Here is a 230,686-nt window from a genome sequence, read left to right on the forward strand (position 1 = left end):
AGATGGTATTGTACCTAAAGAACTGGTGCTTTCGAGCAGAGATTATCTGAAGCCGTGTATTGGCCTGAATCCTCCCAAGGGCATCTGGTGTCATATCACCGGGAGTGATATCGTGAGGGACAAGAGTGGCAAGTTTTATGTACTGGAAGACAATCTGAGGTGCCCGTCCGGGGTCTCCTATCTCCTGGAAAATCGTGAAATCATCAAGCAGGCATTTCCAGGATTGTTTGCCGGCCTGGGTGTCAGACCAGTGTCTGACTATTCTAACATGCTGCTGAATATGCTTCAGCACCTGTCGGACAAGCCCAATCCTACTCTGGCCGTGTTGACACCCGGTATTTACAACTCTGCATATTTTGAGCACTCCTATCTGGCTCAGCAAATGGGTGTTCAGCTGGTTACAGGACAGGACCTGATTGTGAAAAACAAGAATGTCTACATGCAGACGACTAAAGGCCTGCAACAAGTAGATGTCATCTATCGGAGGATAGATGATACCTTTCTGGATCCGCTGACCTTCAACCCCGACTCCATGCTAGGGATCCCGGGTATATTTGAGGCCTACATGGCAGGCAATGTGGCACTGGCCAATGCTCCGGGAACTGGTGTGGCAGACGACAAAGCGGTATACGCTTATGTACCACGGATCATTAAATACTATCTCGATCAGGACCCCATTATAGAAAATGTGCCCACTTACCTGTGTTCAGAAAAGGATGACCTGAACTACGTATTGGAAAATATTGAGGACCTTGTGGTGAAAGAAACCAATGCAGCCGGTGGCTATGGGATGCTCATCGGCCCCAAAGCTGATCCATCGGAGCACACAAAATTCAGGAAACTCGTGAAAGACAATCCGCGCAATTACATTGCGCAGCCTACACTTTCACTCTCTACAGTGCCTACAATCACTCCCAAGGGCATAGCGCCAAGGCATGTGGACCTGAGGCCGTATGTGCTCTATGGGGACAGCATCAAAGTGCTGCCGGGGGCACTCACCAGGGTGGCATTGGTAGAAGGATCGCTGGTGGTGAATTCCTCTCAAGGTGGCGGAAGCAAGGATACATGGGTGTTGTTTGACTAAAATTGGAAATTTCAAATGTTAAGTAGAGTTGCAGATTCTTTGTTTTGGCTGGGAAGGTATGCTGAGCGAGCCGAAAATTATTCGCGTTTCATAGATGTCAATTTTAACCTATCGATAGACCTGCCTCCTGGCATGAAGGAGCAATGGCGTCCGCTGATCACTGCTACCGGCGACGAGGTACTGTACAAAAAGCTTTATAGTGATTACTCGAGGGAAAATGCCATCCGATTTTTGGCCTTTGATAAGAGAAATCATAATTCCATTATTGCCTCGGTGGTCAATGCCCGCGAAAATGCCCGTCAGGTGAGAGAAAATATCTCCAAGGAAACCTGGGAGGTGCTCAACGACCTCTATCACTTTGTGGAAAAGGCGGCCAAAAGAAAAATGTGGAAGAGCGAGGATGCCGACATCTTCAAGCAGATCAAATACAAACTTCAGCTCATCCAGGGAATAGGATATGATACCTCTCCCCGAAATCAAGGCTGGTACTTCACCAAGTTGGGTCAGTTTTTGGAAAGAGCGGATAAGACCTCCAGAATACTCGACGTAAAATACCATGTCCTGCTCCCTTCGGTGGAAGAGATCGGATCACCACTGGATTTTCTGCATTGGAATGCGCTATTGAAATCGGTAAGTGCTCTGAATGCCTACAAGCAGATGTATGGTAAAATAGAACCTGGAAATATCGTGAATTATCTGGTGCTCAACTCCTACTTTCCGCGATCGATTCTCTTTTGCCTCGTCAATGCAGAGAACTGCCTGCACGAGATCTCAGATGCCAAAAGAGGATACACTAATTTAGCTGAGAAGGAAATCGGAAACCTTCGTGCCGATTTGGAGTTTGCAGACATCAATGATGTCTTCGAGTTTGGACTGCACGAATACCTGGACAAGCTGCAGGGACGGATCAACGACATTTCCACTGCGGTCTACGAACAGTATTTCAAAATCAGGCCTAACCTGATGGATCAATCTCAATCTCAGTAAACTGTCTGGTAAAGACATTAACATGAAGCTCAAAATAAGTCATCGCACGTTATATGAATACTCAAATTTGGTTTTCGCTGAGCCTCATCACTTGTACTTTTACCCCTCTCAGAGAAACTATTTTAAGCTGAGGGATTTCCGCATCCATGTAGACCCAGCTCCTTCAGGGTTGGCTTTTAGGCTGGATGCTGAAAATAACCCTTTTCATCAATGCTGGTTCAACTTTCAGATCGAAAAACTGGAGATCAGCATCGAAATGGAGGTGGAAACCTTCGCACTCAATCCATTTGATTTCTTAGTGGAAGAAGACCCACATAAAGACCATCAAACCGCTCTGCAGCTTTATTTGGGAAAAGTAGATCTGAACTCGAAGCTAGTGGCCTGGATAACGGAGATTCGTGAACTATCTGGTGGCAACATGGTCACCTTCCTCTCCTACCTGGTAAAGGAAATCAATGCGGATTGGGAGCACAATGAACGCTATGCCGAAAATGTACTACCACCAAATGTGTGTTTTGAGCAGCGCAGTGGGTCTTGCAGGGATTTGAGCTGGATGATGATACAAATGCTTCGCCAATTGAACATTCCTGCGAGGTTTGTGAGTGGCTATGCGTTCAACCCAGGACTTAAGGAAGGTCACGAATTGCATGCCTGGGTGGAAGCCTGGGTGCCCGGTGGCGGGTGGATTGGTCTGGACCCGAGTGCTGGTCTTCTGGCTATGGAAAACTACATTCCCGCATGCTCCAGCTACAAACCAGAAAACACCCTTCCTGTACAAGGCTCCTACAGGGGTGACAGCATGGCCAACCTCACCTTTGAAGTGCGGATTGAGGAAATCTAGCTGATTGCTTCCATTCGACCTCTCCTCAAAAGGCAAACATCATTGGATGATGAGCTTGTAACACTCCCCTCTGGCTTGGGCGGGATACAATAGATAAACGCCCCTTTTGATCATTGACAAATCGATGCGAAAGGTACCATCTGACGTACTTGTTGCCTTTAATTCAGCCACTCTTTTTCCAGTCATATCTGTCAAAATCACGTGCTGCAAGGAGGCCAATTGCACATTCACAAAACCACCCTCCCTCAAAGGATTCGGATACAAATGAAATCGTTCTTGCCCGATGCTGAGCGGTGGTTGTTCATACCACTCCTCTGGAAGTATAGCTGCCTGCGTTGGCCCTGCAGGTTCACTATGAATTCTTATTTCGTCCACCCGACCTTTCAGGTAATACTGTGCATCTCCAGGCAGGCGCTTACCAATTGAAACCCCTACTTCAGCAGCATTGATCTGCCCGGTGTGGCCCACGAAAGTGTCCAGCTCACCATTGGAGAATATTTGCATGGCTCCATCCCCGTAAACCACCGTGAAATGGTACCATTTGGATTTCTCCAGGATCACAGAGGCATCCAAATCTTTGATGCCAGCCGTGGTATTCACCGTCCATCTCAGGCGCTGATCTGTCGTGGTGGATACCTTCCACCGCTGTTCCCAACCTCCATGTGAAATCACAAATCGCTCTTGTGCAAAATCAGTGAAATAAGCCCAAAAAGAGATGGTAATCGCATCTCCAAAATTCAACGCTGGTTGATTAGCGATGACCAACTCATCGGACTGGCCGGCAAGTACCAACACCTCTCCTGCCTGCTCTGTTGGTGCAGCCACATAAGAACCTCCCTGAAGATTTGTGGAGAATTGATTGATACTCACGTCCTGAGGGTTTCCATTGAGTGGCAGGTGTACCAAAGGTGCAGTGAGCATAGCATCCTCCGTGATCAGAACCTGTAAGGTCTGTTGAGTTTGCTTGTCATAATTGCTGGCGGAGAGTGTGATAGAAATGACCCCACCCTCAGACGAAGCCTGAACTTTGATCCGACTGTCATTTTGCTCCAGAATAGTCGCATGGCCCACCGTCCAATCCAGAGTAATATCGAGCCCTTTTGGGTCGCGTACTTCAGCATCAACCCAGAAAACATCTCCAGGTTTGTACCATTTTTGATCTGCAAACAGTGTGTCAATGACCGGGTAAGCCGGGATCAGTGCTACCACGTCCAGCAATAGGCTGTCCTGTGCCATCCTCCCATTTGCACTTACAACTGCCCGAATACTGGCCGCGCCAGTCGCTCCGGGAGTCCAAATAAAGGCTGCAGAATCGCTTGTTTGCAGCTGATCATCCACATACCACTCATACTGCACTGATTCGCCCTGCACCGTGCAATAGATCGTATCCGCAACCCCTGATTCTGCCGGATCGCTCGTGGCTGCAAGTGCTTTGATCCGAAGTTTTCCCGAAAAATCATAGCCATAGTGAAAATCCAAAACCTGATCATCGGCCGTTAACTGACCTTGTTTTTCTTCCACCGTGCCGCCTGAGGGCACATAAGAGATGAGCAGCACTTCACCCGGCCCGATGGTCACTTCGCTGGTCCCGGTCACTTCATTCAGAATAAAAGTCTCACTCATGGCATCATAGACATCCTTCGCCTGATCCCCTACTTGTATTTGCACCTGTTTGCTTTCTCCATGAGGGTTATAGACCAAATAGGTGGGAAATGGAGCGTCGATGAAGAAATCCGTGATATTGGCATCAATGGTCAGGATGCCCTCCACATTGGTTGGCGCCAGCAATGCGCCCAGGTAGCCCACATGTGAAGATCCGTAAAGGCCCAGATTGGTAGACGCCCATCCGGCATCTTTAGAGTCACCACGTGCATAGAGTGCAGTACCCTGCCACACTTCTTTGATTGCCTCATAGGCAATGACCGCATCAGGATCGTTGGTGGTGCACCAGTCATAATCAGACTGCTGATTTTCGGGTAAATAAGTGGAATAGAAGAGTCGGCTGGCATTTGCGACGTTAAGAATCCATTTGGCGATTGCTTTCGCATAGCGCTTATCGTATTTGACCAGAGGGGCCAAGGCTGCCGCTTGTTGAAATCCATTCATGATAAAGGCATAATCATTTCCCTGATCATTGGCCTCACCGATTAGTCCCGAAACGTCCATGCCACCCCAGGAACCCACTATACTACCCCATCCACGCAGGTCGCCCCGATCAAAACACCACCCGATCATCTTCTCCAGGTCATATTCAGCTCCTAGTTCTGCATTCATCCTGGCGGCAGTGAGCACGCCATATGGCAACTGCAATTCATACGAAGGGTTGTCAGTGAGTTCATTCAAAAAATCAAGGGCAGCTTCCGCTCCGTGCCTATAACGCTGGTCTCCGGTCTGATGATAGGCCTGATAGAGTAGCCACGCAATGGCTCCGGCGGCTTCCGGTTCTTTTACCCCTTCATTGAGAGGTTTCATTTCTTTTAGGTTCCAGGCCCTGTAGTTCATATAGGGCACTTTCCAGGGCGCAATGTCCGCACCCATGACCTCCACTGCCTCTGCCCATCGATTGGCGACAGCCAGAAAGTGCTCAGCAAAACCGGGCGTATCCGGGTACAGATCGTACAACTGGTAGAAAAATACATTGGGCATCGTTTCATACCACCAGTCATGGCCTGAGCGGTCTGATGGGCCATTGAGGTATACCAATTCCTCGTTTTTGAGGTTATAAAAATCCCGCACCTTGGTGACCCAATCCGTTCCAAACTGAGTGGTCTTATCTGCACCTACCAGAGTAGCTCCGATTACAGCAGGAATAATATTGATGGCCTCTCGCTGTGTTCCATGGCTGGATGAGCCTACATAACTATCCATGAAAATGGGCTGCAATTCGGGGTAATTGACCCCTGCACTCCCCACTGAGAGGAAAGGCATATGCTCCCCGGAAGTCCGGGCAAACACCAGGCTGTCGTATTTGACCGCCACCTGTTGCCAGTCCCGCATCTGATAAGGCTGCGGCAAATCGGGCATCCGATCGATGCGTGGTATACTGATTTGCTGCTGCGCCTGACTCACAGTCAGTGACACCAAACAGCTTAGGAGGAAAATGCCGTATTTCATAAAACCAATCATTTTGAATACATAAAAGGGCAGATTAACTGCCCTTTTATGATCACTTATTTATTACAACACCTGAGCTTTTACTATTTAGTCTAATGGTTTTTCCAGGTCATATATAGACCCCACCTGAGTGGCAGAAAGTACTTTATTGTAAATACGGATTTCATCCAGCGTACCTTTAAAGTATCCACCCCAATCTACGTAATATGGGCTTGTGTCATCTGAAGAATAGGTGCCAGTTGGCAAATCCTGTCCGATGGTCAGATTAACCGGTGCATCAGCAATGGAAATGGCCGTACCAGGCGTATTATCCCACTTCTTCACTTCCGTACCATTGATGTAGAAGGTCATCTCGCCGCCACCAAAAGTTACAGCCAAATGATACCAAACGTCCTGATCAAGGGTTGGAGACTCATTGTCTCTGTCGTAGTAAACCGGGTTGCCGTCAACATTCGCTTTCACAGTCATGAATGCCTTATTGGCTTCCTGCAACTGGAATTTGTAACCATTCCATCTGTTCATTGAGATCATGTAGTTATTGGCCCATATAGGATCTACTACATCACCTTTTACCCACAAAGTGATACTCATTTGCTGAGGATTGAGCGCTGTGGCGTAAGGAATTTCTACGTTCGCACCTTTATCAAAGTGTAGTGCCTTGGCCGCATTGCCGTATCGGTCAGTCACCCATTCAGGCGTACCTGCTCCCCAGTTGGCATGACCTGCAGATAGTGTTCCATCCCGCTCATTTCCTGAATAGTCAGTAGTGGAAGAGCCAGTGCCCTCGTCGAATGTCCAGTGTCCTACCAGTGCGTCAGGCTCAATGGCCACCACTTCTTTGCCTTCAAAGGTAACAATGGCCTGCTCCAAAGCGGTGTTGGCATTGTCTACCTGCACCTGGGTAACAGTCTCACTATCCGAAACCTGCTGAGCCAAATCTACAGCCGTTTGCAACTCGGCTTTGGCGCCAAGCTGAAACTGCCCCTCAGCTGTACCCTCCTGAGAGTTCGCCAGCAAATCAGTCGCCTCCTGTATGGTAGCATTGAGTGCTGTCTTATCCACCACTACCTCCGGATCATCTCCATCAGAGCAAGCTACGAAAATAGATGTTGCGGCCAATGTAAGCAGCCACATCGCATGTTTAATGTTCGTTTTCATATTCATCTTCATTTAGATTATTGTGTTTAGAATTGTTTTAATTAATTGATTGATTAATGTCTGTTTCTGAAAGCGGTATGGTGAAATATCGATTGCTTTCATAGTTGAAATCTGTATCTGAAAGTGCCGCTTCGGCCACACTCTTGCCATAGCGCATCAGGTCGTAGTACCGGTGAAACTCCAGGCCCAGTTCTACCCTGCGCTCGTGTCGAATAGCCTCCCTTACCTGAGAACGATCTGTAGTAACCACATCTGGTAAAAGTCCCGCAGGTACACTGCCAAACCCGGCTAATGTTTCGTCGTACAGATAGCTCTCCCGGGCCCGCTTGCGGACTGCATTGAGTGGTACAAGGGCTTGTGCCGGAGATGCAGATTCATTCAAAGCCTCGGCTTTCATGAGTAACACCTCCGCATAGCGCATAAATACATAGTTGAGGCCGCCATCGCCTTTGGTGCCTTTGGGCACCTCGGAGAGTGGCTGCAGATGTTTTTTGACGATATATCCGGTGGAAGACCAGGTAGGATCAAATGGTTCACCGTTGAGCCAGGTCTGTCCGGCACGACCGACAGAATAATCCAATCGCGGGTCTACCACTTCGGCAGTGGTCTTTTCAAACTCATCTACAAAATCCTGGGTAGGTGAATTGAAATAGTATCCGCCTTCAGCCTGTGGGGCAAAATATTGGTTCAAAACCGAACCTAATTTTGGGGAGGCACCTGAGAGGTGCTGTACCTCGAAAAGTGATTCTTTGTTGTCCTGATTTCCTAAAGTGAAATTGTCTCTATAAAGGGCTTGCAACTCATAGATTCCCAGATCTTCAATGTCGGCGATAGCCTCTAAAGCACCTTCATAATCTTCCTGAAACAGTCTCATCTTGGCCAGCAAGCCCAAGGCACCTCCTTTGGATACTCGCCCTACATCGTTTTTCACCGGGAGCAATGTAGCGGCCACCTCCAGGTCACTATCTAGTTGTGCGTAAATCGCAGAAACCGTACTCAGTGGTACATGTACCTGATCCTTGGTGACCGGCGGTTTTAGCTTCAAGGGAATGTCACCGTAAATATTCACCAGGTGGAAATAAAAATAAGACCTTAGAAATAGTGCTTCACCTTTAATGACCTCCTTGCGGTCCGCATCCATCTCTATGCCGGGCAAACTTCCCAGTAAGTAATTGGCCCGGGTAATGCCCTCATAGTAATGTCGCCATAGGTTTTCCAAATAGGAATTGCTCGGCTGATAAGTGAACTCTTCAATAAACTGAATGTCATTTTGGTCACCCGCTAATCCCCCTTTCACTGCATCGTCAGATGCCACATCTCCAAACACCCATAAGTTGTTGTTGGTATTTGAAAAGGAAGTGATGTTGTAAACACCCGTAAGGGCCAACTCCGCATGATCGCCAGTCTTGTAAAAGGTACTATTGGAATAGGTGCCCTGCATGTCCTCTTCCAGAAAATCAGCGCATCCAGAAACGGCTGCTGTGAGGATAATTATTTGAAATATTCTTGTGAATGCTCTCATAGTTGCTGTCTTTTTAGAAAGATAGATTGACTCCAAAATTGAATGAGCGTGCCGTAGGATATGTGCCCCAGTCAATCCCTCTGGCCAAATCGCCCTCACCAGTGGCATTGTCACTGGTGGTCATCTCAGGGTCCAGTCCTGAGTAATCCGTGATGGTCAGTAGGTTTTGTGCAGACACATATACCCTCAGGCGATTGAGCTTGAGCTTTTCGGTGATAGGCTGAGGGAAATTGTAGCCCAGCTGTAGGTTTTTCAGACGGGTGTAAGACCCATCACGCAAAAAGCGTGTGGAAATCCGTACGTTGTTGTTTGACCCGCTCCATGACGCCCTTGGGTACTCATTGGTCGTGCCCTCTCCTGTCCAGCGGTTGTCATAATAGTCCTTGGTGAGGTTAAAGGGTCGGTAGAACCCTTCAATGTCGTGAAAGGCCACATTGTAGATATCAAAACCATAGGCGCCCTGAAAGAAGGCTGTCAGATCAAGGTTTTTGTAGCTCACAGACAGGTTTAACCCAGCCGTCACCTTTGGAATAGGGCTACCAGCATGCACCCGATCATTTTCATCGATAAAGTTATTGCCATCCTGATCCTTGTATTTGACATCTCCGGGATGAATGTTGTTCCCCTGAAAGGCACTGGTGGCAATGTCCAGCTCATTCTGGAAGATCCCTTCCATCTCCAGCATATAGAACGATCCGATGGACTGGCCTACTTCGGTCCGGGTGGTGTAATTACCCGACCCAATGGCGCCTCCGGAGATAAATCCATCGAGGCTTTTTACTTCATTGTGCAGCAGGGCCACATTACCTGAAAAGTTGTAACCAAAATCTGCCATCGTTTTCCTGACGCCCACCAGCAGTTCCAGTCCCTGGTTGAGGATTTCTCCATTATTCACCCAGGCTGGGTCTGAATACCCGGCACTAGGAGGATTGGGCTCTTTCACCAGCATATCGGTGGTAAGCTTATGGAAGTAGTCCAGAGAGCCGTAGAGCACACCCTGATTGATCTCAAAATCAACCCCAGCGTTGTACTGACGGCTAGACTCCCACTTCACCTGGGTGTTGCCCAACTGGGTTACCGAGTACCCATCAGACGGTGCTGATGTATAAGGATAATTGTAGTTTGGCTGAATCTGATCTGAATAGGCGTAATTGCCGATCTCCTGATTTCCAATTTCTCCATATCCCACCCGCAGCTTGAGCTGGCTGAAGAAGTCCACATCACTTAAAAACGCTTCGTTGTGTAAATTCCACCCACCGGATACGGCGTAGAACGTTCCCCACTTGTTTTCTGAGGCAAACCGTGACGAACCATCCCTTCGAAAGGAACCGCTCAACTGATAGCGGCTGTCAAAATCATAGTCCACCTTGCCAAAGAAAGAAAGGAGCGTATAGGCATATCGGCCCTCGCTGACAGCTGCTGTCCCCTGGCCGTTACCCAGGTAAGTAAGGTTTGGATCCTGATCCGGGAAATCCCGACCAGTCTGATTGGAGAAATAGCCCTGGGATTTAATGGCTTCAGTACCCAGTAATGCATTGAAGTCATGCAGTCCGAAAGATTTCTTAAACTGCAGCACGTTATTGTTGGTCCAGGTAACGGCACTGGTATTCGCGACCAAAAGCCTGTTTGGATTGTTAATCCGGTCATTAGATCCCCAGTTTCTATCAAACCTCCTACGGAGCCCACTTTCGGAATCAAATCCAAAATTGGTGGTCAATGTAAGGTGATCTCCAAGATCCAGCACGCCGAATACTTTACCAAAATACCGATCGGTGGTCATCTTGTTATCTGCATAGTTGGCCAGTCCTACGGGGTTGTAACCATCACCAAAGAAGCTGGGATATTCCGGCAAATCTGTGTAGTTACCCTCTTCATCGTATATGGGAATGGCCGGGGTCCTGAAATAAGCATACCGTACGATACTGCCACCGTTGCCGCCTGCACCATCTCCGGAGCTACCAATGCTGCTGGTGTGTGAGCGCGCGATGTTCAGGTTAACTCCGGTCGTAAACCATGGTTTCACCTCTGTGTTCAGGTTGATGCGGCCCGTCAGTCTATCATAGTCACTTCCTATGATGATACCTTCCTGGTCAAAGTAGGTGACAGACAGCATATACTGACTTTTCTCGTTGCCGCCACTGGCAGTGATTCCATAATTCTGAATCAGGGCTTCCCGGAAAATGGCCTCCATTTGATCTATGTCCGGCTGTGAAGCTGCATAGTCCAGTGGGATCAGGTCCCTTTTGAACAGATCATCTGAAACGAACGCATTGTCGTTGGTCGCTGCTTCATTGTACATTTCCACGTATTGATCCCGATTGGTCATCTCTGTAAGCTTCCCATGCATCTGCACTCCTACCTGAGAGTTGATGGTAATGGAGGATCTGTCCTTGCTTCCCTTTTTTGTGGTAATCAAAACGACCCCATTGTTGGCCCTGGAGCCATACAATGCCGCAGCAGAAGCATCTTTGAGAATGGTGATTTCTTCAATATCCTGCGGTGATAAGATACTCAACACCTCACGTGTAGGCACTCCATCCACCACATAGAGTGGATCATTGCTGCTATTGAGTGAGCCGATTCCCCGGATTCTTACGGATACCCCTTCGCCCGGAGCTCCAGTGACCTGTGAGATGTTCACACCCGGAGCACGCCCCTGCAAGGCCTGATCGATACCGGCTACCGGGAGACTATTGAGGTCCTTCCCTTTTACCGTATTCAATGCCCCGGTCACATCACCTTTGGTCTGGGTACTGTACCCCACCACGATTACCTCTTCCAGTTGCTTATTGTCCAGTGATAGCTGCACACTGATCTGCGACCGGCCACTGATGGGGCGCTTCTCGGTATGGTATCCGATAAAAGAGAACATCAGGTTTGATTCCGACAAGGAATCAGGTACACTGAACGCATAGTTCCCTTCGATATCCGTGATGGTGCCGTATGTAGTGTTCTCCACAAAAACGCTGGCGCCAATCACCCCAAGTCCCTGCTCATCGGTCACCTTTCCGGATATCCGCTGTTGGGCAGATACCTGAAGTACCCCGAAGGTCAGGCACATCAAAAAGAGTTGTTTGTATAGCTTCATCATCTTCAATTAATCGGTTTTATCAAAATCACTGATAGGCCACTATTTTTCCGTTGCACCTATAAATTCCATCCTGTTCTGTCACTTCTGCACCCTGTGGGAGTACCACTATGAGCGCTGACTCATCTGGGGCTATGGTAAACTTGCCGTACCCGGAAATACCCGCTGCTACTTTGGTGTGTGTAAGTGCGTCATACAAATCCACTGGCTCTTCATTATCCCACTCAAAATTGATCTCCTGAGCTTGTGGATAAGGATTATAATAGAGATATGTCGGGTAAGCATCGGCTCTGTAAAAGTCAGTGGCCAGGCAGTTTAGTCTAAGCACCTGATCCACATTGGTCTCGTTGATGATGGCACCGTAGATTCCGGCATATGCCGAACTGTAGAGGCTAAACATCGATTCCTCCGGCTGACCGGGTACCCAGTTTGGGCCATCTCCCAAAGCCACCGGTTCTACTCCTGCCAGCTCTTCTTTGCCATAAGCATCCACCTTTCTCAATCCCTCATAGGCAATAACGTTCTTGGTCAGTCCTTTCTTTTTTGGCAACCACTGGTGTTTGTCATCAATTTCATATGGGTAAAATAGCCTGGCTGAATTCGAAGCATTGAGCATCCATTTACCGATGGTTCTGGCATATTGTGGTTGATACCTCACCATGGGCACCAAAGGCCAGGCCATGCTGTGGGTATTCATCAGAAATGCGTAGCCACCCCCATCAATTATACTCCCTTGCAAACCATGAACGTCATAAGGCCCCCACTGATCAGCAATGACGCCCCAGCCAGTGCGTCCTTTCTCGGCTTTGCATCCATCAAACGACCAGTTGAGGAGCTGCAATACATCGTACTCAGTACCATGCTCCGCATTGAGACGCGCCGCCACATAGGCTCCAAATGGGAGCAACACTTCGTAAAACCGACTCTCTGCTTGATTAGCCAGCGCACTGATCGCCGACTTGGCACCCTCCAGGTATTTTTCATCACCAAACTGTTGATAGGCACTCAATAACACATAGGCATGTCCTGCTGCGGCGTCCTCCTGGGGTGGAATGTGGTTATTAACGCCACGCATGGCTGCATAATCAAAATAAGAATATTCATAGTTTCCGTTGAGAACAGAATCTGCTTTAAAGAACTGCTCAGCGATGAAGCGCTGAATCTCTTCGGCACCCTCTACTCCCGGAAAAAGGTGACTCACGGCATAGTAAAGCACATTGGGATACACATCGTACCACCAGTCCCGTCCATATCCACCACCAAGCATCGCGACATCAGGATTGGTGTTGTTCATCATGATATTCCATCCCGTATCACTATTGAAGTAATTCTGTGACATTTTCACAAAATTGAAACCGTTCTGATTGGTTTTATCAATACCAGAAAGTCCGGCACTCATTAGTGCACCCAGGGAAGTGAGTGATTCGTGAAAATCCGGGTGAGCCTGATACCCCTGGCGCACATCGCCAATCACTGTGTATAGACCGAAAGTTGTTTGATCGACATTTCGATTAGAGGAGTCCAGCCAAATCAACGGCATGAACTCCCCACGCTGGTTGCTATCGAATACGTACTGATCAAAATTGATGGCTTTCTCTCTCCATTTCAACTGCTTGTAAGGCCTTGGCTGGCTCGGCATGTCTTTCACCTTGCTGATAGCCACCTGGCTCACTTTTTTCACCTCCGGACGGCATCCGCCCAAAGCCACCAATAGAACTAATACGGTTATTTTGATACTATTCATGTTCATTATTTTATCGCTACTGCCAATGGAATTTCTTCTTGTACTTCAGTCTTCACTTCAAATTGCTCATATAAATCCGCCTGATTTGTGATGTGTTTTGCCAGCGGGATGGACAGCAATTGCAGCAGTGCCACCACGATCAGAGAATACTTCAGTGCAAAGGTCTCAGACACATAGGTGGCCAGGACAATAAACAGCCCCAATCCAAAAAAGCGTCCGAGGTAAAGCCCAAATTCATGGTTGAAGATATAAGCGAATTCATTTCGTTTTTCACGTGCCGACACCACGTCAATCACCCGCATCTGGATGGGGAAGTAAGCAATGTCATGCAGGGGCTGAAAAAGCACTTTGCAAAGCACAAAAACCATCACGCCCACGGAAGAAAACATCAAGCCGTTCACCAGTGTACCAAAAGTAAATATGATGAGTCCGGCAGAGAGGATGGCAATCCTGTGCTTCGGTTTGGTCATCCTCCCAATGAGATAGAGCATGATGGCCGTGAAAGCCCCGCTCACTCCCTGAATCAAACCCAACGAACCTTCATCGCCCACTAGCCTCATGATGAGAATGGCCGGTGCGGTGACCAGGTATCCCTGCACCATTCCTTTGAGACCCGCAAGTCCCATGAGCTTATTCCAGAGTTTATCAAACCTGAAATACAAAAATCGATTTTGCTCGGGGTTCTTAAACCGATCCCTATGGACAACCACACTGGCCAGAATGGTAAGTATGACCACCACCACGGTTACCATCTGATAGCTGACAGACATGCTGCCACCAAACCAGCCATTTCGATTGGCGGCTCCCAGAAACCAACCCACCAGCAGCGGGACTATAATGGCCGTGAGCGTATAAAAAAAAGTCTCCAGTCCATAGTAGTAATTTCTGTTTTGATCTTTGGTGGTTCCCAAAGCCAGGTAATCTCTATTGGCCCAGAAAAACCCAAAAGAAGCTCCCATCAAAAAACCTGCAGCGCCGACTCCTGTAAAGGACAGGGTCTCCAGTCCCATCATGAGAAACATGGATATCCCGCTTAGGAGCATACCGAAGCTATAGAGGTTGCTAATGCGAAACCATCTGAGCAAATATCCATTCACCAGAAAGGTAAACGGGATACCCGTATAAACGGTGAGCTGATAGAGGGCTACAATTTTTGGATCATCCGAACTGCGCATGATGTACGCACCCACAAAAATCTCTATCACCGGCAACACGAACGCATAGATCATGTTGGTGGAGAGTAATACCCGCATCGCTTTAGGTTGCTCTTTGAAGAACGCAAACTCCCGTACCGGCTTTTCTAATATATTAAATAACCCTTTCATACTACCTTCCCAATGATTTTAATACTTCTTTAATTGACAATTGTGCGCCACAAATCACTTCATCACTGGCGCCATAGTAGATCGTCACCGTATCACCCTCCACCAGGTGGCCATTGGTGAATACCACGTTCCCAAAAAAGCCCGTTTGCTCATATCCGGCCAAAGGCTCCATAATGGGCTCTTCACTCCTCGCCAACACCCGGCTGGGGTTCTGAAGGTCCAGTAATAAAGCTCCCAAACAATAGCGATGGGCCTCGTTGGCTCCGTGATAGATTTCCAGCCAGCCAGCTTCTGTTTTAATAGGTGCGGCGCCAGCTCCTACCCGGGCACAGTCCCAGTATCCCGCCCGAGTGGTCGCTATGCACTGATGATGCCCCCAGTGCTCGAGATCCGGGGACTGAGCAATCCAAATGTAATTGCCGCCTATGCTAGGGCTACTTGGCCTGTGCAAGGCATAATATTTGCCCCCGATGCGCTCTTCGAACAATGCACAATCCTTATTGTGGGCGGGGAAAATCATTCCCTTTCTGTCAAAGTGTTTCCAGTCGGTAGTGGTAATGAGGCCCACCCCAACTCCTGTAGGTGATACTTTGGTATATGTGAGATAGTAGGTATCACCAATCTGCGACACCCGGCAATCTTCTATCCCGAAAGTTTCCTGCTCACCTAGCGGGAAAATGGGGCCATATTCAGGATCCTCTGAGAAGTGAATGCCATCATGACTCGATAGAAGCCTCAGGTGTGAAAGGGTGGATAGGTAATGAGCTCCATCATACTCAAACACTCGCTTGTCACTATCGTCAAACTTAGGATCGTCATTTCTAAAGGTCATCAACTCCAACTGACCAGCCTGGTTATAAATAGGCAAGGTGGTGGTACCCTCCTGCTGTTCTGGTCGCTCTGCCACACGCACGAGAAGCCACACCTTACCCTGAAACCAGAATACTCCGGGGTTCAGCAAACACTCTATCCCTACGGATGGAGTGCTGGGTTTCACCATTTTGGGTGTCAGGATGGGATTCTCAGAGAACCTATTTGTTATATCCATAATTTTTTAAATGAATTATTGCCAATGATCCAGTAATGACGTCTTTAGGATCGTATTCTTTGCCAAATTGACAATAAGGAATTTGGGATGTGTCCTCTATGGTTCATATTGTGTTTACTATGGTGCAAGTGCACTCCAAAGCGGTTTTTTCTTACTATTTTGGACACAAAATATACTGGGGAGGACAGAAGGTATGCTAAAGACGAAACATCTAACCCTTGGCTTGATGCTGGTCCTGATCTTTGGTCTTGAAACCAAAGGTCAAACGGAATGGCCACTGCAACATGTAGACAAGAAATCGGGGCTATCCAATAGCGCCATCAACGCCATCTACATGGACCATCTGGACTATGTATGGTTTGGTACGTGGGATGGCCTCAATCGCTATGATGGGGATGAGGTCATCAGCTACAAACCTATTGCAGAAGATGAGCACTCCCTTAGCAACAACGTGGTTCGTCAAATCTTGGAAGACAAATTTGGCAACCTGTGGATTGTCACCCATGATGGCATCAATCGGTACGATCATCAACTAGATCACTTTCACCGATACTTCAATGACCTCAAGGACCTGCCTTTTCTTGAAAATAACCTGAAAGCCACGTTGTCCGAGGACTCCACCTTGTACATAAGTCTTGTGGGCTGGGGCGTGGCCCAATACAACCAGCAGGCCGACCGCTTCGAGAAAATAGCCATTGATGAGCAAGTAGGACAAAACATCCACAGTGTTGGCGCTTTTCAAAACACACTTTACTTATCAAATGGTGAAGGCAAACTGTACTCGCACACTTATGGAAAGCCCGTGGTGAGTTACGACCTGGAGTGGTCACCCAAGGTTTGGTTTCACCAGTTTGTGAGTCTCAACCAACGCTACTTCTACCTCTATCAGCCTTCCATAGATCGACTCATCATCAAAGAACTATATCAGGATCGGGTCGCGAATTCATTTGAGATCAATACCCAATCTGCACAGATCACAGGGGTAGGTAGCAGCAGTGATGGCAACCGGCTGCTGCTAGGTACGGATGATGGTCAGCTGCTGGAAGTCAGTCTGGCCGATGATCAGATCACACACCGTTCGCTCAGCGGAATGATCCCCAGCCTCAGTAAGCGAAAGTTGAAAATTTTCTCCCTTCACACCTCCCAGCAAGGCATCCTGTGGCTGGGTACCGACGGTGACGGGGTTTACAAATACCTCACCAAAGAGCGCTCATTTTATCCCATTAGTGAAGGCAGCCCTGCTGATGGAAAGCTTTCCAATAGCATTGTACGGTCGATTTACATCGACCCAAACAATCAGCTCTACGCCGGCACACGAAGCGGTGGACTCAACATCATCTCACCAGACCGGAGCGAAACCAGTGTGCTGAATAAAAGCAACGGGCTCAACGGTAACACCGTACTTTCCATCACTCCTGACAAACATGGCAATATCTGGCTTGGGCTGGATAGTGAGGGTGTGGACATGATCGAGCAGCGCACGGGCCGGATCCTTCATTTTCCCCGGGACTTTACCAATCAGCCGGAGGACCTCTATTTTGGGTCGGTATACAAGGTATTCTTCGATGCCTATGGCCATTTGTGGCTGGGCACCAGTGGGTATGGCATTATCTATATGGATATTGAGAAAACCAGTACCGGAGCATATCGGCTAAACGAATCTTATAGGATCTCTCCTGATCAAAAGAATACTCCCGGTGAAATCGCTATCCGAAGCAATATCGTCTACACCATTACCTCAGAAGAACCCAACATCCTGTGGTTTGGCACACGAAACGGAGGTCTATATCGCTACAATACCCTCACCCGAAAGTTTACCCACAACCTGCAAGCCGACGAAACCAGTCGGTATGCCCTGAGCAACAACGACATCCTGAGCCTGTACATCGACCAACAAAACAAACTCTGGGTAGGTACCAGCGGTGGCCTTAATCAGGTGAACCTGAGCAATTTCACGGTAGATCAGTACACCCAAAGTGACGGCCTGGCCAACAACACCATTCACGGAATATTACAGGACCAGTCCGGCAGACTCTGGCTGTCCAGCAACAATGGCCTTTTTGCCTTTTCGCCCAATGCCAATACTTTCAAGAACTTCAACTGGACCGATGGTCTGCTGAACTACGAATACACCGATGGAGCCTATTTTCAACTGAAAGGAAACCATCAGCTCTATTTCGGAGGCACCAAAGGCATCGACATTGTGGATCCGAACAAGACGGATACCAGCACGGCTTTCCCTCGCCTGGCCATCACAGACCTACTGGTATCCAATGTGCGCATTGCACCCGGCGACAGCACAGGCATTTTACAGACTCATATTGATCTGCAGAAGGAAATTCACCTCAATTACGACCAGAATTTTCTCAGTCTCAGGTTCACTACCCTGGATTACTGGCATAAGCAGCGATGTAGCTATCGTTATTTTCTGGAGGGCTTTGACAATGATTGGAACATCATTGGCAAACAATCCATGATCAACCTGACCAACATTCCCCCCGGGGAATACCAGCTTCATTTGAACAACTCCAATGAAAACGGAGATTGGAACCCACATGAGCGTACCGTACTCATTACCATTGATCCGCCCTTTTGGGCTACCAATACAGCCTATACTGTTTACGTGATTATGGCGCTCTTGTCCCAAATTGGGCTGATACAGTTATCAAGGAATCGATCGAAGCGCAAAAAGGCCCTGGAAATAGAACGCCTGAAAAAAGAACAAGCTGAATCCATCCAAAAATACAAACTGGAATTTTTCACTGACATAGCCCATGAGTTTCGGACTCCGCTCACACTGATCCTGGGACCAGCAGTCTCCCTGCTGGAGAAGACCAAAGGGAAACCGGCACTCCACACGCCCATCCAAACCATCTACCGAAACTCCCTGCGGCTACAAAAGCTCATTCAGGAACTCATCCAGTTCAGAAAAGTGGAGATGGGTAAGGAACAACTGAACATTCGCGCCATCAACATCATTGCTTTTGCCGAAGAGCTTTTACAATCATTCAGGCAGTATGCACTGGAAAAAGAGATCATTCTTACCTACGAAGCACCCGAAGAGCTCTATGCTCAGGTAGACTCGGATATTTTGGAGAAAATCCTGATCAACCTGGTGAGTAACGCACTCAAATACACGGATCGGGGTGGTAAAGTAGCCATTAAACTATGGGCCGAGCAAGAGAAAATCTACTTCAGTGTCAAGGACAATGGCATGGGCATTCAGGAGCATGAGCTTGCCCGCGTGTTTGAGCGGTTTACCAGCCTGCATCATGAGAAAGAGGAAGGAAGCACCAACAGTGTGGGCATAGGTCTGTCCCTGACCAAAAAGCTGATCAACCTTCACCATGGCGACATTTCTGTCCAAAGTCAGCCTGGCGAAGGCACCGACTTTACCTTTTGGCTTCCTGCCAGCCTGCCGACACAAGAGCAAGTGGCAGAGGACACGGTCGACCATGCCATGCTTACCCGCCTCCATGAACACGTACAGGCCGAATTTTATCATAAAGACAGCCTCGATCAGGAATTGATCAACATCAGTCTGGAGCGCCACGAGCATAACCTGCTGATCGTAGATGATAACGTACAGATCCTGAACCTACTGAAAGACCTGCTCTCGCATCAATACAACGTCACCTCCTGCACCAGGGCAAAAGAAGCCCTCAGCATCCTGGCCAGCCGGAAAATTGACCTGGTGATCAGTGATGTGATCATGCCAGAGATGAGTGGTTACGAGCTCTGTGAAGCCATCAAAACGAAAATAGAAATCAGCCACGTTCCGGTCATCCTACTCACGGCCAAGGGACAAATGGAGGAACGTATAGAAGGTTTGCAAGCCGGAGCAGACGCTTACATTCCCAAACCCTTTCATCCCGATCACCTGAAGGTCAGGATCGAAAAACTCATCAGCACCCGCGAAGTACTTAAAAAGAAATTTGATGCTTACACCCCTCATGAAAAGGAGTTTGCCTCGTTTGGGATAGGTGCCAAAGACGATGAATTTTTCCAACTCATGGATCAGTTTATCAAAGATCAGATGAATGATCCTCAACTGGATGCACAGCACCTCGCCAACCACCTGGGGATGAGCAAAACCTCTCTCTATAAGAAAGTGAGGGCCCTTACGGGACAAACACCACACGCACTGATCAATCAGTACCGGCTCAAGAAAGCAGCTTTTTTGCTGACCAACTCAGAGTACAACGTATCCGAAATCATCTATATGACGGGCTTCAATAGCCGGTCTTACTTCTACAAATCGTTTCAGGAAATGTTTCATTGCTCCCCTTCCACCTATGGCAGCGAGCAAAACTAGTTGAGACAGGACCCTCAAAAGTGATACGCCTCTCCTATTTAGCGCGGTTGATTCTGGCTTGTCTTTAAATAAAATCTCTCCCATTATTTGCGCAACCGAAAAGTTGCACGTATATTAGCAACCATATGGTAGCAGATAAGCATAGATCTATACGGCGCGATGTTTTCCAGGCCATCGCAGACCCTACACGCAGGGCCATCATTTTCCTGCTGGCGGTGAGCGCCCTGACACCCAATGCCATTGCGGAGCACTTCCACACCAGCCGACAGGCAGTATCCAAGCACCTCAAAGTGCTGGTGGAATGCGAAGTGGTCACGCAGGAGCAGCAAGGAAGAGAAATTCACTACCACCTCAATGTGAACAAGATGAAAGACATAGAAAAATGGCTGGAGCAGTTCAGGCTAATCATGGAAAACCGATTTGACAACCTGGATCAATACCTGACTCAACTCAAAAGCAACAAAAATTAATTGAACACCAAACATTAAAAGAAATGAACCCTACTCTTTTCATGGACTTTACCGTGGATAAGTCCAACAACACCATGCACATAAAGCGCCAGTTTGATGCACCACGTGATGTGGTCTGGAAAGCCTGGACCACCGCCGAGATCCTCGACCAGTGGTGGGCGCCCAAACCCTACAAATGCAACACCAAGACCATGGACTTCAAGGAAGGTGGATATTGGCTGTATTACATGGAAGGACCTAAAGGGGACATCCACTGGTGCCGCGCAGACTACAGCAGTGTGAACCCCCAGGAAAGCTATGAAGCAACGGACGCCTTTTGTGACAGTGATGGGAAGATCAATGACATACACCCGGGCTCTCACTGGCACAATGTCTTCACAGATTTCGAAGGTGACAGCACATTGGTGACTATTACCATCACCTATAAAAGCCTCGAAGACCTGGAAAAAATTGTAGAAATGGGCTTCAAGGAAGGCTTGGCCATGGGCATGGAAAACCTGGATCACTACATCAGTACACAGTTCAAACTGCGGAAGGAAAACAAGGTCACCAACAAGGCTGGTGTAGCCACCTATCTGAACTTCCCCGGAAATACAGAAGAGGTCTTCCGGTTCTATCAAAAAGTGTTTGGAGGAGAGTTTACCGGACGCGGATTACAGCGATTCGAAGATTTTAGTTTCCCGGGCCAGCCCCCAATGGATGAGGCCACTAAGAAACTGATCATCCATGTGGAGTTGACGATATTGGGTGGTCACCGACTGATGGCGACAGATGCTCCGGAGAGCATGGGATTCAAAGTAAACGCCGGCAATAACATGCACATCCACCTGGAACCTGACTCCAAAGAGGAAGCCGACCGGCTTTTCAACGAGCTGTCAGCAGGAGGCGAAGTGGAGATGGGCATGAAAGATATGTTCTGGGGTGCATACTTCGGGTCATTTCAGGACAAGTACGGCATCAACTGGATGATCAATTACCAGCCTGTTTGAGCGCAACAAGTCTCTAAAGAGACAACTGCAGTGGATGGGATTCCGGTATTGCTTCGTGCCTTGCAAACCGGAATGAACGATACTAGTTCGTTCAATCCCTTAACCTCATTCCGGTTTCGGACGGAGCATAGCGCAGAACGAATACCGGAATCCATTGATGGTCAGGGGTTATAAGGGCATTTCTATTCTTAATAATCTGGTTGAGTCAGCCAACCTAAAAAGACGTTCAATGGCGCCTTTTTTATGTCTGGATGAGGGTATTAGAAAATTCACTAGTTTAGTACTACTCTGGGCTTCAGACACGAAACTGCATATTTGATCTCAGATGAGCTATTATGACACCTCACACATATTTGACCATCTGAATGAAACCCAGCTTACTTTTGAAAACACTGAACTAGCAGAGCATTAGGATCATGAGCGAAATAGTTAAACCATGAAAAATAAGATCAATAAACAGCAATTAATTCTAGAGTTTGTTTCAGTCGTTTTTGCCGTAATTCTTGCTTTGGTATTAAATGGTTGGCGCGAATCTTCCGCATTAAATGCCAATCTTGTGAAGGTTGAAAAATCCATTCTTAAGGAGGTACAAAGGAATGATTCACTGATCAGACAGTCTCATACCTACCGTGGAGACCTTTTGCAAAAAGTGTATTCAAACCAAAATCTCCTGTTAGCGGTTTCAACATCCGACTTGGATTTTGATGTAAACAATAACTCCAAACTGGTTGATTTTTTTAAAACTGCTTTACTTTTTGGACAAAAGGAATATCACACTGTACAGGTAGTGCAAGAAGGTGGTGATCGTGTATTAATTCTAGATAACAGCGTATTTGACCTCAAGCTGGAAGCGGGCACCCTACAGGTATTGGGGTTGGGAAATGTAGAGCTTAAAATACCTGACTTGAATAATCAGTCATGGGATCTTGCCAAAGCCACAGGCACTATTACGGAGATGGACATTGCGCTGGTTGAAAAGCTGGGAACAGTCAATGCGCTCATCGAAACCTACTTAAAAACAAGTGAAAGTGCCGTACAGCTGGTTTACAGCGGAGCGCAAAAAGGGCTCATGCCAGTACTGGAGGATTTGTATAACCTGGAATCAAAAATAATGAAAGCAAATTCCGAACTACTTGAGGAATTGGATTAAAGCACCAACTGTTTAATGTGGTATAACAAAATGCCCCGGACAGCGTGTTCAGAAAATTTCAGTTTGTTGGTGCTTCAACGATACCTGAAGACCGCTGGCCCAGACTGAATGAGTTGGTAGACTAAATCACGACCCGCTGGAAAATACCCACCTGAGAACGTGGGTATTTTTTTTTAACATCGAAGTGAACGTTGACAAACTTCACAGCCACTCCGTCAGTGGTATATTATCTCTTCTTAAAAATTACCGGACTTTATTCTTGCAATGTTGTTGCAAATATTGATCTTTGCTTAAGCTTAATCGCAACAATGTTGCATAAATTGTAGTTAAATAAGGGCAATTAATTAATAGAACAGCCAGGTGTCTGGCGCTCTTGTCGAGTACTCTTCTATTGCATAAACAGAATTTAGTGATATGAACAAGCATGAAACTTTAGATGTGATCATCATAGGCGGTAGTTATGCAGGCCTTTCTGCCGCCATGGCATTGGGTCGCTCCTTACGCAACGTATTGATCATTGACAGTGGATTGGCCTGCAATCGGCAAACACCCTACTCTCATAATTTCATAACACAGGATGGAGCAACTCCGGGAGAGCTCTCGTCCAGGGCCAAATCACAGGTTTTGAAATATCCGACTGTAAAGTTCCTCAACGGACTTGCTGTCAGCGGAATGAAAACCAAAAGCGGTTTCACCATTACCACACAAACTGCCGAAGTGTTTCATGCCAGGAAGCTAGTCTTTGCTACAGGCATCAAAGACATCATGCCCGACATCAAGGGTTTTGCAGAATGCTGGGGCATTTCCGTTGTCCATTGTCCCTATTGCCACGGTTATGAGCTTCGTAACCAAAAGACCGGGATTATGGCCAATGGCGAAAGGGCCTTTCATCTGGCGGGTCTGGTGAATAACCTGACCGACAACCTCACCATTCTGACTTCAGGGAAAGCTGGTTTTGATGCCACACAAATGGCTACTCTGGACCGAAACAAAATCGAGATCGTAGAAACTGAAATTGACGAAATAGCGCATCAAAACGGACAAATCCAAAATGTGCTTTTCAAAGACGGCAGGCAATCAGATTTTCGGGCATTATACGCGGCCCTTCCCTTCAAACAACACTCGGACATACCGCTATCGATGGGCTGCGAACTCACTGAACCTGGATACATCAAAGTGAATGATTTACAGGAAACTACCATAGGCGGTGTTTACGCATGTGGTGACAATTCGGCCATGATGCGCTCAGTGGCCACAGCGGTATATACCGGAAACCTCACAGGTGCAGTCATCAATCGGGAGCTCACAGCTGAGCAATTCTAAGCTAAAGCAGGACGTGACAAAATTTCAATGATCATTCACGCAATCGATTGTTTTTATTGTCACATTTCATTTACTTCGCTTCACTGAGCTGATGGCCAAAGGGACGTTCCGAGGCAAGCTCATCCTGATGTTTTATATCAATCAACTACGACATGATGTTTCTTCAAATCCCAAGGGCTGTTTTATCGCTTTGCGCGTTTTCGCTACTCCTTGTTTCACAAACACTGTATGCTCAGGATTATCAAAAAAACAGGGTAATTATACTCACTGACATAGAAGCTGATCCTGATGACAGCCAATCACTGGTGCGCTTGTTTTTGTACGCCAATCAAATAGACATCCAAGGAATCATCGCGACCACTTCCTGCTGGCACACTTCAGAAGTAAATCCGGCATCTATTCATAAAATCATTGATGCTTATGGTGAAATACGACCCAACCTTCTAAAACATGAGGCCGGGTTTCCTGACACTCAAACACTCTCGACGATGGTCAAGGAAGGTTTGCCCAGGTACGGCATGGAAGGTGTAGGTGATGGAATGGACTCTGAAGGGTCAGACTGGATCATCAAAATACTGGAGCAGGAAGATGATCGCCCACTATGGATCTCCACCTGGGGAGGTGCCAATACCCTCGCTCAGGCATTGTACAAAATCCGAAAAATCAAAACAGAAGCTGAAGTCAAAAAATACGTTTCGAAACTCAGGGTCTACACCATCTCTGATCAGGATGACAGTGGCATCTGGATCAGGAATAATTTTCCCGATCTGTTCTACATCGTGAGTCCCGGCGATGACTATGGCAGCGCCACCTGGACAGGAATCAATAGTTATGTGCAGGGCATTGACAACACCACCATCAGCAATCGCTGGATCGCTCAAAACATCCAGCAAAACCATGGCCCTTTGGGGGCAGCATATCCTGATGTGGCCTGGGGTGTAGAAGGTGATACTCCAGCATTTCTCTCCTTGATCCCCAATGGGCTCAATGAACCCGAGCATCCCGAGTGGGGTGGCTGGGGTGGTCGCTATGAACTCTATCATCCTGATTTTTCCAAGACCAAGGAAGGCGGCTCCATCGTCACCATAGCACCTGAGACCAGAGCCATTTGGACCAATGCCATCGACCGCTACACCCCCTACCTGCCCAACGATTATGGTCGCTCGGTGAAGCCAGACAGTGTTACTTTTTCCGACGATAAGGTCACGCTATGGCGCTGGCGCGATGATTTTCAAAATGACTTTGCGGCCCGCATGGACTGGTGCTTCATGTCGTATGAGGCAGCCAATCACCCGCCTGTGCCTGTATTGACCCATCCCGAGCGAATCACGGTGAAATCCGGTGCCGGCTTTACGCTGGATGCCTTTGACACCACAGACCCCGATGGAGATAGTTTCAGTTTTCTATGGTATCACTATCCCGAGGCTGGTACTTACAAAAAACCAATAGAAGTAAACGGTGCTGAGAATGTGCACCTGGCTTATTTCACAGCGCCGAAAGTAGATCAGCAGGAAACTGCCCACTTCATAGTGAAGGTGACGGATAGAGGCGAGCCTCAGCTGTCAAGGTACAAAAGGGTCATAGTGACCATCCTCCCTGAATAGCGTCAGGGTCAGATCAGGCCTTTATTGTAGGATGTCTTTATTGCTTAGGCGAATTGTATCCCTATGACCTATCCAGTCCCAGCTGCAACCGGCTGTTTACATACTCAGCTTCTTCTCGGGTCAATTTAGAAGAACGATTCTTGATCGTGGCATTCACCTTGGCCAGGTCCTCATAGTGGAAGGCCTCAAAGCCATATTCTTCGGTTTTGAGCACATAATCATAGGGTCCACGCTGGGAGATCAGTTTTACGAAAATAGGCGCTGTTTCCACCACCAGAAATAGCAGCATCACAAACCAGTTGGCCACATTGATGGCTGAACTCTTAGTGGTCAGGCGGTCCAGTGCCTCTATCCGTGAGGCCAGCCCGGTCAGTTGCCCCGCTTCGGTGGCGGAGAGTTCTGCCTGCTCCCTTGTATTCAGCTCGGTGATGGCCTGTTCTTTTTCAGCAATCTGTGGAGTGTTGGTGGCGATGAGCGCCTGCAGTTCGGCATCTACCCTATCGGCATCTGCCTTTTTGATTTGATAGATCGGTCCGGCATTCCGCTGCTGAGTACCGCCTGTGCCATCTGCCTCTTCCCGGGCGATTTGGCGGAGTTCATTTCTGCTCGCTGTTTTGGCCAGTATTTCGTCCTTGAGTGATTGGACCTCCGCACTGAGTCGCGCTCTGGTAGCCGAGAAGCGCTCCTTCACGGTCAGTTCTTTCAAGGCCAGGTCCTCCTGCATCATGGAGGTGATCTCGCTGTTGACTTCCTTTTCAAAAATCTTGAGTTCAAGAGGTTTGGCGATCACGATGGAGATGACCAGCGCCAGCACCAGCCTGGGGAGCACCTGCAGCCATTCCTGTTGGGGTTGGCCATTCTTGCGCATGCTGGAAACAATGAACCGGTCCAGGTTGAAGATCATGAGCCCCCACAGAATCCCAAAGCCTGCGGCCAGCCAATAGCTGTCAAAGACGGTGAAGAGTGCATAGCCTCCGGCCAGCGCCGCAAAAATGCCCGTGAAGAATATGGTGGCCCCTATTCCCACATATTTACTCGACTCAGAAGGACAATTGGATAAGATCTCTCTATTCGCTCCGGCGCATAACCAGAAAAACACTTTTAACCTGTTCATGAACCATTGAACGACGAGTTTTAAACAATGTTATCGTGCCGGCTGGGTTTTTAAAGGGGTGGTATGCTGCACTCCCTTGCTCCCACCAGAGCTGATTTAGCGGTGTTGCGATAAATAATGCTTGGAAGTTGTATAGCCTCCGCCCTCTCCGAGGTTGTCACCAGCAAGCGATCGAAAAGTGAATGCGAACCTCTTAGTGCCCTCAATCAACCACAAAAACGCTGATGTAATTGGGGGTTTTGTAGCTGATGGTTATTATTTCATACTCCCCACCAATGAGGGCGTTGACGCCCGAGGCTACATCCAGTTCTGACGCCTCACTGCGGATTTGGTTGTTTTTCACCCGGTAGCCTACTTCAGCATTTTTAGCTGTGGTCAGCTTCTTCACCTTGACGAGGTACCCTGTGGAGGCCAGTTGCTGAGCCAGCTGGTTCGCCTTTCCTTTGGAGTCACGGCTCGCCATCGTTTCTTCCAGGTAGAAAATATCCACCCGAAAAGGTGTGGGCTCCTTAGAGACGAGAGGCCGCTCATACACGGCTTTCTGACGTTGAATGATTTCCAATGCCGACTCGGGATCTGTCGCAGAGGTGTCCAGCTTTTCAAGTTTCTGCTCGTCTGCCAGCAGTTTCTTATACTCATCATAGTCGTCCTGCAGCTTGCCCTGATACTCTACCCATCGCTCTCTCAGGCGATCTGTGGGTGTGACGGTCGCAAAGTACTCTGCCAGCTTCCACCTCTTCTCTATGTTGTCTGCCTCCAGAATCAGGTCCACATACTTGTCGTAGACCTGCATCTCCTTGATCCCTGTTTCCCTTTCGGTAAAACCATCTTTCACCAGATTTCCAGAGAAAACAAGTGCCACCGACACGATATACCATTTGCTGATCTCGATGATTTTTTCATATCCGGAAGAGGTCACCGGCTTGCCTGCCGCCAGATAGATCCCCAGTCCGATCAGAAACAGAATGGGTAAGATCACATAAATCAAACTGATGAATGACAAAAAATCGACGACTTTTTCCATGGCTATATGGTTGGTTTAAAACAGTTTAGGCGGTATGCCACCTTAAAGTTAAAGGTAAAATGAAATTCTATCAGTTACAACGGGAGTGTGATAGAATATTTTCGATCACTCTTTTCCACCGCTCACGACTTTGGATAAAACAGTTACAGTTTTGAATAATTTGACCGGATCAGTTGAGTTTTAAGGGGTTCAGGTATCCACAAGCGCTCAGCATTCGTTTATTTTGATCTGTACTGGTTTATAAGTAGAAAAACCCAACTGTTCGTATGCAGGAAAACAGATTTAAATATGAAGCCATCGCCGATAACATTCGGGACGCCATCAGGCTGGGTTCACTTCGGACCGGCGACCGGCTACAATCCATCCGGCAGACAAGTCGTGAGCTGGGTGTCAGCAATGCGAGTGTATTCAAAGCATACTACCACCTGGAGTCGGAAGGTTTAATCGAATGCCGGCCAAAATCGGGCTACTATGTCAGGTATCACCTCCAGGACTCACAGCCACCAAGCTGTCAGCTGCTAAACGAAGATGCCTGTGAGGTTTCCAACCAGGCCCTGATCCAGGAATTTCTAGCCACGAAACTCGCCCACCCGGACCATCTGGATCTGAGTACCGCAGTACCTTCTACCGAGCTTTTGCCTATCGCTGGCCTCAAGAAGAGCATTCAAAAAAGCTACCTGAACGATCCCCGGGCAGCTACTGCCTATGAAAACACCACCGGTCATTCGGGACTCAAACGAAGCATCTGCCAGTTTGGGTTGAACTGGGGCAGCGTCATAGCTGAAAATGAGGTGGTTATCACCAATGGATGCATGGAGGCCATTGCCCTCAGTCTGAGCATACTCACCGAGCCCGGAGACACGATTGCACTGGAGAGCCCGGTTTATTACGGATTGTTACAACTGATCCAGCACCTAAAGTTGAAAATCGTAGAAATCCCTGCTGATCCGACCACCGGTATCTCCCTCGATGACCTGGAGCAAGTCATACATCATCAGGACCTTAAAGCCATTTTGGTGATACCCAACTTCAATAACCCCACCGGATCATTGGTTCCTGATGAAAACAAGCAGCGCCTGGTGGCTATGGCCACTGAGCATCAGATTCCTATCATAGAGGATGACATCTACGGGGAGCTCTACTTTTCAGAACCACGACCCAAAAATTGCAAAAGCTTTGATGAAGACGGATGGGTGATTTACTGCTCCTCCTTTTCCAAAACCCTCGTTCCGGGTTTTCGTGTGGGCTGGTGCATTCCGGGCAGGTTTCACGAGGAATTTGTCCAGCGAAAATATGTCACCAACATCTCCACTTCCTCCATCAGCCAGGCGGTTATTGCACACTTCCTGACCCATGGGCGGTATGACTTTTACTTGAAAAAACTCAGAAGTGCCCTCAAAACACAACACCTGCAGTATAAGCGAGCCATCTTCGATTACTTCCCGGGAAAGATCGCGAGTTCTAACCCTCAGGGCGGATTCGTCCTTTGGCTGGAGCTTCCCAAGAATAAAAACGCGCTGAAACTCTACCAGGCGGGTGTTAAAGCAAGCATTGTCATAGCGCCGGGTCAGATGTTCTTCGCCCGGGCTGATTATAAAAACTACTTCCGAATCAGCTTCGGCAAACCTTTTGACGAGGCGGTAGATCAGGCCCTCAAAAAGCTGGGCAGCCTGGCTGCAACGCTTTGATTATTGGAGCATTATGAAACGAAAATAAATTTTAGGTCTAAAACACATCCAATCATGAATACCATCCTGAAAGAAGATTTGCTCACCCTCAATAAACTCCTGAGCGACACCCTGTTACAAGGATTGACTTACTTGTCCAATTTGGATCAAACACCCACCTCAGTGTCTTTTGATCCACCTGCAGAAAGGACCCTAAGCACCTCGGGGATGGGTGGCGAAGGAGCGCTGTATGAGTTCATCAACCGTTTTGAGTCCTTAATGGTCGCCTCATCCGGGCCACGGTACTGGGGCTTTGTCACCGGCGGTTCCACTCCGGCCGCACTCATGGGTGATCTCCTGGCCACCATCTATGACCAAAACACCCAGACCACCAAGGGCCACGGGGATGTCTCAGCGATCGTAGAGTTCGAAACCATCCGGCTTCTGCTGGAGTTATTCGATCTGCCCGATGACTTTATGGGTGGGTTCGTCACCGGAGCCACCATGTCCAACTTCACCTGTCTGGGAGCTGCCCGGCAATGGGTGGGCAGAAGGCAAGGTTATGACATTGCTAAATCGGGTATTTCCAGGCCCATCCACATACTCTCCGCAGTACCACACTCCTCTTCCATCAAAGCCCTATCCATGCTGGGGATCGGCAGTAGCCAGGTGACCAGGATACCCACCATCAACCCCACGCGTGAGGCGATCGACATCAGCAAGCTGGAAGAGGCCATCCATCAGCTCAACGGTGAGCCCTTCATTCTGATCTCCAGTGGTGGCACCGTCAATACCGTGGACTTTGACGACATGAGAGCGATCTCCGCACTCAGGGAGAAACACGACTTTTGGTGGCACATCGATGCGGCTTTCGGCGGATTTGCAGCCGTCAGTCCCAAGCACAAGCACCTCATTGAAGGCTGGGAACGTGCAGACAGCATTACCATAGATGGTCACAAGTGGCTCAATGTGCCGTATGAGAGCGCTTTTTTCTTTACCCGAAAAGAACACACATTGCATCAGGTGGACACTTTTCAAAACTCCAACGCCCCCTACCTGGGAGACCCGAACGAAAATTTCAACTACCTCAATTTTCTTCCGGAAAACTCGAGGCGCTTCAAGGCCCTGGCGGCATGGTTTAGCCTTGTTGCATATGGCAAGGAGGGGTATCGGGAGATCGTAGAGCGCACCATCGACATGGCTCAGGAGCTGGGACAATTCATAGCAGACAGTGAGGCCTTTGAATTATTGGCACCCACTCGCCTGAATACCGTCTGTTTTACCCTGAAAAATGGCAACGAGGCAGATGTGAATACCTTCCTGGCTAAACTCAATGATGGAGGAAAAGTATTCATGACCCCCACGTCCTTCAATGGCAGGGCCGGTATCAGGGCAGCACTAGTCAATTGGCGAACAACCGCTGCGGATGTTCAAATCGTGAAGGAAGAGATGAATCAGGTGATTCAGGGCATCCAATCCGTAGTGCTGTGACCGCCCTAATGAGGGCAGTCTGCTAAGGGATCATCCTCCTCTTACATTTGGTTCTTTTTGAATGAAAAGCTGTAGTAGAGCCCCACTGTGAGCCTGTTTCCGCCTTCAATCTCAGCAAAGTCATCGGTGTTGAAAGATTGTATGAGGGGCACCTGATACTGAACATTAGTAGTCACCCTTCCGGCAAAAAGCTGAACACCAAAAGTACCCAGGAGAGAACTACCCCCGGTATTGGCCTCTATGATGTCATAATATTTATGCCGATCCGCAGCCTCATAATAGACCCCTGCAAACGGAACCAGTGAGACCTTCTTCATTTCAAGGTAGTAGAAGGCATTCCCACTCAGATTAAATTGATTGCCGAAACGATAGGCCTGAGTGTTGGAGGTATTCATCTTAAAAGAGGTCTCTGCATTGATCCCAAGATTTCCATGACGAATGGTATAATTAGCAGAAAGTACATAATCAAGGCTTCCTGATCCGAGCTGAAAATTACGATTGACCAGCTCCCCGTTATCTTCTTTATCAAATTCACCCACAGGCACCTTCAGTCCTGCGCCCACACTCAGCGAATGCATGATCGCCCGACTGAAATCATTCCCGGTATTGAACGGTGAATAGTAAATGACCACTACCGGATCACCTACTCCCTCAGAGTGTACAGTTTGATGAGAACCCTCCATATTATTGATCATGTAGGGCATCAGGTAGCGCACCTGAAAGCGCTCTCCGAGGCTGAACCTGCCCATCAGGTCATAGCGCTGATAGGTATCTTCTGAATGTTCATCTTCATAGTAATACCCATCGTTATCGATCGACGCACTAAAGGAGGCATGGCTATATTTTACACCCACAAAATGAGTGTTCTGGTTGGGTAGAAAACCAAAATAAAGCCCCGACAAGCTGCATCCGCAAACATCGCAGGCCCGACCGCTCAGGCTCAGCATAACGGCCAAAATGAATAGGTAAAGGTGTTTAGTCATGATTTTGAAATTTTGGATCTGAGATCAGGTCTCTGTCCGTTAATGTTTTGATAAATGAAATGATCTTTATTTTTTCGTCCTCCGTAAGTGCAACCCCCTTCAGCTTGCCATCTTCCATGAAAATGGGATCCAATGTAGACGAGCCTATAATTCCCTGCTCGTAATGATTCAGCACTTCTTCCAGAGTAGAAAACCGGGCATTATGCATATACGGGGCAGTGATCTCCGCATTCCTCAGACTTGGTACCCTAAACTTCCCATAGTCCGCCTCATCCTCGGTAATTGCCCCCCGACCAAGATCTTTGAATGAACTACTGAGTCCATTGTTTTTATAGGAAAAATCTGTGAAAAGCTCTCCAGAGTGACAAGTAGCACATTTCTGATCGAATAGCTGCATCCCCTCAAGCTCCTCAGTAGACAGCTCACCTTTGCCAAGGATGTATTGGTCATACCTGGAATTAGCAGATACCATCAGGAGGGTAAACTGAGAAAGTGCATGCAACAGATAAGGAGAAGTCACCTCATCCACGCCAAAGGCTTCTTTGAACAATCCGGGGTATCGATCATCCTGATTGAGCTTGCTCACCACATTGGCCAGAGACTCATCCATTTCCACATCCGACTCGATCGCATTAATTGGCACGAAATCCAGATGGCTTACCCCGCCATCCCAAAAGAACTCTCTCATGAAAGCCAGGTTCGCCAGCATGGGCGCATTTCTAAAGCCTGCCTGATTGTCCACCCCAATGCTCATGCCGTGCAGAGGCATGTCTGCAAATGCGCGCGACTGTTGATGACAATTGTTGCAGGACACACTTTTGTCTCTCGAAAGAATAGGATCAAAAAAAAGGCGCCGCCCCAATTCAAAACCTTCTTTGGTTACCGGGTTGTTTTCAAAGGTATATGTAGGCTCGGGGAAATGCGCAGGCTTTTCGAACTTGTAGATCTCCTCCCCGGGATCTATGCTTTCTCCGCTACAACTCCCTAAAATCAAAAGAAGTACCCAGCTGTATGCCGGGTACTTTTTCAAGAGATCAATCATGACTACTGGTACTCTGGTGCACGTGATGTACACTAAAAGCATTCAAAAGCTGATCAGCCAACACCTTACCTCCTTTTGGGGAATGGATAGAATAGGTCGTGCTAAAATCCACTTCTGCTCCGTCCAATACCTTCAGCACATCTGTGATCAGATGTGCCAATGGAGATAGGTGCGGGTTCACCGTGACAGTGGTCCCAAACTCTAAAGTGATTGTCTTGATATTATTGACAAAATTCTCATTATCAGTCACATCCTTCCAACCACCTACATGGAACCCAAAGGTCTTTTCAAGCACCTCTACTCCATTTCCATGGTCTACGTAAGCCTGACCTGAATGCTCTGCAGTGCCTTCCATCATCAGCCCGATATAACCTGCATTCCAGTTCCAGAACCAGGCTCCGGCAGCAGGATCCAATACGCCACCTGCGGCCCCTTCTTTCATTCCGTCTTCCTCTACCCCTATGGTAAAAGTGATCCGATCGTAAGTGCCGGCAGGCACCTTTTCCAGTAGAATATTGCGTGAAATGGAGTTGCTCTCCTTCAGGAGGTAGTATCCTTTAGCTTCATCAGCATTCACACTTATTTCATCCTGAAAGTACTCGCCATTTGGGCCCTCCAAAGTGATTTTACTGACATAATACCCGAGACTGGAAAGGTTGAATGGCTCCCCGTCGGAAGTTTCGTAATCATAGTCGGTAGAACCAGGGGCTCTCAGCGTGATGCTATTGGCACCCACCTTATTTTCAAAATACAGCTGAAAGGTGCCAAACTCATCAGGATTAACCTCATCATCACTGCCGCAAGACCATAGCAGCGTTGTTAGCGATATCATCGCCATCAGTTTCAATATTTTCATCGCTTTCGATAATTCTTAAATGGTAAAATTGGATATGGGAGCCTGACGGACATGACATAACCATGCCCTGGAAGACTCCAAAAACTACAATAAATGGGGGATTGAGTTTATCCTATCCGGGGTGGATGAAATATATCGAACGCCAAACGTGATATGGGAAAGTCCTCACTTAGATGTGAAAAAGTTAAATCCTGAACGAGTGCCAGTTGATCAACCTCCCACTCGATGTGCCTGGTTTCTGAAAAGAAGAAAGTAAAACTTTTGGGAGTGAGTTGTTTGGATTTTTCCTGATGCTCCTGGGCTTTGTCCAGCTGTGCAGCCAGGTAGCAACTCCCCCCACATACAGTGATGGGTTGCTTTCGCTCTACACACAGCACCCGGGAGATGTAATCTCTGCGCATCTCAAAATCCAGATAGACCAAAGGAGTCACCAGCGTACTTCCCATATTGGCAAGGATAATTATGGCGATTATAAAAGACTTTACTCCGGTCATCCCGGCAAAAATCTGAATGTCCGGGATTCTTTCAAAGGATTCTGCCACAATTTACTTGGAAAATTGAAATCAAATTTCGCATTCCGGTACAAACCAGATAGATGACATTGTTGGTCAGTTCAATTGCCTATACTCCTGTGGTGTGTAGCCCACGCGTTTTTTGAATAATCGCGAGAAATGCTGTGGGTATTTGAAACCCAGTTCGAATGCGATTTCCTTAACAGATTTTTCCGACCCAAAAATCTTGTCTTTGGCAATCTCGATCAACTTCGTCTGAATGGATTCCTGCGCAGATCGGCCTGTCTCCTTCTTGATCAGATCTCCAAAATAATTGACAGAAAGGTGCAGCTCATCAGCAAAGTAGCTTACAGAAGGAAGACCTAACGAATAGGGCTTTTCCGAAGCGAAGTAATTATTCAGGGATTCTTCAAACCTTCCCAGAATGCCGTTGTTCACGTGCGCTCTGGTAATGAACTGTCGATCATAAAACCGTTCACAGTAGTCCAGAAGCAACCCAATATTGGAGGCGATCAACTTTCTGCTGTGCTTATCTACCGGCCGTTTCAATTCATTTTCAATTTTCAGGAAGCAGTCCATGATGGTCTGTTGCTCCTCCGGCGAGAGGTGCAGTGCCTCGCTCAGGTTGTAAGAGAAAAAACCGTACTCGTCAATTTGTTTGGCCAATGGGGTTCCTAATATCAAATCGGGATGAAAGGTTAACCCCCTACCAGACGGCTGATAAAGGTCCGTTTTGTTGCTCACATCCACCACCTGACCCGGCCCCACAAAAACCAGTGTACCCTCCTGATAGTCGTATGTATTTTTACCATACACAAGATCACCGCATTTTACATCCTTCAGGAAAATGGAGTAGATCCCAAAGGACATTTTGTACCCGTGTCTGGGGTTGGCCTTGGAAAAATCAAGAACACTCACCAGCGGGTGTAAAGTGGGATGATTATTAAAATCATTGTAGGCTTTGATACTATCGAAATTTTTCTGATCGCTCATATCATATGCTTTTACGAATTCTAAACTACATCACCTAGAGGAATATGTGTAGCTCAATCAGTGATTATGGTACGGATAACCGTAATGTATCTACTCACTCCCATTGAATCAATTCGTAAAATTGCATAGTAGGTTCAAACAAACCCAAACGAGATGCAACACTTAAACACCATTCAAATGAAGAAATTTTTGATCTGCCTGGCGATGATCCTGGGCACCACTCTATGGACATATGCCCAAAGTGACGATACCGAGATGATCAACTTATCCAAACAAAAATGGGCATGGATGGCCGATAAAAATGTGGAGGAACTGGCATCGTTGTTTCACGAGGATTCCAAGTTTGTACACATGAGCGGATCCTGGAAAAAGGACCGGGAACTGGAAATCATAGAGAGTGGAAGCATTTGGTATAAAAACACCATCGTGCATGATGTGGATGTCAAGCGCTTTGGCAACACAGTCATTGTATGGAGTCGCATCACACTGGAAGCACACGTGCGTGGCAACGATGTGTCCAATGAGTTTACCGCTACGGAGGTTTACCAGAAACAATCAGACAGCTGGCAACTTTTGGACCTCACTTTCAGCAGTGTCCGTGATACTCATCAAATTGAACATTAATACCAACTTTATGAAAACACTCATAACCGGACTGATTCTGATTCTCTTGAGCGTACACGGGTCCAGCGCACAGACTCCTGACAGAGAGCGGGAAATCATAGACCTGTCCAAAGCCAAATGGCAATGGATGTCAGATAAAAATGTAGAGAAACTGGAGGCGCTCTTTCATGAGAAGTCTGCATTCGTTCACATGGGTGGTTCCTGGGGGAAAGAACCCGAGATCAACATCATTAAAAGTGGTGGCATTTGGTACAAAAAAGCTGACATCCATGAAGTATCGGTCAACATCATTGGCAGTACGGCCATTCTGCTCAACAACATCACGCTGATTGCAGAAGTGGGTGGAAACGAAGTTACTAATCCGTTCATGGTCACGGAGGTATATATCTACGAAGATGGAGACTGGAAGCTGGGTTCCCTGTCATTTACCAAACTATTGACCAGAGGAGAATAGGGTCATCAAATGAGATTGGAAACCCTACTACAGGAAATGGAGGCAGCTTCTGCCAGTGTGAAAGTAGTAAGCGAAATGGCAGAACAGATGAAAGCACCACGAACTTTTGTTCGATAATCCAAATATTAAAAACATTGAAACTGGCCATATCTACTGGTGTTAGCTCTGGCAACAAATCTACCCTCCATTCAAACTGGGGTATTTACCAACCATAGAAATGATGAACATTAAGTATCTACCTTTTATCTGTTTGATAGCAATCATGGGTTCCTGCATTGATCAGAGTGAATCACGAGACTTTGAGATGAAGCCATCCAGAGCAAAGATCTTTTCTAAAGGGGTGAGACTTGAGAGCGACCACTTTCATGGCAATGCCTGGTTGGATGTTCTGGTAGTTGCCGATAGTGTTAACCAGAATGCTGTTGGAAGTGTCACTTTTGAGCCTGGTTCACGAACGAACTGGCACTCACATCCCAATGGACAAATCATCCTGACACTTGAGGGTGAAGGATATTATCAGGAGCAAGGAAGTTCGAAAAAGATTTTACGCAAAGGTGATGTGGTCAAATGTCCGGCCAACTTACCTCACTGGCATGGAGCAAGCCCGGACAGTGAATTCGTACAGGTGGCCATTACCAGCCGTGTGAATGGGCCTACTGAATGGCTGAGCCCCGTTAGCGATGAAGAGTATCGAGGTGAATGAATAGGAACGTGGAGTTAGGGCATGTGATTGCAAACAAACTCACCATTAAAAACTGAATACTTGAGGCACTTCGGATCTACGCTCAAAATTTCGTAAATTATAAGGAACAAATTCAAACATTAACGTCCCGAGATATGGCAAAATTCGCACTAACAATCAATGGTCAGGAGCGACAGGTAGATGTGGACCCGGCTACTCCCATCTTATGGGTGCTCAGAGACCACCTCAATCTTGTAGGCACTAAATACGGATGTGGAATTGCTCAGTGTGGTGCATGCACCATTCATCTCAACGGAATGGCCACCAGATCTTGTATGTTGCCCGTTTCTGCAGTCGGCAACAACGAAATCACCACCATCGAAGGACTCTCTGAAGGCGTCAACCACCCTGTACAACAGGCCTGGATGCAGCACGATGTGCCACAATGCGGATACTGCCAGTCGGGGCAGATCATGAGCGCAGCAGCACTCCTCCAATCCAACCCCAAGCCGACAGATGAGGAAATTGAAGGAGCCATGAGTGGGAATATTTGCCGATGTGGAACCTATGTACGAATCAAAGCTGCTATTAAAACCGCCTCTAACCTTTAACTCCCCCTACTATGACCCTTCTAAAAACCAAAGTTGGCAGACGCGCATTTATCAAGACCTCCGCTTTAGCAGGTGGCGGACTGATGATCAGCTTTAGCTGGCTGGCCAGCTGTGGCCCCGGCACCAAAGAAGCTGAGGTATTAGCAATGCCCGATGAGTGGTTTGATCTCAACGCCTACCTGAAGATTGGTGAAAACGGAGTGACTACCATTATGTGTCCGAACCCGGAGTTTGGCCAGAATGTGAAAACCTCTATGCCTATGATCGTGGCTGAGGAACTGGACATGGATTGGGAAAAGGTAATCGTGGAAATGGCTCCTTTCAACACCAGCCTGTATGATCGCCAGTTCACCGGCGGGAGTCAGGGGATCCGTCGGAGCTGGAATGTCTTGAGAATGGCAGGAGCCACCGCCAGGCAAATGCTCAAACAGGCTGCAGCCAATGCCTGGGGAGTTCCGCTTGAAGAAATAACTACCGCATCAGCTACAGTAAAGCATGAAGCTTCTGGCCAGTCTGCCACATATGGCGAGTTGGTCTCTGCCGCTTCCAAACTCCCAACACCTGCCGAAGTACAACTTAAGGAAGTGAAAGACTTCACCATCGTGGGTAATTCAAAGAAAAATGTAGACGCCAGAAAGATTGTCACTGGTACGCCAATGTATAGCCTCGATATCAATCAGGAAGGAATGCTCACAGCCATGATTGTGCATCCTCCTGCCTTCGGGATGAAGTTAAAATCATTCAATGCAGATTCAGTGAAAGACATGCCCGGGATCAAAGAAGTGTTTTCCTTCAAAACCTTTCAGGATGATTATGTGCAGAATTACTTTGACACCAATACATTCCCTGAATTGGTCGCTATTGTAGGCAATAGCACCTGGGAGGTGATGAATGCCAAAAAAGCATTGCAAGCTGAATGGGAACCTTTTGATTCATACTCCTTTTCGGTAGATGCTTTTGGTAATAAACAAACAAGAGAGGTTCCAGCCGGCCTTGAAAACAGTGACAGTCACCTGACAGCTATGCAGGAAAGAGCGTCAGGGCCTTGCACCCTGCTCCGTAAGGATGGTGACCCGGACAAGGCCTTCTCCTCGGCTGCCAAAGTCATTGAAAGAACCTACACTGCACCGTTTCTGGCTCACAACCCTATGGAGCCAATCAACTGTGTGGCGGATGTGACCGCCGAGAGGGCCATCATTAGTGCACCCATTCAGGCTCCCGAGCTAATCGAAGGCACACTTTCCGCCAGACTCGGACTGCCCCTGGATAAAATAGAGATCGTCATGACGCGCATGGGCGGCGGATTTGGCAGGCGTGCTTACGGTCACTATATGGTGGAAGCTGCGGTGATTAGTCAGAAAGTAAATCGTCCCGTCAAGCTTGTTTACATGCGAGAAGACGACATGACTTTTGGTGTATACCGTCCCACCTATATGGCTACCTATCGAGCTGCATTGGATGAAAACAATCAACTAGTTGCATACCATGTAAAAGCAGGTGGGATACCCGAAAGCCCGCTTGGACGAGGAGCAGCCAACAGGTTTCCTGCCGGGGCTGTGGATCATTACCTTGCCGAGGAATGGTCTGTTAACTCTAATATCACCATTGGGGCATTCAGGGCTCCAAGATCAAATTTTTTGGGGGGAGCTGAGCAATCATTTCTGGATGAAGTAGCCGAAGCAGCCGGGCAAGATCCTATTCAATTCCGATTGGATTTGCTTACCCGTGCTAAACACAATCCTGTGGGCGAGCAAAATGATTACGAGGCAGACCGATATGCTGGAGTGCTTGAGCTTGTACGGGATCAATCTAACTGGAGCCAACCACAGCCGGGGGTTCATCGTGGGGTAGCGGCCTATTTTTGCCACAACAGCTATGCCGCTCATGTGCTGGAGTTAAGCCGGGAGAATGGAAAACTGAAGGTAAAGAAGGTCACCTGTGCACTTGACTGTGGCATAGTAGTAAATCCGGATGCAGCAGCCAACATGGCTGAGGGTGCCATCATTGACGGAATTGGCAATGCGTTTTATGGAGAGATGACCTTCAGAAATGGGGTACCAGAAAAAACCAACTTCGACCGATACCGAATGATCAGGATGAATGAAGCACCTGAATCCATTGATGTCCATTTTGTCAAAAATGAAATTGATCCAACAGGATTGGGGGAGCCACCCTTCCCCCCCATCTTTGGTGCGGTGGCCAATGCCCTGTACAAGTCATCCGGCAAACGTTATTATCACCAGCCTTTTCTCAAGGAAGGTGTTGCTTTGGGCTAATCGTGTGTCTTGAATACTTAATGAGTATGCTCCAACCTTAAATAAAAACACCTGTCAATGAAAAGCCTAATCCTTACTGGTTTTCTCTTATTCTGCGCATCTTATTTACCTGTTCAGGGTCAAAGTCATAAAGTACGCCTTGCCCAACTCGTGATCGACTCCATCCACCTGGAGGATTACAAGGCGCTATTAAAAGAGGAGATTGAAGCCTCTCTTGCTTTAGAACCAGGTGTGTTGACACTATATGCTGTGTCAGAAAAAGACCGACCAAACCGTTTCACAATTTTAGAAATCTATGCTAGTGAATCTGCCTATCAGTCGCATCTCAAAACCGAGCATTTCTTAAAGTATAAAAACAAAACAGTAAGTATGGTACAGTCTCTGGAGCTGATCGAAACCATCCCACTCCTGCCTCTAATGAAGATTAAATGACTATCCCTACCTGACAATTAATCTATGTCAAATTTGACTTTTTGAACGATTTGTCAGTTATTGGCGATGGTTTGGTCATCTTTTAAACCACTCTGAGTCATGAATGAAGAGATTACTGCATCCATTCTCGGCATAGAAGCCACATCTGGTGGCTGTATGTTTATTACTGACACCAACGAATGGCACCGTGTTTACACAAAAGACCCATTGATTCAATCTGTCGTAACTAATGCGTTTTTGTCTGCCTCTCAAATAAAACTTGAAATAAAACCAGGGAGAGAAATACATAGGGTCATGGCATTTGAATCACAGGGGCAGTACAGTTACTCCCCAAGTTGGTTTCAGTATACCCTTACAAGAATCGCCACACAGTATTCACCAGAAAATGGTCACAGGCTTGAGGCATTTATCTCCGGACACGATGGGATAGAAAGACAGTATAACATACAGGATAGATTTCTGCAAAAAGCCATTGAAGCAGCCTTCACCCTATATGCCGTCACCTTTCCTGAAAGTGAAAATAGAATTGACATATCTCTCAAAGAAAACGAAATCATCAAAATTCGGATAGGTTATGAACTGACAGATCACGAATCCAAATAATCCAACTCAGTTTTTCACAGACGGACAACAATCCATACGAGATCGTTCAAAAGCCTATCTTTGCGCTTTCAAAAAATCATTCTTATGTCTGAATTCCCTCTATGTCCCGCTTGCAAGTCGCCATACGCCTACCCTTCTGATACGCTCCTGATGTGTCCGGAGTGTGGACATGAATGGGATCCGCAGGCTGAAGCAGCCGCTGACACCTCCGTGATCAAAGATGCCAATGGCAATGTGCTCGAGGATGGTGATACTGTAGTAGTCATCAAAGACCTGCCGGTGAAGGGTGCTCCCAAAGCCATCAAAGCAGGAACGAAGGTGAAAAACATCAGACTAACCGACGGTGACCACAACATCGACTGCAAGATTGACGGCTTTGGCGCCATGTCCCTCAAGTCGGAGTTTGTAAGGAAGGGGTAGTTCATCAGTCGAAAACTAGATGTGGCTTGCTCTGTCCATGAAGCGCTCAGGCTCATAAATGATTAGTACTTACCTCAGTACATCAAAGCGCTTCATCAGTATGTCCTTATAGGTATGGCTCACCGGAAGTGCCCTTTCTCCGTTCAAAATCACCTGATTATCCGTGAGATGTATTTGTCTGATCTCATTAAGGTTGATGATATAGTTTCTGTGAATTCTTAAAAAGTGATAGGCTTGTAATTTTTCTTCCATTTTCACCAAAGAAAGCTGAACCAAAAAACTTCCTTCTCTGGCATTGATTTTACAGTACTTTCCATCCACTTCCACATATTCAATATTGGAGATGGGAATTTTAATCAATGACTGCCTATGCTTGACAAACAGACTCTCCTCCATCAAAAGGGCATTCTCTTTTATACTTAGCCCTCCAGGTTGCGAAGCGAATTTCTCCATGGCCAGTTCTATGGCATACTGGAGCTCCAATGGATTGAAAGGCTTCAGGAGATAGCTATAGGGAGACACAAGCTTAGCCTGTCTAAATGTCTCAAAATCTGCATGCTGGGTGAGAAAAATCAATGGTCTGGCGGTATTCATGTTCTCCCCCATCCTTTCTGCAAAGGAAATACCCTCCGGATTGCCCTTCAAATAAATATCGGCCACAACCAGGTCAGGCTTCAATGCATAAAAAAGGCCAAGTCCCTCTGTCAGGTTATCAGCTATCCCGCAAACTGAATACCCTCCCTTTTCCAGAAACACCTTAAGCTCATCGGCCTGGTCGGTCTCATCTTCAATGATCAAAACTCTTATTTTTTCCATATTTAGGTCTCCGCTATCCTGGGTAGATTCAACGTTATAATGGTCCCCTTTCCAACCTGACTTTCCACCTCAATGGTTCCCCCATTTCGTGAGACAAAGGCCTGACACAGGATCATTCCAAGCCCGGTACCTGTTGTACCATCCGTTCCTGCCTGAATTTTCGCCTGACTGATTTCAAACAAACGATCAACAACCCCTTGCTCCATCCCGCAGCCAGTGTCCTCTATGGTTATTCTGACCATATCTCCGCGAGTTGATGTAGCAATAAGTACTCTTCCTGCCTTTGGGGTAAACTTAAGTGCATTATCCAACAGGTTTCTAAACACCACCTTCATGCTTTGAATATCCACCAACACCATAGATCCGCTTACAAAATCAGTCTCAAGATCGATCCCCTTCTCCTGAAACATGGGCTCATAATCGTACAACACCTGCTCTATCAGACGCCCGGGTTCGATTGATTCTCTCATCAGGTGAACCTGATTGGTTTGATCAAGTGACCACTGCAGCAGGTTGTTCAATAAGTTCTGAGTGGCATTCAGCAGATGGCCATTTTCCGCAGCAAGTGCCAATAATGTTTCTTTGTCTTGGGCACTGGCAGCAGCTGCCATTTTTTGTTGAGAACGTTGCAGGGATCTTACTGGAGCCTTCAGGTCATGGGCCACTATGGAAAACAATCGGTTCTTTGCTGTATCCATCTGTTCCAGCACCCGTTTCTGTTCGGTGATTAGCTTATTGGACTTGCTTACAATCCGATACCCAACGGCTACCACACCTGCCAGAATGAATAGGAAGACGGAAGCGATCAGGTAAGCTTTGATTTGCCATCGTTGCCGGGAGAGTTCCGCATTCTTTACCAATTCCTTCTGCTCTAGGATCGTAATTTCACGCTCCTTCAAACCGATTTCATATGTTTTCTCCTTTTCAGCCATCTCCCACACCTTATCACGATTCCAGAGGGTGTTTTGTACTTTTTCAAAATCCTTGCGGTAGCTGAGCGCTCTTTGCAAGTCTCCGCGGTTCTCTTCCACCACCGCCATGTTCAGGTAGGCATTTCGAAGCACTTCTGGCTCCTGAGCGAGTAGTGCATATTCCAGACCTTTCTGAAAATAAGGAATGGCCTGGTCATCCAGGTATTGCTCATAGTACAAATTGGCAATGTCCATATACGAAATGGCAAGACCCAGCGTATCGGCCATTTCCATTTCAATCTCAATGCTCCTGTTAAAGTAAAATGCCGAGCTGTCAAACTTCTTCAGGTGCAGATAAGCTATACCCAGATTGTGATAATAACCACCAAACTGATCCTTGTTCTCACTTGCTGAATGCCGCTCCACCCAGGGCCTTAAATACTGAATGGCGGTTAAAAAAGCTTCTTCTTCCAGAAGCAAACTGGCCATCACAGGTTCTATGGCAAAATCCTCACGGAAGGAAGGTGGAAGTTTATCTCTCAGGTCCAATGACACTTTGTACTCATTTATGGCCTGTTTGATCAACGACTTCTCATAGAAGATCTTCGCCTTCAGGACCGACAGCAAAAAGCACTTTTCACCCGTGCAATGATCAAATTCGGGGATCAGAATTTCATAGGCTTTGTCGAAATCACCATTCTGAAACAACACTGTCAACTCCTGTACCTGAACACACGACGCTTCACGCTTACAAACCTCCTCAAGAAAACTTAAGGCCTTCCTATGAAGGCTTGTTGGAGGCTCCTGATCATCAGCGAACAAAAGCATCAAAAAAACCAAAAATGTAACCACCTTTATTGGGATCAGGTACCGGGATCCTTCACCGTAGTGACTGTACCCCGTGAGGTCTCAGGGTCTGTATCTACCAGCACCACATCCTCTACACCCACGGGGTATTTACTCTCATAGGTGAAAGCTATTTGCCACAGGTAGTAGCTGCCTGTTCCCTTTTGGGATTTATATGTGAGGGTGATCAAGGTTCCTATTAGTGGTCCTTTGCTCAATTGACGCTCTACCTCGGTGTTCCTGATCTGCTGCTCGTCATGGATGGAAACGGTGATCTTATCTTCTACCAATGTAGGAAGATAGGCATTGATGAAAGCTTTCTTCTTGCCCCCTCCTATATCCTTAAAATGGACTAATGCATTGTCGCAAAATGGATACAGAGGGCCTGCGATTTTCTGGTAGTAAAGTTCTGTAGCTGTTGGTTTGGTTGATTTCATGGTGTAGCGATTAGTCACCCTTTAGGAATGATATACCCCGGGCGCCGTTGGTTCTTATTCCGTGAATATAACATCTCGTGCCCATTCTCACCGCACTCGTACCATTTTTTCTAAATGGGTTTTTGCCCCAGCATACTTTAGGACTTACAATTCGACAGCAAGAGCGGTCGCTTTGAAATGGCGGACACTGAAAAGCCTTCAAAAGAGTAAGTAAAAAACAATCTAACTACAATACTATGCCAACGACAATTCCATACGATCCATCACTGGTGTTGGGTAACATCGTGACACTGGAAAAGCTCACCAATATTGAGCAAATAAGCCAAGCTGAAGCCCCCGTGAATGCGGCCGAAGATGAACTCAACTCACTCATCGCCATGAAGAGAAGCCTGGATATGACCATTCAGGATATGCTCAACATGAATATCGATGCAGATCAGCTGGTTCAGGAATCTGTAAAAGTAGGCCAGAGCATCCAGCAGGCTGCCATCAATTATGCGCAGGTAAAACTGGCCGCAGAACAAAAAATTCAGCCGCTCAGAGCCAAAATAGCAATGATCAACAGCAGCGTGGAAAGCCCTATGGACTACAACAAGTCCCAAATCAAGAAAATGCCTCTGGCAGCAGATTCATTGAAAATGAACTGCCAGTACTTTGGGTTCGACAAAAACGAGCAATCTTCCGACGCACACGCTTCCACGATCGCAGGGTTTGTGAGTGATTCACTCAGTCTGTTTGGCGGATACGAGTCCGGTACCGGTACGGTAAAATCTTCTGTACAACAACAGGTAAGTAGTCAGCATCAAAACCACAGCATCGCAGGAACACTGGTGATCAGCATCAACTGTACGCACAAAGATGCTTTACTGCTGGCCCCTTATATACTGGATGTAGACAAGGCCATCAGAGTCTGGAATCAGGAATTTCCCAAAGATCAACTCAATGTAATGAGCATTGCCAGCATCATCGAAACCATGATGGCAAAGGACTCGCAGGGTGAAAACAAACTGCAACTCCTTTCTGGTGCCACATTTGGTTCCTGCTTTGTAGGGATGGTGCACGTGCTGAATACCACCGAGACGGATTCTTCTCAGCGGATGTATTCCGTGGCTGAGTCCATTCAGGGTCAGTTTGAAGTTGGCGGCTGGTGGGCACATGAAACAGGTGGATTTGGTGTGGACAGTAGTTTTTCCAATGATGCCAAAAACCTTTTGAGCACCCAAAATGTAACCTCCCACTGCACACTCACCGTCATGGGTTCTATCCCATCCATTAAGGCCAATTCGGTGGACATGTTTGTGAAGGAATTCAACATGAACGACGATCCTCTGAAAGGCGTGCAGACCCTGCAAGGTGCCACCACTGACGAAATGAACACCATTAGTTCGTCTGCAGAGGCAGCCAGAACAGGCCAGCAGATGATTGCCATGAAGAGCGCGGGAATCACCAGCGCATTGAGTGCACTGAGCGATTCAGACAAAAAGAGCAATCAAATCCTGGACACCAACTCCATGATGGATGCCATGCAGGACTACATCAACAAGTGTTTGGCCGGAAACATAGGTGTCCCTATCAACTACTATCTAAAGCCCATCACCAAAAGCGAGTTGGCCGGTGCATGGCTGAAGAAGTACCACCCAAACAAAATGAATAATGCATTGGGAAGTGGAGATGATAGCGGAGACAGCAGTAGCTCTTCCGGGGCTGGCTCAGGTGACAGTTCGTCTGACGCCTCATCCTCTGGCTCATAAGTCAATCCACTGGAGGTGAAAAAGCATTTTCACCTCCAAACAATAACCAGGGAAGCCGAAAACTGGAAATAGAGTAGGCATTCAAAAACTACAAATACATAATATCATGCCGACACAAACATATACTGCATTTGCAAACCCTGCGCATAAAACCCAGGTACAAAATGCATTCAAAGATGTGAGCGTTCTGCTGGGAAAGGCCGACAGCACCCTAAACAAACTCCTCACCAACGATAGCTCCATTAATGGAAAGGTAGAAGATGCACGATTTACCACATGGTTTGGTCCACCCACAGCTGCCAATCTTACCGTTGTGAAAAACTTCGTTCATACCATTTTAAGGCAGTTGTCAGGCCAAAACACAACGCTGACAAACGTGCCCACCTCAAATACGGTGGCTTACATGATACCCCTTGCGGGCCAAAACTTTGGAACTCAAGCCCTGAACTATACTGACGCACAGGCACCTGCCATAGTCCCTACTCCGACGATCTATATCGGGCGGGGATTCTATACGGCACCCTTATTGGGAAAGGACTCCCAGGTAGGCACCATCATACATGAATTGTCCCATATTGTGTGCTCGGCAGAGGATGTGCCGAACCCAGCCGGAGGAGCTTACCCTGATGGGTTCTTGGACACCTATGGCGAAACCAATTGCAAATGGTTGGCAACAAACCATAGTGCCCAAGCGCTACACAATGCTGACAACTATCTCTTCTATTGTTGTTCATTCAACCTACAGTGATTTGATGATCTGTAGAGGTCACCTCTACAGATCATTCTTTTGAACCACTATATCTGACAGTTGATCAGATTCCATCCATTTAATCTTTAAGAAAAATGATAAGCGAAAACATACAATTAAACAGTGCTCTGTATATCGCCATGAGACATTTTGAGCAAAACGGTACCCTTCCCACCCCTTGCCCAGCCGGAATCACTGTTCATCGTCAGGGAGTTATAAAACTTGATTATGGATATAGTGGAAACACTATAGGAAGCGTCTATATCAAACAGGGAAACTACTTACTGACTGAAGTAGAATGTCCTGGCACCGGCCCTACTCCTGTAGATTACAATTATCCAAACGACCTCTCCGCACTTGCCAAATACCAAAACTACATTACAGCTCTCAGTTCTCCGGATTTAACCAAAAACAAGAATGCCGTACCGGCCATTATCCTAATGACATCTGAATGTTGCAGATCACTGCTGGTCGAGGCAGCCTTTTCAGCATTGTTTACAAACAATCAGGATTTTACCGCATCAGCATTCGGGGGGATAGATTGTGCTATCCATATCTATAATCATACACTCATGGCGCCTGGCAAAAATCCTTCACAGCCGCTGGTGACGCAGGATTATCTTCAATACATCACTTCGAACCTATTTACCGGAGACGTCAATAACACTAAGGCATCCATCAATGCATTAGCCGAATACATTTCAACATCTGGAATCAAAGTACCTTAAACTCTGAGATCATGCCAACCTCAATCCCCTACGACCATCCCTCACTCACGCTAGGCGCTGTGGTGGATACCCAGGTGCTCGATTCCCTGGATCAGGTAGCCACACTGAATCAGGCCATTGATGCCGCACAGGATAAAATGAATTCCCTGATCATGATGAAGCGCAGCCTGGCCATGACGCTCAATGAGTTGCTGGACATGAATGTCGATGTTTCGGACCTGAAAAGTGAAATGAAGGCGCTTGACCCGCAAATCTCGCAGGCCGCAACGGGGTACCTGAATACTCGTCTCAAAAATGAGACGAGTATTCAGAAGGTGAGGGAACAGTTAGCGGAATTGAAGCAAAGTCACATTGAAAGTCCGGTGGATTTTGTCAAGTCTACCATCACACAGCAGCCATTGGCCTATGAGTCCATGAAACTGGACGCACAATACTTTTCCTTCGGGGGCAACCTGGAAGACGATACCCTGTCCAATATTGAAACTTATGTGAAAGAAGCGAACAGCGACCTGGGAAAAGGTGCCGGAGATTTGGCCAGGCAGGCCACGAGTCAGATCCAACAACAACACCGCAATCACAGCATTTCCGGCACGCTGATCATCACGGCCTGCTGTATGCACAGAAATGTGACTTTGATCGAGCCGCTGGTTCTGGATCTGCAGAAGGCTGTATCTATCTGGAATGCTACCGTAGGAAAAGGTGATCCCATTGATACGAATGACCTGGCCACAGGGCCAGCTAACTCCAAACCATCCACTTCAGAAAGTCCATCACCAGGTTTGTCCATTATATCAGGTGCAGCCTACGGATCCAGCTTCGTTGGCATGGTGCATATCCTTAATACTGACTCAGATGGACCGGCAGAAGAGAAAATAGCCTCCCTGCAAGAGAAACTGCAACTTGGCGGATGGCTCGAAAACCTCTCCGGTGGGTTTGGTGTAAATGAAAGCACCCTCAGCGAGGTGAAGAAAACGCTGAGCACTCAGCAGGTATCTTCGCATGTAAGCCTGATCACCATGGGAGCCATTCCCAGCATTTCATCAAGTAAAATTGATATGGGGGTTAACCGGATCATGCAGCCCGACCCGGAGGCCATCAACGCGGTATTGCAAGCCACAAACAAGGATGCCGATACGTCCACTGTTGCTACCGGAGCGGATGACGCGCGTCAGGGAAATCAGCTCTTGTCTATTCAAAATACCAAAATACAGACGGTAATGAAAGGACTGGAAAAAATAGACCATGGCAGCAATCAGGTGATGGACATCAACTCACTCATGAATGCTTTTGACAATTACATCAAATCAATCACAGACGGAGCCACCATCGTGGGCTCACCAGTACACTTTTACATCAAGAAACTTGTGAAATCAGACCTGATCAAAATGTGGCAAAAACGCCACTTGGCAGAAAAAAGCGTAGCCACCGCTCCACCTGCCGCAGACTCAGACAGCCGTGCTAACTCATAATGTTGATAGCCATGAAAGATAAAACCAAAAAAACCATTGTATCAGAAGAACTCATGAGCGACATTTTCAATGGCTCCATTGCCCTCATTGGCGTTTGTCTCATCGTTCTGACCCTTTTCCAGGTTACCGACAAAAGTGCCCTCTATTGGGTGGATGAATTCTTCTATCTCACGGCGGGATGCTATCTGCTCACCTCCATATCGGCCTACCTGAGTCTGAGAAAACCAGGCCAGCACCGATTCAGACCCTTGACAGATTGGCTGTTTCTGTTTAGCCTGTGTAGCACACTACTCTCCATTTGTGTCCTCATCTATGAATTCCAAACCCATGCGTGAACTAACTGATCTGGAAAAATCCTGGGTAAAAAGTCTTTCGGAGCTACCCCCTGCTGCTGATCAGCCCATAGCTGGCTGGCTAGAAACTGTTTTCTTCAAAGAGGCCGAAGGCCGGGCGCTGATCATTCAGGCCAGCGAGGGATTTGCCGTACTCTTTTTGACCAATGAGCTCTTCAATGACGAAACGAAAAAAGCAGCGCATGTAAGTCAGTTTTCTGAATTGATCTCTTTCCTCAAATACCTGCACCGCGAGGGGTACCTCACCATCAGCCGGGGGAAGACTACTCGGGACAAGTCCATGTTTTTCATACAGGATGCCTTCATAGATCCCAAAAACCAAAATGGCCCCATTGTATTGAATGCCAAAGGTGACTACACAGATAACCCTCACAAAATCCTGGATACCAAAAAGAACACTGTTTATCAGGGCATCAGGTTTGATACTGACCAGTTTGATGCGATCCTCTCTACATGCACGGGATCACTGCTCGTATCAAGTGGCATAGGGCAGCTCATATCCGAAAAAAAGCCTTTGAATAAAGAAAAAAAAACAAGTGAGGTCAACTGGAACATCCTCTCTGTCTGGGTGTCTATCCTCTCCGCCTTCCTATGCCTGTTTATCTACATTCATTATCAGTCCACCCACCACAGGAGGGCCCTGTCACTGGTTGATTACAAGCAGGATCAGTTGGGATACAGACTGGACTCATTGAGTGGTCATTTGGAGTCATTTGCGTCCAGGCAAAGCACCACCAGTCGGTCCCGTCAGGCCACTCAGCGTGGCATTGATGTGTCCCGATGGAATGGCGACCTCCTACAGGCGGTCAACAAGCGCGACTTGCTTTCTTTTGTGATTTGCAAAGCCACACAGGGCAAGTCCTATGTGGACCCGGACTTTCATACCAACTGGAACCTGATCACAGAAAAAGGCCTCATTCGCGGCGCCTATCACTTTTATGACGCCTCACAGGATCCTATAGATCAGGCCGAACACTTTGTCACAACTCTTGGTGAGCTGACCAGCACCGACATTGGACCCATACTGGACATTGAGCCAGAGAGCATACCTACTGATTTTGAGGTAGACCCCTTACAGCTGCAGGTGGATCTCTATATTTTCCTCCGCCATGTGGAGCGCCTGTCGGGTAGAAAACCCATTATCTACACCGACCCAAGCTTTGGTGATGAGTACCTGACCAATGAGAAATTTGGTCAATACCCACTCTGGGTGGCAGACTATACCGATGCGCCTCAGCCTACCATTCCAAAGGTCTGGAGTGATATAGGGTACAAATTTTGGCAAAAATCCGCCAGCTACGACCTGCACTCAGACAAAACAGACCTGGACCTCTATAATGGAGAAAAGGCTGGAATTTATGAGGATTGAAATATTATAATAATTCTGCATAAAGGAATTTTCAGAGCAAGTAAGTGTTTGTAAAAACAAGTCCAGGCCTCAAGCTAATTCCATCATTTGTAATAATTACTGATAATTCATATATTAGTTAATATTATATAACGGAATCAGTTATGAACGCCACCTATAACAAACCCGTAGCTCTGATCCAGCTGCCCTTTCCCTCCCAAAGTGAGCCTGATCCCTTACTTAATAATTATTATGCTACCTATTTCAACAAATACAAGCAGGTATTTCCTCAATATCAGGTAGAAGAGAACGACCTTTGGGAAGCTCCATTGTGGATTGCTCATTTGGATGGAGCTTTGAATCGTCCAGATACAGAATTTCTGAATTTCAGTAGGTCTTTATGTGAATGTGAGGCGATTGTGCAGCATATTGAAGAATCAGTTTCTTCTGATTATATGATTTTCTTTTCTCCATTGGCACAAAACTTCTCCTTGTGCCAGGCCATTTCGCGCGCGCTGATTGAAAGGGGTTACTTCACGATTGTAGGAGGAAATATGAGCAATCTTGCCGACAAGCAGGACTTCTCCTTTATATATAGTGGAATTGCGAGGGCAACCGTTTATGATGAAATCACCCGATCACACGGCTCTTACGAAGTATCTCCAGTAAAAGGAAAGAATCAGGTGCCTCTTGGTTACACGCCAAATTATCGGCACTTAAGAAAATTTAAAAACATTCCTCTGGTTCGTCTGAATGCCTCCCATGGTTGCTTATTTGCCTGTTCATTTTGTGGGGATGCCTGGAGTAGGCAATTGCACCTTGTTGAGCCTGAGCGCCTAAACAATGAAATCAATGAATTAAGAACACTCTTCCCAGAAGTTAAGTTGATGTATATTGGTGACAAGACGTTTGGTCAGTCAAAAGAGGCTGTGGCGAATCTAATAGATCTAATAAGACCTGAATATCAGTATGAGTTGATCGTGCAGACCCATATCTCGGTAGTGACTGATACGCTCATTGATCAAATGAAACAACTAGGGGTAAAAGTGGTAGAAATTGGGTTCGAGACGGCTAGTTCAGATGTATTGAAGAGACTTCATAAAGCAGGAAATGAGGATGAATACAGAAAGGTGATTAGGAAAATGAAAGATAACAATATCAAAGTGATTTTGAATGTGTTAGGAGGTCTGCCTTATGAAACACAGGAAAGCACCCTACAGACGCAGAATTTTCTTTTATCTGTTCAGGAAGAAGTGTGGCTATTTAACCTTTACAATTTCGTCCCCTACCCAAAGACTCCTCTATTTGACACACTTAAGCCACGTATTTTCGATTGGAATTTTGCGAATTGGAGAGAAGATAAACCTCCTGTTTATCAACCATATTACGTAAGCCCTGAAGAGTCTTGGGACCTTTATTTGGACACCGTAAGACTAGCTACACGACTGATTAACTAATACCAATATGAACGAAGGATCACCTGTAACACTAAAACCAACCCTACCTTTTCTTTTGGAGCAAACCGATCCTGATTGGAAAATTTATCAAGATGATCCATTCCCACCTTGGGGATCTGGAAATTTCACCCTTTTTAACTCCCCAAAAGGAGACCTCACCAAGGATGAACGGTGTCATACAGCCATTTACTCGATACCCTTTGATTCAACATCCTCTACGAGAGTAGGTAGTAGAAAGGGGCCCTTGGCAATCAGACAGGCCAGTCAGGCTTATAGCTCCCAGCAAAAAAGCAGAAGTGTGGATCAATTGTACAACATCAGAACTGATCAAATGGTGATGGTAAACCCACCTATAATGGTGGATTTCGGAGATTTACATATCTATCCATCAGACCCAAAGAAACAAACTACTGCTATTTATGCTGAGGTAAATCGAATAATGATGCTGAGTGAAAGAGTAGTTATGCTTGGAGGTGAACACACTGTTTCCATTGGTAATTTCTATGGGGTAGCATCACGTTTTCAAACGGAAAAAGGCAAGCGACTTGGATATGTACAAATTGATCATCATTTTGACTTTGGTGATCAATCCAAACTACATGGAAACTTGTATCATGGATGCAATGGCAGACGGATTGCGGAGCATCCTGAATTAGAGCCCAGCTCCTGTGGCTTCGTAGGTCAGGGTGACCTTACCAGTGCCAAACAGTTTAAGTATCTGCTCGAAATGGGGTTTAACATACGCACCATCCCAAACATACGTAAGGAAGGATTTGAGAAAAGCCTTAGGCAGGTGTTGGATCAGGTATCTCAAGTTTGTGATGAGCTGTATATCTCTATTGATATAGATGTTTGTGAAAATGCTACCGCCCCTGGTACTGGACATGTAACCGTAGGAGGAATCAATTCCACAGAGTTTATGTCAATGGCTTCCATACTCCATGATTACCCTGTAGTAGCCCTGGATTTGGTTGAAGTTTCTCCTGATTATGATCCAGGTGGGGCTACAGCTAGTTTGGCAGCAAGATTTTTATTTGAGTGGATATATCTTCACAAAATTCATTGATATGACTAAAGTCGCCATAGATAAAATGAAATCGGATATTGATCATGTCCTTCAATCACATTATTCAGATGATTTCAAAAGCGGAACGGCATACATTGGAAGTGGACTTGATTTTTGTGCTTTTAAGGGGTCTCATGCTATCTGGGGATCGGTCGTCGTTAAAGCTCCGTGGAAACGAATCATCCAAAATGAAAATGATCCTTATCAGGACACCCTAGATTTACTGCGCCAAGAAGGCTTTCTTATGGAGTACTTAGGGAAATTTGATTTCCCCGTTCCCGAATTCAGGGAGCTGGTACAATCTGATCTAATAGATTATCCTCTCCTCATATGTGATTATGTGCCCACAGATGCCACTACACCTAAGCAGGGTGAAGTTGGTGCTTTGCTAGATAAGTTACATTGTATTCCTGTACCCAATTACCAATTGGTTGCCCAGGAAGGTCTGAACTGGAAATCTCTACTTGCAAAGCGCATTATTAGAAGACTCCATGCGATTTGCGCAATCACAAATACGTCTTTGGGTTTCCTAACCCAGGATGATTTGGAAAAGAGTTTACAACGAGAAGGAAACCTAAGCAATTCTTGCATTTTACATATGGACATTAGACCTGAGAATTTCAGAATGAAGGCAGGCAAGATACAGGCACTTATTGACTGGGGAAATGCTTTGATAGGACACCCCATTCTTGAATGGATGAGGGTGCATGAATACGGAGATTTGGGCAAGCCATTTGACAATGGGTATCCTATAAGTGTTGAAATGGCCGAGTGCCCAGAAGTTCTGAATCATATATGTTGTCTTGATACAGCTGCAATGCTTACTCTGGTCTTTTTATCTGAGAGTCCGGATCAGGGATTGGCAAAAAAGTGGATTAAACGCACTGAATTTCTGATCAAAGTAATAGAGATGCATCATCGATAGTGATCAAATGATTTTAGCCCGTCAATCAAATTGCTATATCTCTTACCATGATGTTGACTATGAAGCTTTACTTGATGGTCAATATGGAGTGGAGGAGAAAAATTGGCTCTCTGAAAAGGCCAAGTTGCTAAACGTGCTGAGTTCTGGTCTGGTCTTTAAAATTAGTGAATTGCAGTTGCCATTAGAAAGATCAAGGGCATTAGCCATCCAAACTGCCAGGGGTCTCAGTGATTCCTTGAAGGCCCTAGGCGCTCCTTCCGATATGTACGTAGAAGTGGACCATCTCCAGAAGACACATGTTGTCGATGGGCACAGCACACGCACCCTGATTCCACATCATGATGGAGGGCATGCCAGTTATTTAACTCCAAGTGTGCTTGATGTCCCTTCGTGGTCTCCTAAATGGCGTGTTTTTTCGGATAAAGGAGTCACATCCGATTCACACAAACTATATCAGGGTTTCTTCCTGCACCATGCTGGAGAGGGTGAAAGCCTTACTTCCTATTACGATTTACTCAAGGTCATAAGAGCATCCTACTTGTATCAACATCAAACCTCAGAAGTATCGATTCAGGAATTGCAGAATTGGCTAGGAGGTCATTTAATACGAGCTTTTGAGTTGCGAAGGAATTGGCACTTCAATTACATCAATCTGGGCACGGTGTTTGGATCACCAAAACCCGAACACCTGGCTACTGATATTCACTATATGGAAGCTCCTTTAAAAGCCGAGCAAAAAAGTTATTTTCCAGAAATCGCCACTTCAAAGGCTAAAGAATGTGACTCTGAAACTGAGTATGTTATGAATGAAATTTGTTCGATCACACTCGGTTTGGACTGGCAAGAATTCAGAAAGGAATATGAGAGTGCTCTTCAGAACACCACATTTGATTTTGTGATAGGGCACAACTTAAATTTGTTGCATGGAGGTCTAAACTCCGGATCAAAAAGGTTGCTCGAACCAATCTGCTTGGTAATGAAACACCCACTGACCCTCTCTTATGAGGAATGGTTGTCTAAAGCATGGAGAAAGCATCAACTACTATGGGGATAAAGATCCAACAAACTCGCCAGCAAAGTATTTTGAATCTTAGAGAGCTCGGAGGCATGACTACCTTAGAGGGTAAACGAATCAGGCACCAGAGAATCTATAGGTCAGGGAATCCACACAGATCGAGAACTATGAAGGATCCGTTTGAGCTACTAGAAATACAGCTGGTTATTGACCTTAGATCAATAGAGGAAAGGCAATTAGCCAAGTTCGTCCAGCAGGGTTCTCATAAATACCTCCATATAGCCCTTGACTTTGAATCCATGAGTCTAAACAGAAAGCTAACATCGCTGCTCAGTGGTGGCGTGCAGAGCGTTTACGATACTGAAACAATACTGAATTATATGAAGCTTGCTACTGGTAGCTTCGATTGGCTAAGTCTTATCTTCAAGCAACTAAGCAATCCTCAGAGTTATCCATTGCTCATTCATTGTGAACATGGAAAGGACAGAACCGGGTTTGTCATAGCATTACTCTTGAAACTATTGAATGTGTCAGACGAAAATATTGTCGAAGAGTACCTTCGCTCTAAACTCCCGCAGACGATTTACTCAAGAGTGTTCAGACATGACAGACATAAAAGTAAATACCTCTCGTTAGCTATGAGTCAAATTGAGAGAGAATATCGGAGTTGGCCTGCCTTTTTTGAGTTCGGATTGTCTTTGCAAAAGGACGAACAAGAGCAAATCAAATCACTTATATTGGAATAATCAACTACACAATGGAAAATGCTTAGATACGCCTATCATCATGCTGAAGAGTTGCAACGAGCTTTTACGCAGTACACCAAGGAAGATGAGATATTTATGTTCTTCTTCCCTTATCGATTTTTTCAATTGAGAATTGAACCTGACACATCTAAAAAACTCCAGTTTGTTAGTGTTGATCAGAGTGGTCAGGTGGTCGGAATGTTTATTATGAGAGTAGACTGGCATGCTCATCATGTTTATGATTTTGCATTCATCAATTTTCAGGCGCAAAAAGCAACGTTTTCTTTGGATTTGGCAAGATTGATAAAAAAGCTCTTTGAAGAATTTAAGTTTCGGAAGATCAAATATAAGGTGATCGTAGGGCATGATATTGAAGCCACTCATGATCGGTTGGCCATGAAGTATGGGAAAATAGTAGGGACTTTCAGGGAGGACATAAGACTAACCAATGGGCAATTGTATGATGTAAAGCATTATGAATTGTCCATTGATGATTATAGAAATTACCACAAATAACTAACACCGAAAATTAGTATTACTATTTGTTCGTGTCGTTTTCGGTTACTTCACCATTTAAAATAATAGGCAAACTCTCATCCGTACCCATTATCACAAGTTTCGTATTGGGCGATTCACCAAGGGCTCGAGTCACTTCCAAACCACGCCACTTAAGAATGGATATCCTTGAAATACTCTGAAAGGAATCAATACCAACTGCTTCTATCCGCTTTCGTTCTGCTTCCCTTCTTTCGGTCTCTAGAATGTAAGTGTAGGTTAGCAACTCTTGTTCGGCTACTATCTTATCCTCTATCCCTTCTGCCACTTTTTTAGGCAAAGAAATGTTTTTTATGAATATATCCTGAAATAGAATGTATGTTTTATCCCTTCCCTCCTCCCTCAAAAGAGTGTCTAAAATCACTTGATTGTTAATATCTGTCAATACTGAGTCAGATATCATTTGCTGTATGACTCTACGGTCTGTGTCATAGAGCTGTTCCAAATCATAGGAACTGATAATGTTTCTGGAGTCAGCTTCAACCTCCGGGGTAACCACTTTCTTGGCATAATCCGGGCCTATGAATTTGTGAAGAATGCCTAATGTATGTACGTTGGGACTGTACCTGAATGACACTTCAGCTTCTACCGTTAACCCATCTTTGGTTAACACAGTCAATAACCTGGATTCCTCTTGAAGCCGAACATCGTAAATGTATACCTTATTCCATGGTGGAATTACATGTATCCCCTCTCCAAAATAATAATCTGTCACTGTACCCCCATTGAAGAGCCTATAATAGACGCCTGCCTGACCGGATTGAATGATAATGAAAATCCTGGACGCAAAGAACAGGATCATCAGTACAATAAACATGACACAGACGGTTATTTCCAATGCATTGCTGGTTAACCATTCCTTTGTTTTTCTGAAATACCTATTGATTATCATAGTCCTCAGTCGTTTGATATTAGTTGCCCATCCTGGAGTTTATATTGCCGATCCGCTAAGTGAAAATAATTCTCATCATGAGTGACCACAATTAGGGTCTTTCCAAGTGCTTTAAGCTCGAAAAGGAGTTCTTCATAAAAAAACTTCTTGAAAATCGGATCCTGATCTGCAGCCACCTCATCAAACACATAGGCTTGCTTATCTTCCAACAATGCAGTAATTAAAGCCAACCTCTTACGCTGTCCTGTAGACAGCTTAATTTCGGAGAATGTGTTGCTTTTAAATTTGGTCTTGTGGTCAATTTTGAGCTTTGATAGCAAAATTTCAACCTTTTGCTCATCTATCAGCCCTAGGCCAAATAGCCGTTCGAAAAGATGAAAATCCGCAAAAATAACAGAAAACATCTCGCGGTAATGCTGATAATTATCCGGAGATATGGGGACGCCATCTTTGGTTATGATGCCGCTATCGGGATAATAAAGGCCACTTATCAACTTGAGTAAGGTTGATTTTCCCGAACCATTACCGCCCACTATAAAGGTGATATTTCCTTTGGGAATGGTCACACTGAAGGGGCCAACCTTGAAGCCATTGGACTCACTGCTGGGATATTCAAAATAAAGGTTCCCCAAAGCAATTTCATGCTGCAAATCCAAGGGGTTGTCCTTACCCACATGGTACTGATCGGTATTGCTTTTTGCGCTTCTAATACTTCGTTCCAAGTTCTCTATGTTTTCTGCCGATTGACTGGCTTCCAATATTGAGGGGATTGATCCTATGACTAGAGTAACTGGACCTATCAAAAACAGAATGGCTGCGGAAATCTTCACAATGTTTGGGTCTGAATATTCCTGAAGTTGCGGAATGACAAAAACCACCCCAATAAGTACAAGAAAGAATAAGCTTTCGGTAGCAAGCTGACTGGTTATATTGATGAACCGTGCTTTCACTCTGAACGTATTCACTTCACTGGCAGCCATACGATAGTGAATGTTGGCGTCATCACTTTTTTGGCGATTGATCTTGAGTTCTTTGAAACCATGCAGCATATCGGACAATGCCTGATAAAAAGCCGTATCCTTTCTGGCCACTTCTTTGAAAACAGTGGCGGCACTTTTATTATTATAGAAAAAAAACACCCCCCCTATTACAATACCGAGCAAGAGTATGACAAGAGCAGGTAGAGATATGGTACCTATGTAGATAAATGAAAACAACACCAACACCATAGCTTGAAGCGCTTTGATTAAATCAAGGGATGCCTCTGCAATACGCTGGGTGTCATCACTCATCCTGGCGTATATTTCCGAATTCCCCAAAGCCTCTACGGCAGATAGTTCAGCAAATCTTAGCTCATCGATGATCTTAATTCGAATGTCTTCAATAACATTCTGAATTTTTTTGGTTCCTTGACGTAAAATGTATCGTTGAGCGAGGAGAAAAAGCATAACAGCAAGGATACTGGCTAGAAAAATGAATGACCGATCCCCATCGATTTTCTCACTGGCTTTGTTGATTAGGACTAAGAGCATGGCATTGCAAACTCCGGACACCAAAATCATTAAGATCAGGCGCTTGGACTTCATGGCCTCATTTTGGAGCAGTTCGAGTAACTTCAAAGCTTTTTAGTAATTCATAGATGTGTAGGAACCGACCCCTAAATAAATGGATGTGAAGTGAATTTCAAGGACTAGGTACTGCTCGTCTTTCGGGTCAGAATAATCCCTAAAATCCCTACCAAAAGCGGTGTGAAAATCAGGCACAAAAAAAACATCAGATAAAACCCTCCTTTACGTTCTCTTAATAGCCCCGCAACCAAAAAGGAAAAAAACAAATAGATCAGCGGAAATATGACTGCTACTGCGCTCATATGATACGCTTTAGTTCAAAACGGAGCCAGTTGAGTCAGTCTCTTTCTTCACTAAATTCACATACGCAGATTTCACATCCTGCGCACGGAAATTGAGTAAGTCACCGCCAGAGGAGAAATGTGAATCGAATATTTTACCGACAGCATATGTGGATGCTCCATAGTAAGCCACTGCAGTAAGTCCGCCAAAGATAGTCCCTATCAATGGGATTGCTTTGAAGGCACTGGTGCCAACAGATGCAAAGGAGTTGGCCGGAATTGTAGTGATAAGTGACGAAATGGCTACTCTTAGGGCCTCGTCTTTTAGATTCTTCCCGTAAGTTCTTGCGATTTCATGAACCATTTTCACTTGGATACCAACTAAGGCTGCCAGATCCAGAACTGGCACAGGAATCAACCCTGCAACTGAGGCAACTGCAGCATATTTGTTGGTAATGGAGACAATTTGTTTATCATCAATGGATATTGGAGTACCTGAGCCTGTCCTCTCTTCAGTCTTTGACTTGGAGATCTTTTCGGTGATATTGTCCTGGTTTGTGGGATTTGACGGCATCTTCTTAAATGTTTGATTTACTTAAAGATAATAATATATACGTTATAAGCGAAACAGTAAATCAACTTTATTATAAACATAACGAGAAACGGCACCAATTCATGCTTGTCCCTACCTAAGCTCGGTTACTGCCTCTTTTTCTTTTTTATCAATATGGCTAAGCAGTTCCTCTGTAAAAAGCCTTATCTCAAAAATAAACCAATTTCTCCTGAGCGTCAGTTGTGAAAACTTAAGCGCCATCCAACTTAGAATCGAAATGGTCAAAAACCCTATGCGTGCTACCAGCATGAGGATTCGGAGGCTGTCCGTTTCCCGTAATTGATTTCCAGTGATCTCGTCATGAATCATTCCCCAGAAGAGGGTACTGAATGTACTGAGGAAAAACACCAATGAAGATATGGCTAGCAGCCACAAAAGCACCTTCAGGACCCAAAGGATTGGTGTATATATAAAGACGCTTGGGGAGTGCTCCCATAGTAGATCATAAGCGACTTTAAAATCAGTATACTTTTCTTTTCTCTTCATTTTGCGGCATGGTTGGTGAGCAAATTACTATTGAAGATAATGAAGTTTCTTTTGATTTGTACCAAATGGTTTTGATCAAAAGGTTAAGGGTCTTAACCAAATGCAAATAAGCTAACCTGAAAGCAATGCCATGGTGTGCCTTATGCCGGTATGCAGGGCTCCTAATTGAATAGTGACTTTGATAACCTCCTTAATATTAGGATCCTCCTTCCCCATCATTCGACACGGCAGTTTTGAAACAGACTGCAAATTTTGGCAAAAATCCGCCAGCTACGACCTGCACTCAGACAAAACAGACCTGGACCTGTATAATGGAGAAAAGGCTGGAATTTATGAGGATTGAGTACAAGCAGAAACCAGTTGGCACCCTGTAGCTCAACACAAATGAACTAATTGTCAGATAGAATCTCGTATAAAAGGAATAAGCCAATAAAGATCACCTTCGGACTTGATGTCCGTCAGCTATTCTGATCTGTAAAAAATTCAATTTTGGTATATCCAAATGAATCAAGTCATGGAGGTACCTCCTGGCATCGGGCTACGCACTGCGGCAATTGTTGCGTACAGTGCCCTCCCGGTTCACTTTGGTTTGACACCCTGATGATGGATATACGCGTAAAGTTTCTTGGAGGAGCGGGCTCAGTTACCGGCTCCAAATTCCTACTGACAGTAGATGACTACAACCTCCTGATTGACTGTGGGTTATTTCAGGGCTTGAAAGAATTAAGACTAAGAAACTGGGATAACCTCCCTGTGGACCCGGCAGTGATTGATGCAGTGGTATTGACCCATGCCCATATAGACCACTCTGGCTACCTGCCTTTGTTGTTTAAGAATGGTTTCAATGGAGAGATTCACTGCACGGAGCCCACCCTGGACCTTGCGGAGATCTTACTCATGGATAGCGCCAAACTACAGCAGGAAGAGGCGGAGTTTGCCAACCGCAAAGGGTACTCCAAACACGATCCGGCCATGGCACTTTACAAGGTGCAGGATGCCATAGATGTATTAAGCGCATTTAAGGCACACCCATTTGAAAAGACTTTCCGCATCCACGATCATATTGAAGTTCGGTTTTTTCATGCCGGACACATACTGGGTGCCGCTAGTATTGAACTGAAAATTTATACTAGTCAGGGCATCAAATCAATGGTTTTCTCAGGGGACCTGGGTCCTATGCACAGCCCCTTGCATGTAGCGCCTGCAGACCCTCCTGCCGCGGATGTGCTTTTTGTGGAGTCCACCTATGGCGGACGCAACCATCGACATCAGAACCTGGAAGAAGAGCTCAGACAATTGATCACCGAGAGTGACGAAAAAGGTGGGTGTATCTTAATCCCGGCCTTCTCTGTAGGCCGAACCCAGCTGATCCTCTATTACCTCTGGAAAATCTTCCAGAACATGAAATCCAGGCCCGTTTATGTAGACAGCCCTATGGCCATCAGCGTAACCCGCCTTTATAAGCAGTACAGTGCCTACCACAGACTGGAGGGTGACAGTGAATTTGGGCATCGCATTTTCGATGCGCCGTTTATCCACTATGTGAGAGAGCAAGGCAAGTCAAAGGTACTCAATACCATCCGGGACAAAGCAATCATTATCTCTGCCAGTGGCATGGCTACCGGGGGTCGGATTTTGCATCACCTCTACCACAGGCTCCCCAACGAACGGGATACTATCCTGTTTTCCGGTTTTTTGCCGGAAGGCACCAGAGGCAGAGACATTGCCAATGGCGAACCCATGGTGCGGATCTTTGGAGAGCAGGTAGCCGTAAAGGCTAAAGTACATGTGCTGGATGGACTATCAGCGCATGCCGATCAGGACGAGTTGGTGGAGTGGATCAGTCACATCAAGGAAGCTCCCAAGAAAACATTTATCATTCACGGGGAGAAAGAACAGGCTGAAGTTTTCAAAACCCGGCTACAGGGCCGTGGCTGGAATGTAATTATTCCGGCCTATTTGGAAACCTTTACCCTATTCGATCATGTTTAACCCTTTGAAATAAGCCCTTATGTCAAAGTTTAACGAACTTATCAATGGTGACCAGCCAGTGCTGGTGGATTTTCATGCTACCTGGTGTGCTCCCTGCCATACCATGGCCCCTATTCTGGAAGCACTGAAAACCGAGATCGGGAGCAAAGCGCGCATTATTAAAGTAGACATAGATAAGAATCAGGCGGCTGCCCGACAATACAACGTGCGCGGCGTGCCCACTTTCATTTTGTTTAAGAACGGTAAGCAGCTTTGGAGGCAATCCGGGGCCATCCCCAAACAAATGCTGGAGCAGGCCATCAATCAGGCTTTATGAATCCTTAACCTCCTCTCCGGTGGCTTTCCTACCACTGCCCAGTACCGAGTAGTAGTCTATAAATTCCATCTTAGGTCAATTACTTCTCTAACGTCACTAGCTCCAACACCATGATGGTTGGCATCATGATCACCTTTGTTCGGATAGAATTGGAAATAAGGCAGGCTTGTTCTGACTTTTGGAGCACCCGTTCCGCACGATGCAGATCCTTTTCATGATGGATGGTCACCCTTGGGGTCAGGATGATTTCGGTCATGAGGTATTTGCCCTCTACCTGCTCCAATTTACCCTTGGCAGGGCAACTAAAGTTGGTAAACTCCAGCTGAGAGTTCTCTGCTATAGCCAGAAATGTGGTCATCAGGCAGCTACTCACCGCTGCGGTAAACAGATGCTCTGGAGACCAGATGCCCGGCATGCCTTTTGGAAATTCTGGCGGAGTGGCTACTTCTATACAATTCTCCGCTGCCTGACCAACTTCGGGCGAACACATCACACCTTTCCGCTCATTGCTCCAGTTGATGTCAACGTTATAATAGTAGGGTTCCATAGTGTACGTGGTTTTAAATCAATACCACGGCAAACATCATGGAAAAGACCGACGCTGGAGCTGACGTTCGTCATGGTGATGCGGGATATTAATCAGAAGAAAGCAGTCCTCCCTTGTAGTGTATCAGATAGAGGTAAGGTAAGCCCATTTTGGAGCCTCCAGCCTCTTCGCGGAGCTCACTCAGCCTCAAGAGAAATGTATGACAACAAACATATGAAGCAGTGAGTCCTGTCAGTGTTAATGACGGCTATAATGGGGTCATTTGTAGAGAACATAGGCGTTTAGAGAAGAACAGGAACCTCCGTGCTCCAAAACAGAAATGATTCCAAAAACAAAAATGATACGACCATGAAAAAGAATATGGGAACAACAGATCGAAATATCAGAATACTCCTGGCTGTGAGTGTTGCTGTCTTGTACTATCTGAATGTCATGACCGGCCCTTTGGCCCTGGTTCTGATACTGATCATAGGTATACTCCTTGCTACGAGCTTCTTTAGTTTCTGCCCGCTTTACCTGCCTTTTGGGTACAGCACCCGTAAGAAACCCGAGAAAACGAAGCATGAAGTACACCCTTCCTGATGGATCAGGGAGACTCGTAATGAAACCGATTAGTCATTTTGTCAATTAGCTGCTCAGATTCCGGTATTTGGCCATCGCTGCGCTCGTCCAAAACCGGAATAACAGAGCGGCAAAAGGAACGCCATTCCGGCTTCTGAGGCACGAAGAAGACCGGAATCTGATGGATCAAGCAATATTTGTGTGGGCTATCACTAAATGGTTACATTTTGTGAAATCGAATTAATTCACTTTGAATTCGGAAAAATTAGGACGCAATGGAGGGTGGGGCATCCAAGGCAAGTGTGAATCATTTTGACACCAGAAAGTTGTTTAAAAAATGCCCAAAAACGGAGAGTCAAAATGATTTTTTGCGTTGGTGCCTTTTCTTTTGCTTCGTTTTCTTTGGGCAAGCAAAGAAAATGAAGGGTAAGTAGCCAATCGATTGGATTGAGTCATATGAGATGTCAGATTACGAATCACTATCCACCTTTAACTAATTACAATCTCCCCACAACTTTATTGCTTGATCCAATCTAATGGTTCCACCGTGCTCCTAGACTTGGGAATGGATGAATTAATTCAACAGGGCTTTATCACCAATCAGACTCCCGAAGGGCTAGACAAACCATCAGCCTGCAGTAGCCTGTCGCCTACCCAGCTGTTTCAGTAGTTGCAGATGGCCGGAAAGTGCTTTGGCAAATGTTCCCACACTTTTGTATGGTAGCCCAAACTCCATGGCCGTGTCCTTCACAATACCGGATACTTTGCGGTAGTGCACATGACAAATACCCGGAAAGAGATGATGCTCCACCTGAAAGTTTAACCCCCCCACCAGCCAGGTGAACCACCGGCTGTTGTTGGCGAAGTTGGTGGTGGTACGGAGCTGATGAATCGCCCAGTTATCCTGCAAGGAGTGATTCTCATCCGGCAAAGGGAATTCAGACCCCGTAATAACATGGGCCGGCTGGAAGATAATGGCCAGTATGAACCCTGTGATGTAATGCATCAGGACGATACCTATGATCACCTGCCACCAGAGAAAGGATGTAAAGATCAGGGGAAGCACAAAAATATAGCTGACATAGATCACCTTGGTGGTCATCAGTATGCTCCACTCCCGGATGGCATTGGACTTCTGACTCTTGATCAGGCCGTTTTTGTGATACCTCAGCAACTGATCAAAATCCTTGTAAAACATCCAAACGATCGTCATAAGCCCATAGAGCAGCCACGCATAGATAAACTGGTACTTATGAAACCACCTCCATTGGGCATGCGAAGAAAAACGCAGCGCACCCCGGGGACTAATGTCCTCATCTGCCTCATGCACATTGGTATAGGAATGATGCAATAGATTGTGCTGAACCTTCCAGTTGAAAGCATTGGCCCCAATGAGATTGAGCGAGTACCCAATCATCGAATTGACCCAGCGCTTATTGGCGTATGCACCATGATTTCCATCGTGCATTACACACAGTCCTATTCCGGCGAGTCCCAGCCCCATCAGCACGACCATGAGCAGCGTAAGGAGTGCTCCTGACACCACACCGCTCAGTATCAGCGCATATGGACCAAAATAAAGAGACATCATCACGATGGATTTGATGATCATCTCACGGTTGGCGTACCGGCTGATCTGGTTGATCTTGAAATATTCGTTGACGCGCCTGTTTAACGTGACGGTGAAGTCTCTGCGGCTATTTTGAAAAGTAATTTTATTCGAAGGATTCATTAGACTCAACTTTACATACCATTATCTTTTGCCAAAGGTCCTTCTTTATGGGACCTTTTCCATTACATTTTAAACCCTAATAGTTGTAAGTTTTTTGGATTCATCATGGTCAAAACCAGCCTGTCCGAACCAAATAACCTATTCAAGCCACTCTATGGAAGCGTTATTAGGGCTAACTTTGCCGTATGAAGCTCTACATCAAATACATGGTCAGCCTGCGGTGTAAATTGATGGTAAAAGAAGAACTGGAAAAACTAGGGCTGCATCACACCACACTTGACCTGGGAATGGTGGACGTACTGGAGGACCTCACCCCCACTCAGCATGATATATTGAAGGTAAATCTCCTGAAATCAGGACTGGAACTCCTCGATGACAAAAAGAGCATCCTCATTGAAAAAATCAAAAATGTGATCATTGAAATGGTCCATTACTCTGATGAGTTACCCAAGGTGAACTATTCGGACTATATCAGCGAAAAGCTGGGCTACGACTATACCTACCTCTCCAATATTTTCTCTGAAGTGAAAGGCACCACCATTCAGAATTTCATCATTATTCACAAGATCGAAAAGGTCAAGGAATTGCTTCTTTACGACGAGCTCAATCTCACAGAGATCTCCTACAAGCTCCACTACAGCAGCGTGGCGCATCTGTCCAACCAGTTTAAGAAGGTGACGGGCCTCTCACCCTCCTTTTACAAGCAGCTGCGCCAAAAACGAATGAATAACCTGGAGAACCTGGGCTCCCTCTGACAAGCATACTTCAGGCAGGATGTTCGGAGGGGATCACTCTTTGTCCTGTCTTACACATTCCATTCTGATCAGGCCAGACGGTAGTAGCGAAAATCTAGATAAATCTGAAAACCTGTAAGGGACTGTAATGATCTGGACAGCCATTGGTTCATACCAACTGATGCTCTACTAACTCTTCATTTTCTTTGCTTGCTCCGGGCCGCGTAGGCAAAGAAAACTTTTGGTGATCCAGCATAAAGGCACCAACCTGGTCGGTCGCACGCAAAAAATCATTTTGACTTATCGTATTTGTTCTTCCTTTTAGGAATTGATGGAGTCAAAATGATTCACAAGCCTTGGATGCCCCACCCGCCTTGCGTTGACTCTTTCTGAGTTTCGAGTAACTGTATAAAGATACCCACACACAACATTATTTAATCTCACAATCCCAAAGTGTGATCTATGTAACAATCATTCATTTCTATGTAATGAATGTACCTGCTCCTGTCCCGATCTTTATTCAAAATTACATTCACACCTCACAGCGTTTAAGAGCGCTCTAAACAGCCTGGATTATGAAAAAATTATTCCCGAGTATGCTCACACTTCTTCTGATTTTCACACTTTCAGGAATCAGCTATGCAGCAAAAGAACCCACTAAAACACCGATACCCATTACTCATCCTATCTCTGCAGAAGAATCTAATGTACTACTGCTGAGGTTGGACGAAATCAAAGCAATGGATAAGGCCGGGATGAACGCAATGGAAAAGAAAGCCCTCCGAAAAGAAGTGAAATCAATTCAAGGCAGGCTGGCCACTGGCGGCGTGTATATTTCTGCAGGCGCGCTTATTATCATCATTTTGCTCCTTATCATTCTACTATAGAAGGTCTATTTGATTTAAAGCAAAGGACATCAGAGGTCCAAATGGGAGCTCATAACATACAAAATAATCGGAGTTGACAGGCTCCTTTTTTTAGCAGAGATAAAATCACATTAATGGCCGAAATCGAAAAAGAAAAGGCCCTCACCATTGGGGGGATCATCCAGTACGTTCCAAATTCAGTAGTCATCAAAAACATCATTAAAAAGACATCCGGAAGAGTCAATGCTGTTTCCTTTGACGCTGGCCAGACCATGGTGGAAAAAATCATTCCGTTTGACACGTTCATTCAGGTAATAGATGGCCAGGCCCACATCGAAATCAGTGAGAAGTTGCATGTATTGGAAACGGGACAGGCCATCATCATACCTGCTCACGCTCCCAATACCATCCGGGCCAATGTCCGGTTCAAAATGATTTCTATGGTTATCAAAAGTGGCTACGAGGACGTACCGCTGATTTGATACACCTGATTACCATAACTACAAAAACCTATTTTAAATTACCAACATGAAAAAACACCTACTACTTTTGATCATGACTTTATCCCTGTCATCCATGGGATTTGCACAGGATTACACCACCGGAATCGGTATACGGGGCGGCTACTTCAATGGCCTCACCGTCAAGCATTTTGTTAGTGATCAGGCCGCACTGGAAGGCATCTTCACCAGCAGATGGAGGGGATTTCAGGTGACAGGCCTGTATGAGATTCATAACCAGGCATTCAACACCCCCAGACTCAACTGGTACTATGGTTTTGGAGCGCACATTGGATTTTGGGATGGCAACGAAACCAACTGGGGGAATCGCGGTGATAACTATACAGTGCTGGGGATAGATGGTATTCTGGGTATGGAATACAATTTCACAGAAATCCCTATCAACATCGGGATCGACTGGAAGCCCAGCATGAACCTGATCGGATATTCCGGTTTTTGGGGTGACGGTGGAGCCCTTTCCGTTCGGTATATTTTCTAGGTCGCAGGATCAACCAAACCCTGGAGAGGCTTGCTTATTGGTTGCCACACACCTGTGAATGATGTAATAATCCCCACGATAGATGTAACAACTTATCTGAATGATCTATCGATTTTTACCTGAAGGATGACATCAATCTCATTTTTAAACAAACTCCAAAATGTCCAAGACTAAGGGTAAAGAAGGAAAGGCAAAGTCTGATAAGACGGCCCCTGCGAAGAATTTAATGGAAAAGCGTGCGGCCAAGGAAGCCAAGCGAGAAGCTAAGAAGAATGACTGATTCAATCATTTCCAGGCTTATCTTGAAGAGGGGCAGGTGTAACATCCTGCCCCTTTTTGTTACATACCGGCCTGCTCCTGAAAATGTATGGGATAAATAAAAAAGATCAAGAAGTATTTGTGTGAAGTAACACGATGTAGTTTCAATATTTTGTAAACCGATTAATCCACCAGGATTCAGAGAAGCAAGGTCGTAAGGCGGGCGGGGCATCCAAGGCAAGTGTGAATCATTTTGACTCCAACAATTCCTAAAAGGAAGAACAAATACGATAAGTCAAAATGATTTTTTGCGTGCGACCGGCCAGGTTGGTGCCTGTGTGGTAACATCAGTTGTTTTCTTTGCCTACGCGGCCCGGGGCAAGCAAAGAAAATGAAGATAAGTAGCCAATCAATCGGATTGGGTCATATGAGGTATCAGATCACTACCATCATCTTTAATACAATCACCCTCAGGAATACCGTTCGATCCAATAAAAAACGCGAGGAGTCCTCGCGTTTGTCATATCTCACCCCTCCCTTACCCTATTGGATCAGGAAGGTGATCGGTACACTAAATTTCACATCTACGGCCTCTCCGTTTTGTTTACCTGGAGTCCAGTCGGGCATCAGGTTCACCACGCGTAGCGCTTCACCCCGCAAGAGATCATCCACTTCTTCGTAAGTATCCTCCGATGCAGTCACCCCGGTCACCTCACCACGTTTTGACACAATGAAATCCACAAACACCGTGCCCTCCATATCCGCTCTTTTGGCGGCAGCCGGGAATTCCAGGTTTTCCTTCAGAAACGCCTTCAACGCCGCCTCACCCCCTACATAAGCCGGATCTATTTCCGCCTTGTAATACACCCGATTGCCGGTGGTGCCTTCATAGTATTGGCTCGTGGCGATCAATTCGGCAAGTTCAGCCTTTCGCTTTTCTGCCAGTAGTACCCGCTCCTTCTCCACTTGTGCATGCCTTTCGGCGGTGGTCATTGGAGTAGTCGCCTTTTCTTTGCCTTCGGTACCACACCCCTGAACAAAAACCAGCAACAGGCCTAAAGCGCCAATGGTTAAATACTTTCTCATAGTTTGTTGTTTTAATTGGGCACAAAGGTGGCGCCTCATCTGCCCGGAAGTGTTACATAACATTGAGAATGAGTTGTATCTATCACACATCCATGGTCCATATTGACGCGGGGTTTTGTGAGGTATCGCTTATACTGTAGTTCGAAATTCAAAAAGTATCATCGCAATGCGGGCGGGCCATCCAAGGCAAGTGTGAATCATTTTGACTTGAGAAATTTCTAATAAGATCTTAACACGCTAAGTCAAAATGATTTTTTGCGTTGGTGCCCTTTCTTTTGCTTCGTTTTCTTTGGGCAAGCAAAGAAAATGAAGGGTAAGTTGCCCATCGGTGGGAATGAACCGATAGTGTGTCAGAAGATAACAGTCCCCAATCATTCAATACAATTTCCATCCGATTTTCGGACTTGATCATATCCAAACCCACCTCTTTCGCCTCTAAGTCCCCCCATGTGGCAGATTTGAAGATAGAATCCTCCGGAAGGTCGTTTAACCATAATGCTTAGGTTACCTTACCGGTTATGGATATTATACGAAGCTGGAGAGAGCAAAAAGTAATGCTGAAATGGAGGTATCCTATTCTGCAAGACCTGGACTTTGTCTTTGAAGAAGGAGAACGTGAAAAGATGTATTCAAAACTGGCCACCAAACTCAACAAGACCCGATCGGAGCTGGAAGTGCTCTTTGCAGACCTGCAACTGCATTAGTGACAGTCCTGAGAATGGGGAGCTTGATGGGAAGACCTCTCTAAAACGCAAAGATTCCGGTATTTTGAGTCGCTGCGCTTTGTCAAAAACCGGAATGACGGAGCGGAAAAGGAACGTCATCCGGTTTCTGAGGCACGAAGAAGACCGGAATCTTCTCCTGTCCGATGGTTCGAAGGAGCTCACCGTGACAGGTTCACAGGGCGATTTGGGGGCCACCAAACTCAACAAGACCCGATCGGAGTTGGAAGCGCTTTTTGCAGACCTCCAGCTGCATTAGTGACTGCCTTGAGAATGGGGAGCTTGGTGGGAAACCGCTCTAAAATGCAAAGATTCCGGTATTTGGCCATCGCTGCGCTTTGCCCAAAACCGAAATGACGGAGCGGAAAAGGAACGTCATCCGGTTTCTGAGGCACGAAGAAGACCGGAATCTTCTCCTGTCTAATGGTTCGACGGAGCTCACCGTGACAGGTTCAGAAGACGATTTGGGGTTTTATTCTCTGGCACGCTCGCCAGCAGTTCGGGTGTCTACCGTACATGTTTTCTTCACTCTCTCCTTCTACTCGATAGTGGGGTATGCCGCTGGTTGTCATGGCCGATAAAATCGAAAAAACCCCGTTCATTGCTGAACGGGGTCTTCATAAATTAAAAAAGATGACGATCAGGTTTCGGCAGGAGCCTCTTCTTCTACTGCACTTCCATCACTGACCTTTTCAAACTTCACCGTAGACAGGCGGTCACTCAGAAGGCCACTGGGTCTGAAGTTCACATTGAGTTTTTTGATGGTATGCTTACTTACCTTCTCGGGGGTATCCTGACCGATGCTGCTCAGAGATGGTGAGAATGACCCTAGTTGTCCCATATCAATGGTACGCCCCTCCGATAAATGCCGCACAGTCATCTGTAGAAACGCTTCCAAAACGGCCAGCACATCCGGAGTCTGCAGGGTATTCATCTCCGCAATCTCCTCTACAAATGTTCTTAAATCCACTTTCCGTCCTCTTACGATGGACGCATAGTACTTCTTAGGTCCGCCACCCTGTACACCGGGTGTGCCTTTGGCTATGGTTTTATACGAAACTGCCATAACATTAAAAAATTAAAAGGTTGAACAAAAAAAACAAATACCACCTTCGGATGTCTCCTGAGGTTGGTTTAATCATTTTAAATAGTAAGAGTGATTATTGTAGAGTTATGTTTAATGTTTCCAGTTTACGATGAAACGAAAAATTAGGTTGCCACAAAACGGTACTTTTTATCAGGTGCACTGTGGTCACACATGACTTCACTCAAAGTCACACGTGATTTCATCAAAAATCATACGTGGTTTTGTCTCAAATCACACGTGGTTTTAATCAAGAGCACACGTGACCAACAACCTTATCTGCTGTGAGGTCTACAAGAATATGAAGACCAATGAAAAAAGGCCGGATCTGCAAATCCGGCCTTTTCCTTTTTATGCGCTGCCTGATTACCTGGGGTTTTGAGGCATCCCCGACAGCTCTATCACCTCGTCGGGAATGGGCAGTACGTAGCGAGGATCTCCCGGCTCCAGGGTGTACATCTGCCCTTCCAATTGGCGATGCAGCGTGACAGCCAGCGCAGGTTCATTGGCGATCCGGCGCAAGTCCATCCAGCGGATGCCCCGATAAGGCAATGACTTATGGCGCTCCTCCATGATCAGCTGCTGAGCCTGCGTTTCACTTTCAGCAGTCAGGGGTTCGTAAGTGCCGCTTTCCCATCTGGTTATCAGCAAGGTATTTAGCGTATTCATGGCGTCATCCAACGCACCCAACCGTGCTTCCGCTTCCGCTTTGAGCAACATCACCTCGTCCACCGCCAACCCACTAAAGAGTCGTATGCTTCCGTCGTACGTGCCCTTGAAGGATACTCTCCCTTCATCCTTCTGATAAAACAAGGCCTTGCGCAGATCTCCGGGTGCATATTTCCCATAAAGCTCTGCATCCACATGCATCACCCGAAAAAGCGCACTCAATGGAGACATGGTGGCAAGAAAAATGACCTCTTCGTTCATTTGGGCAAATGGATAATCAGCCGCCGAATCGAGCTGATTGTAGTCCATCAGTTGGTTGGCAATCCGGAGGCACTGCGTGGCTGTGCTTAGCGCACTGTCGTAGTTGTTCATGTGCAGGTAGGCTTTGGCCAGCAGCGCATACCCCGCGGCCTTTCCCGGTCTGGTCTGCACCAGCGGTTCGTCCGGCAGCACTTCCACAGCTTTCCATACATCGGCAATGATCTGGTCGTAGGTCCGTTGTACGGTGGCGCGTTCTGAGCGAATGTTGATGTCTGACTCCAGCCGCAGCGGTATTCCCAGATCACTCAGGGCAGTGGCTTTGGCATAGGGCTTGCAAAACACCTGTGCCAACTGAAAGAATGCCCAGCTGCGATAAAAGAGCGCACTTCCGCGGATGTTGTTCCAGGCATCTTCATTGCCGGTGTCTTGGGTGATGCGGGCCAGTCCCTCCAGGGCCAGGTTGGCATTGAGAATGGACTTGTAGGGATAGTTCCAGCTGAAGCAGGATTCCCCCGCAAAGATGGTTTTATCCCATCGGTAGGCATTGCGCTGCTCTTCGGACGAGAGGGCTTGCCAGTCTTCATCTGCCAGGTAGTAATCGGTGGTACCCACTTCACCCAATGAAGGGGTGGTGGAAAAATTCATCTCCGAGGTATTGTCCAGCAAGGCCTGCAAGTCTTTGAGCGACGTGGGGATGACCAGCTGCTTATCGCTTTTGATCTCGAGCCAGTGATCCTGGCAGGCGGCGGTGCTCAGGGCTATCAGGAGCCACCAGCATGATCTTTTGATTGTCTTTTGCATGATATGATCTTTTTATGGTTTTAAAATGTGCCGTTGATGCCGATGGCATAGCTCCTCGGAATCAGGTAAGTAGTATTGGGATAGTCGGGGTCCAGTCCGCTGGAGGTGGCCGACCAGATCATGCCCAGGTTTTTAGCATACACAAATACCCTCAGCTTGCGCATAGGCAGCCATGACATCTGCTCATCACTCATTTCATAGCTAAGGTTGATGTCTTCCAGCCGGATATGATCTCCGGGCTCTATCATTAGCTCAGATGCCGTATAGACCTTATCACGGTAGGTGTCAGACTGTGCCGGTATGGAGGGCACCTGTGTGCGCTGCTCATCTCCTGGCTGCTGCCACCGACTGAGGTAGTCTATATGGCCCTGCCCGTTTTCAAACAAACGCTCATAGCTCAGGCCGCTTTTTCTAAAATAGTAGCCGGTTTTCCAGCTCACATTGACACTGAGGGTCAGCCCCTTCCACGAAAAGTTGTTCCTCACCGAGCCAAACAATGGCGGTACACTCACCCCATGGTATTTGAGGTCTGTCATCTCCAGGTTTCGCACATAATCGCGGTACTCTGTAGACAGCTGGTCTTCGATCATTACCTGCGGATCACCCGTGGTGGGGTCGAGTCCGTACCATGGCAAGCTGTACAGTGCGTCAATGGGCCTTCCTACCTGCGGCAATGAGGAAGTATTGAGTGCCAGCGCACTGGAGATGGTATTGTAGGTGATGGATTCGTTGTAAAAACTCAGGATTTCATTGGCGGTCCAGGTGGTGAGCAGGTCTGTGCTCCACGCAAAAGGCCCCTGTACATTGACGGTGTGGAGCTGCACGTCCACTCCCCTGGTGCGCGTCTCGGCAAAGTTGGTTTTATAAGATACCGGTGGCAAGGTGATAAACCCTGTAGTGGGGTCCAGTGGTGTGTCCCCGATCAGGTCATGGCCATGCTGCACATAGTACTCCAGGCTGCCCGAAATCCGCCGACCTTTTGTTTCAAAATCCACTCCAGCATTGACCATACCTATTTTCTCCCAGCGGAGCGCAGGGTTACCGGGATTGCGCAGCAATGCTATCGGCAGGTTGGTGACATTGTCTACCGAGTAGCGGGCCGTAGGAAAGGCCGTCACTGACTTATTGATGTTGCCGTTGTAGCCATAGGTGAGCCTGAAGCGCAGGTAAGGGAGCCACGACAGCCCGTAGAAGGCTTCATCACTCAGGTCCCAGCTCCCACCTACCGACCAGAGTGGCACCCCTTTCTGATTGGTCTTCACCCCAAAGAGGTTAGAAGCATCCCAGCGTACACTGGCCGTGAGCCCATACCGGTCGTGATAGGTGTAGGCGGCATTGCCATAGTACGAGACGTATCGGTCTATTTGCCCGCTAAAGTAATTGGTGGGTGTTGGTGTCCACGCATTGCCCCACGGCCGTACGGGGTACCGTGTGAGGTAGTCCAGGCTGGTATTGAAGGTGAGTACCTCGTCATCATAGCCATATACCTCCAGGCCACTGGCCACGCGCTGTACCTGGCGCACCTCAGCACCTGCCAGCCCCGAAAGGCGATGATCACCTACATGCTCACTGTAATTGAGCTGTGTCCGCAAAGCATGGGCCTGCTGATCGGTATAGCCCTCACTCAGGATAGCCCCCTCCGGAAAGACCCGGGTGCCGTCCTGCTGGGTGAACCGGTTGACCAAATGCCGCACCCGGTAGCTGTCTGCCGCTGTGAGGTCCCGCTGCTTACCTGCTATCTTTTGATACTGGTATTTCGCACTGACATTTAGCGCCGGGGTGAAGGCATATTGTGCACCCATATCCAGGCGGTATTCGGTATCCTTGGTTGTTTGGTCATTCAGCGCTTTTTCCTGCAGTGGCCGGTACATCCAGTCCAGCAGGCCTGCAGCTTCTGCCTGAGCGGCATAGGGCATCCGCAGGTCCCTGACCACTGGGAGCCAGTTGCCCTCATCATCGGCCAGCCGGGTGTAAGGATACGGCGTGGCCACCTCTCCCCAGCGCAGACCATTGCTGGTGGTACCATTGTGGATGATGTTGACACCTGCCTCCAGCTCCAGCGGAGTGATAGGCCGAAACCGGTTTTTCAGGCTCAGGGTGAGGCGATTTCGGTCGTTGCCATCGATGGAGGTCTGGTTTTGATCATATCCCGAGGAGAAGTAGTAGGCATTCTTTTGGGTGCCACCCTCCATACTCAGGGCATATTGCTGCCGAACGCCCGGACGATAAAAATAGGTTTCGGCCTCATCTCGCACGTCGTAGGTGGCCAGGGTAGCCAGCTCGCTTTGCAGCTCCGCATCGCTCAGTGCTCCATCGCGGTGCTGCAGCAGCAGCTCCACCACGGGAGACAGTGGATACTGCCGGGTACTGCTGGCGGTGCTGTTGTAAAAGCCACTGTCAAACAAGGTGCGCTCTACGCCGATGAAGTCTGCCGCTGGCAGGTAATCGGGTGAATAGTGCAGGTCCGGACGCTCACTTACGGTCACATTGCTGGTGAAGTGTACCGTGAGGGGGCGCTCGTACCCGCCCTTTTTGGTGGTGAGCACGATCACCCCATTGGCTGCCCGTGCACCCCAGAGTGACGCAGCTGCTGCGTCTTTGAGGACCGTCACATGGGCGATATCATTCGGGTTGATGCTGCTGATGTCCCCTTCGTAGGGGAAGTTGTCCACCACGATCAGCGGGCTGTTGTCAGAGTCGATGCTGCTGACTCCCCGGATGCGAAGGCTACGAAAGTCCTCGCCATAGGTGTCTCCGGCCAGCCGCTTGTCAAACAGCAAGCCGCTGGTGACTCCCTCCAGCCGCGAAATGATGTCCATGCCTGTGGAGCGGGTGATCAGCGCCTCGTCGATGTGCTCAAAGGAGCCTGTAGCGCGTTCGGCAGGAATCTGCTCATATCCGGTGGCGTATACTTCCACCAGGCCCAGCATTTCCACCCCCTCCGTCAGACTCACAGTGATGCTGCTCTGGCCGTTGCGGTCTGCCTCGAGGGTTTCATAGCCGATGTACGAAAACACCAGTGTGGCCTCTTCTGGGCAGGATAAGGTAAATGCCCCGTTGGAGTCGGTAATCACACCATTGGTGGTGCCTTTGCTGACGATGGTCACCCCTGGCAGGGGCTGTCCGTCGTGTGCGGAGGTAACGGTCCCTTTCAGCACCGACTGGCTATAGCCGGGCCAACAAAACGTCGCTACCAGAAGAACAAATGGTACTACTTTTTTCATGGTTTTATGGTTTGGTTTTGGTTTGTGTAATGCGCCTGATCGGCGATGACCAGCATTTCCATGGTCATTTCTTTTTCCATCAGCCCCAGCCCGAAGGCCCGCAGGGCAGTATTCACCTGCTCCAGGTCCTGCAGCCCACAGGTGAGGTGCAGGTCTACGTGCCCCTGATATCCGGTGGCATTGACCACCGGCATCCCCAGGTAGTGGTGGCGGTATCCGATGCTGGCAGTCAGCAGGTTGATGGATTTGTTTTCCAATATGAGGTGATCTGCGCCCACATCCACCCGGCCTTTTCCGCCACGGGTGACACAGGGCAGCGAATCCCCCAAGGCCACCAGCGCCAGCACGGTAACTTCCCGTGCCTCCAGCCGGCCGGAGATCCCCCACTGTGAGCCAAAGTAATGGTTGAGGTCCTGCTGCATTTGCTCCTGAAACTGACGGATCGTTACCTTGCTGCCTGCGGGAAAGGCAATGTTGTAGCAGAATGTAGCATGCTCCCGCCAGTGATAGAGGGCCTTGTCGTGGGTGAAATCCCCAGTGATCTCCCCTGCCGGCCCTTCCACGAGCGCCTTCAGGGAGTCGCTCATTTCCAGCACCCGGTAAGCCCCCACGGGATATTCGGGCCGGTGAAAGGCGCGGTTGTACAGACTGGCCACGGAGGCGTTATAGACCAACCAGCTGTGGTCTGTGCGACGGTAGCCCCCGGAGCCATTGGGCAGCGGGCCGGTGATGGCGGACTGATAGAGGGGCTGCACCTCCGCACTGTCCCGGGCCAGCAGGGGCTGTGTGAGGTCTACGGGCCGATCAGCCTTCACAGGCGCCTGCAGGTGATGCGCTGCCAGCACGTGCTGCACATTGGCCGCTGTGGCATACTGATAGTGAGTGATGGCTCGTACTTCTCCTGCCTGCACCCACACCTGATGAGGTACGGTATGGTGTGGAAAGACCTCATGAAGCACCGTATCTCCGGCCACTACGGGGAGCGTCCAACCGTGCTCATGAAAGGCATCGGCCACTTCGGCTTGCGGCTGAGCGGTGACGAGAATGATCTCCAGCTCGTTGGCAAACTGCGCCTGCAGGGCCTGCAGCTGGTCAATGGAGCGCACACAGGTGCTGCAGTGAGTGGAGATAAACTCCAGAATGAGCAGCTTGTCTTTGGGCCATGTGAGCGGGGTGTGATTTTCGCCCATGCTTGCGACGGCTTTGATTTCAGGTAGCTGATCTCCTATACTCAGGGGCTGTATTTTCGGTGGTGCACCGGGTCTGGAAAGTAAGCTACTGGCCAGGGCAATGATGATGATCACGATGCACAGGATAATGATTGGGATAAATTGTTTCATGTTTTTAGTGGATGGGTTTTGGGTTATTGGCTGTTGGCTTTTGGCGCTTGGCGTTTAGCGCTTAGCGTTTGGTTATTGGCGCTTGGCGTTCAGCGCTCGGCGCTTAGCGTTCGGCGCTTAGCGTTCAGCCCTTGGGCCAGACACACGAATCCCCGGACCCATTAGAGGGCAAACAGTGAACCCCCTGCTATAGCTGGGTAATGAGGCAGGGCCAGGGACCGTGTGCTGAAGAGGATCTTGATCGTTGTGAGCGCTTGGCTGTTGGCTTTTGGACTTAGGCGTTTGGCTGTTGGCGTTTGGCCTTAGGCGTTTGGCTCTTGGCTTTTGGCGTTAGGCGCTTAGCGTTTAGCGTTCAGCGTTCAGCCCTCAGCGTTCAGCCCTCAGCGCCTAAATCAAACAGGTTTTTTGGGTTTTAAGGGAAATAGGATATCGTAGCAGGTGATCAGGGGACGGTATTCGGTGGGCCGGCTTACGGCATGTTGGTGGAGGGCCACCGGGTGTGGGTGAGCTCCTCCCCTCGCTCCCGAACCACCGGACTGCCCCTTAAGCCGGGAGACCGATGAATGCGGCGCTACCGGGATTCTGATCAATGGCCCATGTGCCCGCTGTGCGGTGTGGCCTCCTCCTATCCGAGGGATGTAGCAGCTGAGCCCTGGGCTGAGCTGTGTGAGTGGGCGATATGTCGGCACTTTCCAATGCATAATAAAGCTACTGGTTCCTATCGTTCGATTTAGAGTCTTTTCCTAGGTGCTTATAAATGATTTCTATTTGACGGATTAAGTCTTTATCACTAGGATTTATTTCAATTTTGTTTAACACAAATAGTAGAGCTGACTTAAAATCCTTTTCTTTTTCGGAGCAACAAGTATCTACATTCATAGCGATATTCCTTTATTAGGAACAATAATACCTAATATAGGAATAAATACATAGCGGTATTCCATTTTTTTAAATGATTGTTCATATTTACGGAATAATTAGTCCTAATACAGTATTTATGACAAGACTCGGCGAATTCTTAGCAAAGAGATCAATCAATAGAGCAGAAGTGTCACGGAAGACAGGAATAAATACCACAAGACTGAGCGATTTATCTAATACGTCAAGTGCTAAGTTGAGAGCAGATGAATTGTATTTGATAGCACTTGCCATTGATTCTGACCCATGTGTATTGCTTAATTATGTATGTGGGGAAATACAATTGAAGGAGTAATTCCAAGCAAACTTTACCATTCTTTACTAGTATTTACTCAAAACTGGCCACGAAACTCAATAAGACCCGATGGGAGCTGGAAGCGCTTTTTGCAGACCTGCAGCTGCATTAGTGACTGTCCTGAGAATGGGTGCTTGGTGGAAGACCACTCTAAGATGCAAAGATTCCGGTATTTGGCCATCGCTGCCCTTGTCCAAAACCGGAAGGACGAAGCTGGAAAGGAACGTCATTCCGGTTTTTGAGGCACGAAGAAGACCGGAATCTTCCCCTGTCTAATGGTTCGACGGAGATCATCGTGACAGGTTCAAATGGGAGATTTGGGGTCAGTCAGGTGTCCACCGGACATGTTTACTTCTCGCTCTCCTCCTGCACGATTGATTACCAATCAACTGTCTATTACCTATTGGCAGCTCTTAATGTAATTGAGTTTGGCTTACTTAAATACGCATTATAATACTTCGATTTCTTAAGCATATAGCATCTTCCATTAATCACAAACCCATCAAGCTTATGCTCTAAGGTGTATTTAGAAAGGTCAACAATATTGTTTATGAATCCCCTGCCATTAAAATTTAATGATGTATTGCATAAAATCCCATAACCCGTTTGCTTTTTGAACTCGACTAATAGTTGATACAATTGAAAATTGCTGTCAATTGTGACCGTTTGAATTCGTGCTGTTCCATTCACATGAGTAACAGCTTTCAACTTATCAGTTGAAACTATCTTAGTATACAGCATGTATGGACTTGCATGATTACAGTTAAACCATTTTACTGCTTCCTCTTCTAAGCAAACTGGTGCAATTGGTCGATATTGTTCTCGCTGCTTAATCTCATTTAGTCGAACTCTTGTACTCTCGTCAAAAGGTGAAGCTAGAATAGAACGATTCCCTAATGCCCTAGGACCAATTTCATATTTTCCATTAACCCATCCAATGATAAGTTTGCTGGCTAGCATTTCTGAAATCATTGGAAAGGTTGTTTCATACTCATCAAATAGGGACTTGTCATATGAGTTATAAGTTTCGAATTCAAGACCGGAATAGACACTCCAATTTATCTTAGGATCGCCTGTAAAATGAAATTGAGCGTCAATAGCAGTGCCGATTGCAGAGCCCGAATCATTGGCAACTGGTGGCACAAATACTTCAGAAAATAGATTAGACTCTCTCCATTTGGTGTTCCAATCACAATTTAGTCCACATCCTCCCACAATCAGTAGTGGCATATCTCTTTGCATTTTCGTTTTGGCGTAGTTATAAAAACGACCAAAAATTCTATCACTAACTATACCAGCAAAGTTTCTAAACTCTGTGTCATCAACCCCTACGTTATAATAACTGTAATCTCTCAAAGTCTCACAATCTTTCGGTTTGAGGTGATGACAATCTTGTAATAGAAAATCGATGATCTTATTCTCTTCATCTGTAGGTGTTTTTCTTTTCGAAAATGAGGCCAAGGCCATTAATTTTCCAGCGTCTGAAAAGCGAGAGAATTCTGCTGCCTTTTTATCAAAACTTGGATCAGCAATTCCATAGAGTAAGGCATACCTATGACCTGGTTCCGGCATTACATCTGCAAGCTTAATTATATTCAGCTTAGCATCAATATGGTAGAATGAGCCAATTACTCCCTCCCAAAGTAATGCATAACAAGGAGTTCCCTTTGGTAGATTTGACATACCAAAGGCACAGAGGAGATGGGAACGTTCATGGGAAGATGAGAAGTAGTTAATTGTTTTCCTGAAAAAGCGTTGCTTACCTAGTATGATATCGGCACTGCTGATTCCGTGATAACCTGCATGAAAACTTTGTTCATGCATCTCAGTTTCTGCAGGCCACCATCCACCTCTACAAAGGATGTCTGGGATGTCTTTTAGCTCACCAAGTATGCTGAAAGCGTCAGGAATTGATACTGGTGAATAGCGATAACGAGAGTTCTTTTCACTCTCAATAGATGCAATCAAATGTCCGTCTTCAAGATAAGCTAAGGAACCATCGTGTCCAGGATTGAATGATAAAATTTTCATTTTATTAACTGTCTTGAATTCAAGATATTAGGTTTAGACTTCAATGATTGATCTCTGGATTCACTTGAAGTAGAAATAATTGGGCAAGCCTTTACTGAGAGATTTCTAAGTATTGTTTCACTAGGGAGTAATCCATTTTTAATTTTTCCTGCAAGTTGTGAGGAACGAGTAACCCAACTATTGAAATGAAACGTCATGGGGAGATCTGGGATAGGTGTCGGATTCCAAATAAATCGTTCATGTACTACCTTACCATCTACCAACCACCTAACCTTAAATGGGCTCCATTCGATCTTAAAACAGTGACTCTTTTGAGATGCGTCAAAGCCTAGGTCAACATAGGTTGGAGTACCTCGATACCCATAATCATAATTTGCGCCATCCCCGCCTGGATTATAAAAAACATTAACCAAGAGACAATTCGGACGATTTCCTGTTATCTCAATATCTATTTCTTGTCGAGGTGAGTTCCTGTGAAGGAATATACCGGTTACAACTCCAGGAACATTCGATGCTTGAAGAGTCGCTTCAAAACTTCCATATAAATATTGAATTTGACTACTTATGGATCCTGCAGTGTAATCTCGAACTCCCGTGGATTCTCTTTTTATAGAAATAACAGCCCCAATTCCTGCCTTGAATTTGACATTTGACTGACGAAACAATGCTAAGTTATCTGTGAAAGTGTCATTTCTCAGAGCCCAAAAATTCGAGTTAAGAAATTCTAAGTTATCATTAATTTCATGGAGTACCTCCCCATTCCTATGACTTGCGATTGAGCTGTCGGCTTTAATACCTTTCCAATTATTGCGAGAATCAACAATCCAAGGAGAATTATCATGCTTTGGGCTTTTGAGTTGTTGATTTGACTCAATGATTTCATCAAGAATTGGCCTTTGGCCAATATCTCTTATTTGAGGATAGGAACACGCAGGTGGTGCACACCTTAGATGTTCACAAATAGCTTTCCACTTATTTAAGTCTTCTGAGCGCAAAGTTATTAAGTCAGCACCCTTGAGATCAGCCTTAATGTCACATTCAGAAGTTAGAATATACTTCGCCATAGGGTACAACATTCGAAGTTTACTGATTTTTGAGTCCAAAGACCCTATGTTAACATAAGCATTGAACACCTTATCCCCTCGTCCTCCTAGAAGTCGGTTCATTTCATAAACTGGTAAATCTTTTAAGTCACTGCAACACCTGTATCCTAACATAGATAAAGCCATGGCTAGTGATGAATGTCCCGTTCCTTCAGGACCAAAGGCAAAGACTGGATACTCGTTTGGTCGGATTTGGAATAAAGACGCACCCTCACTATTAATTGCTCCTATTCTAGTAAGGCTAGGAAGTATGGAGTATGAGTTCGTAGATTTAGTATCTCGCCGTTGACTAATTAATGGAAGCTTAGATGCAAGAACGTCCAGTTTTTCAAATTGATGATTTATCCATAAATCTATAGGGCCTTGACATGGAAGTAATTGCAGAAGTTTCTGCACTCCCTTTTGGGATAGGACATATCCAGATAAATTCCAAAGCCCACGTACAGGTCTAAATAAATTCCTTGATAGAATTGTTTTAGGAGCTCCATGTTTTACTTCTTGATATGATAAATAAAGGAGATCAAATTTGCTCTTTAATTCTTTGTCCGATACAATTTCTTCCCACACATTATCAAAATCATTTGAAAAAGATGAATGGAACCAAACATCATCTTCAAGTATTAGAATAAACCCTTTATCACTAGCAGCAAAATTTCTCCAGACATCAATATGAGAGCGGGCAACTGCATACTCAGCTCGACTCATTCGAATTGGATTATCCAGTTCGATATTTGATGGCAAAGTCAAAGGCTGAGGCTCCACAAAAAGCTGATCACCAAGCGTATAAAAAGGATCAATTTCTTTGTCTTTACTGGGCTCATGAATGAGTTCCTTAGCGTCAAATGCGATATGACGTTCAGTAAGATTCAGCATTTCTGCCCCTGATGAGTCTAATACCCGTCTTAGCTCTTTCTTCATCTTTGACCATCTCTCAGTTTCGCGATTTAGATTAATGACAGATATTTTATCGATTCTTGGAATTCCAGTCATGTCTTGAGTCCCAAATGCTTGACATTTCTGTCTAGGCCAAAAGAAACGAAGCAATAGCCAAAACCTAAAAGACCAACTAATTATTAATGAATGTGGCTGTGATAAATTCATTACGACTCGTTATGCTGCGTGGCTTGGTAGGTTTGTTGATTCGAAAGTCTCCAGTTCCTACTATCATTGCGATAACTGAGTTGCCATTTACTTGTAGATATTTCTTCCCAATCATTTAAAGAGAGAAATAATTTTTCAGGATAGCTTTCATTAGCGAGCATTTCAAATATTGATGTAGTAAGAATTCCGGGTCCAGTGGTAGCCTGAACCTCGGGCAACTCATCTTTTGCTTCAATTGCCAATGTAGCGTTTAGCAATGTTCTCTCTACAATCGGGTGATTCTTAGCTGCGATCAGAGGTGTAGTGTTAAAGTAGAAAATCCAACTCCATTTGTTTGCACCCAAATTGGTAAAAACTGATGCAGGAACCATTTTAGATGTTTCTATATCATAACAAAATGGCTGAAGTTTCAACCTTCCATCTTTAAAGAGATGATCAATTTCATTTCCATGATAAACATCATCAGCGTCAATGTAAAAACCGCCTTTTACAAAAATGTAGCTATAACGAAAGTAGTCTGATTTCATAGAAGGGTGATAGCATTTAACAAAAGCCTTCTCAAACCTCGAACCCAGGTGCGTCTTAATAAATTCTTTAGCAGATTCTTCATTGAAAACTTGAAGGTCGAATCCAGACTGTTCAAGTTTCCTCCATGATTCCATACACTCTTCAACATCCTTAGGTAAATGTTCCAAATCGTCCCAGAACTGAACAATCTGTTTTGGGGGAGGGGCTAAATCTGATGCAGAAAGTTGGTTTACTTCTTTGCTATTTTGTACTAATCGTTGGACAAAATTGGAGCGTAAGCGTTCGTTTTTGGTTAGAGGATCTCTCTTTTTGATCTCTTCTATATTTAATTTCATTCACTAAATATTAGGTGATGCTTTTCTAGGATAATTATATTTCAAGATAACGTTAAGAACATTGTTTTCCTAAAAACAATACGGATTCAACAAGCCCTATAAAACACCCCACCCTTCCTCCAGAACCCACTCCCATCAACGAACCCAAAAAAGACGGCCATCTTTTTTCAGAAGATGGTGGTGAGTCATTAAGATCAGCTTTCCGTCTCTTCCGGAGATACTCACATGCTCAATGTTCCTGCTGGTCACATCTTCTGCCCTTTCACCGCATACAGGTGTAGGCCACGTTCCAGAAAAAGCTCGACTAATTAAAAATACTTCTTGTAACGATGCAATAGAAGCGATGAAAAAAATGAACAGGTTTTGAGTACCTCATAATAGTGATTTTAGTCACTTAAGATGCCATTAATATAGTTAGGCTCACTATTCATCAATTATTTCCACTTTCTTAATTTCTGAGTATATCCATCTGGATACTCCTCCATGGTGAGAGCATGCACCACGACCTGTAGCAGAGCTTCTTGTACCATCCTTACAAACTGCTCCGATCCGTCCTCCAGTAGTGGTGTATACTTTTGCCTTCCCTTTTTTTACATATTGCTGATACACATATCCCGTCTGCTGACCATAGGAGACTTTGAGCCAGTTAGTGGTTATAGTGTCCAAAACTGCCAGATTATCATATTGAGCCAGTTTGTATACTACTTTGGAGCTAGTATTGGCTTGTTCTCGTAGGTTGAGGGAATTAGCACTGACGTATGCTGAGTTTTGAGCAGCTGATGCCAAAGCACCGAAAAAGAATAAAGTGTAGATGATGTTCTTCATAAGGCGGTGAAGTTTTGTGTTTACATAGTAGTCTCAAATTAGGTTTTTCCGTTGTGAGCTGCAATAGGTTTTATGGATGAATAAGAGGCGTTGATCGAAATATTATCTAACTAAACGGTTGAGTGCTTTTTTATCTTGGAATAGTTATATCAGAGAAAAGGGAATGGCATTGAAAATAAGGCTCATTGACCGTTAAATAGGTTTATTTTCTGAAGTTCGACTAAATCGAGTGTTTTTGATCTTTATATTGTCTATTTTTATTAAGTATTAAACCTTATATAAATGATGACTATTCAAGCAATTAAACCCGGTCCAAAAAGAACTGCCAAATCAACTGGAGAACCTGATAAGCGTCAAAGAGACAATAAGGATACTCCGGGTAACACTCCTACACTGAAGCCACACAAGCATAAGAAGGGTGATTGACTTATGGAAAATCCAAGCTTTACCAAGGCTTATAAAATCACTATTTGGTATCAGGATGGCACTAAGCAAAGTGGCTACAGGTTCTTGCCTGAAGGAAAAGTCACGGCAATGAAGGCTCTGCGGCCAATCATGGAGTCGCAAGAAGATTTTTATGATGTGACAGGGTATAAAATTGAGGATGAGAAAGAGCTTGGCTACCAGTTTCCAACAGAAGCGGTGAAGGATATTTTTGTGGATGGGGTTCCGAGATAACTCTATTTGGATCGGATAGACATGTTTTCATAAATGTAGCTACCTCTTGCCATTATATTTTGATTCGGTATAAACCCTAATAATTGGGGTCTATCCTTTATTGAAATATAAGCGAATATATCAATTTAGTATTAGATTATTCAAAGGAGTGCAATGATTTGATAATCCTCAGTTCCGTAGCTGGCAGAGAGTAAATAAGGAGTTACATCCATTTTCATTCACCCATTTCTGAAACCCAGCCTTTTTGTTGCCCGTTTCATCGGCATTGACCAACTGCTTTCAAATGAACACACCCACCAACACACCCGGACCGGCCCTGCTCCTCATCGACATACAGTCGGCCTTTGACGACCTGGCCTACTGGGGCGGAGAACGAAACAACCCCGAAGCTGAGCAGCGCGCTTCCGAGCTCCTGCAGCTATGGAGAGCCCGCCGGCTCCCTGTTTTTCACATTAAACACTGCTCCACCACACCCGGATCACCCCTGCATCCTTCGCATCCGGGCAATGCCATCCATCCCCTGGTGGCCCCTCTGGAGGGAGAGCCGGTGATCGAAAAGAATGTCAACAGCGCCTTCATTGGCACCGACCTCCAGCAACGACTGGAAAGTGCCCACATCACGAAACTGGTCATTGCGGGACTCACCACAGACCACTGTGTATCCACCACCACCCGAATGGCCGGAAACCTGGGGTTTGACACCACGCTGGTAGACGATGCCACGGCTACTTTTTGCAAGCACGGGAAAGACGGACAGCTCTTTAGTGCCCAGCTGATACACGACACGGCCATCGCCAGTTTGAACGGGGAGTTTGCCCACATCGCCACCACTGCAGAGGTACTGGAGCAATGGAAGGATCACGAAGTGGTAACCCCATGACCCCATGATGTTCGCCAGCCAATTTCCGGACCAGTCGACCATCTCCAGGTTGCGAAACCAGCCCTCGCCAGATGGCCAGCACCTGACATGGCCCGATGTGCTGGTGCAATCGCGCTACCGCACCTACGAAAAATCAGTCCCTGAAAGCTCATTTGCCCTGTTCGCACTGAAATCACCGGGAGAAGCCACCTTCAGGGTTGGCGGGAAGCATCTGCGCATCTGCCAGCAGACGCTCTGCCTCATCAATCCCTATGAGGCGTTCGAATACCGCATCGAAGCGAATGAAGCCGTAGAAGTGCAAAACCTTCACCTGAGCCTCAGCACCTACCGTCAGCTCATGCATGCCATGGGCACCAGCCCCGACCGACTACTGAACCATCCTGCCGAAAGTGAAGCGCCTGCGGAGTGGCCACACCATCTGTATTATATGGATCCTGCCATGAAGGGGCTATTGGATCAATACCATTCTCTGAATTCCGAAGATTTTCTCACAGGCATCGGCACGCTGCTTCAAAGACTTTCCGCACAAAACCAACAGGTGACCAAACGCATCCCTTCACAGAAAAGGGCCACCCAAAAAGAGCTGGCGAAAAGAGTGGCCATGGGACGGGACCTGATCTTTAGTGCGTATAACGATCCCGACCTCACGCTGGACCGCATCTGCGCGGAAGTCTTCATGTCCAAGTTTCATTTCATTCGGGTATTCAAGCAGGCGTATGGACTCACCCCGCATCAGCTCATTCGCCATATCAGGATACTCAAGGCTCAGGAATACCTGAAAACCGGCCAGATGACCCTGGAGCATATTGCCTACAAGGTGGGCCTGCAGGAGCCCAATTCCCTCTACCCGCTCTTGCGCACCGCTGAGGCAAATTAGCAATTTTGAATAGGCTCGCTGCCTGCCGCTGCTCCTAGCTTTGATTTCAAAAAAAAGTCTATGGAACTACAACTTATCCGAAATGCTACCCTGAAAATCAATTACGCGGGCAGCACTTTTCTCATCGATCCTTATTTTGCCGAAGCAGGCACACAGCCCTCTTTTGCAGGAAAGGCCAAAAACCCCACCGTACCACTGCCCATGAGTACTGAGGAGATCCTGAAGGGGGTGGACTATGTCCTCATCTCCCACCTGCATCCCGATCACTTTGATGAAGCGGCTCAGGCGATCATTCCCAAAGACCTGCCCATCTACTGCCAACCGGAAGACTCAGAGACCATCCGGGCAGCAGATTTTCAGGCCGTGCATCCGATAGAGGATCAGGTGGACATAGGGGGAATCAGGCTTTCAAAAACCCAGGGCCAGCATGGTACCGGCAGCATTCTCCCCCTGATGGGTGAGGTTTCGGGGTTTGTGTTGAGCCACAAAAATGAAAAAACCATCTACTGGTGCGGGGATACCATCTGGTATGAAGGTGTGAAGGAAAATATTGATTGGTACCAGCCAGAGGTCATTGTCTGTCATGCGGGTGCCAATAAGTTCTTCCAGGCGCACAATGTGTTCGGACCGGCATTCACCGGGGATAGTGAGGTGCTCATCATGGATGCTGCTCAGGTTTCCGATCTCTGCCACCATGCACCCGAAAGCCAGGTGGTCGTCACCCATGTGGGGGCGCTGGATCACGAAACGGTCACCAGAGCAGAGCTCAGGGCGGCATTGAAAAAAAATGTCGGCTCGGGGCAACTATTTATCCCCGAAGATGGTCAGAGTTTGGTATTCGATCAACATTAAAAAATAAACCAACCATGATTAAAAACAAGCTGGAACAACTGGGGCTGGAGTTACCGAGCTCCTCCGTTCCGGGGGGAAATTATACCTCATTTCACATCAGAGGCAGCATTGCCTATGTGGCCATTCAGTTTCCGATACGGAGCGGTGAGTACCTGTATCAGGGCAGATTGGGACAGGACCTGGACACCGAAGACGGGTATCAGGCCATGCAGCTGTGTGCACTCAATGTGCTGGCGCAAATCAATCAATACACCACTGTGAATCAAATAGAAGGGCTCAATCACATCGATGCCTACTATCAAAGTACCGAAAGCTGGGATGAAGCGCCCCTCATCGTCAATGGCGCCTCGGACCTGTTCGTCAATGTGCTGGGTGATAAGGGCATTCATACCCGCTCGATCGTTGGTGTACATACCCTTCCCAGAGGGTTCAGCGTCGGGTTGTCTGCTTCGCTTACCCTTCGCAAGCCAGGAAGAGGCTGGGTTTGGCTTTAATCCTTCTGGCGAAGGTGCTTGAGATCCTCCGGGGTATCCAGGTCTACTTCTCCTTTTTCCAGGTGCTGTAGGATCACCTGGTCGGCATGTGCCGCCATGACCTTTCTGGCCCCGGCCTCATCGCCGATGGACATCAGCTCCCCAAAGTGTGCCTGAGGAAAAATGGCCGGTACACCCTGTATGCCCTTGTATTCAGAGGCCACGATGGAATGCCTGCTGTGTGCAAACTGATCCAACAGTCCGTCGATATGGGCTGTGGTCAAAAATGGCTGATCACAGACCGCTATCAATACCCCATCCAGCGCAGGCTGCGCTTCCAGGAGCCGGAGCATTCCAAACTTCAGGGAGTAGCCCATCCCCTTTTCCCAGTCTTCATTGATGCAAGTATCGGTAGCCATGTGCTCGATGACCGCCAAGTGCTCATGAGCCCGTGCGCCCAAGACCGTCATGGTATGGTTCAGATGCGAATGGAGAAGGGTTTTCAGGGTACGTCTGAGCAGGGGCTGGTGGTCAAACTCCACCAGCTGCTTTGACTGTCCTAAGCGGGAGGAAGCCCCTGCGGCCAGCAATAACCCACCAACGATCGGCTTATCCAATTTGCTGTTGGTCATCCTCTGAGTGGAGATACACCTGCTTGAAGACCTGATCGTCTACGCCCTGTCGTTTGTGGATCGGTCCTTTATGATACTTAAGAAATCCACCAGACCGTCCGGCAAACTTGGCCAGGACCTCAGATAATATAGAGAGGGCAATTTCATCGGCCGTTTCGGCACCAATGTCGAGTCCTATCGGGCTGTGAATTCTTTGGAGGTCTTGCTCAGTGAGGTTGATGTTGGCAGCCTCCAGGGCTGCAAAGAGTTTATCCGCACGCTTTTTTGGGCCCAGTATCCCAATGTAAGGCGCTTCAGACTTGACGATCTGCTTGAGTACTTCCAGGTCATAGTCATAGTTGTGCGACATCAGCACAATGGCCGTGTATGGACTCACCGTAATCTCCCGATTCACAAAGCCACGCTGACAGGAAACCAGCTGGTCGGCCATGGGAAAATGTACCGGTGCCAGGTGGGCAATGCATTCGTCACTGATGGTCACCCTCCAGCCGAGACTCTTGGCTAAATTGACCACTGGCTGGGCATCTGCACCAGCACCAAATATAAGCACCTCGATGGATGGCTCTACCACCTCGAAGAGCACCTCCAGCGTGCCTCCGTCCACCGGATAAGACCTGGTGGCTGATTTTCTGGAGGTAAGAATCGTTGGCAGATCCTCTCCTATGATGTCTGTGAGAGCGGCTGAGCAATAGTCAGCGTTCAGGCCCTCGTCATTCAAGAGCAACAGTCTTTCACCGGGGATAATATGATGATCATCAGAATGATAAACCAGCGCAGCTACACCCAGGCTGCTGAGGGTCAGTAACCCCCGAAGGTGATCCAGCGAATGCGACTCACCCGGGGCTGCTACTGGCTCCAGCAGCACATCCACCACGCCATTGCAGCCCAGCCCTATTCGCAATTCATTGTGGTCATCATCCATGGTATCATAAGTCACCAGCATAGGCTGCTGGCTCCGCATCACCTGCCGGGCCTTGCGCATGGCGTCACCTTCCAGGCAGCCACCACTGATACTTCCCACCCATTGGCCATTGTCCATGATGAGCATTCTCGCACCCGGATTGCGATAGGAAGATCCTGCCACCCGCACTACGGTGGCCAAAACCACTTTCCGAGCAGAAAAATCAATCTTTTCGTAGGCCTCGATGATGTGTTTAACCTCTTTCATATCAAATCATTTCTACAGTTCGTTCCTGTTGAGCTGCCGTGCTGAAAGGCTGATGGTAATAACGCTGCCTGGTCGCACGATACATGGCATTGGCCAGTGCACCGATGGCCGGAGGTAATGAAGGCTCACCCAGACCTGTGGGGCTAATGTCATTCTGCACAAAGAAGGTCTCGATTTCCAGCGGTGCTTCTGTATGTCGGATCAGGCGATAGTTGTGAAAATTGCTCTGCTCCGGTGCCCCATTGACGAAGCTCAACTCGCTATACATCGCATGGCCGATTCCGTCGATGATTCCTCCTTCGATCTGATTGAGGGCTCCTTCCAGGTTTACCACGATCCCACAGTCAACCGCACACCATACCTTTTTGATCTTGATCTGATCCTCTACTTTGATCAGGTCAATGACCTGAGCCACATAGGAGTTGTGACAAAAATAGGCCGCCACACCTCTCGATACGCCAGGCATCTCCGCTCCCCAGTTGGCCTTTTCTTTGACCAGCTTCAACACCCCTGCATAGCGTGCAGGTTCATAGTCATTCTTTTCTCCAATAGGTACATTGATGGCCCGTTCGAATAGCTTCAGTCGGAAGTCTATCGGGTCCTGACCGGCAGCCTCCGCCACCTCATCCAGAAAGGCCTGCTCCGCGCCCGCTGTGAAATTGGAGTTGGGTGCCCGCCATGCTCCGGTGGAAATATTGGAAGACACTGCAGTACCCACTGCCCGGTAATTCTCCACCGTCCCGGCAGGGAAGCGATTGGCAAAAATGGGGTTGCTGTCAATGCCCACTCCTTTTACTTCGTAGGCGATCAGCTCATTATTCGCATTTAGCCCGGCTTTGAACGTCATTCGGTAGGCCGGACGGTACGTGCCCTGTGAAATGTCATCTTCCCGGGTGTAGACCAGCTTCACCGGTGATTTGATTTTTTGGGAAATGACGGCAGCCTCCAGTCCAAAATGCCCATAGAGCCGGCGACCAAAACCACCACCCATGCGGGTCATTTTCACGTCTATGTTCTCTACTGGCATCCCCAGCAAACTGGAAATGGATTTTTCCATGTATTCGGGGGTCTGTATGGGCCCTACGAGCTCCGCGGTGTTTTCTGTCACATCCGCGAAGAAGTTCATCGGCTCCATGGTATTATGTGCCAGGAAAGGGGCTGTAAAAGTTCTTTCGATCACCTTAGCTGCCTTTGCAAAGGCCCGATCTGGCTGACCGTCGATGCGCCGGACATCCGCTTCAGTGGTGTTCTCCAGTGCTCGTGCGAGCTGATCTTGATGATCTTCGGTGTTTTCAAGCGGGGTCTCCTGCTCCCACTCAGCCACAATCGCTTTCTTGGCTTTCATCACCTCCCAGGTGCTGGTGCCCACCACGGCAATCAGCTCCGGAAAAGCATTGGTATCCGACCATTGCCGCTCCTGAGGGGCAGTATTGATGGTGAACACATCCCTGATCCCCGGCATGGCCCGGGCGGCCTTGTCATCTAAAGATTTCAGTTTCATACCAAAAGCCGGCGGATGCACAATCATGGCAATGAGCATGCCTTCACGGTGATAGTCCAAGCCGAAAAGCGGCTGACCTGTTATGATTTTCTTAGCGTCTACATTGCGTACCCTGCTACCCACCAGTTTGAAATCTGCCGTATTTTTGAGGGTCACTTCTTCGGGTACGGGAATAGAAACTGCGGCTCCGGCTACAGCTCCATAGGTCGTGGACTTGCCACTGCTCTTGTGGGTGATCACCCCTTTTTCTGCGGTGAGTTCGTTCACATCCACTTTCCATTCATTGGCAGCAGCCTCCATCAACATCCTCCTGGCGGTGGCTCCTGCCATGCGTAAGGGTTCCCAGCCTCGTCTGATGGACTGGCTGCCTCCAGCGATCTGGCCCTGATAAAGATCGGTGTTGAGTTTGGCCTGCTCCACCACCACGTTTTTCCAGTCCACATCCAGCTCTTCAGCCACAATCATGGGCATGGAAGTTTTTACGTTTTGACCGATTTCAGGATTGGGTGAGAAAATGGTCACCAATCCCGTATCGCCAATTTTGATAAAGCCATTGATGTCAAACCACTCCTCAGGAATGGCCAGGGCAGTTTCACTCTTGGGCATGCATCCGGATAACCAGCTAAATCCCAGCACCATGCCCCCACCTGCGGCGGCTGATACTTTCAGAAAGGATCTTCTATTGAATTGTGTTGTAATCAGTGTCATGGTAATGTCTTTAGCGATCAGTTCGTTTGTGCGGCCGTTTTGATGGCCGCTTTGATTCGGGTGTAGGTGCCACATCGGCAGATGTTGCCATTCATGGCTGCACCGATTTCCTCATCTGTAGGATTTGGATTTTGACTCAGCAGGGCGGCCGCATTCATGATCTGACCCGCCTGACAGTAGCCACACTGCGGCACATCCTTTTCTTCCCAGGCTAGTTGGAGGGGGTGATCGCCTTTTTCTGACAACCCTTCTATGGTGGTCACGGCCTTATCCCCAACTGCACTCACAGGCAGAGAGCATGATCTTACGGCATATCCGTCCATTAATACCGTACACGCGCCGCACTGGGCCATGCCGCACCCGTATTTGGTGCCTACCAGCCGCAGGTGATCCCGCAGCACCCAAAGCACCGGGGTATCAGGGTCTACTTCGACAGATTGACTACTGCCATTAATTTTTAGAGTGAATGAAGCCATTGAATTGATTTTGATTGTAGAGAAAACGTTCAATCCGAACTGGGTCAAAATGAGCCATTCCAGTTGGTAAGGAATTTATAAAATTTCTGTGATTTTATAACTACCTCTTTGGCTCAAAAAAGGCTGTTCACTTGGGGTTTTCTAAATATCGAACCCTGAAAAACATGTAACCTGTGGACCCAATGAGCCTCACTCCTTCCTCGTATACTTCGTCAGTTCGGCACTTGGTGCGATTACGGTACGATTATCCCACAAGTCAGGTGCGTTGGAATATTCCTTTCTGAAACGAACCACCGCAGGTTGCTTCACAATCTCAAATTCGTTCGCTTCAAGGGGTTTCCTATCCAGGATCAGCAGCTCCCAATCGCTATGTATCTCAAAAGTCAGAGAGGCCTCCAATTTGATTTCATTCAATTCTTTGTCTATCAAAAAGCGTTTTTGCTTTTTCATGATAGTAAAATCACGCGCTATAGAAGCCGTCTCATGCTGCTTTGCATGGATGTATTTCACAAAATACCCTTCCTTTCCTTTTTCGAAAATGACTCGTCCCTGCTTTGAATTCATCGAGTGGCCAAACCCCAACAAATGAATGTTTTCACTCGTCTTCCCTGGCGCATAAGCAAAATCCAACTGGAGGATGGCAAAGGATTCCGTAGAGACGTACAAGGTTCCTTCAAACAAGCCTCTTTCCCGAGGAGTAAACGCTACCTGATAGACCAATTCCCCATTGAAAACCGTCACCTCTTTCATCCTGTAATCGTAGCGGTTTGGTTTGGTGATAAACTCCCAATTATCACTCTTGAGACTACCATAGTCTTTGAGCAGGAAGGACACCTCACCATCGAGCTGAGTGGTAGGTACGCGGTAGTGCAAGGAGTCTGCGTGAGGTTCCAAAGCTCCTGTGTCCTCATCGGGGTTGGTATCGGCTTTCATGGCAAAAACACCAGTACGGAACTTGTAATAGATCTCCTGATTGCCTTTGCTCTTTTCAATGTCCTCAAAAAAAGCACCCAGCTTTTTCTCAAGGATGGCCTCAAGGTCCTGCATGGCGTCCTCCTCCAAAGAAATAGCCTCCACAGGTACCAGCTTGTGCTTGTCTTCATCGTTATAGAATGAGAGGACGGCATCCTGATACTCGGTGAATTCATCAGGAAGCATTTTCAATAACCCTTCGATAGTCGCTTTATCCATCCCCACAAAGTCTGAGTGCTTCACATGAATCTGGTTGTCTTCGGGGAAGGGCGTCCGCTCAAATTTGTGATAAAACATGCGCCGCATCTCTGACCGCTCAGGATGATTCTTTGGATAATTCTCCCGGACCTGCCCGATGATTTCCCGACCGGTCAACTGCCTGGAGTAAACGGTGACTGCATCGAGGTTGATCTCAACCGGTCGAAGGTAAACCAAGGGACTCTTCTCGAAATCCTGAACGGCTCTCTTGAAAGTCTCATACCCCATGTAGCTAAATAGAAGCGTGTCTGTACCCAAAATAGATTCGCTACTCAGAACGAAATACCCTTCTGAGTTGGATATGGTACCCAGCTGACTGTCCATCACCGATATGCTGGCAAATGGGAGCGGCAAGTGCGTCTCGGCATCCAGTACCTGGCCAGATATGGAATTTCCCAAAACCCTGGCAGCCAACAAACAAAGTAATACCGAAAGACAACAACGTTTCATCGAAGTAGTAAACATAAGAGGTCTCGTCAAATGGTGATCACGATCACGCGTTGAAACATATGCTTTTCTTCCCTCATCATCACATAAAGCTTCATACTTTACTTTGATTATTCTATTCTGGTAAATCTTCACAATAAAGGCCGTAGGGCCTGATGAGCGCATCAATGTCCGAATCAGACAGGGCGCTGTGACATTCTATTCTGAGGACATGGTCACAGTCCTCTCTATCTACCGTCCACCTTTCGATGACCGGATGGGAATCCAACGCCTTTGCCACCCGTCTTACTTTCTTCCTGGAGCATATGTTCGATTTGAGAATAAGGACGTTCATATTGTCTCTTTAGAGTTTTGAAAAGCTCTTTAGCTATTGGGAAGCCAAAAGATCACAGTCGCCATAAAAATGCCTCCGGCCATCAGGGCCGTTAGCACCACCAGACCAAGCGTCATGGTCTTCCGGCTGGGCGGTCCGCCCTTTTCTTTCACCCAAAAGTATAACTGTAGCAGCGCCACAGGAATGAGGGTATGACCAAAAGCCAGAAAAATATCAAATGGCCCATCAAAAGTATCGGTATGCCCTGGCGCACCCTGATGGATAAGTATCCAAAGGCCAAACCCCACCCTGAAGAACCACACGCCACTGACCACCAGATAAAGCCTGAGCGCCCAGTGTCTGTGTACATCCAGTTTGCCCATCATCGCAAAATACATGGTCATTACAGCACAAACCATAATCATCAGGGCATTCAGGGTATTTCCGGCTCCCATAACCGGACCACCCACGGCTCCTCTACCAAAAATCATGTACAGCCCCGATAGACTGATGACAATGGCAGTGACCACATACGCCCGGCCATTCCAGCGATGAAATCTGCGCATATGCGTTTGCACCCATGGTGTCAACTGTATAGGGCCTCCCAAAGTGATGATCGCCGCCAGCAGGAGGTGAATACCCAGGGCCACGTTGCCCATGGTATCACCCGTAATAATCCCGTGATAAAGAATCTCATTCCAGGCTGCTAAATCCCCCTTGATGGTGGCTCCCCCATAGAAATGGAGAATATGAAAAACAAATATGAGCTGGCCGGCAACCGCGAATAAAAACCACACTTTTGCCGACCCACTGAGTAACTTTGATGAATGATCACGCACCAACGTGGGTTGGGTAATCATACTCATAGTCCCAGGTGTTTAAACCCCTCAAAAACGAGAAAGGCCGGCCAAACCAGGGCTTTTAACACGCCCAATACCCCCGCCCAAAAGCTGGTAGCCTGTGTGATGAAGTAGACTGCTGCCCCCACGAAACCAAGGCCGTATAGGCAGCTGGGTGTTCCATGATTTTTCTGTATTTTATGATTCATAGTGCTCATGATGTGATATGTTTTAGTGTGAGTCAATCATTTGAAAATTTCACGCCCGAATGATGTACGCCTCCGGGCTTAGCGCTTTCTATCTTCCTGAGCTGGTTTTGTCAAACTCAATGATGTTGGCGCTCACGGTGACCGTGCGTTTGTAAAAGAATGGAGGCACGCCCCCAATATGTTCTTCTGAGACCATGTTCACCAGTGCACGGGACCCTGTAGTCAGGTCTGCATTGTTCATCAAGTCTGCGTAGGCATTGGCAAAGAGTTGTTTCTTTTTCATTCCTCCAAAAACCAGCACATACGACACGTCGGCACTACCTCGCACCTTGTCCACTACGCGGTAATTACCACTGGCCAGATGCACCTGAGTCGCATTTTGATTTTGATTGAGAATGAAGGCATTGCTCGCTCCGCAGGAGCTGAGAATCACCAAAAGGATAATTGGAATGGAAAGATTCATTAACTTTTTCATAGACGTATGTTTTAAAATTTGATTTACTATTTATTGATTTAGTGCGCTTTCATTGATGCTTTCGCCAGTTCTTCTGAGAGCTTTAAGCCCCTGCTGCTGACGGCTGAAGTGTTGAAGAAGCCGGTAACCGGAGTATCTTCATCACCCACCGGATAGATATTGGTGGAGGTATTCGCCAGAGGCATTGAAAACAACTCAGCAAAGCCACCGGGTCTCGCTATCTGAAAATAGAGCCCATAGAGAAAATCAAAGGCCAGGTGATCCAGCGAGTGAATCTCCACGTAGAGAGAATCTCCCACCTCGTATGGTGGCAGGAGCTCATTGGCTTTCTCAGGATGGGGATCGTATGGGTTCATAAAATCCTTGCGAATGGGAATGATAAACTCCTGGCCATCTACAGGTTGACCAGCCGAAAAGCCAGCATCATAAGCCATATTGAGTTCACCGGGATTGCCCAGAAAGGCCCCATTTTTCCATGCCTTGATCCAGTAGGCATCCCCCGCTCCTGCAGGATCTGAAGCCACAAACTCCGCAGTATAATACTCCTTTTTCACGATCATATCCTTGGGGTTGTAGTGGAAAATAATGGAGTCTATTGGCGGCACCCTGCCCATCAGTGAAAAGGCCTCAAACTCCTGATCATCTACGGTCACCGTGAGCTTGTACTGATGTCCTACCTTTCCGAACGGTTGGTCAGTGGGGTACCAAAAGTATGACTCAGCTTCCTCCTGAAATTCATAGATTTCACCCGAATTAAGATCTTCTATCACCACATGAGCATCCGGGATCTTCTTAGGAATGGACTGGTCAAAATAGGGCTGAGACCTGGTAATTCTTATTTTCTGAGGTTCCATTTTTTGATTGACCCAGGCATCCACTACAATGATTTCGGCCGGAGCATTGAGCTTCGGAGTGATTTCGGTTTCGCAGGCAAAAGCGAAAACCGTGGCGAGAGTAAGGAATATATTTTTCATAATGAGTATATGGTTTTGTGTGAACCGACGCACCCTGTTTTTTTAGTAGTCATTTGATCAAAATTTGAAATTGTAAGAAATGGCAGGAATCAACGTACCGAGCATGGAGAGCTGGTTGGCGGAAGTAGCTATGGGCTGCTCCGCTGATTGGCGTTCACGGCCCTGAGAAAAGTAAATGCTGAATGGGTTCTTGCGCGCATAGACATTGTACACGGAAACCACCAGATTATCCTCACCAGAACGGCCCTTCTTACCTCTCCACACATTATTGATGGTTATGGCCAGGTCCAGTCGGTGGTAGGCCGGAATACGGAAGTTGTTACGCTTGTTGCCATCGATGTACGGAATCACATACTCCTGAATCATGATCCTGTCTGTAGGAAAGGTCGTTGGTGTGCCCGAAATGAAACTGAAATTTGAGGAGAATGATACTTTCTTACTCAAGTCATAAAAAGCCGCCACTTTGAGGTTATGTCGCTGATCAAACTTGGTCGGATACCAGCTTCCCACCCGGTCTTTGCGATAGCCATAGTTGATGCCATCCACTTTCAGTTCTGATTTACCAAGCGTATAGCTCACCCAGCCCGTCAGCTTTCCGGTATTCTTTTTGGCATATAGCTCCAGTCCGTAAGCCCTGCCCCTGCCAGAAAGTAACTGCGATTCCAGAAACTCATTGATGAAAAGATCGGCTCCATCAATGTAGTCTACCTGGTTGTGACTCCACTTGTAATAGACCTCTGCGGAGGTTTCATAGGCATTGGACTGAAAATTTCTGAAATACCCAAGTGCCACCTGATCACCCTGCTGTGGGCGGGTATTATTGCTGGAGGGCTGCCAGATATCTATGGGGGTAGCTGCCGTGGTATTCGAGATCAGGTGTATGTACTGATTCATCCTGTTATAGCTACCCTTGACGGAGGTCACTTTAGAAAGCTGGTACCTGAATGAAGCCCGGGGCTCGAGGTTACCAAAAGTTTTGATGCTTTCCCAATCGCCCTTTTCTTCCACAGAAATCAGGGGCCTTTCCATCCCCGGGAGGGTATCGCCATATTGATAAGCGGTACCGCCCATATAGTCAAATCTGCTGAAACGCAACCCGTATTGGAGTGTCAGACGATCCGTGAGCTGCTGGTCGTTTCCCAAATAAAGGGAGGTCTCCAGGGCTTTGCGGTGGTCCAGGCTGATGTCTGCAGTCACTCCATCACTCACGGTGATGGCATTGGCTGGCTCAAACTGGTAGAGAATGGCTTCCCCTCCGAACGTGAGCTCATTGCCCGCATTGATAAACCAGGTAAATTCCGGTTTGAAATTATAGGTGCTGATCTCGGACTTCCAGTCATACTTATCCAGCTCACTTTCTCCCAGCTGAAAACCATAGTCGTAGTTGCTATAAAACGCCGTGATGTTTGAGAAGAGTTTGCTCCCATACAGGTGATTCCACCGGACTGTGGCTGTTCGATTTCCCCAGTCAAACCCCTGAAATTCATCCAACCGAAATACATCTCTGCCAAAATACCCTGACACGTAAACCCTGTTTTTCTCATTGATATTGAAGTTGGTCTTCGCAGTGAGGTCATAAAAATACAATCCGGTATCGTCCTCCAGAGCATCAGTGAAAGTTCTGGCCACCACATCTGCATACGAACGCCGGGCAGCGATGATGAAAGAAGACTTGTCCTTCTTAAGCGGCCCTTCCACCGCGAGGCGACTGAAAACAGTGCCAATACCGCCAGTCACATCATAGGTCTTGTTGTTACCTTCTTTCATGCGGATATCCAGTATGGATGAAAGGCGACCTCCATATTTGGCGGGAATACCTCCTTTGTACAGCTTCACATCCTTGACCGCATCTGGATTGAATACCGAGAAAAAGCCAAACATGTGCGATGACTGATACACTGGAGCTTCATCCAGCAGCACCAGGTTTTGGCCCACACTTCCTCCCCTTACATTGAATCCAGATGCACCCTCGCCGACCGTGGATACTCCGGGAAGCAACTGAATACTTTTGATGATATCCACTTCTCCCGCAAATGCAGGCATCTTTTCTATGGATTTAATATCCATCACCGCAGTACTCATTTCAATGCTTTGTACATTCTCATCTAAAGCCTCACCAGTCACCACCACCGCCTCCAGCTGTGCCTCTCCTGCATAAAGCTCCAGGTTCAGTCGGAGATCCCCGGTCAGTTCTATCTCTTTGTGTATATCCGTATAGCCCATGTACCTGAAACTGACATGATAGGTTCCTTTAGGTAATGTTAGGGCGTAGAATCCGTAGGCATTGGAAACAGCTCCGTTAGCGATTTCACTCACGTATGCGGTTGCCCCTATCAGCGCCTCGCCATTGCTGGCATCTTTGATATAACCACTAATGGTGTGCTGTGGCTGAGCTGAGCCGATTGCGCTACTGACAAGACATAGTAATCCCAGTATCGCGCTGAGTCGATTTTTTTTCATCATCGTTAATTGTTTAGAACGCACCGGGCAAACCTCCCCTGATCAATAGTGATGTATCCTACTGTGAAGCAAGCCCAGTGGCATGGTGGTGTTTAAATGGTTAGTTTACTTTTTCCTTTGTTATATGGTTTACTGTTGAATCATTTTGACAGTTTGATCTGGCTGTCCCCAGACACCTCAAAAGAGGTATAATCGAATACATTTTCGTAACCCGAAAAGGTGCTACCCCCTTCGAGTACAACCCTCAGCGTATCTGAGTCAAAATCCGCATAATTTATCATGGCGCCACCCGATGCCCTGATGGTACGCAATCTGGGAACCGTGATCTTGACATGAATAGTATCTGAGGACTCCCCATTGTTAGCCGTTTTCAGGTAAAGAGTGCCGTCTACATTTTCCAACACAGGATTCAAGCCCTCCGCATGTCCGGTTTGAAGGAGTACCCGCTGCTCCAGGCCAAACCTGATTTTCGCGTTCCATTTGCCTGAAAAATCCACCTGATCAAAACCCTCAACTGCCACTGGAGCGAAAGGACTTCTTGCCTGAATATCACTGACCACCGCCATAGTCTCCTTACGGAAACTAATAAGGCTCACTATCAGTAACCCTCCGAAGATTCCGGCAACGATCAGCAGTATTTTCTTACTTGTTTTCATGGTTTCGGTTTTCAGGTACTGGATTTAAATTGCTGATAATACTCGTGAATGTCCTCCATATTCAGATTGAGAAGTTCCATGGTTTTAAAAAGCCCTGGTAACTCCTGGCTTACAAAATCAGATTTTCTGAGTGCTTTTGTCTTTTCAAAACCATCTTCACAGACAAAGTATCCTATCCCCCGTTTGTTAAAAATGATTCCTTTTTCCTGCAAATAATTGAATGTTCTCATGACTGTATTTGGGTTCACTTCAGTGTTTACCGCCATCTCACGCACGGAAGGGATCCGGTCTCCGGCATTCCACTTCCCCAGTAAGATATTCTCGCAAAAAAGGTCTGCTATTTGCAGATAGATTGCCTGATTGTCTTTAAAGTCCATGCTACGCCTCCTGCCCCTTTAAACCCAGATAAGTAATGACCCAGCTCAACGGTGCCAGGATCCACCAAAAAAGCCATTTGATAATGGCCCATATAGGCTGCTCCGCTATGACATCTATCAGCTCACAATCCACACCGGAGCATTCGTGCTCTGATAGGAAAGGCTCCCGCAACATGAAGTAAACAACCGTGCCGCAGATCACTGCCAGCACAATGAACACACTTACTGTTTTTGGGAAAACATACCCCCTAAAATGCGCAGCTCCTACCAGAAAGATTCCCTGCAGCACAAAATAGCATTTCATGGTGGTGATCGTAAATGCGCTCAGAGGATCAAAAGCATAAAACGTAACCCTACTGAATAATAGCTGTCCCAGGTAATTGGCCACCCAGGTATAGGCGGTGTAAGTGAGTGTAAACAGTACTATCCATACAATGGAAGTCAAAAACCACATGGACAAAAACCGCTCAAGCGTAGAGACCGGAAGGTTGAGATAGGTATATCTCCTCAGTGTACTACCAAGATCACTATAGGCAAGGCTACTCAAAATGAATCCACCCAAAATGAGCGTGTAAGCATAACCTTCTGAGTGATCGAAGACTTTCATATCTGGCTCTGTGACAATAGCCAGTAACATGCCCACAAAAAACAACAAGCCAAAAGCGATCAGAAAGGTCATGAATACACCTTTCCTACTCCTGAACAGTTCCAGTTTGAGCAACGACCAAAATCTTGAAAAGTCAAAAAAGTTCTTTGTGTTCATGGCTCAGTTCTGGAATATGTCACGGATTTTCTCTTTGCTACTCACTACGGCATTGAACAGAAGTTCCAGACTCAAATGAGTTTCCTCCTCTGATCCGCGCTCCTTTACCACAATATGCCCACCAAAATTGGATTCTGAATAGATCAGTCCTTTCTCCTCAGGTGGATTGGCTTGTCTGGTAAACGTGAGCTTGTCCGACACACTGGCATAATCCTGAAAGAAAACCACCTGGCCTTCATCCAGAATAATGATCGGATCAATCAGATTCTCCATATCACGAACCTGATGTGTAGAGATCATAAAGCTGCGCTCCTCATGAATCGCATTGGCTACCACCTTTCTAAACTGACTCTTCGACGGGATGTCCAGACCATTGGTAGGCTCATCCAAAATCAAGAGTTTACAATCTGTGGCCAAACCAAACGACAGGAGAAATTTCTTCTTTTGCCCGTAAGACAATGCTGAAAGTTTCTGGTCTTGTGTGAGCTGAAATTCGGAAAGATATCCCTCAAACCGCTCCTGATCAAATCTGGGGTAAAAGGGACTATACATCTTCACAAACCGATCGATGCGAATGGAAGGCAGGTAAAACTCCTCTGCCACCAGATAGATCTCCCGCAAAAACTCAGGATACCGGTCTTTGGGTTGAAAACCCGCTACCTCAATCTGCCCCTGAGTTGGATACAGTAGCCCGGCAATCATTTTGATCAGGGTGGATTTGCCCGCTCCGTTTTTTCCAAGAAGCCCATAAATATTGCCCGGAGGCAAAACAAGGTTCACTTGCTCAAAAAGCGGTTTTTGCTTACTGTAACCAAATGAAAGTTGATCAATCTGTATCATGCTTTTGCGTTAAGCTAGTGTACTATGCAACTAACACACTGCAACAGTAAGAATAAACGGACATAAAAGCAAATGGTTTAGATTTTTTAAGTTTCTAACAAAATCTCTCCTCAAACCCCTCAAAAGCTCATTTTGAACTATCTCCAGCCATACTGATTCTTTGTTTGATGTAGTAAGCAGCTACCCCCAGCAGCGCAAAAAGCAGTCCACCAAGCACCATTTGATACCCTGTAGAAGCCAGTATCACACACCACATAGCAATGGCGATATACACCGGCCATGGATAAAAGGGCATTTTATAAGGAAAGTCTTTGCGCTTTTGTCTCAGCATCAGCAGACCCACAGCCTGACCAATGAACTGCACAAGAATACGCATGGCCAATATGGCGCTGATCACCTCGCTCAGCTTAAAGATGAGGCTAAATACGAAAGCGATACCCCCTAAAAACAGTACCGACACGTATGGGAAGTTGCCCTTCGGGTGCAACTTGGCAAAGGGTTTGAAAAAGGCACCATCCACGGCCGCTGCATATGGGATGCGGCTGTACCCGAGCGTGGCAGAGAATACAGAAGAAAACGCCACCAGCAGAATGAGCACCGTCACTATTTTACCCGCCATGGGTCCCATGAGCTGCTCCATAAATAAGCTGATAACAAACTCACTCTCTTTGGCGATTTGCCACGGAATCACACTCACCACACTCACATTCATCAACATGTAGAGCGCAAAAATGCCACCAATAGAAAGGAACATACTCCTTGGGATGTTCTTGGTGGGATTGACAATCTCCCCACCCAAATGACACACATTGTAATAGCCCAGGTAGCTGTACACACTCTTGACAGAAGCAAAACCGATAGAAGCTACAAAGGCGTAATTGAAGTTGAGGTCTTTATTGATGTCTATCAAAGGCTGAAGGAAATTGCCATGAGCCACGCCACCACCGATGATCCATAGAATGGTGCCCAACACGGCTACCCACAGCACTACGCTGATCCGGCCTATGACTTCAATCCTGCGAAAGAGCATGATCACAATGCAAATGACCAGGCCCCCACTCACTACTTTGGACCCAACAGGGCCGAGCGGCAGCAGGTAAGAAAAGTAGGAAGCAAAACCAATGGCCGCTGAAGCGATGACCAAAGGTGCTTGTATCATGGTCTGCCAGACAAACAGAAAGCTCATCAATCCTCCAGATTTACTCTTACCGAAAGTCTCTTTTAGAAAATTGTAAGAGCCCCCGGCCCTGGGATACGCTGCCCCAAGCTCACTCCACACCATGGCGTCTATGAAAGACAAAGCCGCTCCCGCCATCCAGGCGTACAGAAAATATGGGCCGTTCATCAAACTGATGACCATCGGAAGGGTGATGAAAGGGCCAATGCCCACCATATCGATCATATTGATGGCAGTGGCTTGTAGCAGACTCAGGCGTCTTTCCTGTACAGGTTCAGGCATTTGTGAGATAAGTGTGGTTGACCATAGGTTAGCACTCTTTTACGAGTTGACGGCCCTATTTAATCAAATTATCCCTGAATAGAAAGCGGCTTCACCATGACATCTATGACAGACCGGCTATTTTTTGGATGGACTTGCCCATTTTGTCAACCAGCATACCGGGGATTTCTATTCCTTGATAATCTTAACCACCGAGCGGCTCTCCTGCTGCTCCACTACCACCAGGTATATTCCCTTAGGGAGTGATGAAATGTTAAGGGTTGTTCCTTCCCCTTTGGACTTTTGCTCCAGCATGAGGCGTCCCTCCTGGTTGTAAACACTGGTGCGTGCGCCGGAAATACTGTCTGGATTTCTAAATCTGATCTTCAGGATATCTGAGGTGGGAGACGGAAACACCGACACTGTGCCGGTCTCTGGTCTTGCTGCCAAAACACCCCTTATCACCACATCGTCCACCACATGAAAAGTTTGAGTGGTAATGGCTCCACATTCATTGGTAAAGGTGGCGGTGGCGGTACCCAATCCATTCAGGGGTACTGTCCGCTCCGTATCTGATCCATCAGCCGCGCCGGCAGTGCCATACCCACTCCATTTCCAGGTACCCGCGTCATCCGTATCTACCCTGAAAGTGATGCTGCCACTTCCATCATCCACCCCGATTTTATTGGTTTCATACCAATCGGCTAATTCGCCTGGTCGTATAGAGGCTGTAATTTTGGAAGGAGCGCATTCTGCATCCCAGCCATAGTCATTTTTGATATCCGGAAGCTCATCCAGCGTAATGACCAGGTGACTCTGATAGGTATTACGTAGGTAGTTCTCATCTACTCCTGTAAGCCAGTCGGTATGCCAGATCATCCACCACGACCACATGGCCCCCGTGCGGATACAATCTTCCGGGTCGGGTGGATTGCCCGTTTCATGAAAAGTGACGGGGTAGTTGTTGCCACCTACCGATTCCAGCACATCGTTGAACATGGTGAGGTGTGCGTCGGTGGTATTATCATAGGTATCAGCCCCAGCGATATCTACATACTCGTCCCCAGGAAACCAGGCGCCATTGGGATCACCGGTATAGCAGAGCACCCATATCAGGTTGTTAAGCTCCCGCTCGTGTACCAGATAGTCATACATGGTAATCCATATCCGCTTAAACTGTGACGAACCTCCTTTGCTCCACCAAAACCAGTTACCGTTGAGCTCATGCAGTGGTCGCCAGAGCACTGGCACATTGGCATCTTCCAACTTTTGCAGCCAGTCCCCTATTCGCTTGAGGTCTCCCCAAAAATCCTCATATTCAGGAGTGCCCTCTATGAAGCATTGATCAATATCTATCGTTGCTTTACTGTTCTCATACCCTTCTCCTACTCCCGGTGCTCCCCAGTGCCACATCATGGTAGAGATACCACCATCATTCCAATAATTTATAGCTCTTTGGTTTTCAAGGGCATTGGACGGCTCATTGATGTAATCAAAGCCGGCGATCGCCGGCTTCAGGCCCGTAGCATTCTGCACGTAATCAATCTCGTTGATCCCCCAGGGAGCCCACATCTGACCAGACAAAGTCTTTTTGCCAAACATATCCTGTATATACCTGTAAAGTGCAACCGCCTCTGGTGAGGGATTGGGCGTACTGAGCACATCTGACACCTCAAAATCCTTGAGATCTATGGTGTGATTCAGTCTGGACGATCCACTGACCTTCTCAATCTGATTGTGCTGTACCTCTACTCCTGATATGGATAAGACAGGGGTATCCTGTGCGTAAGCACTTGCAATTAGAATAAGTGATAAGAACGCCAGTGAATATTTCATGCTTCAAAAGTTTAACTGTGAATGTAAAATACGCATGACAATTTTGCCATTTCCGGATGGCGTACTTCTCTCAAATAGACAAATGCAACACCTGATATGCTCAAAGCATACTCACTTCATCTGAAATCATCACACCTCACCGGCAGCCAATGGTCACTTGACGTGTATCAACAACCACTCACCGAGAAGCCAGCATTCAATAATCCTTGATTCATCAATTTTATAAGGGTATTGCAACGGCACCAGGAGTATGGACCGCTTATTGCTTCACCTGCTCCATCGCCTTTAGCGAACAAATAGAACTTAAACCAAATAGTCATATGCTACAGATTTCTTACCAAACAAGTACCTCCCGACTTCAGCTTGAACTAAGATGCCTGCAAATGGAAATGTTAAAAAAGCGGCAGGAAAGAAGATTTGAAGACATAGAGCAATTAGAAACCAAAGTGGATAGAATCCACAATGAACTCATGCGGCTGAGGCAGTTTGTTGAGTATTGACTACTCTTTAATAAACCTACGTACAGCCCCAGAGGAACGAATAAAATAGATTCCGTTTGGCAACGTACTAACATCCAGTTCTATCCGCGCTGGCTCATGATTCAGCATTTCTATTAAGTACGTAACATCGCGTCCGGCCGGATCAAACACTGAAAAGCCATCCATACCATTGATGTTGCCAGAAAGAGTAAGGGTGTTTACTGCAGGGACAGGATAAACCTTAAAAGCAGGCAGCCCCAGGTACTCAGCCATCACTACAATACTCTGTGAGTAGGTAAACTTCCCATCATAATCTGTCTGCTTCAGTCTGTAATACGCAAAATCTATCGGCTGCCAATCAGACCAGACATAAGTAAGCAACTGGTCACTGTCACCGGCACCTTGTATACTATCCAGTATCACCCACTCAGCATTCCTTCCTTTTCGCTCCATCGTGAAGTAATCATTGTCATGTTCGGAAACAGTCACCCACTTAAGGTCCACTCTGTTGGTGATAAATTGTCCCTCAAAACTCAGCAGCTCAATAGGTAATATTGTTTTTTCATCGGTACTTCCAATGGTGAACCATTGGCCAGCACTAAAATCGATATTCTCAAAAGTGGCAATCGAATCTGTATAAGACGAAACCGGATAGAGTGTGGCATTCTCAAAATCTCCATCATCACTATCAACGAGCAGTCTGAGGTGGCTACCGCTTTCTACCTCATAGCCCGTCAGATCAAAACTTACAGAAACAGTACCTACCTCTCCCGTCTCATCCACCCGCCAGGTTCTGTGCATGGCATTGTCGATCCCGGCAGGCGGATCTGTCCAGGCAATGAACCGCGGGCCATACATGGGATCAGCGTTATCGTGCCCCCACAAGAGGTAATCGCCATCATCGAGGCTCGAGGGAGAATAGATTCTGACAATGGCAGGGCCCTGAGCATCCTGATGAAAACTGGATATCGTTTCCCTCCCAATACCAGCCACATAGTGCTCATAAGTTCCCGGAGTATCATAGGCGTATCGGTCGTTCGAAATGGTAATTCCATACTTAGCTGACAGATAATTATCTACAATGATCCTCTGCGCGGTATTCAAACCGAAATTGTAAATGGCCAACTCGGAAATATATCCTTTCAGCCCAGCTGAGGCTATGGACTGATGTCGTCCGATTCTGGTAGCTGCCGGGGTGAGGTCTCCATCACTGTCACTCAGGGTGCTTTCCAGGGTACTATTGAGGTAAATCTGATAATTACTTCCACGGTTTCTCATATAATCTACCATCTGAAAGGCAGATGTATTAATGTTTGTGGTGGTCACTGGGCCACCCAACCCTCCACCGGAATTATCCCTTTTCTGAAAACCATATTTGTTGGTGTTAGCTACTTTCAGACTAGCAAGCTCATTAGTATCTACCGTTCTATCAATGATGTAGTCGCCAGAGCCATCTGATGTGGAGCCCGACGCATAGGAAGTGGCTTCTACTACAACGAAATAAGTAAACCCTCCATCTCCGGCAATACCTGGCGACCCTGCATCTATATAGGTGTCCCCCGTAAAGTTCATAGCGGGCTGTGTGTTGACAATATTGGTGCGATAGATGGGCTGATTAGCGGGTGCTGCCTGATTTGCGTGATTGGCATTACCCGATAGGTCTTGCCATTGTTGCACTCCGTTGCCATCTGTAGCCATGGTGCTCCCGGCATCAGCGAATACACCCGTATCCGCCTTCAGCCAAAGCTTGTTGGTGCTGGCATCTCCCACACCTCCCGGACCAGTGTATCCGAAAAACTCATCATCCAAAATAGTATAAGTGTGAACGGTATTTGTACCCAGAGATGCATTCACAGGTGAAGAGATGGTGATCACGATGGTTTCCCGCAGCTCAAGAACAGCATCATCCACCACAGTAGCGGTGAGGTTGCCGGAAGCACTCCCTGCAGGTATGGTAAACGTGCCACTACTCAACGTATAATCAGTGCCCGAGCCCGTGGCTGTACCAGACACGGCATAACTCACCGTCGAATTTAGACCAGATATTGCATCCAGATCTATCTGAAAATTAACGGAGCTGACAGCTTCCGATCCGCTTGAAGTAGCTGTCGTAAACTGAATGACCGGAGAAGAGTCGTTATCATTGATGGTGTAGGTATACACAATGAACCCCGTACCTCCCAAAGGAGCTACCCCATCCAGGTTGCAATTAACAGGGTTGGATAGGGTAATAATGATGGTCTCATTATTTTCATACAGCGCATCATCATTGATTGTAATATTGAACGATCCGGATGAGCCTCCTGCTGCGATAGTAACCGTGCCGGCTGCTAGTGTGAAGTCCGTCCCCCCGCCAGTGGCAGTTCCTCCCGTCACACTATAATCCACGGAAGTAGGATTCACGCCATCGATGTTGTTGATGGAGATGGATACAGATACTCCTGTCACACTTTCAGCACCACTGGACGATGAGGCATCCAAATAAATTTTTCTGGAGTTATCATCATCAAAAATGGTATAGGTGTGCGAAACAATACTCCCCAAGGTGATTCCTGATGAAGGATTGCTCAATGTGATGTCAAAATCCTCACTATCCTCTACCGTGACGTCATTGGTGATGCTGATGGTATAGCTACCCGATGAAGTCCCTGATAGTATCGTAGCAGTACCTCCGGTCACAGAAGTATAGTCGCTCCCTGCTGCGGCTGAACCATCCGAAGTATCATAATCCACTGTCCTATCAGTTGCAGTAATAAAATTCAGCTCCACTTCTACCACCGCATCGTTTGGCTCAAAATCACTGGATGTACTGAGTGTATGCTGAACCAGAGGTTCTATAGCAGCTATCGCCACATGATCACCATCACTAATGGCTAAAGCATTTACGGTGTACTCCGTACCAGATGAAAAGGTAAGCTCATATACACTCGCTCCACTACTGAAGTCTCCATCTGAGTCTACCATCAGTGCATATAGGGTGTGATCAACAGGTAAAGATGGCAGTGTAGCGACATCCACTGTTACGTCCACTGTTCCCACATCCCCTGTCTCATCCAGGCGCCATTCCCGGGAGAGTCTCTGAATTCCTGACTTATCCGAAGGAGTCTCTGTGGAGGTCCATGTGGAGGTCACATCAGTATTGTCATGCCCAAAAAGAAGATAATCAAGATCACCCAAAGCGCTGGCTCCCGATATTCGCAGTATTCCCCCAGACATGGCCGCTGTGTGTGTGTTGCTGGCGTTCTCACGTCCAATCCCGGCTACTTCATGGCCATGATTGCTGTCATATGCATATTTATCATTCGCTATGGTCAAGCTGTATTTAGCCGCGAGATAAGTGTTGATGATATTGAGCTGAGCAGTATTCAAGTGAGTATTGTAGATGATCAGCTCAGAGATGTACCCTTTTACACCATTATTGGCAGTATTGAAATGCCTACCTATACGTGGTACAGGCGGAGTGAGGTCGCCATCTGCATCCGCTACAGAAGCGTCGAGGGATCCGTCGAGATACAATTGATAGGAAGTCCCTCTTTGACGTTGATAGTCTATCACATGAAAATTGGTAGTATTCACAGCAGTGGCGCTTACCGGCCCACCTAGTCCACCCCCGGCGTTCGTCCTTTTCTGAAAACCATATTTATTGGTATTGGTAATTTTCAAGCCTGCAAGCTCATTGGTAGCTGGTGTCCGGTCAATCAAGTAATCACCTGCTCCGTCAGACATTCCTCCTGCAGTATAACTGGTATCCTTAAATACAATCACATAAGAAAAGCCTCCTGTACCAGCTATCCCTAATGCTCCCGGATCGATGTAAGTGTTACCGGTAAATCTGAGTGCCGGCTGTCCATTGATGACATTCGTTGCATAAACGGGCCTGTTTCCTAAGGTAGCCTGCGAGGCATTGTTATTATTACCGGAGTGATCATTCCATTGTCTTACAGCCACTCCATCAGTAGCCACAGTGACGCCCGCATCACTATATACATTCCCGTCGGCTTTGAGCCAAAGTCTGTTGGTTGTGGTATTACCCACACCTCCAGGTCCTGTCTGGGCAAGGCCTAGGTGTGTGCCAAGCCAGAATATGACTAGTAAAATTTTATAGGGTTTCGGAATCAAATGACTGGTTCTATCTGGTTGAGTAAGCTAATATCTGTTCGGTGATTTATAAGACAACTATTCGACAGGAAAGTGGATATTTGGGACGAAAAGACTCATTAACAAAGTGATCATTTTTTTTGAGTCAGCCCTGCAAACGACTGGCGGCAGCCAGGAGAATGGTATCTTCTATTTCGCGGGCATCAAAGGGCTTGGTGAAGCATTTCAAAATCAGGTTATCGGATAGGGCCTGCTGAATGTCATCATCATAGCCATACCCTGTGAGGATGCAATAAAAGATTTTACTATACCTGGCTTTGGCAATTTTGATAAACTCCAGACCATTCATTACCGGCATTCTCATATCACTGATCACCACGATGATCTGATTGTGATGCTCCTCCAGTTCATCCAAAGCCTCCATGGCAGAAATAGAAGTAATCACTTCAAATTTCCGATTAAAGTTAGCCTTGAAGACAAAGAGGTTATCTTTTTCATCATCTACATATAAGACCGTTATGTTTTTATGATCAACCATCCTTATGTAAATCTAAGGATTTGAAAACGTGATCGTGAATTTTGACCCTTTTTTTAGCTCAGACTCCACTTGAACCTCTCCATTCAACTCCTTGATGAGGGTATAGGTAATGAAGAGCCCCAGGCCTGTTCCGGCCCCAGGGGCTTTAGTCGTAAAAAACGGATCCCCTATTCTGGAAAGGTTCTCCTCAGCAATCCCCTCTCCATCATCCTCAAAAGTCACAACGATCCCATGTTCTTGCCTGGCTGTTCGAATCACTATGTGCCCCTGCTCCTGAATGGACTGCTCAGCATTTGCCAGAATATTCAAAAAAGCCTGATGCAATTTGCCCTCGTTGCCAATGACAACCAGTTCCTCTGATGCATAGTCCTTCACTATTTGCACTTTATGCTTGAGGTTCGACTGGAGCATTACCACACAGTGATCAATGATGTCATGGATCACACAACGTTCCTCCATGCTTTTCACCTGTCTGCTGAAATGTGTGAGGCTCTTCACTATTTCACTTGCTCTGTTCACCCCATCATCGATGATTTCCAGAAATGGCTTGAGCAGTTCTTCATCATATTCCGGGAGCTCCTTCAACTCCTGTACCAGACCAGAGCATCCATTTTTGATAAAATTCAGTGGGTTGTTGATCTCATGACCAATGCCAGCCGCCAGTATCCCCAATGAGGCCATTTTCTCAGCCTGAATCAGCTGAGACTGTGTTGATTTCAATTCTTTCAGGGCTTGTTCCAACTCACTATTCCCTTTTACAAGCGCCTCATTCTTCACCTTCAGCTCCCGGGTTCTTTCGGCCACCACGTGCTCCAGATTTTCCGTATAGCGCTCCAGCTGATACTCTACCAGCTTTCGCTCGGTAATGTCGAGCAAAACACCCTCAATCAGCCGCAGCTCATCGCCTTCATAGATTCCCTGCCCGTACTCATCCACCCAGACCCAATCTTCGGAATGTTTGTTTTTCAACCTGTAGGTAATGTGGAAAGGCTCCTTGTGTTCCAATGCCGAATCTACTTTCGCAAAAATCGTTTCCTTATCATCGGGGTGATAAAGGTCCACAAAGCTGATCTGATTTTGAATAAATTCATCAGGTGTATACCCGGTCAGGTTCATCACTTCCAGGTTGAGGTATAGCATGCTGTAGGTCTCATCATTTCGGCACAGGTAAACGACCCCTGGAATATTGTTTGCGATAGCCCTAAACCGTTGATCACTCTCTCTTAGTCTGATCTCGGCTTCTTTCAAGTCGTTGATGTCCCTAGATACAGTGATCAATGAGCTGATTCCTCCCATGTCATTTTTGATCACCTCTGTATAAGTGTCCAGCCAAATATAGGTGCCATTTTTGTGCAGAAAGCGATACTGAACCCGGTGAGGCTGAAGGCCCTTCAACGCCAGGTCATGGGAGGTTTTCACCACATGCGCTATATCATCAGGATGAAAATAGGTGTAGGGATCCTTCCCTATCAACTCCTCAGGCTCATAGCCAAGAAGTTTGTGCACTGATGGGGACACAAACTTATAAGTACCCCCCGGATCGTGGGTACAGATCAGTTCTCTGCTGACCTCCAGCAGATACTTATGTCGTGCCGCGTCTTCCTGTGAGGTCAAATCTACCCGATGCTTTTCATGTGACGATTCGGTATGCTCCCTTGCTCCGATGTACTGGCCGTCCATGTAAAATGCTGTTTTTTGTTGAACCAGAAAAACCTCTCCGGGTGCTATCAATTGCCGCTCCCCTAGAGATTTTGCTTTCAAAAACTGAAGCGAATCAATGAAAGAATTAAGTGATTTAAGATCCTCTTTTTTTATTCCATAAATAATAAAAGACTGATCTGGTTGATGATTGGATAAGAGATCAAAAACCCTGGCTAATGGCTGCAACTCAGCATTAATCAAAGAAATATTCATACTGCCTGGATGGTTTGGCTGATAAATTACCCATTTATTATCAAAAGGCACTTCCAAAATAGTAGGAGTTGGTGAAACTTCGACCACCAGTAACCAACTGTCTCCAAACGACATGATATGACAGATGAATGGATTCACCCGGTCAACTGGTCGGGAAGGGAAAAGCCTTAAAAAATGAAATGGGGTGACATATGAAGTAAATTTGAAGTAGTGCCACCGCAGGGTTTTCCTTCAGGAATTAAGATAAAATTTTGTAATATGCGCATTAGACAACACTTTTTTGACCAGCAGCCTATAAGTGGTGAACCAACGATTATGTATGCTTTTATGGGGGCTCATCTGTGGCCAGATCGCCTACGGCCAGATAGGAAATAAGGGTGTACCCAACATCCGCAATTTCACTTATGATGAATACCAGGCCGGTGCCCAAAACTGGAGCATCCTTCAGGATGATCAGGGAAGGATGCTCTTCGGCAATAACTACGGCCTGCTGGAATACAATGGCAGAGACTGGAGTCTGATTACACAACCCACCAACAAGACCGTAGTCTGGTCTATTTACAAAGGAAGGGACAGCACCATCTATATAGGAGCACAAAACGAGTTTGGCTACCTCAAAATCAACAATGCCGGTCAGAAACGTTACATTTCCCTGCTCTCCAAGGTTCCTGAAGACTCAAGAGAGTTTAGCGACATCTGGGCCATTCTGGAGACATCCTCCGGCATTCACTTTCATGCCAGAGGTGCCGTCTATATCTACAAGGATGACACCATCAATGTGATAAAAACTCCAATGATTGACGGGTTTTCCAAGATTGGCGATTCTATTCTGGTGCAAGATCGCTCATTTAACATTTATGTAGTAAAACCGACCGGACTCCGCAAGGTCATCAGCGGTGCAGATGTACAGGGCACCGTCCTCAGAATCTTTGACAATCATCATGGCGGCCTGCAACTCGTGACCCAGCACCACGGCATTCTCACCTTTGAGAATGGTAAAATAGTGCCTGAAAAACACATCAGTAGCGCTTTCATGCAAGGGCACAAAATACAATGTCTGTACAAACTACGTAATGATTATCTGGCAGTGGGCACCGTGGGTGCCGGACTGCTGATACTAGATGATGCCTTCAGGCCTATCCAATGGCTCAACAAAAGCAACGGCCTGCAAAGCAACACCATTCTTGCCATCGGTTCTGATCATATCGGTAACCTGTGGGTGGCGACAGAAACGGGCATTGATTATGTGCAAACCGCCATTCCTCTATATAAGATTGCAGACAATTACGAATTAGAAGGAACTGTTTCCTCCACGCTCATTCACAATGACAAACTGTATGTGGGCACCAATTCAGGGGTATTCTATACCGAATGGAACGACCAGGAAAACCCCCTCACACCAACCCTGCACTTCAAGCAGATCACGGGGCTGTCTGGTCAGGTATGGAACCTCCATCTCATCGACGGTCAGATATACGTATGTCAACATGAAGGGCTCTACCGAATTGAGGGCAGCTCTGCCATCAGAATTTTCGAAGGCACAGGTGTTTGGAACCTTATACCCATTCGGGAAGGCAATCCAAAATACTATCTCCAGGGTGCCTATGATGGCATTCACCTATTTGAGCTCTCCGATGGTGATTTCAGATACCTGCGGAAAATTGAGGGATTTGAAGAAACCAGCCGAATCATAGAGCTGGATGACAAAAACAACATCTGGATGGCCCACGGATACAAAGGCATTTACAGGCTCCGGCTGGATCAAGCAATGAAGCGCTTCGCTGAGATGAAGCTTTACAAAAAGGAGCATGGGTTTCCTACAAGTCTCTTTGTCAATCTTTTCAAAGTCAAAAATCAGGTTTTGTTTGGTACCGAACGCGGTACCTATCAGTATGATTACGCCCTGGACTCGATGGTGGCAGATCCGCTATATACGCGCATATTGGGCAATACCCAGCATATCCGCCTATTGAAGGAGGATGACGGCAAGGTATGGTACATCAAAGGTCAGGACATGCATGACGAAATGGGAATCATTGACTTTTACGACAATGAAAAATATGAAGTCACCAAGGCTCCCCTGCAGCATCTGCAAGGCCGTTTCAATCCGGGATTTGAAAACATCAACTCACTCAGCCAAAATGCCGTCCTTTTTGGAACCAAGAATGGTATCGTTCTTTTTGATCGTACGGTAAATCGGAATTATGCCAAGCCCTACCTGGCTTCCATCACTGAAGTGCGCTGCGTAACCAATGACTCCCTCCTTTACGGACAACTACCCATCGATCAGCAAAAACCTATTTCTGATCATGTGGATCCTCCGCTACTCCGGTACGATCAAAATGCTATCCGGTTTTATTATGCCAGTGACTATTTTGAATCGCCCGATCAGACTTCCTATAGCTACTATCTGGAAGGTTTTGACAAGAGCTGGTTTACCGGTGAGCATGAACTATCGAAAACCTATACCAACCTTCCGGCTGGAGAGTACATCTTCAGAGTCAAAGCCACCAATGTCTATGGGTTTGAAAGCAAAGAGGCTCACTATTCGTTCAAAGTATTACCTCCCTGGTACCTGACCACCATGGCCAAAGTAGCCTACGTCATCACTTTTTTGCTGATAGGAGTCGGTTTGATGAAACTCTACCGAAAGAGGATTGAAAACGCTCAAAACAAAGAACGGCTGGCACAAATGGATGTGCTTCAAAGAAATCGTGAAGAATACAATGCTGAGAAACTTCTCACAGAGCAGGAATTGATCACCCTTAAAAATGAAAAACTCGAGGCTGAAATTGCCATTTCCAGGTCAAAAATGGACGTGCTCAATGCTGAAATGGCCGCTTCTATCATGATGATTACTCAAAAAAACGGAGTGCTCATCAAAGTGCGTGAGGACCTGGAAAGCCTGCTCAAAAAAGCAAAGGACTCCAATAAGGAGTTGATTCAGCGGGTGATCAAACACATCAACCAGGACATAGATACGGACCAGGATTGGCGCCAATTCAAAATTCACTTTGACAAAGTACACGAGGATTTCCTGGAGCGTCTCAAATGCCAGTTTCCTGACATCACTCCTAAAGACCTCCAGTTGGCAGCCTACCTCCGACTAAACCTTTCTTCAAAGGAAATAGCTTCGATGATGAATATAACAATCCGTAGCATTGAGGGCTGCCGATATCGCCTGAGGAAGCATCTCAACCTCAGCAGCGAAACCAACCTCAGTGAATTCATCATCAAATTCTGACCAAACCAAGTATCGGATTACCCTTTCCAACTGCCCGAGTCACGTGGGTCAGTTAAATCACAAATAATTGATTACCAAATACTTACAACCTTAACACCATAGGGGTACGTAATTTTTGCGTAGTATCGGGTATTTGTGTGAGGTTTTTGAGTGGTGGGTATTTTGGGATCAATTCAAAGTACTGCTAAACTGCAGTACCCTTAACCAAAAAGTATCCAACAATGATGAAACACCTACTACCTTCTCCTATCTGGAGCAAAGTATCAATACTCCTGCTGCTGAAGAAATTTCCCTTTTCGCAGAAACCTGTTACGGTCCCGATCTACGGGACACAACCTTTAGATCACATTAGAACATAGCGGGATTTAACCACTCACCTTAATAGAAGACAGATAGGCGACTGCCACATAGGTTGACACTTGACCTGTGCGAAATCGCAACGCCTATCTAAGGCATTATACCAACCAAATTCAAACCTATGAAAACCAACTCAATCAAGTGGGGACACCAACCTCCCTCACCACAATCCATTATATGGAAACATATAACATTCCTACTCTTTCTTTTTGTCTTCATGTCCATGGCCACAGTCCACGCACAGAAAATAGTGGGCTATACTCCGTCATGGCTCGGAAGTGCCAATGACATTGATTACGATAGACTCACTCACATTAACTATGCCTTTGCCCTACCCACAGCCTCGGGCGGTCTTCAGGCCATTGAAAATCCAGCCAAGCTTCAAAGCCTCGTAAGTCAGGGACATGCCAAAGGTGTGAAAGTCCTCATCGCCATAGGTGGCTGGGATCTGGGTGATGGTGGTGGCAATGACGGCCGATTTAATACCCTGGCGGCCTCAGCATCCTCCAGAAATAATTTCGTAAACAATGTGCTTAGTGTGATCAACCAGTACAACCTGGATGGAGCTGACATTGACTGGGAATTCCCAGAGCCCGTCAATGGTGCACCCGATAACAATTTCACCCTACTCATGGGACAGCTCTCTACTGCCCTTCACAACCAGGGGAAATTACTCACAGCAGCGGTAAATGGATCCGCCTGGGCTGCTGATGGCATCTCCAGCCAGGTATTCGGTTACGTGGACTTCCTCAACATCATGGCATATGATGGAGATGCGGGTGCCGGGCACTCCCCATATAGCTATGCTGAAAGTGCCCTCAATTACTACAAGGGCCGTGGCCTGCCTGCGGCAAAGGCAGTCATTGGAGTCCCCTTTTATGCCAGACCAAGCTGGAAGGGATACAACACCCTCATCGCCGAAGGAGCTGATCCTTATTCCGATTATTTTAATGGAGATTATTACAATGGCATCAATACCATAAAAGCAAAGACAGCCCTGGCCAAATCCCAGGGCGGCGGCATCATGATTTGGACTCTGGATCACGATGTACAAGGACAATACGCTCTGCTCAAAGCCATCAAGGATGAAATGGGAACCACCGGAGGATCAGGGGTGGTCACACTCTTCCAGCACTGCGATTATGGTGGTTACTCAGCCTCCCTCAACACTGGCAGTTACACTCTGGGGCAACTCCAGGCCCTCGGTGTAGCTAATGATGACATCTCCTCCTTACAGGTACAAAATGGGTATCAGATCACTATGTATCAGCATGATAACTTCACCGGAAATGTATTGGTAAAAACCTCCAACGACAACTGCCTGGTCAATGAGGAATTCAATGACGACATCAGCTCAGTCATCGTAGCGCAAGCTTCCTCGGGCTGGTCAGCAACCATAGAGGCAGAGAACTGGACGGTACAATCCGGCACACAGACCGAGGCCTGCGCTGAGGGTGGACAAAATGTCGGTTGGATAGATACTAACGATTGGATGGTTTGGGACATTAACCCACCGAGCAGTGGTACTTACACCGTGGAATACCGCGTGGCCAGCCCCAACAGTAGCGGTATGATCCAACTCGAAAAGGCTGGTGGAAGTCCCGTATATGGCTCAAGGTCTGTCCCCAATACCGGTGGCTGGCAAAACTGGACTACCATATCTCACTCCATCAACCTCACAGCAGGACAGCAACAGATCGCCATTAAAGCACTCACAGGCGGATGGAACATCAACTGGCTCAAACTGACCAGCTCAAGTGGATCTCGCATTGCCCTGGAAAGCCAAAAGTCACACATTAATCATCCTGACCTAAGGATTTTCCCCAACCCTACATCTGACTACTTGGAAGTGCAGGGCTCTGCAGATATGGGGCGCTATACCATTTATGATTTGAATGGAAAGACCGTTTCAAACGGTCACAACAGCCCCCAGGAGGATCATAAGAAAATTGATGTACGGCAATTGAAGGCCGGGATCTACTTCATCAGCCACAGCAAATCAAAAAAGGTCCTACGATTTATCAAACAATAAACCTATCACCATGAAAACCCTATTACACAACCAATCAATCAAAAACACCCTATTACTTGCCCTGGGGCTGTGTTCCTCCATATTCACTCAGGCTCAAAACTGGAACCTGGTGTGGGCAGATGAGTTTACCAATGGCATCGGGCCGGACTGGGTCTTTGAGACCGGTACCGGGTCTGGCGGCTGGGGCAACAACGAGCTTCAGTATTACCGTCAGCAAAATGCCACTGTTGAAAACGGGCAACTTGTCATCACTGCGAAAAATGAGAGTTTCGGTGGTATGAACTATACCTCCGCCAGAATGAAAACACAGGGACGAAAGTCCTGGAAGTACGGGAAAATTGAAGCTCGTATCGCTATGCCTTCTTTCCTGGGGGTATGGCCGGCCTTCTGGATGCTTGGCGACAACATCACCTCAGTTGGTTGGCCATCTTGTGGCGAAATCGATGTAATGGAGCACGTCAACACAGAAGCCGCCACCCATGGCACCATCCACTGGCAGGACCACAATAACAGTTATGCCAACTATAGTGGAAGCACCGGCACGAATGTAACTGCCTTCCATACTTACGCTGTGGAATGGGATGCCAACGCCATCAAGTGGTTTCTGGATGGTAATTTATACCATGAAGCCAGCATTGCTGGTGGAGTGAACGGCACCTCAGAGTTTCACAACAACTTCTTCATCCTCCTCAATATGGCCATCGGCGGTAACTGGCCTGGGTTTAATGTGGACAATGGAGCCCTTCCTGCCAAAATGTATGTAGACTATGTACGGGTATACCAAAGTGGAGGTGGCAGCTCCAATGGCGTAGCCACCCTCTTCCAACACTGCGATTATGGTGGCTACTCAGCTTCGCTGAACCCTGGCAGTTATACCTTAGGACAACTTCAGGCGCTCGGAGTGTCCAATGATGACATCTCATCCATCCAGATTCAGTCCGGCTATCAGCTGACGATGTATCAGCACAATAACTTCACCGGAAATTCTCTGGTAAAAACTTCCAATGACAACTGCCTGGTCAATGAGGGTTTCAATGATAACATTAGCTCAGTCATCGTAGCACAAGCTTCCTCAGGCTGGTCTGCCACCATAGAAGCAGAGAACTGGACCGTGCAATCCGGCACACAGACAGAAGCTTGTTCAGAAGGAGGACAAAATGTAGGCTGGATAGACACCAACGATTGGATGGTCTGGGATATTAACCCACCGAGCAATGGTGCTTATACCGTGGAGTATCGGGTATCCAGCCCAAATAGCAATGGAATGATCCAGTTAGAAAAAGCAGGTGGAAGCCCTGTGTATGGTACAAAATCTGTTCAGAATACTGGTGGCTGGCAAAACTGGACCACCGTAGCGCACACCATCAGCTTAAGCGGTGGCCAGCAACAGATCGCCATCAAAGCACTCACCGGCGGATGGAACATCAACTGGTTTAAAATAACCAGCGCTGGCGGCAGCAGAGTGGTTTCGGAACCTTCAGTACCCGAACCCACCCCAGAAATCTCGTTGAGCATTTTCCCAAATCCTGCATCCAATCTATTGAATATCAAAGGACTCAAGGGTTTGGGCAACTATCAGATTTATGACCTAAGTGGCAAAACTGTCCTGGGGGGTATTTTGAGCAGTGAAGATGGCCTCTCCTCTACCATAGATGTGAGCTCGTTGAATACAGGCTCCTACTTTTTAGTGGAGTCATTGAGCAATACCAAAATGAGATTCATCAAAAAGTAATCAGCTATATCCAACCAAGGGCCGGAAAGTTCCGGCCCATTCTTAACCATAAACCTTTACAATCATGAAAACCAAAATTTACCCGTCACATTGGATTCTCAAATTCTTTGTCGCAACGACCGTGATGCTCCTATGGAGCCTCACTACCTGGGCACAAACCCTTCCCTATCTTGTGGAAAATAATTCAGAATATCCGGACAATCAGGTATTTGTGGCCATCGTAGGAATCACAGATGGTCACGTCTGGGTGGACCCCGCCACTGGCCAGGTGCATCCCATGAGTCAATCCGACAACACCGTGCAGGGACCTGTGAACGGTGGGAACCAGGGACCCGGAGGCGACGGTAAATATGCCAACTGCTTTCGTCGACTGAGTGAAATCCCCAACCACACCATCAACATCCCAAAAATAGCCGGTTGTAGGATTATGATTTCCTTCGAAAGCCAGCTTTTTCTTTACTTCTTTGGTCACTCAGGAAACCCCAGCGGATACGCTGCACCTAACCTGGCAAATCCCACCGACCCCAATCAGGGCATTAAATTTGAGTTGGTTGAGTTAACCTTCAATGACTATGGACTCTGGTGCAATACCTCACGTGTAGATTCCTATCAGTATCCGATGGGACTGGAAGTATGGGGCAATGGCTTTTACAAAAAAGTAGGCGAAAAGAAAACACATGCACAGATCATCTCCCAATGGCAGAGCACTGCTCCTTCTGAGTTTCAGAGCCTTCTGAATGCTTCCGAAGGAACCATCCACTTTCCCACTAAGACAAGCACCTTCCCCACCAACTTTTTTCAATCATACATTGATGCCATCTGGTCTAAGTATTCCAGTCAGCAGCTGGTATTCAATTCGGGACAAGCAGGTGTATGGAGAGGTAGTGTCCAGGGAAACCAATTTGTTTTCACAAGAGATGGGGATGGCCAGGTAGCCACCATTCCTGGTAAACCCACTACGATTGAGGCCATGGAAGGCAGTGGTGTAATGGCCTCCGGAGCCCAGTGGGATCTGGTAGTACAGGCTCAGTTTGTAGCAGCCATCACCCGGCATGCCATAGACCTGAATGTCGGATCCGGGGTACTGCAGGATTTTGGCAATATTTCCTCTTACTATCAAACCTGGCCATATAACTGGTATGCCAAATTCTGGCACCAAACAGACATTAGCGTGGATGGGCAAACCTATGCGTTCGCCTATGATGACGTATTCGATCAGTCTGCAACCATTCATACTCCCAGCCCTACCAATATCAAGATTACTGTCGGGGGCTTCTATGGAACCACCAGTGGAGGTGGCGGTGTAGCCACGCTCTATCAGCATTGCGATTATGGTGGCTACTCAGCTTCCCTCAATGTGGGCAGCTATACCCTGGGACAGCTCCAGGCCCTTGGAGTCGCCAATGATGACATCTCCTCTCTGCAGCTACAAAGCGGCTACCAGATCACCATGTATCAGCATGACAACTTTGGTGGGAATGTATTGGTAAAAACCTCTAGTGATAACTGTCTGGTCAATGAGGGTTTCAATGATGACATCAGCTCTGTAGTGGTCGCTCAGGTTTCTTCGGGATGGTCCACGACCATAGAAGCCGAAAATACGGCTGTGCAGTCCGGCACCCAGACCGAAGCATGCGCCGAAGGAGGACTTAATGTCGGGTGGATAGATGCCAATGATTGGATGGTTTGGGATGTGAACATCCCCTCCAATGGTCCTTATACCGTAGAATATCGGGTATCCAGCCCAAACAGCAACGGCATGATACAGTTAGAAAAAGCAGGTGGAAGCCCTGTGTATGGTACCAGGTCTGTTCCAAATACAGGTGGCTGGCAAAACTGGGAATCAGTTTCACACACCGTGAGTCTTACCGCTGGTCAGCAGCAAATTGCCATCAAAGCACTGGCTGGCGGCTGGAACATCAACTGGCTCAAAATCACCAGTGCCGGAGGGTCCAGAACAGCCACAGAAGTGGATATAAAAACCGCAGTATCGACAGAAAAACTGATCGTTTATCCCAATCCTGTCCAGGATCTGCTCAGCCTCAAAGTACCTGGAAACGAAATCATACAGGCCGCTGTAATCCATGACCTCTCCGGAAAGCAAATGATCCAATGGGCTGAATATAAGGAGACATCACCTCTGGATGTATCTCAGTTGAAAGCAGGGCATTACCTACTGAGTATCAAAACCTCCACAGGGTCCTATACCACCAGGATTATTAAAAAGTAAACATATAAAACAAAAAAACCACAGGCTCCTGGCCTGTGGTTTTTGCTATTGTATACTGCTCTTATCTTCTGATGTCCTGAGCATAGGTCTGAGGCAAGATGCGTCCCCAGTCCCCTACAATCCCAATAATTGACAGAGTACCATTGGGCAACACTACCCCGCTGAACTCTGCCCCAGAATAGGTAGTCACGGTGGCTCCACTGTGGTCATTAGATATGGCCCAGTTTCCCTCAAAAGTACGCACGCCATTGGCCTGAGGGAAGAATACATTGTCTATTCTGACCTTTTTACCCTGATAAAGGCCACTGTGTAACCCCTCAAAAGTGATGATCTCTGGTTGCACATACACTTTCTCAGCGATTTTAATTCCGACAAGATCATTCACGTCCATCATGCCCTTCTGTCCATTGATCAATGCCCCTGTAGCCCCCTTAAGGTTGAGCTGTACATGGTCTCCAAGGGTAACCATCCTCTCTGAACTAAATCTCAGAAAGATCCCCCCTGTGCTATCCTGGATGTAGGCGATTTTATCATCCTGAACATTCGAACCAGAGGTGATCACACCTTTGATAAAGTAGTCATCTCCCAACCAAAACTGATCACCATGCTCCTCGAACTTAGCGCGTAGTTCAGCTATTGAATGAAGCTCATTAGACACTACATCATCCTCCTCTATCTTCACAGTCAGGGTTGGGTTGTTACCTACCGTCAGGTCATCATTGAGGTCGTTTATTTGGAACAAAATCTCGAAAGTGCCAAGTGACAGTCGGTCATTGATGGAATTAAAAGAAAAGAAAACAGATTCCATTCCCGGGTTCACCTCCAAATCAATTTCACCCAAAACGGAAGCGGGAGAAGTGGTGAAATGGGTGCCATAGACACGTCCATCCGTCACGATGCTGATGGTAAGGGGAACGGTATGCTCCACACTACCTTCAATGGTTAGCTCTATCAGATAGTCCTCACCCTCCACCAGGTGGACGAATGAATCTGCAAAGTTGACTTCAGCACCTTCAGAGTTGTTTGGCTCCTCTGATAATGATTTAACCAAGTGCATGTTGGACACTTTCTCGGTGCCCAATTGGAACGCTTCCGAAGGGTTGAGCAGGGTAAGACTTACCTGCCTATCAGTCGTATCCAGCGTAGATGAGCGATAAACGGCTATTTCGTAAAACTGCTTACCCTTAAGAATAGGAAGCTCAATCACTCCATCCTCTGCAGATGGGTTTGTGGTATAATCCAGACCATATCTGGCGGTACCACCAAGCTGAATACTTACTTGCCCATCGGTGGTGGGCATCTGATCCAGCGAAATTCCCAATGGTAGAGAATCGCCAGCACTTTCAATAAAGAGATCTTTATCGACGAAATCAATCGATGTTTTTGAAACTGGCTCGAGACCTGGTTCGAGCTCATTTTCATCAACACATCCTAAAACCCCTATCCCCAGGACAAGAGTTAGAAAAGTAGAAAATTTTGAAAACATTTGTTTTGAGTATTTGACCTTGTGCGCTTCAGCTCCTCAGCCCTATTCCCGTCACAGGTAAAAAAATGTATAACCAGATATGGGACAAAAAATGCTCACAGAAAAACCGTGAGTGCCTTTAGGATAATGAGATTATTCAGCGCACAGCACTTGACTTTACAAATCTCGTGCCAGATGATTCTCTTTTGGGCTTCCAGACTTGGTTTTTGAGGTCAAGGCATCCTTCGGAGGCTGTACTGTAGCCCCATTTGCTCATTGGTCAGGCGGAGCTCATCTCCGTAAAACCACATCGCCCACTGGGTCTGATCATGCTCAAAAATGAGTTTCCGATGCCTGGTATTGATGATGACCCTTCCCTTTTCCAAGAGTCCATTTTGATCCTCCATCCTGTAATTTCCATTCCTTTCCAGTGTAAATGAGGCAGAAACCTTCTCCACTTCTCCGTTCTTCCTGATTTTATACATATGCCACCTTCCAACCACTCGCTCCTCAAATTCCGCAAAATCAGGAATTGTTTCAATTCTTTCAACCGCAACTGAGTGCCTCTGTAGCCTTCCTCCACCCCTCTTAAAATAATAAACTCTTTGAAGTATTTTATTTTCCATTGGGTGTTGAACCACGAACGGTCTTCGCTTCGAAATCTGATCAAAGGTGAATCAAAATGATACATTCCCACCTGATCACCGGACACTCTGGACACTGCAAAGCTACTGTTGGCGTTGATCTCCAGAAAGGTGGGATTGGCAGACCTGGGCACCGCGTCCACTTCGAGATGTTCCAACTCCCACAAGCCGGCAAGTTCCTTGGTGGTCACCTGCTGACAGGACACTACGCCCAACATGATGGGTAACCAAAACACTCTCAGCATTACATATTTCATCAATCGGATAAATGGGAAGAACAATGGAAAGTAATCAATGATGGCTGACCAAACAAACTCAAATATTTACAACTCTCCCTGACTCAACAACTTCTGAATCACCCACACAATTGTGGATAAGTTTTAACCGTTCTTTTGGGGGTAACAGCCACAGATTTGTCTTAAATTTAAATAGCCACCAAAATAACACCGCCGTTATGCAATTGACATCACAAAGAAACCTTCTGGCGCTACAGTCAGAGCTAAATCAACTTCAAAGGGAAATGTTGAGAAAGAGACAGGAAGGAAAACTGGAAGACATAGAAACCCTGGAGCAGAAAGTAGACAAGCTCCATACGGAACTCATCTCGTTGAAAACCATGATCTCAGATTAGGAGACTACACAACTGGTAAGTTAACCCATTCGTGGGTTGACTCGAAAGCATTAAACCCCGTAGCTAGTGCCACGGGGTTTTTTGGTTGGAATGATAGCTAGTACTTACTTGATAATTAGGTTTCTGGTTTCAGTGCCTTTTTCTGATGTGATACCCAGTATATACACACCCTTTCTCAGATGCGATGGCAATACCACATTTTCCAGCCCATCTTTAGCTACAGCCGTATAGACAGTTTTTCCTGATACATCCATCAATGACAATTGCACTTCAGGGCTTACCTGATGATCCCATCGCACTTTGAACTCATGATTCGTCACCGGATTGGGGAATACCGTTAAAGCAACTGGCTCCGAGAGCTCCGAATCCAGCTCAGGTGCCTGTCGGGCTCCTGCGCCGGTTCCCCAGGTAAATTGCTCCCAGCCCTGAATGGTGGTGCGATCACAGATCATAGGTGACTGACCGTTCTCCGACGACACATACAACCCATTATTTCCCCTTAAGGAAATCGTTCCGTTGGCGTTGCTTACCCAGTCGAAGGCTTCCCAGCCTTGTACCGTAGTCCTGTCGCACATCATGCCCGATTGACCATTCATGGAGGAGACGTACTTTCCATTACTTCCTCGTAAAGCGATTTTACTGCCTCCGGCACTGACCACAGTGAATTGTTCCCAGCCTTGCACTGAATTTCGGTTGCAGTTCATGGGTACAGCTCCATTTTCCGAGGACGCATACAGCCCGTTGGAACCTCGCAGCCAGATCGTTTGACCGACCGGAGCTCCAGTGCCCCCTCCGGTAGATTGATACACACGTACATAGTCTACTTTCACAGAAGCCGGAAGTGCTCCATTATTGACATTATTGCCTGGCAAATTTCCTCCCACGGCCAGATTGAGTATGATGAAAAACTTCTCATGAAACTCGCTGGTTCCATTGATCCCATTCTGAATATTGGCCGTATGATAGAGGTTACCGTCTACAAACCATTTGATGGCATTGGCATCCCACTCAATAGAGTAAACATGATAACCAGTCACACTGGCTGCTGTGTTGCCTCCATAATAGACGTACCCATTATTGTTCCAGTGAATGGTGCCAAGCACATGGTCACTGGTATTGGTTTGTTCCATGATGTCAATTTCACCACAGGAAGGCCATCCCACCGAGGTGATGTTGTCGCCAAGCATCCAAAAGGCAGGCCACGACCCCTGAAAGGCAGGCAATTGCATCCGCGCCTCTATTTTGCCATACTTCCAGGATTTCTTACCCTGGGTCTTCATACGGGCAGAGGTATAGTTCATACCGCCAAAGCTCTCATTCTTGGCTGTGATCACCAGTTCGCCGTTTTGCACAGTGGCGTTTTGCTGGCGATAATACTGGAGCTCGTTGTTGCCCCAGCCACCTGAGCCCGTACCTGTTTCAAAGACCCAATCGGGGCCAATACCATTGGTGAACTCATCTGCCCAGACCAGCTGCCAGTTTTGTGCATTGGCCGTCCACCCTATCAGGGTCATGAGGGCAATCATTAATAATTGTCTAAGTTTTAACATAGTGATTGTTTAGTTGATGAATGATTAATTAGGTTGAGATAATAATTAATGAATCCTTAATAGAAATCGATTTCAATTGCGAAAGACTCAATCCAAATATATAATTCACCTCGTTTTTTACATTATTCGCAACTACGCTTTAAATACACCCGACTATCACCATTGATAAACATGATTACATCACATAGAATTAAACCACTGACTATCAGCTGGTTCTTATTCCAAAAAAACAATGATCACCAAAGACCATGTAACCAATCTGATCAGGTGCAATGCCTCAAATGGAGTGGCTAAGCACAAAATTCACCCCTGTTTAGGATGATTGCATCTGGAGAATATTTCATAATGAAGTAATTTGGAAGTGGCACACGACAGAATATGATTATGAACCGAATCCAACCAAGAATTTGGATCGCAATTTTCACACTACACACAGGTATTGCTCATGGATTTCAGGAGCAACCATTCGCTAAGAATCCCTCAGTGCGAGGGGCTCCGGAGATCATCCACTTTGGACTGGACGACTTCCAAAGTGACCCAATGATGATGGCCATGTGCGAGGATTCTTCTGGGGTGAAATACTTTGGCAATCAGGACGGTTTACTCATTTTTGATGGAGAAACCTGGGCGCGGCTGGAACTACCCAATAAGTCTCTTGTCAAATCACTCTACTACGGATCTGACCACAAGGTCTACCTGGGTGGATTTAATGAATTTGGCACCGTAGAACGGGATAAGTTTGGTCAGTACCAATACAGCTCTATGGTTGATATGGCTAAGGTGGATCACCTGAACCTGGACTTTGTTTATGACATTCACGAGGTACAAGGACACATCATTTTCAGAAGCATGTCCAAACTGATTGCCATTAAGGGCCAAAAAGCACTCACTATACCTACTAGTGGCTTTTACTCATCTGCTGTCGTGGATGATCGTCTTTACATGGCCAACTGGGAAGATGGTATCAAAGAGTTCGATCTGCATACAATGAACTTTGACCTGCTAATCCCCAAACCACTGTATCAGTGGAATCCCATTGTATCCATTACCGCAGGCAACTCAGCAGAAACGTTAAGTATCTTCACCAGAGATGGTCAGATATATAGCTACCACCTCGAGAGTAAACACTTCTTACTTGTAAGAAACCTATTTAATAAAACATCCACCAATCAGGTAACAGGGGCAGTAAGGACAAAGGACGGAGATTACTACATCGGCACATTAGCTGATCAACTGATCATGCTGACGGCCAATGGCAAAACAATTCCCCTTAACAAGCCCATCATAGGTCTGCAAGATGAGTCAGTAAACAACCTCTATGAAAGTAAAAACGGCAATCTTTGGGTTCTTTTAGAAAACGGGATTGATTGCATCAACCTCTCCTCACCTGTATCCACTGTTTTTAATAAAGCTTCCGTATTTGATGTTCAGCTCTTTCAGGGCATCTGGTACATAGCTACCAATCAGGGCGTGTGGGCATCGGTCCAGGGACTTACAGGTGGCCCCTTCAAACACATGCAGTTTGAGCCTATAGCAGGTCTCGATGGACAAGCATGGTCACTTACGTCCATTGAAAATCAGCTCCTTTGTGGTCATGAAAAGGGCTTGTTTGTAATAAAGGGTAAAGACATTAAACAAATTCCGGCATCCGATGGGGTCTGGAAGGTGATCCCCATACAGGAAAAACCGGGACACTATCTGGTCTGCACTTACTATGCTCCCTACCTAATGAGCATCAATTCGACGGGCGATTTTCAGATCGATAATGTGATTTCGGGTTTTTCAGAGTCCAGCAGAGACATCCTTCAGAGTGAACCAGGTGTCTTCTGGGTATGTCATGGCTTCAAAGGTGTATTCCGAATAAAAATAAATCCTGACTACCAAAGTGTGGTCAGCGTGGAGCATTTTGAAGAAGCCGGACTCCCTTCCCCCTACAAGGTCAATGTGTTCTCATGGAAAGGCGAACCAGTCTTTACAACCAGCAAAGGTCTTTACTCCTTCAATGATTCGTTAGACGTTTTTCAACCCCATTCATTGCTCAATGATATTTTGGACCCTAACATCGAAACCAGAAAAATCATGGAAACCAAGGACCGTACCTGGTACATTCACAATGATGAGGTCGGGTATTTCAACCATGAAGATAACCCTGTCCTTCAAAGTGAAGCTTTTTTACAGACACGCGGGACATTTAATAAGCACATGGAATCGATCACCCTCCTGGACAATGGCGTGCTGATCGGTACGAAAAAAGGGCTGTTCGCCTTTGATCTATCCTCAAGAACAGGTTCTCCTGTCCCTCATTCCGTAAGGATCAGTCAGCTTAGTTATCAAAATGGCAACTCCCGCATTCTGCTACCACTGGACAACCCTCTCGAGATTTTGGCATCACAGACTCAAAACCTCCGATTTGAATATACAGTACCCCAGATGGATATGTTAAATGATGTAAGGTATAGTTACCAACTTTCAGGTGCCGACCAGGTCTGGTCAGATTGGGAAGATAAACCCTGGAAAGAATATAATTCTCTGGATCCCGGCACCTATGAGTTTTCTGTGAGAGCAAAGAGTAAACTAGGTGAATCATTTCTGACCGCTCAACACACGCTCATCGTGAGGCCGCCATGGCATCAGACCACACTGGCTTTTGTGAGCTATTTCATCCTTGGACTGGCGCTGATTTTCCTCTGTGTCAAAGTTATTTTAAGGCTCTTGGAAGAACAAAGGCAAAGAACCATTCTCGAAGCGGAGAAGCAGAATAAAATACTCCGATTAGAACTGGACAGGATGCAACTGGCTCAGGAAAAAAACCAATTTGAATCCACAAAAACTTCTCTGGAGGAAGATTTGCTGCTGAAAAGCAAAGAACTGGCGAACTACGCCACTCTACTCTCACGCAAGCAGGAGCTCATGATAGAACTCCGCGAAGAACTCACAGACCTTGAGAATAACACAAGAAACGAAAAAACGCGACAGGATCTAAAATCACTCATTCGTAAAATAAAGATACGGCTCAACGATGATGACTACATCAAAGTATTTGAAGCCAATTTCGAACGCGCCCACCACGAGTTTTTCAGCGAGCTCAAGGAACGGTACCCTGACCTGACCAGCAAGGAGCTCCGACTCTGTGCATTGGTAAAAATGAACCTGACCAACAAAGAAATAGCACCCATTATGAATATTTCCATCCGGGGAATAGAAACAGCCCGATATCGCCTGCGCAAACGCCTCAGCATTCATGACGACATGGTGGAATTCCTTGAAAAACTCGCCCCATAATTAATCGTTGAACGAAAGACGCTCTTATTACCCTGCCAACAACCCAAACTTTCTATATTTGTGCACCTATGAAGTCTCATCAATCCGTCCTTATTGCACTCTTGCTGGTCATCCAGGCCTTGGGTCCTATTTCGGATTTGTGCTGTGAACTTCCTAAGCTTCCTAATCTCATCAGACATTTTTACGAGCATCGGGCCTTCGATAACGACTCCTTTCTTGAGTTTCTGGCAGAAGATTACTTTGAAGGTACGGGCGATGAGCATGGACATCATGAGGATGATAATCATGATAACCTACCCTTTCATGGCAACCACCATTGTGGGCACATCTTTGTGTTTGTTACTCCGGTACTGACCCAACAGTTGAAATCGCCTTCATTCAGCACCGTTTCCAATTTTTGTATTTACCTGGCTCCTACTTCCACAGCCTATCCCGACTCCCCCTTTCAACCACCCAAAGGTTAAACACCCAATAAGTCATATTTAAGAGGTTTCATCGGTCCATGCTGACCGAAGGGCTGTTGTATACCCTATCCTCAAACCTCTTCCTGAATCCCACTGGGATTTAGACATCATTTATTTACAGAATTTAAGCTAATCATCATTACTTATGCTTGATCAAATCATTCGATTTTCAGTTCAAAATAAACTGATCATCGGCCTGTTCACTTTAGGGCTTGTCGTTTGGGGTGGATATTCTCTTCGGCAACTGCCTATTGATGCAGTCCCCGATATCACCAACAATCAGGTGCAGGTGATTACCACCTCGCCTTCATTGTCCGCCGAGGAAGTGGAGCGACTCATTACCTTCCCGGTGGAAATCACGATGGCCACCATTCCGGAGATTGAGGAAATTCGTTCTTTCTCTCGGTTTGGCTTATCAGTGGTCACCATCGTCTTTAAAGAAAAAGTCGATGTTTACTGGGCCCGGCAGCAGGTCAACGAGCGGATGGCTGCCGTAGAAGCTCAGATTCCACCTGGTGTGGGCAAGCCCGGCATGGCACCCATCACCACGGGTCTCGGAGAAATCTATCAATACGTGATAGGCACCCAACCTGGCTATGAAGACCGCTATGATGCCCGTGAACTGAGGAGCATTCAGGACTGGATTGTGCGTAGGCAGTTGCTCGGCACACCCGGAGTAGCGGACGTCAGTAGCTTTGGTGGGTACCTCAAACAATATGAAATCGCCGTAGATCCAGATCATCTCAAGGCTATGAATGTATCCATAGGTGAGGTATTTCGTGCCCTGGAGGCCAATAACGAAAACACCGGCGGTGCCTACATAGAAAAGGGGCTCTCTGCGCTGTTTATTCGCAGTGAGGGACTCATCAGTAGTCTGGAGGATATAGGTAATATCGTAATTAAGAACAATCAGGATGGCATACCAGTCCTGATCAAGAACATCGGGAAGGTGCAGCTTGGGAGTGCCATTCGGTATGGGGCCACCACCAAAAATGGAAACGGTGAGGTGGTGAGTGCCATTGTGATGATGTTGAAAGGTGAGAACTCCGCTGACGTCATTTACAATGTGAAATCCCGAATTGAAGAAATTCAAAAGACCTTGCCCGAGGGAGTAATCATAGAGCCCTTTCTCGACCGAACTAAACTGGTTGATAATGCCATTGGCACTGTTACCAAAAACCTGACAGAAGGAGCTCTCATTGTGATCTTTGTCTTATTGCTGCTCCTGGGCAACTTACGAGCGGGTCTCATTGTGGCTTCAGTGATTCCCCTGGCTTTGTTATTTGCTTTTTCCATGATGAATCTATTCGGTGTTTCGGGCAACCTGATGAGTCTCGGGGCCATTGATTTCGGCCTGATCGTGGATGGTGCGGTGATCATTGTGGAAGCCACCATGCACCATCTGGGCTTGCTTAGACTGGGAAGGAAACTCACTCAGTCTGAGATGGATGAGGAGGTCTATCAGTCCGCCAGTAAGATTCGGAATTCGGCAGCTTTTGGCGAAATAATCATATTGATTGTATACCTGCCCATTCTGGCGCTGGTAGGAACCGAGGGCAAAATGTTTGGCCCAATGGCTCAGACGGTGAGTTTTGCAATATTAGGTGCATTCATTCTCTCGCTTACCTATGTACCAATGGCCTCCGCCATGTTTTTAAGTAAGAAAACCGAATACAAAGCCAATATTTCGGATAAAATCATGACCTTTTTTCATAAAGTATATTCCCCAACCATCCGATGGGTCATGCATAAAAGAGTTCTGATACTGACCCTATCAGCAGCCTTTTTCGCATGCTCCTTGTGGGTATTCTCCACCATGGGTGGCGAGTTTATCCCCACGCTGGAGGAGGGTGATTTTGCCGTAGAAACCAGGGTGATTTCCGGCAGTTCGCTCCAAAACACCATCAAAGCCACCACGCAAGCTGAAAAAATACTCCTGGCCCAGTTTCCCGAAATTGAACAGGTGGTATCAAAAATTGGCTCAGGTGAGATCCCCACGGATCCCATGCCTCCCGAGGCAGCAGACCTCATGATCATCCTCAAAGACCGAAGCGAATGGGTATCCTCTTCCAACCGCGAAGACTTAGCCAATCAAATGTCGGAGGCCCTTTCAGTCATCCCCGGTGTGACCTTTGGTTTTCAGCAGCCCATCCAAATGCGATTTAATGAACTCATGACAGGAGTGCGTCAGGATGTGGCGATTAAAATCTATGGTGAAGACCTGGAGAGCCTATCAGGTTACGCAGGGCAGATCGGCAAAATTGTTTCTGAGGTAGATGGGGCTGTCGATTTATATATAGAGGAGGTCACTGGAATCCCTCAAATAGTGATCGACTATAAAAGGGATCAGCTGGCCAAGTTTGGTCTCAATGTGAGGGAGGTTAATCAAACCATTCAGGCCGCCTTTGCCGGCTCTTCCGCTGGCCTTGTTTACGAAGGTGAGAAACGATTCGATCTGGTAGTAAGACTCAGCAAAAACAACAGAAGCAACCTGGATGATGTACGCAACCTCTACGTGGTAAGACCGGACGGTCATCAGGTTCCGCTCTATCAGGTGGCGGATGTTTCCATCAAAGATGGGCCTTACCAGATTCAACGTGATGACACCAGGAGGAGGATCATCGTGGCATTCAACGTCAGAAACAGGGATGTGGAGAGCATTGTCACAGAGATCCAGAGAAGAATAGAAGCCTCAGTAGTTCTGGCACCAGGGTATGCCATATCCTATGGTGGCCAATTTGAAAATTTGGTGGAGGCACGCCAGAGGCTGGCCGTTGCAGTGCCCCTGGCACTTCTGCTTATTTTCGTTCTACTGTATTTCACCTTCGGGTCTATAAAACAGGGCATTCTGATCTTTACCGCCATTCCGCTTTCGGCCATCGGTGGCATTTTAGCCCTCTGGATGAGGGGCATGCCCTTTAGTATCTCCGCGGGAGTTGGATTCATTGCTTTGTTTGGAGTGGCAGTACTCAATGGAATCGTACTCATATCAGAGTTTAACCGGCTGAAATCTAATGGTGTCGCTGATGTTTTCGAGCGAATTTATCAGGGAACACGCGTGCGTCTGCGACCAGTAATTTTAACAGCCGCGGTTGCCTCTATGGGCTTCCTGCCCATGGCCCTGTCTGTCTCTGCCGGTGCAGAAGTACAGAAACCACTGGCCACAGTGGTCATTGGCGGGCTCATTACGGCCACCCTGCTTACGCTCGTGGTACTACCTGTACTGTACTACTATTTTGAGAAAAACATCAAACTCAGACCAGGAGCACTCCTCCTTGTGCTGCTGGGAACCGCTTGTTTATATGCTACACCTTCCTACGCACAGGAGTCAGGAGTACGGTACCTCTCGGCTGATGAGGCTATGGCCCTGGCCTTGGAAAATAACCCGGGTCTCAGGGCCATAGACCTGCAAACCGAGCAACAACGCGTGCTCAAAGGTGCAAGCTGGAGCATCCCGAAAACGGAGCTTTCTCTTACACATGGTCAGTATAACAGTGCCTATACTGATGATAACCAATTCAACATCAGCCAAAGCCTGGCTTTCCCTACTGTGTATGCCAACCAGAGGAAATTATCTGGCGCACAAATTGAGAGTCAGGAGAGACGTTATTTAGCCTCGGCCAATGAACTGAAGCAACAGGTGAAGGTCACATGGTATGAATGGTGGTGGCAAGAAAGCAGGCTTCAATTGCTTCTGAGCCAGGACAGTATCTTCCAACGCTTTGCAGAATCGGCCACTCTCAGGTATGAAACGGGTGAAAGCAACCTACTGGAAAAGGCTACTGCAGCCTCTCAGGTAGCCGAAATCGCAGTAAGAATTCAGCAAACCAGAGCGGACATTGAAATACTCAGGACACAGCTAAAAACCCTGCTCAACACCACCGACAACATCGGTATAGCGATGGAGCCCATGCTTTTACAGCAAGATTTCCATTTGTCTGAAGAACCAAGCATTTCTGATAACCCCACCCTGGCGTGGTACCAACAGCAAATTGAAGTGGCCGACAGGCAAAAATCTCTGGAAAAGGCCCAACTACTCCCCGACATCAGACTGGGGTATTTCAATCAATCGCTCAACGGACCAGGCCAGACCCGTGCCGGAGACCCTGTGGTATACTCCTCAGGAGATCGGTTTACGGGATTTCAGGTGGGCCTTGCCATCCCGCTTTTCGGAGCGAGTGCACAGGTCTCAGAGGTCAAGGCAGCAGAGCTGAAAAAGCAGCAAACTAACCTCCAACTGGAAGCAATGACCAATGAGCTTAACGGGCAGCTAAGTGCTCTCATTCAGCAGTATCAAAAATCCTTGTCCAGCTTGTCGTATTATCAGGAAAATGCACTTCCTCAGGCAGAACTCATTCTGGAGCAGTCCCAAAAAGGGTTTGCGAGTGGAGAAATCAGCTATGTGGAGTATGTACAAGGCCTGGACCGTGCCCTTTCTATCAAATTCAATTATCTGGACATTCTCAACCAATACAACCAGACACTCATTCGGATCAGTTACATCTCCGGTATTCTTTAAAAACGAAATCATGAAAAACATAACATTCAATCACCTTATTTATATCGCATGGGCACTCCTGACACCCCTATTGATCTCCTGCTCTTCACCTGTGAATGAAACGGAGGATGAAGAACATGCTGAAGGGAATAAAGTAGAACTGACTCAGGCACAGTATGACCTGGCAGATATCCAGCTCGGTAAAATAGAGCAGCGAACCATCGGGTCAGAGTTACGGGTAAGTGGCATCATCGACGTTCCGCCACAAAGCAACGTCTCCATCAATTTACCCTATGGTGGTTTTGTGAAGTATACAGAAATGTTGCCCGGTACCCGGGTGAAAAAAGGTCAGTTTCTGGTATCGGTAGAAAATCCCCAGTTTATCCAGTTTCAGCAGGAGTACCTGGAAGGGCTGGCGAATCGTGAGTACTTAAAGGCAGATTTCGAGCGACAATCATCACTATATGATGAAAAAGTGGCCTCAGGAAAGAGTTTCCAGCAAGCCAAAAGTGCTTACCTATCCAATGAAGCCAGGATCAAGTCTATGGAAGCCCGTCTGAAGCTCATTGGGTTTGATCTCCGAAAGGTGCAGGCAGGTGAGATCTCATCCAGTGTGAGTATCTACTCGCCGGAGAATGGCTCGGTTCGGGAGGTTTTCACCAATGTGGGCAAATATGTAGGCCCTCAGGATGCCATTATGAACATCACCAACTCCGAAGACCTCCATGTAGAACTCTCCGTCTTTGAGGATGACATTCCCCTGGTGGCAAAGGGTCAGCGCATCCGCTTCTCGCTAGCCAATAATCTCAATACCTGGCGTGAGGCACAAGTCTTTCTCGTTGGCAGTGGAGTCAGAGAAGATCGCACAGTGACGGTACATGGTCACTTGAAGGAAGAATCCGCTGATTTACTGCCGGGCATGTATGTATCGGCCCGAATAGAAACGGGGAGCCACGCGGTATGGGCTGCTCCTGATGAGGCCATAGTGCGCTTTGGGGGCAGGCATTTTGTCTTCACCTTCCTGGAAAAGAAAATGGAAAATGGTCAGCCGCATTATGCCTATGAGATGATCGAGGTGAATAAAGGAATCAGTGAAGATGGTTTTTCAGAAGTCTCATTGGCTGACCCTACGCTGGACCTCAGTGCCATAGATCTGGTGACACAGGGAGCCTTCACCCTACTGGCTAAAGGTAAAAACAGTGAGGAAGACGGTCACGGACACGGGCATTAAGTTCAAAACACCTGACCCATAAATAAAACAGGCCGCTCAAAAGCATTTGAGCGGCCTGTTTTTAATGTTTATTTCAAAGCGCTATACGGCCCGATTGACGAAGCGTTCTTTCATCATAATTGGTAAAGTGAACCCCTGAAACAAAATGGAGCACACCACCACCACATAAGTCATGGTGATCAGTAGTTCCTTTCCCGGAAAGTTATGCAGAGCCAATATGAGGGCGATAGGTAAACCACCTCTGAATGCACCCCAGGTCATTACTGGAATGGTGTTTTTATCAAAATCGAATCTGCCAGACATCAGTTTCACCGGAATGAAAATGCTCACCCACCGGCCGAACAACACCACATTCACAGCGATAAAACCAGCCGCAAAGAACTCCATACGCCAGTCCAAAACCAGCATTTCCAGCCCCATCAATACAAAGAGCATCACTGCCATGGTCTCTTCCATCAGGTTCCAGAATTTGTAGACATAAGACCCCACAATTTCCTCACCTTTTTTCACCGGATTGGCGCCTCCTCTGCTGAGATAACCAATCAATAGACCCATAATCAACGAAACCATTTTAGAATAGATGCTAAAGAAACCTGAGATAAAGGATCCCACAAGAACCAGCGCAATGGTGATCAAAACCTCAATATGCACATCGTCATTATCGATGAATTTTAAGAGCCTGAAACCAATAAAGCCCATCAACACCCCGATGGTGATTCCTCCCAGAATCTCCAATAGTAAGATTTGGGCAAATGTGACGAACGTGATGTCCTGATCCCCGGTGACGATAGCCACGTGGTAGAGCACAAATGCCAATACCACAGAGAACGCCCCATTGAACAGTGACTCACCTTCCAGCTTGATCTCAAGTATTTTTGGCAATGAAAACCTTTTGGTGGTGTTAGAGGATGAAATGGGGTCTGTAGAAGAAATCACCGCTCCAAAAACGAGGCTGTACATGTAGCTAATCTCTATATTCAGCCCATTGAGGACATAGTAGAGTATGGTCCCTATCACCAGAGTGGATATGATGGCACCAACAATGGACAGAATGATGATCGGAAGTTTTTGGGTTCCTAGCTTATTGATGTCCATGTTTAATCCTCCCGCAAAGAGAATCACACTAATGACCATTTGATTGAGAACATCCCGAAAATCAAAGGACTTAATCTCTGTCGCAATTTCCCACTGCGGAAACAAAATTTCAGTCATCAGTATTACCACTGAAAGGATAAGGGTGAGAATCATCAGTCCCAGGGACGAGGGCAATTTCAGGTAAAGCGTATTCAAAAAGATGAATAAGCCTGAAACGAAAATGATCAGGGCTATTAAATCGAATATGTGCATTTCACTAAATTTTTACAATTTTAACCTATAAACCCACAGCTGGCATTCAGAATATTTTTGTAAAGCAGACTCAGTAATAATACGCGCTATCCAGTACTTTTAATAGACTTATTTGATGAAAGGCGGCACATTAATAAGCTTCTTTTGCAACAATAGCACTTTTTTCATTCATAATATATACTAAGGTCGCTCAGGAAGGGTTCTTTCATACCATTATGGCCTATCTATAAGACCCTTTCGTATGGCTTCTATTTGAAACGATCATACCTTATATTGTCCTTTTTTCCTGACCAATCTAACCCAACCACCCATGCTCACTCAATTAGAGGAGGAACATAACCTGGAGGATATCCAAAACAAGATTATAGAATTAGCCCTTATTATTTTTTCTTCTCTGGGTATCATTTCTCTCATATTGAATGTAATCAGGGCTGTATACAAAAACATGACGGTGGTGCTCACCATTCATACCAGTGTGGTGATCCTTTTAGTACTTTTACTGATCTTCCGCAACAAGGTCAGCCACAACCTCAAAGCCGCAGGCCTACTCATTGCCATTTATGTGGTCATCACCGTGGGATTGTATCAGCTTGGCTTTGTCGCTTCAGCAAAAGCCCTCATTGTGGTACTACCAGTCCTCACCTCTTTTGTGCTTTCACATCAGAAGGCCATTCTGGTCTCACTCCTCCTGCTGATCACTTACGTCATCTTCGGAAGTCTTTTCGTTTCGGGGGTCTTCACCGATATCACTTATCAAACCAACTACACCTCACACAATGCAGTTTGGCTGTTGGACGGAGCAGTCATTTTTCTGGCCTCATTTACCCTTTTGTTTGGGAGTCAGATTTACCGAAAGGCCATCTTGCACAACTTTTCGGTGATCCGCAAGCACAGTGCCGAACTGATCACCAAGGAGCAGAAATATAAAATGCTCTTCGAAACCTCTAATGACGCCATTCTGCTGTTTGATGAGGGGGTCTTTGTGGACTGCAACCAAAAGGCACTGACCTTATTTGATTGTACAGCTCGGGATATAATCGGAAAAACTCCGATTGACTTCAGTCCGGTAGAGCAACCCGACGGTCAGCTTTCAAAGGAAAAGGCACCAAAATTTATTCAGAAGGCTTTCGAAGGCGTATCACAGTCTTTCGAATGGCAGCATTGCAAACTCAATGGAGAAGTCTTTGAGGCCTCTATAAACCTTAGTCTGGTAGCGCTGGAGGAAGAAAATTATATCCAGGCTGTGATCAGAGATATCACCGATCAGAAAAACGCAGAACGAAAAATAGTAGCTTACCAAAAAGGCCTCGAGGAACTGGTGAAAGCACGAACGCAGGAGCTGGAAGCCGCCAACGAAGACTTTAAGCACGCCAACCAGGAACTCACTACTCAAAAAGAAATGCTTAGCAAGACGCTTTCTGAGCTTAGGCGAACTCAGGAGCACCTGGTGGAAACAGCCAAAATGGCCTCTATTGGTACACTTACTGCCGGAGTGGGTCATGAAATCAACAACCCGCTAAACTTCATCATGGGTGGCCTGCATAACCTGGAATGTGCCATCAGGCAGCCGGAATCATTTGAGGATGATAATGAGCTCTGTGCCGTCCAGGAAGAAGGTCTTCAAACCATCAAAGAAGGGATCGGGCGTATTCACGAAATCACAAAAAGCCTGGATCATTTCAATAGGTCCAATCAAAAAAAATTGGGACTATGTAACCTGCACGCCATCATCAATAACTGCCTGCAAATCCTCAATCATGAAATCAAGTATAAGGGTAAGGTGCTCAAAACCTATCACCACCAGGACATTCTTTTTGTAGGAAATGAAGGTCAGCTACATCAGGTTTTTCTCAACATCATCAGCAATGCCATCCAGTCATTCGACAAAAATGGCTTAATTACCATTTCCACGAAATTGCTGACCGAACAAAACCTCATCGAAGTGGACATCTCCGATAATGGAACAGGCATCGCTCCCACCCATCTGGACAAGGTTTTTGATCCATTTTTCACCACCAAAGATCCAGGACTGGGAAAAGGTCTCGGTCTGTCTATGGCCCATCGGATCATTCAGGAGCATAGTGGCCAGATCAACATCAGTTCCACCACAGCTGGCACACAGGTGGTGGTTCAGCTCCCTACAAAATCAACGGCTTAAACACCATCTGAGCGCTAACTATGCTGATACAGATAGCTTCATATTTATGATCAAGCACTACCTTTGCGCCCATAAACTTCAACAATCCAATTACTTATGCGAGCAGACGCTGCTGCACCCATCACTCAGGAACAGATCAATCAGTGCATAACTGTGCTGGAGAGCCTTTTGGGAGATACCACCCAACTTTTTGAACTCCCCGAAGAACAACGCATTGCCCTACTAAAAGCAGCTGGTGCCCTTACACGACCAGACAGGGCAGAATTTGACAAGCGAAGAAAAGATGCCAAAAAAGCCGCCAAGAGAAAAATGGTGGAACGGGATAAGCACATCCGTAAAACCACCGGTATTCGCAGTGCCCGGGAGTCTGTAGTTTTTGAGGCGCCCAAACTAATTTCCCTTACGGGGAAAGAGCACGAAGTGGCTCCCGAATTGGAATCACCCAGAAACTGCTACGTGTGCAAAGCAGTGTACACTAAAGTCCACCATTTCTATGATGCTATGTGCCCGGAATGCGCAGATTTCAACTATGCGAAGCGTTTTCAGACCGCCGACCTCACGGGTCAGGTAGCCATCATCACGGGCTCCAGACTGAAAATCGGGTATCACATTACCCTCATGATGCTCAGAGCCGGGGCTACGGTAGTGGCCACCACCAGATTCCCGGTAGACTCTGCCCTCAGATTTGCCAAAGAGAAAGACTTCAAATCCTGGAGTCACCGCCTCAAAATCCACGGGCTGGATCTGAGACACATTCCCTCCGTGGAGATTTTCTGCAACTTCATAGAGCATCAGTATGACCGTCTGGACATCCTGATCAATAATGCCGCACAGACCGTAAGAAGACCAGCAGGGTTTTACAAACACCTAATGGCCAACGAGGAAATGAATTCGGATGAATTGCCTCTGCTCACCAGAGGGCTCCTTTCTGACCACCTCTATTGCCTCTCTGAGCTGCAGGAACTGGCCCCTTCAAAAACTAAAAACCAGAACCTACCGGTGGCCTGGAATGCTCCGGAGCCTGGTATAGGGCTGCGTGCTTCGGCAAAACTCTCGCAGATTCCCTATAGCTTCGACAACTCCCTTCAGACCCAGGAAGTATTCCCTGAAGGCAAGCTGGATGCAGACCTGCAACAGGTAGACCTACGCAAAACCAACAGCTGGCGGTTAAAACTGGGCGAAATAGAAACCCCGGAAATGGTAGAAGTGCAGTTGGTCAACGCAGTAGCTCCATTTGTGCTTTGCAACAGGCTTTCCCGATTGATGCGCAAAGAAAACACCGGCAAAAAGCACATTGTGAACGTATCAGCAATGGAGGGTAAATTCCATCGGTTCTATAAGGAAGACCGGCACCCGCACACCAATATGGCCAAAGCTGCGCTCAACATGATGACTCACACCTCAGCTTCGGATTTCGCCAAAGATGGCATCTACATGAATGCTGTGGATACTGGCTGGGTGACCGACGAAGATCCCGCAGAATTGGCCAGACACAAAACGGAAGTTCATGACTTCCAGCCACCATTAGACATAGTGGATGGTGCCGCCCGGGTACTCGACCCGCTGTTTGACGGAATCAATACCGGCAAGCACTGGTGCGGGAAGTTCCTGAAAGACTACCGACCGATCGACTGGTAAAATGGCCTCCTGGACTCATTTCTATTTGATCAGAATCCAATTTCTGGGCCATAACTACCATGGCTGGCAAAAACAACCCTCGCTCCCGAGTATTCACGGGGCGATAGATGATACATTGAAAGTCATTTTAAAGAGTGCTCCCTTCAAAACATTGGGCTGCTCACGAACGGATGCCAAAGTATCCGCCGAAGATTATGTACTGGAGCTGTTTCTGAATAAAGCCATCGTCCCGGAGCAGCTTCTGCATCAACTCAGTAAACACCTCCCTGCGGATATTTCTGCCAGATCGGTAGCTCCTACACATCAGGGGTTCAACATCATTCAGGGCGCCAGGACCAAAACGTATCACTATTACTTTAGCTTCGGAGAGAAGTCACACCCCTTTTCCTCGCCCCTCATACACCATGTCAGGCAAGAGTTGGACATAGACAAGATGAAATTAGCCGCGAGAAAATTTGAAGGCTGTCACTATTTCGGAAGGTATACCCAAAAACCTTCCGCGGAAACGGAACTCCAAAGGGAAGTCTTATCTGCTCAGATCATACCCAACGAGTATGTAACTGGCAGTTTTATTCCACAGGATTCTTTTGTGTTTTCGGTCAAAGCGCACGGTTTTATGCGCTATCAGGTACGGATGATGATGAGCGCTCTATTCGAAACCGGAAGAGGATTATGGCGCATGGATGACTTAGACCAGTCATTATCTATGGAGACAGGCGACACGCACAAGGTCATGCACGTAGCTCCGCCCTCAGGGTTGGTACTCCATAAGGTAAATATGGACGAAACTTTTTAGCTCCATAGAGATACTCCTATTTCTTCAATGAGGCCTTACTGAAAATGTAATCCGGAATTTCAGGATTAATCTGAATACTCTTCACGATAAAATCCGTACCCTCCCCATCCTTCAGCACGTCTTTATAATTCATTTTTTTAGGAAACCATCGGTCCCCAATCCTCTCTACATTGGAGAGGGTTACGCGCTTCAGCAACTGACCACTTTTAGCATACATTTCTTCTTTCAGCGGCACAAACCTTTCCTGATCTATCCATAGTTTCTGCTGCTCATAGGTGGCATCATCCACTTTGGCCACCAGATCGAGTACCCAGGCGCTCCGGCCTTCCACCTCCTCTTCGTCAATCACTTTGGCGTCATACATCTCTATCAGTTTGCGGTCATCCATCATGTCCTCATAAGACAGGTCGGAACCCATGACCGATTGCTTCAGCATATGACCGGAAAGCTGGATCGTACGGTCTGTAGCGGGTGAGTAAATCCATAACCGATCGTCCATTCTTAGCATTTTGGTTCCCTTTTCCCTGTCAGGCGCCAGATATTCCGTAAAGGATTGATCATTTCCCTTTGAATACCCTTTGGAGGTCACAGTACGACTATTTCTCCTTCCGTGAATGACCATATCTGACTCCACAATCTGAGTGTCAGAAGTCATGTTGTAATCCACTTTCTCAAGGATTTTACCGGCATCCGGATTTGTCTGCAGAAATGCACTGCAAAGAATAAGTATTGCAAACGCTAGCTTCATTGTGATGTCTTCATTTTGTCTTAAAAACCATTTCAAACTTCTAGTTCTTTGAAAAGTGTGGCTGTTTCTCTTCTGTAAATGCCAATTCCGGAAAGCGCATTTCCCAGAACCATTGCCACCAACCCCGGAATAAAGCCAATATAGAGCAAGTCGGAGGTGAACGATGCTCGAAGTACGGAGGGCATCATCATGGTACTATCATCCAGCATACCTGTGATATCAATCCCTACCACCTGCAGGTAATACACCCCACCAAGGCCCACGATGGTACCGAAGACTGATCCTATGGCCCCGATTAGAATTGCCTCATAGATCAAGGTTCGATAGATATGGCCTTTTTCCTCACCCAGTGCCAGTCGGATTCCAAACTCCTGATATCGCCGCAATCCCCCCAGTAGGCCCGTATTCCACAATACAATGGACATAGCAAAAACGAAAATCACCACAAACAGGGTAGAAAAAGAGTCCACATAATCAAGGAAACTCGAGAGGTTATTTTGTGCCCTCAAGGGAAACATCTCCGGAGCAAATTCATCAGAATCATCAGCATACTGACCATTGAATGTTTCGCTCATGGCAATGGCGCGTGAGTCATCGTAAGCTCCACTCTTGAAATAGCCCAGCACCTCTCCTGCTCCATCTTCCATATCAAGCATTCGTCGGGCGTCGGTAATATCTACAATGATGGCTCCCCTGTCCAGCGCAGTGGTGCCAAACTTCACCGTGCCACTCACCACAAAGTTTTCGAAAGCCATGCTGCCATTCATAGTAGTGCCCATGTAGGTCACTTCGTCCCCAATCTGAATGTGCAGCTTTTCAGCAAAGTCGTGCCCAACCAAAGTCTCACCAGAGTGGCTGGGCATACTTCCCTTCACTATCGAAGAGGAAATGTTCATCCGCACGTCTTCACCACTCTCTGTGGAAAACAACGCCACGGCCATCCCAGCTGCAGGACCCTGACCTTTGGATCCTCCCAGGTCATCAGGCACATCAATCAATCCTCCAAATTTGATCCTGTTCACCCATTGCATCTCAGGAAATTGCTTCGCCAGAGATTCATTCAACTCGCCTACTCCCAATAGCGCCAGATCATTGGGTAGCTGATCTTTATTTTCAGCGTAGGCACGAGACATTACTTTTACATGCCCGGTTTCAAATCGAGCATTTTGATCGATCATATCTCCCATCACTCCGCGCATATAACCACTCAGTAAAATGGTCAAAGCCACTCCGATGGTGATAATCATGACGGGTAAAACACTTCGTGTTTTATCCCCAAGGATTCCTTTTAAGAGAAATTTTATCATTGTATTTTACCTTTTAAGGCATCTACAGGGTTCATTGTCGAGATTTTCCTGGCGGGCAGAAAACTGACAATGGTAGCAGAAACCACCACCAGAGCCATTGTACCTAAAATCAGTCCTGCTCCATAAACAGGGAATATTCTTGCCGCCACTATTACTCCCGAGTTTTGAGAAGCAGTGGGCATGCCGATACCAGCCGTGGCCATATAAATGAATAAGGGAATGCCATAAATGCAACCTACAGCAGTTGCCAGCAGGCTGTACATGCTCCCTTCAATGGTGAACAGCCAAACCACCCTCAGACGAGTCATTCCCAGAGCGATGTAGGTTCCTATCTCCCTTTGCCTTCTGAAAATGGAAAGCACCTGAGTATCGAAAATGGCCAGTAGGGCAATGGCCAGCAGCAGCAAGTACATAATAGATCCACTCACTTTTTTCATTTCTATGATATCGCTCAGGTCCTGCAGAAGCTCCCGCTGCGACTTAAATTCCCAGCCTTCTACCTCCATCGAGTTTCTGGCTGTCTCTGAGATGTAAAGTGTTGCGTGATTTTGCAATCCGGTCATTTGCCAGAGCTGATGAATAGAAATCCACATCTGGCCATTATCTACTGCTGGCACATTGGTATCAAAAACATCAACCACTGTCGCCCTCCCAGCATCATAAGTTCCATCCTTATCCCGCCACCGGATGAGCACTTCATCACCCACTTCCAGATTGGTAGCCTCAGCCATCCGTTTCCCAATAATTACCGGGAGGTCGGCGCTACGCTCAGCAAGAAGCTGGGTAGGCAGTTTCAGGGTGGTTTGGCCCGGATCAATTCCCTTAAGGATCACCGACATCATGCGTCCTTCGGGATAAATGGAAGCCTGCCGCATCAGTACGGGAATCAAACCCTTATTTTCGTTGGTCTGTAAAGTATCATGACCGTCCTGCAAAGTGAATGGGTCATAGGGATCATAATCACCATTGAGTAGGTGTCCGCCACCGTACTCCCAGGCAATACCATCACGTCTCGCCTGCTCGTTCCACCCATCGATCATGCCATTGTAAAAAATGATTAAGACAAAGGCAAAGGACAATACGCTCACATTGAGCCAGGTACGCAGACCAGATCCAACAAGGTTTTTATAAGCTAATATGAAGGCTAGTTTCATGGCTTTGACATCTGGTGAGAAATGTGTTCGTCCTGATCGATTTTACCATCTTCCAGATGAATCATTCGATCCAGATAGCACATTACTTTTTCATCGTGGGTAGAAAAAATAAAGGTCGTTTGGAGGGCTTTATTCAAATCCTTCATGGTCTGAATGATGGCATGAGCATTTTTCGCATCCAGATTGGCTGTAGGCTCATCGGCCAAAACGATATCCGGTTTTTTCACCATTGCTCTGGCAATGGCCACACGTTGACCTTCGCCACCCGAAAGTTTCGAAGGTTTCTTGTCTGCCATATCCTGAAGACCTACCCATTCAAGGGCTTGCATGACGGCCTTCTTCCGTTCCGCTGATGTTTTATTTTGGAGCAAAAGGGAGAATTCTACATTTTCATAGACCGTATAGACCGGCAGCAGATTGTACACTTGAAAGATGAAACCAAGGTGCAAATTCCTCAAAAGGGCTGATTCCTTATGGGAGAGATCAGAAATATTCCTTCCCATTACGATGGCTCTTCCTTCAGACGGACTATCCAATGACCCGATAATGTTGAGCAGGGTGGTTTTGCCAGACCCACTAGGTCCTACCAGTCCCGCAAATTCTCCCTTTCGAAACTCAAGGTTAATGTCTTTCAATGCCGTAAACTCACCATCGCCCACGGGGAATCTTTTGGTGACATTTTCAATCGATATGATCTTTTCTTCACTCATTTTAGTGATTGTTTAATGATTGTAAACCAACATCAGCCTTAGACCAGGGCCTGATATGGAATTTACCAGGTCATTTTCTTGTATGCCTTTTTGTATCCTGGGACTATAAAAGGGCATGATATACCCAACAAGGGCCTTGAATTGGTGTTCGTAATTCAGAAAAAAGGTAGGATCACCGACTGCCCAGTTGTAGAAAAACAAGGCACTCAACTGATCAAAAAAGCCAAGTGGATATGCCATCGTAGCTGCAGTGATATGCCCTCTGTGACCAAACCCAAGCAGACCCGAATCATACCCCGCTATGAGGTGCTCCACCACCATGTTCAGCCCATTCCCAATTCCAAAGGTGTAATCAGCCCCGAGGTTGAGGAAGGTTTGGTTGGTAAGGTCACCCAAATCCTTCTGTTTTCGAATGTGTGACACCTCAAACCACAACCCAACATTCACGTCCCATTTACCATCAACTCCCCACCTGTCTTCAGGAATCTGGGCAAATTGTGGTGCATCCATTAGCAGCCGGGCGTCAGCTGTCCGGTGATGATACGAAAGAGCAATCTCCCCTCGGGAAACAGGATATTGTACCCTGCCCCCGAACTCAGGGTGTTGGGCATAAGTCTCGGAAGCATCCAACCCACGTGCCTTTTCATTTCCATACAAACCCCAAAGCCAAATATTGGCATTATTGAGAAAATAATACCTCCCCAAAACCCCATAAACTCCATTGGTCAGCCGAAGAGGATCACGTGGATCGATCTGATTGAACCACTGAAGTGGCCTAAGCATGGTGGCAACCCCGAAATCAATTTTCTGTAAGCCTACCCGTACCTCAAATTGCTTGCCGGTATACCTGGCCCAAAGTCGGTAAGGGTTGATGCTGCCATTCCAGCTGCCAGTGTCGAAAGGCTGGAAGAATACCGAACCAGCTATATTCACTGAAGCTTCCAAATCGAAGGCTTTCCCTGAATCTAACCCAACCCCATATCCCAGCTCGGGGATATATCGTCCTCCTGAGAAAAGTGGAAATTGATTCTCCGGACAATAGCTCCCAACAGCAGAAACCTGCCCATCAAATTCAAGCCTGGGCTGTGCCAGAGCTACCTGCAGCGCTAATAGATAAACCCAACAAAAGAGTAATTTGCGTCTCATTCTGGTTGCTCGGAGGGGAATATCCCGTAAAAGAAGAAATTGGTAAGATCCATTATGGCGTCATGCTTGTCCTCATACATGGAAAGAAATCTTTCGTCCATCATCTTGTCGTTGAGGCTATTGAGCATATAAAGGATGAATTCTAACTTGGTATCCCGGCGAATCCATCCATTTTGTTGAGCCATAAACAAATCATACATGATTTCGCTTAGCATCTCTTTCCGGCTTTCTTCAATATAAGCACTTAAAACTGAGTCTGTAGACTGGTAAATCTCTTGAATGAATTCCTGACTGATGTCAACAGACTGTTGGTGCTTTAGGGCAATCACCTTTGCGATCTTCTCCCGAAAGGGTATGTCCTGCTTCATGACGGCTCGGTATGAGTCCATACCCTCCGTGATAAATCCCTTGAGCACCTGAAAAGCCAGATCTTCTTTGTTTTCAAAAGACCGATAAAAGGTCATTTTACTCACCCCGGCACTTTTGCAGACCTCCTCAACTGAAATACGTCTGATGCCATATTTCCAGAAAAGTGTTCTACCCGCTCCCAGCAGAAGCTGTCGGCCATTTTTCTTCTTTGATCCTGTCATTCGCTATGTTACGATTATTAATCAATATTACGATATTAGTAACAATAAGGTTATAATCGTAACTAACATAGTTCCAACTAAAAGGAAAGTAATAGCGTCTTTAAAGTTAAAAATAAGTCTATGAAGAACCTGCTTTATCTTTTAGTATTCATTGCACTGGGTTGCACTGATGACCAGCCCTCTCAGGAAAGTGATCAAGCTAATTTGGATCGATTATGGTCAGAAATACACGCAATGGCGGAGAGCGTGACTTGTACCAGTGCCGAAGAATGGGACTTCACCGCGGTAGGCTCCAAAGCCTGCGGAGGGCCAGTCAAATTCCTGGCCTACTCAGAAACCATTGATACGGTGAAGTTTCTTTCTCTGGTGAGCGAGCACCGAGATGCTCAGGAAGCTTTCAATGTCAAATGGGGCATCTATTCGGATTGCTCTACTCCTCAGGAACCTTCAGGTGTGGCATGTGAAGAAGGTGAGCCTGTCTTGCAGTACGGGCAGTAATCCCCTAAAACCAGTTGCCCTTACCAACCTGACGCTCTTTCAGGTCAATCTTCCAAGTAATCAGTCTCTCTGGGGCCCCTAAATGCATAGTCGCGTTGGCATGCAGGGGCCTCCACGGCAGTATCCTCCTTATACATATTCAAAAGCTTCAGTTTCGGAGAAGCACAGCACTCATCATTGTAGCCCCACCACAAACCGTAGTGGGTGATCTGCAACCCTTGCCCTAATGGCAAAAGAAACCAGCACTGTACAGGTGATACCCTTATCCGAAACATCCTGTAAGCACGAGACCGCATTAATTGCCTAAATTTCATTTCTCAAAACTTACTAGTCCTTATGATGAAAACATATTCGGCCTTGTGCATCGCGGTGTGCTGCATGGTCATGGCCTGTACCTCTCCACCAAAGTCTGAAAGCTCAGAATCAACCGTGCCAACCACTTTTGAAACCACCGGCAGTATTGAAAGGCTCCTCCCCGAACTGGACCTGTTGATCCCGGCAGAAGCCAAAATCGAAGTGCTGGCCAGCGGATTTACCTGGTCCGAGGGTCCGCTCTGGCTGAAAGATCAAAATGCCCTGATCTTTTCAGATGTTCCCAAAAACACCGTCTACAAGTGGACAGAACAAGATAGTATTTCGATCTATCTCCAGCCATCGGGTTATGACGGTGACCGCACGGATAAGCACGAACCAGGAGCCAACGGACTGGCATTAGATAATGAGGGTAATCTGATACTTTGCCAGCACGGTAATCGTCAGCTGGCCAAAATGGCCACTTCTCTGGATGCACCAAAGTCTGCTTTTCTACCAATCACCTCTACGTACAACGGAAAGCGTTACAACAGCCCCAATGATGTGGCCATTAGCAAAGAAGGTGTTTATTACTTCACTGATCCTCCCTATGGACTGGATGAATGGGATGAAAAAGAGTTGGAATACAACGGAGTATACAAGATGGGAACGGATGGTCAGGTTTCCTTACTCATCGATTCACTCACCAGACCCAATGGCATTGCCCTTTCACCGGATGAAAGGACCCTCTATGTGGCAGTTTCAGATCCTAAAGCGGCGAAATACTATGCCTATGAACTGGACATTGATGGCAACATTACAACCGGAAAAATCCTTCTGGATGTAACTCCATTGGTGGGATCTGAACGTAGAGGGTTGCCAGATGGCCTGAAGGTAGACAACTCCGGAAATCTATTTGCAACAGGGCCCGGTGGTGTGCTGGTGATCAGCCCTGAAGGCAAGCACCTGGGCACCATCATGACCGGCCAGGCCACTGCCAACTGCGGTTTCAATGCCGACAAGACAGTGCTTTACATGACAGCACATAGTTACCTGATGCGAATAAATCTCAAACCATAATTCCAACAACATGAAAATCACTTACCTCTTACTCCTTTTGGTCACGGTCATCGGTGCTGAAGCTGTAGCTCAGGATCACTCCAAAAAAGTAGACCCATTGCCGATCGGGAGTCCGGCACCAGATTTCACACTCCCTGCCACGGATGGCAACACTTATTCCCTTGCCGACTTTAAAAAGAAATACCTGGCCATAGTGTTCACCTGCAACCATTGTCCTACCGCCCAGGCTTATGAAAAGAAGCTCATTAGTATCGTAGACAAGTACAGTAAAAAAGGCGTTGACTTTGTGGCCATTTCACCCAATGATCCGAATGCAGTGAGCCTTTCCGAGCTTGGCTACAGTGATCTTTCGGACGATCTGGAGGATATGAAGCTGAGGGTAAAAGAAATGAACTACAACTTTACCTATCTCTACGACGGAGCTTCACAACAGACTTCCCTCAAGTATGGTCCGGCCGCCACACCACACGTGTTTGTGTTCGATCAGGACAGAAAGTTGGTCTACTCAGGACGAATAGATGATACGGAAAACCCATACATCTCTCCAAGAACCACAGATCTGATCAATACACTTGATGAGTTATTGGCAGGCAAACAACCTTCTACTCCTACTACCAAGACTTTCGGGTGCTCCATCAAATGGGCCTGGAAAAACGATTGGCTGGCCAAAGAACGTGAGGGCTGGTCAAAAGAAGAAGTGACGATCCAACCCATTGCTGTGGATGAGGTGGCCGATCTGGTAAAAAATACCTCTGACAAGCTCCGTTTGATTAATATATGGGCCACCTGGTGTGGACCTTGTGTGCAGGAGTTTCCGGATTTCGTAGACATCAACAGGATGTATCGCGGCAGAGACTTTGAGTTCGTGTCCATCAGTGGTGATAAATTGTCCAAAAAGGACAAAGCCCTTGAGTTTCTGACCAAAAAGGAAGCTTCAAATACCAACTACATCTACTCCGGTGACAATATGTATGACCTCATTGAAGCCGTGGACCCCAACTGGCAAGGGGCATTGCCCTACACCCTACTGGTGGCTCCGGGCGGTAAGATCATCTATCAGGTAGACGGCACTATTGACCCTTATGAACTTAAGAAAGCCATTGTAGGCTATTTGGGAAGGTTCTACGCTGATAATTAAACGCTTCTAAAGACACCAGGCAGTGCGCGTTTGAGCACCAGACGCGCACTTTTTTATCCTCCCATCCAGTAACTCCTCTCTGGGATAATCTTTACATTTGGCAAAAAGTCTCTTCCTTGGGAAAAATACCAGCCATACTTTTACTCTGTGTCCTGAGCATACCGTTTATGGGTACTTACACCTGGCTCCGTGTGGAGAAATATCAGTTAAAGAGACAAATCAAAAGACAGCTCATAGCCCAAACCGATAAAAATGACCTGATCCTCCTAAAAATCGCCCATAAAGACAGTTCGTTGCTCTCCTGGGAACACTCCAAAGAATTTGAATACAAGGGCGAAATGTATGACGTGGTAGAAAGGTACCAAAATGAGGATACCACCTACTACCGGTGCTGGTGGGATCATGAAGAGACCCGACTCAACCGACAACTACAAGTGCTGGTGAACAAGGCATTCGGAAAAGATCCATACCATGAAGCCAACAGAGAACGGGTCGAAACCTTCACCAGTGGGCTCATATGTGTCCCCATCCCTGTTTTTAAATTCATCACCTTCGTTTCCGCCTTTCAAAGACAGGCTCTTGAGATGACCCCTATCTACCGTCAGCAGAAACCACCCCTTCCTCCTCCTCAACAATCCTGATCTTCTCGGTAAGCGTTCATGCAGGCAGCATGAGCCAGCACTCCCGTGTGGAGTGAAATCATTTTTTCAATCACAAAAAAAATCGAATGAAAAGATCAATCATGCTATGGTCACTGCTGACCATGGCTTGTCTGGGATATACCCAGGTAGTGACTGTGCAAGACCTGGAAACCGGCCATCCCCTGGAACTGGTGACCGTGGTGAGCAACCAGCACAATGCCTTGCTTACCACCAACTCGCAAGGTCAGGTAAAAATCAATCCATTTATTAAAGCTTCCAGAATTGACTTCAGAATGATGGGATATAAGACCATCAGCATGAGCTTTGATGAGCTCGAACTGGCTGGTTTTCTGGTGGAAATGAGCTCCTCACAAGTCTCACTCGATCAGGTGGTGGTCTCTGCCACCCGCTGGAGCCAGACGGGTCAGGAGGTGCCATCCAAAATCATCACCATCACCCCGAAGGACATTGCTTTGCAAAACCCACAAACTGCAGCGGATTTATTGGGGGGATCCGGAGAAGTGTTTATTCAGAAAAGTCAGCAGGGAGGCGGCAGCCCAATGATTCGTGGGTTTTCTACCAACAGACTTCTGTACACGGTAGATGGTATCAGAATGAATACCGCCATCTTCAGGAGTGGAAATCTCCAAAACGTAATCTCTCTCGATCCCTTTGCTACAGAGAGTGCTGAGGTGCTTTTCGGTCCCGGATCCATCATTTACGGCAGTGATGCCATCGGCGGAGTGATGGCCTTTCAAACCCTTACTCCCCAGTTTTCACTGGACGAAAAGCCACTGATCACCGGAAAGGCAGTGACAAGGTATGCCTCGGCCAACAATGAAAAGACAGGTCACTTCGATGTATCCATCGGTTGGGAAAAATGGGCCACCGTGACCAGTGTTTCCAGCTACAACTTCGGCGACCTGCGAATGGGCAGCTATGGGCCAGAAGAATACCTGAGGCCTATTTATGTGCAACGCCAGGACAGTCGGGACGTGGTAGTCACCAACCCCGACCCCAAGGTTCAGACTCCTTCGGGTTACACGCAGATCAACATGATGCAGAAGGTCAGGTTTAAACCCAATGTCCGGTGGGATTTCCAATATGGGTTTCACTACTCTGCTACCTCAGATTATGCCCGTTACGATCGGCACATTCGGTATAAAAATGGGTTACCTCGAAGTGCCGAATGGAACTATGGACCGCAAATCTGGATGATGAATAATTTTACTGCGACCAACAGCCGTGTAAATCCTCTATATGATCAGATGACATTAAGAGCAGCTCAGCAGCATTTTGAGGAGAGTCGCATCGACAGGGATTTTAACGGAGACACCCGGGCTTCCCGGTTTGAGAAAGTCAACGCATTTTCCGTCAACCTGGATTTCGTAAAGGCTCCTGGCCCTAAAGCAAACATCTATTACGGACTGGAGCTGATCACCAACGACGTGGATTCGCGTGGAACGGATGAAGACATTACTACTGGTGAATCTGTGACTGGCCCTGCCAGATACCCAGAGTCTACCTGGTCGTCATACGCTGCGTATCTTACCTACCAGTACAATCTTTCAGGACAGTGGATGCTTCAGGCCGGAGGCCGATACAATCTATATGCCCTGGAAGCTGATTTTAGCAACAACCTCCCCTTTTATCCATTTCCTGAATCCGAGGCTTCACTCGCTGATGGAGCCTTTACAGGAAGCCTTGGCATGTTGTACCATCCAGGACAAACCTGGTCGGTGAGTGCCAATGCCTCCACCGGATTCAGATCACCCAATGTAGATGACTTGGGGAAAGTCTTCGACTCTGAGCCGGGTGCTGTGGTCATTCCCAATACGGGTCTTTCCGCTGAGTATGCCTACAATGCCGAGCTGGGGATTGCGAAAGTGTTTAACGAAACGGTAAAACTGGACCTGACCGGGTACTATACCATTTTGGAAAACGCCATGGTAAGACGGAATTTCACACTGAATGGTGAAGATAGCATCATGTATGATGGAGAACTAAGTCAGGTACAGGCTATCCAGAATGCCGCAGTTGCCAATGTGCATGGCATTCAGGCAGGCCTGGAGATCCAGTTGCCGGCAGGTTTTGGTTTTTCTACCCAATACAATTATCAAAAGGGCGAAGAAGAACTTGATGACGGCAGCAAAAGCCCCTCCCGGCATGCAGCGCCCTGGTTTGGAGTGACGAAACTCACTTATGCCTCCGGAGGTTTGAATATTCAACTCTATGCGGTGTACAATGGAGAAAAGCGCTTTGCCGATCTTCCGGAAGAAGAAAAAGCCAAGGATTACCTCTATGCCATGGATAAAAACGGAGATCCTTATTCGCCTGCATGGTATACACTCAACCTGAAGGCCATGTATCAGATCAATGATGCATTCACCGTGACCGGGGGAATGGAAAACCTGACTGACCAGCGATACAGACCCTACAGTTCGGGACTGGTAGCTCCGGGCCGGAACTTCATTTTGGCACTGAAAGCCAAATTTTGATGGTCAACCCCGCGCCTTTGGCTCTGCCAAAGGCGCGGGGTTTTATCGATCCAGCCATGCCTTAAACTCAGACACGCGCTCTCTGGCCACAATCACCTGCTCTTCCTCAAATCCCTCAATCACAATCTCCAAACGTGAGTTGGTGAAAGCAATGATGTCTTTGATACAACTCAGATTGACTATAAATTTTCGGCTGATCCGAAAGAACTGGTCTGCGGCTAAAAGATCCTCCACCTTATCCAGCGTATAGTCCACCAAAAATTTGCGTCCTTCTTTGGTAAACAGATAGGTAGCCTTATCCTGACTATAGATCAATTGAATATCCACGGTCTCCACTGTTTTCAAATGCTCTCCCACTTTTACCACAAACCGCTCCTTGCCTTTCGGTTGCAACGATTTCAAAAGGCCATCAACTTGTTCATTTCCTTTGTTGGCATGCCTTTCGAATTTTTGTATGGCCTTCTCTAACTCCTCCGGATCGATGGGCTTGAGCAGGTAATCCACGCTGTTTGCTTTGAAAGCCTTCAGCGCATACTCATCATAGGCCGTTGTGAAGATAATGGGCACATCCAGTTTGATCTGATCGAAGATGTCGAATGAATTGCCATCCGCAAGCTGGATATCCATGAAAACCAGATCTACCCTGAGCGCTGGCAATGATATCACCGCTGACTCAACCGAGTCCATAGTCAGCACACACTGATAATCAGGTCTGGAGGCCAGTACCAACTTTTTCAATCGCTCCGCTGCCAGTTTCTCGTCTTCTAAAATGATGTATTTCATGTGTTCAATGTTGTAAAAACAACCATTTGCTCATTTCACCCTTTCATTTTCAATAAAGGGAGGGTCACTTCAAAGGTCTTTTGATCATTGCTAATCACCACCTCCTGATCAGATAGGTATTGGTAGCGCGCTTTCAGATTGCTCAGCCCGATCCCCGTGGAGTCCTTAGTCAGCTTCTCCTGCACATTGTTTCTGACCATCACTGTATCATCCGATATGACAATATCTACGCGTAAAGGCTTCGCTGACGAAACCACATTGTGTTTGATCGCATTTTCCACAAGCATCTGCAAAGCCAGCGGGGGCACCATCCCCTCTCCATTTTTCTCAATGCTTAGATCAAAATTATCCCCAAATCTGATCTTCTGAAGGAAGCCATAGCTAGTCAGGAAGGCGAGTTCCACATCCAAAGGCACCATCTCCTGGTCCTTATGCTCTAAGACATACCGATAGACATCTGACATCTTGCGAATAAACTCAACTGCCTTTCCCTGATCCTCATACACAAGTTCACTGAGTACATTGAGTGAGTTAAAAAGAAAATGTGGGTTCACCTGATTGCGCAAAGACTCATACTGAGACTTCAAACTCTCATTTTTTAATTTTTCCACCTTAAACAATGCTTCTTTCCAGTTGATGTAAAATGCACGTCCGTGAAAAAACATGCTAATAATCAAAGTGATGAGGATGGCGATGATAAAGTCCTGAAACCTGATATTTCTGATCAAATCGAGGAGCTCTGAATTGCTATTCCACCACTTGAATAACACAATCACTGCCCCAAAAGTGAAAATGGTGTAGGCCATCATGCACACCATCCCCACCGTGATCCTGGTGATTGGCTTTTCTACCCAGGAGATTTTTGTGTTCAGATAATCAACAATATATCCGTTGCCTTTACTCAGGGAAACCCAGATGGTGACAGAAACGGCCACATTCAATACCGTGAAACTTGATGTGAGAAAATTAAAGAGCGCGCCCACCAGCGCGATGATGAAGATCTCCTTTAATTCGCGGATAAGTGTTTTTCGGGTTATTCTCATTGGTTGCAGTGAGCCAAACTGGCCTCAGCCATCCCCTTACCCCAGGTGGGTAGCGTGGTGAGTTCATCTGGTGTTTGCTCAAATATATCGTAAGCCCTTTGAATATACCCACATGCCTTTTCAAATCCACTACCAAAAAACTGGGCAGTTCCAAATTCCATTTGCCCCATGAGCAAAACAGCACGTGGATTCTCAGGGTCCAAAGCAATGGCCTCACCAAACAGTGCATAAATGGTAGGCGAAAGAGTTTGCCCCCTGGTGGCAGGGTCCACGGTCAAACGCATCATTTGCACAAAACCCTCCAGCGCCACCAGCTCAGAGTTCTTTTCAATCTTCTTTGCGTTTTGTACTAAAGCGAGCGCATCATTCAGCACTTTTTCCTTAGTGCCAGGGTTGGTCTCTCTTGTTCCCCAGAGCGTGAGACTAAGTGAATGATAATAAAGCGGCAACCATTCCTTACTTTCCTTTTGAGCAATACGCTCAAAATAATTGGCACAGCCCATATAGGCTTCCTGATCATCCGCCGCTTTGAGGAGGTCTTTTCCTTTAAGGACGGCTGCTTCATACTTAGACTGTGCGGCAGCACTTCCGGCTACCAACATGAGGATCATTAATACAGTTTTCATCTTAGTTTAAGTTAATGGTGTGAGTGTTATTGTTAGTAGAAACTTCTATTCTGGCATCGCTGTAAGAGGCAGGACCAAAGCGACTGGGTGCATTATTCGAAAAGGCATAGTCTTCCGTTGGGATCCCCATGAAATTGGCATCTAGCTGGCCATTCCCGTTTTCATCGTGGTATATGGAAATGGCATATTCTCCACTGGGAAGCCCTTCAAAGGTTACACTTACTACCTCCAGGTTATCTATTTCAGCTCCCATTTCTCTACAGGCCTCTTTGAGATACTTGCCCTCACTGTTAAACAGCGCGACTCTAAGCTTGCCTTCCTGATGGGCAAATTGTTTGACATATACGGTAAAATTCACAGGGCTCTGTCCCACTGAAGGATACATATAGCTCAGAGCCAATAATAGAAGGATAGTTTTCATGATATTATAAGTTTTCAAGTTGATTGTTAAATGCACCGATAGTAATGAAGCAGCCTATGAAGATGAATCGCTTAGCCGGAAGGCGTATCGCTTCTGAGGCATACGTCCCATTTTCTCCAGGCTGAGAAGCATAGTTGAAACCAAAGACCTGATCACTCCCCAGCAAGTTGGTAGCAGATGCATACAGCACGACTCTGGGCGTGGGCAGATAAGCCACATTGAAGCTGAGATCATGATAACCATCTGTACGGCTTTCGTTGAAGCCGTCCAGGTTGGGGTTTTCATAAGGTCTGCCTGAAGTGAAGGAATAAGTGGCTCCCATTTGGCTTTTCAGCTGTGGGAAAAACCGCTTGATGACGAATGAAAAATTATGAGCTGAGGTAAACCCAGGCGCTGTTTTCTCAGGATAATTGAGGTACTTTCTTTCACTCTTCATCCATGAATATGACACCCAATAATCAATGTTCTTAATTCCCCCTCGATCCCTCCAAAACACGTCCAGGCCATAGGCATACCCGTCTCCATCACTGCTGAACGTTGAGGGATCATATTGGCTTTGGAAGCGGACCAGCTGATCATAGTCCTTCAGATAGGTTTCTACCCTGAACACCTTGTTTTCCTTGATCCGTTGATAGTTGAGAATGTAATGTGCAGCCTGCTGCTGATTCAGCTCATCGGTGAGTTTCAGATATTCTGATCCGGGGGCCTGATAGAAAAGGCCTGATGCCAACGACACCTGAGCATATTCATTCAGCTTATAGGCCATGGAAAGCCTCGGAGCCAGTCGCGCTTCTTTGAGAAGACTCAAATAAGTCAAACGACCGCCCACCCGCACCACGAGGTTTTGTGTGATGTATTGATCCAACTCCGCAAATGCGGCGGTATGCGTCTGATTGTAATCAAATTTCAGTGCGATGCTGTCAGCAATGGTTTCTTCAAAATGCTGATAGTAAAGCTCTACTCCAGTATTGAGGATGCTTTTAGGTGCAAACTCATGTACATATTTGGCTTTCAGGTGCTGATTAAATGTGGGCCGTTCGATGGTAGTTTGATTATAGAGGAGATGATCTTCATTCCATGAGGAAGAAGCCCCCAGGTATACATGATCCGTCTCTCCAACCGGCAGCTCCAGATTGGCACTTACAAAACCATTTTTGTTATTCACTCCTATCGCGTTCACTCCGCTGGGATTCAGGATCGTCTTTTGCTCTAGTGACATATTGGAAGTATTACCCATAGCCAGAGCTTTCAGCCTTCCTCCGTTGGGGAGGTTCTTTTTATAGGCCACATTGGTGTTCCAATCCACAACACCTTGCTTCCAGTCTACCCGCTGATCAATCAGGTGGTTATATGGGTTGAGGTTGATATAGCCTACTTTGGCAAACAGCGACTGCTCCTCCCACGCTTTGGTAACACCCGCCTCCAGTCCTAAAGACATGATTGAAAGGTCTACTTTGCTCACCGGATCTACTTCCAGAGTGTTCAGGATAAGCGCAGAAGAAAGTGCCTGCCCGTATTCCGCAGAATAGCCCCCGGTGCTAAAGAAGGTCCCCTTGAAAAGGAAAGGAGAAAACCTGCTTCGGGTCGGGATATTATTAGCCGAAGCACCATAATAATTGGAAGCTTCCACTCCATCCACGTAGATTTTGGTTTCATCGGCCGTACCTCCCCGCACAAACAGCCTCCCTGACTCACCCACCGTCTGAGTACCTGGTAACGTATTCAGCGCGCCAGTGATGTCCGCTGTAGCACCGGCAGTGGTAGCAATATCCAGACTCTGAAGCACCACTACCTTTTTCTTATCACTAGCCTCAAAGGAACCAGCTGAAATGGTGACCGCATCTATGGTGTTGAAGGCCTCCTTCAGCTTGATCTCAAAATGATTTTCCTGATCCGGCAGAAATGGAAGCTCTACACTTTCAAAACCCATAAAGGAAACCACCAACACCTGCGCTCCTGTCTCATAAGTGTCAAAATTGAAACGCCCGTTTGCATCTGTAGTGCCACCGTCGTACGTATCCTTGAGATAGACATTCGCCCCGATCAGGGTCTCTCCTTTCTGATCAGAGACCACCCCACTGACAGTGGACTGTGCCAAAACCATGGTTTGAGAAAAAATAGCCAGGTAGATTGTGATTAGATATTGCCTCATCGCTTTCGTTTTTGATATCCCGAAAGTGAGGGCTTTGAGTGGATTCAGAAATTAAATGTTTCCGAACTGTAGAAAAGAATGGATGAATTGTAGGAAGCTCGGGTTAAATTCATTTGATTGTTTTAGAGATCTCCATTCTCAAAAAAAGGGCCATGGCAAGACAGCTCAGTTCTTAAATATTCTTTTGAAATTTATTATGCATGCATAACATATTTTTTATATCTTTGAGATAGTATGCATGCATAACATATTAACTCTATCAATAAAAGCATCTCATAAGACCATGGAAGCAGTAGCACAAAAATCAGCGATTAAAGGCGGCGAGTTCATCATCAGAGAAACATCTGCAGACGAAATATTCATTCCGGAACATTTCACAGAAGAGCAAAAAATGATGGCTGCTGCCACCCAGGACTTTATAGACCTGGAAATCACCCCTAATGTAGATCGAATAGACAGCATGGAACCGGGACTCATGCCCGCTCTAATGGAAAAAGCCGGCGAGCTTGGACTATTGGGTGTGGCTGTGCCCGAAGAGTATGGCGGGCTGGGTATGAATTTTAACACCAGTATGTTGATGGCCGACATCATTGCCGCATCGGGATCTTTTTCTACAGCCTATGGTGCGCACACTGGTATAGGCACGTTACCTATCCTATACTATGGCACAGAAGAGCAAAAGCAAAAGTATCTCCCCAAACTGGCCTCTGGTGAATGGAAAGCCTGCTACTGCCTGACGGAACCGGATGCCGGATCTGATGCCAACTCGGGGAAAACCAAAGCCAAACTCTCAGATGACGGAAAACACTATATCATTAACGGTCAGAAAATGTGGATCTCCAACGCGGGTTTTGCAGACCTCTTTATTGTTTTCGCGAAAATCGATGATGACAAGAATCTAACCGCTTTTATTGTGGAGAAGGAATTCGGCGGTATCACTATGAACGATGAGGAGCGTAAGCTGGGCATCAAAGGTTCCTCTACCAGACAGGTATTCTTTAATGACTGTACTGTGCCGGTGGAAAACATGCTTTCTGAACGTGAAAACGGATTTAAGATCGCTGTGAATGTGCTGAATGTCGGTAGAATCAAGTTGGGTGCCGGAGTGATCAATGGCTGTAAAACAGTGGCCTCACAGGCCACCAACTATGCCAATGAACGCAAGCAGTTTGGAGTATCTATCTCCAGCTTTGGGGCTATTAAGGCAAAACTAGCCACCATGGCTACCAAAACTTACGCCATAGAATCAGCTGCCTACAGAGCAGGTCAGAACATTGACGATCGCATAGAATCGTTGATCAACGAAGGTACGGACCTAAGTAAAGCCAAATTGAAGGCTTTAGAGCAATTCTCGATTGAATGTGCCATTATCAAAATACATGGATCTGAGGTATTGGACTTCTGCGTGGATGAAGGGGTGCAAATCTATGGCGGTATGGGCTTCTCAGAAGAAGCACCCATGGCCCGGGCCTATAGAGACGCCAGAATCACCAGAATCTATGAAGGTACCAACGAGATCAACCGCATGCTCCTGGTAGGAATGATGTTTAAGCGCGCCATGAAAGGTGAGCTGGACCTTCTGGGACCCGCGATGGCTGTAGGCAAAGAGCTCACCTCCGTGCCTTCATTTGAGACACCGGACATGAGTGCCCCACTGGCTGAGGAAAAAGATGTCCTTAAAAAACTGAAAAAAGCTGCACTTATGGTGGCAGGAAAAGCAGCTGAAACTTTTGGCCCTACCCTCAACGACGAGCAGGAAGTGCTCATGCACATCGCCGATATGTTGATTGAAATCTATGCTGCAGAGTCTACCCTGCTGAGAACCGAAAAACTCATGGGTATCTATGGTGATGAAGGCAGTCAGCTGTATCAGCAAATGGCCAAACTCTATATGCACGATGCTGTTCAGAAAATCAGAAATCATGGCGAAGAAGCCGTGGCCTGCTTTACTGAAGGTGACGAACTCAAAGTTTTACTGATGGGTATGAAAAGATTCACAAAAATCAATTCCGTCAATACAAGGGACCTAAGAAGGGCAATCGCTGATAAAATGATATCAGAAAACAAGTTTCCTTACAGTCTTTACAAATAAAATTCTGTTGCACATTTTTAAAACAAAAGCCGGTCTCGCCGGCTTTTTTATTTATCTGGCTTTAAAGTTTACTTTGATTACCAGATCGCATAATTTTAACTGAAAATGGCGAGTATCGACATGGAATCCTTCAAGAAACTGACGACAAAAGAAAAAGCACTCTCCCTTAACCTGGATGATCGTATATATGGTACCATAGCAGAAATAGGTGGCGGTCAGGAGGTTGCCGATTACTTCTTCAAAGCCGGAGCCGCATCTGGCACCATCGCCAAAACCATGTCGGCCTATGACATGACCTTCAGTGATGCCATCTATGGAAAGAGTGAGCGCTACGTTTGTGAGGACAAACTCATGCGAATGCTCAACAGAGAGTACTCACTCCTCTCCCAACGCCTGACCCAGCGAGCCAAAAGGTCACACTTTTTTGCGTTTGCCAATACGGTAGAAACGATTAACTACAAAAGAACCAATGAGGGTCATGGCTGGATCGGGTTGCGATTTCAGAAGCACCCGAATTCTGATCCTAATGACTGTGTCATCCATGTGATCCTCAAAGACAATGATCCCCTGTGGCAACAGCAGGTACTCGGGATGGTGGGCGTCAACCTCATCCACGCCTGCTACAACTACGCTGAGCCGGAAGACATTCTTAATTCCCTCATTGACAATATTCATCACAGTCGTGTTGAAGTGGATATGTTCAAAATTGAGGGCCCGGACTTTCATCATGTAGACAATAGGCTGATGAGCCTGAAACTGGTGAAGAATGGCCTGACCCACGCCGCCATGTTTGATCCCAAAGGCAAGGTACTCCAGCCATCTGCAGTGCTTTATAAGAAAAACATTTTTGTACTCCGCGGACGGTTCAGACCAGTAACGCATGTGAATGTGGACATGATGCTCACAGGTATGCGGGCCTTTAGGAATGAGAGCGATGTAGAGATCAAAAACATCATGCCATTGGTAGAGCTCACGCTCAATGACCTCACCATGGAAGGTGAAGTAGACGAAACAGATTTTCTGGACCGTGTAGACCTGCTCTGCTCACTTGGTCAGAATGTGCTGATCTCCAACTACCAGGAGCACTACAAGCTGGCTTCCTATCTTTCGAAATTCACAAGACACAAGAAGCTTGGCATTGTACTGGGGTACTATAACCTTCAGCGAATTTTCGATGAGTCCTATTATGAAAACCTCAAAGGAGGAATCCTCGAGTCATTTGGAAGGCTATTTGGTAGTAACGTGAAACTCTACGTGTACCCGGCCATTGATGCCAACTCCAAGGAAATTGTCACTTCAGAAAACTTTACTCCTGAGGTTCACCTGAAAAATCTCTACCAATACCTCAAAGACAATGATCAGATTGAAGATGTACAGGGCGCCAAAACAGAGAATCTTCATATTATCTCTGATGATGTGCTTAGAATGATCGAAAATGGTGAAGTGGGGTGGGAAAAATTTGTCCCTAACAAAGTATCCGATGCCATCAAAGACCACCACCTCTTCAACTTTCCGTACGAAGTGCCTTTGGACGAAGAAGACCTCTAAAATCACTTTCAAATGATTTTTCAAACCCGTCCATTGCTTTGGGCGCTTTTGTTATATTTGACGTTTAAATTTTCTTAAGCGCATGTCAAACAGAGGATCATTCTCCAATAAATTGGGTTTCATTTTAGCAGCAGCCGGATCGGCAGTAGGGTTGGGTAATATTTGGAGTTTCCCTTTTGAAGTGGGTGCAGGTGGTGGTGCGGCCTTTTTGCTGGTCTACCTGTTCTTTTGCTTTATCCTCTGCTTTCCTGTGATGGTAACCGAGATTGCCATCGGAAGAAAAACACAGCTAAATCCCGCAGGAGCTTACGAAGCACTTGGTTTTAAAAAGTGGCGTATTTTGGGCCTTCCGGGCATCATCAGTGGGGTGGTGATTCTCTCTTTTTACAATGTAGTTGCCGGTTGGGCTTTTGGTTTTTTCATTGAACTCCTAACCGGGCATTTTGAAATAGGAAGTCAGTTTTCCACGTTCATTAAGGATGTCTTCAAGGTGGGACTCTATGCAATGGTATTCATGTTTGCTACCGCCTTCATCGTATCCAAAGGGGTATCTGGAGGGATTGAGCGGGCCTCCAAAATATTAATGCCAACATTGATTACCATGATACTAGGCTTGGTCGTTTATTCCCTAACTCTAGATCATGCATTTGAAGGCATTAAGTTCTACCTGGTGCCCGACTTTTCGGAGCTTACCCTGAGTGTCATGGGCAATGCCATGGGACAGGCCTTCTTTTCGCTTTCTCTGGGAATGGGTGCGCTGATCACTTATGGCAGTTATGTAGGTAAAAATGATAACATTGTGACGTCTGCGGCATTTATCACTTTAGCGGATGTTGGAATTGCTTTTATTGCTGGACTAATGATGTTTCCTATGGTAGCCTACCTCACTGATGGCACCATGGAAGGAGCCGGCCAGGGCGCAGGCCTGATTTTCACTGTGCTGCCGGGTGCGTTCGAAAGCCTGGGACCTCTACTCGGCGTGGTAATTGGTTCCTTGTTCTTTTTGTTGCTCTCCTTTGCAGCCCTGACCTCCACCGTTTCTCTTCTGGAAGTACCCGTAGCATATATAGTAGACGAGAAAAAAATCAAGAGAAACCGTGCTGTATGGATCATGGCCACCATTATTTTCGTTTTGGGTATCCCGTCACTCCTTTCCAATGGCTACTCAGGGTTTTTCTCCAGCTTCATCACCTATGTAGGTGCGGAGAATGCCACTTCGTTTATGGATTTTGCACAGAATGTGGCCAACGATACTTTCCTGCCTTTGGGTGGATGTCTCATCTCCATCTTTGCGGCTTATGCCTGGAAGACAAAGAACCTGAACGAAGAAATCGCTTTGGGCTACCCCAATTATATGGGATCGTTTATCCAGAAGTATCTTAATTTTGCAGTAACAATTTTATGTCCGCTGGTTTTGGGAACCATGTTCTTATTAACCCTGCTGCAGACTTTTTTCGGTGTGACGCTTTTTTAGTCCTTTCGGAAAACCCCGGGATCTTTACTGTCAAAATAAATCACATAATCTCCGCTCGGGAGACTACTGATATCTGCCGTGGTACCCTGACCGGATAATACCAGATCTCCGCCGGCATCAAAAACCTCGTAAGAGGCAGCCCTGGACAGGTACAGTGTATTAGTGGCATTATAGGGCTTAAATGTCACCGGCTCAGGATAGAAATGAAAATCCACTTCCCGTGAAAGCAGATAATCTCCCTTCGGGGTGATGTACTTTATTCTCAGCTTGTTGGCCCCTTCTTCCAGCAAAGGTGAATAACTATACTCAGCACCCCCAAACTCACCTTTTGCTGGAACGGTATCCCCCTCTATCCAAATACCGAATTGATACTTTTCCAACGTGAATACACTTCCCGACTTTTCGCCGCTTGTCCTCCAAACCAGTGCTGTATCTGCAAACCCAACTTCCCCGAAGGAAAATGTGCTATGAAAATGAATGGCGTCAGGGTTCAGTATGATGGGCTTACAACCTGGAGCATGTTGAACTTTGATGGAAAGTGGGGAAAACTTATCAATTCCATTGAAATCAAGTTTAAGGGCACTCACTTTATAGTTTAGACCAAGTCTGGTTCCATTCACATAGATAGCCGTGACACAGAATGACATAGATTCCCGATTGTAGGGATTTTGGATAAACAAAGTCTTCCCCTGATAAACCCCTGTAATATGCAACTCAGCAGACTCCTGAGGGAAATGGTCTGTGATCAAAAATAATTCTAGTAAAAAGGCAAACTTGAGCAAATCGGCGGATTTGGGTTAAGTGATGAAGTTAAAAAAAATTGTCATCAGATTAAATGAACATCACTTTTAAATCCAATTTACGTTGATATATATGTTCCATTAATTTGAAGTTACCTGATTATATTTTAAATTATATGTAAACCTCTAAACACATCAACCATGCACTACCCCAAACGTTTCCCCCACCTGATATTATTACTTCTGGTCATTGCTTCCTGTAGCCCGGAAAAGCCAGCCACCAATGAGGAAAAGGTTTCGTTTGAAGGCTCCTGGAATCTCGTCGCTTACATCCCTCACTCGGAAGGTCTCAATGAATGGAATACCTATGGCGACAGCATTCTTTATCAAAAACATTTGACCTCAGATCATTTTACATGGATAAAATACGACACTAAAAATGAGCAACTACTGGGCATGGGAGGAGGAAGCTACAGCATTAATACCGGGCAGTACGTGGAAAACATTGAATTCTTCTTCCCTCCGGGCAGTTCAGAACTTGGACAGGCCATTCCATTCAACTTTGAGCTTGCTGATGGCATCTGGTACCATACAGGATATGCCAAGGAAATGGACATGGACATGGAAACGGGTGAGATCGTGGTAATAGACTCCAATAAAATTGAAGAAAAGTGGATGAAAACCAGCCTCCCTCCTAATACCAACTCCAGTGTGATGGGTACCTGGGAGTTGACCTCATACCTCGATGCCAGTCAGAAGGAGTTTATGGAATATCCTGAATTTATTGGATACATTAAACTGATTACTCCTACTCATTTCACCTGGATCTATTTCGATAAGGATGCTGATGAGATCTACGCCTCAGGTTCGGGAAGCTACCGATATGAAAATGGGAAATATTCCGAAACGATCGACATGATCTATCCTACTAATAGCGGACAGATCGGAGAAACGATCACCTTCAAATCTGATATTGAAAACAGCAAATGGAAACATGCCGGGTACCTTCCAAATATCATTATTGATAGTACAAATGGTGACATTGTAAGGGATTCAATATTAATTGATGAAGTTTGGGCACTTCACTCAGATAAATCCATGTAATCAAGCTTAAAAATTTAAAACTTATGGTTACCTTTTATCGTTAAAACGTATTCAACCACAGGAGCCAGACTAAGAAGTACAATTTATTCACCGAATAATTAAACTTGATTGACGAGATTATCATGAAATTTATATGGTATAACCCCGATTTGGATGCTTATCAAAAAGGAACCATGGAGGACTATTCTCACTTAATAGGCTCAAGTGAAAATGGCGATAGGTTTGATATCCTCTATGAGTTTGCAGATTCGTCAGATCGGCTGATTGACAAAATTCTAGGTTCGCTCAACATTGTGAGAAGTCAAAAAGTGGCTACCAACTAAGTCACTCTGTCCATCCGTATGTCTAATCGCATTTCCTCTCTGGGTAAATCTTCTCTATTCCTTCTGCTTTTTTCTTTTCTTTTCTCATGTCATCCCAAAGTTGTTGATTTCGTCAACACCAAGTCTAACTTCAATGCATTTGACAGCTATTTGGTGGTTAATTTCAAGGCCAATCAAACCGACATCTCCGAAGAAGGCCGAAGGATTCTTTCTGAAATTGAACAAAACATTCACCTGGAAATGAACAGACGGGCTTACCGCCCCATCAATACCAATCCCGACCTGGTTGTGAGGTATGAGCTCATTTCTAACCAAGCCATCAAGACCCAACAAAACAACTACGGATACTCTCCGTATTCCACTTTTCCCTCGCAAAGCTATATCACCGTAAAAGCGGTACTGGAATCGGCACTGCTAATAGAAATCACAGACGTGAAAACAAAAAAACTGGTCTGGCAGGCAAGTGTGGACATGGACAAGTACACCAAAAAAAGCAAGCAGGAAGAAATCATCAAAGATGCTGTCACTAATCTCTTCGATACTTACCTTTACCGGGCAAACTCGAATACTCCTGACGAATCTTTGATATCAGCTAAATGACAGACTTTGGTTTCCTCTCCCTGCTACCTCCCATTCTTGCCATTTTTCTCGCCATCAGAACCAAACAAGTCATTGTATCCCTCGTTTTCGGGCTACTACTAGGCTATGTCATTATTTCAGGAGGTAACGTTTTTGAGGGGATTCTATCTACAGCAGACCATTTGGTACAGGTATTTGAAAGCGCAGGAAACACACGCACCGTCCTGTTCACGTTGCTGATTGGAGCCCTCATTCAGCTGATTCGCTACTCAGGTGGCATCAACGGTTTCGTTGGAAGAATTCAGAAGTCCATTTTGAAAAGCAAAAACCCAAAATCAAAACTGCAAGTGGCTGCAGGACTTACCGGTTTTTTTATTTTCATAGAATCCAATATTTCTATCCTCACCGTAGGTACGGTCTTTCAATCCCTTTTCGACAAGTTTAATATTTCCAGACAAAAACTGGCCTACCTGGCAGATAGCAGTTCGGCCCCTTCCTGCATCCTGTTTCCGCTGAATGCCTGGGGCGCCTACATCATAGGTTTACTGTCAGTATATGAGGGAGTGGCTCCATTCAAAACGCTTCTTTACTCCATCCCCTTCAACTTCTACCCGATATTTACATTGGCGCTGGTATTTTTCCTGGCAGCCACCAATAAAAGCTATGGGCCAATGAAAAGGTTTGAGCAGAACACTGTTGATACTCCTTCAAATCAGGAAGAGCTACCGGAGGGAAAAGCGCGAAACATGCTTCTTCCTCTTGGAATCATGATCATTTCCATGCCTCTGTTTCTCATTTATACCGGCTGGTCAGGTGAGACGCCTGGTTCTTTTGGTACTAAAACCTGGGATGCCATAGCGAATGCCTCAGGTTCTGCAGCCGTATTGTATGCTGTGATCTCCGCAGTAGTTTTTGCCGGAGTGTTTTATGGCTTCCAAAAGAAAATTAGCCTTGGGAACTTTATAGAAGAAAGCATGACCGGAATGAAAGAAATGCTCTCTATGGCCATCCTCATGGTACTCGCATTTGCTATTGGCACGCTCTGCAAAGAACTTGGCACAGGCGTGTATGTGGCTTCGGTCACCTCCTCCTGGCTTTCACCTTCGCTCGCTCCGGCTATTATATTCCTCACAAGCTGTTTTATTGCATTCAGCACAGGTACCTCCTGGGGCACTTTTGCGATCATGATTTCAATCGCTGTACCTCTGGCTCAAGCCATCGACCTGAACATCTACCTGGCCGTGGCAGCTGTGCTGGGTGGTGGTGTATTTGGAGACCACTGTTCACCTATCTCAGACACCACACTCATCTCCTCCATGGCCTCTGGATCAGATCACATAGAGCACGTACAGACGCAGCTACCCTACGCCCTCTTCACTGGAGGGTTGTCCGTAGTAATGTATCTGATCATCGGTTTTTTGGTTGCTTAAATTACTCTGAATAATAAGCCGGCGCCAGGTCACGGGCGTTGTAGCTGTTTTTCATGGTTTCACCATAGGCACCTGCCGAACAGATCATCAGGATATCTCCACGTTTGGTTTCTGGCAGTGTGATGGACTTCCCGAAAGCATCTGACGATTCACAAATGGGTCCTACCACATCATATTGTCTGGTGTTTTGAGCTTCAGAGAGACTCACGATTTTATGGCTGGCCTGGTAAAGTGCTGGTCGCATCAGATCAGTCATGCCCGCATCCAATATCAGGAAATTAGAATGATCGCTTTCCTTGAGGTAAAGTGCTCTGGTAACCAACGTACCACACTGCCCTACAATGGATCGCCCCAACTCGAAATGCACCTCCTGATCGGGGAGCAACTTTAAGTGCTCATGAAACACCCGGAAATAAGCCTCAAAATCCGGTATTGGATGCTCCTGAGGATTCTCATAATCAATCCCGAGCCCCCCACCAACATTTAGATGCGGAAGTGAAAAACCCGCGGCTTGGAGTTCCTTTTGTAGGTGATTAACTCGTTCGCAGAGATTCTTGAACCGATTCAGATCGGTAATCTGGCTACCAATATGGTAATGCAACCCAATGAAATGAACATTCGATAGGGATTTGAGTAAATCCAATGATTCCAGCAATTGCTCTCCGGAAATCCCAAATTTATTTCCCTTGGCACCGGTGGTAATATAGTGGTGGGTACCTGCCTCTATGGCCGGGTTGATGCGAATGGATACATTAGCTTTCTTTCCCTTCTTTCCGGCGATCTCATCGATCACCTCTAGCTCCTGGATGGATTCTACATTGAAGGAGAAGATATTCTGATCAATCGCATAACCGATTTCCTTATCCGTTTTGCCTACTCCGGCCAAAACAATATTGCTTGATTTAAAACCATGCTCCAGGCCTATTTTAACCTCGTTGCCACTTACACAATCCACGCCCAGGCCGGCCTTTTTTATTCGCTCCAGAATGGGTGTGTTATTGTTAGCTTTTAATGCATAGTGTACGTGGTATCCATACCTATTGGCTGAAGAAAGGGCCATCAGGGTGGCATCTAGTAGTTCGAGATCGTAATAATAGAATGGCGTTTCTCTCGCTGAGAAAAAAGAGCGCAAATTTTTCAAAGGTCTCTTAAGTTTATTTACAGTACTTTTTAAGGATGGCTTTAGCCTCAGGAACGTCGAGGTTAACAGCTCTGCGTATGTCATCACAAGCAGACTTGGACTGCTTCTTGTGGATTTTGAGTGCTCCTCTGTAGAGATAAGCCTCTCCATACTCTGCATTGATATTGATGGCCAGCGTGTAAGACTCCATGGCGCTGTCCACATACCCCAGCTGGTGCTTTGCCCTAGCTACCAAAAAATGTCCCTGAGCAGAATTTTCATTGAGCTCCAAGGCCTTATCCGCAAAAATCACAGCTTTGTTATAGGCCTTTTTAGAATAGTACAGCTTTGATAAGCTCAGGTTGGCATTGAGGTTCTGATTGTCCAGGCTAAGTACCTGAAGAAAATCCTGCTCAGCCAAATCCAGCTTACCGATTTCTTCATAGGCACGCCCTCTATTATAGAGGTGATTGATGGCAGAAGGATTGGTCTCTAATGCCTTGGTGTATTCTTCAATGGCCTGCTCAAACTCCCCTTTCCCATATAGCCTATCACCGCTACTGGAGGTTTCTCCACCGCAGCCAGTTAGAAAAAAAGTGATAAGCACGAACACCAAAAATCTCATAACACATGTTTAGCTGGCAAATATAGAACTGACTATTGATAATCAGGCCCATATTTTATATTTCTATAACCCGTAAGGTCACAATATGCTTTGCCAAAAAACATCTCGGCTTCAATTCTGAGGGGCAAATGATTGGTATCGGCAGAAATCCAGGCCACTATCCCCTGTTCATTTGGGAAAATATCACTCGGCGGCACCAGGAAATTCACCTTATAGGCCTGTAAAAGCCCCACCTTAGAGTCTATCTCTTCTTTTCCATTGAAAACCAGTTCAAAATTGTAGAGCTCATCCTCATAGAATGTTTTGATCCGAATGGTGTCCCCTTTTCGATATTTCTCGAATTCCACATTTCTGAGAAAAAGATATGAGCTCATCAGATCATACACATCCCCTTTGATATCATACATGCGCTTCGGGTTCCGTTTTTCCTTCCTCGGGTCATAGCGCATCACTTCCACCTTTCCCTGAGCGTGATCAAAGTAGGTTCTCTCTTCACGCACGTATTTCCCTTCTTCGATGTTTCGATACGCATGAATCGGAAGCAAATCCTTCTTCTTCACATAGGCTCCCCAGCGATCATCTACGTGAGTGAAAACTCCCAGAAAGCCGGCGGTCTCTCCTTTGATCTCCACCTTGTAACAGTCCTCATTCTTATAAGAATGAAAATTATCATCGATGTCCAGAGAAGCTTTGCCCACAGTAAACCAGCCATAGCTGAGCTTAAAATCAAGATGCTCGCCCGTCCTGAATTTGTAGTTGGCCGTAGGATCTTCATTTTCCGTAGGCTGTGCTTCCAGAAAATAACAAGAGAAAAGAATTAGAATGAATGAAAGCATAGAGTGAATCTGTTCGCTGAACATTACCGTAACAACTTATGTGCCAGAAAAAACGATTACACGGACACGTTATTTTCTCTCAGTGCAGTATTGAGTGAGGTTTTTTTATCAGTACTTTCTTTCCTTTTTCCAATGATCAGAGCACATGGCACCTGATACACTCCCGCAGCAAAAGTTTTAGGTATGGTACCTGGAATAACCACTGATCTCTCTGGTACATAACCACGATGCTCTACAGGCTCTGGCCCTGTTACATCTATAATCTTAGAACTGGAAGTCAGCACCACATTCGCTCCCAAAACGGCTTCTTTACCGATACGAACTCCCTCTACCACAATACACCTGGAACCGATAAACGCATTGTCTTCGATGATGACCGGCGCTGCCTGAACGGGTTCGAGAACACCGCCAATCCCAACACCACCACTAAGGTGTACATTTTTACCAATTTGCGCACAGCTCCCCACGGTTGCCCAGGTATCCACCATGCTGCCTTCATCCACATAGGCGCCTATGTTCACATAAGACGGCATCAGCACCGTGTTTTTATTGATGAACGAACCATACCTGGCAATTGCATGCGGAACCACTCTGACACCAAGCTGGTCATAGCCAGACTTAAGCTTAATCTTATCGTGAAACTGAAATGGGCCCACCTCTATCAACTGCATCTTCATTAATGGAAAATACAAAATCACGGCCTTCTTCATCCATTCATTCACCTGCCATTCTCCATTCTCCAAAGGCTCAGCTATCCGCCGCTTCCCCATGTCCAGATCATCTATCAAAGTCTTGATGGCCACTGACACTTCTTTGTTTGTGATCAGAGATCTGTCGTCCCATGCCGACTCTATGATTTCGCGTAATTCCTCCATATATCCGTCACTGCTATTTTAAAAGTAAAACCAAGGAAGCAATATTAATCAGGTAAGTCAGATGCCAAAAACAATTTGAAATTTATTTTGCCAATTCTTGAAAACCCGAAGCGAATATTTTGCTTACCAAGCTTGATCCAGGCACAAAACCTTACGCCATTCACTCAGTAACAAAGCCTTGAAGTATCCAATGAAGCAAGTTCAAATATTCAATGAATAAAACAGCAATAACAATTTGATTTATAATTAGTTAAATACTCAAATAAAATAGGTGTTAAAAATATTTTTAGATATGTCTAAAAATATTTTTACCTTTGATTTCATGAAACTAAGTCTTGCAGAAGAGAATTATCTCAAAGCGATCTACCATCTATCCGATGGCGGAGATTTGGGAGTTTCCACCAATGCCATCGCCGAGGAACTGAGCACAAAACCAGCCTCCGTCAGCGATATGATTCGGAAACTTTCGCAGAAAGATGTGGTAGACTATCAAAAATATAAAGGCGTTCAGATTTCTAAAAAGGGAAAACAAATGGCGCTTCAGGTGATCCGAAAGCACCGCCTTTGGGAAGTATTTCTGGTGGAGAAACTGAACTTTACCTGGGATGAAGTACACGAGGTGGCCGAGCAATTGGAGCACATCAAGTCACCAATACTCATCAGTAGGTTGGATAAATTTCTGGGCTACCCCACCATGGATCCTCATGGTGATCCGATACCCAATGAGCATGGTGAGATCAAGGAGAATCCGCAACTGCCGCTTACAGAGCTGAGCATAGAAAGTAAGGGGATCGTGGTGAAAGTGCCGGACGGAGATCCCTCTCTCCTCAGGCATTTGGATAAAATAAAAATGCGTCTTGGGTCCATTATTCAGATCAAAGACATTGTAGAATATGACCAGTCTGTTCTCATTCAGATCGATCAATCCTCTGAGGTATACATCTCCGGAGAAATTGCTAAAAACATCATGTTGGCTGTGAAATGAAAATTGATTTAACGAGATGACACCAAATCCAATTTTAGCTTTAACCCTATTCTTTGCAGGTGGGGCCCTCATATACCTGGGTTGGAAATACAAGCTCTGGACCAGGGTATTTCACGACTCTGAGCGTGATCGGAAAACGGCCATGGAGGATGTGCTGAAGCAGCTCTACCATGTAGAATACAGTGGCAGAAAAGCAACACTTAATGCCATGGCAGGCGCTCTGAAACTATCTGATAAGAAACTGGTAAGTCTGATAGAAGAAATGTCTGCCCTCAACCTGATACGTGCCCAAGCGGACACCATCTCCCTTACCCGGGCTGGTAAGGATTATGCCCTTCACATCATTCGCGTGCACAGGTTATGGGAAAAGTATCTCTCCGAGCGCACGGGTATCGACAAATCTGAATGGCACAATCGCGCAGAGCAAATGGAGCATACGATGACCTCAGAAGAAGCAGAAGAGCTGTATCATGAGCTCGGGAGCCCACGCTTTGATCCTCATGGCGATCCCATCCCGATGAAGACCGGAGAGATCATTGAATCCAATGCCATCCCCCTATCCGGAATTCGCGAGAACGCCCTGGTAAAAATCGTGCACATCGAAGATGAACCAGAAGTCATCTATGAGCAGATCATCGACAAGAAGCTCCATATGGGTCAACAACTAAAGGTAACAGAGATAGATGATCACAGGGTCAGGTTCTTTTCTGAGGGACAGGAATATGAACTTTCTTCGATAGTAGCCAGTAACATAGGAGTAAGAAAATTGAGCGAAGAAGAGGTGTTTGAATCTGGCAAGGTTCGCCTTTCTTCTCTACGTCAGGGAGAAAAAGGACAAGTGATCGGTATATCCTCGGAGTGTAGAGGTGCCAATCGTCGCAGACTTCTCGACCTGGGATTTATCAAAGGCACGTCGATAGAAACGGGCCTGGAAGGCCCCATGAAAGAGCCTAAGGCATACCTGATTCGCAACACCCTGATTGCTCTGAGAAATGATCAGGCGGATTTGATTTTAATAGAAAAAACGAAATGACACCTATGAATGACGCAGTGGACAAGGGCTGTGAGACATGTGCATTTTACAATGCAGCCCAGCTCAAAAAATTGGGTATCAACGTAGATAGTGCGGATTTCGTGGTGGCCCTGGCCGGAAATCCCAACACCGGCAAGAGCACTGTCTTTAATGCCCTCACAGGCCTGAGACAGCACACCGGAAACTGGGCCGGAAAAACCGTAACCCGCGCAGAAGGTGGCTTTCTATATAGCGACAAAAGATTCAAGCTTATTGATCTGCCGGGTACTTATTCCCTGCTCTCTACCTCTGAAGACGAAGAGGTGGCTAGAAATTTTATCCTGTTTGGCCGGCCGGACGTGACTGTAATCGTAGCAGATGCTGCCAGACTGGAACGAAACCTAAACCTTGTGCTTCAGGTGCTGGAAATCACAGACAAAGCCGTTCTGTGCCTGAACCTGATGGATGAAGCCACCCGACATGGAATCAAAATAGATGAGCGCACGCTGGCGAAAGATTTGGGAATCCCCGTGGTAGCTACCAGTGCCCGATCCAATGAAGGCATTCCCGAATTGATACAAACCATTTATGAAGTGGCCTCTAATCAAATCGCATGTAAACCCCATCGCATCAAAAGCTTACCCGCAGAGGTAGACCAGGCGGTGGATGAATTGAGTAAAAAAATACTCAAAACCTACCCGGATCTTCCCAATAGCCGGTGGGTAGCCATGCGACTGCTAGATGGAGACCAGCAGATCTTGAACGCGTTAAAAAATGGTGATTTTGTAAGCACTACCTAAAATGGAGAAGTTAAAGAACGAAACGGACGAAATATTGACCTTTGCCTCCTCTCTCAGGTGGAAGATGGGCGAAGACTATCATGATAAACTTACAGAGGGAATCTACTCAGATGCCGCTGCCATTACCAAAAGGGTGGAAATCAAGAAAAACGAAAAGGAATCCTATCACTTCGACAGGATGCTTGACAAGGTGTTGACCAGCCGTACGTTTGGGTTTCCCATTATGGCGCTGATTCTGTCTGTGATACTCTGGATAACTATTCAAGGCGCCAACTATCCATCGAGCATGCTCAATACCCTGCTGCTGGAGATGGTTTATCCATTCCTCAAGGGTCTTTCTGCCCAATTGGGAGTGGTATGGTGGCTGGATGGCTTTATTCTGGATGGTGTGTACATGGCCGTGGCCTGGGTGATCGCAGTGATGCTCCCTCCTATGGCCATCTTTTTTCCCTTGTTCACCTTGCTGGAGGACTTTGGCTACCTTCCTCGTGTGGCTTTTAACCTGGATGGGTTATTCAAAAAATCAGGTGCTCATGGCAAGCAGGCGCTCACCATGAGTATGGGCTGGGGCTGTAATGCCGCTGGTGTAGTGGCTACCAGGATCATCGACAGTCCAAGGGAGCGACTCATTGCCATCATCACCAACAACTTTTCGCTTTGCAATGGCAGGTGGCCAACACAGATCCTTATAGCCACCATCTTCATCGGCGTGCTGGTACCCGCCGGATGGTCAGGCCTTATCTCCAGTGCTGCAGTCATTGGGATTGCTTTTCTGGGTATTTTCTTCACATTCTTCACTTCCTGGTTTCTTTCCCGAACCATGCTGAAAGGTGAAGTATCTACTTTCACCCTGGAGCTTCCCCCTTATCGGCCGCCACGTTTTTGGAAGACCATTTACACTTCACTGATTGACAGAACGATCATCGTATTGTGGAGGGCCATCGTATTTGCGGCGCCCGCAGGGGCCGTCATTTGGCTGATTTCAAACATTAGTATTTCGGAGATCACTCTCGCCGCATATGCCATAGACTTTCTGGATGAGTTTGGCTTTTTGATTGGGTTGAATGGAGTTATACTTCTGGCTTACGTAGTGGCCATTCCAGCTAATGAGATTGTGATCCCAACCATATTGATGCTTACGGTTTCGCATTTTGGCATTGTGGACATGGGAGCCAGTGATGGAGTGATGTTTGAACTGGACTCTACCACCGAAACAGCGAGTATCCTCAAGACAGGTGGATGGACGCTGCTCACAGGGATCAACCTGATGCTTTTCAGTCTGCTTCACAACCCCTGTAGCACCACCATTTATACCATTTACAGGGAAACTAAAAGCTGGAAGTGGACTTCTGTAGCAACTTTCTTACCGATCGTATTTGGTCTGATTGTATGTTTTCTGGTTGCCCAGTTTTGGAGAATTCTGTTTTGATCCTGAAACTATGGAAAGGAAAAGGCCTCAGGACGAGGCCTTTTCTTTTTCAACTGTGAGCTAAAAACCACTACTCAAGGATCAATTTCCTAATCAGCTGGCTTTTTACATCTTCGATGATCAAATAATAAACACCCCGGTCAAAATCACTCAACTCCAGGCCTATCTCCTGTCGTCCTTCACCCTGAACGAACACCAACACTTTACCAGAAGTATCCAATAACTTCAGAGATCTTATAGGCCTCCCGTTCTCAATACTCACGTGACCATCTAAAGAAGGATTGGGATAAATAAGCAACTCATGATCTGAATCAAGACCAAGCGGCCCTGTTTCTACCTGGTCGGTGATCTGTATGGAAACAATGGCTATATCCGAACTTGTGAGGTCACTTACCTGAACGATAAATGAAATGTTTCGATTGACCTCAAAATCCAGTGCCGTAGAATCATCAATGGATAACACCCCACTCTCCATATCCAAAGCAAATGTGTGATCACTGTTTCCGGAAATGATCTCATAAGTGAGAACGTCCTCATCTTCATCTGTTGCCACCACCGTGCCAACCACTATCCCGGAACGGGTATTTTCCTCCACCGAAAAGCTCTGATCCAAAATCACCGGCTCATGATTCTCTGGTGTTTCATCAAGATCAACCACATGAATGGTAACGGTAGCTGAATCAACTGATAAACCATCACTTACAGTTACAACCAACTCAAAAACTGGACTCACCTCAAAATCAAAAAGGCTGGAATCGTTGATGAATAATACCCCCATTGAGGTTAATGTGACTGGATTGCCTGAGTTACCCCGAATGATAGAAAAGGCAAGCGCATCACCGTCAGCATCGGTCGCAACGACCTCTCCTATTTCATGACCGCTAGGGCTGTTCTCTAATACCGAGAAGGATTGATCCAAAATGATCGGCACGCCATTTTCATTTACGTCCGTCAGATAGATGGTAATCAAGGCAGTGTCTGATTCTGCACCATCACTTACTGTCATCGTCAGCTCAAAATAAGTATTGACTTCATAATCCAAACGTGAAGAATCAGCAACCAAAAGTTGTGAATGTAACAACTCAAAGGGGGATTCTTCACTATTCAGAATAGTGAATATCAATGAATCATTCTCTTGGTCTACGGCCGTCAGCTGACCAACCTCATAGCCTTTAGGGCTGTTCTCTGGGATTTCAAAGGTCTGATCAGAGAATGATGGAGGCGTATTTTCTTCAATATCCAGTACCGTCACTGTGACCCTGAAAGTGGTCTGATCGAACAGGTCGGTAACGATAACATCAAAGTACAGCTTCTCTTGTTCCTCAAAATCAATTAGCGAAGGATCTTTTACCGTCAATTCACCACTGACACTCACCTCAAAAGCTGCCGAACTAATATGGGAGTCCATCTCAAAGATCAGAGAATCTCCGTCTTCATCCGTAGCGGATATATTCCCAACAACAGTGCCTGCCGGGCTGTTTTCAAATACCTCAAATGTCTGATCCATTGCCACCGGTCGATCGTTCACGTTTGTGAGGTTAACGGTAACTATAGCGGTATCGCTCAAAGCGTAATCCTGGACTACCACGATCAAATCAAAAGATTTTTTGATTTCAAAATTCAGCAATGAAGAGTCTTTAACTGTCAAAATCCCGGATTCGAACACTTCAAATACCAGCTGGTTATCACCAATAATTTCGTATTGGAGAGAATCGCCATCCTCATCCTCCCCCACGAGATAACCCACTGAATAGCCGTAAGGACTATTTTCAGGAATCCCGAAAACCAGGGTTTCTATTGTGGGGCGGTCATTCAAATCTGTAACATCTATCCATACCTGAGCCGTGTCCTGGTATTCTCCATCAGATACTTCAATGGTCAGTTCGAACAACGGGTTTTGCTCATAATTAAACATGGCCGAATCATTGATCAGCAAACGACCATCACCCGACAGCTCAAAGGCTAAAGATTCATTGCCAGAAACAATACCATAGCTAAGTGTATCGCCATCTGAGTCGGAACCCTGCAACACATCTACGAGATATCCTACGGGGCTATTTTCTGGAACAGATAACCTAAAACCATCCAACTCTGGAGGTGTATTGGAGATTGGAATTCCAGTTCCGCTTAGAGAAACAAGCACTTTAGACTCATTAGGGTCATTACTTAGTATTTGCAGGGTACCGGAATGAGTAGCCACTGTGGTCGGGGTATAAGTCACAGTTAAACTATGGTCTTCACCCACTGCCAGCCCAAGTTCGGTCGTCTCCACGGTAAAATCTGGATAATTAGAAGCTATGGATCCCACCAGCAATGAATCATTACCAAGATTGGAAATGGTGAGTAAATGCTCGCTGGTTTGTCCCACTTCTACCTCCCCAAAGTTGATCTGAAGTGAAGACAACATAATGTCCGGGATTCCTGATACCTGAAGTGATACTGGCACGACAATCTGCGGGCTAGCAAAATCATTGGAACTTATCTCAATATTGGCCTGGTGCCTACCAACTGTCATTTCGGCACTGGCAAAACCTACATTGAACTCAGCAAAACCACCTGCTGTAATGGTGTCTTGTGTATGATCTACAGATAACCATTTAGGTCCGATCTGTATAGTTTCAAGGTAAGCGCTCATCACAGAAGTCATCGTATGGTTATCGTAATACCTACTGCCAGTACCTGCAAAAAGTAAGTAGTGAATACTTCGCACATTTGATAACCCATTTACACTATGGTCGTCGTAGTTGGTATTGGTGCTAAATTGATGTGTTGCCTCTCCATTATCCTCCACTATGATCAAGTGGTTTATCGAGGGGTCTCCGGAATTATAAACCCTCTTCACAAACCCGAGAAAAGTCCTTCCTGCCACGTCCATTTCTATGACTGCTCCATCCACACTACCCGATCCATCTGCACCCAGGTTACCACTAACGTAAAAAGTCGTCACCTCCTCCAGGTTGGCTGCTAATACAAACAAACCTGGCTTCTTAAGGGTGAAATACTCTCCTGATCCGAATGCATTACTGGTTGTGATCAGATCGTTGGAATAGGGAATGTAACTCCCCAAATTGGTGCCAAGGTAATTACCACCGTCATACATATCTCCACCTCCATCATTGATCCCTGTTCCTTCCACTCCGTCGGAGAAGTCATAGCGATTGGATATCAGACCCGTGATGGACTGAAATTTCTCATTAAGACTCTTTTTGAGGTTTACCAGGTCTACATGATCTGTGTCCTGAACGGTATTCTGCAACGGACTCCTGGTGTGCTGTCTCCAATATTGGGAGAGATCTGGTGCAGAAGTCTCGTCTTTGGATACCTGATCATCGGCACTGGTAAAAACAGGACTAGTCTCTACCTTCACCTGTCCTTCCGGCTCACTCACCTTTAAGCTAATAACCAGATCAGCGCCACTACCTGTATTTTCGACCCTTAGATTTTGTGAAGTCTGCTCCCCTAAGATTAGGCTTTCGGAAAGCGAACCAGGTGCAACTGAGATCTCCGGAGGAAGGATACCTTCTCCCGACAAGCTCACGGTTATCACCCCTTCGTCAGGGTCATTACTTACTATAGTGAGCGTGGCGTTCACTATGCCGGAGGACTGAGGGTGATACTTGATATAAAACTCCCGCTCCCCTCCCGGAGGGATGGTAAGTCCACCACTGAAAGTTGAAAAATCTGAATGATCTATGCTTGACGAATGAATAATCAATTCATCAACCCCCACGTTGGCTATGGTCATCGACTCTATGGCAGAATCGCCAACAAAAACCTGGTCAAAATCCACGGTAACACCCAATGGATCTATATTAGGTGCGGAAGTCACCTCCAGAGCAACCGGCACCCTGGTGGTAGGTGTTTCCGGGTCATTGGTTATCAGCCTAATTTCCTTTTGGTATAGCCCTCCTGCCAAACCGTAAGCGTTGAAGTTAAGCGCTAAATGAGTGCTCTCCCCGGCATCAAGAACACCTTCATTCACTCCAGCAAACAACCAATCGCCCTGATAATACTTTCCAGCCTTCAGCACCAACGCATCACTGTTCCATGCGTTCCAGTACAACTTACCCTCATCATGAGCCAGGCTATAGGCAAAATCATCGTCGGGTATTCGGATGGTATCATTTATGTGCATGGCTCCATCCGAAATGGTCAATGGGTATATATTACTCTCCCCATTAAAAGTGAGCGTCCAAACAGTACCATTGGACCAGGCCAATTCCGTCACCTCAGCATTTATCCCCTCATAAGTATTGAGGATGGTTCCATCGAAATCGACCACATAAAAAGGCTCATTATACTCAATAGCCTGGGTCAGTATAAAATGAGTCCCATTAAAAGCGATTGCTGGATAATTAGAAAATGGAACTGAAAATGAACCAGCGAAACTCCCACCGGAATCATAGGCCCGAACCAGTCCATCATAACTTCCAATCCACAACAAACCTGCTGCATAGGTGATGCCATAGGGGCTAGAATGAAGCGGGAAACTTTCAACTACTTGTCTGGCGCTTAAGCTGTACTTATCCAGCCTCGCTTGGTTATAATTTACAGTGTAAATGGTATCTCCTTTTACGTAGATTCCCGTGGAACTCGAAGTGAAGTTTGCAAGAGTATCCAATACCTCCCCTTCGATTGACCCAAAGTGTGACCCTCCGGCCTCAGAGGATAACTCTGGCACATCCACCTGTGGAGAGGGAGCTCCATAAAAGCCTACAGGTGTAAGTGCCACAGCACCTCCATCATTTATTTCAAGAGACCACTCCAACTCGCTACCACCGGTATTCTCCAGGGTTAGGGTTTGTGTGCTTTGCAAGCCAGTGAGTAATGACTCTGACAGACTATCCTGATCGACACCTGCAATAGGTGGATGCACGGCCTGTCCCAGCAAATACACAATATAGGGTACTTCATCCGGATCATTACTGGAGATACTCATCTGCACAGTATCATCAGCAACCACTTCCGGACTATAGATAATCTCCAGGGTTTGAGTCTGCTTTGGCAGCAAGTAAAAAGAAGTAGTATCCACGGTAAAAGAAAGGTGATCAAATACCACGTCTGACACATAAAGTGTATCGGTTCCCTCATTCTCAATTTGGAGGGGCCTGGAATTGCTGGTACCGACAAATGTTTTCCCAAAATCAACCGTATCCTGATCAACTTCCATATCAGGAATACCCGTCACAAACAGGCCTACAGGAACACTGACAACCGGAGATGCCGGATCGTTGCTCAAGACATCTATCTCACCAGAATAAAGTCCACCGTACAAACCCTTTGCATTTAACAATACTTCAAAGTCACGATACTCACCAGCAGGGATGGTATCAGCTTCTGGTACCTTCAACCATTTCTGACCAGATAATGAGAGGGTATAGGATGTGATATTCCCCAACAATGGAGCTGAATTAAAACCACTCAAAGCCAAGTACTCAACGGTCATTCCTGTCACAATCACATGCCCCGATCCATATGAATACTCCGCCGTGGTAGGCCGTGTGGAATACTCCGTGGAGGTGATCACCGTTGCTCCCTCTGGCAGGTCAGTCAGATAAGTATGATTTGCAGAATTCCCCTCCAAAACGAGTGGTAAATCTTTTCCTATGGGATGATCAGGTGCGTCTAAAGTATTGCGATTATCAGCGCTTCCGTGAATAATATTAACTCCTCCAACAAGGCTCACATTGCTGCCTTGAGTGGCCAATTGATATTGAATTACTCCACCATTTTCTACATAGTCTTCAAAGCGTTCACGGTTATTACTGATCGTCTCATAGTACTCGTAGTCCTGATCTCCAGTAGTGATAATCAAATCATAGGGCTCCAAATCATGACCACTCAAATACTGAGAGTATACTGTCACTGCCGTAATGCCGAAAATTTCCTGAAGGAAATATCGCATATCCGTACCCCATGCGCTCGAATTTTGAATGATAAGTACCCTTGCCGTGTCCGACAGGTAACCACCGAAATCCTGAGATAAGCTAGTGGGATCATGCGTAGAAGAAGGTGCCCTGCTCTGTGTCAATGGTTTTGTGATGGTCTGGGCATGTATTCGGCTCTCGAATTGCACAACCAGCTCGCTGCCTCCTGCGGTATTATCAACTGTGAGGGTTTTTATGACCGTCTCATCGGTCATCAGAGCCGCTGAGATGCTGTCAGGGGAAACGGTCATCACCGGTGGGTTCACCCCGGTTCCTGTGAGTGAAACAAAGGTAGAGTCTCTATCCAAATCATTGGTAGCCAGTAAGAGGTCCCCCTCGAAAACACCTGCCGAATCAGGATTAAAATAAACAGCCAGCTCATAGGATACTTCCGGGGCTAACAAAAGATAGGCTGTGTCAATGGCAAAAACAGAATCCAACAAAGACAAGCTTATTTCCAAATCATCTGTACCCTCGTTACTGATCAGAATGGACACTTTATCTGAGTATCCCACATAAGTATCGGCAAAGGGTAAACTGTCAGAATTGATACTCAGCACTGGCGCACCGGTTACCTCCATCACTACGGGTATGCTCAGCTCGCTGCTGGCTGGATCATTGCTGAGGATGTTGATACTAGCTCTGTATTGACCTCCATAGAGGTCTTTTGCACTAAAAGTCAATGGAACTTCCTGAAGTTCCCCTCCTGCGATGGTGTCCATCGCTACCCCCAGAGAAAGCCAGGAGCTTCGGTTGGCACTTGCCACTGCATTTGCGATCATTCGGGCTGCATTGTCATCATAGTTGAAGAAATCATAACCGATGTATACCACATCTCCCAGGCCTACATTTTTGTGAGCGACCACAGAATGATCATAATATGATACAATATTCGAAACGGCAGAGTCCGCAAGAGACATCAGGAATGTTCCATCCTGGGATAAAACAGCTCCAGATATTCCCTCAGTGAGGTAGTGCATCGAGTCTTCCACTGTCAGCACCTCAGAATAGACCGGCATAAAATATTCCATATGCATAAGACCAGAACCATCAATAATGTTATAAGCAGATGGGTTTCCACAAAGTATGATAGCGCCTCCTCGTTCGGCAAAAGCTGTTAGAACCTCAGCCCATGAAGCTCCAAGGTTCTTAAAATAAGAATTAGAGGCATACTCCTGCTCGGGAATGAGGAAGACATCCACTGTATCCAGCATTCCTGCCAGCACCGTAGCAGAAGTAATGGTGGTACTGCTCAATCTGTAATCCGTAAAGTATTGAGAGATGGCATTTAGGGTATGCAGGTATTCCTGATCCATGTCTGCATAGGTAACCCACGACAGAATATTCACTTGACCGGAGAGCGCTGACATAGTTTCCATTGAAATCGGGCCCGATTTGGACATTCCCTGGTTATTCCCAGAACCATCAGAAGGGGACATTTGGATCAGGTGCTGATTGGCCTTGAAAAGCTCCGTCTCCTCTAATTCAAAGTGGATTTCGGCTTTCCAGATCAAGTCACTCCCCCCGACCGTATTATCAATGGTAAGGATCTGTGTAGCACTGTCACCAGTGTAGAGTGCTTCATGGAGGCTGTCAGGGCTCACATTCATCACTGGTGGATTCACCCCTATACCCGATAGACTTACAAGGGTAGAATCCTGATTAGGATCGTTAGAAATCAACCAGAGTGACTGAACATAACTTTTGGCAGTGTCCGGCTGAAAGAATACCGGGAGGTCATAAGCTTCACCCGGCCCAACAGACACATGCAAGGTATCTGTAATAAACGTACTGTCACTAAAAGCCATGTCAACCGTGAGGATATCAGTTCCTTGGTTAAGTATGGTCACTGAGAGCTCCTTTTCGTACCCTGCATAGACACTTTCAAACTGTAGAGAATCATTGATAACTTTAATAACAGGCACGCCGGTTACTTCCATGTGTACAGGAATCGTACGGTTTTGCTTGGCAGGATCGTTACTTTGTACAGTGATACCCGCCCTATACACCCCACCATACAAATCCGTGGCATTTAGCTTGACCGGGATATCCTGAGATTCACCAGCCCCAATGGTACCTGACTCAGTTTCCATTGTCAACCATGCACGCTGGCCCCGTGCTCCCGCTACAGCATTGGAAATCACCCTGGCGGCATTGTCATTATAGGCATAATAGTCATAACCAATATACACTACATCCCCTCGCCCAATTCGCCTGTGGGCCACTGCAGCATAGTCAGAATAACTAATCAGGTTGCTCGCGAGTGTGTCCGAAAGGCTCACAACAAAGGTGGCATTTTGACCCGTAACATGGCCAGTAACCCCTGCGGTGAGGTAGTGTGTGCTATCCTCCAATGTCAATGCATTGCCGTAGGCATTAGCAGCATAAGCCATGTGCATCAAGCCCGATGCATTTAAAATCTCACCTGATTCATGGTCTCCACAGAGAATAATCGTGCCACCACCCTTCACAAAGGATCTAATCACCTCAGACCATGAAACTCCCAAATCATAAAAATAAGAAAGACTCCCTCCATCTTCTTGCTCGGGGATAAGAAAAACATCCACCGTATCCAGCATATTTCCCAACTCCGCTGCAGACGTGGTAATGGTAGTACTCAGCTGATAGTCTGAATAGTACTGCGAGATCGCGTTGATCGTATTGATATATTCCTGATCCATGTCCACAAAAGTGGTCCAGGCCAGAATGCGCTTATTCCCTGAAAGGGCCTGCATACTTTCCATAGGGATAGGGCCGGCAGTGGCCATCCCTTCATTGTTACCCGATCCGTCAGACGGCACCAGGTGCGCCATATGTTCATGAGCTTTATAAAGCTCCGTGGCTTCCAACTCAACAATCCACTCCGATTCCCAGGTCAGATCTGATCCCCCTTCGAGGTTATCGAGGGTAAGCACGAGCGTTGTGCTATCCCCGGTGAACAGGGCTGCTCCGAGGCTGTCCGGACTTACCCCAAATACTGGCGGATTTATTCCCCATCCCGTGAGGTACACGTAGATAGAGTCCTGATCGAAATCATTGGTGACGAATAGTAAAGCTGAGCTTAAACTGCCCACCGAATCAGGCTGAAAATAAACTGGCAAAATGAACCCTGCAGAAGGTGAAATGCTCAGGTGTGTGGAATCCGTGCTGAAATACTCATGCTCAAAATACAAATCGAGCTCCAGGTCATCCGTGCCTACGTTGCTGATAAACAAATTCAAACTATCAGAGAAGTTCACAAAGGCATCCTCAAAAAACAAAGTGTCATGAGAAAGCGCCACATCAGGTGCACCCGTAACGAAAAGGGACACCGGAATTTCCTCCAATTGTCTTTCAGGGTCGTTGGTCATCAGCGTAAGGTTGGTTTCGTATACTCCCCCATACAAACCGCCAGCATCCAGCGTGATCGCCACATAAGCCGTATCACCCATAGCTACAACGCCTTCAGAAACACTCGTATACAACCAATTACTGTTGCCAGCGGACGCCACGCCCTCCTTTGGATCAACTGTCCTTTCAGGAGCAGCTACTTGCTCACCCTCCACACTCCATTCGGATGCAGCTAGCACTATAGGTGTGTTAAAGTCCGTCACTTTATCAGCGTACCAGCATCCATCATACATGCCACTGGTCATTAAACCCGACATGAAATCACCCTCCCGAAGGCCTGCGTATCTTGTACCGGATTCGAATACCCATACAATGGAGTCTCCATCCATACTCCATAGACCATTGGCGCCCTCGCTGGTAGTGAAAGTATGATCTTCGAAAAAATTCATAACCACACCGCTTACTCCTCCATCGCAGAACCAGTCATAGGTCACAAGCCACTCTCCCAAAAAATCATCCACTAATCCGGTGGACAACTCATACTCCAGGTCTGAAAATCCACTGTTATGAATGGCCAAAATAGTTTCAGAAACCCCACCGGTGTACAGTGAGTCCACAATGCTATCTGGTGATATGACCAGGGTGGGTGGTTCGGCCCCCGAGCCGCTGGCAAAGATGGACACTGTATCTATGTTGGAATAAAGTGTAAAAGTGGCGGAAGTATCCAGCGTTTCTGTTGGGGTGAAACTAAACGTGATGGTTTTCGAGGACAGTTCTCCAAGAGAAAAGGATGTATCCGAAACGGCAAAAACATCATTGTCAACATTAATATCGCTCACCACCAGCAAACCACTCCCCTGATTGGCCACCACCACCTCTATGGTTTCGGTAATCCCCACAGGCACCTGACCAAATACCACAGAATCTGTGACAATCATCAATGGCTCTGAAGAAGCCACACCAACGGCATTCCAGGCAGCAACTACTGCCGCATATTCATCACTGCCTGCTCCATATAAGTCCAATGCTGCCTGCTCTGATCCTATACGTGCATCTGCATAGTCTGAAGTAGAGGTTAAGTAGACTGTGAGGTTTCGGTAAGCGATCTGTTGTGCAGCCTCTAAGCCAATCCCGTTCACCTGGTAGCTGTAGCCATTGTCATTGGTACCTGTACCTCCTTCTACCAACAGGTAATACCAAAAATTCTGGACACCACTGTTGTAATGCACTCCACCATTGTCCCCTGAGCCATAATACCAAAGATCTCCGTGATAGGTATCCGGCTGACCCTCAGCATTCGGGTTACTCATGGAGCGGATCATGCTCACTCCGTCATAATATATCTCGTCACCCAGGTTCCAACTGGCCGTTTCGGGAAAAGTGGCAAACTCAATCGACTGACCAAAAATATCACTGAAAGATTCATTTAATGCCCCTGACTCGTACGAATAGACCAGGCCCGCGCTGTACTCCGTGACGGCATGGGAAATCTCATGCCCCACAATATCCAGAGAGACCAGCGCAGAAGCACTCGCATTTCCGTCGCCATAGGTCATTCTCGAACCATCCCAGAAGGCATTGAAGTACCCATTTGAGTAATGCACATAGGACCTGATGGCCGCCCCATCGTCATCGTAACTATTCCTACCAAAATTCTCCAAAAAATAGGCATAGGTTGCCGCCGCTCCATAATGAGCACTCACCCCTGCTCTGCTATTGCTCTGATCAAAATAATTATCTGATTCTGAAAAAAGTGTGGCGCTTCCATAGCTGGTACCGTGCTTCAAATCATAAGTATATATTCCTCCTCCTGTGGAATCGTCTGACAAGAAATAGTTGGCTCCATCAAAATCCATAATGATTGGCACCACCCCATTATACAAAGACAGTCCGGTACCGGTGGTCGTAGCAGTATGAATTTTATTGTAAAAATTGATCACCTCTCCAGTATGAGCATCAATCTCTACATTGTATCTGCCCAGGGGCTTTTGTGCATAGATATCAAACTGATAGACGAGATTCAATGCTTCAGCCTTATCATACCGCTTTCGGCTTAATGCCAGTTTAGATTCAGGAAGAAAAGATGCCCGGGCGTTTTTACTCTCCCGCTTCAGGAATCGCTCATTTTCTTCATTCTGCCACATATATACCTCAGCGCCCACCTCATCCAGGGCAAGCTGCAGTGCAGCCTCTCCACTCAGTGTGGGCAGGGTGTTCACGACAATCTTACGCTCAATGCTCCCATTAGCAGAAATGGCCATCTCCCCCTTCGCATGCACGATGTAGTCTGCTCCAAGCACCTCCAGCCCTTTATACTCCTGCACGTACCTGAAGTGCTCTTCACCCTTATGATCCGCGATTTTTGCTTTCAGACGAAGTGTGGACTTTTCGGGCAAGCCCAGCAACATGCCCAATGCTGGCAGGGAGTCCATCTTCAGGCTTTTCTCAAACCGGATAAACCGTGGTGATCCGGCCTTGTCCAACAAAACCTCTTTGGCTTTCGGGATTTTCCGGTTGGCGTTTCCCCCTTCCGGGAGGCGCTGACTATGAGACAGTGTAGCTACAAACAACAAAAGAAACGATGCTGTGAAGCGAATATGAGCGGCGGAACACAAATTCACAAATAGAATAGTTAAGGTTGGCGTTTTTATTCTTTTACAAAAATGAGGTAAAATACACCCCTCTTTTATAAGATAAAAGGAAAACCGCAGCATTTCACCCGTAACGACCACCGTCAGGTTCTATTTCAAGATCCAAAACGAGAAAAGCTCTCCAAAATATGAAGAGCCTTTCCGTATTTAGCTGGTTCCTAATGAGAAGCCCCCAGGATCATTCCACATGTGTACCAAAAGACATTTGAAAATCACCGGGATTTCTCAAGGATAAAGTTTATCCCTATCGCTGAGTTATACAATACCTAGTTTTAAGTAGTTCTGCCATGGTCTGACTAATTTTGGCGCATGAATATAAACGATACCATTATTGCCCTGGCTACCGCCCCGGGAGTGGGTGCCATTGGAGTCATCAGAGTCTCCGGACCGGCTACCATCGCCATCGTCAATAGTGTATTCAGGGGCAAAGACCTCACTGAGGTACCCAGCCATACCATCCACCTCGGAACCATTCGTGATGAGGAGAAAATCGTAGACGAGGTGCTCATTTCCATCTTTAGGGGCCCCAACTCCTACACGAAAGAGGATGTGATCGAAATTTCGTGTCATGGCAGTCCCTACATCATCCAGCAACTCATTCGCCTGCTCCTCACCAAGGGTGCACGTCTGGCCAAAGCCGGAGAGTTTACTCAGCGTGCCTTTATCAATGGACGCTTCGACCTGGCGCAGGCCGAGGCAGTGGCCGACCTGATCTCCTCAGAAAACGAATCCATGCACCAGGCCGCCATGAATCAGATGCGCGGGGGATTCTCTCAAGAAATCTCTAAACTCAGAGAAGAGCTGGTGCATTTTGCCAGCATGATCGAGCTGGAGCTGGATTTTGGTGAGGAAGATGTGGAGTTTGCCAGTCGTGATGACCTCAAAAAACTCATTTATAGCCTGAAAGGGCTAATCACCCGCCTGACGGAGAGTTTCACGCTGGGTAATGCCATCAAAAACGGCATCCCTACGGTGATCGCCGGAAAGCCCAACGCGGGTAAGTCCACCCTGCTCAATGCTTTACTGAATGAGGAGAAGGCCATCGTATCGGATGTACCCGGAACCACCAGGGATGTCATTGAAGACGTGATCAATGTAGACGGCATAGCTTTCCGTTTTACGGATACGGCTGGTATTCGCACCACCGAGGATAAGGTGGAGGCCATTGGTGTAGAGCGCACCTATGCTAAAATGAAAGAGGCCTCCGTAATTATCTACCTGATCGACCTGATCAACGACACGAAAGAGGACATTGAAAAACAACTGGCTTACCTCAAAGCCCTCAAAGTCCCCTATCTGCTGATTGGAAATAAAATGGACCGGGCAGACGCCAACCTATTGAACGCACTGGAGTCAGAAAACGCCCTGATGATCTCTGCCAGCCAAAAGGAGAACCTCGAAAACCTCAAAGAGGCCTTAAAAACCTTGGTTTCGCTGGATGACTTCAAGACAGGCAACACCATAGTGACCAACCTGAGGCACTACGAAAGTCTGATGGAAACCAACAAGGCACTGGATCAGGTGATCGATGGCATTGACCGGCAAGTAACCAACGACTTTGTGGCCATGGACATCCGCAACTCACTCTTTCACCTGGGGCAGATCACTGGAGAGATCACCACCGATGATCTGCTGGAGAACATCTTTAGCAAGTTTTGTATCGGCAAGTAACCTTCCAAACAACTCATAAACACCACTAAACAAACCTAAAAAATAGCCTAATTAAGCATTTATAGATGTTTTTAGGCTGTTTTTATTTAGCTCATATTCTCGATTTTTAGCACCCTTTTGTACCTTATTTGTACCTAATTGTTTATCTTTATATAAGGTACAAAAATGGAGAGATCATGTTACATAACGATACATTAAGTTACATATTGATACCCTCCATTAGAAATGCTTATAGAGAGATAATATGAGTTCTAATATTTACGTCCAGAGGATCTGCCAGCATTGCGGCAATGAATTCACAGCAAGAACTACCGTAACCAAGTATTGCAGTGACAATTGCGCCAAGAGAGCATACAAGCAACGCAAGAAAGAAGAGAACGTTGGTCAATCTAATCAGGAGACTTTAGCTATTAAGTCAGCACCTATCAAAGCCATCCAGGAACAAGACTTTCTCAATATCCAGGAAACATGCGAACTACTAGGCATCAGTCGGATGACCTTGTACCGAATGATTAAAGATGGTAGAATTCCTGCTACTAAGATTGGCAGACGAACCATCATTGCCAGAAAGAATATTGATAAGCTTTTTACTCTTGGATCATGAAGAAACTGAAGTTAGCCATATCAGACAAAGAGTTCCTTACACTTGAAGATGCCGCCAGGCTATTAAGTGTCAGTCGAACCACACTCTATAGACTTAGAAAAGAAGGAGTATTAGAAGTTAAGAAAGTGGGCAGAAAGCAATACATCCTTAGAAAATCAATCGATCAACTATTTAACCCATCATCATGAAAGTCACACTACGCCAGAAAAAGATCTCCAAAGGCATGATCAGCCTATATCTCGACTTCTACCCTCCTTTAGTAGATTCGGAAACCAGGAAGTCTACCCGCAGAGAATTCCTTGGGATGCAGATTTACGAGAAGCCTAAAAGCCAGATCGAGAAACAGCATAATAAGGAAACCAAGATACAAGCTGAAAGCGTGCGCTCTGCCAGACAGCTGGACATCCAGCGCAACAACTATGACTTCATTTTCAAAAAAGCCAAACAAGTTGACTTCCTTCAGTTCTTCAAGAAGCTGACAAACAAGAAATGGGAAAGTGAAGGCAATCACGGCAACTGGCTTAGTGCATATAAGTACTTGGAGCTCTACACCAATGGAAATTGTAATACTAGTGATATAGACAGAGACTTTTGCGAGAGTTTCAAAGAGTTCCTGAAGACCACAACCAGTCTGAAAAGCAAAGCCAAAAAGCTTTCACAAAATAGCCAGTCCTCCTACTTCAGCAAATTCTCCGTAGCTGTAGAAGAAGCATTCAAGAAAGGCTACCTGGAGGAAAACTACATGTTGCGCATCGACAGAATCTCCCAAAAAGAAACACAGCGTGAGTTCCTCACCCTTGAAGAACTGAGAGCACTATATGCCACAGAGTGCGAACTACCAGTACTGAAACAAGCTGCTATCTTCTCAGCCCTTACCGGCCTTCGCTGGAGCGATCTCATTGGACTTACCTGGAAAGAAATCCAATACTCAGAAATCAACGGCTATTTCATCCGCTTCATCCACGAAAAGACAGACCGGCCACAAACCCTCAACATTCCCGAACAGGCGGTGAATATCATTGGCTATCCAAAAGGGCCAGAGTTCAACATTTTTGAAGGCTTGAAATATTCAGCCTGGACAAACCTTAAGCTCTCCGAATGGGTAATGCGGGCAGGGATCATTAAGAAAATCACTTTCCACTGCTTCCGGCATACATATGCTACACTGCAGCTTTCATTGGGCACAGATATCTACACAGTTTCCAAACTGCTCAACCATAAGAATATCAAGACCACCCAGATATATGCCAAAGTGATTGATCAGAAAAGAAAAGAAGCCGCAGAAAGAATACCACAACTAAGTCAGGTGAAAAATGAAATGAGAATTGCTTAAACAAGTGCTTGTTACTAGCTACTGGTTTCTTTAAATTTATTTAGGACTACACAAATACTAAGCATTGAGAAAAGACCTGGTTGTAAAAGACCTCAAAGAGCTATATGACATCATGGGCTTATCCATGGAGCAACCTGATGACCAAAATTCAGGTTTTACATTTACCATTCACTATCTCCAGGATACTTTCAAAAAACTTCCCGTCAAGTCAGTCCCTTTTAGACCAAATTATTTCAGTTTTCTTTTTGTAAAAGACGCCTTTGGTAACTACACAATAGACGATAAACTTTTCGAGGTAGCACCTCTAACCGTATATTTCACCAACCCGGGCAACTACAGGATGTTCGAAACATATAAGGTGGTGGATATGTGTCTGATCACATTTGATGAACCCTTTTTAAAAGAATATGTTCACGCTGATGTCTATACACACTTTGCATTTCTTCTCACTGAAACAGTGGCACCGAGAACCCTGTCAACTGAACAGTTCACGATGATCGAGAAAATATACCGGCTTATTCACGAACACCATTTCAGCCGTTCTCCTTATAAAACACAAATTGTAGGCAGTCTTATTGTCACACTTCTTCTTAAGATCAAAGAGTATTTTTTCCAAGACTACAACCCTATCAATGAAGGTAACCGTAGTTCACAAATCGTAAAAACATTCAAACAAAACCTTGAAAGTCATTTTCGTGAATTAGCAGAAGGAAAAGTGAAGTTGCAGCTCAGGGTACAAGATTTTGCAGACATGCAGTCATTGCATTCTAATTACCTTTCTCGGGTCATAGCCAGCAAAACAGGTAAGAGTATCAGTAATTGGATTGCTGAAAGACTAGTTATCGAGGCTAAAGTACTCCTTCAGGATCAACACCTTTCCGTCAAAGAAGTCTCAGGACGACTTGGCTTCTCAGAAGCGCCACACTTTAGCAATCACTTCAAAAAACACACCGGCTTAAGCCCTGTTCAGTACCGCAAGGAATACTTTGATAAGTAGTTCGTTAGCCCATTATCCATTCCAATAGTGCGCTGAATTATTAAGTATTTGTCATTGGGTTAGATATTCGCAAGTCTCGGGATAATCCTTGTACGTTCCTGGCCCCCATGGTTACTCAACTTTGTATCATAACAAAAACAACAAAGTAATATGAGTAATCTAAATCAAAAAGTCGCATTGGTAACAGGCTCTTCAAGAGGTATCGGTGCGCAAGTCGCAAAAGAACTGGCTAAAGCTGGTGCAAAAGTCGTTGTTAACTATGCAGGAAGCAAAGGTGCAGCTGACGAAGTAGTAAACTCAATTAAATCCCAGGGTGGTGATGCCATTGCCATCCAGGCTGATGTCAGCGATCAAAAGCAAGTAACACAGCTATTTGATGCAGCCATCGATCACTATGGGAAAATTGATATTCTTATTAATAACGCAGGGGTCGTTCTGTACAAACTCATCAAAGACACTTCCGATGAAGACCTTTCCAGGATTCTGGATGTAAACATCAAAGGAGTATTCAATACCCTCCGTGAAGCGGCCACAAAGCTTGCAAACAATGGTAGCATTGTCAATTTCTCAACCTCAGTTAACCGGCTGATGCTTCCAACTTATGGAGCTTATGTTGCCACCAAATCTGCGGTTGAGCAGCTCACTAGGATTTTCGCCAAAGAAATTGGCGCTAGAGGTATCAACGTCAACTCCATTTCTCCTGGGCCTACCAATACCGACTTATTTATGGAAGGAAAATCAGAAGAGGTGGTGTCTAGACTGGCTTCATTCTCGGCATTCAACAGAATTGGGGAGCCTGTGGACATAGCCAAAGTTGTCGTCTTTCTCGCAAGCGATGAAGCCAAATGGGTCTCAGCTCAGAATATTGGGGCTAATGGAGCCATGGCTTAAGCACGAAAAAAATTATTTAATCATTCAAATTTTAAAATTATGTATCCTGATTTAAAAAATAAAGTGGCCCTAATCACAGGGGCTACCAAAGGCATCGGTAGAGGAATAGCTGAAAAATATGCCTCATTGGGAATGAGTCTCGTCCTGAACTACTCGAGTGATGAGTCAGCAGCTCGTGAACTCGAACAAGTAATGCAAAAGTATGACGTTGACTATCTTTTAGTCAAAGCAAATGTATCTGACGTATCAGATATTCACGACCTGTATCAAAACGCCATTAGTCATTTCGGCCGACTTGATGTCGTAGTAGCAAATGCAGGAATAGAATTGGTTCAAACACCCTTTCTTGAATCCACTGAACAGCAGTTTGACAAAGTCTATAACCTAAACGTCAAAGGATCCTTCTTTGTCATGCAGGAGGCCGCAAAACACGTGGTTGACGGAGGCAAGATCATACTGATATCCTCAACTATAAGCATCCATCCTGAAGAAGGCGCTTCAATCTACTCATCAAGTAAAGCTGCAGGAAAAGTGCTGGTTGAAGTATTAGCCAAAGAACTTGGCCATCGCAAGATCACTGTTAATTCCATAATGCCAGGCGTTATCGACCAGGCTGGAGTGATCACCAATTTACCCGAAGAAATTAAGAACATCATGCGGGAAGCAAGTCCACTGAAAAGACTTGGGACAGCAGAGGACATTGCAAGGGTAGCAGCCTTTCTTGCCTCTTCAGAGAGCATGTACATCAATGCTCATCACATAGCAGTAAATGGCGGTTCAGCTTTTTAAATAGCAGATGCCATGGCGTTAGCTGATCTTATGGATGCAGGGGTTTTAAAGCCCTTGCATCCTTTACACTTTACCTTAATCAATTAATCAAATGAAATGAGCATGTTCGGCAAACACCAAGCGAGATGAATAAAGCTTGACATGCGAATTCCATCTGACCATTGAAACCAATTTTATACAGATGAAAACGAAATTCCGAAAATACCTGCAAACCCTGATGATAGTCATCCCAATGTCTACAATTATGTCCTTTGTGGCCATCTTGAAGAACTATGGGTTAAAAGAAGACTGGGGCACTATGCTTTTTCAATCCTGGTATGTCATGGCTCCGGTTGCATATGTTTCTGCTCTCATAATTATACCAATAGTGGGACGGTTCTTTCAACATGACGAACAGGGCACGAACTAACTGCCCCCCTTAATCCTTGATCATTGTCTTACCTGTTCGAATCATATCATCAAATTATCTGTGGAAATGACAATCCCACAGAAGAGTCATTTCTGAAAAAAGAAACAGCAAGAGTGATCCGTAAGCTAGATAAAGAACTTTTCAAGGCAAAGTCGACAAAGGAAGCCCGTTTTTACATCAGGAAAACCGAACTGGCAATTACCAATCTTGAGCTTCAAATTGAACTAAGAGCAAAAGAAAATGACAGTAAGTCTACGGCCAACATCCTAAAGCTGTGTTCATCCGGACTTGATGATATCAGATTCCATTTGGAAACTGCTTATAAAATCTATCGAGATGAGGACACGCTCTTATCAAAAAAAATGATAGGCATTTATGCTACGAATTTAGAAATGAGCATTCATCGGTTAAAAAAATTGTTAGTTCTAAATAATATAGACCCCACCCTTGGAAAGATTATTAACCATTCTATTGAAAGGCACTTTACTGAACCTGAAGCTCTGATCACACAAAGAAAGCTCGACTACCTAAGCTATTTCATTGACGAGCTAATCAATTTTATGGATTCGATGGAAAAAATAGAAGAGCATCATTTACTCAAATTTCTCTGTATTCTAAATTTCAACAACGTAGCAATACTTACATATATGTGCGAAACACATCAAAAGTATACTAGCGAGGTAGAAGATCCCATTCAACTTCTAGAATACCTTCAGGACATTAAAACAAGTCTTAACAACATCCCTGTAAACCATAACCACCAATTCAATCCAAAGCTGCTCGACTTAAGAACACTGGTCCAACAATGGCTGAAAGAAGAAATAGCCAAAACAAAAAAATCACTGCAAAACACGAAATTAGCTAACCCTGAACCCAAACTAAAATTTAACCACTCCGTGGACACAACCACCGCCTTTTTTAGACTGCTATATGACGCAGGGGTAACATCTTCTGGTGCTAACCATACCATCAGGTGGATAGGAAAAAGTATCTCCTCTAAAAACCAGCAGACCATCTCCCTACAAAGCATTCAGCGCAAGTTCTTCGATAAACATACCGACAAACAACCCCTCAAAGACTTGGTTTTACATCTCCTAAACTATCTGAATCGCAAATAAGATTCTACTCTTTCAATAAGAATGCTACCCCATTACTCTCTAAAAGAGTATATAATTCCACCAGGCAGTGACAGCTAAAACCCTGCTTCTTTAGTAATTGACCGGCATCAAACTGGCTAAGCATCACATTCAGGTTTTCAAACCCCCACAATTCCATAAACGCTTTAAACTCCTCACTAAGAGGCAGGTCTATAGATACGCTTTCCAGAATATTCCTTGATTGATAAGTCATACTATTTCAGTTCGAAAAACTAATTTGATTACATCCGAAAGACAAGTCGGTTAACAGATTGTAAAACTTGTTTTAAAGATAAAAATCAAACCTCAATGTAACTAATTAGTAGGGCATTTTTAGAAGTAACATTTAAGCGGTTGCTCTCTTTGCTTTGCAAAATGTCAAAGGATAACGAGGAGATAAACTACGATCAGGAACTAGACAAACTTGCAAAGAGGATCAAAAGCCTAAGAATAGCCCAAGGCTACACTAGCTATGAAGTATTTGCCTTTGAAAATGGCATACACAGAGTTCAATACGGCCGATATGAGAAAGGAGGAGACCTCCGATACACCTCCTTACTTAAAGTGATAAAAGCACTTGGTATGACCCCAGCAGAATTCTTCTCCGAAGGATTTGATTAATATCCCCTTGAGGGAATTATGGGGGTGTTCTTCTGGCAAAGGTTAAATTCGGAGTTACTTATTCTCTCCCGTCATTCTTAATCTTCTTTCCGTCATTGCCGTGAAAACGGAAATCCTTCAACATTTCACCCAGCTATCTCCAAAACATCTTACTGATCTCCAGGCATTTTTACAGAAAACCCAACCACACCAACCACTTACCCTACTACCTGTTATTTTAGTCTGAAAATTTTAATCTTTCCGCTATGTATTATACAATAAACATATCATGCCCGCTAATGTCGTCACATCAGAAGACCTCTATTTTTTCAAAGATGAGCTAATACAGGAGATCAAAAAACTATTACAGACCCACGGTACACCTCAGCGTAAATGGCTCAGAAGCCAGGACGTCCAGGACTTGCTTTGCATCAGTGCCGGCACCCTGCACAACCTCCGTACCAAAGGCCACCTTCCATACTCCAAAGTAGCTGGGGTAATCTTCTATGAATATGAAGACATTGTGGAAATGTTGAGGAGGAATAAGGTTTGACAAATACCCTTACGCTTAACTGCTTGTTAAGCACTTACCAAAATGCTACATTTGCTTAAAATCCAAATAAAGTTGGCTGTGAAAACAATTAATCGGCTCAAAGCTGTATTGGCTGAAAAGGGTAAGACGAACAAATGGCTAGCTGAAAACATGAATAAGAACATCTCAACAATCTCTACCTGGTGTACCAACAGAAGACAACCTTCTTTAGAAGTACTGGTTGAAGTTGCTGAGCTATTGGATATCGATGTAAAAGAGCTCATTGTATCAACAAATAAACAAAAGTGATTATTGACCTAGACATAAAGGACACCCTTGGAGCTATAAGTAGCGAGGTACTCAATGGACAGAATTACAATAGAAGTGATTTTGCTCGTAGCATACTTAATTATCCAGCAATGATGGTTCCTTCTGTACAAGAACCAATAATTAAAAGCCTCTCAGAAAATCTACATGGTGAGGTATCTCTGATTGACCCATTTATGGGCGCCTCCAATACTCTCGTCACTGGCATGAAGTATGGCCTCAACGTCTTTGGACAGGACATCAACCCTCTTTCTCTTCTTGTTAGTCAAGTCAAGACGACTTACTACTCATTGTGCGAACTGGAAGAAGCCAGAAAGGATCTGATAGCAAGAATTGATTCAGACATGTCTATTCTAAATGAGATAAATTTCCCAAATATCAATAAATGGTTTAGTGAAAACATACAAATAGAGCTTTCTAAGATTTATAGAGCTATTCAATGTCAATCGGATTCAAGACTCAGAAGGTTTTTTTGGGTAGCAATGGCAGAAGTTGTTCGTCTCACAAGTAATGATAGAACCTCAACATTCAAGTTGCATATTCGAACTTTAGAGGATATCCAAAGTAGAAATAATTCTGCTGTTGAATTATTCAAATCAATAGTCAAAAGAAGTATTAAAGATGTTGCAGAGTATTGCCAGGTTCTTAATGAAAGTGGATATATTAAAAATGGACGATATGTGAAAGAGGCTAGAGTTGTCTGGGGCGATTCACTAGCCGGTCTTAACACAACCAGAAAATTCAATCTATTAGTGACTTCACCACCGTATGGAGATAACCAGACCACTGTTACTTATGGCCAGTTCTCCTACTTGCCACTACAATGGATCCCTATGGAAGATATAGATACGAATATTGAGATTGACTATCTTAAGACTACCATGGAGATCGATTCAAATAGTTTGGGCGGGAAAATGGTTAAGAATTTTTCGAATACTCAAGAAGCCCTGTTCACTCAATCCCCTTCTTTGCAACTCCTATTTGCCTCATTTGATCCGGAAGAAAAGAAACGAGCTAAAAAGGTAATCAACTTCTTTCATGACTTGAATAAGTCTATTGATACAATGCTATCCAAAATGACTTCCAGGGCATATATGGTTTGGACTGTAGGTAACAGGAACGTAAACAAACGATTAGTAAGGAATGACCTAATTATTACTGATCTACTTCAATCCAAAGGTGTTGAACTTGTGACGGATTTGGAAAGAGACATCTTAAGTAAACGCATGCCTGGTAGGAATAATTTCTCTGACCTAATGAGTAAGGAAAAAATACTAATCTTTAAAACTCCCTAAGAACAATAATGTGCTAAGTTTCTCATGAATCACTTGGCATGTAGTAATCCGTGACTCGATGATAAACTTAACAAATTATTCACCCAATCAGCAAGATGCCATTCTCACTAATGACAAACATTTGAGAATTGTAGCATGTGCCGGATCTGGTAAGACAACGACTGTTGCTGGCAAAGTAGCCTACCTGCTTGACCCTTCGAATGGATTCGATGTATCACCGGAGAACATAATCGCTTTTACTTATACAGAAAAGGCCGCTGCAGAACTTAAGAATAAAATTCTAAATAATGTTGGAAGGCATCGAGGAATGGCAAATATGTATATTGGTACAATTCATGGTTGGTGTCTTAAGGCCTTACAGGAAAATGAATACGAGTATCAGAGTTTTTCAGTTCTTGACGAAATAAAGCTTAAACTATTCATAGACAAACATTATGATACAATAGGAATGAAAGAAATAAAAAAGCTTTCAAACCATTCTGTATCATTAAGAAGATTCATTGACACCTCTCTATTTGTCAAAATCATGGATATAATTAGAGAGTCGGATAGACAGGAACTCCCAGAAAGCATATCACGAGCAAAAATACAATACGAGCGTACACTTAAAAGCAAAAAGTACTTCGATTTTTCCATGATTATGGAAAAAGCAATGGAGTGTATGGAGTTAAGTTCCAACCTGTCAGCAAGAATAAAAAATGATATTAAGTACCTTATTGTTGACGAGTACCAGGATATCAACCCTATTCAAGAAAGACTGATAAATAAAATTCAAGAAGTAAGCCAATGCAAGCTAGTTGTTGTTGGAGATGATGATCAAAACATCTATCAATGGAGGGGAAGCAATAACCGCTACATCATCGACTTTGAATCAAAATTTGAAGTCTCGGCAACTAAAAGCATCCCTCTATCTACCAATTATCGAAGTTCTGAAGGTATAATAAAGCTGGCAGAAACTTTAATCTCCAACAATCAAAGAAGAATACCCAACAAAGAGATGGAGTCAGGCGGTCTTCAGACCTTTACAAAAGGTCAAGATATTCTTTACAATCGATATGATTCAGTTAGCGATGAAAATGAAGCTCTGGCAAATTATATTGACAACATTCTAGGTGTACCTTTTACATCTGATGGTGAGACACGTGGAATTACATTTTCAGATATCAGCATTCTCTTAAGAACCTGGAATAAAGCTGAAACTATAGTAGAAGCACTAGAAAGACATAAAATTCCATATATCACAGCTGGAGTTAATCAATTATTTGAAACACGTGAAATTGAAGCTGCACTTGGCCTATTCACATACTTGTATGGTGACTTGGATCGACCGGAACTTGAAAACTTGTGGTTAAACTTACCAAACAACAAAATTGATCCCGAAAAGCTTGAAAAGGCATTAGATGACCTAGATAGCAAGTTTCCTAAGCTGCCCGAAGTTGATACAAATTGGGAATACTCACTTCAAGGTATTCTTTGGGATTTTATGAGTCTAGCCGAAATCTATGAAGACTCTTTTATCGATGACACAAATACTGATCTATTTCAAAGAACCAAGGAGAGGGCTGAGATTATATTTTTCAACCTTGGAAGATTCAGTCAGGTAATAAATGATTTTGAAGAGATAAATTTCAATAGTTCAAGTCCCAGCTTTCACCTCTTCAGTTTTTTAAGTTTTATAAATTATGTAGCAAGAGATTACTACCCAGAGGGTTGGCTTAACAATCCATATACAACTCCGAATGCTGTACAAATAATGACTATCCACCAGGCGAAGGGTTTAGAGTTTCCGGTAGTTCTGATACCTGGCCTCAACAACAATTATTTGCCCTCTAAGAAAAGAGGAGGATTAAATGTATGGCATTTTCTAGATAGACAGCTTATCGAAGAGCAATCTAGATATGAAGGTGATCCAGATAAGGAAGATGAAAGAAGGCTTCTTTACGTAGCATTAACTAGAAGCCAAAAATTCTTACTCTTATCTCAAGCTCCAGATCTTAATAATAGATTGTATAAAGTTGAATCGGATTACATCCAAGAGCTTACACGAGCAAAAATTGGATCTTTTCCAATACTAATATCCGATCATAGACAAGATTTCTCAAGTCTCACCAAAATCGACCAGAAGGCTAAAGAAAAAGTAAAAAACATTGCCCTTGATTTCACCACCCTCAAAGACATTTTTGAATGTCCCTATAGGTTTAAACTAATTTCGGTTTTTGGGTTCCGCTATCCACTTAATCAAAGAATGGGTGTAGGTCGATCATTTCATAACTGCCTAATGGAAATCCACAAAAGAGGTAAAGAAGGTGAGTCTTTAAGCAAAGAAGAGGTTAATGAAATCGTAGATAGACAGACTCATTTTCCATATCTGACAAATTCAACCATTTTGAAACCACGCCTTTGGGATAAGGTAAGAAAAAATGTAGAAGAGTACTATGAAGACACTAAAGATGATTTTTCACAGATAGAATTTGTTGAGCAGGATATTCAGTACAAAGTAGACGAAAGCATTTTAGTTCTAGGCAGGATTGACTTGATAAAGAAAGTTGGAAGTGATGGAAAATATGAAACAACCATAATTGAGTTTAAAAGTGATGAAGAAAGTGCCGACCTACCTATAACAAAAGACCAGCTAAAACTTTACGCCCTTGGCCATAGGGAGTTAACCGGAGAAATAGCAGACTATATAATGACTTATGTTATTGGTGAAAACAAAGTCAAAACCCCTGAAAAATTATATGAATCGGATTTAAACTCGATTGAAAGTAAAATAAGAGATGCGGTTGACTTGATTTGGTCTGAAAAATTTCTTAGGACAGAAGAAAAGAAAACTTGTGAAGAATGTTTCCAAATTCGTCTTTGCTCCAAAAGAGTTCAGCATGATATAAAGGTGAAAAGGTAATATGGGAGCATACAAAGATCGAAAAACTGCCTTAGGGAATCTGAAGAAACTAGTTGAAGATCCAGCAAATGTTTTGTGTATTCATTATTCTCAAAGTCAAACTTACGATGATGATTATGGCAACATATCACCAATAATTACTTCAATTGTAATCAAATCACTAGATAACAAGATAGATAAGCAGTTTGCCATACATTTTGAGGCTGACAAAGCTGGTATTCCTAAAGATCAAATTCAAGATTCATATCGTGAACTTGAGCTCCGAATCCTAAAATCATTTAATGATTTTGTCAAAAGGCACGACAAAAGCACTTGGGTTCACTGGGATATGAAAAACATACATTTTGGGTTTGAAGCTATTAAACATCGTTACGAAAAAATCTTCGAGGGGCTAAATGATTACTCTGAAATTGCTTCGCATAACAAGCATAGCCTATTTGTAATATTGGAAGGAATGTATGGGGAAAAGTTTGTTAAAGGTCCAGATGAATTAAAGGAGTTAATGACTTCTAATAATTCTGGTGTTGAGCAGCCTCTTTACCTAACCAAGGACAGTGAATCAAGAGAATTTGAATCTAAAAACTTTAAGTCAGTTATTGATTCAGTGGATTGCAAAGTTGAGTTTTTGAAAAAGGCCTTAAAAAAGCTTATCAACAAGCAGCTCTTAATTCCAAATAAAAACAGGTATGCAATATTTATTGACGTTATCTCTCACCCAATATTCAATTTGATTGGATGGCTAGCAACTCTTTTGGGTTTAGGAGCAGCTATCTACGCTCTACTCTAATTGAATCTAATCAATATGAATGGCGATTACTTAAACAAAGTTCTTAAAATTAAAGCGAAACATGCTTTGTACCATGAAAATGGTAAGTGGTATCACAATCTTCAGAAATTTCCTGGAGTTCTTTTTGACAAGAACGGATATTTGATATTTGATAATAAAGAAGCCTATTTCAATCACCCCTCCTTACAATCCAATAAAGACCTTTTCATCAAGAATGGGATTGAGAGTTTAACAGAATATCGAAGATTTACTGAATTTGAGCACCAATTAATCAAAGGAATTAGTCCCCATGATGTAAATAATGCCGGTTTTGAAGAAACTGTGAGGGTTTTAAGAGAGGTCAATAGCATTTTAAGAAAGAAGTCTTTGGTAGACAAGCTTAAGAAGCTTTATGACAACACATGCCAAATTTGTGGTACTAGATTAGCCATATCTCAGAATCAATTTTATTCAGAAGTTCACCACATAGTACCACTAGGAGAACCATATAATGGGAAAGATCGCATGGACAACATGATTTGTGTATGCCCAAATCATCATGTACAGTTAGACTTAAAGGCTATTCCAATTGACGAGAAAAGTCTTAAGTCTATAAAGCATGAGATTTCTTCAAATTATATAGATCATCACAATTTACTTGTGGAAGGACTTTCAAAAGCTTGAGATGGCATATCCAGAGATAATTTCGAAACTAATAGGTGATATTTTCGAGAACTCATTGGAAAGTGAGAACATTGAGATTGCACAGATCTCTAGCAGAGATGTAAATGGCTTAATAAGAAGTACAGATTCAAATACTGCTCTGATATCACCCAATCTTATATCAAAAATTAGACCATCTCACATCAATGTACCAGTCAACTCAACCGGACTAAATTATTTGGATGACTTTGAGTATAAACCATCATTTTGGCTCTACCTATCTCCAGCTTCCGGCTTAAAAAAAGCAGAACCCTTAGTTGTGTCTTGGACAAATGGTAATCACACCACGTTACATCCCGATCCGGGTTTTCTCGGTACATACGGTTTATCACCTAGAGTAGCCAATGATATCACTTTTTGGGACGATCTATCAAAACCGAAGTATAACATAGTTGAAAATGTGCCCTTATCAATCTATGATTACCCAATCCAAACAGAAGCCTATGTCAAAATAGATCGAAAATACCTGAGCGACTACCTTTCAGTGAGAAAAAGAGTGGCTATTAAGGTTTTTCGAGAAATTAGGGATATTGAAATCAGTGACGATATTCTTAATCTATTAGATGGCAAACAGTACTTTATCAAGGAGCATGATCAATATGAAGTTAGATTAAGTAAATACAGTCATAAGGACGACATTGTTCGCCTCGAAGTGAATGGCTTCAAAGTATTGTTGGAAGACTTTAAACTTCTTGAGACTGAAAATAATTATGGTGGGCACAGTTGGAAAGGTATTGATCAGAAGGTTACAGGGTATGAAGCAAGGCATAATATGCCCTTCCGGTATGTTTATGTGTCAGATGATGTATTGGATAAATATGAACAAGATGAAGATTACAATGTTCAACCTGAATCTGGCTCAGTTAGTTATGGTATTCACTGGCGTGTTTCACATTGTGACCGTGTGGGGAGAAATGCTATCAAAATAGAGATTAAAAAGCTCTATGAAGGAACTCCATATGATGTAATTGATTATTGGAATCAATTTTCAATTGATCCTAAAACCATAGACACTGACCAAGAAAATATAGCAGAAAAAGCTACAAGACTTGTAAGAAAGTATTTGCTTTTTGGTAGAGGTTTATCATCAATATTAAATCGAATTTGTGATTTCAATTTTCTCTCCTTAGAGCTGATCAGTTTGGATGAAAAATCTTTGGATTATAAAGGGTATGCTCAAGATCATGATATCAGACCTATTATGAATCATGTTAGTGCTAAGGCATTTTCAAAAGAAGAATTCATCATAAGATGCAAAAAGCTAAACATACTACTCTCAGAAAATCTTCGTGAAAAAAATTTAAGAAAAGTAGTTCACTGCTTAGGATTTGAAGCTGATAAAACTAACGAGTTGAGAAGCATTAAACTTTTAGAACTTATCTTAAAGTATCTTTATGTAGCCCACAGTTCTGGATTGCACCCAAGAAAAAGCAAAGAGGCCATTTTATCAAGGATAGATGAATTCAAGGATTTGAAGGTAATTCCTGAGTTATTGGCCTTGAATGCAATCAGGCAGCTTGATGCTCATAAGAGCAAAGATTTCAATTCCAAATTCAATACCGCCTTAGAAACCCTAGCCATTGATAAAAAAATGATCACCAATAACTACTCGAATGTATGTCACGATACGTATGATAGGTTAATCGATATGTTCAGTGATTTAAATAGTTTTTTGGTCAGTGCTTATGATTTTAAGGATTGATTACACTACCAATATACCTCCTCACACCCCTGTCCTTCCAGCCTGTGCGCTCCGCTGCGCTACACTTACAAGCTTCCAGTCACCCACAGCAAGAGTAGCCCGTTATTCCATTGCGCTCTGCTGCATTCCGTACCGTGCCACACTTGCTTTTCCCAACCCACAACCCCGCAGGTAAAGGGGTGTTCAAATTTTGACCAAAGCCTACCAACAGTTCACCAAGCTCCCTCTCCTCTAGTGAAAAAATCAAACCGAAATCAATGATTTAGATTTTGTAGATTTAATTCAACTTAACGGACTACCTCAATAACACCAAAATGATCCAAAAAGAACAAATAGCTGATCGAAGAAAAGAAATTGCAGAAATAAGACATGCAGACAGCGTATTCAGGGATATTCTGGCAAGGGAAAAAGAAAGAGAAGATTATGAAGAACGCTGGTTTTGGGAATTACTTCAAAATGCCAAAGATGCTGTAGACCTCGCTCAAAAAGTCTCAGCTCGTTTAGAAGTTAGTGAGGATAAAATATCGTTTTCTCATACAGGCAACCCTTTCGAACTTGACGATATCTTGAGTTTGATTATTCAAGGCTCCTCTAAATCAGACAAAGTCGGCAAAACAGGAAGATTTGGGACTGGATTTATGACCACATACCTTCTCTCAAAGAGGGTAAATATCAGTGGGCAATTAAGTGGAGGTCAAGGTTGTTTCCAATTCAATCTAGATCGGGAAGCATCAGACAACGATGAGTTCTACAAACTACAAGCCATTTCTAACGAAAGCTTTGATAATTCGATAAGAGAAGAAAGTTATCTTGGTGCGAGTCAGTTCCAAACCAAGTTTGTCTACAACCTCGATGAAAGAGGAAAGGAAACAGCAAAAGCAGGGATCAAAAGTTTGGATCTTCTAATACCCTTCAGTCAGCTGTTTAACCAACAAATTGAGTCGATCGAAGTAGTTTCCCAATCGTCAATCACAAAATACGAAAAACATTTTGTTGAAGAGTTTTCAATTGAAGGTAAGAAGCTAAACCACTATAAACTCGAAACTATAACTGATAATCAAGTTGTTAAGAGTTTCAATGCGTATGTTATAGTTGACGAAGAGTTTGAGATATGTAGTATTACAAATTCTAACTCTGGTGTAGAAAAGTTTGAGCCATTAGAAAAAAACCACCCCAGACTTTATTTTACCTTTCCTTTAATTGGCAGTGAAGAAATAGGGATACCATTTGTAATAAACTCACTTCAATTTGACCCTAAAGTTGAAAGAAATGGAATCTATCTAAAGAGTGGGAACGATAAGACTGATGTCGTCAGAAATAAAACTATAGTAGAATCTGGCCTACGGACAGCTTCGGAAGTATTTACCAAGCTATCCATTGCTCGAAACATACAGGGAGTATTCGAACTCCTAAATTTCAAAGCGGCTAAAGATTACACATGGATAGACCATTCATGGCTCAATGGCTTGAAAAGAGAAACTCTTGATTCGCTTTCTACAATTGAATTCATAAAGGTTGCCAGTAATGACAACCTCACATCTTTCAACGATCTGACCGTTCCTTACTCCAGTTATGAAGAGAAGTCAATCAAGATATATGAATTGTTCAAGAATCTAAGTAATCGGTCTGTAGTTAGAGAATCCGAATTATACAATTGGATAAATATCTGCAAGAATCATATAGAAATACGTGAATTAGACATTTTTGAGATAACCCCAATTTGTGGGATTAAAGAGCTGATCCAACTCGTAGCTGAATTTTCTGATCTGGAGACCTTTACATCAAACCTTATCAATGCCGATCCCTACCAATGGCTCAATGATTTTTATGAAATCACAGATACACTTTTTGATAGTTTCCCTCTTGCCAGTGAAATACTTTTAAATCAAGAGGGCCAGTTCCGTGCTCCTGAAGGAATGTTTTGGGATAAGTGCAATGACCCTGAACTGAATGCCATATCAAAGTCCCTTGGGCTAAATTTTCCGACCAAATTAATTTCATCTGATATCAAAAGATTCACAATTTCTGGAATTGTAGACTTTTACGAGAATCAGGCAGTAGCCCAAATTAAAGCCGTCTTAAACGATCCTGATTTAGATTACACTGAAGAGCTGATAAAAAAAGCCAACGTAGACTTTCTGAAATGGCTTATATCGAAAAATCGGAAAGACGATATCAAAGACTTGAAAATACTCTCAGGAGAACCAGACAGTCTAAATGTTCAAGTCTTACCACAAGGTTCTCATCTCCTGCTAACTCCAAAATCCTTTTTCTCCGGAAGTTTTCCTTTTTTTTCCGATCTAATTCGAGAACGTGACTGCATGCACGCTATTTATGCAGAATATCTTAGTGAAACTGATTTTAGGTTTTTAAGCGATCACAACCTTATTCACTACTCTCCTCTTGTGATAAGAAATGAAAAACTCAATCCTAAAATCATAGAATTACTGGCAGTTAACCCAGATGATTTAAATATCCTGAAAGATGACGAGGGTAAAATACAACGAGAAATTGAATTTGAATACTCTGATTTTGCTTATCTAACCACATCTGAGGGTCATATTTATGATAGAAATTCAACACCAAAATCATGCTTCGAGAGGTTGCGATTTCTTATGCTGGAGGCAACAGAAAGAGACCCTTTTTTCAACCAACTCACCTTTGATGTAACGGTTGAAGAGACAGGGAAAGCGATCAAATTCAACAGATCACTATGGTTGGCAAGAGCCAAGAGTCTTCAGTGGATATTTATTAGAAATCCAGATATCGAAAGCGAAAAAAAATTTCTCTCAGAGGTTCCTTCATCCAAAAACTTATCCGAGCTCATGAAGGACCACCCCGATCTAATCAAATCAATAAAAGGTGAAAATCAGCAATTATTCCTAACCAAAATTGGAGTAGGAGTATCCGACCTAATTCGAAACACTCTCCCTTCAGAGGATCTTAAGTTAAGCTGGGACAGAGCTATCACGAATATGATCACAAGTGAAGTTGATCCCGAATTAGTTCAGGAAATTTTCAACGACCCTACAATTAAAAAGGAATATGAGAAACGACTCAATGAGAAAAAATTAATAAGTAGAAACCAAAGAATCGGAGCACTGATAGAGAAGCTCTTCAAGGAATATATCGTTGAGTTAAAAGAAAGTGGAACCGAAATTTCAATCGAAAGAAAACCATTTGGCAGCGATTATTTACTTACTGACGAATCTTCGGATTTAGTGAATAATAACGCTGAGAGAGAAGGATTTTCTTTAAACAATGGAGATTGGCTCGTTGAGTTAAAAGCCTCGGGTAAAGAATTTGCCGAGATGACAACACTTCAAGCAGGCACAGCCGCTACTACTTCCGCTGGCTATGCGTTAATTGTTGTTCCATTAGATGGAAATGAACCGGATATTGACTACTTAAAAGCTAATGCCAAGGTAATATCAGATATCGGCAAAAGGGTTGGTAATATTATTTCCGACTATGATGACGTGCTTAAAAGAAAGAAGCTCTTGAATACTGGCAAAAATGGCATTTCAGTTAGCATGGAAGATCAAACTGTTCGATTTAGAGTTGAGTCGGCAATCTGGAATTCTGCAGACTCCTCTTCTATAAAGGATTTCATATTTACTAAATTCAAAACCAAAAATCTTTAAAAAGCCCTACCCTAAAACCCAACACACACAGCCCCATCCCTCCAGCCAGTGCGCTCCGCTTCGCTGCACTCACAAGCTTTCGGTCTCACACAGCAAGAGTAGCCCGTTACTACGTTCCGCTTCTCTCCACTCCATACCGTGCCACACTTGCCTTTTCCATCCCACAACCCCGCAGGTAAAGCGGTGTTCGTCATCAGTTGCCAGCAGTTAGCACGCCAGGCCTCTCCATAAGCTACTCCCGATTAATATCGGGATCAGCACATGGTTCGCTTGCAGTGACTAACGCCAGCCTGTCATGCCACCTGCTTTGGCTGCTTTCTTCCTCACGGCAGTTACCCCTGTCCTCATGGCCGCCTCATTCCATTCCGTTCCTTCGGTCACTTTATTGCATTTCAGCCGCCACTCGTCCAGCCACTGCCAGTGTTTGTGCTCGCCTGCGTTCTCTCTCGGGCTGCACCCTGTGGAATCAGACTGGAAGCAGCATTAATCTATCTCTGATAAGAAGCCTGCAAGACGTTTCTTCAAATACATCCTGCCATAATGCGTCTTTAAATATTTTTCTCTCTTCATGGCATCCTTTTTATCAACGCAGGCTTCAAAATAGATCAACCGTAAAGGTCTACGATGCTTAGTTGAAATAACGCTACCTTGATCATGCTGCTTCAGTCTTGCTCTTAAATCTTCTGTATAGCCAACGTAGTTTTTCTGATCCTTTTCTGAATATAGAACATAGGTATAATGCATGCATCAATTTAAAGATTTAAGAGCATTCCACGGGTTTGTGTAGTTGCACTGTGGCAGATATTAGCGGCCAGAATTAATTAAATGGCCACATTGCTTCCTACAGGGGTCGCAGCGCCCTAACGGGCTATCTATGACTCCCACCCTCGTTCGGCTCGCAGGACGGCTCGCTTCTTTCAGTCGGCTCCGCCTTTTAGTTTACCTGCGGGGCTCCAACGCCAGTTCCTACTCCTGATATAAATTCAGTATATTTAATTAATACCACCTCCATCAAAATGAGCAAAACGAAAAAGAGAATCACAGCCGACATTAAAAGTCAAATAGCAACCCTGGTTCAAGTGATTCATCCATTCTTACCCCTTTCAGCAAGGTCAAAAAACACGACCACCTTTTACACCATCTTCCAGGAAAGCAGAGTTTCTAAATACCTTGATGGATTTGACGTCAAAAGAAAAGCACTTCAAAACGGATGGGAAAATGTTTTTCGATATCACCCAAAGTTGCCATTCACTCTAATCAGAAAAATTGTTCCCGCAGCAATTGGGTATAGAAAAGCTAAGAGAGACCCACTCAAACAATCAGAGCTAAACTCCCTAATACAAGCCTTGACGACTTTAGGCATAAATATGGAATCTGAGTTATCAGGTATTGAAATTGACGAATCAGTGCCTGGTATCACCGTCCCTCCCGCTGAGCTTGTTAAACGCTTAGAGTCACATCCCTTAGTTGATCAAATTGCAACCAACCCTCTTCAATTATTCAAAGATGGTCACTATAATGAATCCGTAAGAAAAGCTGCGGAAAGATTTGAAAAAGAAATACAAGATCGAACTGGCCTCACTGAGATTGGTAAGCAGCTAATGGGCAAAGTTTTCAGTGGTGCATCACCCACAATCCCATTGAACACCCTCTCAACTGAAAACGAAAAGAACATTCAGGAAGGATATCAATTGATCGCTATGGGAATGATGATGGCACTGCGAAACATATTCAGCCATGGCGATGAAAATGCCCGTGAACCGGAAGAAGCTTATGAAATGCTCCTCTTTTTAAATTGGTTATTTAGGCTCTTACCTTCAACCACTTAAAATGGAAGACAAACACATCCTCGAGAAAATAGACCTAGCATTAGCAGAGCTTCTTGCAAGAGACGAGTTTCTCTTAATCAATGATCTCAGTGAGCGATCTATTAGCCATAAACTGGCAGAATATCTGCAAACTCAATTCCCTGATTACCATGTCGATTGTGAGTATAATGGATCAGCCGCTAACGATTATGAGAAGAAAAAAATCAATATCGTATGGGAACAATTAGCAGAGGCCGGTTTACTCCATGATAGGGAAATGGAGTTAGAAGGAGAAGTTCTAATCAGGTCTGTCTTTCCAGACATCATTATCCATCAAAGAGGAAGTCATGATGAAAACCTGTGCATCATCGAGATAAAGAAATCATCAAGTGCAGTTGATCATAAATATGATCACATTAAACTTCAAGCTTACACCAGTTCAAACTTAGACAATGTACTAAAATATCAGCTTGGGGTCTTCATTGAAATAGCAATTGGCGACAATCCCGACTCTTCTATATCAATGCTATTCAAAAACGGCATACCAGTTGACTAAAGCATGAATATAAAATCAAAAAAAGAGGTCAGCAAGTTAGGCTGGAGCACATCCCAACCCTGATAGAAAAGCAAGGAACTACGGCATAAACCCGCATCCCTTCGCCTAAGCCATTTATTCCGTTCCTCCTTGCATTTCTCCCCTCCAGCCTGGTCAATACGCTTTCTATTTTTTCTTTTTCTTACCCGCTTCTGGTGGGTTCTTTTTCTTTCTTCTCTTTTGGAAAACAGCTAAGGGTCAACTATTTAATCTAAAGATGCGTTATAAATGACAAGTATCAATAACTAATTCTATGGATAACTATCATCTAACTAAAAAGGGAGATAAGTGGAACTTGACCAAGGAGGGAAACTCTAAAGCCACAAAATCATTCGATACCACCAAAGAAGAAGCGATCAAGCAGAGTGCTGATTACTTAAAATCAGGCAGTGGAGGAAGTATGAAAATTCATAAGGAAGACGGAAAGATTCAAGAAGAAAGAACCTATCCAAGAAGTAAGGATCCAAAAGAAAGTAAAGGTTAGGAACAAGAAAGCAGGATCCTTTCGAACCCTGCTCACACCTCACCAGAACATCTGCCCTACTTCACCAATGCATTCAAACCGGAATCCGAGGTGAGCGAATTGGCCTGAGCCGCATCATTCTTCACCTGAATCACCAGGATTCGGTCGTCATCCTCCACAGTCTGTTTCAGGTTCTCCAAAACATTCGAGGCTTGTTCATCCTCCTCTGCTTTGATCAGAAAGGTAGTATTCATCACTTTCTGCGCCACAGGATACTGCTCGATCCTTCTCACCAGCTTGTCATAATTCTTATTGCCAAACAGGTCATAACATACAAGGAAGTTTTTCATTTAGATTTATTTAAAGAGTTAGAAATTGATTTCTGTGCAATTTCTGTGCAGCTTGTTGAAGGCTCAATTCCTCCTCATCTACAGTTGCTTGACTTACTGCAGTAAGTACACCTCCAGCTACTCCCACATAGGCAGCAGCCGTTACCAGAGCTACAGGTAAAGCAACCGGTGCGGCAAGCACTGCCCCACTCACTGCAGCCAGCGTTAAGCCGATATTCCGAAGCACTCGAAAGAACTTTGGAGTAGGCGCTTTCACCCGCTCGATCACGCCAAGATCATTCACTGATTTGGTCATAGTCAGTCATTAAAAGTTTGATTTTCCAATCGATCAACTCGCCTTTCCAGGAAGTTGATCCGTTGATTCAGGAGATCATTCATTCCTTTAAATTCGGTTCGAATGATCTCCGTGGTATTCTTTACCTGGGTAAGATCCTGCTCCACCTTTTTGAAGTCAGCCAGGAGCTGACGTAGAAAGTAAGCCACCACACCCAAAAGCAAAGACAGCACCCCGCTAAGGATTATATTCAGTTCAAGATTTTCCATCACTAGTGATTTTTAGGAACACATCTTCTCGCAAATGCTTGGCACTAAACACATGCCCGTTCAATACATCACAAGCCTTTCTGGACGAGTCTCCACGCCCTGGTCCGGTAAGTACACTCACTGGGGCGATACATCCCTCCAGTTCCTTAAGTGCATCATTGGCAGGATGAAAAAGAATCCCATCCCTACCAGGCACATCCATCACCAGGATGTGATTGCCTCGCTTTTCCGTATGTCGCTTAGACAGGAGATATCGCCCTTCAGGAATACAGGAAATATTCCGCTGGTTGTCCCACCATGGTAGCTCAATCGTATAGCAAAGAATAGAGCCATTATAGGTCAACCGTCCATTAGTTCCTTTGGGAAAGTACTTGCGAGTAAGAAGCAGCTCCATCAGTAGAACTAGTTTTCTTCAACTGCTGCCGGCTGATCTACAGCCACCAGGGTTAGCGGGTTAAAGCTTCCATTCTTCAATGGATACATTTCACCATTCACCGATTGCACAAACTCAAGCCCCAATACCAGGTAGAGACTCTGTTGATTGTTTGCTGCCACCGCATTGCTCAACTCAATAGCCTCTTCCAATTGAGAACCCAGTGCCAGATCATTCGACTTGGTCACGGTCACTTCAAAGGTTTCATCCTCATAGTTGATAGCCGCCCCAGCTGACACGATCTTCACATGAGTTGCACCCTGAGGTCCCACAATAGTGTTACCAGGTACAAACTCTGGAATACTCACATTCAGAGTCCCAGCTACCCGATCAATAGCTGGCACATATGGAGTAAACAAAGTAGCACTCAGCTTGCTGTTGATATTGAAATCAAACCCACTGAGGAGGCCTTGAATACCAGCAGTCACAGTCCTTTTACCTCGCTCATTAACCGCATCTGATTGAATCACCCGGATCATCTCCTTAGTCAATCGGCTGGTTACTTTCTTGTCAGCCGCGTTCTGCAGCAACAGCCTGAAGGCCGTTCTCAATACCCTTCCGGCACGTCCTGCCTTCCCAAACTCACTACCGTTTTCACGGGTACGTTGAAAAGCCGGATCATTTTTGATCCGATCCGCATCCACACCTCCCTTTTCCCTGGCCAGGTAGCCATCAGAGGTCTTGTAGAAGGAAACATCCCCGATGGTTCCCTCCAGTTTCATTATCCCTTTTTGTCTTGCCATTTATAAAAGCATTTTGATTTCAGGCAAGATGAGGAGGCTCTATGACCTCACTTCCCACTTCGGGACAGTTCGGTAACACTTAGGCAAAACATAGCTAAAACATGATTGTATGATGGACAAGACATGCAGGATAGACAAACCATACCAAAGCCCTGGATAAAGCATACATAGTGCATGCTTTAGGTTATTCCAGTGGCTTCTTACTACGCTACTACAGCGACTACTTCTACTACCATTTAACTACACTTGCTACTACAGTTACTCTTTTGATATTCAATACTTTAAATCAAAATGTAGTAGAGTAGTAAAGGAATCAGAACAATTCTCCTTAAGCACTCTCTCTTACTCATAAAAACACTCATAACCAGCCACTTAAATAAAATGACTGGCTACTCATAAGAGTCCATTAAAACTGAAGTAGAAGTAGTAAATCAGGCAGGCAGCAACTACACTTCTTCGCTACGAAGACCGTGCTGGTATTGCATATCAGAGCTGTGGAGATGCTCGATCACAGGATGGACATAGCGAGGCTGCCCGTGGATCCGCTTAGACACCTTGTTGTTAAAGCCCAGCTTCTCCATGGCCATATTCAGCTTCCGGATCGAAAGCTTCATATTGGAATAAGCATTGAGTTTGGTCAGTATCTCGGAAGGCATAAGGAAAGTTGCCAGGGGATTATCTGCTGTAGTAGGCTCATACAACCTGATCAGCCACTCCTCTTCAGGAGAGCTCTGCCGGAATAGATTGTTCATCACATTGAGGATCCTCATTTCCTCCTGCTGGAACCAGTAAGGAAACCCTTGCTTTAGTAGATGCAAGGCTTGCGCCCAAACCTTGGCCATCTCAATCTTATGGTCAAAGTGAATCCCATTTACTTTAAAGACCAGATACCGCCTGTTCTCATTATCAGTCAGGAACTGAGTATTGTTGACACTTCCCATAAAGCTGCACACTCTGTCCCGCTTCCGGCTGAATCTGTGCCAGGTCTTTCGGTTTGTCACAAATGGGGCGGTGATGATGGCCTTCATACTATTGAAGTCCTTACCAAAGATCGTCTCCAGCTGGTCATCAATATTCACAAACCACTTCTCAGCAAGGTAATTGGCCGTGTTGTTATCCGTAAGAGATGGGTTGATATGAGAGCAGACAAGAAAGTCCTCCAGTCCTTTTGGGCACAACCTATTCAACCAGGTTGTCTTTCCTATTCCCTGGCCACCTGCCAGGATCAGACAGAGCTGGTTAGTGCCTTGCCCCAGCACAGTCGCCACACTCCCCACCAACCACTTTTGAAGGTATGGTTTCCAGAGCTGCTGCAGGTGTACATTCTCCACTGAGACTTCATCGATTTGCACACTTTCCGCCAGCTTTTGAATGTGATCCACCCCGTCATGATCAGGCAGTGTTTCAAAGTAGGCTTTCAGGGGGTGGTGGTTTTTCACCAGGTGAGAGTTAAGTATTTTGATCAGAACAGCATCCGAAACTTTAAAGCCATCCACCTGCAATTCAATCCAGATCGAATTGATCCGTGCTTCATCCAGCACCTGAAATCGCTTTTCCTCAACGGGTCGGTATTCTACCTCCAGGGTAAGGTCGTTCCTCCTGAACTCATACTTCAGATCCAGATAGTCTTTCACCTCCAGGATCTGGTGTTTTTTCTTCTTGCTGTTAGGCTTCTTTTGAATGTCCTGGTGCTCAAGCATAGGCATTCATTTTCATTTCCGCCAATTCCCTTTCCCACCTAGCTTGGACATTCTTGTTCAAAATACGCCAGAGCTGCTCTCGCTCTCCAGCTTCTAGTCCCCTAATCATTTCCACTATTGAGCTCGACAATTGCACTTCGCCATTCTTGTAATGACATATTGCCTCTTGTACCAGGTAAGAATTACCCTTCGCTATCCAGGCTGGAAAGTCCATAATCCCGTGTATGATACAGATCGCCTCCAGGCTCTCTTTGTCATTCAGCAACTGGTGATAACCTGCTGACCCCTTTAGGGATAATTCTATAGCCAGTTGATCATAGGCCTGCAAAGTGGTTATCACCTCATGTTGGTAGTCAATAAGGGCTTTGATGATCTGGTTTTGGATATTCAGGAATCGGTCACTGACCTTATCCTGATCAGCCAAGTATTGCAGGTTGTCCTGGAGCTTTCTCACGGCTTTTTCAAAGCGTTCGTTCGCTTGATCAAACCTTTTCATTTCACATCCAGATAAGGTGGGTAGCCCAGGCATTCATAGATTTTCATAACCTGCTTCGGAGTGTACAGTAAACCGACCCGTTTACCAATCTCTTTCTGATGTGGGTCGATCCATTTCTTCATAATCTTATTGCTTACATCGTAAGCATTGGCGAGCTCAGATAGGCTCATGGGAGTTGCTATAAAATCATTCATCGTGGTAAAGCGTTTTTGGTAAGGTTAAGGAATGACCGGGAGCGTTTCAACCAGCTGGTTTCATCCCGTCACAATCAGTAAGAAACTGTCTATCAGTGGCCTGAAACATAAAGATTCGGTAATCTCATAGCTTCATTGAGTGGGTTAGTGTCCATACTCATTCATCTCAATACAAATACCAGCATACCATTCATAAACTTATGGTGTGTGATATTCATTTAGCCACAAACTCATTGATTTAACCGAAGAGCAGTTTCTTCCTGAATTTCCTTCTGGCTCTTCACACGACCTTGTTCAATCCAGGCTACCAGCTCAGATTTCTTGAAGTACACCTTCTTACCACGCTTATAGAATGGGATTTCATTTTTGCTTGTGCGGCCATAGAGAGTGGCCACAGCATCACCAAGGAACCTGGCCGCTTCACGTACGTTCAGCAGCCTATCTTCTTCGCCTTCCGGCTCAGAAGCCTTGTGATCTCTCACACTTACCAAGAGCCCCTCGATCCGATCCAGGCGCTCATATAATTCTTGAAAAGGGTTTTCCATTGCAAACTTGTTTAGCTTCTGTTTGCAATATTTGGAAGTTGATTTTTATGGGTTCTTAGTTTGGGAAGGTGCGGTCAAAAGATCGAAAAAGAAAGCTTAAGAAGTATGAATTCGGATTAAATTAGCTGTCAGATAATGACGTAAAAAATGCCCTCAACTTTAAATATTGTTCTACTTCATATATTGTCCCAATTTTGACCCAAAAACCACCCCAAACAGGTCAAAAACAAAGAAAACTAACCAAAAATAGAGTAATCCGTGTACCTCTATTGTACCCCTTAACAATTAACTAACTGATAATCAATAAAAAGAACTTTCTGTATCGGCAAGTAATGCCCATTCATCTTTATCAATCTCAGAAAGCCAAAAAGTACATTGGAGAATCAGTGTACATGGATCGAGCATCAAACTGGGTAGTTGATGAAGTATTGAGCTCCATTTGTACCTGATATTGGCTAAGGCCTTGCTTATCTCAATAACTCATCGTAATATTGCAATGACATAACGCAAAGAAAGATGGGAGTAACCAAGACAGACCTTTTTTCAACCGTACAAAACGAAGTAGCCGTGGCAGCAAAGGCATTTGCTCACCCCGCCCGTGTAGCCATCATTCAGCATTTGCTTAGAACCAATGCCTGTGTCAATGGAGATTTGGTGCAGGAATTGGGCCTGGCTCAGGCCACTGTGAGTCAGCACCTGCGTGAATTAAAAGACATTGGCATCATCAAGGGCACCATTGAAGGATCACGCATTAGCTACTGTATCAATCCGGTGCGGTGGGCCGAGATCAAAAGTCAGTTTAATGAAATTTTCAATCAGTTTGATTCACCCTCTTCACAGGAATGTTGCTAAAAAAAATTATCTAATCATATCGTCATATTGCAATAACATCACAATACATGAAATTATCAGAAATCAAATCAGCCTTATCCGAAATACAGGAAGTCAAATTCCGCCTACCCAATGGGAAGTATGTTCCTTCACATTTTCACGTCACTGAGGTAGGAAGTATTCAGAAGCACTTTATTGACTGTGGCGGAACGGTGAGAAAAGAGACAGTAGTCAATTTCCAACTTTTCACAGCTGCTGATTACGATCACCGACTGAGTGCTCAGAAACTTCACGCCATCATAGAACTCTCAGAAAAGCACCTCGGGCTGGAGGATTCGGATATTGAAGTGGAGCATCAGGGAGAAACCATAGGAAAGTATGGCCTGGAGTTTCAAAATGGTTCGTTTCAATTGACCAACAAACAAACCGATTGCCTGGCCAAGGAAAAATGCGGTATTCCAGTGGAAAAACCAAAAATCAGAATTTCATCGTTTGCCGCTCAGGAAAACGCTTGTACTCCTGGATCAGGATGTTGTTAATCAAAAAAATCAGCTCATAAATCATGCAAACACAAAACTTAGCAGTGCATCCGGAACTTCAACTGACCATTGAAAAAGCAAGGGAGCAAAACATTTCGGAAGAGCGCCTTGCCGTGCTCAAACCACTGATCGAATACATTCAGACCAAAATGGATCAGGGCAAAGAAGTCAACCTCAACTTTATTTGCACCCATAACTCTCGAAGAAGCCAGTTCTCCCAGATTTGGGCACAGACGGCAGCCAACTATTTCGGCATTCCGGCGCTTTGCTATTCGGGGGGTGTGGAAGTTACCGCATTCAATGAGAGAGCAGTAGCATCTATTAAGCGGAGTGGTTTTAGGGTTTCCTCCAAAGGCGACAGCAACCCTATTTATCTCATTTCTCATTCTGATGATAAAGAGCCCATCAAGGCCTTTTCAAAACTCTTCGACGATCCCATCAATCGGGCAGATCAGTTTGCCGCGGTGATGACGTGTTCGCACGCAGATGAGAATTGCCCGTTCATCCCGGGAACAGAAAAGAGAATTCCCGTGCGATATGACGATCCCAAGGAATTTGATGGCACCCCTGAGGAAGCAGAGCGATATGATCAGGGATCAATGCAGATCGCTTCTGAGATGTTTTATACATTCTCACAGGTCAAAAAATGAAAATAGCCTTCTTTTCAGACATACATGCCAATCTGCCCGCGCTCGATGCCTTCTTCAGGGATATCGAACAAGTAAGACCAGACGCCCTATACTGTCTGGGAGATCTGGTGGGCTACAATGTCTGGGCCAATGAGGTGGTTGAAGCCATAAGAAAACGCCACATTCCTACCATTATGGGGAATCATGAAGAGGCTCTGCTTCTACCCCTCAAGGAAGATAACAGGTCTGCCAAAGGGATCACTGCGAGGTTGCTCACCACGGAAAACAAGAACTACCTGACCAATCTTCCCAGGCACCTCAAACTCGTCTTTGAGACCAGCGGGGAGCGTTTCACCCTTTTGCTGGTGCATGGTAGCCCAAAAGCTGTGAATGACTACCTGGTAGAGGACTACCCTGAAGACGAAATCGTGGAAATGATGGAAGCGCAAGATGCACAGCTTGTGTTGTGTGGGCATACGCATATCCCATATCACCGAACCATTCAGACAGGAATGGATTACACCCATGTAGTCAATATTGGTTCTGTAGGGAAGCCAAAAGATGGTGACCCCAGGCTGTGCTACGCCCTAGTTACCCTGGATGAAAATCTTTCAAAACACAACCCAAATGCGATTCGGGTGGAATTCAGAAGAGTAAACTACGACATAGATGCAGCTGTAAGTGCCATAAAAGAAAGTGAATTCCCTAATGAATTGGCAGATCAACTTCTGCAAGCCAAATCGTTATCAAACCATCATCACAATCATGACCAATACGAAAAAACTTAGTTTCCTTGATCAGTACCTCACCCTTTGGATATTCCTTGCCATGGCCATTGGAGTAGGCATTGGCTATTTGTTTCCATCTACCTCCACCTTCATTGATTCGTTTAGTAGTGGTAGCACCAATATTCCCATTGCCATAGGCTTGATCCTGATGATGTACCCACCGCTGGCCAAAGTGAATTACAAGCTGCTGCCGCAAGTCTTTAAAAACGTAAAGGTTCTTTCCATTTCATTGTTGCTCAATTGGATCATCGGTCCTGTTCTGATGTTCATTTTGGCCCTGACCTTCCTGCAGGATTACCCCGAATACATGGTTGGGCTCATTCTGATCGGGCTTGCCCGATGCATTGCTATGGTGCTGGTATGGAATGATCTGGCAGAAGGGAGTAGTGAATACGGCGCAGGATTAGTGGCTCTGAACAGCATTTTCCAGGTGTTTGCTTACAGTTTTTATGCCTGGTTGTTTATTACGGTTTTACCCCCCTATTTTGGTTTTGATGGAGCCATTGTGGACATATCCATTGTCACCATTGCAGAAAGTGTGGCCATCTACCTGGGCATTCCATTTTTGATGGGAATCCTTAGCAGAGTGGTATTGGTAAAAGCAAAGGGAGAAGACTGGTACAAAACCAGGTTTATCCCAACCATTTCTCCCATTACCCTGATTGCCTTGTTATTTACCATCGTGGTAATGTTCTCCCTAAAAGGTGAACTGATCGTGCAGATCCCCATGGATGTCGTGAGAATCGCTATTCCGCTATTGATCTATTTTGCTTTGATGTTCCTGATTGGTTTCTTCATCAGCAAAGCGATGGGAGCCGATTATGACAAAAACGCATCCATTGCATTTACAGCGGCCGGAAACAATTTTGAATTGGCCATAGCCGTGGCCATTGCTGTTTTTGGTCTCAATTCGGGACAAGCATTTACCGGAGTAATAGGCCCACTGGTGGAAGTCCCGGCATTGATTCTATTGGTACGGGTAGCATTTTGGCTCAGAAAAAAGTACTACCCTGCCAAACCAGTTCAATAGTAAACCCATAAGTACTTGATTACTCAAGGCTAATTGAATAATTTGTATGGGAGCTGGCGGCTTTACTCCTAAAAGCTCAAAATAGGTGGGTCTAATATTAGCCCACTGGATAAGACCGATTGTATCGGACAACCCTTTTGATGTATTTTGAGACACTCAAACTAGCTATGAGCAAAAACAGCCTGATCGGAAGTATATGAACATCACCATAGAAAATATCATTCTTATTGGGTCGGTACTATTGCTCATAAGCATCATCGCCGGGAAAACCAGTTATCGATTCGGTATCCCCACGTTGCTGCTATTCCTTACCATTGGCATGCTGGCCGGATCAGATGGCATTGGAGGTATCTATTTTGACAATCCTCAAATCGCACAGTTCATTGGAGTGGTTTCTCTTAATTTCATCTTGTTCTCAGGAGGTTTAGACACCAGTTGGCAATCTGTAAAGCCCGTATTAAAAGAAGGTATTGCCCTGTCTACACTCGGTGTTCTCTTAACCGCCATTGGTCTGGGCTATTTTGTTTACCTCATCACGGACTTTAGCCTGTACGAAAGTCTCCTGCTGGGTGCCATTGTCTCGTCTACCGATGCTGCGGCGGTCTTTTCCATTTTGAGAGGTAGAAACCTCGCTCTGAAGAAGAACCTCAGACCTACATTGGAGCTGGAAAGCGGAAGTAACGACCCAATGGCCTATGTACTTACCATTGCCTTTCTTTCACTGGTACAGGAGCCGGAGCAAAGCATTTTCTCAATTATTCCATTGTTGTTCCTTCAAATGAGCATAGGTGGAGTAGCCGGTTTTCTCTTCGGAAAGCTCAGCAAAATCGTGATTAATAAAATCAAACTGGATTATGAAGGGCTATATCCGGTGCTCACCATAGCCCTTATGTTTATCACCTTTTCCGCAACGGACGCCATAGGCGGCAATGGCTTTCTGGCGATATACATCTGTTCGGTCTATCTGGGTAATCAAAATTTGATTCACAAAAAGACCATCATGCGGATGTTTGATGGGCTGGCCTGGTTGATGCAGATCGTCCTGTTCCTTACGTTGGGTTTATTGGTCTTTCCGAGTCAGATTATCCCCTTCATCGGTGTTGGCCTGTTGATCAGCATCTTCCTCATCCTGGTCGCTCGTCCGCTCGCCGTTTTCATTGCACTCATCCCGTTTAAAATGAGGCTGAAACGGAGATTTTATATTTCGTGGGTGGGCTTAAGAGGTGCAGTACCCATCGTATTTGCCACCTATCCACTGCTGGCCGGAATAGATAAATCTCATGCCATTTTCAACATCGTATTCTTTGTGTCCATCTCCTCTGTGCTTGTACAGGGCACCACCTTGTCCATCGTAGCGAAATGGCTGAACGTTGGACTACCAGAGAAGGCAAAGCCACTATCCCCAACGGATCAACTCATGGTGGAGCATCCCAAAACCTTAATGAAGGAAATAGTGGTGGAGGAAAACTCTACGGCCATCGGTTTGAAAATAGTGGACTTGAAGTTTCCGAAAAACGCCATCATCGCTATGATAGAGCGTGAAGGGAATTACCTAACCCCAAACGGTTCTACCGAACTGATGGCCCGTGATAAGCTGGTGGTACTCACCGACAAAAAGGATGTATTGAATGAAGTATATGCTTCACTACGAATGGATAAGGCATGATACGCTGACTTAAAAATCATAAAAAACAACCAACTTTGTATTTTAGCGGTTTGAGATGTTTGACATCCATTTACTACGTTCATAATTGAGTATTCTAAAGAAAACAGGCACAATTACATCCTTATTAGCCATTTACCTGTTGGCTATTGGGTTGGCTTGTTCTGCACAGGCACATCTCCTCGTGCAAAAGCAAGGGACTGCTGCTTATTATCAATCAGATCAGTTAAGCGATCAGTTCAAGCACACCTTCCCCCCGACCTACAATGTCATCATTCAGGGGACTTCTTCACCAAGACCCTATCCCACCAATGAGAGTCAGACCTGGGCGGTTCTGTGGGCACATTCATTCCATTTCGACAGGCCATTTAATGGACTATACTATCATGTGCTCAATCTTCTTATTGAGCAAGAGAAGGCCGATCTCCTCTACCCTTTTCATTTCTTCTTTTAGTTCCCTCCCATACTTCACCTGAAGGCACTTCTGTTTGCCTTTTTCTTAATTGAATTTCCGGCGGCTTACATGCCGGAAATGATGATCACTCACATAATAAAATATAAAAACATGGAGTTGGGAACAACCATTATCGGGCTGGGTGCAACAGCCTTGTGTATTGTACCATTTGTATTAATGCGCAGAAGCACTAAAAAAAAGGAGCATGAACTTATTAATGGCTTGAAGGTCATTGCAGCTTCCTACAATCGGGAAGTATCGATCTATGACTGTGGGATTGACTTTGCCGTGGGGATGTCCGCGGCAAGAGACTTTGTCTTCTTTGTTAAAATCAGAAATGAGGAGATGCTGGAGCAGTGTATTCCGCTGAATGCCATCCAAAAATGTAGGATAGACAGCACCAAAAGGAGCATCAAAACCAAAGATGGTCATGAGTCGGTAACTGACAAACTGGAACTTACTTTTTTACCAATAGTTAAAAGTATTGCGGCCAGCCAGTTTGAGTTTTTCAATTCTGAGGACCACTTTCAACTCAATGGAGAGCTACAACTCATCAAAAAATGGGAGGCGCTTATCAATGAGATTCTGAGTGGTAAAAAACCGTAGGTATTTCTGAATCATGTGGCCCTGTGACACCATCTCAGGGCTACATATTTATCTCTCCTGAGCCCCATACCTTCTATTTATCAAGTTGAAATGAGGTAGAAATAATATGCGCCTGCAGTCCATTGGAGCGGTGCATATAGCTGTATCTTAAGGCCACGGTTTGCAAAGCTGATTTGTGGACAAAACGCTTTTTTAACCCAATGCCCATGGTGTAGGTTTCGAAACTGGACAGATCATAATCTGAGGTGAAATATCGCTCCGTTCTTTCGTGCTCACCATACCCGGCAAAATAGCGGCTGCCTTGCTGCACATAAAACCGAAAATGAGGAGTCACGATCAAAACTGGTGTGATTTTAATACTTGTCTCGTTCTGGGTGGTCAGGGCACGAATCCCAAAACTATCCGAATAAAGATTCACGGTATTCTTCAGAATGATTGCACCGCCCACAAACGAGTTGAGTCTGAAGGCTATTCCTCCTTTCCATCGCTCATATGGCAATTGCTCCACCTTCAGGAACCCATCCGTAAAATAAATCCTGTGAAAAGGGGTGGCCAGCAGTCCCTTCTGAAGCGTAAGGTCCGCAAATAGACCGATCATATTCCTGCGGTTAAGCACCTGCGTGTAGCCCCCTTTCAGGATATACGAATTTCGATTGTGGGTCTCATACCATTTTCTATTGCGGTTGCGCAGCTCAAAAGGGTAAATAAGCTTGGTCGGTCGGTAATAACCGGAGTGAAACAAACCCCACCTCAGGTCATCATTATACATTTGAAACTGTAGACTGTACTTTTTCATTTGGTCTGCACTTTCTTTTGCAACACCAATTTCCGTCTTCAGTGAACTATAATCACTCTCCAAAGACAACCCAAGTCCGCCATCAAGCGTCAGACCTGACCCTCTCAGGTGATGGCCATACGTACCATAGAGGTACCCCCTTCCGTCTAATCGTGAAGCAGAGGAGACAATAAAATCAATATTATCAGCCGAAGCAGAAGAAATGATATCTACCCCGGTGTGCATCTGTACATAATGATTGGCACGATCCTTCCTGACACGAAGCGATGGCCCGTACACCATGAGTTTCTCGGTACCTATTCCTCCAGTCACCGCAGAGTTGCTGCCATCCTGGATATAGTGGTTGTATACTATTTCTACCTGGAGAGGATCAACTGCCTGGCTGGCACCACTATCAGTGAGGCTGAGTATTTGCGCTTCCTGGGCAGGATAGTTATTCACCAGAACTTCATCCGCATATTGGCTGTCGTCAACCTCACTCCTTTGATGCTGAGCTTTAATCATGAGGTGAGCGCTAATGAGGGCTCCGGCTAATACCTCTCTGATTCGAACCATCCTTTATCGATCAATTACACCCACATCCACCACTTGATTTGGGGGCACCTGCCGGCGTAGCTCCCTCGCGAATCGAATGGACATAGTTGGAAAAACGCACTCCATTATCAAAATCCATCTGCATCTCTGGATCATCCACATACTGCCGCTCATAGGGCTTAAGTGAAGCACACGAGGACACCACACCTGCTAAAATCAAAAGTCTAACTAATTGCTTCATATTGAATATCCTTTGAAAAGAAGACCTCTTGCTTATCATCCAACATGATACAATGTGTCTGGGGCAATTCATTGATGAGTGCCATCCCCTCATCCACCCCTTTCACATAGGCTGCCGTAGCCAGTGCATCGGAGAGTTCCGCGCTGGGCGAAATCACGGTGACGCTGGACACACCTGATAAAGGTAATCCGGTGAAGGGACTTATGGTGTGTGAATAGCGTTTGCCCTCATGGATAAAATACTGCTCAGCATCTCCGGAGGTGGCCACAGATGCATTGTGAATGGGAATCTGAAAAAGTATTTTATCATGGTTTTCGGGATCAGAAACCCCCACCTTCCAGGCATTCCCCCATTGATTGAGTCCAAAGGCATTCAGATCCCCGCTGGCATTGACAAAACCTGAGGTCACACCCATGGATTGCCACAGGGCTTTCACCTGATCGGATGCATAACCTTTACCTATCGCGGCAAAACTAATGCGCATGCCATCGTGCTTCTGTATGGAATGAGATTCATGGTCCAGGATGAGGCCAATATACCCCACGGTAGTGAGTGCTGCTTCCACCGCCTCTTGGGAAGGAAACTCAAAATGATTTTTACGAAACTGATACAGCCCCTTGAGCGGGCTCACGGTAATGTCAAATGCTCCGTGTGTCATTCGGCTTATTTTCACTGACCGATCAATCAGGTGAAAACACTCCGGGTCCAGGGCAATGGGCAGATCAGAAGGATGATTATTGATTTTACTAACCTCAGAATCCGGCAAAAACTCTGAAAGCAACCCCTCAATGCGTACAATTTCATCTATTCCGGCCTGCAGGATTTGGCCTGCCCGATTCCCGTCCTCCTCTACCACTCCGAGGCTGAAAGTGCATCCCATCAAACGTTTGGTGACATTCCATTCTTTCACTTCAGTTGTTTTAACCCCAAATCGATCCTCCTGGCAAAATCACTGCTGGTTTCATTCATATAGCCGAGCTCCAGATAGGCCTGATCTGTTGGTTCCACCAATACAATGGTAGGGTAAACACCCTGAAAATCATATCTCCTGGCTATGGAATCATTTTGTGTTTTTTGAGCAGCTGTCAGTTTATTCCTTTGAGGAAAGTCTACCCGGATCAGTGATATATTATTGGCTTCCAAAAACACCTGAAAATCTACATCAGATAAAACAGACCGCTCCAACCTGCGACAGTTGACACACCAGTCCGATCCTTCAAAAATGATCAGTTGGTATTTATTGCCTTCGGGCGGGGAATTATAAGATGTCATTAGCCCGAAGGCCAATGACATCCAAAGGATTCTTACTAACATAAGATATCCAAATCTTAATCGTCATCGCTGGCGTCAAGCATCTTAAATATCCAGGGATCTTTGAGGCCACTTGTTCGTCCGCTGGAATTAGTGGACGGCTTACGCTGGACAGTAAAGTCATCCGGGAAATTATCATCGGTCACAGTGGCCTCAAATTCAACACCGGTTGAAGCGGTAAATTTTATGACCTTGGAGGTAGCGTCATAAGTATAAGTACCCTCACCCTCAGGCCAAACCGTATTAAAACCATCCGGCACATTTTCTATACTATAAGCGAACAACAGGTCAGACTCAGATTGCAGATCAAGTCTAAACTCCGTCCAGTCTCCTTTCTCCGCAATGTCTGCTGAAGGCTCAACCGAAGAATTTTCTGTTTTCCAATATCCTGTCACATCGAAATCTGAGGAATCATCCCCAGCTTCTGGACAACCTGTACATACTATTAATGAAGCAATGGTGATAACCAGAAGTGCTACTTTTAGATTCTTCATTATGATCAATGTTTTGAGTGCTTAATAAATTAATTCTGAAGGATCACCCGATGAGTAGTTTGGGTGGATCCGCTAAATACCCTGACTAAATAAATTCCCGGACGCTCGCCCGATAAGTCAATTTTAGTTTCCTGCATCGGCACATAGATGTCCTTATACAGTACCCTGCGGCCCATCATATCATAAACCTCCAAGTGATCCACAGTACTTCTGCCTTCCATCCTAATGGAAACAAGACCGGAAGTGATTGAAGGATAGACAATAGCTGTTTCCTTTGAGTCTTCTGTCTCCAGAATTAAGACACAACTTTCATTATCAGACTGCCATCCCAAGATCGGATAGCCATTGTTGATATTGTCAAGGTCCATGTCCCAAATCTCCTCAGAGCCTATACACTTAAAGTCCCAACCTGCATCTACAAAACTGTAAGGGTCTTTCATCTGGGCAGTGGTGAGCCCGGTGCCACCGGCACTGCCAGTCTGATTGCTGGTTTCCACATCCCAGTAGCAATTGGTAACGGTAGCAGCTGCCGCACGACCTATAAAGCCTCCCTGAAACAAAGGCACACCCGGCCCGGTATTGGTGGCACCTTTCACGAATCCTGAGGAATATGAATTCACGATACTTCCGCCTCTGGTTTCTCCTATTAAGCCTCCGGTATTTCTCGCATCTATCGTTTCTACAGAGGCGGTTGAATAGCAATTACTCACTGTACCCCCATACATCAGCCCTACGAGCCCTCCTAATGACCGAGAGACATCCCCTTTCAGAGCTCCAGTCGTATAACAATTTTCTATTCTCCCGTTCTCATAAAGGATGTTTACGAGTCCGGCACCATTGTCAGGATCAACACCACTACCTAAACTCACATTCGTAAGCCCTAAATTCCTGACCTCTCCGTTGAGATAATAAAAGAGGCCGCTCACATATGGAAATATATAGACCATCCCGTCAATGGTGTGATAGCCACCATCATAACTGCCAGTGAATTGCCCAGTATTAAGCGCTACCCCATACTCATCATTGTAAAACTCACCATCCTCGGCAAAATCCGAAGCAGTAAAAGAAATATTCTCCGTTTGCAGAAAATGCTTATTATAATCATCCGGCAACTTCATCAGTGAATCCAGATCCTTCTTATTGCTGATCAGAAAAGGGTCACTCACTGTTCCCGCTCCACCACTATAGCAATACCTCACATTCACTACCACCTCTTTCAGCTCACTCTTACAGTCACCATTGACGGCCTCTACCCAGAAGCTTGCGGTGTTAGGCAGTGAGGTGGTTAAACTTGCCACTTCAGAAAGCACATTGTCTTTAGTCTCAGAATCATACCAGGTCACCTCCCCGGCAGTCGCTGTAGCAGTCAACGTAAATTCGAATCCTCCACAGACCGGAGTATCTGCACCAGCAATCGTGACAACCGGAATTTCATTGACGGTCACCTCCACTTCATCCTCAGCCGTACAGCCATCTTCGTTGGTTACTGTCAGCGAATAAGTCCCGCTTTCAGTTACTGTAATAGACTGAGTGGTCTCTCCATTGCTCCAGCTATAGGAAGCAAACCCATCAGGGCCTTCTATGGTATACTCACCACACGATGGAGTTGGAGTGGCTAGTGCAAATTCAGGTTGTGCATTAATGGTGACCTCAATTTCATCTGAGCCGTCACAGGCGTTTTCTTTGCTGACCACAACTGAATATGTTCCTGTAGTGGTGACTTCAATGGTTTGGGTAATAGCTCCAGTACTCCAAAGGTAGCTGGCACCAGAATTGCCTGCATCAAGGAGGACCGTTCCTCCGCATTGTGATATATCCTCACCCAAACTAACGGCAACCATTTCCGGGTTATCCTGCCATTGAAAAATAGGGTAGCCATCATTGACACAGCCATTGTCCATTTGCCAGGTATCTGTGAAATCCCAGTTGGTAAACTCGGCTTGATCTTGCATTTGGGCAGTGGTGAGGCCGGTGACTCCCGCAGGGTCATCATCAAAACCTACTCCTATCGTATTTTGATCTATGTTCCAGAAATTATCATTGACACTACCAAAAATTTCTAAACCAAGAAATCCACCAACATCATTTTGTCCACTTACTAAACCTGTCGCATAGCAAAAACTGATATGCGCCCCACTATTGTACCCTACTAAGCCTCCTACTCTTTCTGCACCCGTAACCGAAACTGCAGCGTAAGAATTGGTAATGGTAGCGTCACCTTCGTTATATCCTACCAAACCACCAACTTGCATTGCCCCGCTTACCGACCCTGTAGCATAAATATTTTGGATTTCACCTCTATTATAGCCTACCAAAGATCCCACATAATCATTACCTAAAACATTTACATTAATTAAACCAATATTCTGCAGTACACCAATAGAATATCCAAAGAGTCCTATTTCATCACTACCTGATATTTGCAGATCAGAAATAGTATGATTCATTCCATTATAGCTTCCTGAAAATGGGTTAGCAGAATATATGCCTATTGGAGTATAAGTATCTGAATCTTCAAAAGTGATGTCTGCAGTTTGGATAAAGTGTTTGTTCCAAAATATACTATTCTCCGAAAGGATCTTCAGATCAGTTTTGGTGGCGATCTCAAAAGGAATTTCCTCCGTTCCTGCCCCGTTAAAAGGACTGGTCAAGGGAATCATTTCCTGGCTCTCGCCTACGTAAGCATTCCCAGCAATATCCTGTATAGAAGCCTCTACCAGCTCAATGGTGACGTCACCGTTTCCATCCGGTGTAACATCAACTGTATAAACCAAAGGATCATCAGATACCTGAAGGTTTGCCACACTAGCATTCACCACGGTGATATCTGCCAATTCAAAGTCTGCATCCTCCGCTCCAAGCAGCTCGTTGAACTCAAAAGTTACAGAAAAGGCACTCAGATCATCGTATGGTATGGAAGAAAGGGCTCCGGTAATGGTTACCGTAGGAGGATCGATATCGTATACCACAGTTATTTGCGCTGCAGTGTTGCTATTTCCTGCAGCATCTATGGCGACATCCGCTGCAATATCTATGATCACATCTCCATTGCCATCAGGCGAAATATTCACCAAATAACCATCATCAAATGAAACCATGTCACCGGATAGGGTGGCGTTGGTCAAGCCGATTTCAGAAACCTCAAATCCAGTTACAGCCTCAGCTGACTCAGCCCCAGGCTCAACAAACGCTATGAGCACCACAAAATCTCCATTGACCACTGTGGGAACATTTCCTGATTCATCAATGATCTCAATCCCTGGTGAGATCAGATCAATGGTGAGTTCAGTATCCGTATCATCCGCCCCTATGTTTCCAGCCGCGTCAGTAGCCAAAACGCTCACCTCATAGGTGCCATCAGCCAAATCAGGAGAGATGGTACCAGCGGCCAGCGTCCAGGTAGTGCCATTGTTGGTAGCCATGTAAGCAGTACCATCCACTGTCACTTCTATGATTGCACTGGCCTCATCTATTGTTCCCGTTAGTTCAGGACTCACCACATTGGTAATCAGTTCATCTACCGTCACCACGGGTGCGGTGGTATCTATGGTCAATTCATCGGCTGTGGCGTCTGTGCCTACATTCATAGCCGCATCAGTGGCAGTCACGCTCACCTCATAAGTATCGTCCGTCAAATCTGGTGTAATAGTTCCGGCGGCCAGTGTCCAGGTAGTGCCATTGTTAGTTGCCGCGTAAGCATTACCATTCACAGTCACTTCTATGGTGGCAGTGGCATCATCTATTGTTCCGGTCAGCTCAGGACTCACCACATTGGTGATCAGTTCATCTACTGTCACCACAGGTGTGGTAGAATCGATGATCAGCTCATTTGTAGTTTCATCGGTACCTACATTCATCGCTGCGTCTGTAGCCGAAACACTCACTTCATAGGTATCATCTGTCAAGTCCGGTGTGATGGTACCAGCGGCAAGCGTCCAGGTGGTTCCATTGTTGGTAGCCGCATAGGTGCTACTATTGACAGTGACTTCCACAATGGCAGTGGCATCATCTATCGTTCCGGTCAGTTCTGGGCTAACGACATTGGTGGTTAGCGCGTCGACAGTCACCACTGGAGTAGTAGTGTCTATGATCAATTCGTCAGATGTGGCGTCCATGCCTTCGTTGAGGGCTGCATCGGTGGCGGTAACGCTCACCTCGTACGTACCATCCGCCAAATCAGGCGAAATGGTACCTGCAGTCAACGTCCAGGTGGTACCATTGTTGGTAGCTGCGTAAGTATTACCATTCACTGTCACTTCGATGGTGGCTGTGGGATCATCTATCGTTCCGGTCAGTTCAGGACTAACCACGTTGGTGATCAATGCATCCACTGTCACCACAGGGGGAGTCACATCATCTGGTGCGACTTCCAAATCATATTCACGAATGGGTGAACCGGAATCATTAGTTCCGAAGAGGTACATTTTGCTCTCTCCACCAAATGCAAGTCCCAAAGGGCGAATGTCACTAAAGCTCAGCACCAAAGACTCCCCTGGCCCTGCGTAAGTAGCTGTGGAAATATCAAATGCGGAAGAAAGTGAATAGGTAAAAATGGAAG

General features: G+C 45.8%; 196 protein-coding genes (2 of these 196 only partly in view). 105 read left to right on the plus strand and 91 right to left on the minus strand.

What is annotated here, in order from left to right:
- The 3 genes in view from ACHKAR_RS08260 to ACHKAR_RS08270 are tightly spaced (at most 22 nt apart) and all read left to right on the plus strand, a layout consistent with a single transcriptional unit that may run on beyond the window.
- Window positions 1-1,084, plus strand: partial view of a circularly permuted type 2 ATP-grasp protein gene (locus tag ACHKAR_RS08260; protein WP_395417300.1) — the 3' portion only. 299 nt of this gene lie to the left of the window's left edge; only the last 1,084 of its 1,383 coding nucleotides appear in the window; its start codon lies off the left edge, out of view; the stop codon is at window positions 1,082-1,084.
- A gap of 15 nt (window positions 1,085-1,099) precedes the next feature.
- A complete protein-coding gene (locus ACHKAR_RS08265; RefSeq protein ID WP_159579697.1) occupies window positions 1,100-2,071 on the plus strand; it encodes an alpha-E domain-containing protein in 972 nt (323 codons plus the stop codon).
- A 22-nt stretch (window positions 2,072-2,093) separates the two neighbouring features.
- Window positions 2,094-2,912 (plus strand): transglutaminase family protein, encoded by an 819-nt coding sequence (locus ACHKAR_RS08270; RefSeq protein ID WP_395416991.1) that lies wholly within the window; start codon window positions 2,094-2,096, stop codon window positions 2,910-2,912.
- Window positions 2,913-2,951: 39 nt separating this feature from the next.
- Here ACHKAR_RS08270 and ACHKAR_RS08275 read toward each other — a convergent pair whose 3' ends face one another.
- From ACHKAR_RS08275 to ACHKAR_RS08305, 7 genes are all read right to left on the minus strand, one after another.
- Window positions 2,952-6,026, minus strand: coding sequence for a LamG-like jellyroll fold domain-containing protein (locus ACHKAR_RS08275; RefSeq protein WP_395416992.1), 3,075 nt, complete (start codon window positions 6,024-6,026; stop codon window positions 2,952-2,954).
- 87 nt (window positions 6,027-6,113) lie between these two features.
- Window positions 6,114-7,184, minus strand: a complete 1,071-nt coding sequence (locus ACHKAR_RS08280; RefSeq protein WP_395416993.1) for a LamG-like jellyroll fold domain-containing protein — start codon at window positions 7,182-7,184, stop codon at window positions 6,114-6,116.
- Window positions 7,185-7,221: 37 nt separating this feature from the next.
- Window positions 7,222-8,706: a RagB/SusD family nutrient uptake outer membrane protein gene (locus ACHKAR_RS08285; protein ID WP_395416994.1), complete on the minus strand. Its 1,485-nt coding sequence runs from the start codon at window positions 8,704-8,706 to the stop codon at window positions 7,222-7,224.
- 13 nt (window positions 8,707-8,719) lie between these two features.
- Window positions 8,720-11,797, minus strand: coding sequence for a SusC/RagA family TonB-linked outer membrane protein (locus ACHKAR_RS08290; protein WP_395416995.1), 3,078 nt, complete (start codon window positions 11,795-11,797; stop codon window positions 8,720-8,722).
- Between the two features lie 25 nt (window positions 11,798-11,822).
- A complete protein-coding gene (locus tag ACHKAR_RS08295; RefSeq protein WP_395416996.1) occupies window positions 11,823-13,538 on the minus strand; it encodes a hypothetical protein in 1,716 nt (571 codons plus the stop codon).
- A gap of 5 nt (window positions 13,539-13,543) precedes the next feature.
- Window positions 13,544-14,863, minus strand: a complete 1,320-nt coding sequence (locus ACHKAR_RS08300) for an MFS transporter (RefSeq protein WP_395416997.1) — start codon at window positions 14,861-14,863, stop codon at window positions 13,544-13,546.
- A gap of 1 nt (window position 14,864) precedes the next feature.
- Entirely contained in the window at window positions 14,865-15,911 is a 1,047-nt protein-coding gene (locus ACHKAR_RS08305; protein WP_395416998.1) for a glycoside hydrolase family 130 protein, read from the minus strand.
- Window positions 15,912-16,137: 226 nt separating this feature from the next.
- On the opposite strand from ACHKAR_RS08305, the gene ACHKAR_RS08310 reads away from it, so the two are divergent.
- The 6 genes from ACHKAR_RS08310 to ACHKAR_RS08335 all read left to right on the plus strand — a co-directional run bounded on the left by ACHKAR_RS08310 (window position 16,138) and on the right by ACHKAR_RS08335 (window position 25,762).
- On the plus strand, window positions 16,138-20,226 hold the full coding sequence (locus ACHKAR_RS08310) for a hybrid sensor histidine kinase/response regulator transcription factor (protein WP_395416999.1): 4,089 nt from the start codon (window positions 16,138-16,140) through the stop codon (window positions 20,224-20,226).
- A 149-nt stretch (window positions 20,227-20,375) separates the two neighbouring features.
- On the plus strand, window positions 20,376-20,696 hold the full coding sequence (locus ACHKAR_RS08315; protein WP_395417301.1) for an ArsR/SmtB family transcription factor: 321 nt from the start codon (window positions 20,376-20,378) through the stop codon (window positions 20,694-20,696).
- Between the two features lie 23 nt (window positions 20,697-20,719).
- A complete protein-coding gene (locus ACHKAR_RS08320; RefSeq protein ID WP_395417000.1) occupies window positions 20,720-21,685 on the plus strand; it encodes an SRPBCC domain-containing protein in 966 nt (321 codons plus the stop codon).
- Window positions 21,686-22,121: 436 nt separating this feature from the next.
- A complete protein-coding gene (locus ACHKAR_RS08325; RefSeq protein ID WP_395417001.1) occupies window positions 22,122-22,835 on the plus strand; it encodes a hypothetical protein in 714 nt (237 codons plus the stop codon).
- Window positions 22,836-23,249: 414 nt separating this feature from the next.
- Window positions 23,250-24,158, plus strand: coding sequence for an NAD(P)/FAD-dependent oxidoreductase (locus tag ACHKAR_RS08330; RefSeq protein WP_395417002.1), 909 nt, complete (start codon window positions 23,250-23,252; stop codon window positions 24,156-24,158).
- A gap of 152 nt (window positions 24,159-24,310) precedes the next feature.
- Entirely contained in the window at window positions 24,311-25,762 is a 1,452-nt protein-coding gene (locus ACHKAR_RS08335; RefSeq protein WP_395417003.1) for a DUF1593 domain-containing protein, read from the plus strand.
- A 61-nt stretch (window positions 25,763-25,823) separates the two neighbouring features.
- On the opposite strand, the gene ACHKAR_RS08340 is transcribed toward ACHKAR_RS08335, so the two are convergent.
- Window positions 25,824-26,876 carry a DUF4407 domain-containing protein gene (locus tag ACHKAR_RS08340; protein WP_395417004.1) on the minus strand — a complete coding sequence of 351 codons (1,053 nt, stop codon included), beginning with the start codon at window positions 26,874-26,876 and terminating at the stop codon, window positions 25,824-25,826.
- A gap of 202 nt (window positions 26,877-27,078) precedes the next feature.
- Window positions 27,079-27,900, minus strand: coding sequence for a hypothetical protein (locus ACHKAR_RS08345; RefSeq protein WP_395417005.1), 822 nt, complete (start codon window positions 27,898-27,900; stop codon window positions 27,079-27,081).
- A 266-nt stretch (window positions 27,901-28,166) separates the two neighbouring features.
- Between ACHKAR_RS08345 and ACHKAR_RS08350 the strand changes: the two genes are divergently transcribed.
- A complete protein-coding gene (locus ACHKAR_RS08350; RefSeq protein WP_395417006.1) occupies window positions 28,167-29,588 on the plus strand; it encodes an aminotransferase-like domain-containing protein in 1,422 nt (473 codons plus the stop codon).
- Between the two features lie 54 nt (window positions 29,589-29,642).
- The gene (locus ACHKAR_RS08355; protein WP_395417007.1) at window positions 29,643-31,058 is read left to right on the plus strand and encodes a pyridoxal phosphate-dependent decarboxylase family protein; all 1,416 of its coding nucleotides are present in this window, start codon (window positions 29,643-29,645) and stop codon (window positions 31,056-31,058) included.
- 41 nt (window positions 31,059-31,099) lie between these two features.
- Here ACHKAR_RS08355 and ACHKAR_RS08360 read toward each other — a convergent pair whose 3' ends face one another.
- From ACHKAR_RS08360 to ACHKAR_RS08380, 5 genes are all read right to left on the minus strand, one after another.
- Window positions 31,100-32,041 (minus strand): hypothetical protein, encoded by a 942-nt coding sequence (locus ACHKAR_RS08360; protein WP_395417008.1) that lies wholly within the window; start codon window positions 32,039-32,041, stop codon window positions 31,100-31,102.
- Window positions 32,034-33,083: a cytochrome-c peroxidase gene (locus ACHKAR_RS08365; protein ID WP_395417009.1), complete on the minus strand. Its 1,050-nt coding sequence runs from the start codon at window positions 33,081-33,083 to the stop codon at window positions 32,034-32,036. Before ACHKAR_RS08365 ends, ACHKAR_RS08360 begins: the two co-directional genes overlap by 8 nt.
- The gene (locus ACHKAR_RS08370) at window positions 33,076-33,915 is read right to left on the minus strand and encodes an MbnP family protein (RefSeq protein ID WP_395417010.1); all 840 of its coding nucleotides are present in this window, start codon (window positions 33,913-33,915) and stop codon (window positions 33,076-33,078) included. Before ACHKAR_RS08370 ends, ACHKAR_RS08365 begins: the two co-directional genes overlap by 8 nt.
- Before the next feature lie 131 nt (window positions 33,916-34,046).
- Window positions 34,047-34,481: a hypothetical protein gene (locus ACHKAR_RS08375; protein ID WP_395417011.1), complete on the minus strand. Its 435-nt coding sequence runs from the start codon at window positions 34,479-34,481 to the stop codon at window positions 34,047-34,049.
- A 66-nt stretch (window positions 34,482-34,547) separates the two neighbouring features.
- Window positions 34,548-35,444 (minus strand): helix-turn-helix domain-containing protein, encoded by an 897-nt coding sequence (locus ACHKAR_RS08380; RefSeq protein ID WP_395417012.1) that lies wholly within the window; start codon window positions 35,442-35,444, stop codon window positions 34,548-34,550.
- 177 nt (window positions 35,445-35,621) lie between these two features.
- On the opposite strand from ACHKAR_RS08380, the gene ACHKAR_RS08385 reads away from it, so the two are divergent.
- The 8 genes from ACHKAR_RS08385 (at window position 35,622) to ACHKAR_RS08420 (ending at window position 41,546) form a co-directional block, all read left to right on the plus strand.
- On the plus strand, window positions 35,622-36,068 hold the full coding sequence (locus tag ACHKAR_RS08385) for a nuclear transport factor 2 family protein (RefSeq protein ID WP_395417013.1): 447 nt from the start codon (window positions 35,622-35,624) through the stop codon (window positions 36,066-36,068).
- Between the two features lie 10 nt (window positions 36,069-36,078).
- On the plus strand, window positions 36,079-36,522 hold the full coding sequence (locus ACHKAR_RS08390) for a nuclear transport factor 2 family protein (RefSeq protein ID WP_395417014.1): 444 nt from the start codon (window positions 36,079-36,081) through the stop codon (window positions 36,520-36,522).
- 217 nt (window positions 36,523-36,739) lie between these two features.
- The gene (locus tag ACHKAR_RS08395; RefSeq protein ID WP_395417015.1) at window positions 36,740-37,225 is read left to right on the plus strand and encodes a cupin domain-containing protein; all 486 of its coding nucleotides are present in this window, start codon (window positions 36,740-36,742) and stop codon (window positions 37,223-37,225) included.
- Between the two features lie 134 nt (window positions 37,226-37,359).
- On the plus strand, window positions 37,360-37,815 hold the full coding sequence (locus tag ACHKAR_RS08400) for a (2Fe-2S)-binding protein (RefSeq protein WP_395417016.1): 456 nt from the start codon (window positions 37,360-37,362) through the stop codon (window positions 37,813-37,815).
- A gap of 11 nt (window positions 37,816-37,826) precedes the next feature.
- Window positions 37,827-40,091, plus strand: a complete 2,265-nt coding sequence (locus ACHKAR_RS08405) for a xanthine dehydrogenase family protein molybdopterin-binding subunit (protein WP_395417017.1) — start codon at window positions 37,827-37,829, stop codon at window positions 40,089-40,091.
- Between the two features lie 57 nt (window positions 40,092-40,148).
- On the plus strand, window positions 40,149-40,523 hold the full coding sequence (locus ACHKAR_RS08410; protein WP_395417018.1) for a putative quinol monooxygenase: 375 nt from the start codon (window positions 40,149-40,151) through the stop codon (window positions 40,521-40,523).
- A 99-nt stretch (window positions 40,524-40,622) separates the two neighbouring features.
- On the plus strand, window positions 40,623-41,126 hold the full coding sequence (locus ACHKAR_RS08415; protein WP_395417019.1) for a hypothetical protein: 504 nt from the start codon (window positions 40,623-40,625) through the stop codon (window positions 41,124-41,126).
- A gap of 84 nt (window positions 41,127-41,210) precedes the next feature.
- Window positions 41,211-41,546: a zinc ribbon domain-containing protein YjdM gene (locus ACHKAR_RS08420; protein WP_395417020.1), complete on the plus strand. Its 336-nt coding sequence runs from the start codon at window positions 41,211-41,213 to the stop codon at window positions 41,544-41,546.
- Window positions 41,547-41,615: 69 nt separating this feature from the next.
- Here ACHKAR_RS08420 and ACHKAR_RS08425 read toward each other — a convergent pair whose 3' ends face one another.
- Genes ACHKAR_RS08425 through ACHKAR_RS08435 form a run of 3 tightly spaced genes read right to left on the minus strand, consistent with a single transcriptional unit; the run spans window position 41,616 to window position 44,556 of the window.
- Window positions 41,616-42,362 (minus strand): LytR/AlgR family response regulator transcription factor, encoded by a 747-nt coding sequence (locus ACHKAR_RS08425; protein ID WP_395417021.1) that lies wholly within the window; start codon window positions 42,360-42,362, stop codon window positions 41,616-41,618.
- Between the two features lie 2 nt (window positions 42,363-42,364).
- Entirely contained in the window at window positions 42,365-44,101 is a 1,737-nt protein-coding gene (locus tag ACHKAR_RS08430; protein WP_395417022.1) for an ATP-binding protein, read from the minus strand.
- 35 nt (window positions 44,102-44,136) lie between these two features.
- Window positions 44,137-44,556, minus strand: a complete 420-nt coding sequence (locus tag ACHKAR_RS08435; protein WP_395417023.1) for a hypothetical protein — start codon at window positions 44,554-44,556, stop codon at window positions 44,137-44,139.
- A gap of 236 nt (window positions 44,557-44,792) precedes the next feature.
- On the opposite strand from ACHKAR_RS08435, the gene ACHKAR_RS08440 reads away from it, so the two are divergent.
- The 12 genes from ACHKAR_RS08440 to ACHKAR_RS08495 all read left to right on the plus strand — a co-directional run bounded on the left by ACHKAR_RS08440 (window position 44,793) and on the right by ACHKAR_RS08495 (window position 56,678).
- The gene (locus tag ACHKAR_RS08440) at window positions 44,793-46,307 is read left to right on the plus strand and encodes a hypothetical protein (protein WP_159579627.1); all 1,515 of its coding nucleotides are present in this window, start codon (window positions 44,793-44,795) and stop codon (window positions 46,305-46,307) included.
- Between the two features lie 106 nt (window positions 46,308-46,413).
- Complete coding sequence (locus ACHKAR_RS08445; protein ID WP_395417024.1) at window positions 46,414-47,055, plus strand: M35 family metallo-endopeptidase; 642 nt, start codon at window positions 46,414-46,416, stop codon at window positions 47,053-47,055.
- A 95-nt stretch (window positions 47,056-47,150) separates the two neighbouring features.
- Complete coding sequence (locus ACHKAR_RS08450; RefSeq protein WP_395417025.1) at window positions 47,151-47,783, plus strand: hypothetical protein; 633 nt, start codon at window positions 47,151-47,153, stop codon at window positions 47,781-47,783.
- An 11-nt stretch (window positions 47,784-47,794) separates the two neighbouring features.
- Window positions 47,795-49,252: a hypothetical protein gene (locus ACHKAR_RS08455; protein WP_395417026.1), complete on the plus strand. Its 1,458-nt coding sequence runs from the start codon at window positions 47,795-47,797 to the stop codon at window positions 49,250-49,252.
- An 11-nt stretch (window positions 49,253-49,263) separates the two neighbouring features.
- A complete protein-coding gene (locus tag ACHKAR_RS08460; protein WP_395417027.1) occupies window positions 49,264-49,587 on the plus strand; it encodes a hypothetical protein in 324 nt (107 codons plus the stop codon).
- A complete protein-coding gene (locus ACHKAR_RS08465) occupies window positions 49,580-50,974 on the plus strand; it encodes a GH25 family lysozyme (protein WP_395417028.1) in 1,395 nt (464 codons plus the stop codon). Before ACHKAR_RS08460 ends, ACHKAR_RS08465 begins: the two co-directional genes overlap by 8 nt.
- Before the next feature lie 143 nt (window positions 50,975-51,117).
- Window positions 51,118-52,410: a B12-binding domain-containing radical SAM protein gene (locus ACHKAR_RS08470; RefSeq protein ID WP_395417029.1), complete on the plus strand. Its 1,293-nt coding sequence runs from the start codon at window positions 51,118-51,120 to the stop codon at window positions 52,408-52,410.
- A gap of 7 nt (window positions 52,411-52,417) precedes the next feature.
- On the plus strand, window positions 52,418-53,476 hold the full coding sequence (locus tag ACHKAR_RS08475) for an arginase family protein (RefSeq protein ID WP_395417030.1): 1,059 nt from the start codon (window positions 52,418-52,420) through the stop codon (window positions 53,474-53,476).
- A 1-nt stretch (window position 53,477) separates the two neighbouring features.
- Window positions 53,478-54,401, plus strand: a complete 924-nt coding sequence (locus tag ACHKAR_RS08480; protein ID WP_395417031.1) for a phosphotransferase family protein — start codon at window positions 53,478-53,480, stop codon at window positions 54,399-54,401.
- A 7-nt stretch (window positions 54,402-54,408) separates the two neighbouring features.
- Entirely contained in the window at window positions 54,409-55,455 is a 1,047-nt protein-coding gene (locus tag ACHKAR_RS08485) for a hypothetical protein (RefSeq protein ID WP_395417032.1), read from the plus strand.
- The gene (locus ACHKAR_RS08490; protein WP_395417302.1) at window positions 55,446-56,162 is read left to right on the plus strand and encodes a tyrosine-protein phosphatase; all 717 of its coding nucleotides are present in this window, start codon (window positions 55,446-55,448) and stop codon (window positions 56,160-56,162) included. Before ACHKAR_RS08485 ends, ACHKAR_RS08490 begins: the two co-directional genes overlap by 10 nt.
- An 18-nt stretch (window positions 56,163-56,180) precedes the next feature.
- Entirely contained in the window at window positions 56,181-56,678 is a 498-nt protein-coding gene (locus tag ACHKAR_RS08495; protein WP_395417033.1) for a hypothetical protein, read from the plus strand.
- 22 nt (window positions 56,679-56,700) lie between these two features.
- On the opposite strand, the gene ACHKAR_RS08500 is transcribed toward ACHKAR_RS08495, so the two are convergent.
- From ACHKAR_RS08500 to ACHKAR_RS08515, 4 genes are all read right to left on the minus strand, one after another.
- Window positions 56,701-57,534, minus strand: a complete 834-nt coding sequence (locus ACHKAR_RS08500) for a prohibitin family protein (RefSeq protein ID WP_395417034.1) — start codon at window positions 57,532-57,534, stop codon at window positions 56,701-56,703.
- A gap of 80 nt (window positions 57,535-57,614) precedes the next feature.
- Window positions 57,615-59,228 carry a cyclic peptide export ABC transporter gene (locus ACHKAR_RS08505; RefSeq protein ID WP_395417035.1) on the minus strand — a complete coding sequence of 538 codons (1,614 nt, stop codon included), beginning with the start codon at window positions 59,226-59,228 and terminating at the stop codon, window positions 57,615-57,617.
- 261 nt (window positions 59,229-59,489) lie between these two features.
- Entirely contained in the window at window positions 59,490-60,032 is a 543-nt protein-coding gene (locus ACHKAR_RS08510) for a YcjF family protein (RefSeq protein ID WP_395417036.1), read from the minus strand.
- 111 nt (window positions 60,033-60,143) lie between these two features.
- Entirely contained in the window at window positions 60,144-60,557 is a 414-nt protein-coding gene (locus ACHKAR_RS08515; RefSeq protein ID WP_395417037.1) for a hypothetical protein, read from the minus strand.
- Between the two features lie 600 nt (window positions 60,558-61,157).
- On the opposite strand from ACHKAR_RS08515, the gene ACHKAR_RS08520 reads away from it, so the two are divergent.
- The gene (locus tag ACHKAR_RS08520; protein WP_395417038.1) at window positions 61,158-62,549 is read left to right on the plus strand and encodes an MBL fold metallo-hydrolase RNA specificity domain-containing protein; all 1,392 of its coding nucleotides are present in this window, start codon (window positions 61,158-61,160) and stop codon (window positions 62,547-62,549) included.
- Between the two features lie 19 nt (window positions 62,550-62,568).
- Window positions 62,569-62,865 carry a thioredoxin gene (gene trxA / locus ACHKAR_RS08525; protein ID WP_395417039.1) on the plus strand — a complete coding sequence of 99 codons (297 nt, stop codon included), beginning with the start codon at window positions 62,569-62,571 and terminating at the stop codon, window positions 62,863-62,865.
- Window positions 62,866-62,944: 79 nt separating this feature from the next.
- Here the strand turns inward: trxA and ACHKAR_RS08530 are convergent, their stop codons facing one another.
- Window positions 62,945-63,412, minus strand: a complete 468-nt coding sequence (locus tag ACHKAR_RS08530; protein WP_395417040.1) for an OsmC family protein — start codon at window positions 63,410-63,412, stop codon at window positions 62,945-62,947.
- 348 nt (window positions 63,413-63,760) lie between these two features.
- Here ACHKAR_RS08530 and ACHKAR_RS08535 point away from each other — a divergent pair, with 348 nt between their 5' ends.
- Complete coding sequence (locus ACHKAR_RS08535; RefSeq protein WP_395417041.1) at window positions 63,761-63,994, plus strand: YgaP family membrane protein; 234 nt, start codon at window positions 63,761-63,763, stop codon at window positions 63,992-63,994.
- 607 nt (window positions 63,995-64,601) lie between these two features.
- Here the strand turns inward: ACHKAR_RS08535 and ACHKAR_RS08540 are convergent.
- Entirely contained in the window at window positions 64,602-65,705 is a 1,104-nt protein-coding gene (locus ACHKAR_RS08540) for a fatty acid desaturase family protein (RefSeq protein WP_395417042.1), read from the minus strand.
- A gap of 185 nt (window positions 65,706-65,890) precedes the next feature.
- On the opposite strand from ACHKAR_RS08540, the gene ACHKAR_RS08545 reads away from it, so the two are divergent.
- The 4 genes from ACHKAR_RS08545 (at window position 65,891) to ACHKAR_RS08560 (ending at window position 68,304) form a co-directional block, all read left to right on the plus strand.
- The gene (locus ACHKAR_RS08545) at window positions 65,891-66,460 is read left to right on the plus strand and encodes a helix-turn-helix domain-containing protein (RefSeq protein WP_395417043.1); all 570 of its coding nucleotides are present in this window, start codon (window positions 65,891-65,893) and stop codon (window positions 66,458-66,460) included.
- Window positions 66,461-67,014: 554 nt separating this feature from the next.
- Complete coding sequence (locus ACHKAR_RS08550) at window positions 67,015-67,326, plus strand: hypothetical protein (RefSeq protein WP_395417044.1); 312 nt, start codon at window positions 67,015-67,017, stop codon at window positions 67,324-67,326.
- A 113-nt stretch (window positions 67,327-67,439) separates the two neighbouring features.
- Window positions 67,440-67,787: a cupin domain-containing protein gene (locus tag ACHKAR_RS08555; protein WP_395417045.1), complete on the plus strand. Its 348-nt coding sequence runs from the start codon at window positions 67,440-67,442 to the stop codon at window positions 67,785-67,787.
- Window positions 67,788-67,833: 46 nt separating this feature from the next.
- Window positions 67,834-68,304 (plus strand): hypothetical protein, encoded by a 471-nt coding sequence (locus tag ACHKAR_RS08560; RefSeq protein ID WP_395417046.1) that lies wholly within the window; start codon window positions 67,834-67,836, stop codon window positions 68,302-68,304.
- Window positions 68,305-69,105: 801 nt separating this feature from the next.
- Here the strand turns inward: ACHKAR_RS08560 and ACHKAR_RS08565 are convergent.
- Window positions 69,106-69,648 carry an energy transducer TonB gene (locus ACHKAR_RS08565; protein WP_395417047.1) on the minus strand — a complete coding sequence of 181 codons (543 nt, stop codon included), beginning with the start codon at window positions 69,646-69,648 and terminating at the stop codon, window positions 69,106-69,108.
- A gap of 518 nt (window positions 69,649-70,166) precedes the next feature.
- On the opposite strand from ACHKAR_RS08565, the gene ACHKAR_RS08570 reads away from it, so the two are divergent.
- The 3 genes from ACHKAR_RS08570 (at window position 70,167) to ACHKAR_RS08580 (ending at window position 70,951) form a co-directional block, all read left to right on the plus strand.
- The gene (locus ACHKAR_RS08570; RefSeq protein ID WP_395417048.1) at window positions 70,167-70,352 is read left to right on the plus strand and encodes a hypothetical protein; all 186 of its coding nucleotides are present in this window, start codon (window positions 70,167-70,169) and stop codon (window positions 70,350-70,352) included.
- A 94-nt stretch (window positions 70,353-70,446) separates the two neighbouring features.
- On the plus strand, window positions 70,447-70,629 hold the full coding sequence (locus ACHKAR_RS08575; protein WP_395417049.1) for a hypothetical protein: 183 nt from the start codon (window positions 70,447-70,449) through the stop codon (window positions 70,627-70,629).
- Between the two features lie 94 nt (window positions 70,630-70,723).
- Entirely contained in the window at window positions 70,724-70,951 is a 228-nt protein-coding gene (locus tag ACHKAR_RS08580) for a hypothetical protein (RefSeq protein WP_395417050.1), read from the plus strand.
- A 59-nt stretch (window positions 70,952-71,010) separates the two neighbouring features.
- Here ACHKAR_RS08580 and ACHKAR_RS08585 read toward each other — a convergent pair whose 3' ends face one another.
- The 5 genes from ACHKAR_RS08585 to ACHKAR_RS08605 all read right to left on the minus strand — a co-directional run bounded on the left by ACHKAR_RS08585 (window position 71,011) and on the right by ACHKAR_RS08605 (window position 78,450).
- On the minus strand, window positions 71,011-71,436 hold the full coding sequence (locus tag ACHKAR_RS08585) for an HU family DNA-binding protein (RefSeq protein WP_395417051.1): 426 nt from the start codon (window positions 71,434-71,436) through the stop codon (window positions 71,011-71,013).
- 384 nt (window positions 71,437-71,820) lie between these two features.
- The gene (locus ACHKAR_RS08590) at window positions 71,821-73,185 is read right to left on the minus strand and encodes a RagB/SusD family nutrient uptake outer membrane protein (protein ID WP_395417052.1); all 1,365 of its coding nucleotides are present in this window, start codon (window positions 73,183-73,185) and stop codon (window positions 71,821-71,823) included.
- Window positions 73,186-73,205: 20 nt separating this feature from the next.
- Complete coding sequence (locus ACHKAR_RS08595; RefSeq protein WP_395417053.1) at window positions 73,206-76,409, minus strand: SusC/RagA family TonB-linked outer membrane protein; 3,204 nt, start codon at window positions 76,407-76,409, stop codon at window positions 73,206-73,208.
- Window positions 76,406-77,749 (minus strand): redoxin family protein, encoded by a 1,344-nt coding sequence (locus ACHKAR_RS08600; RefSeq protein ID WP_395417054.1) that lies wholly within the window; start codon window positions 77,747-77,749, stop codon window positions 76,406-76,408. Before ACHKAR_RS08600 ends, ACHKAR_RS08595 begins: the two co-directional genes overlap by 4 nt.
- Before the next feature lie 392 nt (window positions 77,750-78,141).
- Complete coding sequence (locus tag ACHKAR_RS08605) at window positions 78,142-78,450, minus strand: hypothetical protein (protein WP_395417055.1); 309 nt, start codon at window positions 78,448-78,450, stop codon at window positions 78,142-78,144.
- A gap of 296 nt (window positions 78,451-78,746) precedes the next feature.
- Between ACHKAR_RS08605 and ACHKAR_RS08610 the strand changes: the two genes are divergently transcribed.
- Window positions 78,747-78,962, plus strand: a complete 216-nt coding sequence (locus ACHKAR_RS08610; protein ID WP_395417056.1) for a helix-turn-helix domain-containing protein — start codon at window positions 78,747-78,749, stop codon at window positions 78,960-78,962.
- 396 nt (window positions 78,963-79,358) lie between these two features.
- On the opposite strand, the gene ACHKAR_RS08615 is transcribed toward ACHKAR_RS08610, so the two are convergent.
- The 4 genes from ACHKAR_RS08615 to ACHKAR_RS08630 all read right to left on the minus strand — a co-directional run bounded on the left by ACHKAR_RS08615 (window position 79,359) and on the right by ACHKAR_RS08630 (window position 84,885).
- Entirely contained in the window at window positions 79,359-80,993 is a 1,635-nt protein-coding gene (locus ACHKAR_RS08615; RefSeq protein WP_395417057.1) for a carbamoyltransferase C-terminal domain-containing protein, read from the minus strand.
- Complete coding sequence (locus ACHKAR_RS08620; RefSeq protein WP_395417058.1) at window positions 80,990-83,197, minus strand: family 16 glycosylhydrolase; 2,208 nt, start codon at window positions 83,195-83,197, stop codon at window positions 80,990-80,992. The genes ACHKAR_RS08615 and ACHKAR_RS08620 overlap by 4 nt, the downstream gene beginning before the upstream one ends.
- Window positions 83,197-84,060 carry a glycosyltransferase family 32 protein gene (locus ACHKAR_RS08625; protein WP_395417059.1) on the minus strand — a complete coding sequence of 288 codons (864 nt, stop codon included), beginning with the start codon at window positions 84,058-84,060 and terminating at the stop codon, window positions 83,197-83,199. The genes ACHKAR_RS08620 and ACHKAR_RS08625 overlap by 1 nt, the downstream gene beginning before the upstream one ends.
- 423 nt (window positions 84,061-84,483) lie before the next feature.
- Entirely contained in the window at window positions 84,484-84,885 is a 402-nt protein-coding gene (locus ACHKAR_RS08630) for an SH3 domain-containing protein (RefSeq protein WP_395417060.1), read from the minus strand.
- 282 nt (window positions 84,886-85,167) lie between these two features.
- Here ACHKAR_RS08630 and ACHKAR_RS08635 point away from each other — a divergent pair, with 282 nt between their 5' ends.
- From ACHKAR_RS08635 to ACHKAR_RS08660, 6 genes are all read left to right on the plus strand, one after another.
- Window positions 85,168-85,311, plus strand: a complete 144-nt coding sequence (locus ACHKAR_RS08635; protein ID WP_395417061.1) for a hypothetical protein — start codon at window positions 85,168-85,170, stop codon at window positions 85,309-85,311.
- 3 nt (window positions 85,312-85,314) lie between these two features.
- Window positions 85,315-85,563 (plus strand): hypothetical protein, encoded by a 249-nt coding sequence (locus tag ACHKAR_RS08640; RefSeq protein WP_395417062.1) that lies wholly within the window; start codon window positions 85,315-85,317, stop codon window positions 85,561-85,563.
- 283 nt (window positions 85,564-85,846) lie between these two features.
- Window positions 85,847-86,443, plus strand: a complete 597-nt coding sequence (locus ACHKAR_RS08645) for a cysteine hydrolase family protein (RefSeq protein WP_395417063.1) — start codon at window positions 85,847-85,849, stop codon at window positions 86,441-86,443.
- A gap of 4 nt (window positions 86,444-86,447) precedes the next feature.
- A complete protein-coding gene (locus ACHKAR_RS08650) occupies window positions 86,448-87,320 on the plus strand; it encodes a helix-turn-helix transcriptional regulator (protein WP_395417064.1) in 873 nt (290 codons plus the stop codon).
- A 60-nt stretch (window positions 87,321-87,380) separates the two neighbouring features.
- On the plus strand, window positions 87,381-88,172 hold the full coding sequence (locus ACHKAR_RS08655; RefSeq protein ID WP_395417065.1) for an MBL fold metallo-hydrolase: 792 nt from the start codon (window positions 87,381-87,383) through the stop codon (window positions 88,170-88,172).
- A 14-nt stretch (window positions 88,173-88,186) separates the two neighbouring features.
- Complete coding sequence (locus tag ACHKAR_RS08660; protein ID WP_395417066.1) at window positions 88,187-88,666, plus strand: RidA family protein; 480 nt, start codon at window positions 88,187-88,189, stop codon at window positions 88,664-88,666.
- Here the strand turns inward: ACHKAR_RS08660 and ACHKAR_RS08665 are convergent.
- The 20 genes from ACHKAR_RS08665 to ACHKAR_RS08760 form a co-directional block, all read right to left on the minus strand.
- On the minus strand, window positions 88,663-89,277 hold the full coding sequence (locus ACHKAR_RS08665) for a nucleotidyltransferase family protein (protein WP_395417067.1): 615 nt from the start codon (window positions 89,275-89,277) through the stop codon (window positions 88,663-88,665). The two genes, ACHKAR_RS08660 and ACHKAR_RS08665, sit on opposite strands and share 4 nt — an antisense overlap.
- The gene (locus ACHKAR_RS08670; protein ID WP_395417068.1) at window positions 89,255-90,445 is read right to left on the minus strand and encodes an XdhC family protein; all 1,191 of its coding nucleotides are present in this window, start codon (window positions 90,443-90,445) and stop codon (window positions 89,255-89,257) included. The genes ACHKAR_RS08665 and ACHKAR_RS08670 overlap by 23 nt, the downstream gene beginning before the upstream one ends.
- 1 nt (window position 90,446) lies before the next feature.
- On the minus strand, window positions 90,447-92,654 hold the full coding sequence (locus ACHKAR_RS08675) for a xanthine dehydrogenase family protein molybdopterin-binding subunit (RefSeq protein WP_395417069.1): 2,208 nt from the start codon (window positions 92,652-92,654) through the stop codon (window positions 90,447-90,449).
- Window positions 92,655-92,671: 17 nt separating this feature from the next.
- Window positions 92,672-93,130 carry a (2Fe-2S)-binding protein gene (locus ACHKAR_RS08680; protein ID WP_159579586.1) on the minus strand — a complete coding sequence of 153 codons (459 nt, stop codon included), beginning with the start codon at window positions 93,128-93,130 and terminating at the stop codon, window positions 92,672-92,674.
- A 189-nt stretch (window positions 93,131-93,319) separates the two neighbouring features.
- Complete coding sequence (locus tag ACHKAR_RS08685) at window positions 93,320-94,759, minus strand: carboxypeptidase-like regulatory domain-containing protein (protein WP_395417070.1); 1,440 nt, start codon at window positions 94,757-94,759, stop codon at window positions 93,320-93,322.
- Window positions 94,760-94,922: 163 nt separating this feature from the next.
- On the minus strand, window positions 94,923-95,141 hold the full coding sequence (locus tag ACHKAR_RS08690) for a hypothetical protein (RefSeq protein ID WP_159579582.1): 219 nt from the start codon (window positions 95,139-95,141) through the stop codon (window positions 94,923-94,925).
- A 29-nt stretch (window positions 95,142-95,170) separates the two neighbouring features.
- Window positions 95,171-95,986 (minus strand): DUF2306 domain-containing protein, encoded by an 816-nt coding sequence (locus ACHKAR_RS08695; RefSeq protein ID WP_395417071.1) that lies wholly within the window; start codon window positions 95,984-95,986, stop codon window positions 95,171-95,173.
- Window positions 95,983-96,177, minus strand: coding sequence for a hypothetical protein (locus ACHKAR_RS08700; protein ID WP_395417072.1), 195 nt, complete (start codon window positions 96,175-96,177; stop codon window positions 95,983-95,985). Before ACHKAR_RS08700 ends, ACHKAR_RS08695 begins: the two co-directional genes overlap by 4 nt.
- 79 nt (window positions 96,178-96,256) lie before the next feature.
- Entirely contained in the window at window positions 96,257-96,643 is a 387-nt protein-coding gene (locus tag ACHKAR_RS08705; protein ID WP_395417073.1) for a DUF6567 family protein, read from the minus strand.
- 38 nt (window positions 96,644-96,681) lie between these two features.
- A complete protein-coding gene (locus ACHKAR_RS08710; protein WP_395417074.1) occupies window positions 96,682-97,617 on the minus strand; it encodes a DUF4249 domain-containing protein in 936 nt (311 codons plus the stop codon).
- A 57-nt stretch (window positions 97,618-97,674) separates the two neighbouring features.
- A complete protein-coding gene (locus tag ACHKAR_RS08715) occupies window positions 97,675-100,080 on the minus strand; it encodes a TonB-dependent receptor (protein ID WP_395417075.1) in 2,406 nt (801 codons plus the stop codon).
- Between the two features lie 137 nt (window positions 100,081-100,217).
- A complete protein-coding gene (locus ACHKAR_RS08720) occupies window positions 100,218-100,733 on the minus strand; it encodes a GIN domain-containing protein (protein ID WP_395417076.1) in 516 nt (171 codons plus the stop codon).
- A gap of 11 nt (window positions 100,734-100,744) precedes the next feature.
- Window positions 100,745-101,110: a GntR family transcriptional regulator gene (locus ACHKAR_RS08725; protein WP_159579570.1), complete on the minus strand. Its 366-nt coding sequence runs from the start codon at window positions 101,108-101,110 to the stop codon at window positions 100,745-100,747.
- A gap of 1 nt (window position 101,111) precedes the next feature.
- Complete coding sequence (locus ACHKAR_RS08730) at window positions 101,112-101,873, minus strand: hypothetical protein (RefSeq protein WP_159579568.1); 762 nt, start codon at window positions 101,871-101,873, stop codon at window positions 101,112-101,114.
- A 3-nt stretch (window positions 101,874-101,876) separates the two neighbouring features.
- On the minus strand, window positions 101,877-102,713 hold the full coding sequence (locus tag ACHKAR_RS08735) for an ABC transporter ATP-binding protein (RefSeq protein WP_159579566.1): 837 nt from the start codon (window positions 102,711-102,713) through the stop codon (window positions 101,877-101,879).
- A gap of 127 nt (window positions 102,714-102,840) precedes the next feature.
- Entirely contained in the window at window positions 102,841-104,172 is a 1,332-nt protein-coding gene (locus ACHKAR_RS08740) for an APC family permease (RefSeq protein ID WP_395417077.1), read from the minus strand.
- A gap of 168 nt (window positions 104,173-104,340) precedes the next feature.
- The gene (locus ACHKAR_RS08745) at window positions 104,341-105,987 is read right to left on the minus strand and encodes a glycosyl hydrolase (protein WP_395417078.1); all 1,647 of its coding nucleotides are present in this window, start codon (window positions 105,985-105,987) and stop codon (window positions 104,341-104,343) included.
- Window positions 105,988-106,487: 500 nt separating this feature from the next.
- Window positions 106,488-110,501: a Calx-beta domain-containing protein gene (locus ACHKAR_RS08750; RefSeq protein WP_395417079.1), complete on the minus strand. Its 4,014-nt coding sequence runs from the start codon at window positions 110,499-110,501 to the stop codon at window positions 106,488-106,490.
- 208 nt (window positions 110,502-110,709) lie between these two features.
- The gene (locus ACHKAR_RS08755; protein WP_159579556.1) at window positions 110,710-111,102 is read right to left on the minus strand and encodes a response regulator; all 393 of its coding nucleotides are present in this window, start codon (window positions 111,100-111,102) and stop codon (window positions 110,710-110,712) included.
- Window positions 111,103-111,114: 12 nt separating this feature from the next.
- Window positions 111,115-113,016, minus strand: coding sequence for a PAS domain-containing sensor histidine kinase (locus tag ACHKAR_RS08760; RefSeq protein WP_395417080.1), 1,902 nt, complete (start codon window positions 113,014-113,016; stop codon window positions 111,115-111,117).
- Window positions 113,017-113,335: 319 nt separating this feature from the next.
- Here ACHKAR_RS08760 and ACHKAR_RS08765 point away from each other — a divergent pair, with 319 nt between their 5' ends.
- From ACHKAR_RS08765 to ACHKAR_RS08780, 4 genes are all read left to right on the plus strand, one after another.
- Window positions 113,336-116,260 carry a triple tyrosine motif-containing protein gene (locus ACHKAR_RS08765; protein ID WP_395417081.1) on the plus strand — a complete coding sequence of 975 codons (2,925 nt, stop codon included), beginning with the start codon at window positions 113,336-113,338 and terminating at the stop codon, window positions 116,258-116,260.
- A 478-nt stretch (window positions 116,261-116,738) separates the two neighbouring features.
- On the plus strand, window positions 116,739-118,649 hold the full coding sequence (locus ACHKAR_RS08770) for a glycosyl hydrolase family 18 protein (protein WP_395417082.1): 1,911 nt from the start codon (window positions 116,739-116,741) through the stop codon (window positions 118,647-118,649).
- Window positions 118,650-118,659: 10 nt separating this feature from the next.
- Window positions 118,660-120,381, plus strand: a complete 1,722-nt coding sequence (locus tag ACHKAR_RS08775; protein ID WP_395417083.1) for a carbohydrate-binding protein — start codon at window positions 118,660-118,662, stop codon at window positions 120,379-120,381.
- Window positions 120,382-120,445: 64 nt separating this feature from the next.
- The gene (locus ACHKAR_RS08780) at window positions 120,446-122,611 is read left to right on the plus strand and encodes a beta-1,3-glucanase family protein (RefSeq protein WP_395417084.1); all 2,166 of its coding nucleotides are present in this window, start codon (window positions 120,446-120,448) and stop codon (window positions 122,609-122,611) included.
- Between the two features lie 61 nt (window positions 122,612-122,672).
- On the opposite strand, the gene ACHKAR_RS08785 is transcribed toward ACHKAR_RS08780, so the two are convergent.
- Both ACHKAR_RS08785 and ACHKAR_RS08790 read right to left on the minus strand, forming a co-directional pair.
- Window positions 122,673-124,097, minus strand: a complete 1,425-nt coding sequence (locus tag ACHKAR_RS08785) for a DUF5689 domain-containing protein (protein ID WP_395417085.1) — start codon at window positions 124,095-124,097, stop codon at window positions 122,673-122,675.
- A 259-nt stretch (window positions 124,098-124,356) separates the two neighbouring features.
- Window positions 124,357-124,977 carry a hypothetical protein gene (locus tag ACHKAR_RS08790; protein ID WP_395417086.1) on the minus strand — a complete coding sequence of 207 codons (621 nt, stop codon included), beginning with the start codon at window positions 124,975-124,977 and terminating at the stop codon, window positions 124,357-124,359.
- Between the two features lie 197 nt (window positions 124,978-125,174).
- On the opposite strand from ACHKAR_RS08790, the gene ACHKAR_RS08795 reads away from it, so the two are divergent.
- A complete protein-coding gene (locus tag ACHKAR_RS08795) occupies window positions 125,175-125,351 on the plus strand; it encodes a hypothetical protein (RefSeq protein ID WP_159579540.1) in 177 nt (58 codons plus the stop codon).
- A gap of 104 nt (window positions 125,352-125,455) precedes the next feature.
- Here ACHKAR_RS08795 and ACHKAR_RS08800 read toward each other — a convergent pair whose 3' ends face one another.
- Window positions 125,456-126,901 carry a family 16 glycosylhydrolase gene (locus ACHKAR_RS08800; protein WP_395417087.1) on the minus strand — a complete coding sequence of 482 codons (1,446 nt, stop codon included), beginning with the start codon at window positions 126,899-126,901 and terminating at the stop codon, window positions 125,456-125,458.
- Window positions 126,902-127,285: 384 nt separating this feature from the next.
- Here ACHKAR_RS08800 and ACHKAR_RS08805 point away from each other — a divergent pair, with 384 nt between their 5' ends.
- From ACHKAR_RS08805 to ACHKAR_RS08820, 4 genes are all read left to right on the plus strand, one after another.
- Window positions 127,286-130,183, plus strand: a complete 2,898-nt coding sequence (locus tag ACHKAR_RS08805) for a triple tyrosine motif-containing protein (RefSeq protein ID WP_395417088.1) — start codon at window positions 127,286-127,288, stop codon at window positions 130,181-130,183.
- A gap of 68 nt (window positions 130,184-130,251) precedes the next feature.
- The gene (locus ACHKAR_RS08810; protein WP_395417089.1) at window positions 130,252-130,647 is read left to right on the plus strand and encodes a hypothetical protein; all 396 of its coding nucleotides are present in this window, start codon (window positions 130,252-130,254) and stop codon (window positions 130,645-130,647) included.
- Window positions 130,648-130,792: 145 nt separating this feature from the next.
- Entirely contained in the window at window positions 130,793-135,166 is a 4,374-nt protein-coding gene (locus tag ACHKAR_RS08815; RefSeq protein ID WP_395417090.1) for a CusA/CzcA family heavy metal efflux RND transporter, read from the plus strand.
- A 10-nt stretch (window positions 135,167-135,176) separates the two neighbouring features.
- The gene (locus ACHKAR_RS08820) at window positions 135,177-136,376 is read left to right on the plus strand and encodes an efflux RND transporter periplasmic adaptor subunit (protein WP_395417091.1); all 1,200 of its coding nucleotides are present in this window, start codon (window positions 135,177-135,179) and stop codon (window positions 136,374-136,376) included.
- Between the two features lie 81 nt (window positions 136,377-136,457).
- Here ACHKAR_RS08820 and ACHKAR_RS08825 read toward each other — a convergent pair whose 3' ends face one another.
- The gene (locus tag ACHKAR_RS08825) at window positions 136,458-137,723 is read right to left on the minus strand and encodes a cation:proton antiporter (RefSeq protein ID WP_395417092.1); all 1,266 of its coding nucleotides are present in this window, start codon (window positions 137,721-137,723) and stop codon (window positions 136,458-136,460) included.
- Between the two features lie 310 nt (window positions 137,724-138,033).
- On the opposite strand from ACHKAR_RS08825, the gene ACHKAR_RS08830 reads away from it, so the two are divergent.
- From ACHKAR_RS08830 to ACHKAR_RS08840, 3 genes are all read left to right on the plus strand, one after another.
- Complete coding sequence (locus tag ACHKAR_RS08830; protein WP_395417093.1) at window positions 138,034-139,881, plus strand: PAS domain-containing sensor histidine kinase; 1,848 nt, start codon at window positions 138,034-138,036, stop codon at window positions 139,879-139,881.
- Window positions 139,882-139,977: 96 nt separating this feature from the next.
- On the plus strand, window positions 139,978-141,519 hold the full coding sequence (locus tag ACHKAR_RS08835) for an SDR family NAD(P)-dependent oxidoreductase (RefSeq protein ID WP_395417094.1): 1,542 nt from the start codon (window positions 139,978-139,980) through the stop codon (window positions 141,517-141,519).
- Window position 141,520: 1 nt separating this feature from the next.
- Window positions 141,521-142,315 (plus strand): tRNA pseudouridine synthase A, encoded by a 795-nt coding sequence (locus ACHKAR_RS08840; protein ID WP_395417095.1) that lies wholly within the window; start codon window positions 141,521-141,523, stop codon window positions 142,313-142,315.
- Window positions 142,316-142,331: 16 nt separating this feature from the next.
- Here ACHKAR_RS08840 and ACHKAR_RS08845 read toward each other — a convergent pair whose 3' ends face one another.
- The 6 genes from ACHKAR_RS08845 to ACHKAR_RS08870 are packed head-to-tail and all read right to left on the minus strand — an operon-like array spanning window position 142,332 to window position 147,970.
- Complete coding sequence (locus tag ACHKAR_RS08845; RefSeq protein WP_159579520.1) at window positions 142,332-143,063, minus strand: outer membrane lipoprotein-sorting protein; 732 nt, start codon at window positions 143,061-143,063, stop codon at window positions 142,332-142,334.
- 32 nt (window positions 143,064-143,095) lie between these two features.
- Window positions 143,096-144,370 carry an ABC transporter permease gene (locus ACHKAR_RS08850; RefSeq protein ID WP_395417096.1) on the minus strand — a complete coding sequence of 425 codons (1,275 nt, stop codon included), beginning with the start codon at window positions 144,368-144,370 and terminating at the stop codon, window positions 143,096-143,098.
- Window positions 144,367-145,524 (minus strand): ABC transporter permease, encoded by a 1,158-nt coding sequence (locus ACHKAR_RS08855; RefSeq protein WP_395417097.1) that lies wholly within the window; start codon window positions 145,522-145,524, stop codon window positions 144,367-144,369. The genes ACHKAR_RS08850 and ACHKAR_RS08855 overlap by 4 nt, the downstream gene beginning before the upstream one ends.
- A complete protein-coding gene (locus ACHKAR_RS08860; protein WP_395417098.1) occupies window positions 145,521-146,234 on the minus strand; it encodes an ABC transporter ATP-binding protein in 714 nt (237 codons plus the stop codon). The genes ACHKAR_RS08855 and ACHKAR_RS08860 overlap by 4 nt, the downstream gene beginning before the upstream one ends.
- 12 nt (window positions 146,235-146,246) lie before the next feature.
- Window positions 146,247-147,380, minus strand: a complete 1,134-nt coding sequence (locus tag ACHKAR_RS08865; RefSeq protein WP_395417099.1) for a hypothetical protein — start codon at window positions 147,378-147,380, stop codon at window positions 146,247-146,249.
- On the minus strand, window positions 147,377-147,970 hold the full coding sequence (locus ACHKAR_RS08870) for a TetR/AcrR family transcriptional regulator (RefSeq protein WP_395417100.1): 594 nt from the start codon (window positions 147,968-147,970) through the stop codon (window positions 147,377-147,379). Before ACHKAR_RS08870 ends, ACHKAR_RS08865 begins: the two co-directional genes overlap by 4 nt.
- A 120-nt stretch (window positions 147,971-148,090) precedes the next feature.
- Here ACHKAR_RS08870 and ACHKAR_RS08875 point away from each other — a divergent pair, with 120 nt between their 5' ends.
- The 5 genes from ACHKAR_RS08875 to ACHKAR_RS08895 all read left to right on the plus strand — a co-directional run bounded on the left by ACHKAR_RS08875 (window position 148,091) and on the right by ACHKAR_RS08895 (window position 154,116).
- The gene (locus ACHKAR_RS08875; RefSeq protein WP_395417101.1) at window positions 148,091-148,468 is read left to right on the plus strand and encodes a hypothetical protein; all 378 of its coding nucleotides are present in this window, start codon (window positions 148,091-148,093) and stop codon (window positions 148,466-148,468) included.
- A 336-nt stretch (window positions 148,469-148,804) separates the two neighbouring features.
- A complete protein-coding gene (locus ACHKAR_RS08880) occupies window positions 148,805-149,839 on the plus strand; it encodes an SMP-30/gluconolactonase/LRE family protein (RefSeq protein ID WP_395417102.1) in 1,035 nt (344 codons plus the stop codon).
- A gap of 10 nt (window positions 149,840-149,849) precedes the next feature.
- Window positions 149,850-150,977: a redoxin domain-containing protein gene (locus ACHKAR_RS08885; RefSeq protein WP_395417103.1), complete on the plus strand. Its 1,128-nt coding sequence runs from the start codon at window positions 149,850-149,852 to the stop codon at window positions 150,975-150,977.
- Window positions 150,978-151,093: 116 nt separating this feature from the next.
- Window positions 151,094-151,618, plus strand: coding sequence for a hypothetical protein (locus ACHKAR_RS08890; protein WP_395417104.1), 525 nt, complete (start codon window positions 151,094-151,096; stop codon window positions 151,616-151,618).
- An 86-nt stretch (window positions 151,619-151,704) separates the two neighbouring features.
- Window positions 151,705-154,116, plus strand: a complete 2,412-nt coding sequence (locus tag ACHKAR_RS08895; protein WP_395417105.1) for a TonB-dependent receptor — start codon at window positions 151,705-151,707, stop codon at window positions 154,114-154,116.
- A 42-nt stretch (window positions 154,117-154,158) separates the two neighbouring features.
- Here ACHKAR_RS08895 and ACHKAR_RS08900 read toward each other — a convergent pair whose 3' ends face one another.
- Genes ACHKAR_RS08900 through ACHKAR_RS08920 form a run of 5 tightly spaced genes read right to left on the minus strand, consistent with a single transcriptional unit; the run spans window position 154,159 to window position 159,141 of the window.
- A complete protein-coding gene (locus tag ACHKAR_RS08900) occupies window positions 154,159-154,899 on the minus strand; it encodes a LytR/AlgR family response regulator transcription factor (RefSeq protein WP_395417106.1) in 741 nt (246 codons plus the stop codon).
- 35 nt (window positions 154,900-154,934) lie between these two features.
- Window positions 154,935-155,942, minus strand: coding sequence for a sensor histidine kinase (locus ACHKAR_RS08905; RefSeq protein ID WP_395417107.1), 1,008 nt, complete (start codon window positions 155,940-155,942; stop codon window positions 154,935-154,937).
- Window positions 155,939-156,568 carry a hypothetical protein gene (locus ACHKAR_RS08910; protein WP_395417108.1) on the minus strand — a complete coding sequence of 210 codons (630 nt, stop codon included), beginning with the start codon at window positions 156,566-156,568 and terminating at the stop codon, window positions 155,939-155,941. Before ACHKAR_RS08910 ends, ACHKAR_RS08905 begins: the two co-directional genes overlap by 4 nt.
- 1 nt (window position 156,569) lies before the next feature.
- A complete protein-coding gene (locus ACHKAR_RS08915) occupies window positions 156,570-156,989 on the minus strand; it encodes a DUF2141 domain-containing protein (protein WP_159579494.1) in 420 nt (139 codons plus the stop codon).
- Window positions 156,990-156,993: 4 nt separating this feature from the next.
- Window positions 156,994-159,141 carry a TonB-dependent receptor gene (locus tag ACHKAR_RS08920; protein WP_395417109.1) on the minus strand — a complete coding sequence of 716 codons (2,148 nt, stop codon included), beginning with the start codon at window positions 159,139-159,141 and terminating at the stop codon, window positions 156,994-156,996.
- Between the two features lie 283 nt (window positions 159,142-159,424).
- On the opposite strand from ACHKAR_RS08920, the gene ACHKAR_RS08925 reads away from it, so the two are divergent.
- From ACHKAR_RS08925 to ACHKAR_RS08935, 3 genes are all read left to right on the plus strand, one after another.
- Window positions 159,425-161,233, plus strand: a complete 1,809-nt coding sequence (locus ACHKAR_RS08925; RefSeq protein WP_395417110.1) for an acyl-CoA dehydrogenase family protein — start codon at window positions 159,425-159,427, stop codon at window positions 161,231-161,233.
- 105 nt (window positions 161,234-161,338) lie between these two features.
- The gene (locus ACHKAR_RS08930; protein WP_255465038.1) at window positions 161,339-162,781 is read left to right on the plus strand and encodes a TonB-dependent receptor; all 1,443 of its coding nucleotides are present in this window, start codon (window positions 161,339-161,341) and stop codon (window positions 162,779-162,781) included.
- Between the two features lie 82 nt (window positions 162,782-162,863).
- Entirely contained in the window at window positions 162,864-164,255 is a 1,392-nt protein-coding gene (locus ACHKAR_RS08935) for a sodium-dependent transporter (RefSeq protein ID WP_395417111.1), read from the plus strand.
- Here the strand turns inward: ACHKAR_RS08935 and ACHKAR_RS08940 are convergent.
- Window positions 164,252-165,037, minus strand: a complete 786-nt coding sequence (locus ACHKAR_RS08940; RefSeq protein WP_395417112.1) for a hypothetical protein — start codon at window positions 165,035-165,037, stop codon at window positions 164,252-164,254. The genes ACHKAR_RS08935 and ACHKAR_RS08940 overlap by 4 nt on opposite strands.
- Window positions 165,038-165,196: 159 nt before the next feature.
- Here ACHKAR_RS08940 and ACHKAR_RS08945 point away from each other — a divergent pair, with 159 nt between their 5' ends.
- From ACHKAR_RS08945 to ACHKAR_RS08960, 4 genes are all read left to right on the plus strand, one after another.
- Window positions 165,197-166,099, plus strand: coding sequence for a hypothetical protein (locus tag ACHKAR_RS08945; protein WP_395417113.1), 903 nt, complete (start codon window positions 165,197-165,199; stop codon window positions 166,097-166,099).
- 122 nt (window positions 166,100-166,221) lie between these two features.
- A complete protein-coding gene (locus tag ACHKAR_RS08950; protein WP_159579483.1) occupies window positions 166,222-166,422 on the plus strand; it encodes a hypothetical protein in 201 nt (66 codons plus the stop codon).
- Window positions 166,423-166,440: 18 nt separating this feature from the next.
- Complete coding sequence (locus ACHKAR_RS08955) at window positions 166,441-167,022, plus strand: DUF4136 domain-containing protein (protein WP_395417114.1); 582 nt, start codon at window positions 166,441-166,443, stop codon at window positions 167,020-167,022.
- Window positions 167,019-168,431 carry a Na+/H+ antiporter NhaC family protein gene (locus tag ACHKAR_RS08960; RefSeq protein WP_395417115.1) on the plus strand — a complete coding sequence of 471 codons (1,413 nt, stop codon included), beginning with the start codon at window positions 167,019-167,021 and terminating at the stop codon, window positions 168,429-168,431. The genes ACHKAR_RS08955 and ACHKAR_RS08960 overlap by 4 nt, the downstream gene beginning before the upstream one ends.
- 1 nt (window position 168,432) lies before the next feature.
- Here ACHKAR_RS08960 and lysA read toward each other — a convergent pair whose 3' ends face one another.
- The 4 genes from lysA to ACHKAR_RS08980 are packed head-to-tail and all read right to left on the minus strand — an operon-like array spanning window position 168,433 to window position 171,887.
- Window positions 168,433-169,572, minus strand: coding sequence for a diaminopimelate decarboxylase (gene lysA / locus ACHKAR_RS08965; RefSeq protein WP_395417116.1), 1,140 nt, complete (start codon window positions 169,570-169,572; stop codon window positions 168,433-168,435).
- Window positions 169,573-169,585: 13 nt separating this feature from the next.
- A complete protein-coding gene (locus tag ACHKAR_RS08970) occupies window positions 169,586-170,176 on the minus strand; it encodes a tetratricopeptide repeat protein (protein ID WP_395417117.1) in 591 nt (196 codons plus the stop codon).
- A gap of 32 nt (window positions 170,177-170,208) precedes the next feature.
- On the minus strand, window positions 170,209-171,012 hold the full coding sequence (locus ACHKAR_RS08975; protein ID WP_395417118.1) for a DUF3108 domain-containing protein: 804 nt from the start codon (window positions 171,010-171,012) through the stop codon (window positions 170,209-170,211).
- 56 nt (window positions 171,013-171,068) lie between these two features.
- On the minus strand, window positions 171,069-171,887 hold the full coding sequence (locus ACHKAR_RS08980) for a 2,3,4,5-tetrahydropyridine-2,6-dicarboxylate N-succinyltransferase (RefSeq protein WP_395417119.1): 819 nt from the start codon (window positions 171,885-171,887) through the stop codon (window positions 171,069-171,071).
- Window positions 171,888-172,179: 292 nt separating this feature from the next.
- On the opposite strand from ACHKAR_RS08980, the gene ACHKAR_RS08985 reads away from it, so the two are divergent.
- From ACHKAR_RS08985 to ACHKAR_RS09000, 4 genes are read left to right on the plus strand one after another with little or no spacing between them, the layout of a single operon-like run.
- A complete protein-coding gene (locus ACHKAR_RS08985) occupies window positions 172,180-172,872 on the plus strand; it encodes a metal-dependent transcriptional regulator (protein WP_255465036.1) in 693 nt (230 codons plus the stop codon).
- Between the two features lie 16 nt (window positions 172,873-172,888).
- Window positions 172,889-173,905 (plus strand): metal-dependent transcriptional regulator, encoded by a 1,017-nt coding sequence (locus tag ACHKAR_RS08990; protein WP_395417120.1) that lies wholly within the window; start codon window positions 172,889-172,891, stop codon window positions 173,903-173,905.
- Window positions 173,906-173,910: 5 nt separating this feature from the next.
- Window positions 173,911-174,684, plus strand: coding sequence for a FeoB small GTPase domain-containing protein (locus ACHKAR_RS08995; RefSeq protein ID WP_395417121.1), 774 nt, complete (start codon window positions 173,911-173,913; stop codon window positions 174,682-174,684).
- 1 nt (window position 174,685) lies between these two features.
- Window positions 174,686-176,113: a nucleoside recognition domain-containing protein gene (locus ACHKAR_RS09000; RefSeq protein ID WP_395417122.1), complete on the plus strand. Its 1,428-nt coding sequence runs from the start codon at window positions 174,686-174,688 to the stop codon at window positions 176,111-176,113.
- A 70-nt stretch (window positions 176,114-176,183) separates the two neighbouring features.
- Here ACHKAR_RS09000 and ACHKAR_RS09005 read toward each other — a convergent pair whose 3' ends face one another.
- Window positions 176,184-187,991 (minus strand): Ig-like domain-containing protein, encoded by an 11,808-nt coding sequence (locus ACHKAR_RS09005; RefSeq protein ID WP_395417123.1) that lies wholly within the window; start codon window positions 187,989-187,991, stop codon window positions 176,184-176,186.
- 339 nt (window positions 187,992-188,330) lie between these two features.
- On the opposite strand from ACHKAR_RS09005, the gene mnmE reads away from it, so the two are divergent.
- The 9 genes from mnmE to ACHKAR_RS09050 all read left to right on the plus strand — a co-directional run bounded on the left by mnmE (window position 188,331) and on the right by ACHKAR_RS09050 (window position 195,833).
- Window positions 188,331-189,692, plus strand: coding sequence for a tRNA uridine-5-carboxymethylaminomethyl(34) synthesis GTPase MnmE (gene mnmE, locus ACHKAR_RS09010; RefSeq protein WP_395417124.1), 1,362 nt, complete (start codon window positions 188,331-188,333; stop codon window positions 189,690-189,692).
- Window positions 189,693-189,936: 244 nt separating this feature from the next.
- Window positions 189,937-190,296, plus strand: a complete 360-nt coding sequence (locus tag ACHKAR_RS09015; protein WP_395417125.1) for a helix-turn-helix domain-containing protein — start codon at window positions 189,937-189,939, stop codon at window positions 190,294-190,296.
- Entirely contained in the window at window positions 190,293-190,484 is a 192-nt protein-coding gene (locus tag ACHKAR_RS09020; RefSeq protein WP_395417126.1) for a helix-turn-helix domain-containing protein, read from the plus strand. Before ACHKAR_RS09015 ends, ACHKAR_RS09020 begins: the two co-directional genes overlap by 4 nt.
- The gene (locus ACHKAR_RS09025; protein ID WP_395417127.1) at window positions 190,481-191,629 is read left to right on the plus strand and encodes a tyrosine-type recombinase/integrase; all 1,149 of its coding nucleotides are present in this window, start codon (window positions 190,481-190,483) and stop codon (window positions 191,627-191,629) included. Before ACHKAR_RS09020 ends, ACHKAR_RS09025 begins: the two co-directional genes overlap by 4 nt.
- Before the next feature lie 64 nt (window positions 191,630-191,693).
- Window positions 191,694-192,626, plus strand: coding sequence for a helix-turn-helix domain-containing protein (locus ACHKAR_RS09030; protein ID WP_395417128.1), 933 nt, complete (start codon window positions 191,694-191,696; stop codon window positions 192,624-192,626).
- Window positions 192,627-192,776: 150 nt separating this feature from the next.
- Entirely contained in the window at window positions 192,777-193,517 is a 741-nt protein-coding gene (locus tag ACHKAR_RS09035; RefSeq protein WP_395417129.1) for an SDR family oxidoreductase, read from the plus strand.
- A gap of 39 nt (window positions 193,518-193,556) precedes the next feature.
- Window positions 193,557-194,306 carry an SDR family oxidoreductase gene (locus tag ACHKAR_RS09040; protein WP_395417130.1) on the plus strand — a complete coding sequence of 250 codons (750 nt, stop codon included), beginning with the start codon at window positions 193,557-193,559 and terminating at the stop codon, window positions 194,304-194,306.
- 181 nt (window positions 194,307-194,487) lie between these two features.
- Complete coding sequence (locus ACHKAR_RS09045) at window positions 194,488-194,715, plus strand: DUF2798 domain-containing protein (protein ID WP_395417131.1); 228 nt, start codon at window positions 194,488-194,490, stop codon at window positions 194,713-194,715.
- Window positions 194,716-194,738: 23 nt separating this feature from the next.
- Window positions 194,739-195,833, plus strand: coding sequence for a hypothetical protein (locus ACHKAR_RS09050; RefSeq protein ID WP_395417132.1), 1,095 nt, complete (start codon window positions 194,739-194,741; stop codon window positions 195,831-195,833).
- A gap of 4 nt (window positions 195,834-195,837) precedes the next feature.
- Here ACHKAR_RS09050 and ACHKAR_RS09055 read toward each other — a convergent pair whose 3' ends face one another.
- On the minus strand, window positions 195,838-196,065 hold the full coding sequence (locus ACHKAR_RS09055) for a hypothetical protein (RefSeq protein WP_395417133.1): 228 nt from the start codon (window positions 196,063-196,065) through the stop codon (window positions 195,838-195,840).
- 161 nt (window positions 196,066-196,226) lie between these two features.
- On the opposite strand from ACHKAR_RS09055, the gene ACHKAR_RS09060 reads away from it, so the two are divergent.
- From ACHKAR_RS09060 to ACHKAR_RS09100, 9 genes are all read left to right on the plus strand, one after another.
- Window positions 196,227-196,472, plus strand: coding sequence for a helix-turn-helix domain-containing protein (locus tag ACHKAR_RS09060; protein WP_395417134.1), 246 nt, complete (start codon window positions 196,227-196,229; stop codon window positions 196,470-196,472).
- A 268-nt stretch (window positions 196,473-196,740) separates the two neighbouring features.
- Window positions 196,741-197,004: a helix-turn-helix domain-containing protein gene (locus tag ACHKAR_RS09065; protein WP_395417135.1), complete on the plus strand. Its 264-nt coding sequence runs from the start codon at window positions 196,741-196,743 to the stop codon at window positions 197,002-197,004.
- A 78-nt stretch (window positions 197,005-197,082) separates the two neighbouring features.
- The gene (locus tag ACHKAR_RS09070; protein ID WP_395417136.1) at window positions 197,083-197,292 is read left to right on the plus strand and encodes a helix-turn-helix transcriptional regulator; all 210 of its coding nucleotides are present in this window, start codon (window positions 197,083-197,085) and stop codon (window positions 197,290-197,292) included.
- Entirely contained in the window at window positions 197,289-198,605 is a 1,317-nt protein-coding gene (locus tag ACHKAR_RS09075) for a hypothetical protein (RefSeq protein WP_395417137.1), read from the plus strand. Before ACHKAR_RS09070 ends, ACHKAR_RS09075 begins: the two co-directional genes overlap by 4 nt.
- A gap of 58 nt (window positions 198,606-198,663) precedes the next feature.
- Window positions 198,664-201,507 carry an ATP-dependent helicase gene (locus ACHKAR_RS09080; protein ID WP_395417138.1) on the plus strand — a complete coding sequence of 948 codons (2,844 nt, stop codon included), beginning with the start codon at window positions 198,664-198,666 and terminating at the stop codon, window positions 201,505-201,507.
- A 1-nt stretch (window position 201,508) separates the two neighbouring features.
- Window positions 201,509-202,294, plus strand: coding sequence for a hypothetical protein (locus ACHKAR_RS09085; protein ID WP_395417139.1), 786 nt, complete (start codon window positions 201,509-201,511; stop codon window positions 202,292-202,294).
- 15 nt (window positions 202,295-202,309) lie between these two features.
- The gene (locus ACHKAR_RS09090; protein ID WP_395417140.1) at window positions 202,310-202,957 is read left to right on the plus strand and encodes an HNH endonuclease; all 648 of its coding nucleotides are present in this window, start codon (window positions 202,310-202,312) and stop codon (window positions 202,955-202,957) included.
- Between the two features lies 1 nt (window position 202,958).
- Window positions 202,959-204,698 carry a hypothetical protein gene (locus ACHKAR_RS09095; RefSeq protein ID WP_395417141.1) on the plus strand — a complete coding sequence of 580 codons (1,740 nt, stop codon included), beginning with the start codon at window positions 202,959-202,961 and terminating at the stop codon, window positions 204,696-204,698.
- A 314-nt stretch (window positions 204,699-205,012) separates the two neighbouring features.
- On the plus strand, window positions 205,013-208,342 hold the full coding sequence (locus ACHKAR_RS09100) for a sacsin N-terminal ATP-binding-like domain-containing protein (RefSeq protein ID WP_395417142.1): 3,330 nt from the start codon (window positions 205,013-205,015) through the stop codon (window positions 208,340-208,342).
- 483 nt (window positions 208,343-208,825) lie between these two features.
- Here ACHKAR_RS09100 and ACHKAR_RS09105 read toward each other — a convergent pair whose 3' ends face one another.
- The gene (locus ACHKAR_RS09105) at window positions 208,826-209,086 is read right to left on the minus strand and encodes a GIY-YIG nuclease family protein (RefSeq protein ID WP_395417143.1); all 261 of its coding nucleotides are present in this window, start codon (window positions 209,084-209,086) and stop codon (window positions 208,826-208,828) included.
- A gap of 272 nt (window positions 209,087-209,358) precedes the next feature.
- Here ACHKAR_RS09105 and ACHKAR_RS09110 point away from each other — a divergent pair, with 272 nt between their 5' ends.
- The 3 genes from ACHKAR_RS09110 (at window position 209,359) to ACHKAR_RS09120 (ending at window position 211,229) form a co-directional block, all read left to right on the plus strand.
- Window positions 209,359-210,171: a TIGR02391 family protein gene (locus ACHKAR_RS09110; RefSeq protein WP_395417144.1), complete on the plus strand. Its 813-nt coding sequence runs from the start codon at window positions 209,359-209,361 to the stop codon at window positions 210,169-210,171.
- Between the two features lies 1 nt (window position 210,172).
- Window positions 210,173-210,706, plus strand: a complete 534-nt coding sequence (locus ACHKAR_RS09115; RefSeq protein WP_395417146.1) for a hypothetical protein — start codon at window positions 210,173-210,175, stop codon at window positions 210,704-210,706.
- 292 nt (window positions 210,707-210,998) lie between these two features.
- Entirely contained in the window at window positions 210,999-211,229 is a 231-nt protein-coding gene (locus ACHKAR_RS09120) for a DUF2188 domain-containing protein (protein WP_395417147.1), read from the plus strand.
- Window positions 211,230-211,285: 56 nt separating this feature from the next.
- Here the strand turns inward: ACHKAR_RS09120 and ACHKAR_RS09125 are convergent, their stop codons facing one another.
- The 9 genes from ACHKAR_RS09125 to ACHKAR_RS09165 all read right to left on the minus strand — a co-directional run bounded on the left by ACHKAR_RS09125 (window position 211,286) and on the right by ACHKAR_RS09165 (window position 216,212).
- A complete protein-coding gene (locus ACHKAR_RS09125) occupies window positions 211,286-211,558 on the minus strand; it encodes a hypothetical protein (RefSeq protein WP_395417148.1) in 273 nt (90 codons plus the stop codon).
- Window positions 211,559-211,568: 10 nt separating this feature from the next.
- Window positions 211,569-211,853 (minus strand): hypothetical protein, encoded by a 285-nt coding sequence (locus tag ACHKAR_RS09130; RefSeq protein ID WP_395417149.1) that lies wholly within the window; start codon window positions 211,851-211,853, stop codon window positions 211,569-211,571.
- A 2-nt stretch (window positions 211,854-211,855) separates the two neighbouring features.
- The gene (locus tag ACHKAR_RS09135) at window positions 211,856-212,101 is read right to left on the minus strand and encodes a hypothetical protein (protein ID WP_395417150.1); all 246 of its coding nucleotides are present in this window, start codon (window positions 212,099-212,101) and stop codon (window positions 211,856-211,858) included.
- Window positions 212,088-212,495 carry a DUF5675 family protein gene (locus ACHKAR_RS09140; RefSeq protein ID WP_395417151.1) on the minus strand — a complete coding sequence of 136 codons (408 nt, stop codon included), beginning with the start codon at window positions 212,493-212,495 and terminating at the stop codon, window positions 212,088-212,090. Before ACHKAR_RS09140 ends, ACHKAR_RS09135 begins: the two co-directional genes overlap by 14 nt.
- 8 nt (window positions 212,496-212,503) lie before the next feature.
- Window positions 212,504-213,277, minus strand: coding sequence for a hypothetical protein (locus ACHKAR_RS09145; RefSeq protein WP_395417152.1), 774 nt, complete (start codon window positions 213,275-213,277; stop codon window positions 212,504-212,506).
- Between the two features lie 446 nt (window positions 213,278-213,723).
- Window positions 213,724-214,977, minus strand: coding sequence for a VapE domain-containing protein (locus ACHKAR_RS09150; protein WP_395417153.1), 1,254 nt, complete (start codon window positions 214,975-214,977; stop codon window positions 213,724-213,726).
- Window positions 214,970-215,473: a hypothetical protein gene (locus ACHKAR_RS09155; protein ID WP_395417154.1), complete on the minus strand. Its 504-nt coding sequence runs from the start codon at window positions 215,471-215,473 to the stop codon at window positions 214,970-214,972. The genes ACHKAR_RS09150 and ACHKAR_RS09155 overlap by 8 nt, the downstream gene beginning before the upstream one ends.
- Window positions 215,470-215,667, minus strand: a complete 198-nt coding sequence (locus ACHKAR_RS09160; RefSeq protein ID WP_395417155.1) for a hypothetical protein — start codon at window positions 215,665-215,667, stop codon at window positions 215,470-215,472. The genes ACHKAR_RS09155 and ACHKAR_RS09160 overlap by 4 nt, the downstream gene beginning before the upstream one ends.
- Window positions 215,668-215,897: 230 nt before the next feature.
- Window positions 215,898-216,212 (minus strand): helix-turn-helix domain-containing protein, encoded by a 315-nt coding sequence (locus ACHKAR_RS09165; protein ID WP_395417156.1) that lies wholly within the window; start codon window positions 216,210-216,212, stop codon window positions 215,898-215,900.
- 516 nt (window positions 216,213-216,728) lie between these two features.
- Between ACHKAR_RS09165 and ACHKAR_RS09170 the strand changes: the two genes are divergently transcribed.
- From ACHKAR_RS09170 to ACHKAR_RS09205, 8 genes are all read left to right on the plus strand, one after another.
- Window positions 216,729-217,064 carry an ArsR/SmtB family transcription factor gene (locus ACHKAR_RS09170; RefSeq protein WP_395417157.1) on the plus strand — a complete coding sequence of 112 codons (336 nt, stop codon included), beginning with the start codon at window positions 216,729-216,731 and terminating at the stop codon, window positions 217,062-217,064.
- Window positions 217,065-217,111: 47 nt separating this feature from the next.
- On the plus strand, window positions 217,112-217,582 hold the full coding sequence (locus ACHKAR_RS09175; RefSeq protein WP_395417158.1) for a DUF6428 family protein: 471 nt from the start codon (window positions 217,112-217,114) through the stop codon (window positions 217,580-217,582).
- Between the two features lie 23 nt (window positions 217,583-217,605).
- Complete coding sequence (locus ACHKAR_RS09180; protein WP_395417159.1) at window positions 217,606-218,232, plus strand: low molecular weight phosphatase family protein; 627 nt, start codon at window positions 217,606-217,608, stop codon at window positions 218,230-218,232.
- On the plus strand, window positions 218,229-218,999 hold the full coding sequence (locus tag ACHKAR_RS09185) for a metallophosphoesterase family protein (protein ID WP_395417160.1): 771 nt from the start codon (window positions 218,229-218,231) through the stop codon (window positions 218,997-218,999). Before ACHKAR_RS09180 ends, ACHKAR_RS09185 begins: the two co-directional genes overlap by 4 nt.
- Window positions 218,977-220,029: an ACR3 family arsenite efflux transporter gene (arsB, locus tag ACHKAR_RS09190; RefSeq protein ID WP_395417161.1), complete on the plus strand. Its 1,053-nt coding sequence runs from the start codon at window positions 218,977-218,979 to the stop codon at window positions 220,027-220,029. The genes ACHKAR_RS09185 and arsB overlap by 23 nt, the downstream gene beginning before the upstream one ends.
- Window positions 220,030-220,225: 196 nt before the next feature.
- Window positions 220,226-221,695, plus strand: coding sequence for a potassium/proton antiporter (locus tag ACHKAR_RS09195; RefSeq protein WP_395417162.1), 1,470 nt, complete (start codon window positions 220,226-220,228; stop codon window positions 221,693-221,695).
- Between the two features lie 85 nt (window positions 221,696-221,780).
- A complete protein-coding gene (locus tag ACHKAR_RS09200; RefSeq protein ID WP_395417163.1) occupies window positions 221,781-222,146 on the plus strand; it encodes a hypothetical protein in 366 nt (121 codons plus the stop codon).
- Window positions 222,147-222,257: 111 nt separating this feature from the next.
- Window positions 222,258-222,752 (plus strand): hypothetical protein, encoded by a 495-nt coding sequence (locus ACHKAR_RS09205; protein ID WP_395417164.1) that lies wholly within the window; start codon window positions 222,258-222,260, stop codon window positions 222,750-222,752.
- Between the two features lie 73 nt (window positions 222,753-222,825).
- On the opposite strand, the gene ACHKAR_RS09210 is transcribed toward ACHKAR_RS09205, so the two are convergent.
- The 6 genes in view from ACHKAR_RS09210 to ACHKAR_RS09235 are tightly spaced (at most 29 nt apart) and all read right to left on the minus strand, a layout consistent with a single transcriptional unit that may run on beyond the window.
- A complete protein-coding gene (locus tag ACHKAR_RS09210; RefSeq protein ID WP_395417165.1) occupies window positions 222,826-224,103 on the minus strand; it encodes a DUF3570 domain-containing protein in 1,278 nt (425 codons plus the stop codon).
- Window positions 224,104-224,113: 10 nt separating this feature from the next.
- Window positions 224,114-224,323 carry a DUF4266 domain-containing protein gene (locus ACHKAR_RS09215; protein WP_395417166.1) on the minus strand — a complete coding sequence of 70 codons (210 nt, stop codon included), beginning with the start codon at window positions 224,321-224,323 and terminating at the stop codon, window positions 224,114-224,116.
- A complete protein-coding gene (locus ACHKAR_RS09220) occupies window positions 224,307-225,233 on the minus strand; it encodes an FAD:protein FMN transferase (protein ID WP_395417167.1) in 927 nt (308 codons plus the stop codon). The genes ACHKAR_RS09215 and ACHKAR_RS09220 overlap by 17 nt, the downstream gene beginning before the upstream one ends.
- Window positions 225,230-225,637 (minus strand): thioredoxin fold domain-containing protein, encoded by a 408-nt coding sequence (locus ACHKAR_RS09225; RefSeq protein ID WP_395417168.1) that lies wholly within the window; start codon window positions 225,635-225,637, stop codon window positions 225,230-225,232. Before ACHKAR_RS09225 ends, ACHKAR_RS09220 begins: the two co-directional genes overlap by 4 nt.
- A 14-nt stretch (window positions 225,638-225,651) precedes the next feature.
- Complete coding sequence (locus ACHKAR_RS09230; RefSeq protein ID WP_159579336.1) at window positions 225,652-226,128, minus strand: hypothetical protein; 477 nt, start codon at window positions 226,126-226,128, stop codon at window positions 225,652-225,654.
- A gap of 29 nt (window positions 226,129-226,157) precedes the next feature.
- On the minus strand, window positions 226,158-230,686 hold the 3' portion of the coding sequence (locus ACHKAR_RS09235; RefSeq protein WP_395417169.1) for an Ig-like domain-containing protein. The gene runs 733 nt beyond the window's last position; the window shows 4,529 of its 5,262 coding nt (coding positions 734-5,262); its start codon lies off the right edge, out of view; it ends in the stop codon at window positions 226,158-226,160.

Origin of the sequence: Marinoscillum luteum (assembly GCF_044005705.1) — a bacterium.
GTDB lineage: Bacteria > Bacteroidota > Bacteroidia > Cytophagales > Cyclobacteriaceae > Marinoscillum > Marinoscillum luteum.

What these genes read in the sequence shown, in the direction of transcription:
- ACHKAR_RS08265 (WP_159579697.1), top strand. Translation starts at nt 1,100, where the DNA reads ATGTTAAGTAGAGTTGCAGATTCTTTGTTTTGGCTGGGAAGGTATGCT.
- ACHKAR_RS08270 (WP_395416991.1), top strand. Translation starts at nt 2,094, where the DNA reads ATGAAGCTCAAAATAAGTCATCGCACGTTATATGAATACTCAAATTTG.
- ACHKAR_RS08275 (WP_395416992.1), bottom strand. Translation starts at nt 6,026, where the DNA reads ATGAAATACGGCATTTTCCTCCTAAGCTGTTTGGTGTCACTGACTGTG.
- ACHKAR_RS08280 (WP_395416993.1), bottom strand. Translation starts at nt 7,184, where the DNA reads ATGAAAACGAACATTAAACATGCGATGTGGCTGCTTACATTGGCCGCA.
- ACHKAR_RS08285 (WP_395416994.1), bottom strand. Translation starts at nt 8,706, where the DNA reads ATGAGAGCATTCACAAGAATATTTCAAATAATTATCCTCACAGCAGCC.
- ACHKAR_RS08290 (WP_395416995.1), bottom strand. Translation starts at nt 11,797, where the DNA reads ATGATGAAGCTATACAAACAACTCTTTTTGATGTGCCTGACCTTCGGG.
- ACHKAR_RS08295 (WP_395416996.1), bottom strand. Translation starts at nt 13,538, where the DNA reads ATGAATAGTATCAAAATAACCGTATTAGTTCTATTGGTGGCTTTGGGC.
- ACHKAR_RS08300 (WP_395416997.1), bottom strand. Translation starts at nt 14,863, where the DNA reads ATGAAAGGGTTATTTAATATATTAGAAAAGCCGGTACGGGAGTTTGCG.
- ACHKAR_RS08305 (WP_395416998.1), bottom strand. Translation starts at nt 15,911, where the DNA reads ATGGATATAACAAATAGGTTCTCTGAGAATCCCATCCTGACACCCAAA.
- ACHKAR_RS08310 (WP_395416999.1), top strand. Translation starts at nt 16,138, where the DNA reads ATGCTGGTCCTGATCTTTGGTCTTGAAACCAAAGGTCAAACGGAATGG.
- ACHKAR_RS08320 (WP_395417000.1), top strand. Translation starts at nt 20,720, where the DNA reads ATGAACCCTACTCTTTTCATGGACTTTACCGTGGATAAGTCCAACAAC.
- ACHKAR_RS08325 (WP_395417001.1), top strand. Translation starts at nt 22,122, where the DNA reads ATGAAAAATAAGATCAATAAACAGCAATTAATTCTAGAGTTTGTTTCA.
- ACHKAR_RS08330 (WP_395417002.1), top strand. Translation starts at nt 23,250, where the DNA reads ATGAACAAGCATGAAACTTTAGATGTGATCATCATAGGCGGTAGTTAT.
- ACHKAR_RS08335 (WP_395417003.1), top strand. Translation starts at nt 24,311, where the DNA reads ATGATGTTTCTTCAAATCCCAAGGGCTGTTTTATCGCTTTGCGCGTTT.
- ACHKAR_RS08340 (WP_395417004.1), bottom strand. Translation starts at nt 26,876, where the DNA reads ATGAACAGGTTAAAAGTGTTTTTCTGGTTATGCGCCGGAGCGAATAGA.
- ACHKAR_RS08345 (WP_395417005.1), bottom strand. Translation starts at nt 27,900, where the DNA reads ATGGAAAAAGTCGTCGATTTTTTGTCATTCATCAGTTTGATTTATGTG.
- ACHKAR_RS08350 (WP_395417006.1), top strand. Translation starts at nt 28,167, where the DNA reads ATGCAGGAAAACAGATTTAAATATGAAGCCATCGCCGATAACATTCGG.
- ACHKAR_RS08355 (WP_395417007.1), top strand. Translation starts at nt 29,643, where the DNA reads ATGAATACCATCCTGAAAGAAGATTTGCTCACCCTCAATAAACTCCTG.
- ACHKAR_RS08360 (WP_395417008.1), bottom strand. Translation starts at nt 32,041, where the DNA reads ATGACTAAACACCTTTACCTATTCATTTTGGCCGTTATGCTGAGCCTG.
- ACHKAR_RS08365 (WP_395417009.1), bottom strand. Translation starts at nt 33,083, where the DNA reads ATGATTGATCTCTTGAAAAAGTACCCGGCATACAGCTGGGTACTTCTT.
- ACHKAR_RS08370 (WP_395417010.1), bottom strand. Translation starts at nt 33,915, where the DNA reads ATGATATCGCTAACAACGCTGCTATGGTCTTGCGGCAGTGATGATGAG.
- ACHKAR_RS08380 (WP_395417012.1), bottom strand. Translation starts at nt 35,444, where the DNA reads ATGAGCGATCAGAAAAATTTCGATAGTATCAAAGCCTACAATGATTTT.
- ACHKAR_RS08385 (WP_395417013.1), top strand. Translation starts at nt 35,622, where the DNA reads ATGAAGAAATTTTTGATCTGCCTGGCGATGATCCTGGGCACCACTCTA.
- ACHKAR_RS08390 (WP_395417014.1), top strand. Translation starts at nt 36,079, where the DNA reads ATGAAAACACTCATAACCGGACTGATTCTGATTCTCTTGAGCGTACAC.
- ACHKAR_RS08395 (WP_395417015.1), top strand. Translation starts at nt 36,740, where the DNA reads ATGATGAACATTAAGTATCTACCTTTTATCTGTTTGATAGCAATCATG.
- ACHKAR_RS08400 (WP_395417016.1), top strand. Translation starts at nt 37,360, where the DNA reads ATGGCAAAATTCGCACTAACAATCAATGGTCAGGAGCGACAGGTAGAT.
- ACHKAR_RS08405 (WP_395417017.1), top strand. Translation starts at nt 37,827, where the DNA reads ATGACCCTTCTAAAAACCAAAGTTGGCAGACGCGCATTTATCAAGACC.
- ACHKAR_RS08410 (WP_395417018.1), top strand. Translation starts at nt 40,149, where the DNA reads ATGAAAAGCCTAATCCTTACTGGTTTTCTCTTATTCTGCGCATCTTAT.
- ACHKAR_RS08415 (WP_395417019.1), top strand. Translation starts at nt 40,623, where the DNA reads ATGAATGAAGAGATTACTGCATCCATTCTCGGCATAGAAGCCACATCT.
- ACHKAR_RS08420 (WP_395417020.1), top strand. Translation starts at nt 41,211, where the DNA reads ATGTCTGAATTCCCTCTATGTCCCGCTTGCAAGTCGCCATACGCCTAC.
- ACHKAR_RS08425 (WP_395417021.1), bottom strand. Translation starts at nt 42,362, where the DNA reads ATGGAAAAAATAAGAGTTTTGATCATTGAAGATGAGACCGACCAGGCC.
- ACHKAR_RS08430 (WP_395417022.1), bottom strand. Translation starts at nt 44,101, where the DNA reads ATGCTTTTGTTCGCTGATGATCAGGAGCCTCCAACAAGCCTTCATAGG.
- ACHKAR_RS08435 (WP_395417023.1), bottom strand. Translation starts at nt 44,556, where the DNA reads ATGAAATCAACCAAACCAACAGCTACAGAACTTTACTACCAGAAAATC.
- ACHKAR_RS08440 (WP_159579627.1), top strand. Translation starts at nt 44,793, where the DNA reads ATGCCAACGACAATTCCATACGATCCATCACTGGTGTTGGGTAACATC.
- ACHKAR_RS08445 (WP_395417024.1), top strand. Translation starts at nt 46,414, where the DNA reads ATGCCGACACAAACATATACTGCATTTGCAAACCCTGCGCATAAAACC.
- ACHKAR_RS08450 (WP_395417025.1), top strand. Translation starts at nt 47,151, where the DNA reads ATGATAAGCGAAAACATACAATTAAACAGTGCTCTGTATATCGCCATG.
- ACHKAR_RS08455 (WP_395417026.1), top strand. Translation starts at nt 47,795, where the DNA reads ATGCCAACCTCAATCCCCTACGACCATCCCTCACTCACGCTAGGCGCT.
- ACHKAR_RS08460 (WP_395417027.1), top strand. Translation starts at nt 49,264, where the DNA reads ATGAAAGATAAAACCAAAAAAACCATTGTATCAGAAGAACTCATGAGC.
- ACHKAR_RS08465 (WP_395417028.1), top strand. Translation starts at nt 49,580, where the DNA reads ATGCGTGAACTAACTGATCTGGAAAAATCCTGGGTAAAAAGTCTTTCG.
- ACHKAR_RS08470 (WP_395417029.1), top strand. Translation starts at nt 51,118, where the DNA reads ATGAACGCCACCTATAACAAACCCGTAGCTCTGATCCAGCTGCCCTTT.
- ACHKAR_RS08475 (WP_395417030.1), top strand. Translation starts at nt 52,418, where the DNA reads ATGAACGAAGGATCACCTGTAACACTAAAACCAACCCTACCTTTTCTT.
- ACHKAR_RS08480 (WP_395417031.1), top strand. Translation starts at nt 53,478, where the DNA reads ATGACTAAAGTCGCCATAGATAAAATGAAATCGGATATTGATCATGTC.
- ACHKAR_RS08485 (WP_395417032.1), top strand. Translation starts at nt 54,409, where the DNA reads ATGATTTTAGCCCGTCAATCAAATTGCTATATCTCTTACCATGATGTT.
- ACHKAR_RS08490 (WP_395417302.1), top strand. Translation starts at nt 55,446, where the DNA reads ATGGGGATAAAGATCCAACAAACTCGCCAGCAAAGTATTTTGAATCTT.
- ACHKAR_RS08495 (WP_395417033.1), top strand. Translation starts at nt 56,181, where the DNA reads ATGCTTAGATACGCCTATCATCATGCTGAAGAGTTGCAACGAGCTTTT.
- ACHKAR_RS08500 (WP_395417034.1), bottom strand. Translation starts at nt 57,534, where the DNA reads ATGTTTATTGTACTGATGATCCTGTTCTTTGCGTCCAGGATTTTCATT.
- ACHKAR_RS08510 (WP_395417036.1), bottom strand. Translation starts at nt 60,032, where the DNA reads ATGCCGTCAAATCCCACAAACCAGGACAATATCACCGAAAAGATCTCC.
- ACHKAR_RS08515 (WP_395417037.1), bottom strand. Translation starts at nt 60,557, where the DNA reads ATGAAGAGAAAAGAAAAGTATACTGATTTTAAAGTCGCTTATGATCTA.
- ACHKAR_RS08520 (WP_395417038.1), top strand. Translation starts at nt 61,158, where the DNA reads ATGATGGATATACGCGTAAAGTTTCTTGGAGGAGCGGGCTCAGTTACC.
- trxA (WP_395417039.1), top strand. Translation starts at nt 62,569, where the DNA reads ATGTCAAAGTTTAACGAACTTATCAATGGTGACCAGCCAGTGCTGGTG.
- ACHKAR_RS08530 (WP_395417040.1), bottom strand. Translation starts at nt 63,412, where the DNA reads ATGGAACCCTACTATTATAACGTTGACATCAACTGGAGCAATGAGCGG.
- ACHKAR_RS08535 (WP_395417041.1), top strand. Translation starts at nt 63,761, where the DNA reads ATGAAAAAGAATATGGGAACAACAGATCGAAATATCAGAATACTCCTG.
- ACHKAR_RS08540 (WP_395417042.1), bottom strand. Translation starts at nt 65,705, where the DNA reads ATGAATCCTTCGAATAAAATTACTTTTCAAAATAGCCGCAGAGACTTC.
- ACHKAR_RS08545 (WP_395417043.1), top strand. Translation starts at nt 65,891, where the DNA reads ATGAAGCTCTACATCAAATACATGGTCAGCCTGCGGTGTAAATTGATG.
- ACHKAR_RS08550 (WP_395417044.1), top strand. Translation starts at nt 67,015, where the DNA reads ATGAAAAAATTATTCCCGAGTATGCTCACACTTCTTCTGATTTTCACA.
- ACHKAR_RS08555 (WP_395417045.1), top strand. Translation starts at nt 67,440, where the DNA reads ATGGCCGAAATCGAAAAAGAAAAGGCCCTCACCATTGGGGGGATCATC.
- ACHKAR_RS08560 (WP_395417046.1), top strand. Translation starts at nt 67,834, where the DNA reads ATGAAAAAACACCTACTACTTTTGATCATGACTTTATCCCTGTCATCC.
- ACHKAR_RS08565 (WP_395417047.1), bottom strand. Translation starts at nt 69,648, where the DNA reads ATGAGAAAGTATTTAACCATTGGCGCTTTAGGCCTGTTGCTGGTTTTT.
- ACHKAR_RS08570 (WP_395417048.1), top strand. Translation starts at nt 70,167, where the DNA reads ATGGATATTATACGAAGCTGGAGAGAGCAAAAAGTAATGCTGAAATGG.
- ACHKAR_RS08575 (WP_395417049.1), top strand. Translation starts at nt 70,447, where the DNA reads ATGACGGAGCGGAAAAGGAACGTCATCCGGTTTCTGAGGCACGAAGAA.
- ACHKAR_RS08580 (WP_395417050.1), top strand. Translation starts at nt 70,724, where the DNA reads ATGACGGAGCGGAAAAGGAACGTCATCCGGTTTCTGAGGCACGAAGAA.
- ACHKAR_RS08585 (WP_395417051.1), bottom strand. Translation starts at nt 71,436, where the DNA reads ATGGCAGTTTCGTATAAAACCATAGCCAAAGGCACACCCGGTGTACAG.
- ACHKAR_RS08590 (WP_395417052.1), bottom strand. Translation starts at nt 73,185, where the DNA reads ATGCAAAAGACAATCAAAAGATCATGCTGGTGGCTCCTGATAGCCCTG.
- ACHKAR_RS08595 (WP_395417053.1), bottom strand. Translation starts at nt 76,409, where the DNA reads ATGAAAAAAGTAGTACCATTTGTTCTTCTGGTAGCGACGTTTTGTTGG.
- ACHKAR_RS08600 (WP_395417054.1), bottom strand. Translation starts at nt 77,749, where the DNA reads ATGAAACAATTTATCCCAATCATTATCCTGTGCATCGTGATCATCATC.
- ACHKAR_RS08605 (WP_395417055.1), bottom strand. Translation starts at nt 78,450, where the DNA reads ATGCATTGGAAAGTGCCGACATATCGCCCACTCACACAGCTCAGCCCA.
- ACHKAR_RS08610 (WP_395417056.1), top strand. Translation starts at nt 78,747, where the DNA reads ATGACAAGACTCGGCGAATTCTTAGCAAAGAGATCAATCAATAGAGCA.
- ACHKAR_RS08615 (WP_395417057.1), bottom strand. Translation starts at nt 80,993, where the DNA reads ATGAAAATTTTATCATTCAATCCTGGACACGATGGTTCCTTAGCTTAT.
- ACHKAR_RS08620 (WP_395417058.1), bottom strand. Translation starts at nt 83,197, where the DNA reads ATGAATTTATCACAGCCACATTCATTAATAATTAGTTGGTCTTTTAGG.
- ACHKAR_RS08625 (WP_395417059.1), bottom strand. Translation starts at nt 84,060, where the DNA reads ATGAAATTAAATATAGAAGAGATCAAAAAGAGAGATCCTCTAACCAAA.
- ACHKAR_RS08630 (WP_395417060.1), bottom strand. Translation starts at nt 84,885, where the DNA reads ATGAAGAACATCATCTACACTTTATTCTTTTTCGGTGCTTTGGCATCA.
- ACHKAR_RS08635 (WP_395417061.1), top strand. Translation starts at nt 85,168, where the DNA reads ATGATGACTATTCAAGCAATTAAACCCGGTCCAAAAAGAACTGCCAAA.
- ACHKAR_RS08640 (WP_395417062.1), top strand. Translation starts at nt 85,315, where the DNA reads ATGGAAAATCCAAGCTTTACCAAGGCTTATAAAATCACTATTTGGTAT.
- ACHKAR_RS08645 (WP_395417063.1), top strand. Translation starts at nt 85,847, where the DNA reads ATGAACACACCCACCAACACACCCGGACCGGCCCTGCTCCTCATCGAC.
- ACHKAR_RS08650 (WP_395417064.1), top strand. Translation starts at nt 86,448, where the DNA reads ATGATGTTCGCCAGCCAATTTCCGGACCAGTCGACCATCTCCAGGTTG.
- ACHKAR_RS08655 (WP_395417065.1), top strand. Translation starts at nt 87,381, where the DNA reads ATGGAACTACAACTTATCCGAAATGCTACCCTGAAAATCAATTACGCG.
- ACHKAR_RS08660 (WP_395417066.1), top strand. Translation starts at nt 88,187, where the DNA reads ATGATTAAAAACAAGCTGGAACAACTGGGGCTGGAGTTACCGAGCTCC.
- ACHKAR_RS08665 (WP_395417067.1), bottom strand. Translation starts at nt 89,277, where the DNA reads ATGACCAACAGCAAATTGGATAAGCCGATCGTTGGTGGGTTATTGCTG.
- ACHKAR_RS08670 (WP_395417068.1), bottom strand. Translation starts at nt 90,445, where the DNA reads ATGAAAGAGGTTAAACACATCATCGAGGCCTACGAAAAGATTGATTTT.
- ACHKAR_RS08675 (WP_395417069.1), bottom strand. Translation starts at nt 92,654, where the DNA reads ATGACACTGATTACAACACAATTCAATAGAAGATCCTTTCTGAAAGTA.
- ACHKAR_RS08680 (WP_159579586.1), bottom strand. Translation starts at nt 93,130, where the DNA reads ATGGCTTCATTCACTCTAAAAATTAATGGCAGTAGTCAATCTGTCGAA.
- ACHKAR_RS08690 (WP_159579582.1), bottom strand. Translation starts at nt 95,141, where the DNA reads ATGAACGTCCTTATTCTCAAATCGAACATATGCTCCAGGAAGAAAGTA.
- ACHKAR_RS08695 (WP_395417071.1), bottom strand. Translation starts at nt 95,986, where the DNA reads ATGAGTATGATTACCCAACCCACGTTGGTGCGTGATCATTCATCAAAG.
- ACHKAR_RS08700 (WP_395417072.1), bottom strand. Translation starts at nt 96,177, where the DNA reads ATGAGCACTATGAATCATAAAATACAGAAAAATCATGGAACACCCAGC.
- ACHKAR_RS08705 (WP_395417073.1), bottom strand. Translation starts at nt 96,643, where the DNA reads ATGAAAAAGTTAATGAATCTTTCCATTCCAATTATCCTTTTGGTGATT.
- ACHKAR_RS08710 (WP_395417074.1), bottom strand. Translation starts at nt 97,617, where the DNA reads ATGAAAAATATATTCCTTACTCTCGCCACGGTTTTCGCTTTTGCCTGC.
- ACHKAR_RS08715 (WP_395417075.1), bottom strand. Translation starts at nt 100,080, where the DNA reads ATGATGAAAAAAAATCGACTCAGCGCGATACTGGGATTACTATGTCTT.
- ACHKAR_RS08720 (WP_395417076.1), bottom strand. Translation starts at nt 100,733, where the DNA reads ATGAAAACAAGTAAGAAAATACTGCTGATCGTTGCCGGAATCTTCGGA.
- ACHKAR_RS08725 (WP_159579570.1), bottom strand. Translation starts at nt 101,110, where the DNA reads ATGGACTTTAAAGACAATCAGGCAATCTATCTGCAAATAGCAGACCTT.
- ACHKAR_RS08730 (WP_159579568.1), bottom strand. Translation starts at nt 101,873, where the DNA reads ATGAACACAAAGAACTTTTTTGACTTTTCAAGATTTTGGTCGTTGCTC.
- ACHKAR_RS08735 (WP_159579566.1), bottom strand. Translation starts at nt 102,713, where the DNA reads ATGATACAGATTGATCAACTTTCATTTGGTTACAGTAAGCAAAAACCG.
- ACHKAR_RS08740 (WP_395417077.1), bottom strand. Translation starts at nt 104,172, where the DNA reads ATGCCTGAACCTGTACAGGAAAGACGCCTGAGTCTGCTACAAGCCACT.
- ACHKAR_RS08745 (WP_395417078.1), bottom strand. Translation starts at nt 105,987, where the DNA reads ATGAAATATTCACTGGCGTTCTTATCACTTATTCTAATTGCAAGTGCT.
- ACHKAR_RS08755 (WP_159579556.1), bottom strand. Translation starts at nt 111,102, where the DNA reads ATGGTTGATCATAAAAACATAACGGTCTTATATGTAGATGATGAAAAA.
- ACHKAR_RS08760 (WP_395417080.1), bottom strand. Translation starts at nt 113,016, where the DNA reads ATGAATATTTCTTTGATTAATGCTGAGTTGCAGCCATTAGCCAGGGTT.
- ACHKAR_RS08765 (WP_395417081.1), top strand. Translation starts at nt 113,336, where the DNA reads ATGCTTTTATGGGGGCTCATCTGTGGCCAGATCGCCTACGGCCAGATA.
- ACHKAR_RS08770 (WP_395417082.1), top strand. Translation starts at nt 116,739, where the DNA reads ATGAAAACCAACTCAATCAAGTGGGGACACCAACCTCCCTCACCACAA.
- ACHKAR_RS08775 (WP_395417083.1), top strand. Translation starts at nt 118,660, where the DNA reads ATGAAAACCCTATTACACAACCAATCAATCAAAAACACCCTATTACTT.
- ACHKAR_RS08780 (WP_395417084.1), top strand. Translation starts at nt 120,446, where the DNA reads ATGAAAACCAAAATTTACCCGTCACATTGGATTCTCAAATTCTTTGTC.
- ACHKAR_RS08785 (WP_395417085.1), bottom strand. Translation starts at nt 124,097, where the DNA reads ATGTTTTCAAAATTTTCTACTTTTCTAACTCTTGTCCTGGGGATAGGG.
- ACHKAR_RS08790 (WP_395417086.1), bottom strand. Translation starts at nt 124,977, where the DNA reads ATGAAATATGTAATGCTGAGAGTGTTTTGGTTACCCATCATGTTGGGC.
- ACHKAR_RS08795 (WP_159579540.1), top strand. Translation starts at nt 125,175, where the DNA reads ATGCAATTGACATCACAAAGAAACCTTCTGGCGCTACAGTCAGAGCTA.
- ACHKAR_RS08800 (WP_395417087.1), bottom strand. Translation starts at nt 126,901, where the DNA reads ATGTTAAAACTTAGACAATTATTAATGATTGCCCTCATGACCCTGATA.
- ACHKAR_RS08805 (WP_395417088.1), top strand. Translation starts at nt 127,286, where the DNA reads ATGAACCGAATCCAACCAAGAATTTGGATCGCAATTTTCACACTACAC.
- ACHKAR_RS08810 (WP_395417089.1), top strand. Translation starts at nt 130,252, where the DNA reads ATGAAGTCTCATCAATCCGTCCTTATTGCACTCTTGCTGGTCATCCAG.
- ACHKAR_RS08815 (WP_395417090.1), top strand. Translation starts at nt 130,793, where the DNA reads ATGCTTGATCAAATCATTCGATTTTCAGTTCAAAATAAACTGATCATC.
- ACHKAR_RS08820 (WP_395417091.1), top strand. Translation starts at nt 135,177, where the DNA reads ATGAAAAACATAACATTCAATCACCTTATTTATATCGCATGGGCACTC.
- ACHKAR_RS08825 (WP_395417092.1), bottom strand. Translation starts at nt 137,723, where the DNA reads ATGCACATATTCGATTTAATAGCCCTGATCATTTTCGTTTCAGGCTTA.
- ACHKAR_RS08830 (WP_395417093.1), top strand. Translation starts at nt 138,034, where the DNA reads ATGCTCACTCAATTAGAGGAGGAACATAACCTGGAGGATATCCAAAAC.
- ACHKAR_RS08835 (WP_395417094.1), top strand. Translation starts at nt 139,978, where the DNA reads ATGCGAGCAGACGCTGCTGCACCCATCACTCAGGAACAGATCAATCAG.
- ACHKAR_RS08840 (WP_395417095.1), top strand. Translation starts at nt 141,521, where the DNA reads ATGGCCTCCTGGACTCATTTCTATTTGATCAGAATCCAATTTCTGGGC.
- ACHKAR_RS08845 (WP_159579520.1), bottom strand. Translation starts at nt 143,063, where the DNA reads ATGAAGCTAGCGTTTGCAATACTTATTCTTTGCAGTGCATTTCTGCAG.
- ACHKAR_RS08850 (WP_395417096.1), bottom strand. Translation starts at nt 144,370, where the DNA reads ATGATAAAATTTCTCTTAAAAGGAATCCTTGGGGATAAAACACGAAGT.
- ACHKAR_RS08855 (WP_395417097.1), bottom strand. Translation starts at nt 145,524, where the DNA reads ATGAAACTAGCCTTCATATTAGCTTATAAAAACCTTGTTGGATCTGGT.
- ACHKAR_RS08860 (WP_395417098.1), bottom strand. Translation starts at nt 146,234, where the DNA reads ATGAGTGAAGAAAAGATCATATCGATTGAAAATGTCACCAAAAGATTC.
- ACHKAR_RS08865 (WP_395417099.1), bottom strand. Translation starts at nt 147,380, where the DNA reads ATGAGACGCAAATTACTCTTTTGTTGGGTTTATCTATTAGCGCTGCAG.
- ACHKAR_RS08870 (WP_395417100.1), bottom strand. Translation starts at nt 147,970, where the DNA reads ATGACAGGATCAAAGAAGAAAAATGGCCGACAGCTTCTGCTGGGAGCG.
- ACHKAR_RS08875 (WP_395417101.1), top strand. Translation starts at nt 148,091, where the DNA reads ATGAAGAACCTGCTTTATCTTTTAGTATTCATTGCACTGGGTTGCACT.
- ACHKAR_RS08880 (WP_395417102.1), top strand. Translation starts at nt 148,805, where the DNA reads ATGATGAAAACATATTCGGCCTTGTGCATCGCGGTGTGCTGCATGGTC.
- ACHKAR_RS08885 (WP_395417103.1), top strand. Translation starts at nt 149,850, where the DNA reads ATGAAAATCACTTACCTCTTACTCCTTTTGGTCACGGTCATCGGTGCT.
- ACHKAR_RS08895 (WP_395417105.1), top strand. Translation starts at nt 151,705, where the DNA reads ATGAAAAGATCAATCATGCTATGGTCACTGCTGACCATGGCTTGTCTG.
- ACHKAR_RS08900 (WP_395417106.1), bottom strand. Translation starts at nt 154,899, where the DNA reads ATGAAATACATCATTTTAGAAGACGAGAAACTGGCAGCGGAGCGATTG.
- ACHKAR_RS08905 (WP_395417107.1), bottom strand. Translation starts at nt 155,942, where the DNA reads ATGAGAATAACCCGAAAAACACTTATCCGCGAATTAAAGGAGATCTTC.
- ACHKAR_RS08910 (WP_395417108.1), bottom strand. Translation starts at nt 156,568, where the DNA reads ATGAAAACTGTATTAATGATCCTCATGTTGGTAGCCGGAAGTGCTGCC.
- ACHKAR_RS08915 (WP_159579494.1), bottom strand. Translation starts at nt 156,989, where the DNA reads ATGAAAACTATCCTTCTATTATTGGCTCTGAGCTATATGTATCCTTCA.
- ACHKAR_RS08920 (WP_395417109.1), bottom strand. Translation starts at nt 159,141, where the DNA reads ATGAGGCAATATCTAATCACAATCTACCTGGCTATTTTTTCTCAAACC.
- ACHKAR_RS08925 (WP_395417110.1), top strand. Translation starts at nt 159,425, where the DNA reads ATGGAAGCAGTAGCACAAAAATCAGCGATTAAAGGCGGCGAGTTCATC.
- ACHKAR_RS08930 (WP_255465038.1), top strand. Translation starts at nt 161,339, where the DNA reads ATGGCGAGTATCGACATGGAATCCTTCAAGAAACTGACGACAAAAGAA.
- ACHKAR_RS08935 (WP_395417111.1), top strand. Translation starts at nt 162,864, where the DNA reads ATGTCAAACAGAGGATCATTCTCCAATAAATTGGGTTTCATTTTAGCA.
- ACHKAR_RS08945 (WP_395417113.1), top strand. Translation starts at nt 165,197, where the DNA reads ATGCACTACCCCAAACGTTTCCCCCACCTGATATTATTACTTCTGGTC.
- ACHKAR_RS08950 (WP_159579483.1), top strand. Translation starts at nt 166,222, where the DNA reads ATGAAATTTATATGGTATAACCCCGATTTGGATGCTTATCAAAAAGGA.
- ACHKAR_RS08955 (WP_395417114.1), top strand. Translation starts at nt 166,441, where the DNA reads ATGTCTAATCGCATTTCCTCTCTGGGTAAATCTTCTCTATTCCTTCTG.
- ACHKAR_RS08960 (WP_395417115.1), top strand. Translation starts at nt 167,019, where the DNA reads ATGACAGACTTTGGTTTCCTCTCCCTGCTACCTCCCATTCTTGCCATT.
- ACHKAR_RS08970 (WP_395417117.1), bottom strand. Translation starts at nt 170,176, where the DNA reads ATGAGATTTTTGGTGTTCGTGCTTATCACTTTTTTTCTAACTGGCTGC.
- ACHKAR_RS08975 (WP_395417118.1), bottom strand. Translation starts at nt 171,012, where the DNA reads ATGCTTTCATTCATTCTAATTCTTTTCTCTTGTTATTTTCTGGAAGCA.
- ACHKAR_RS08980 (WP_395417119.1), bottom strand. Translation starts at nt 171,887, where the DNA reads ATGGAGGAATTACGCGAAATCATAGAGTCGGCATGGGACGACAGATCT.
- ACHKAR_RS08985 (WP_255465036.1), top strand. Translation starts at nt 172,180, where the DNA reads ATGTCTAAAAATATTTTTACCTTTGATTTCATGAAACTAAGTCTTGCA.
- ACHKAR_RS08990 (WP_395417120.1), top strand. Translation starts at nt 172,889, where the DNA reads ATGACACCAAATCCAATTTTAGCTTTAACCCTATTCTTTGCAGGTGGG.
- ACHKAR_RS08995 (WP_395417121.1), top strand. Translation starts at nt 173,911, where the DNA reads ATGAATGACGCAGTGGACAAGGGCTGTGAGACATGTGCATTTTACAAT.
- ACHKAR_RS09000 (WP_395417122.1), top strand. Translation starts at nt 174,686, where the DNA reads ATGGAGAAGTTAAAGAACGAAACGGACGAAATATTGACCTTTGCCTCC.
- mnmE (WP_395417124.1), top strand. Translation starts at nt 188,331, where the DNA reads ATGAATATAAACGATACCATTATTGCCCTGGCTACCGCCCCGGGAGTG.
- ACHKAR_RS09015 (WP_395417125.1), top strand. Translation starts at nt 189,937, where the DNA reads ATGAGTTCTAATATTTACGTCCAGAGGATCTGCCAGCATTGCGGCAAT.
- ACHKAR_RS09020 (WP_395417126.1), top strand. Translation starts at nt 190,293, where the DNA reads ATGAAGAAACTGAAGTTAGCCATATCAGACAAAGAGTTCCTTACACTT.
- ACHKAR_RS09025 (WP_395417127.1), top strand. Translation starts at nt 190,481, where the DNA reads ATGAAAGTCACACTACGCCAGAAAAAGATCTCCAAAGGCATGATCAGC.
- ACHKAR_RS09035 (WP_395417129.1), top strand. Translation starts at nt 192,777, where the DNA reads ATGAGTAATCTAAATCAAAAAGTCGCATTGGTAACAGGCTCTTCAAGA.
- ACHKAR_RS09040 (WP_395417130.1), top strand. Translation starts at nt 193,557, where the DNA reads ATGTATCCTGATTTAAAAAATAAAGTGGCCCTAATCACAGGGGCTACC.
- ACHKAR_RS09045 (WP_395417131.1), top strand. Translation starts at nt 194,488, where the DNA reads ATGAAAACGAAATTCCGAAAATACCTGCAAACCCTGATGATAGTCATC.
- ACHKAR_RS09055 (WP_395417133.1), bottom strand. Translation starts at nt 196,065, where the DNA reads ATGACTTATCAATCAAGGAATATTCTGGAAAGCGTATCTATAGACCTG.
- ACHKAR_RS09060 (WP_395417134.1), top strand. Translation starts at nt 196,227, where the DNA reads ATGTCAAAGGATAACGAGGAGATAAACTACGATCAGGAACTAGACAAA.
- ACHKAR_RS09065 (WP_395417135.1), top strand. Translation starts at nt 196,741, where the DNA reads ATGCCCGCTAATGTCGTCACATCAGAAGACCTCTATTTTTTCAAAGAT.
- ACHKAR_RS09080 (WP_395417138.1), top strand. Translation starts at nt 198,664, where the DNA reads ATGATAAACTTAACAAATTATTCACCCAATCAGCAAGATGCCATTCTC.
- ACHKAR_RS09085 (WP_395417139.1), top strand. Translation starts at nt 201,509, where the DNA reads ATGGGAGCATACAAAGATCGAAAAACTGCCTTAGGGAATCTGAAGAAA.
- ACHKAR_RS09090 (WP_395417140.1), top strand. Translation starts at nt 202,310, where the DNA reads ATGAATGGCGATTACTTAAACAAAGTTCTTAAAATTAAAGCGAAACAT.
- ACHKAR_RS09095 (WP_395417141.1), top strand. Translation starts at nt 202,959, where the DNA reads ATGGCATATCCAGAGATAATTTCGAAACTAATAGGTGATATTTTCGAG.
- ACHKAR_RS09100 (WP_395417142.1), top strand. Translation starts at nt 205,013, where the DNA reads ATGATCCAAAAAGAACAAATAGCTGATCGAAGAAAAGAAATTGCAGAA.
- ACHKAR_RS09105 (WP_395417143.1), bottom strand. Translation starts at nt 209,086, where the DNA reads ATGCATTATACCTATGTTCTATATTCAGAAAAGGATCAGAAAAACTAC.
- ACHKAR_RS09110 (WP_395417144.1), top strand. Translation starts at nt 209,359, where the DNA reads ATGAGCAAAACGAAAAAGAGAATCACAGCCGACATTAAAAGTCAAATA.
- ACHKAR_RS09115 (WP_395417146.1), top strand. Translation starts at nt 210,173, where the DNA reads ATGGAAGACAAACACATCCTCGAGAAAATAGACCTAGCATTAGCAGAG.
- ACHKAR_RS09120 (WP_395417147.1), top strand. Translation starts at nt 210,999, where the DNA reads ATGGATAACTATCATCTAACTAAAAAGGGAGATAAGTGGAACTTGACC.
- ACHKAR_RS09125 (WP_395417148.1), bottom strand. Translation starts at nt 211,558, where the DNA reads ATGAAAAACTTCCTTGTATGTTATGACCTGTTTGGCAATAAGAATTAT.
- ACHKAR_RS09130 (WP_395417149.1), bottom strand. Translation starts at nt 211,853, where the DNA reads ATGACCAAATCAGTGAATGATCTTGGCGTGATCGAGCGGGTGAAAGCG.
- ACHKAR_RS09135 (WP_395417150.1), bottom strand. Translation starts at nt 212,101, where the DNA reads ATGGAAAATCTTGAACTGAATATAATCCTTAGCGGGGTGCTGTCTTTG.
- ACHKAR_RS09140 (WP_395417151.1), bottom strand. Translation starts at nt 212,495, where the DNA reads ATGGAGCTGCTTCTTACTCGCAAGTACTTTCCCAAAGGAACTAATGGA.
- ACHKAR_RS09145 (WP_395417152.1), bottom strand. Translation starts at nt 213,277, where the DNA reads ATGGCAAGACAAAAAGGGATAATGAAACTGGAGGGAACCATCGGGGAT.
- ACHKAR_RS09150 (WP_395417153.1), bottom strand. Translation starts at nt 214,977, where the DNA reads ATGCTTGAGCACCAGGACATTCAAAAGAAGCCTAACAGCAAGAAGAAA.
- ACHKAR_RS09155 (WP_395417154.1), bottom strand. Translation starts at nt 215,473, where the DNA reads ATGAAAAGGTTTGATCAAGCGAACGAACGCTTTGAAAAAGCCGTGAGA.
- ACHKAR_RS09160 (WP_395417155.1), bottom strand. Translation starts at nt 215,667, where the DNA reads ATGAATGATTTTATAGCAACTCCCATGAGCCTATCTGAGCTCGCCAAT.
- ACHKAR_RS09165 (WP_395417156.1), bottom strand. Translation starts at nt 216,212, where the DNA reads ATGGAAAACCCTTTTCAAGAATTATATGAGCGCCTGGATCGGATCGAG.
- ACHKAR_RS09170 (WP_395417157.1), top strand. Translation starts at nt 216,729, where the DNA reads ATGGGAGTAACCAAGACAGACCTTTTTTCAACCGTACAAAACGAAGTA.
- ACHKAR_RS09175 (WP_395417158.1), top strand. Translation starts at nt 217,112, where the DNA reads ATGAAATTATCAGAAATCAAATCAGCCTTATCCGAAATACAGGAAGTC.
- ACHKAR_RS09180 (WP_395417159.1), top strand. Translation starts at nt 217,606, where the DNA reads ATGCAAACACAAAACTTAGCAGTGCATCCGGAACTTCAACTGACCATT.
- ACHKAR_RS09185 (WP_395417160.1), top strand. Translation starts at nt 218,229, where the DNA reads ATGAAAATAGCCTTCTTTTCAGACATACATGCCAATCTGCCCGCGCTC.
- arsB (WP_395417161.1), top strand. Translation starts at nt 218,977, where the DNA reads ATGACCAATACGAAAAAACTTAGTTTCCTTGATCAGTACCTCACCCTT.
- ACHKAR_RS09195 (WP_395417162.1), top strand. Translation starts at nt 220,226, where the DNA reads ATGAACATCACCATAGAAAATATCATTCTTATTGGGTCGGTACTATTG.
- ACHKAR_RS09205 (WP_395417164.1), top strand. Translation starts at nt 222,258, where the DNA reads ATGGAGTTGGGAACAACCATTATCGGGCTGGGTGCAACAGCCTTGTGT.
- ACHKAR_RS09210 (WP_395417165.1), bottom strand. Translation starts at nt 224,103, where the DNA reads ATGGTTCGAATCAGAGAGGTATTAGCCGGAGCCCTCATTAGCGCTCAC.
- ACHKAR_RS09215 (WP_395417166.1), bottom strand. Translation starts at nt 224,323, where the DNA reads ATGAAGCAATTAGTTAGACTTTTGATTTTAGCAGGTGTGGTGTCCTCG.
- ACHKAR_RS09225 (WP_395417168.1), bottom strand. Translation starts at nt 225,637, where the DNA reads ATGTTAGTAAGAATCCTTTGGATGTCATTGGCCTTCGGGCTAATGACA.
- ACHKAR_RS09230 (WP_159579336.1), bottom strand. Translation starts at nt 226,128, where the DNA reads ATGAAGAATCTAAAAGTAGCACTTCTGGTTATCACCATTGCTTCATTA.